This window comes from Pseudomonas sp. NIBRBAC000502773, assembly GCF_006517195.1.
In the GTDB taxonomy this organism is placed as follows: Bacteria; Pseudomonadota; Gammaproteobacteria; order Pseudomonadales; family Pseudomonadaceae; genus Aquipseudomonas; species Aquipseudomonas marginalis.
Genome location: NZ_CP041189.1, coordinates 4,033,437 through 4,262,226, shown reverse-complemented (window position 1 = coordinate 4,262,226; position 228,790 = coordinate 4,033,437). Strand labels below are relative to the sequence as shown.

The following is a 228,790-nucleotide window of genomic DNA, read 5'->3' as shown; positions in this document are numbered from 1 at the left end:
GCTGATCATCTGCGCGTCCAGCGCCAGCTCCTGGGGTGCGCCCTGCAGCAGTTTCAGCAAGGCTTCAGCCGTGCCCGCGCGGCGCAGCGCCTGGCCCAGGTCGGTTTCACCGAGGGCACGGGTGAGCAGTTGCAGCAGGCGCAGGTGTTCGTCGGATTTGGCGGCAATACCAATGGCCAGGTACACAATCTGCCCATCGCCCCAGTCCACGCCTTCGGGGAACTGCAACAGGCGCACGCCGGTGGAAAACACCTGGTCGCGGGTTTCGGGGGTGCCATGGGGGATGGCAATACCTTGGCCAAGAAAGGTCGAGCCTTGGGCTTCACGGGCTTGCAAGCCGCTGAGATACCCCTCGGCGACCAGGCCATCAGCCACCAGTTTGTCAGCGAGCAGGTGCAGGGCAGCAGATTTATCCACAGCCACCTGGCCCATGGAAATCTGCTCTACAGTGAGCTCAAGCATGCCGTTCTCCTAGTTAGTGCGCTGGACGCACTAGGTATTGTTTTGAATAAAACAGTGTAATGGTGTTCCGGACTAGCTGACTGAGCAGTCAATTGGCAGTAGGCACTCAGTGGCTAACGTCGTAAAAATACGCTGGCTGAAACGTTTAATCTAGAATTTATGGCAGGTTACGCGTTAATTGCGCATCCTTGAAGGACCACTCGGCACTTGAGCTGGGACATTAGTCGCGTGCAGGAATCGGTTACGATTGGACAAAATGTCGGGGCGAGCTCCAAAAAACAAGGAAATCCCGGTTTGAAACTCAGTGATATCGCACGTCTGGCCGGTGTGTCCGTGACCACCGCCAGCTATGTCATCAATGGCAAAGCCGCACAGCAACGCATCAGCAGCGCGACCGTCGAGCGCGTGCGTGCCGTGGTTGAAGCCCATGGCTTTACGCCCAACCCCCAGGCCGCAGGGCTGCGCAGCCGGCACACCCGTACCCTGGGGTTCATCCTGCCGGATCTGGAAAACCCCAGTTACGCACGCATCGCAAAGCTGCTGGAGCAAGGTGCACGGGCCCGCGGCTATCAGTTGCTGATCGCCAGCTCAGACGATGAAGCCGACAGCGAGCGCCAACTGCTGCAACTGTTCCGCGCCCGCCGTTGCGACGCGCTGTTCGTCGCCAGTTGCCTGCCGGCCAGCGATGACAGTTACCGCGAGCTGCAAGCCAAGGGTTTGCCGGTGATTGCCATCGACCGGGTAATGGGGGCGGACCAGTTCTGCTCGGTGGTCAGCGACGACCGCCAGGCCTGCCAGCAATTGACCAGCAGCTTGCTGCAACCGTTGCCCAAGCAGATCGTGCTGATTGGCGCGCGGCCCGAGCTGAGCATCAGCCAGGAGCGTGCGGCTGGCTTCCGTGAAGCGCTTGACGGTTTCACCGGCGAGGTCATCGTCGAACACGGTGAAGCCTTCAGCCGCGACTGTGGCCGACAGCTGATGGAGCAACTTCTGCATCAACTGGGGCACTTGCCTGACGCCTTGGTGACCACGTCCTACGTGCTGCTGCAAGGTGTGTTCGACGCATTGCATGACTTCCCGCTCAAGTCACGCCCGCTGCGCCTGGGCACGTTTGGTGACACCCAGTTGCTGGACTTCCTGCCGCTGCCGGTCAACGCCATGGCCCAGCAACATCAGCTGATTGCCGACACCGCCCTGCGCCTGGCCCTGGCCGCCATTGAAGAAGAACAGTACCAACCGGGCGTGCACGCCATCGGCCGGACCTTCAAGCAGCGTATCCACGAGGCCTGAGCGTGGAGCTGATCGACACCCACACCCACCTGGACTTCCCGGACTTCGACAGCGATCGCCGGGAAGTCCTCGCCCACAGCCGTGAGTTGGGCGTGCGGCGCATGGTGGTGCTGGGGGTGTATCAACAGAATTGGCAGCGGCTGTGGGATCTGGTGCAGGCGGATGCCGGTTTGTTCGCGGCCTTTGGCCTTCACCCGGTGTACCTCGATGAGCACAAGCCCGTCGACCTGACGGAGTTGGGCGACTGGTTGACCCGCCTCCACGGCCATCGACAGCTCTGCGCGGTAGGTGAGATCGGCCTGGATTACTTTCTCGAACAGCTGGATCGCGAAGGCCAGCAAAGCCTGTTCGAAGCCCAACTCAAACTGGCGGTGGACTTCCAACTGCCGGCGCTGCTCCACGTACGCCGCAGCCACGCGGCCGTGATCGCCACACTCAAGCGCATCCGCCTGCCACGGGGCGGCATCATCCACGCGTTTGCCGGCAGCCGGGAAGAAGCCCACGAATACATCAAGCTCGGGTTCAAGCTCGGCCTGGGCGGCGCAGCCACATGGCCCCAGGCCCTGCGCATGCATAAAGTGCTGGCACAGTTGCCGCTGAACGCGGTCGTACTGGAAACCGACGCCCCCGACATGGCGCCGGCCATGTACCCGGGCCAGCGCAACAGCCCACAGCACCTGCCGGCGATCTGCACCGCCCTGGCCGAGCGCATGGGCACCAGCCCCCTAGCGCTGGCCGAGGCGAGCACACGCAATGCGTGCGAGCTGTTCAAGTGGTAGTACCGGGGTCACCGCTTGCAGGTTCAAAGTCATGCGCTGCCGATGGCGGACGTAGCGCAGCACCAGGAAGTGCACCAGCAGCACCACCAATGACACGTTGAGCTGCCCGACCACACTGATCAGGCCAATCCACTCCGTCACCAGCGCCACGATCAGCACCACGCAGGTCAGCACAGCCATGCTCGGGCGTACCAGCGCCCAGTGGTCCAGCGCCTTGAAATGCCGCAACTGCCGGGGGCAGTTCAACTCCAGGACGCGCTGGCAATACGGGCAATCAAAGGGTTCTTCAATGGCGATGGCATTCAACTGCCAAGGCTTGAGTTCAAACGTGATGTCGCAATGGGCGCAGTGCCCCTTGATGCCGACTGCAATGCTCATCGTCGTGCCTCTCTTGGACCTGATTGAGTGACACAAATTTTCACTCATTCACCCGCGCATAAAAGGCACTTCAGGAAATCAGGACAGGCACTACACCAACCCAAGACCAATCCTACGCCATCGACTTACACACGAAAGGCCCCGATCAGTTGCTTCAACTCGATCACCTGTATCGACAGCTGCCGGCTCGCCGCTTCAGTCTGATGCGCGCCTTGGGCAGCATGCTCGCCGGCACGATTGATTTCGACGATATTCTGGTCGATGTCATGGGCAACGGCGGTCTGCTGCTCCACCGCTGCGGCGATCTGCTGATTCTGATCGACGATCATGCCCACGGCACCGAGGATATTTTCCAAGGCTTGCTGGACCTTGTCCGACTGTTCCACGGTGCCGCTGGCCATTTCATGGCTGGTGCCCATGGCCTTCACGGCTGCGGCCACGCCGCTGTGCAGGCGGCTGATCATTTGCTCGATTTCTTCGGTGGAATGCTGGGTCCGCCGGGCCAGGGTTCGCACCTCGTCGGCCACCACGGCAAAGCCGCGTCCCTGCTCACCCGCCCGTGCGGCCTCGATGGCCGCATTGAGTGCCAGCAGGTTGGTCTGCTCGGCGATGCTCTTGATCACCTCCAGGACGCTGCTGATGGACTGGCTGTCGGTGGCCAATTGGTTGATCACCCTTACCGACTGGTCGATCTCCGAGGCCAGCCGCGCAATGCTGCCCTGCTGGGATTGCACCAGGCCGCGGCCATTGACGGTTTCATCGTTGACGCTGTGGGCACTGCTGACCGCCGCTGCGGCACTGCGCGCCACTTCCTGGGCGGTGGAGGACATTTGATTCATGGCCGTCGCCACCTGCTCAATCTGCATGCGCTGGCCAGAGACCGCCTGATTGCTCCGGGCCGAGACCGTTTCCACTTGGCTGGCCTGCAACTCGACCTGGCTGACGGTATGCCCGACGCGCTCGATCAAGTCATGAATTTTCGCCACGGTGCCGTTGAACACTTGGCCCAGGTCGCCCAACTCATCGCGGCTTCGGGCTACAAAGGTAACGGTCATGTCGCCGGCGGCCACCTTGTCCATCATCGCCCCCAGGCGCCGCAACGTAGTGCGCGTAGACGCGTAGAACCCTGCATACAGGTAAAAGATCAGCAAAAACACCGCCGTCAGCGCCGAGACCAGCACCACCATGTGCGTACGGTTCTGCGCCAGGCGCTGCTCCAGTTGCTGCCCGAGGAACGTCAGGGTGGCGTCATCGAGCTGATAGGTCTGCTCCATCAATTGGCTGACGCTGTCATAGAAACCCTGCCAGGGCGCATCAAGGGTTTCGGCCATCACCACCTGTTCTTCGAACAACTCGCTGCCGTGCTTGAGGCTGGCGTTGCTGGTCTTGGCCAGGCTGTCGAGTGCTGCATGCGCGGCGTTGCTGGAGCCCAGGACGTCCTGCAATTTCAAGGCGTATTCGGCCTGGAGCTTTTCCAACTGTTGCAGCAGTTCGTCGAAGCGGGTACTGGAAGATGAGTTGAGAAAACCCTGGCCCAGGGAGTAGGCCCCCATCGCCCGGCCTTCTCCCAAGGTCTGGGTGACCTGCGGGGTGACGCTGGTGATCAGCTCGCTGAGCTGGCGCAAGTCACTCTGGGGATCGCGGCTCAAGCCGGACTGACTGGCAACGATCTGGCTGAGCATCTGGGCCTTGTTGAGCAACTTGCCGATCAACGCACTTTTGCTCTGCAGCGAGCTTTCCTGTTGCTGGGCCTGGAAGGCGGTGATCAGTTCGTCACGCTTACCTTCAAAGGCGGCGATTTGCTCAGGTTCGGCAGCCATCGGGGTGAGGCCTTGCAGACGGGCGAGCACGCTCTGCTCCAAGGCGCTGATCTTGCCCTCAAGGTCAGCGGCCTTGCCGGACTGGCCAAGTATTGCGTTGATCTGCACCTGGTTATTGAGGGTTTCCAGGTCACGGCGCAGGACCAGGCTGCTGCCGAGCAAATCCAGACTTTGCAGCTCGACACGGGTGCCCTGGAATTCGCGCCAGGAATCACGCACCAGGTAATAGTTGGTAGCCAGCATCGGTAGCAGGAACAGCACGCTGATCAGGCTGAACTTCATGCCGAAGCTAAGACGGTTCATCAGCGCGACGGCGGGATAGAGCAAGCTCTTCACAGGTGACCTCCCTTTTCTTTGTTTTATTTTTATTCGGGCGCAGGGCGGCGGCAGAAAGCCACTATTTGGCGCTCTGTCTGTATAGCTCAATTTGAAAGGGAGTTTTGTAACGTAAAGTTAACGGACGAGGATTGCAGCGGGCTGCTAAGCAGCCCGGCGCGGGCGGTGCGACGATTCGACAAGCCCGCTCAGCACAGGAGTCAGGGCAACACGGTCCAAATGGCAAAACCGGCATACCACAGCACCGCTGCACGCAGCAGCAGTTCCCACAGGTGATCCAGGCTATTGATGCCTTCGGCACCCAGGGCCGGAGGGGGGATTTCAGCGGCGACCAGGCCGACTTTTTCCACCAATTGCGCCGCGCTGATGTCCCAGCTCAACAACTCGTGAAGCATGACACGGCTGACCGCGACGAAGTTGCCCACCAGGGCAAAACTGGCCGCCAGCAGGCGCACCGGCAGCCAGTCGAACGCGTGACGCAATTGCCCGGCGCGCTCGGCCACCAGAGGGTTGTGGCTATGCTCACTGGCGAGCGCCAGCAGCCGATAGGCCAACGCAGCGACCGGTCCTAACAGGAAGTACCAGAAAATCACGGCGAAAAAACTCTGGTAGGCCTGCCACAACAGATGGCCCTGGACGCGCTCCAACAGTTGCTCGCCGCTGTCGGCGCCCAGCTTCAGGTCGCGCTCGGCCACATGTTCGGCCGCCTGCAGGTCACCACGGCGCCAGGCATCGCGAAATGGCCCCAGCCCAGCCAATAGATCGCCACGGCCCAGGCTGTAGATCACCACCAGCAAGTGCACCGGCAGCGCCAACAAACCATAGGCCACCGGTTCCAGCACCAGCAACAACAACGCCAGCAACGCCACCGGCAGCAACACCAGCAGGACCAGAATCAGCCACGGCTGCTTGCCCATGCGCGGGCTCGACTCCAACTTGGCCAATTCGCGCAACCAGCCGCCATCACGCTGCAACCGCTGGCGCAGGGCCGAGAACTTCTCGATCCACACGGCCAGCACCAACACCAGAAAACTCATCGTGCGTGTCCTCCATCCTGCAGGGCGCTGCGAAAGCGCACCCAATCAAAAGCGGGGCCGGGATCGGTCTTGCGCCCCGGAGCGATATCGCTATGGCCGCAGATACGCTGCGGCGTAATACCTGGATAGGCTGCCAGCAACTGCCGTGTCAGGTCGATCAGCGACACATACTGGGGGTTGGTGAACGGCAAATCATCCGTACCTTCAAGCTCTATGCCCAGGGAAAAGTCATTGCACGTCTCACGCCCTTCGAAACACGAGACCCCGGCATGCCAGGCCCGGTCTATGCAGGACACAAACTGCGTCACCGTGCCATCGCGCTCAATCAGAAAATGCGCAGACACCCGTAGGTCGGCAATCCCTTCAAAGTAGGGATGTTCCGTGACGTCCAAGCGATTCTGGAAAAACTCCTGCACTTTGCCGGTAGCGAACTGCGCGGGTGGCAGGCTGATGTTATGCACCACCAACAGTGAGATTTCGCCTGCCGGGCGCTCGTTGAAGTTGGGTGAAGGGCAATGGCGAATGCCCTGGCACCAGCCGCTGGCGGGGTCCAACTGCATACAGGATCCTTGAACATGACTAAGTGTGACCAGTATGCCGCGTTCGACCCCGTGGTTGCGATCACTTGCCGCGATTGAGTTGACGCAGCTTGCCCACCACCGCCGCCAGCGCCCGCTCGAACAGCGGCTCATCGTCGAGGTTATGCAGCGCGCCACGCTTGAATGCCATCGCCAGTTGGCCGGCACTCTTCTCCAGGACCTTGAGCCCGGTACGGCCGACGAAAATATAGGTGTTGGCCGGCGCCATGATCGCCGTCAGCTTGCACCGCAGGGTGCCTGCCGGGCCCTGCTGGAACACGACCCAGTCACCGACGCGCAATTGGTGCACCTTGGCCAGGTCCGGATCATCCTCCGGCAGGCCCTCGAGGGAATCGAGTGGCAGTACGCTGAACACAAAGGGTTCACGCACTTCGAGCCATTCATCGCCCCCCTCGGGCGGCCGGACATGCAGGGTCTGCAAGCGCACAAAAAAATCACGGGTGCTGAAGGGGTCGAATGCAGCGCTGGTCAACCCGTCGCGCAGTGCCTTGAGCAACCCGGGCAACTGCTCCAGCAAGTGCACCCCGGCTTCAGTGTCTGCCGGCAGGCTGACACTCCAGATCAGCTCATCCATGGTGCGCAGCCCTGCTTGCCATTGCACCGACTGCTCGCCGTGCTTGAGGCTGGCCAGCAACAGCACCTGGCTCCAGGCCTGTTGCAGGAACTGCACTACCGCCTGCGGTAAAACCTTTCCCAGCATCCGTCGATTCAGTACCTCGGCCACCCGTGCACGCGCCGCTTCAGTGTGCACGCGCCCTTCTTCAGCATGGCGGGTGTGCTGTTCAAGCAATTCGCTGCGACGACGCTCATCGGCGGTGAACGCAGTGAATTCAGTCAGCAATTGGGAAAAAATCGCCGGATCTTCAACAAACTCATTGAGTAAACGCTGAACCACCTGCTCTATGCGCAGGTACAGGCTGTCGCGCTGGAAGTCATCGACCGGGCTCCAGCCCATGGCGGTGGTCGCGATTTCATTCAACAAGCGCCGAGCCGGGTGGCCGGGGCGACTGAAAAAGCTCTTGTCCAGCACCGCCACTTTCAGCATCGGGATCTGCAGGCGGCCGATCAAGGCCTTGAAGGCGTCCGGCACTGCGCGGTCATTGAGGATGAATTCGAACAGCAGGGCGATCAGGTTGATCACATCTTCATCCGCATCCTCCACCACCCGCGACTTCCCACTCTTGACGCTGACACGGGTGAGCAACTGCTCGAGCTGGTTACACAGGTCGAAATCATCCTCGGCTTCCGGCTCCGGGACGTACTGCTGCAAGTGGGATAACAGCCGCAGCAGATCGCGGGTGGCGATGGGCTGGGGTTCGGCACTGGCTTCAAGGGTAGGCGACACGCTACCACGCACGACGGTCAACAACGCCTGCAAGGCGCTGAAGGCTTGCTGGCCATTTTCGTCGATGGGCTGGTCGGTGCTCGGCAATACCTCTTCACGCTGATGATCACGGGTGGCACGGCCACAGGGACGACGGGATGGAGCAGCCTTGAGTTCCGGCAACACGCCGGTCGCGACCAGCAGTTGATTGGCTTCACCGTACAGCTGGTCAGCATCACTGAGGACGTATTTTTCAAACAGCTTGAGCATGATCAGCTTGACGCGGATCTCCACGCCCAGGCTACGCCCGGCACGCAGGAAAAACTCGCACAACAGCGCCGGGCCCAGGGGGTTTTCACGGTCGTCCAGGCGATTGCCGAGCAAGGCACTCAAGCGTGCCGTGAGTTGCGACAGCGCCAGGCCGTCGCGGTGGCGCACCCGGCCCAGCATGGCCTCAAGCGCGACGGCTTTTTCCAGGTCATCCTTGGACGTGCCTGAGGCCGCGTCATAGGACACCACCGGCACCAACTGAAGTTCACCACGGCCCGCCAGCCCCAGGTTGCCAAAGGCTTCGAACAGCCGCTCCATGAACACGCGCTCGAAATTCTTGCGCTTGAGGCGCAGGTCGCGCATGGCCTCAAAGAAGATATGGTGGTCTACGTTGCTGCGGGCCTTGTCGGCCATTTCGAACAAGGTGTCGTCGGCGTTATCGAAAAGTTCCTGTAAACCCTGCTGCAACTGCTGCGCCGCCTTGTCGCGAACCTGCAGCAGCACCACCGGCAGGCGCGCGAGCGGCGATGGCGTGGCTTGTGCCTTGTTGATTGGCACCACCTTTCCGTCATTGTGCATCCTGGCCTCCTGAAACGGCGGTAAAGCGTTGGGGAAAGATCGGGTACTGGCCCAATAAGGCTGTGGATAACCGGTTATCACCAGGACGTCAAAGCTATGACGCCAATTGCAAGGCGCGAGATTATCTTGCAAATGAGTGCCGTTGCGCCAGCAAACTCTGACATTGCGCTGTAAATGAGTGGTGAGCCTGGGTTCAAACGCACGCTGCCCCTATAATCGGGACACTTTGTTTGTGGAGCCTGTTATGCCGAACCTCCGTCTTGCCGACCTCACCGCTGAAATCGAAGCCAACGTGCGCCGCGCGCTCCTGGAAGACATCGGCAGCGGCGACATCACCGCACAGTTGATCCCGGCCGAACGGCTGGCCACGGCCACCATCATTACCCGCGACGCCGCAGTCATCGCCGGCACTGCTTGGGTGGATGCCGTATTCCGCCAACTGGACCCACGGGTCGCCGTGCACTGGCAGGTGGCCGACGGCGAACGCGTCAGCCCCAACCAGGCACTGTTCCACCTGGAGGGGCCGGCGCGTTCGCTGCTCAGTGGCGAGCGCTCTGCCCTGAACTTCCTGCAGTTACTCTCCGGGGTCGCCACACGCGCCCGGTTCCTGGCGGATTTTGTCGCCAGCACCCAGGTCAAGCTGCTGGACACTCGAAAAACCCTGCCCGGCCTGCGCCTCGCGCAGAAATACGCGGTGACCTGCGGTGGCTGCCACAACCACCGTATCGGTTTGTATGATGCGTTCCTGATCAAGGAAAACCACATCGCTGCCAGCGGCGGGATTGCCCAAGCCATCAGCGCCGCCCACAAGATCGCACCCGGCAAGCCGGTGGAAATCGAAGTGGAGAGCCTGGACGAACTGCGCGAAGCGCTGGCGGCGGGCGCCGACATCGTCATGCTTGATGAGTTGAGCCTGGAAGATATGCGTGAAGCCGTGCGCCTGAATGGCGGCAAGGCCAAGCTGGAAGCCAGCGGCGGGATCAATGAAAGCACCCTGCTGCCTATCGCGGAGACGGGGGTGGACTACATTTCCATTGGTGCGATGACCAAGGATGTGAAGGCGGTGGATTTGTCGATGCGCCTCAGTATCTGAGCACCTTAACTGTAGGAGCGAGCTTGCTCGCGAAAAACCTGAGAACGCCGCAGGGAACCAGGCAGCCCGCGTCATCGTTAGCGATTTTCGCGAGCAAGCTCGCTCCTACAAGCTGCTTTTAAACGACCAGGTCGTTCATCTCGCAGTATTCTTCCCATTCGACACCCAGCACCTCGGCCGCCTCTTTGTGCAAGGCCAGCCGTGCCGCTTCGAACTCTTCCGGCGTCGAGGTGTACTTGAGGGTCAGTTCCCAAGGCTGGAAGCCCTGGCTCTCGGCCTCGTCCTCAAACGCCCACTGGATCTGGTCGCGCTGATCATCGGCGCTCAGGTCCTTGATCTCTTCTTTGAGCTGCGGCGATTCCTCAAGGTATTTTTCGAGGGCTGCTTGATGCCGAACTTCTTGGGTCATTTCAGTCGTGGTCATGTCGTTCTCTTAGATCGAGGAATGGGGATGCATCTGGGTCATCAAGGTTGCGCAGATACAAAAGAGCCGGCACACGTGCCAACTCGTCTGGCCTTCAGAACCATTCTGGGATCATCTGAAAACATTGCCTTTGAAGCAGTATTGCCTTTTTGCCCGAGACAGGAATCGAACCTGCGACCTTCGCGTTACGAGTGCGCTGCTCTACCAACTGAGCTACACGGGCGGTGGGCTAAAGCTAGCACCGCATCAGGCGTCCGGCAACTTGCGCCCTTCAACGGGCAATCACCCCCTGGGCCCAAAAGCGTGGTTGCAGGTGACGACCTTCATCGCCCAGGTACTGTTTTTGGGCTTGCTGGAGGTGAGGCACATCGCGCACCGCGATAAACACCAACAGACCAATGGCCAACACAGCCAAGGCTTTCCATAGCCTGCGGGCAAACGGCAGCGCAGCGCTTGCTGGCGTGCGCAGCTCATGCAGCGCCATCAGCCAGCCCACCACCAGCGCCAACCAGACCTGGGAGTTGGGCATCACTATCACGCCATCGACCATGGACTGCACCAGCGCCCCCACCAACGCCGCGAACAGGCACAAGCGCAGCAGGTCAACCCGCGCGGCGGACAGCGCTCGCTCGCGCAGCACAGCCAACACGGCCCAGCCGCCTCGCCATGCCAACACCGCCACGCACAGCGCCGAGGGCACACCCCATTCGCTGGCCCATTGCAGAATCGCCTGATGGGGATGAGCGGCAATCCTGTTGGCAATATCGGCAAAATGCATCGGCCCAAAACCAAGCCACGGGCGCTCGATGAGCATGTACCACGCCTGCCACCAGATCGGGCCCCGTCCCGACAGCGAGGTGGTGAGGCGATCTCCAGCATCACTGGTGAGCGCAATCCCCAGGTAATCCGACAGTCCCGTGAATACCAGCCAATACAGCCACAGCCCAATCAACGCTGCGGCCGACTGCCAACCCAGCCAGCGACGCCCCCAGGGCCCAAGCAGCGCCAACATCACGCCCGCCACGCCCATGCCAAGCCAGGTACCCCGCGTACCGCCGCTGATTGCGATCATCCACCAGACACACAGCAACGCAAACACCATCCCCCGCAAGGCGCGGGAGACATTGGGTATCAGTAAAGGCAGCGCCAGCAATGGCAAGGTAAATGTCTGAAACTGTCCGTAGAAACGCTTGTTGGAAAAGCCGGAGAGCAGTCGGTCAGGATCCAGCATGCGCTCGCCGCTGGTGAACGCCAGCGTACCGGCATACAGATACTGGAGCGACTTGATCAGGCACAGCAACACCACAACCAGGATCAGCACGCGATCCAAAGGCTCGCCGCCGTGACGACGAAGCTGGGCAAAGGCGACAGCAATCGCCGCGCAGCTGACAAACAGCGCCACTTCGGTAAGGGCCCAAAGCGGCTGATGGGCCCGCGCCGACGACAGCAGGCCCAGCACCACAACCAGCACCACGCCCCAGGCAGTGGGCCTGTCTACCCAAGGTTCAGTGGAGGTAACCGATAACCCATACAGCACCGCGCAAAACCCGATGGCAATTTGCATGACACGCTGTAGATCATGCCCGCCGAACGGCGCACAAATCCCGACACTCAACAGGCACACCGCTGCTACCAGGAAAACACCGCCTCGCTGCTGTACGGATAACACCATCGGCCACCTCTACTTCCCTGTGGATGGTTTAGCAGTTACGCGCCGTCGGTGCCGCAGCCCTTGCTGGCATATTTCGCTTCAGCGGTCGTCGCGCACTTCCAGCCGGTGACGCTGCGGACCAGGGTGATGGTCTTGCCCAGCACCGGTGCCGGTGCGTCGAGTATTTCACAGCTGATGGAGCCCGCCCCCGTGGCCACATCGCCTGCCACATCGATCCTGCAGTTGGCCGTAGGGCTGGTGCCGCCGATCAAGGCCACGGTAGGTACGGTGCCCTGGTTGATGGTGTCTTCGTAACCGGCCTTCAACGCGGCAATTTCTGCCAGGCCGGCAGTGAACTTGGCCTTGGCCTGGTGGGTGGTGTACATGGGCAGGCCGATGGTGGCCAAAATGCCGATGATTGCCACGACGATCAACAACTCGATCAAGGTAAAGCCTTTCTGACGTATCACATTCACTCTCCCGAATAGAACTCATGACAAGGCGCGTCCTGCACCCCGTTTTTGCAACGGCGCCAGTGTACTCACCCGCAAGCGGCCAATCGCGCTCAAGACGCACATTCTGACATTTTTATCCCCCGCCATCGGCATGCCCGAATCCGTCACCTGACTAAGCTATAAATCTTCGACAGCCTGTATGCGGAACCGCGACATGGACAACGCTTCAACGATTTACGCCTGGGAAGGTATCAACCGTAAAGGGCGCAGGGTGTCCGGGCAAACCAAGGGGCACAACGCTGCCCTGGTCAAGGCACAACTGCGCCAGCAAGGGATCAGCCCCGGTCGTGTGCGCAAGCAATCCCCGCTGCTGCCAAGCCTCACCCCATCAGTCAAAGCGGCTGACATCACGCTGTTCACGCGCCAACTGGCTGCATTGCTTAAGGCTGGAGTTCCACTCCTGCAAGCCTTCGACATCATCAGCGAAGGCGTCGACAATCGCGCTGTGCGTGAGCAGGTGCTGGGACTTAAACAGGCGATCGCCGCCGGCAGCAGCCTGGCTGAGGCATTACGCAAACAACCGCGTCATTTCGATGAGCTGTACTGCAACCTGGTGGCCGCCGGCGAACAGGCCGGGGCGCTTGAGACACTGCTGGAGAGGGTGGCGATCCATCGGGAAAAGAGTGAGCAGCTCAAGGCCAGGATCAAAAAGGCCATGACCTACCCCATTGCTGTCCTGGTGGTTGCCAGCCTGGTCACCGGCATACTGCTGGTCCACGTGGTGCCGCAGTTCCAGGCCCTGTTCGCCGGAGTCGACGGCAAACTGCCGGCATTTACCTTGCACGTGATCGCCCTGTCGGCGTTCATGCAGCACGCATGGTGGATGCTGGTATTGGGCATCGTCGCGGGAGCCGCTGGACTGCGCCAGGCCTATCGGACCTCGTCGGGGTTTCGCTGCTGGCTGGACACCGGTTTGTTGAAAGCGCCCCTGGCAGGCAAACTGCTGACAAAATCCTCCGTGGCCCGCTACGCCCGCACGCTCTCCACGACCTTTGCCGCCGGTGTTCCACTGGTACAGGCATTGGACTCAGTCGCGGGCGCCGTGGGAAACGGCCCGTTCAAACAGGCAATCGAACATATGCGTCACGATGTATCCAACGGAATGCAACTGAATCAATCCATGCTCAACAGCGGCCTGTTTCCCGGCATGGCGATCCAACTGACGGCGATCGGCGAAGAGTCGGGCACGCTGGAACACATGCTGGAAAAGGTCGCCAGCCATTATGAGGCTGACGTGGACCACCTGGTCGACAACCTCACCAGCCTGATGGAACCGTTGATCATGGTGGTGCTGGGGGGCATTGTCGGCGCGCTGGTCATCGCCATGTACTTGCCGGTCTTCCAACTGGGGAGTGCATTTTGAGCCTGCTGCTGAACGAGCACCCATTGGCCTTTGTCACAGTCGCGCTGGTACTGGGGCTGATCGTCGGCAGTTTCCTCAACGTGCTGGTCTGGCGCCTGCCAAAAATGCTCGAACGGGAATGGCGTGCCCAGGCCCATGAAGTGCTCGGCTTGCCTGCCGAACCTGGCGGGCCGACCTACAACCTGATGCACCCCAACTCATGCTGCCCACACTGTGACCATCCCATCCGGCCGTGGGAAAATATCCCACTGCTCAGCTACCTGATGCTCAGGGGGCGCTGCGCCCATTGCCAGGGAACCATCAGCCCCCGCTACCCTTTCACGGAACTCGCCTGCGGGTTGATCTCGGCCTGGGTCGCCTGGCATTTCGGCTTTGGCTGGCAGGCCGCAGCGGTGCTGGTGTTGAGTTGGGGGTTGCTGGCAATGAGCCTGATCGACGCAGACCACCAGTTGCTCCCGGATGTTCTGGTGCTGCCATTGCTGTGGCTGGGCCTGATCGTCAACAGTTTTGGATTACTGACGACATTACCCGACGCACTATGGGGCACCGTGATCGGCTACATGAGCCTGTGGAGCGTGTTCTGGCTGTTCAAGCTGGTCACCGGCAAAGACGGTATGGGCCACGGTGATTTCAAGTTACTGGCCTTGCTCGGCGCCTGGGGCGGCTGGCAGATATTGCCGATGACACTGTTGATGTCGTCGCTGGTGGGGGTGTTTGTCGGGTTGATCCTGATGCGCCTGCGCAAGACCCTGGCGTCCACGCCGATGCCGTTTGGTCCGTATCTGGCAATTGCCGGCTGGATTGCATTGCTCTGGGGTGGTCAAATAACCGACTTCTATTTGCAGTCTGTCGGTTTCAGATGACCACTCCTGTTGCAACACCTTGGATTCTTGGCCTCACCGGTGGCATCGGTAGCGGCAAAAGTGCGGCAGCCCAACACTTTATCGACCTGGGCATTGACCTGGTGGACGCCGATCACGCCGCGCGCTGGGTGGTCGAACCCGGCCGGCCGGCGCTGGTCCGCATCGCCGAGCATTTTGGTGCTGGCGTATTGCAGCCTGACGGCCAGTTGGACCGCGCTGCGCTGCGCAAGCTGATCTTTGAGGTGCCCGAAGAGCGCCGCTGGCTGGAGGCCCTGCTGCACCCGTTGATTGGCGAGGAGATTCGCAGTCACCTGGCTCGCGCCCGCTCGCCTTACGCGATCCTGGTGTCCCCGCTGCTGATCGAATCCGGCCAGTACAGCATGACCCAGCGCATCCTGGTGATCGACGTGCCGCAATCGCTGCAGATTCAGCGTACCCTGCAGCGCGACGGCATCAGCGAACAACAGGTTCAGGCAATTCTCAAGGCACAGTCCAGCCGTGAAGACCGCCTGAACCATGCCGATGACGTGCTGGTCAATGACCAGGATCTCGCCTGGCTGCACAGCGAGGTCGAGCGACTGCACCACTTTTACCTTACTTTGCGTGGAGGCCGATCATGAGCCAACCCTTGACCGTCGACTGCCCAACCTGCGGTGCACCCGTGGAATGGAATGCAGCCAACCCTAACCGGCCGTTCTGCTCGGACCGTTGCAAGCTCATCGACCTGGGCGCGTGGGCCGCCGAGGAACACAAGATCCCCGTGGCGCCGGATGCCGAAGACGAGCTGTTTTCCGAAGACCTGCCGCCGCGCCACTAAGGCCGCATAAAGGCGTATTCCTGCTGGTCGTCGAGGTTTTCTGCGAGGTATTGCAGCTCGTCGGCCAGGTCTTCGAAACTGCGTACGCCCTTGCTCTGCTGCACCACCGCGCTGAGCATCGCGCGCAGAGTCAAGCCCGGGTCGAAACCGATTTCCTGCGCCGCATCCTGGCTCCTGCGCAACTCCTGCCGTGCCCACTCGTACACACTCATGATTCGTGCTCCCGCCTTGCCTAGGAAAATTTCGCAGAGCATGGGCCTGCTCGGCTGCGCGGGATTTGATCTGGGTCAACGCTGCGATTCGTCATCCTTCCAGGGCGCCGAGAGGTAGCGTGTGCGGTTGAATGTCTCTAGCCATTCCGGACAAAACACCACCAGGGCGCTGATCACCATGCCGTTGATAAAGGCTTCGGGGAAGATGATCAACCACAGGTAGCCGACGAAATCCTCCAGCCATTCCGGCATGGCAAAACGACCGTCGAACCACAACAATCCCAACCCCAGCAGCAGGCAAACCAAGGCCGACAGTGCGGCAGCAAAAAAACCGGAGCAGAAGATATACATGAAGGGATTGCGTGGCTGCGCTCGCTCGACCACAAGCGCACAGCCCTCGGTGACCAGCACCGGCAGCACGACCAGCAGCAGGCCATTGATGCCAAGGGCTGCCAGGTCCTGGCGCCCAAGCAGCATCAACCCGATCTGGGCGGCAAAACCACCGACGATGGCCAGGGGCCAATCCAACAGCAGGGTTACGGCGGTCATACCGATAAAGTGGTAGGACACGCCGGTATCGAAATCCCGTCGTACCAGCCACAACATGAACAGTGCGAACACCGTACCGAACAGCAAATGCTGGCGCCGCCGGTCGGCAAACAACTCGACCCAGGGCGAACGCAGGATCGCCCACAGCAGTACCGGTGCATACAACAGCCAGCCGATGCCGAGGGTTGTGGGCGCCAGCACTGCGGCACTGATCACGGCTTCACCTGCTCCAGGGCCTGGCGCAATTCGACAGCGGTGCCGTATTCATGTTGGGAAACCAACTTACCGTTATCCAACTGCAGCCACAGCACTTTATCCGCCGCCGCGGGATAACGCGGGGCGATACGTGCGTCACGGTCCAGCATGACCCGGTAGTTGTAGGATTGCATGGCCGGCACCGCGAACAATTTGGCGATCAGTCGAGGCATGCGCTGGATGTCAGCGACGAACACGGCATGCCGCGCTTCGAGGTAGCCTGCAGGTTGGCCTTGCAGCGCCGCGTCGACCAGCTTGGCCGCGTCCATGCTGCGCGCCACCAACAGAATCCGTGCCTGGTTATCGAGGGTATAGGCTTGGTCGAATTGATCGAGCAAGGTCCAGGGAGCGAGGCGTTCGCCCACTTCAACAGCCTGTGCCCATACCGGCAAAAGACTCAGCAACAGCACCACCAGACACTTCACTGCACGCTCCTTATTCGGGGGAATTACGCTTGAAAGGCCAGTCTACACCCTGGCCTTTGCAGCAGGACTTCCTGCGGTCATCATTTGGACGCTAAGCTGCAGGTATGGATGACTCAGATTATTTGCGCCTGCTCACCGTAGCGGCCGAACAAGCCAATGCGTTCCTGTCCAATGCCCGCAAATGGGAACGTGAGCGTTGGGTCTGCCAGCGCCTGTTGCAAGGCTTGAATGTGCCCTATCGCGCCGAAGAGTTTCACCCCGCCGGGCAAGAACCGCCCGATGTGTTGTTTCGCGATGCCAGTTTCGAGGTGTTTTTCGTACTCGATGAAGGGCGCCGCCTGAACGACGAATGGCGTGACGAACTGTTGCGTCGACGCAGTGCATTCTCCCTGAGCCAGCTGGTGCGGCGCGAAGCCAAGCCGCGGCGCATCCCCGCCCATGAATTCCTGCTGCGCCTGGCGCCCACATTGCGCAAGAAGGCCCACAACTACAAAGAGCGTGGGATGGACCTGGGCGAATTGGATATCGTCGCGTTCACCAGCCTCAAGCGCGAAGTGCTCGACCTCAACAGCCACTTTCCCCCACCCACCGAATACTTGCGCCAGGGCTGGCGCTCGCTGTCGCTGGTGGGACCGACGTTTGCCCGGGTGCTGTTCGCCCACCCGGACGCGCCGGATTTCTTGCGCAACAACCTGGGGCGCAGCATAGTGTTCGACGTGGGCATCAGCCTCTGATCCCCTCGCTGTAACGTGGCGCCCCTTTGCAACGTCTACCTGACGAGGCCTTATATGACCAGCCGCCTGAACCCCGACGACCAACAGCATGTCGAAGAGTACCTGCAACTCTCCCAGAACCGAGTCGAGCGCAGGCCTTTCCGGCCGTGGCTGCTCCTTGGTGTGGTGCTGGTGGTGGTGATCGGGCTCGGCCTGCTGAGCCGCCTTTTGAGTTACCTGACGCTATGAGCTGCCTGGCGCTCGCGGGGGTAACTGCTCCGATTTCCTTTAGCCTTGCGAGATACCCCCATGACCCATCGTATTATTATCGTCGGCGGCGGCGCCGGCGGCCTGGAGTTGGCTACCCGCCTGGGTAAGACTCTGGGCAAGCGCGGCACCGCCAGCATCACGCTGGTGGACGCCAACCTCACCCATATCTGGAAGCCTTTGCTGCACGAAGTCGCTGCCGGCTCACTGAACTCTTCGGAAGACGAACTCAATTACGTCGCCCAGGCCAAATGGAACCACTTCGAGTTCCAACTGGGGCGCATGAGCGGGCTCGACCGCGAACAGAAGAAAATCCAGCTGGCCGCCACCCTCGACGAAGAAGGCCGCGAATTGGTGCCTGCACGCGTGCTGGGCTATGACAGCCTGGTGATTGCGGTAGGCAGCACCACCAACGATTTCGGCACCGAGGGCGCGGCGCAGCACTGCCTGTTCCTCGATACCCGCAAGCAGGCCGAGCGTTTCCACCAACAGCTGCTCAACCACTACCTGCGCGCCCATGCCGGGCAGACCGATGTGGTGGAAAAGATCAGCGTCGCCATCGTCGGTGCGGGCGCAACGGGCGTCGAGCTGGCCGCAGAGCTGCATAACGCGGCCCACGAGCTGGCGGCGTACGGCCTGGACCGCATCAAGCCGGAAAACATGCACATCACCCTGATCGAAGCCGGCCCTCGTGTACTGCCTGCCTTGCCGGAGCGGATTGGCGGGCCTGTACATAAAACTCTGGAGAAGCTCGGGGTGACGGTGCTGACTAACTCAGCGGTCAGCGAAGTGACCGCCGACGCATTGATCACCAGCAGTGGCCAGGTGATTCCTGCCAGTCTCAAGGTGTGGGCCGCCGGGATCCGTGCCCCGGCTTTCCTCAAGGACATCGATGGCCTGGAAACCAATCGCATCAATCAACTGCAAGTGCTGCCGACGCTGCAAACCACCCGTGATGAAAACATCTTCGCCTTTGGCGACTGCGCCGCGTGCCCGCAACCGGGCACCGACCGCAATGTGCCGCCACGGGCCCAGGCCGCGCACCAACAGGCCTCGTTGCTGGCCAAGTCATTGAAACTGCGTATCGAGGGCAAGGACCTGCCGGCGTACAAGTACACCGACTATGGGTCGCTGATCTCGCTGTCGCGGTTCTCGGCGGTGGGTAACCTGATGGGCAACCTGACCGGCAGCGTGATGCTGGAGGGCTGGCTGGCGCGGATGTTCTATGTGTCGCTGTACCGCATGCACCAGATGGCGCTGTATGGTTTCTTCCGCACAGCGATGCTGATGCTGGGCAGCAAGATCGGACGCGGGACTGAACCGCGCCTGAAACTTCACTAACAACAGGATCCCTTGTGGGACTGGCCAATGTGGGAGGCTTGCACCCTCCCACATTGGTTGTGTGTTGGACTTGAGATAATTCCAGGCAAAAAAAATCCCCGTATCTTTCGATACGAGGATTTTTAATATGGTCGGGGTAAGGGGATTCGAACTCCTGACATCCTGCTCCCAAAGCAGGCGCGCTACCGGACTGCGCTATACCCCGGTAAAAAAAAGGCGACCTTTCAGTCGCCTTCTTCGATCAGCGCTTTTGGCCTCTGATCTTAAGATTCGATTCCAGCGTTAACTGGTCTCAAAAATGGTGGGTCGTGTGGGATTCGAACCTACGACCAATTGGTTAAAAGCCAACTGCTCTACCAACTGAGCTAACGACCCAAATATGGTCGGGGTAGGGGGATTCGAACTCCCGACATCCTGCTCCCAAAGCAGGCGCGCTACCGGACTGCGCTATACCCCGGTTTGAAATTGGCTCCGTGACCAGGACTCGAACCTGGGACCCAATGATTAACAGTCATTTGCTCTACCGACTGAGCTATCACGGAACTACATATTTCAAAGTACAACTTTTACTGCTGTGTAACCTTCTCTTCGACCCTGTCCGTATCGCTACGTTAGCGTCTCTGAGGCGCGCTATTCTACAATCTTAAAAACCCCTGTCAACCCTTTAAATTGCTTTTAAGACAATGATTTGCGCTTCTTTCTGATTTCTTCTTGGGGAGAAGAAACCCGTGGGCTGACGTTGCTGCGGGGCGCACTTTACAAGCCTTTGCCTTACAGTTCAACGCCCTATCGAAAAAAAAGGCCCTGGGATACAGGGCCTTCTCTTATTGCAGTGCAATCCGGGCTCAGTGGAAGACGATTTCGTCGTTCTCCACAGTCGCCTCGACGCTGGTGCCCGGCATAAAGCTGCCCGACAGTATCAACTGCGCCAGCGGGTTCTCGATCCAGCGCTGGATCGCACGTTTCAGAGGCCGTGCGCCATACACCGGGTCGTAACCAACCGCGATCAGCTTGTCCAACGCCTCGCGGCTCAGTTCCAGCGACAACTCGCGCTCCGCCAGGCGACCGCGCAGACGCCCCAGCTGGATCTCGGTGATGCCCGCGATCTGATCCCGCGCCAATGGCTCGAAGATCACCACTTCGTCGACCCGGTTGATGAATTCCGGGCGGAAGTGCGTGGTCAACGCATCCATTACAGCAGCGCGCTGGGCCTCACGATCACCTACCAGTTCCTGGATCTGCGCCGAGCCCAGGTTGGAGGTCATGACGATCACCGTGTTGCGGAAGTCCACAGTGCGCCCGTGGCTGTCCGTGAGTCGTCCATCTTCCAGCACTTGCAGCAAGATGTTGAACACGTCCGGGTGAGCCTTCTCGACCTCATCCAGCAGGATCACCGAGTAAGGCTTACGCCGCACGGCCTCGGTCAGGTAACCGCCCTCCTCGTAGCCCACATAGCCTGGTGGAGCCCCGATCAGGCGAGCCACCGAATGTTTCTCCATGAATTCGGACATGTCGATCCGTACCATGGCCTCTTCGGTATCAAAGAGGAACTCGGCCAGGGCCTTGCACAGCTCGGTCTTACCCACACCGGTCGGGCCGAGGAACATGAACGAGCCGCTCGGACGATTCGGGTCGGACAAACCGGCGCGGGAACGCCGTACCGCGTTGGACACCGCCACGACCGCCTCTTCCTGGCCGATCACGCGCTGGTGCAACAGGTGCTCCATCTTCAGCAGCTTGTCACGCTCACCTTCAAGCATTTTCGACACCGGGATGCCGGTCCACTTGGAAACGACTTCGGCGATTTCTTCCTCGGTCACCTTGCTGCGCAACAGCTGATTTTCAGCCTTACCGTGCTGGTCGACCATTTGCAGGCTGCGTTCCAGGTCCGGGATCACCCCGTACTGCAACTCGGCCATGCGGTTCAGATCGCCTTTACGACGTGCGGCTTCCAGCTCCTGGCGCGACTGCTCGATCTTTTGCTGGATCTGCGCAGAGCCCTGTACTTCGGCTTTTTCCGAGGTCCAGATTTCTTCGAGGTCCGAATACTCGCGCTCCAGGCGGAGAATTTCTTCCTGAAGTTTCTCCAGGCGTTTCTTGGCCGCGTCGTCCTCTTCTTTCTTAAGTGCCTGGGACTCGACTTTCAGTTGAATCAGGCGACGATCCAGGCGGTCGAGCACTTCCGGCTTGGAGTCGATCTCCATGCGAATGCGGCTGGCCGCTTCGTCGATCAAGTCGATGGCCTTGTCCGGCAATTGACGGTCGGTAATGTAGCGATGGCTCAATTTGGCCGCCGCAATGATCGCGCCGTCGGTGATCGCCACTTTATGGTGGACCTCGTAGCGCTCTTTCAGGCCCCGCAGGATCGCGATGGTGTCCTCTTCGCTCGGTTCTTCCACCAGGACTTTCTGGAAACGCCGCTCAAGGGCCGCATCTTTCTCAATATACTGGCGATATTCGTTAAGCGTGGTAGCACCGACACAATGCAACTCACCCCGCGCCAAGGCGGGCTTGAGCATGTTGCCAGCATCCATGGAGCCCTCGCCTTTACCGGCGCCGACCATGGTATGCAGCTCGTCGATAAACAGAATGATCTGCCCTTCCTGCTTCGACAGTTCATTAAGCAGGGATTTCAGGCGCTCTTCGAATTCACCGCGGAACTTGGCACCGGCGATCAATGACCCCATATCCAGGGACAGCAGGCGCTTGCCTTTAAGGCCGTCCGGCACTTCACCATTGATGATGCGCTGGGCCAGGCCTTCGGCAATCGCGGTTTTACCCACGCCAGGTTCACCGATCAACACCGGGTTGTTCTTGGTGCGACGCTGCAGAACCTGGATGGTGCGACGAATTTCATCGTCACGGCCGATCACGGGGTCAAGCTTGCCCTCTTCGGCACGCTTGGTCAGGTCGACGGTGTACTTGTCCAGGGCCTGGCGCGACTCCTCGTGGTTAGGGTCGTTAACCGCATCACCGCCACGCAGGTTGTTGATGGCGTTTTCCAGGGCTTTCTTGCTGACACCCTGGCCAAGCAACAACTTACCAAGCTTGCTGTTCTCGTCCATGGCGGCGAGCAACACCAGTTCACTGGAGATGAACTGGTCACCCTTCTGCTGGGCCAGGCGGTCGGCCTGGTTAAGCAGGCGCGCCAGATCCTGCGACATATTCACGTCGCCGGTAGGGTTTTGGATTTTCGGCAGTTGGTCGAGCTCTTTGCTCAACTCCTTGCGCAGGCTGTTGACATCAAAGCCCACCTGCATCAGCAAGGGCTTGATAGAACCACCTTGCTGTTCCAGGAGTGCCTGCATCAAGTGCGCAGGCTCAATGGCCGGGTGGTCAAGCCCCACCGCCAAGGATTGGGAGTCCGATAAGGCCAACTGCAATTTGCTGGTTAAACGATCAATACGCATTAGTCACCTTCCTTTTGAGCAGGCCGGAGCTATAAAACATCCTGAATGAAGAAACCTGCCAGATACCCTTATAGATGGGGTGGATTCTGGAAGATTCAAGCGAGCGGCGGTTGATATGGATCAGCGTTGACCCAGATCAGCAGAGTCTAGCGTTCAAGCCAGACAAGGGAGGCAAAACGTCCGGTGCGGGGGCTGCGCCGGTACGAAAAGAAGCGTGGGTCGGTCACGGTGCAGAAGCCACCACCATAAACAGCGGTGACACCCCGCGCAGCAAGGCGCAGGCGGGCCAACTGATAGATGTCGGCCATGAATTTGCCGGGATTGCGACTTGGCGCGAAGGCTTCGGCAGTTGTCGGCAGTTGCTGCATGAACGCTTCACGCACTTCAGGGCCAACCTCAAAGGCTTGCGGGCCAATCGCCGGGCCCAACCATACCAAGACGTCCGAGGGCTCTGCATCGAGGCTTTCGAAGGCTGCCTCCAGCACGCCCGCCGCCAGCCCACGCCAACCGGCATGGGCCGCAGCCACACGAGTGCCGGCACGGTTGCAGAACAACGCAGGCAGGCAATCGGCGGTCATCGCGGTGCAGGCGATGCCGGGGGTGCTGCTCCAGCTACCGTCGGCTTCGGCGGTGCGGCCAGGGTCGGCCTCGACCACATCCACGCCATGGACCTGGCGCAGCCAGGCCGGCTGAATATCGAAGGCTTCGGTAAGGCGACGACGATTCTCAAGGACGGCCTCAAGGCTGTCCTCAACGTGATCGCCCAGGTTAAGGCTGTCGAACGGCGCCTGGCTGACGCCGCCCGCACGGGTAGTCACACAGGCTTTCACCCCGACAGGCGCGGGCCAGTCAGGAATCAGCCAGTCATTCATCCGACAAACGCCTCGCGATCCTGCTTGAGTAGCGACAGCAACCAGACAAAATCGTCTGGAAGTGGCGATTCCCAGCTCATGCGCTTACCGCTCGTCGGATGGTCCAGCTCCAGGAAACGTGCATGCAAGGCCTGGCGCGGGAACGTCTTGAGCGATTCGACCATGGTCTGGCTCGCAGCAGGCGGAATGCGGAAGCGGCCACCGTAGGCCGGATCGCCCACCAACGGGAAGTTGATGTGGGCCATATGCACGCGAATCTGGTGGGTACGACCGGTTTCCAGCTTGACCCGCACATGGGTGTGGGAACGGAAACGCTCGAGCACGCGGTAGTGGCTCACCGCCTGCTTGCCACCTTCCATCACCGCCATACGCTGGCGCTGCTGGCCGTGGCGACCGATCGGGGCATTGATCTTGCCGCCCGCCACGACCACGCCGATCACGATGCACTCGTAGATACGGCTGACACTGCGGCTCTGCAATTGCGTGACCAGTTGCGTCTGCGCCTGAATGGTCTTGGCCACCACCATCAAGCCGGTGGTGTCCTTGTCCAGACGGTGCACGATGCCGCAACGCGGCACGTTGATAATGTCGGGGATGTGGTGCAGCAGGGCATTGAGCAAGGTGCCATCAGCGTGCCCGGCCGCCGGGTGAACCACCAGGCCTGCGGGTTTGTTGATGACCAGAATGTCGTCGTCTTCATAGACGATATCCAGCTCGATGTCCTGGGCAACCCATTCTCCCTGGGCTTCCTGCTCGGCAGTCAGCTCAAGAATCGCACCGCCATGGACTATGTCTCGCGGGCGGATAACCGCTCCATCCACAGTCAGGCGGCCGTCTTTGATCCAGGCGGAAAGGCGCGAGCGCGAGTGCTCAGCGAATAATTGTGCGGCGACTTGATCGAGGCGTTGGCCGCCCAATTCGGACGGCACCTCTGCGCGAAGTTCAATTTTATCGGACATGCTCAGACTAGGCGTGGCACAGCCTTTGGTTTCGGCTGCGCGCTTGTGGTTAAATACGGCGTCTTTTGCCCCGAGGCTTTCAACGGGGCGCTCATCATAACAGGACGGCCCCGCCCAAGACAGCGGCCGTCATAGGGACGCAAGCCGCCATGCAAGTGAAACACCTGCTGCTGATCGCCATCCTCGCCATGACTGCTGCTTGCTCGTCAACAAAGGAAGTCGTCGACGAAAACCTGAGCGAAGTCGAGCTGTACCAACTGGCACAGAAAGACTTGGACAATAATAGCTACACCAGCGCCACAGCGAAGCTGAAGGCCCTGGAGTCGCGCTATCCGTTCGGGCGCTACGCCGACCAGGCCCAGCTTGAGCTGATCTACGCCAACTACAAGAACGCCGAGCCGGAGGCTGCCAAGTCCGCCGCCGAGCGCTTCATCCGCCTGCACCCGCAACACCCGAACGTGGACTACGCCTACTACTTGAAGGGCCTGACCTCGTTCGACCAGGATGTCGGCCTGCTGGCGCGCTTCCTGCCGCTGGACATGACCAAGCGTGACCCGGGCGCCGCCCGTGACTCCTACAACGAGTTCGCCCAGCTGACCAGCCGCTACCCAAACAGCCGCTACGCACCAGACGCCAAGCAGCGAATGATCTACCTGCGCAACCTGCTGGCTTCCTACGAAATCCACGTGGCCCACTACTACCTGACCCGCCAGGCGTATGTAGCTGCCGCCAACCGTGGTCGTTATGTCGTGGAAAACTTCCAGGAAACCCCATCCGTGGGTGACGGCCTGGCGGTGATGACCGAAGCTTACCAGCGCCTGCATCTGGATGAGCTGGCCAGCACCAGCCTGGAGACCCTGAAGCTCAACTACCCTGATCACCCGAGCCTGAAAGACGGCCAGTTCGTGCCTCAGGTGGCCGAAGCGGACAACCGCTCGTGGCTGAGCAAGTACACCCTGGGCCTGATCGAGTCGCGTCCGCCGTTGCCGCCGGGCGAAACCCGCGCCAACCAGGACGTGATCAAACAGTTTCAGGATGCCAAGGACGCCATTCCTTCAGACCTCAAGCCGCACGACGAGAACGGCGACGTGATCGAAGAAGAAGAGCCGCAGGCCCTGGGCAACAACCAGGACCGCTCATGGTTCAGCTACATGACCTTCGGTGTGTTCGACTGAGTCTGTCGACGCAACGTAAAAAAGGAGCCTTTCGGGGCTCCTTTTTTATGGACAAGGATTATTGCGCTGTGCGCCTGCCACGTCCTTGGCTAAACTGGCGCATTCCTTATCGAGAAACCGCCCATCATGCTTCGTCTTCTGTTCTGGATTGCCGTTATTGCTGCCGCGGTATGGTTCTGGCGCAAATTCAAAAGCCCGACCGCCAGGCAACAACGCACCAGCGAGCCCGGCGCAGCGTTGATGGTGCGTTGTGCACACTGCGGCGTGCACTTGCCGCAGGATCGCGCCCTGAGTTCGCGCCAGGAGTGGTATTGCACCCAGGCGCATCTGGAGCAAGGACCGAAGTCTATCCAGCGTTGATCCGACCTTCGGGGGCATAGGGTGCCGGGTCGATAATCGGCGCACGCTCCAGGAGTAAATCGACAAATAACTGGCACGATGCCGGCGCCAGGACCAACCCGTTGCGGTAATGCCCGCAGTTGAGCCACAGCCCGTTGAAGCCGGGCACCCGACCGATATAGGGGATGCCCTCCGGCGAGCCGGGCCGCAAGCCGGCCCAATGCCCCACCACTTCGGCGTCGGCCAGGGCGGGAATCAGTTCCACAGCCGAGGCCTTGAGGCTTTCCAGCGCGGTGTCGGTGGGCGTCTTGTCGAACCCCTCATGTTCCAGCGTGCTGCCGATGAGGATGTGCCCGTCGCGCCGAGGGATCGCATAACGCCCTTTGGCCAGGACCATGCTCGACAGGAAGTCCGAGGCGCACTTGTACAAAATCATCTGCCCCTTGACCGGTTCCACCGGCAGCGCCAAGCCCAAGGTGCCGAGCAACTCGCCGCTCCACGCCCCCGCTGCGAGCACCACCTGGTCCCCCAGAATCGGCCCCTGTGCCGTATCCACGCCCACCACGTTGCCGCCATCCAGAACAAAACCGGTCACTGCGCACTGTTCGTGAACGGTCACGGCAGGCAGGGCCAATAGCGCGGCCTTCAGGGATTTGACCAGGCGTGGGTTGCGCACGTTAGCCACGTTGGCCATATAGATCGCCTGGGAGTACCCGCCACCCAAGACAGGAACCGCATCATGGGCGGCAGATACATCGACCTTGCTCAGAGGCCGACCTTCACGAGCAGCCCAGTCCAGCGCCTCGGTTTCATCGTCCAGGTCCAGCCAGTACAACCCCGTGGTATGGACCTCCGGATCGACACCGGTAGCGGCAAACAGCCGCTCAGCCAGTTGCGGATAAAAATCCTGGGACCAATGAGCCAACGCTGTGACTGCCGGGCTATAGCGCCACGGATACAGTGGCGAAACAATCCCTCCGCCCGCCCATGACGACTCCTGCCCCACACCGGCACGCTCCAGCAGGATCACAGCCTGCCCCTGGGTCGCCAGATTGAACGCCGTCAACAAGCCGATGACTCCGCCACCGACAATCACCACTTGCTGTTGCTTAGCCATCATTTGATCCAGTCGATAAATAGGAATAAACGCGCCCGGCGCCCAATCATCCAGCACCCGCATCACTGCCCCCAGCATGTCTGGCGCGACATTTCAGGTGCCGCCCCCGGATTGCCCCGCGCACCGCTGCTGTCCAGGCTGAAGTCACCGCAAGGGTCGCCAGCCATCAACGAATCGGCGCCCGGTGTAGCAACCAGGTAGAAATCCTGGGGGTTCAACGCTGCGGTGATTCTATAGCGATCATTGCCCGTACTGACGCCGCTTGCGTCAATAAAAGTGCCGTTCCTCATATGAAACCGCTCCAGGTGTTGAGCCTGCTCGGTCAACAGTGCGACGATTTCCGCGCGATAGACCTTTTTCACATGGCCGGTGTACCCGGGGTAAGCGATTCCGGCCAGAAACGCGATGATCGCTACGGCGATCAATAGCTCGATCAGGGTAAACCCCTGGCTGTCCATGCCCATTCCATTGCTCCTTATTGAAGTTGCCGCCACGAAACCCGCCGAAACCGCGCGCCACTCTCCTCCTCCACTCGCGCATATACGCTCTCCAAAACCGTGCGCGACTGGCCGCTGAGCCCGACCGCTGTTATCCGGTACAACGTCGCCAGGGTTTGCGTCGGCACATGCGGCAGCCCTACACCCGGCCCCAGGGACTGAATACCGTAGAGCCCACCCTTGATGGCAACCCAGTTAACCGATGACACTGGATGGGGCCCGGCACCCACCACCGAAAACGCTTCATCCGGTGGCCCACAGGCAGCGATCGACTGACACTGCGGCAAGGCCGCGCCCTTTCGCCTCACACCTTGCTCTCCCAGCCTCAAACCACTTTCTGCGGTTTGCAGCGACTGGTTGCGGTGCCACAGGCTACCGGCGATCTTTTGCTGGGTGACCGCCCCCTGTATCGAAGACAGGCCGATCAACGACAACAGCAGCAAAAACACCAGGCTTATCAGCAGGACCATTCCTCCCTGCCGCAAAGAAACACCCTCAGCAAGCACCATGGTCGCCCTACCCCACACGGTTTCGCAGCGCCGCCACGACGCTGTAGGTTTGATCTTTTACCCGCCCCGTCGGGTCTTGCAACGTCATGCGGATGCGCACACTGCGGATCAAGGACTCATCGGTCGGGATAGCGTCATAACGCACAACCCGAACTGACGCCGGGCTGGCAGCCACGCCGAAACTGATATCGAAAGCCTTTACGTTATCCACCAACACAGCCTTGGCCGGCGCGGCAAGCGTGCTGACTTTCAACTGGCCCGCCTCGAAGGTGTAGGTCAGTTGCCGAATCGCAAAACGAATCTGCCCGGGAGCAGGCGCAGGTGAGCTGCCTGAATAGGCTTGAGCGGTAGCCGTGCAGTCGGAGAGCACCGTCCAATCAGGCCTGCCGTCGCCGACATCGGCGGTGACCAGCGTCAGCGACTTTGAGCTGCCCCCGGCATTCCAGCTGACAGGCCTTTCAAAGGCTGGCGGGGCGTTCTCGATAAAGGCCGTGGCCAAACAGCCAAACATGCCCGTCTGGCGAATGTCCTGGATCATCTTGCCCAGCACAAACCGCGCATCATCCTGCAGCAACATGGCCGCCTGCTGGCTGGCGTCGGTCGCTCGTGAATTGATCAGCACCTGACTCCCGCCAAGCACCAGCACCAAACCGACGGCCAGGGCCAGCAACAATTCCACCAGGCTGAAACCTCTACCCCGATGCCTCATTGCATCACCCCCGGCTCATTGTCGAGGCGACTGGTCAGGGTGAAGGTTTCCCTCGCGCCGGGGGTGTTTGCACCCCGGCTGTCATCCCAACTGATACTGACGGTCACTTCATCTGCACTGACCACCACAGAGCCTTTGCCGCTCTCCCCGGCAAAACCGCGAATATTGGCTTCAAAGTCATGCAGATCCACATCACGTACGTTGGTGGTTGCGGTACTGGCCGACGCTCGAGTGCCACGGCGCAACGAGTAGTCGGCACCGGAATTGGCACGGATTCGGTCGAGCATATCGTAGGCGATGAAACTGGCCTGGCTGGTCATTCTCGAACTGTCTGTGTATTTGAGGGCGTTGAGCTGGAGCATCACGGCCCCTAACAGCCCGACGGCGAGAATCAGCACCGCAACCAGCACTTCGATCAATGTCATGCCGATTTGGTACCGAGGAAAAATCAGGGGAAAACAGGTTTTCAGGCAAGCGGGCATTACCGTCGTCATCCGTGTCGAAGGCCGAAAAAAGCAGGAAAACCCTGCTGTGCGAACCAAGACTAGCGTCAGTTTTTCGACGGTGCAGGTCACGGAACAAAGGGAAATACTTTGGACATGAAGGCCATCATTCGACACGTCGAACCGGACGCTATACCTATGTTTCAACCCGATATGTACACCCGTCCACGGAGGGACGACCTATGAAACAACGAGGTTTCACCCTGATAGAACTGCTTCTCGGATTGATCGTGAGCGGCATCCTGGCGCATCTGGCTACGCCCAATTTCATCGGCCTGCTGGAATCACAGCAGCGACAAAGCGCGGCGCAATCACTGACGAGCGGATTTCGCTTCGCGCGCACTGAAGCCATCACGCGTAACCGGGCGGTGGTCATCCACGCACTGGACGATGACTGGAGCCAGGGTTGGCGGGTCGTGCTGGATGTTAGCGGGCGTGGCCATCTGGACGACGACAACCCGGTGTTACTGGAGCGCCAGGGCAGCGGTCGGGTACCGATCGTCGGGAATGGACCGGTCAAAAGCCAGGTACGCTTCAGCGGGTTGGGCGAACCGGTATTTGTTGGGGGAGGTTTTCGTGCGGGCACTGTACATATATGCGCTACGGACTCGGTGCAGAGCCTGTACCAGGTGGTGCTGGCGCCCAGTGGGCGCATCAGCCTGCGCAGCGATAGAGCCGAACAGGCGTTGTGCCGAAGTTACTCCGGCACCCTGGCATTCAGAGCAGCGAGCGAACCCGCAGCTCCTTGGGCATGGAGAAAGTGATGTTCTCTTCACGACCTGCCAACTCATCGGCGCCCGTAGCACCCCACGCATGCAACTGCTGGATGACGCCACGCACCAGGACTTCCGGGGCCGAAGCGCCCGCCGTGATACCAATACGCTCGACACCATCGAACCAGCTGCGCTGCATATCTTCAGCGCCGTCGATCAGATACGCCGGTGTCGCCATGCGTTCGGCCAATTCGCGCAGGCGGTTGGAGTTGGAGCTGTTAGGGCTGCCGACCACCAGCACTACATCGCATTCATCGGCTAACTGTTTGACTGCATCCTGGCGGTTTTGGGTGGCGTAGCAGATGTCGTCCTTGCGTGGCCCACCAATGGCGGGGAAACGGCTGCGCAGCGCGTCGATCACGCGGCTGGTGTCGTCCATGGACAAGGTGGTCTGGGTCACGAATGCCAAACGCTCTGGGTTGTGAACCTGCAAGCTGGCGACGTCTTTTTCGTCTTCCACAAGGTAGATGGCGCCACCATTGCTGCCGTCGTATTGGCCCATGGTGCCTTCGACTTCCGGGTGGCCGGCATGGCCAATCAGGATGCATTCGCGACCATCACGGCTGTAGCGCGCGACCTCGATATGTACCTTGGTGACCAGCGGACAGGTGGCGTCGAATACTTTCAGGCCACGGCCAGCCGCTTCGGTACGCACGGCCTGGGAAACACCGTGGGCGCTGAAGATAACGATGACGTCGTCCGGCACCTGCTCCAGCTCTTCGACAAAGATGGCGCCACGTGCGCGCAGGTCTTCGACCACGAACTTGTTATGGACGACCTCATGGCGCACATAGATCGGCGGCCCGAAGACTTCCAGGGCGCGGTTGACGATTTCGATCGCCCGGTCCACGCCGGCGCAGAAGCCACGGGGGTTGGCGAGTTTGATTTGCATGCTGTGCCTCGTGTCTGGCGCTTGGGCCAGAGTTGATGCTACTGAACTGACAATGACGACCAAACGCGGGAGCGGGCTTGCCCCCTCCCACATTTTAGATCGGGGCGTTGGTCAAAGAGCTTTAACGTCGATGATTTCAACGTCGAACGTCAAGGTTTTACCGGCCAACGGGTGGTTGAAGTCGATGGTTACCTGCGCGTCATCGAAGGTTTTGACCACACCGGGCAGCTCGGTATTCGCCGCATCATTGAAAATCACCAGCAAGCCTTCCGACAGGTCCATGTCCTGGAACTGCGAACGCGGGATGATCTGCACATTTTGCGGGTTGGGCTGACCAAAGGCGTTTTCCGGCAGGATCTGCAGGGTGCGCTTGTCGCCAGCCTTGAAACCGAACAGTGCCGCTTCAAAACCTGGCAACAGGTTACCGTCGCCGACCTTGAAGGTCGCCGGGGCTTTGTCGAACGTGCTATCGACCGTGTCGCCATTCTCCAGGCGCAGTGCGAAATGCAAGGTGACTTCCGTGTTCTGGCCGATGCGTTGCCCAGCCAATACCTGATCAGTCATTGACGGTCTCTCCGGTTTTCTTACTTTTGAACATGTCCAGCGCCAGCATGATTGCACCGACGGTGATGGCGCTGTCGGCAAAATTGAACGCCGGGAAGTAATGGCGGTTCTGCCAATGCACCAGGATGAAGTCGATCACATGGCCCAGGGCAATGCGGTCGTACAGGTTGCCCAACGCGCCGCCCAGCACCAAGGCCAAGGCGATGGCCAGCCAGGTGTCATCGCGGCCCAGGCGCTTGAGCCAGACCACAAGCACCGCACTGACCACTACGGCGATCAGGGCGAACAGCCAGCGCTGCCAGCCACCACCGTCAGCCAGGAAGCTGAAAGCCGCGCCGGTGTTGTAGGCCAGGGTCCAGCTGAAGTAATCCGGGATCACCACGATTTGCTGGAACATTTCCAGGGAGCCCTCGAAGTGAGCCTTGCTGACCTGGTCGATGACCAGGACCAGCACGCTCAGTACGAGCCAGCCCAGACGTCCGAAACGACTGGCTGCATTAGGCATAGTGGCGAACCTCGCCTTCACCGGAAATGTTGTCGACGCAACGACCGCAGATTTCCGGATGTTCAGGGTTCACCCCGACGTCTTCACGGCAGTGCCAGCAACGGGCGCACTTAGGGAAGGCCGACTTGACCACTTTGAGCTTGAGGCCCGGCACTTCGGTGGCCACGGCATCCGCCGGTGCCTGGGCAAACGGTGCCAGGCTCGCAGTGGAAGTGATCAATACGAAGCGCAGTTCGTTGCTCAGCTTGGTCAGGTCAGCGGTCAGGCCTTCCTCGGCAAACAGGGTGACTTCGGCCTGGAGGTTGCCACCGACGGCCTTGGCCGCACGCTGAACCTCCAGCTCCTTGTTCACCGCAACCTTGACGGCCATTACGCCCTCCCAGTACTCGCGGCCCAGTTCGAAGTCGGCCGGCAGTTCGGTCAAGCCTTCATACCAGGTGTTGAGCATGACGGACTCATTACGCTCGCCCGGCAGGTATTCCCACAGTTCGTCGGCGGTGAAGGCCAGGATCGGTGCGATCCAGCGCACCAGCGCTTCGGAGATGTGATACAGCGCGGTCTGCGCCGAACGGCGGGCCTTGCTGTTGGCACCGGTGGTGTACTGCCGGTCCTTGATGATGTCGAGGTAGAAACCACCCAGCTCCTGCACGCAGAAGTTGTGGATCTTCGAGTACACGTTCCAGAAGCGGTATTCGCCGTAGTGCTCTTGCAACTCGCGCTGCAACAACAGGGTACGGTCCACGGCCCAACGGTCCAGGGCGAGCATGTCCTCGGCCGGCAGGATGTCGGTGGCCGGGTTGAAACCGGTCAGGTTCGACAGCAGGAAGCGCGCGGTATTACGGATACGGCGGTAGGCATCGGCGCTGCGGGCCAGGATCTGGTCCGACACGGCGATCTCGCCGGAGTAATCGGTCGACGCCACCCACAGGCGCATGATGTCGGCGCCCAAGGTGTCGTTGATCTTTTTCGGCTCGATCACGTTCTTCAGCGACTTGGACATCTTGCGGCCCGTCTCGTCGACGGTGAACCCGTGGGTCAGCAGCTCGCGGTATGGCGCGTGGTTGTCGATGGCGCAACCGGTCAGCAGCGACGAGTGGAACCAGCCCCGGTGTTGGTCGGAGCCCTCCAGGTACAGGTCGGCACGCGGGCCGGTCTCGTGACCCATCGGGTGCGAGCCGCGCAGCACGTGCCAGTGGGTGGTACCCGAGTCGAACCACACGTCGAGGGTGTCGCTGATCTTGTCGTACAGCGGCGCTTCGTCACCCAGCAACTCGGCGGCGTCCAGCTTGAACCAGGCTTCGATGCCTTCCTGTTCGACACGCTGGGCCACCACTTCCATCAGTTCGACGGTGCGTGGGTGCAGCTCGCCGCTTTCCTTGTTGAGGAAGAACGGGATCGGCACGCCCCAGTTACGCTGGCGGGAGATGCACCAGTCCGGACGGTTGGCGATCATCGAGTGCAGGCGCGCCTGGCCCCAGGCCGGGACGAACTGGGTGTCTTCGATAGCCTTGAGCGAGCGCACACGCAGGGTGTCGCCGCTGGTCGGCTCTTTGTCCATGCCGATAAACCATTGCGCGGTGGCGCGGTAGATCAGCGGGGTCTTGTGGCGCCAGCAGTGCATGTAGCTGTGCTTGATGGTGTCGGTTTGCATCAGCGCACCGACTTCACGCAGCTTGTCGATGATCGGCTGGTCGGCCTTGAAGATGAACTGGCCGCCGAAGAACTCCAGCGAAGGCACATAAACGCCGTTGCTTTGCACGGGGTTGATGATCTCGTCGTTGACCATGCCGTACTTCTTGCAGATCACGAAGTCGTCCACGCCATAGGCAGGCGAGCAGTGAACAATGCCCGTACCCGAACCCAACTCGACGTAGTCAGCCAGGTACACCGGCGACAGACGGTCATAGAACGGGTGACGGAAGTTGATCAGTTCCAGCGCGGAACCGGTGGTGGTGGCAATTACCGAACCCTGCAGTTCGTAGCGAGCCAGGCACGCTTCGACCATTTCCTCGGCGAGCACCAGCAGGCGATCACCGACGTCCACCAGGGCGTAGGTGAATTCCGGGTGCACATTCAGCGCCTGGTTGGCGGGGATGGTCCACGGGGTGGTGGTCCAGATCACGATGGCAGCCGGTTTGCTCAGGCTTGCCAGGCCAAAGGCCTCGGCCAGCTTGGCGTCGTCGGCGATCGGGAAGGCCACGTCGATGGTCGAGGACTTCTTGTCTTCGTATTCGACTTCCGCTTCAGCCAGGGCCGAGCCGCAATCGAAGCACCAGTTCACGGGCTTGAGGCCCTTGAACACGAAACCGCCCTTGACGATTTCGGCCAAGGCACGGATTTCACCGGCCTCGTTCTTGAAGTTCATGGTTTTGTACGGGTTGTCCCACTCACCCAGCACACCCAGGCGGATGAACTCGGACTTCTGCCCTTCGATCTGCTCGGCAGCGTAGGCACGACACAGTTCACGGGTTTTATCCGCGCCCAGGTTCTTGCCGTAGGTCACTTCGACCTTGTGTTCGATCGGCAGGCCGTGGCAGTCCCAACCCGGGACATAAGGCGCGTCGAAACCCGCCAGCGTTTTCGAGCGCAGGATCATGTCCTTGAGAATCTTGTTCAGCGCATGACCGATGTGAATCGTGCCGTTGGCATAAGGAGGGCCGTCGTGCAGGACGAATTTCGGACGATCCTTGCCAATTTCGCGCAACTTTCCGTACAGGCCAATACTGTCCCAGCGCTGCAGGATCTGCGGTTCGCGCTGTGGCAGGCCGGCCTTCATTGGGAAGGCGGTGTCCGGAAGGTTTAGCGTGGCTTTATAGTCGGTCATTTAAGGCTCTTCGGTTAGCGATGGGCGCTAGGTGCGGCTAGTGCACGGGCGGCGGCGACATCCGCATTGATCGCCGTTTTCAACGCCTCAAGCGAGGCGAAACGCTGCTCTTCACGCAGCTTCTGGTGGAAAACCACCGTCAAACGCCGGTCATACAGATCACCGGCAAAATCCAACAGATGAACTTCCAGGTGGGCCTTGCCATCACCTGCAACCGTGGGCCTGACGCCTATGTTGGCGACTCCCGGCCACGATTGGCCGTCGATGTCGACGCTCACCAGGTAAACCCCGGTCAGCGGCACACGGCGGCGCTTGAGTTGCACGTTGGCGGTTGGCGTGCCCAGTTGGCGCGCCAGCTTCTGGCCGTGCAGTACCCGCCCGGCAATGCGGAACGGGCGACCGAGCAAACGCTCGGCCAAGGCGAAGTCGGCAGCGGCCAGGGCGTTACGCACCTGGGTGCTGCTCACGCGCAGGCCGTCCAGTTCGACGGTTTGCGCGGCTTCGACGGTAAAGCCCTGGGTGATACCGGCGTGTTGCAGGAACTCGAAATCCCCGACCCGATCGCAGCCAAAACGGAAGTCGTCGCCGACCTCCAAATGCTGTACGCCCAGGCCGTCTACCAGTATGCGGTCGACGAACTCGGCAGCGCTGAGACTTTGCAAACGCTGGTTGAAAGCCAGGCAGAGGACGCGGTCCACGCCTTCTTCGGCCAGCAGTTGCAGCTTGTCCCGCAGACGGGCCAGACGTGCCGGTGCCGTTTCCGGGGTGAAATATTCCCGCGGCTGCGGCTCGAAAATCACCACGCAGCTGGGTACGCCCAACTCGACCGCACGCTCGCGCAGCCGGGCCAGGATAGCCTGGTGGCCACGGTGAACACCGTCAAAGTTGCCAATAGTGGCGACGCAGCCCCGATGCTCAGGGCGCAGGTTGTGGAGACCTCGAACCAGCTGCATAACGCGCTTCTTGCTCATAAAGTGGTCGATTATAACCACACCCGGCCCCGGGCGACAGGCAACAGCGCAGGGCAAATGGATCGAATCGATAAAACAACGGTTTTATCGCGGCAAACTCTCTAGCTCAACGACTTGCGATTGAAATCCCGCAGGCGGAAGCCTTGCAGCAGCAACATCCCGAAGTACACCACCACGCCGGCCACGACCAGCACGCCCAGGCGCATGAAGCGCTCCAGCATATGACCTTCATCCCAGGCTGGCATGAAGTGCATCAGGCCGAGTAATACCGCGGACATCATCGCAACGGCCACCAGCAACTTGAGGGCGAACATGCCCCAGCCAGGCTGAGGCTGGAACATCTGCTGTTTGCGCAGTTGATAAAACAGCAGGCCGGCATTGATGCAGGCTCCAGCACTGATGGCCAGGGCCAGGCCGGCGTGGGCCAGAGGACCGATAAACACCAGGTTGAGCAGTTGCGTGACGATCAGGGTGAAGATCGCGATCTTTACCGGCGTGCGGATGTTTTGCTGGGCATAGAAGCCAGGCGCCAGCACCTTGATCACGATAATGCCGAGCAGGCCGACGGAATAGGCCACCAGCGCATGCTGGGTCATCAACGCGTCATGTGCATCGAATTGCCCGTATTGGAACAGTGACACTGTCAGCGGCTCGGCCAGGATCCCCAGCGCCAGGGCGCACGGCAGCACCAGCACGAAGCACAGGCGCAAGCCCCAATCGAGGATGCGCGAGTATTCCTGGCGATCCTTGCTGGCATAGGTGCGTGCCAGCGTCGGCAGCAAAATGGTGCCCAGGGCCACGCCCAGCACACCGGAAGGCAACTCCATGAGACGGTCGGCGTAATACATCCACGACACCGAGCCGGATACCAGCAGCGAGGCGAACGCGGTGTTGATGATCAGGGAAATCTGGCTCACCGACACCCCCAGGATCGCCGGCAACATATTGCGCATGACGCGCCAGACGCCGGTGTCCTTGAGGTTCAGGCGCGGTAATACGAGCATGCCGATCTTTTTCAGGTGCGGCAGCTGGTAGAGCAACTGCGCCAGGCCACCAGCCAGCACGGCCCAGCCAAGGGCCATGACCGGCGGATCGAAGTAAGGTGTCAGGAACAGGGCAAAGATAATCATGCTGACGTTAAGCAGCGTCGGTACGAACGCCGGCACCGAGAAACGGTTCCAGGTGTTGAGGATCGCACCGGCCAGGGATGACAGTGAGATCAGCAATATATAAGGAAAGGTCACCCGCAACAGGTCAGTGGTCAGCGCGAATTTTTCCGGCGTATTGGCAAAACCCGGCGCCGTGGCCCAGATCACCCAGGGCGCGGCGAGCATGCCGACGAGGGTCACCAGCATCAACACCAGGGTCAGCAGGCCCGAGACGTAGGCGATAAAGGTCCGGGTCGCCTCCTCACCCTGTTGAGTCTTGTATTCGGCCAGAATCGGCACGAACGCCTGGGAAAATGCGCCCTCGGCAAAGATCCGCCGCAGCAGGTTGGGCAGTTTGAAGGCAATAAAGAACGCATCCGTGGCCATGCTGGCGCCAAAAATACGCGCCAGCAGGGTGTCACGCACAAACCCCAGAACCCGGGAGATCATCGTGATAGAGCTGACGGCGGCCAACGATTTGAGCAGATTCATTGAAAGAGTTTGCGCCTATAGATAAAGAGCAGGCGAACTAAGCGCCTACTTATGCGATACTGCGCGCCTGCAACAGCACAGCGCCAAAGCTCGCGAGTTTACAGGTCAAGCGCCGGAAATAAATCACCCGCCTCTTCAGATCGACCACTCAGCAGTTCGCATCAGCCGGCCTTGACAACACATCAAGTCATCGGCATGATTCGCGGCCTATTTTGTTTGCTATTTCCTAAAAAGTCTTTCGAGGAGCTCGACGGTGGCCAACACACCTTCCGCCAAAAAACGTGCAAAACAGGCTGAGAAGCGTCGCAGCCACAACGCCAGCCTGCGTTCCATGGTTCGTACCTACATCAAGAATGTAGTTAAAGCCATCGACACCAAAGACGCTGAAAAAGCTCAAGCAGCTTACGTTCTGGCTGTGCCAGTTATCGACCGTATGGCCGATAAAGGCATCATCCACAAGAACAAGGCCGCTCGTCATAAGAGCCGCCTGAATGGCCACATCAAGGCTCTGAGCGTTCCTGCTGCTGCCTAAGTGGTAACAACTGCCACGCAGCCCAGGTTGCGAAACAGTTAAGAAATGCCCCGTACCGAAAGGTCCGGGGCATTTTTGTTTGTGCGGGCTTTTTGTGGTGAGCGGGCTTGCCACAAAAGCCCGGTGCATAAGAGTCCGCTGGAGCAAACTGCTGTGCTCGGCTGGATTTTCAGGCACAAAAAAAACGCCCCGAACCAGTCGGGGCGTTTTGCTACCTATTGATCAAACATCAATCAATGGTGATGACCGCCTTCACCGTGGACGTGACCGTGGGCCACTTCTTCCTGGGAAGCATCGCGGATGGCAACGATCTTCACTTGGAAGTTCAGGCGCTGGCCAGCCAGAGGGTGGTTGCCGTCGACGGTGACGTCGTCGCCGTCCAGATCACGGATGGTGACGATCTGCATTTGACCGTCCGGCGCGGAAGCGTGGAACTGCATGCCCACTTCCAACTCATCAACACCTTCGAACATGCTGCGGCTCAGGGTGCTGACCAGTTCGGCGGAGTATTCGCCGTAGGCATCTTCAGGTTCTACGGCAACGGTCAGCTCATCACCAACGCTCTTGCCTTCCAGAGCCTTTTCCAGGCCTGGGATGATGTTACCTGCGCCTTGCAGGTAGACCAGCGGCGCGCCGCCGGCTGAGCTGTCGATGACCTCACCAGCGTCGTTGGTCAGGGTATAGTCGATGGAGACAGCCTTGTTAGCGGCGATCGTCATGGGGCGAGACCTTTTGCATAAGAATGAAGAACGGACAAGTCTAAACAAGGATTTGCCCGAAAGCGAACAGAACCCGGACGGACGGGGCCGATCAACGGCATCCTTGGTCATCGGTTTCCATCAGGACGAGGAGGGTCACTGGGTTGCCGGGCTGTCCTGCGGCCACACCCAGCACCTGCGCCACCAGCCGCCATGGCAGTCTCGCGCCTGGGTACTCGACCCTGCGCAGCGCCTGGAAAAAATAGGCCAGCCCTTTGCCTGCGGCTGGTGTGCGCAAGTGCCCGAATAACGATAACCTTGGCGCCTGATTCCCGGTAGGCACTCAACCATAGGGCGCCACCGAAGCCATGCACCTCCAGAGAATTCGCATGCAGACTTTTTTTATCGCGCCCACCGATTTTGGTGTGGGTCTGACCTCCATCAGCCTTGGGCTGGTGCGCACCCTTGAGCGAGCCGGCCTGAAAGTCGGTTTTTTCAAGCCGATTGCCCAGCCACATCCCGGCGATACCGGCCCCGAGCGTTCCACCGAGCTGGTGGCTCGCACCCACGGCCTCAAGCCGCCACAGCCGCTAGGCCTGGCTCACGTGGAACGCATGCTCGGCGACGGCCAGCTCGACGAGCTGCTCGAAGAAATCATCACCCTTTATCAGCAGGCCGCCGTGGGCAAGGACGTGCTGATCGTCGAAGGCATGGTACCGACCCGCAGCGCCAGCTATGCGGCCCGGGTCAACCTGCACCTGGCCAAGAGCCTGGATGCGGAAGTGATTCTGGTCTCGGCCCCGGAAAACGAAGTGCTCACCGAACTCTCCGGCCGCGTGGAACTGCAGGCCCAGTTGTTCGGCGGCCCGAAAGACCCGAAAGTGCTCGGCGTGATCCTGAACAAGGTGCGCACCGACGAAAGCATGGAAGCCTTCTCGGCACGCCTCAAGGAGCATTCGCCCTTGCTGCGCAGCGGTGATTTCCGCCTGCTCGGCTGCATTCCTTACCAGCCGGAACTCAACGCGCCGCGCACCCGCGACGTGGCCGACCTGATGGGCGCGCAAATCCTCAACGCCGGCGACTACGAAACCCGGCGCATGACCAAGATCATCATCTGCGCCCGCACCATGCGTAACACCGTGGAGCTGCTCAAGCCCGGCGTGCTGGTGGTGACCCCCGGCGACCGTGACGACATCATCCTCGCCGTCAGCCTGGCCGCGATCAACGGCGTGCCCCTGGCCGGCCTGTTGCTGACCAGCGACACCCTGCCCGACCCGCGCATCATGGAGCTGTGCCGCGGCGCCTTCCAGGCCGGGTTGCCGGTGCTGTCGGTGAGTACCGGTTCCTACGAGACCGCCAACCTGCTCAACAACCTCAACAAGGAAATCCCCATCGATGACCGCGAGCGCGCGGAGATCATCACCGATTTCGTCGCCAGCCACCTCGATGCGCGCTGGCTGCACCAGCGTTGCGGCACGCCACGGGAGATGCGCCTGTCGCCGGCGGTGTTCCGCTACCAGTTGATCCAGCGCGCCCAGGCGGCCAACAAACGCATTGTGCTGCCCGAGGGCAGCGAGCCGCTGACCGTGCAAGCCGCCGCTATCTGCCAGGCAAGGGGCATTGCGCGCTGCGTGCTGCTGGCCAAGCCGGCTGACGTAGAAGCGGTCGCGCGCGCCCAGGGCATCGAATTGCCCGAAGGCCTGGAGATTCTCGACCCGGACCTGATTCGCCAGCGCTACGTCGAGCCCATGGTTGCCCTGCGCAAGAGCAAGAGCCTGAATGCGCCGATGGCCGAGCAGCAACTGGAAGACACCGTGGTGATCGCCACCATGATGCTCGCACTGGATGAAGTGGACGGCCTGGTCTCCGGGGTTATCCACTCCACCGCCAACACCATTCGCCCGGCCCTGCAGTTGATCAAGACCGCACCGGGCTGCACCCTGGTGTCGTCGGTGTTCTTCATGCTGTTCCCCGAGCAGGTACTGGTCTACGGCGACTGCGTGATGAACCCGCACCCCAGTGCCGCCGAGCTGGCGGAAATCGCCTTGCAAAGCGCCGACTCGGCCGCTGCCTTCGGTATCACCCCGCGTGTGGCGATGATCAGCTACTCCAGCGGCGACTCGGCCAGCGGTGAGGAAGTGGAGAAAGTCCGCGAAGCCACCCTGCTCGCCCATGAACAGCAAAGCTCACTGCTGATCGACGGCCCGCTGCAATACGACGCCGCCGCCAACGAAACCGTCGCCCGCCAACTGGCCCCCGACAGCCTGGTCGCCGGCAAAGCCACCGTGTTCGTGTTCCCGGACCTGAACACCGGCAACACCACCCACAAGGCCGTGCAACGCAGCGCCGATTGCGTCAGCCTGGGGCCGATGCTCCAAGGCCTGCGCAAACCGGTCAACGACCTGCCACGCGGTGCCCAGGTCGACGACATCGTGTACACCATCGCGCTGACTGCGATCCAAGCCGCCAACCGACCTATGGATATCTAAATGCTGGATTTTCTACCTGCCGCCGTACGCGGGGTGATCGCGTCCTTGTTGCTGGCGCTTAACACGATCCTGCTGTGCTCATTCCTGTTCATCGTGGCGCTGTTCAAGGCGCTGCCCTTCGCCAAGCGCTTCAGCGAATGGCTGATGAACCACACCCATGAAGCCTGGGTCACCAACAACAAGGGCTGGATGAATCTGGTGCGCCATACCCGTTGGCACCTTAAAGGTCTTGAAGGCCTGGACTACCAGCACTCGTACCTGGTGACCAGCAACCATCAGAGCTGGGTCGACATCATGGTCCTGCAATACGTGCTCAATCGTCGGATTCGCCCGCTGAAGTTCTTCCTCAAGCAGGAGTTGATCTGGGTGCCGGTGATTGGCCTGGCGTGGTGGGCACTGGGTTTTCCCTTCATGAAGCGCTACACCAAGGCCTACCTGGAAAAACACCCGGAGAAGAAAGGCAAGGACCTGGAAACCACTCGCAAGACCTGTGCGAAGTTTCGCGACAACCCGGTGGGTATTTTCAACTTTGCTGAAGGCACACGCTTTACGCCGGGCAAGCATGCGCAGCAGAAGTCGCCGTTTCGTTACCTGCTCAAGCCCAAGGCGGGTGGTATCGCGTTTGTGCTGGATGCCATGGGGGAACAACTCAAATCACTGGTCAACGTGACCATTCACTACCCTGGCGGACGTCCTGGGTATTGGGACTTGCTGTGCGGGAAGGTGCAGGACGTGGTGGTGCAGTTTGAAGAGGTACAGATTCCGGCCGAGTTTATCGGCAGGAATTATGAGCAGGATGGGGAGTATCGACTGGCGTTCCAGGGGTGGATCAACCAGCTGTGGGAAGAGAAGGATGCGTTACTGGACACGCTGCATAAAGACTTCCCAGACAAACGATGATCAAAATGCGGGAGAGGGCTTGCCCTCGATAGCAGTGTGTCAGTCAGTACATCTGTCACTGATCCACCGCTATCGGGGGCAAGCCCCCTCCCACATTTGACTGCGCGAGACTTAGATCGCGCCGCGCTGACGCAACAGTTCCAGCACTTGCTTGACGCTGTCTTCCAGCGACAGGGCCTGGGTGTCGATTACCAGGTCGGCATTCAACGGCACGTCGTACGGGAAGGATTCGCCAGGGATGTTATCCCCACCCGCCGCGTACAAGCCCTGCGGATCACGCTCGGCGCACACCTGCGGGGAGGCCTGCACGTAAACGGTCAGCAGGCGGTCGCTGCCAATCAGCGCCTTGGCCTGTTCACGGCCTTCGGCATCCGGGGCAACGAATGCCGCCAGGGTCAGCAGGCCGGCTTCGTTGAACTGACGCGCCACGTGAGCGGCACGGCGCCAGTTTTCGGTACGCCCGGCACGGTCCTGGGGCAAGCCCTTGTTCAGGTCGTGACGCAGGTTCTGGCCATCCAGCACGAACACCGCACGGCCCATGTCGAACAGCTTGCGCTCGACCGCATAGGCCAAGGTGCTCTTGCCCGCGCCTGACAGGCCGCTGAACAACACGGTAGCCGGTTGCTGACCGAAACGCTGGGCGCGCTCCTCGGTGGCGACATGGGCCAACTTGCCGTGATGCGCCGCACTGCCGTGGGTGACCGGCGGCGCGATGATCATGCCGGCGCCCACGGTGCCGTTGGTCAAGCGGTCGATGACGATAAACGCACCGGTGGTGCGATTGCTGTCATAGCCATCCAACGCGATGGCGGCGTCGAGGCTGACCTTGACCCGGCCGATCTCGTTCAACTGCAGCGAACTCGCCGGGCCTTCGGCCAGGGTGTTCACGTCCACACGGTGCACGATGCTGGTGATGGAACCCGGCACGTAGCTGGTGGCGCGCTTGATGTCGTATTTCTTGCCCGGCAGCATCGGTTCTTCGGCCATCCACACCAGCATGGCGTCGAAGGCGTCGGTCACTTGCGGCACGTTGTCGGCATGCACCAGCAGGTCGCCACGGGAGATGTCGATCTCGTCTTCCATGGTCAGGGTCACGGCCTGGCCTGGGCCGGCGTGTTCCAGCTCACCTTCGAAGGTGACGATGGATTTGACGCGGCTGCTTTTGCCCGACGGCAGCACCACGACTTCGTCGCCCTTGTGCACGATGCCGCTGGCCAGGGTGCCGGCGAACCCACGGAAGTTCAGGTTCGGACGGTTGACGTACTGCACCGGGAAACGCAGGTCGGTGTAGTTGCGATCGTTGGCGATCTCGACGGTCTCGAGGATCTCCATCAGCGACTGGCCGGTGTACCAGGGCGAATGCTCGCTCTTGTTCACCACGTTGTCGCCCTTGAGTGCCGACATCGGCACGAATGCCATGGTGCTCGGCTTGAAGGCGATGCCTTCGGCGAACTTCAGGTAATCGGCCTTGATCGACTCGAACACGCCTTGGTCAAAGCCATTGATGTCCATCTTGTTGACGGCGATCACGATGTGCTTGATGCCCAGCAGCGAAGCGATATAGCTGTGGCGACGGGTCTGGGTCTGCACGCCGTAGCGCGCGTCGATCAGGATGATCGCCAGGTCACAGGTGGATGCACCGGTGGCCATGTTGCGGGTGTACTGCTCATGGCCGGGGGTGTCGGCGATGATGAATTTGCGCTTGGCGGTGGAGAAGTAGCGGTAGGCGACATCGATGGTGATGCCCTGCTCACGCTCGGCCTGCAGGCCGTCGACCAGCAACGCCAGGTCGATGTCATCACCGGTGGTACCGGACTTTTTCGAGTCACGGGTGATGGCTTCCAGGTGATCTTCGTAGATCATCTTGGAGTCGTGCAGCAGGCGCCCGATCAGGGTGCTCTTGCCGTCGTCGACGTTGCCACAGGTCAGGAAGCGCAACATTTCCTTGCGCTCGTGCTGGCCCAGGTAGGCGAGGATGTCCTCGCTGATCAAATCAGATTGATGCGACATGACAGCCCCTTAGAAATAGCCTTGACGTTTTTTATCTTCCATCGAGCCGGCACCATCGTGGTCGATGACACGGCCCTGGCGCTCGGAAGTTCGCGTCAGGAGCATTTCCTGAATGATGTCCGTCAGCGTCTCGGCTTCAGACTCCACCGCGCCCGTCAACGGGTAGCAGCCAAGGGTACGGAAACGTACTTTCTTTTTGACGATTCGGGCTTTGTCTTCGTCGGACAAGTGCTCGAGGATGCGGTCGTCGTCGATCATGATCAACGTGCCGTTCTTCTCGATGACATCGCGCTCGGCGGCGAAGTACAGCGGCACGATCGGGATGCCTTCCAGGTAGATGTACTGCCAGATGTCCAGCTCGGTCCAGTTGGACAGCGGGAACACACGGATCGACTCGCCCTTGTTGACGTTGCCGTTGTAGACGTTCCACAGCTCAGGGCGCTGGTTCTTCGGGTCCCACCGGTGCTTGCTGTCGCGGAACGAGTACACGCGCTCTTTGGCGCGGGATTTCTCTTCATCGCGACGGGCACCGCCGAAGGCCGCGTCGAAACCATGCTTGTCCAAGGCCTGCTTGAGGCCTTCGGTCTTCATGATGTCGGTGTGCTTGGCGCTGCCGTGGGTGAACGGGTTGATGCCCTGCGCCACGCCATCCGGGTTGACATGGGTGATCAGGTCCAGGCCCAGTTCCTCGACCATTTTGTCGCGGAACTTGTACATCTCCTGGAATTTCCAGCGGGTGTCGACGTGCATCACCGGGAACGGCAGCTTGCCCGGGAAGAAGGCCTTACGCGCCAGGTGCAGCATCACGGCGGAGTCTTTACCGATCGAGTAGAGCATCACCGGGTTATCGAACTCGGCGGCGACCTCGCGGATGATGTGGATGCTTTCCGCCTCCAGCTGTTTCAGATGCGTCAGTTTGTCGACCATGGTTACTCACGGAAAAACGATCTTATGGACGGCCAGCGGGCCGTGTTCGAGCGGGGCATGCTAGCACAGCACCTTCTTCTATTCAGGGCGCCAGCTAGATCGAAACGGTATATCAATATGCCCCAAGGTTTGGCCATCAAATCGGGTTGGGGCAATCGATGAACAGATGCTCCAGGGCGAAGCGCCGCGCCAGGTAATCGCCCAGCGCCTGTACGCCGTAACGCTCGGTGGCGTGGTGCCCGGCGGCGATAAAGCTGATGTCGTTTTCCCGGGCACTGTGGAAGGTTTGCTCGGAGGCTTCACCGCTCAGGAACAGGTCGACGCCCGCGGCGATGGCGTTGTCGATGTAACCCTGGCCACCACCGGTGCACCAGCCGACGCGGCGGATCATCTGGCTGCCTTCGATCAGCAGCGGCTCGCGGCCCATCACGTCCTGCACACGCCGGGCGAAGTCGCGGGGCGACAGCGGTTCGGCGAGCGAGCCGACCAGGCCGACGATCCTGGGGTTGTTCGGGTCCAGTGGGCCTTCGACGGTGATGTCCAACTGGCGGGCGAGTTGCACGTTATTGCCAACGTCGGGGTGCAGGTCCAGCGGCAGGTGGTAGGCCAGCAGGCTGATGTCGTGCTTGAGCAGGGTTTTCAGGCGGCGTTGCTTCATGCCGGTGATACAGGGGCTTTCGCCTTTCCAGAAATAACCGTGGTGCACCAGGATCAAATCGGCCTGGGCTTCGACGGCCGCGTCCAGCAGGGCCTGGCTGGCGGTCACGCCGCTGACGATGCGCATCACTTGCGGCCGCCCCTCGACCTGCAGGCCATTGGGGCAGTAATCGGCAATCTTTGCGCTGCCGAGGTAGCGGTCCGCTTCCTCGACGAGGGTGGTAAGGGGGACGGCCATAAAAGACTCCTAAATATCCCGTTCCGAGGCGCTCGCAGCCTCGTATAATGCGCGACATTATGGGCGCTCTCCCGCCCCCTGCAACCTGTCAGGACTTACTTGATGCTCAAGGCACTGCGTTTTTTTGGATGGCCATTGCTGGCTGGCGTGCTGATCGCGATGCTGATTATTCAGCGTTATCCCCAGTGGGTGGGCTTGCCCAGCCTTGATGTCAACCTGCAACAGGCACCCCAGACCAGCTCGGTGGTGCAAGGCCCGGTGACTTACGCGGACGCGGTGGTCATCGCCGCTCCTGCGGTGGTCAACCTGTACACCACCAAGGTCATCAACAAGCCGGCCCATCCGTTGTTTGAAGACCCGCAGTTCCGCCGCTATTTCGGTGACAACGGGCCCAAGCAGCGCCGCATGGAGTCCAGCCTGGGTTCCGGGGTGATCATGAGCCCCGAAGGCTACATCCTCACCAATAACCACGTGACCACCGGCGCCGACCAGATTGTGGTGGCCCTGCGTGACGGCCGTGAAACCCTGGCCCGCGTGGTGGGCAGCGACCCGGAAACCGACCTCGCGGTCCTGAAGATCGATCTGAAAAGCCTGCCGTCCATCACCCTCGGCCGTTCCGATGGGCTGCGGGTGGGTGATGTGGCACTGGCCATCGGCAACCCGTTTGGAGTGGGCCAGACGGTGACCATGGGCATCATCAGCGCCACCGGGCGGAACCAGCTGGGGCTGAACAGCTACGAGGACTTTATCCAGACCGACGCGGCGATCAACCCGGGCAACTCCGGCGGCGCACTGGTGGACGCCAATGGCAACCTGACCGGCATCAACACGGCGATTTTCTCCAAGTCCGGCGGCTCCCAGGGCATCGGCTTTGCGATCCCGGTAAAGCTGGCGATGGAAGTGATGAAGTCGATCATCGAGCACGGCCAGGTGATTCGCGGCTGGCTGGGGATCGAAGTACAGCCGCTGACCAAGGAGCTGGCCGAGTCGTTCGGCCTGACCGGGCGCCCAGGCATCGTGGTTGCCGGGATTTTCCGCGATGGCCCGGCGCAGAAAGCCGGCCTGCAGCTGGGGGATGTGATCCTCAGCATCAACGGCGAACCGGCCGGTGATGGGCGCAAGTCGATGAACCAGGTCGCGCGGATCAAGCCGACCGACAAGGTGGCGATCCAGGTTATGCGCAACGGTAAAGAGATCAAGCTGCTGGCGGAAATCGGCCTGCGCCCACCGCCTGCGCCGGTCAAAGAAGAGGAATAAACCGCCTCCACAGGTACCCGTTCGCGGGTACCTGTAAGCATATATTTCAAAGCAAAAGCATTCTCATTAGACATGTTATATTGTTTCAATATCGCTATTGGAACGCTCTATCATGCCGTCTCGAACGTTTGCCCCCTTGGCTGGCCTGGCCTTGGGTTTGCTGCTGGATCCCGCCTTTGCCGAAGACAACACCGTTGAGCTGGAGACCATCAGCGTCAGCACCGACGCCTATGAATCCGCTACCGGCCCGGTCAAAGGCTACCGTGCCACCCGCTCTGCCAGCGCGACTAAAACCGACACCGCCCTGCGCGACATCCCACAGTCCATCAGCGTGATTCCCGCCTCGGTACTCACGGACCTGGGCAGCACTAACGTGGAACGCGCCCTGGAGTTTGCCGGCGGGGTGTCCAAGCAGAACAACTTTGGCGGCCTCACGCTCTACGAATACAGCGTGCGCGGCTTCACCACCTCGGAGTTCTACCAGGACGGTTTCAGCGCCAACCGCGGCTACCCGAGCACACCGGACGCGGCCAATATCGAACGCATCGAAGTGCTCAAGGGCCCCGCAGCCAGCCTGTATGGCCGCGGTGATCCCGGTGGCACGGTGAATATCGTCACCAAAAAGCCCCAGCCCGAAGCCTTCACCACCGTGCAAACCAGCGCGGGCAGTTGGGACCGTTATCGCACTGCCGTCGATATCAATACGCCGCTGGACAGCGAGGGCGACCTGCTGTCGCGGGTCAACCTGGCAGTGGAGGACAACAACAGCTTCCGCGATCACGTCGAGAGCAAGCGCATATTCGTCGCGCCCTCATTCAGCTGGCAGCTGGACCCGGACACCCACCTGCTGGTGGAAAGCGAACTCGTACGCCACAGCTCCACCTTCGACCGGGGCATCGTCGACGCCCCAGGCGTATCGCGCTCCACCTTCCTCGGCGAACCCAACGACGGCGATATCGACAACCACAACAACCGCATCCAGGCGACCCTCGAGCATCATCTCAACGACGCCTGGAAACTGCGCCTGGCCAGTCATTACAAACAAGGCAGCCTGTGGGGCGACGCCTCGGAAAACCGCGCGCTGAACACCGACGGCCACACCCTCAACCGCCGTTACCGCGAACGCTCCACGGGGTGGCACGACAGCATCACCCAGCTGGAACTGCGCGGCCTGTTCGACCTTGGCAGTTGGCAGCATGAATTGCTGGTCGGCACCGAATACGAGGACTACCGCAAGAAGGAGCGCGTCACCGCCATAGCCGGCAGCCCCTACGCCATCGACCTCTACAACCCGGTCTACGGCCAGCCCAAACCCAATGGCGCACGCTCCGGCACCGACTTCTTCGAACAGACCAAAAGCCAGGCGCTGAACCTGCAAGACCAGATCATCTTCACCGACCGCCTGCGCGGCATGGTCGGCGCTCGCTTCGAGCATTTCGAACAAAGCACCGACGACTTCACCCGCAACCACGCCAAGAGTCGGCAAACCCACGACGCACTTACCCAGCGCGCCGGTCTGCTGTATCAACTGACGCCAGAGGTCGGCGTATTCGCCAACGCTTCCACCTCGTTCAAGCCCAACAGCGGCCTGGACGCCAGCGGTAACACCTTCAAGCCCGAAGAAGGCGTGGGCTATGAGGTGGGGATCAAGAGCGAGCTGTTCGACGACCGCCTCAGCACCACCCTCGCCGCCTTCCATATCGAAAAGGAAAACGTGCTGGCCCTGGACCCGGCCACCAATACCAACCGCGCCATGGGCAAGGCACGCAGCCAGGGCTTCGACCTGCAACTGACAGGACAACTGACCGATGCGGTACGCGTGATCGGCGCCTTTGCCTACATCGACGCCGAAGTGACCAAGGGTGATAAAGCCATTCCTGCGGGCAGCCGCATCCTCGGCGTAGCCAAGCGCAGTGGCAGCCTGTTGGGGGTGTATGAATTCCAGGACGGCGCGCTGCGCGGTTCAGACCTGGGCGCGGCGTTCACCTATGTGGGGGATCGCTCGGGTGAAGCGGGCAGCCGCTTTGAACTGCCCGCTTACCACACCGTCGATTTGCTGGCCCATTACAAGGCCACGCAGAACGTCACCGTGGGCCTGAACCTCAACAACTTGTTCGATGAAAAGTACTACGAGCGGTCCTATAGCAATTACTGGGTCAATCCCGGCGAGCCGCGCAATCTCACCGTCAGCCTGACCCTCAACCTGTAACACAATCAAAAACGTGAGAGGGGTTAAGCCTCTCTCACATTTGGATGACGTGATTACAGCGAAAGCGGGGCTCTTTCACACAAGGTATTGAGCGCTGCCGCCCACTGCGGATCGTCATTCAAACACGGCACCAGCACCAACTCCTCACCGCCCGCCTCGCGGAATTGCTCCCGACCACGATCACCGATCTCTTCCAGGGTCTCGATGCAGTCGGCAACAAACGCGGGGCACATCACCAGCAGCTTTTTCACCCCTTGACGGGCCAGCGCCTCCAGGCGTGCCTCGGTGTAGGGTTCGATCCACTTCGCACGGCCCAGGCGCGATTGGAACGCCACTGACCATTTGTCGTCGGGCAAGCCTAGGCGCGCGGCGAAGTCGCGGGCAACGCTGAAGCATTGTGCGCGGTAGCAGGTCGCGAGCACCTCAGGCGAGGCGTTCTTGCAGCAGTCCGCATCCTTGAAGCAATGCTGGCCGGTCGGGTCGAGCTTTTTCAGATGGCGCTCGGGCAAGCCGTGGAAGCTCAGCAGCAAGTGGTCGTAATGCGCGTCTATATAAGGTCGGGCGCTGGCTGCCAACGCGTCGAGGTATTCCGCCTGATCGTAGAATGGCTGCAGGATCGAGAACTGTACGTTGAGCTTTTTCTCACGCACTACCCGCTTGGCTTCTTCAATCACTGTGGTCACGGTGCTGTCGGCAAATTGCGGGTACAAAGGCGCCAAGGTGACCTTTTGAATACCTTGGGCGGCCAACCGCGTGAGGGTCGTTTCCAAGGAAGGCTCGCCATAACGCATCGCCAACTCCACTGGCCCCTGGGTCCACTGCGCGGTCATCTGCTGCTGCAGGCGACGACTGAGCACCACCAGCGGCGAGCCCTCGTCCCACCAGATCGAGGCGTAGGCGTGGGCCGATTGCTCGGGGCGCTTGATCAGGATCAGCGACACCAGCAAGCGCCGCACCGGCCACGGCAGATCAATGACATAAGGGTCCATCAGGAACTGATTGAGGTAGCTGCGCACATCGGCCACCGAAGTGGACGCCGGTGAACCCAGGTTGACCAGTAACAACGCGTGATCCGTCATGCAACATCCTATCTCTTAGCGGCGGCTGGAAACGTCGTCCAAGGCCGCACGCAACTCAGTGAACTGAAAAGTGAAACCGGCCGCCAGCAGGCGTTCGGGCAATGCTTTCTGGCCGCCCAGCAACAAGCCGGACAACTCGCCCAAACCCACCTTCAACGCAAAGGCCGGCATCGGCATGAACGCCGGGCGGTGCAGCGCCTGGCCCAATGTCCTGGCGAACTCGCGGTTACGCACAGGGTGCGGCGCGCAGGCATTATAGGTACCGCTGGCGTCATCCTTGTGCAGAAGAAAATCAATCAGGGCGATTTGATCCTTGATATGCACCCACGGCATCCACTGCCGCCCGTTGCCGATAGGCCCGCCCAGCCCCAGTTTGAACGGCAGCAACAGGCGCGACAAAAAGCCGCCCTCGGCCGCCAGTACCAGGCCGGTACGCACCAGCACCACGCGGATGCCCATCGCTTCGGCACGTTGGGCGGTTTCTTCCCAGGCGATGCACAGTTGGCTGGGAAAATCGTCCTGTACCGGCCCGCTGGCTTCGGTCAGTTCGCGCTCGCCACCGTCGCCGTACCAGCCCACCGCCGAACCGGAAACCAGCACCGCCGGTTTCTGCGCCTGGCTTTCGAGCCAGGCCAGCAGGGTTTCGGTCAAGCCGATGCGGCTGCTCCAGAGCAGCGCCTTGCGTTTGTGGGTCCAGGGACGGTCAGCTATCGGCGCGCCTGCCAGGTTGACCACCGCGTCCACCGCGCCAATCACCTCCTCCAAGCGAGCCACCCCGAGCACCGTTGCACCGCATAACCGGGCGACGTCTTCAGGATGGCGGCTCCACACCGTCAGGCGATGACCTTGGGCAATCCAGTGTTGGCAGAGTTGGCGACCGATCAGGCCGGTACCGCCGGTCAGCAAAATATGCATGGGACGCTCCTCATGTAACGTTCGCCGCCGATCACTAGTCTATTTTATAAGCAGGGATCAATTTGTAATCGAGCGTGACTTTTGTTTAAGCCTCATGCTTAACCATAGGTCACGCCAAGCGATCAGGTACGCCAAAACTTATACCAAAAAATAATATTGTACAGCTATTGGTGTCGGCGTAGCCTGTACCCAACGGTAAAACGAGGCCTCCCATGACTGTCCCCATCGCGATCATCGGCACCGGCATCGCCGGTCTCTCCGCCGCCCGAGCGTTACAAGACGCCGGGCACGTTGTACAACTCTTCGATAAAAGCCGCGGCAGCGGCGGCCGCATGTCCAGCAAGCGCAGCGACGCCGGCGCACTGGACATGGGCGCCCAATACTTCACCGCCCGCGACCGACGCTTCGTCAACGAAGTGCAGCGCTGGCAAAGCAACGGCTGGGCCGAGCAATGGAAGCCCCAGCTGTACAACTTCAAGTCCGGCCAACTCACGCCCTCCCCCGATGAACAGATACGCTGGGTCGGCACGCCGCGCATGAGCGCCATCACACGCGCCCTGCTCGATGACCTGCCGGTGGAGTTCGGCTGCCGGATCACCGAGGTGTTCCAAGGCAAGCAACACTGGAACCTGTTGGATGCCGACGGCGAAAACCACGGCCCGTTCAGCCATGTGATCATCGCCACGCCCGCCCCCCAGGCCACGGCGCTGCTGGCGGCAGCGCCCAAATTGGCGAGTGCCGCCGCCGGCGTGAAGATGGACCCGACCTGGGCCATTGCCCTGGCCTTCGACAAGCCCCTGGATACCCCCATGGAAGGCTGCTTCGTGCAAGACAGCCCGCTGGACTGGCTGGCGCGCAACCGCAGCAAGCCCGGGCGCGACACGACCCTCGACACCTGGGTGCTGCATGCCACCAGCACCTGGAGCAAGGCCCACCTGGACCTGTCCAAGGACGCGGTGATCGAACACCTGCACGGCGCCTTCGCCGAATTGCTGCACAGCGCCATGCCCGCACCGTCCTTCAGCCTGGCCCATCGCTGGCTCTACGCACGACCGTCCGGCGCCCATGAGTTCGGGGTGCTGGCCGACGCCGACCTGGGCCTGTACGTGTGTGGCGACTGGTGCCTCTCGGGGCGCGTGGAAGGGGCGTGGCTCAGTGGTCAGGAAGCCGCGCGACGGTTAATCGAGCACCTGCAATGAACCGCATCAACCCGGCCAAATTGCTGCTGTCAAAGTGGACGGCAGCCCGGCCCCGCAACAAGGAAAAACACTTCCTGGTGACCGAACTGTTTCGTGACGAGGACGGCACAGTGCTGGAAATCGAGTTGCAAGCCGTGATGACCCTGCGCGCCGAGCGCCTGGCCTGGCAAACCCTGCAAAATGCCGAGGCTTGGCAAATCGGCTGGAAATAGCCCCGTGCAAATACTTGTACAAAATATTTGACTTGTACAGCATCAAACCTATGATGAGATTTAGTTGTACAGATTTCAGATCTTGTACATGAATCTTGCAGAGGTTTGGCCATGCCCAGCACACCGTCCATCAAGCCGAAGATTGGCATCAGCGCCTGCCTGCTGGGCGAAAACGTGCGTTTCAATGGCGGTCACAAGCAGTCCCAGCTATGCAGCGAGGTCCTCGCCGAGTACTTCGACTTCGTACCGCTGTGCCCGGAAGTGGCGATCGGCCTGGGTATCCCCCGTGAAACCATTCGCCTGGTGGGCGATGCCGAACAGCCCCAGGCCGTCGGCACCGTACACCACGAGCTGAATGTCACCGCGCCGCTGGACGCATACGGCCGCAAAATGGCCGCCGAACACACTGACCTGTGCGGCTACATCTTCATGCAGAAGTCGCCGTCCTGCGGCCTGGAGCGCGTCAAGGTCTACCGTGAAAATGGAGCGCCGGTGGAGGGCGGCGGGCGTGGCATCTACGCCCAGGCGTTCTGCGCGCGTCACCCGAACCTGCCCGTGGAAGAAGACGGCCGTCTGAATGACCCGGTACTGCGAGAAAACTTCCTGACCCGCGTCTTCGTCTACGCCAGTTGGCAGCAACTGCTGACCGAGGGCCTGACCCGCCACCGCCTGCTGGCGTTTCACGCGCGCTACAAGTATTTGCTGATGGCCCACAGCCTGATGCATTACAAGAGCCTGGGCCACCGCCTCGGCAGCATGGCCAGGGACGTCAACCTCGACGAGGTGGCCGCCTGCTATTTCAGCGACCTGATGACCGGCCTGAAAAAGTGCGCCACCCGCGGCACCCACACCAACGTGCTGCAACACATCAGCGGTTACCTCAAGCAGGCCATCAGCGCCGATGACAAACAGGAAATGCAGACAGTCATCAGCCAGTATCACCAGGGCATCGTGCCGCTCGTGGTGCCGTTGACCCTGCTCAAGCATCACTTTCGCCAACACCCGGACCGCTACATCGCGCAGCAGGCCTACTTGCAGCCGCACCCGGAAAATCTCAGCCTGCGGAATGCGATCTAAACCATGAAAAGCGTCATGACCGCTATCTTGCAAGACGAACCCGGCGCAGACATCGCCCAAGCCCTCGAAGACGGCTGGCTGCCGATTCGTGAAGTGGCGCGCCAGACCGGCGTCAACGCCGTGACCCTGCGCGCCTGGGAGCGCCGTTATGGCCTGATCGTGCCCCAGCGCACCCCCAAGGGCCATCGGCTGTTCAATGCCGACCATGTCCAACGCATCCACACCATCCTCACCTGGCTCAATCGCGGCGTACCGGTCAGCCAGGTAAAAGGCCTGATCGATTCCGCCCAGGCCCTTCCCGATGCCGTCGAGAACGAGTGGCACGCCTTGCGCCAGAACCTGGTGCAGGCCGTCAGCGAACTGGCCGAACGCCGGGTGGACGATGTGTTTAACCAGGCCATGGCGCTGTACCCACCGCGCACCCTGTGCGAGCAATTGCTGCTGCCGTTGCTGCAGGAGCTGGAACAGCGCTGGCAAGGCCAGTTCGGCGCACAGATGGAGCGGGTGTTTTTCCTGTCCTGGCTGCGCAGCAAGTTCGGTGCACGCATCTACCACAACAACCGGCAGTTGCACGGTGCGCCGCTGCTGCTGGTCAACCACTCCGACCTGCCCCTGGAGCCGCACCTGTGGCTCAGCGCCTGGCTGGCCAGCAGCGCCGATTGCCCGGTGGAGGTCTTTGACTGGCCGCTGCCCACCGGCGAGCTGGCCCTGGCGGCGGAACACCTGCAACCGCGCGCCGTGCTCCTGTACTCGAGCAAGGCCCTGCAATTGCCGGCACTGAGCAAGCTGCTGGCTGGCGTCAATTGCGCAAAACTGCTCGTCGGACCCACGGTCTGCATCCACCAGGCCGAGCTGGCCGTATTAACCCAAGACATCGTGCAATTGTTCGTGGCCGAAGACCCGTTGTCGGCCCATCAGCTCCTGATCCAGCGTGGACTTATTTAAATGCACTTGATCTGGCTGCGCACCGACTTGCGCCTTCACGACAACACCGCCCTGGCCGCGGCCTGCCAGCGAGGCCCGGTGGCGGCCGTGTACCTGGTCACGCCCGAGCAATGGCTGGCCCATGACGATGCCCCCTGCAAAGTGGATTTCTGGCTGCGCAACCTGCAGCACTTGAGCCAGGCCCTGGGCGCCCTGAACATTCCCTTGCTGATCCGCCATGCCGCTACCTGGGATCAGGTTCCCGCCGTGTTGAGTCAACTGTGCCGGGAACTGGCCGTAGAGTCGGTACACGTCAACGAGGAATACGGCATCCATGAAAGCCGTCGCGATGCAGCTGCCGCTGAGACGCTGGAAGCCGGCGGCGTGACGTTCCATAGTTACCTGGACCAACTGCTTTTCCAACCGGGCAGCGTGCTGACCAAGACCGGCACCTACTTCCAGGTGTTCAGCCAGTTCCGCAAGGTCTGCTACGCGCGCCTGCACAGCGCCCTGCCGCGACGGGTCGCAACGCCCGAGGCCCAAGCCCCGCTCACGCTCAAGAGCGATCCGATTCCCGAACAGGTCGACGGCTTCGAACCGCCCAGCGACACCTTGCGCGCCCTCTGGCCCGCCGGCGAAGACGAAGCCCGCCGCCGCCTCGACGCCTTCGCCGACCAGCAGATCAGCTACTACAAAGACGAACGGGATTTTCCGGCCAAGCCCGGCACCAGCCAGCTCTCCGCCTACCTGGCCGCCGGCGTGGTTTCGCCGCGCCAATGCCTGCACGCCGCCCTGCAAACCAACCAGGGCGAATTCGAAAGCGGCGACATCGGCGCCATCACCTGGATCAACGAGCTGCTATGGCGTGAGTTCTACAAGCACATTCTGGTCGGCTACCCACGGGTCTCCCGTCACCGCGCTTTCCGCCCCGAGACCGAAGCCCTGGCCTGGCGCGATGCGCCCGAGGACCTCGCCGCCTGGCAACAGGCGCGCACCGGCCTGCCGATCATCGATGCCGCCATGCGCCAGTTGCTGGAAACCGGCTGGATGCATAACCGCCTGCGCATGGTAGTGGCGATGTTCCTGACCAAGAACCTGTTGATCGACTGGCGCGAAGGCGAGCGCTTCTTCATGCGCCACCTGATCGACGGCGACCTCGCAGCGAACAACGGCGGCTGGCAATGGAGTTCATCCACCGGCACCGATTCGGCACCGTATTTCCGGATTTTCAGCCCGCTGAGTCAATCGGAAAAATTCGACGGCGACGGCGTGTTTATCAAGCGCTGGCTGCCGGAGCTGGCCACGCTGAACAAGAAGGAAGTGCACAACCCGCAGGCGCTCGGCGGCCTGTTTGGCGTGGCGGATTACCCGCGCTCGATTGTCGACCTGAAAAAATCCCGCGAACGCGCCCTGGCGGCCTTTCGCAACCTGCCTTCACGCCAGGAGGTCGCTGAACATGAGTGACTTCCTGCGCCGCTTCGCCCAGGCCTTTGCCTCGCTGGACAAGCACAACCTGCAACTGCTCGACAGCCTCTACAGCCAGGACATCGCCTTCACCGACCCGCTGCATGAAGTCCATGGCCTGACCGCGCTGCACACGTATTTCGCCGAGTTGTACAGCAACGTCAGCCAGCTGCGCTTCGACTTCCATGGTTTCGACCAGGTGGCCGAAGGCGAAGGTTACCTGCGCTGGAACATGAGTTTCTGCCACCCGCGCCTGGGCAAGGGCAAGGTCATCCGCGTGGAGGGCTGCTCGCATTTGATGTGGCGTGACAAGGTGTACCGCCACCGCGATTACTTCGACGCCGGCGCCCTGTTGTACGAACACCTTCCCGTGTTGGGTGGGGTCGTCAGTTGGTTGAAAAGGAGAGTGGGATGAACGCACTGCCGCCCCGTCGTTATTGGCTGACCGGTGCCAGCAGTGGCATCGGTGCCGCGCTGGCCGTGGAGCTGCTCAACAGCGGCGCCCACGTAGCCCTCAGTTCACGCACCAAAGGCCCGCTGGAAGCGCTCGCCCAACGTTACCCCGGCCAGGTGCTGGTGGTGGCCGGCGACCTGACCAACAGCCAGACCGTGCGCGAGATCGGTGAGCACATCGGCGCGGCCTGGGGCTCGGTCGACACCGTAATCCTCAACGCCGGCACCTGTGAATATGTCGACGCCAGGCAATTCGATGCCTCGATTATCGAACACGTGGTGCGCACCAACCTGCTGGCCAGCAGTTACTGCATTGAAGCGGCGCTGCCGTTGTTGCGCGCCGGGCGCACGCCACACCTGGTGGGCGTCGCCAGCGCCGTGACCTACCTGCCGATGCCACGGGCCGAAGCGTATGGCGCGTCCAAGGCCGGGCTGCGCTACCTGTTCGAATCCCTGCGCATCAGCCTGTCGACCGAAAACATTGATGTCACGGTGATCAGCCCGGGCTTCGTCGACACTCCACTCACCGAGCGCAATGACTTCCCGATGCCCCTGAGCTGGCCCGCCGACAAGGCCGCGCGGCATATCTTCGCCAAGCTGGAAAAACGCCCGCTGGAGATCGCCTTCCCCGCACTGTTTATCGCCACGCTGTGGCCGCTGTCGAAACTGCCGAACCGCGCGCAATTGATCATCGGCAAACGAATGCTGCGCAGCCCGCCACCGAAAAAGGACGACCTGTGAAGATCGCCATTATCGGCAGCGGTATCGCCGGCCTGACCAGCGCCTACCTGCTCAGCCGCCGCCACGACATCACCCTGTTCGAGGCCGGCGACCGTATCGGCGGGCACACCCACACGGTCAACGTCACCGTCGAGGGCAAACCCTATGCGGTGGACACCGGCTTCATCGTGTTCAACGACTGGACCTACCCCAACTTCATCCGCTTGCTGGGGCAGATCGGCGTGACCTTCAAACCCACCGAGATGAGCTTTTCGGTGTGCGACCAGGGCAGCGGCTTCGAGTACAACGGCAACAACCTCAACAGCCTGTTTGCCCAGCGCCGCAATATCCTCTCGCCAGGCTTCTGGGGCATGTTGCGCGACATCCTGCGCTTCAATCGCGAGGCGCCGCGGGACCTGAAAGAACAGCGCATCAACGCCGGGATGACCTTGGGTGACTACCTCGAAGCCGGGGGCTACGGGCCTCGGTTTATCCGGCATTACATCGTACCGATGGGCGCGGCGATCTGGTCGATGTCCCTGGCGGACATGTTGGATTTCCCGTTGCAGTTCTTTGTGCGTTTCTTCAAGAACCACGGTTTGCTCTCGGTGAACAACCGGCCGCAGTGGTGCGTGATCGAGGGTGGCTCCAGCCGTTATATCGAACCGCTGACCCGCAGCTTTCGCGAGCAGATCCGCCTCGACTGCCCGGTGCATCTGGTCGAGCGTGACGCAGAGGGCGTAATCATTTACAGCGCCGCCGGCACCGAAGCCTTCGACAAGGTGGTGTTCGCCTGCCACAGCGACCAGGCACTGGCCCTGCTCGGCGACCCGAGCCAGGCCGAGCAGGAGATCCTCGGCGCCCTGCCCTACGCCGACAATGACGTGGTGCTGCACACCGACACGCGCCTGCTGCCCGAGCGCAAACTGGCCTGGGCCAGCTGGAACTACCGGCTGAGCGGCGACACGCAGACCCAGGCCGCTGTCACCTATGACATGAACATCCTGCAAGGCATCGACAGCGCCACCACCTTTTGCGTCAGCCTCAACCAGACGTCGATGATCAACCCGCTGAAGATCCTTGCGCGCTATACCTACGCCCACCCGCAATACAGCCTGGCCGCCGTGGCCGCACAAGCACGCTGGGAAGAACTGAACGGCACCCGCCATACCTGGTACTGCGGCGCCTATTGGGCCAACGGCTTCCATGAAGACGGCGTCGTCAGCGCCCTGCGCGTGGCCGAAGCCTTTGGGGAAAGCCTGTGAACAGCGCCCTGTACAGCGGCTGGATCGCCCATCGGCGGTTTGCCCCCAAGGCCCATGCCTTTCGCTACCGCATCGGCCTGCTGTACCTGGACCTCAGCGAACAAGACGAGGTGCTCGGGCTATCGCCCCTGGCCGGTGCAAGTCGCCTGGCGCCCTTCGGCTTTCGCGAGCAGGACTACCTGCGTGAATTTACGCGTCACGGCATGAGTTTGACCGATGCCGTGCGCCAGGAAGTCGGCAAGGCCCTGGGGCATACACCCTTGGGCGTTATCTGCCTGCTGACCCAGGCCCGCAGTTGGGGCCTGGCTTTTAATCCGGTGAGTTTCTTTTACTGCTTCGAGGCCGACGGACGACTGGCCGCGATCCTGTGCGAAGTGACCAACACCCCATGGCGCGAGCGCTATCACTACGTGCTGCCGGCCCAGGCCCTCGGTGCGGACGAACACCAGCACTTTGCCGTGGCCAAGGCGTTTCACGTGTCGCCGTTTTTGCCGCGCGACCTGGAATACCGCATGAGCTTCAGCCCGCCCGCCACCAAGCTCGGCGTGCACATGGCCGATTGGCAGGGCGAGGTGAAAGTCTTCGACGCCACCTTGAGCCTGCACAAAGAAACGCTGAACCGCGCCAGCCTGCACCGTTACCTGTGGCGCTATCCGTGGATGACCGCCAAGACCTGCCTGGCCATTTATTGGCAGGCCCTGCGCCTGTTGCTCAAGCGCACACCGATTTTTTCCCATCAGGCCGCCGACGGCGCCTCTCGCACATCAGTCGGGTACACCAAGGATCGCCGCCATGAAATCCCCTAGCTTATCGGTCAAGACCCACCGCCTGAACATCAACGGCATGACCAGTGCGCTGCTGCGCAAGGGCGTGCTGCGCCAACTCAGCCAACTGCGCCATGGCCAGTTGGTGGTGATCGAGGACGGTGAGCGCCAGGTATTCGGCGCACGGGAAGCGCACCTGCTGGGGGAAATCCAGATTGTCGATTCGGCGGTATGGGGGCTGGTGGCGGCCAACGGTTCCATCGGTGCGGGCGAAGCGTTTATCCACGGCTATTGGACCAGCCCGGACCTGACGGCGGTGGTGCGGGTGATGGTGAGTAACCTGGATGTGCTCGATGCAATGGAGGGTGGCCTGGCCAGATTGGCCCGGCCGTTCACCCAAGGCCTGCACTGGCTCAACCGCAACACGCGCAAGGGCTCGCAGAAAAACATCGCCGCCCACTACGACCTCGGCAATGAGCTGTTCGCAGAATTCCTCGACCCGACCATGATGTATTCGGCCGCGCAGTTCCTGACGCCCGACGACAGCCTGGAACAGGCGCAACTGAACAAACTGCAACGCATCTGCCAGAAGCTCGCGCTCAAACCCACCGATCATCTGCTGGAAATCGGCACCGGCTGGGGCAGCATGGCGCTGTATGCGGCGCAGCAGTACGGCTGCAAGGTCACCACCACGACCTTGTCCAAAGAGCAGTTCGCCTACACCGAAAAACGCATCGCGGCCCTGGGCTTGCAAGACCAGGTCACGTTGTTGCTGCAGGACTACCGCGACCTGACCGGCGAGTACGACAAGCTGGTGTCCATCGAGATGATCGAAGCGGTGGGCCATCGCTTCCTGCCGACCTACTTCAAGCAGTGCGCGCGCCTGCTCAAGCGTGATGGCCTGATGTTGCTGCAAGCCATCACCATCCGTGAGCAACGCTTCGAGCAGGCGAAAAACAGCGTCGACTTTATCCAGCGCTATATCTTCCCCGGCGGTGCCCTGCCCAGTGTGCAGAACATGCTGCACATCGTCAGCCGCGACACCGATATGAACCTGCTGCACATGGAGGACTTCGGCCTGCACTACGCGCGAACCCTGCGCCTGTGGCACGAGAACTTTCGCCACGCCCACGGCCGTCTGACGGAGTTGGGCTACGACGAATATTTCCTGCGGTTGTGGGAGTTCTACCTGTGCTACTGCGAGGGCGGCTTTATGGAGCGCACCATTGGCACCGCGCAATTGCTGTTGGCCAAACCGTCGGCCATCAACCCTCCGTTGCTCGGGCGCTTCAGTGCTTAAACCACTGGCCAATGCCGTGCTGTTCCAGTGCGGGTGGTTTGCCTGCGTACTCGGTGGCGATGGCCCTTGGTTGCTGGTGGGGCTGGCGGTGCTGGCAATCCACCTGCTGTGGATAAGTTCGTGGGCCACCGACGGCGCGCTGATTATCCGCGTGACGCTGCTGGGCACGGTACTGGATACGTTGCTGCGCAGCCTGGGGGTGTTTCACTTCAGCGAGCCCGGACCGCTGATTCCGTTATGGCTGATCCTGCTGTGGGCGGTACTGGCCACCACCCTGCGCCATTGCCTGGCCTGGAGTGCACGGCCCTGGTGGCGTGCGGCAGCATTGGGTGCGCTCGGGGGCCCGCTGTCGTATTACGCCGGCAGCCAGTTGGCGGGCGTGCATTTTGGCTACCCACTGTTACCCTCCATGGCGGGGCTGGCGCTGCTTTGGGCGGTGGTGTTCGTCGGACTGCATCGGCTGGCGCGCTGACGTCTGTCAGAGCATTCACACGCACAGCATCCGCTTGCCTTACACTGCGCGCCTATGACCAACATCCCCCACACCCAGATCACCGAACCCGCCGTCACCTGCTCGACCTGCGCGGCCTGCTGCTGCCAGCTGGAAGTGATGCTGATCACCGACACCGGCGTGCCGGAGCGCTATATCGACACTGACGATTGGGGCGGTGAAGTGATGCTGCGCCTGGATGACGGCTGGTGCGCAGCGCTGGATCGGGACACGATGATGTGCACGATTTACGAACGTCGGCCGCTGATCTGCCGGGAGTTCGAGATGGGCGCACCGGAGTGCCTGACCGAACGCGAAGGCATCGCCACGGCCTACCGCTGATCTCAGGCCAGTGAGGACCTTAATGTGGGAGGGGGCTTGCCCCCGATAGCGGAGTGTCAGTCGCGGAATTTGCCAACTGATCCATCACCATCGGGGGCAAGCCCCCTCCCACACTGTTTTTCAGCGTTCCTGGGAATTACAGCGGCATGGTGTAGTGCAGCGAGTAACTTTCTACACCATCGTTGTTGCTGCTGATCCCGGCATTGGAGTAATGCGTAGCGCGAATGCCGACTTCATGCCCACCGGTGAAGCGCAGGCCAAAGCCCAGGCGGTCTTCGAACTGGAAAGCCTGGCCGATGTTGTTGTCTTCCAGCTTGGTACGCGAGAACACCGCCACGCCAATCCCGGCTTCGATGTAGGGCTTGACCGACTGGCCGGCAAACTCATACACAAATACCGGCGAGAACGACAGGCTGCTAGCGCCTGCACGATCATCACCTTCCCAATAGGTATAGGCGCCGCTCCAATAGCCGGTCAGGCGACCGACGTCACTCTGCATCCAGCTTTTATCCCAATCCGAGGTCAGGCCCAGTCGATAGGTCAACGTCGAATCGCTGGTGCTGCCCACCCCAAACTCCAGGCCTGCAGCCTGGGCCGAAACAGAGTGTCCCACCACTACGGCCGCAATCGCGGCCAAACAGAACAAGCGCTTCATAAGAAACAGTCCTTTGAAAACAAAGTTTGTATGAATTTTTACAGGCCATCTCGCTATAGAAGCTGACGCACACTCAGAAGTTCAGCGACATTTCACGAAATTTTCACGACCCGAAGCTTCGCACAACTGCAGAATGTTTCCATAGTGTCGGTAGGATATTTCTTAGGTGATACACATCGCCACTGGTCCAGAACTGTGCAGGCTCAGGATCGCCGAGGGCCAGCAGGTCGCGTTCGCCCAGCAAACGCTTGAGCTGACGTGCGACGGCAGCGCCGGTGTCGATGAGGATGATGCTGGCGGGCAGCATCTGCGCCAGTAGCGGCTTGAGGAAGGGATAGTGGGTACAGCCGAGGATGATGGTGTCGCAGCCAGCGCTGAGCAGCGGGTCGATATAGCCCTGCAACAACTGACGCAGGGCCGGGCTGTCCAGATCACCGGTTTCAATCAGCTCCACCAGGCCCGGGCACGGCTGGGTGATCACCCGCACATCGGTGGCAAACCGATCGAGCAACGCGGCGAACTTGGCGCTTTGCAGGGTGCCGGTAGTGGCGAGCACCCCGACCACGCCACTGCGCGTGGCCGCCGCGGCGGGTTTGACCGCAGGCTCCATGCCCACCAGGGGCCAATCGGGGTAGTCCTGGCGCAAATCCGCGACGGCCGCCACGGTTGCGGTGTTGCAGGCGATCACAAAAGCCTTGGCGCCCTGCTCACGGAAAAACCCGGCAACTGACCGGGAACGCTCAAGAATGAACGCCGGGGTTTTCTCGCCGTAGGGGATATGCCCGCAATCGGCCACGTACAACAGGGACTCATGGGGCAGTAATTGCTGAATCTCAGCCAGCACCGACAAGCCGCCGACACCGGAATCGAACACACCGATTGGCGCGTCCTTACCCATGTTGCGTCCCGCAGACACTGCAAGCGGGATCACGCTTGACCCGCAGTTCGCGAAAACGTGTGGTCAACGCATCGATCAGCAACAAGCGGCCTACCAGCGGCTCGCCGAAACCAGCCAGCAGTTTCAGGGCCTCCAGGGCTTGCAGGCTACCGACCAGGCCCACCAGTGGGCCGACCACGCCCGCTTCGCTGCAGGTCAGTTCAGTGTCGCTGCCGTGCCCGTATAAACAGTGATAGCACGGGCTTTCGGCGCGACGTGGATCGAATACCGACAGTTGCCCTTCAAGCCGGATCGCCGCGCCGCTGATCAATGGCCTGGCCGCCGCCACGCAGGCGGCATTGACGGCCTCGCGGGTGGAGAAGTTGTCGCTGCAATCGAGCACCACGTCCACACCCGCCACAGCCGCCGCCAAGGTATCGGCATCCAGCGCGACGGGATGGGCGACCAAGGTGATTTCGGGGTTGAGGGCACTCAGGCGGCGCATGGCCGAATCGACCTTGGCCTGCCCGACGCTGTCGGTGTCATGGATGATCTGGCGTTGCAGGTTGGTGAGGTCGACGGTGTCGAAATCCGCCAGGTGCAATTCACCGACACCGGCGGCAGCCAGGTACATCGCCACCGGGGCACCCAGGCCACCGAGGCCGACGATCAACGCGCGGCCGTTTTTCAGGCGCAATTGGCCGTCGATGTCGACATGCTGCAACAGAATCTGTCGGCTGTAGCGCAACAGCTCCTGATCGGTCAGCACGGCCGGCGTCCCAGGGAAATGCGTTCGTGACCGCCAAGGTCGATGCGGCTGTGCACCTCCTCGAAGCCTTGGCTCAGCAACAGGTCGCGCACCGCGCCAGCCTGGTCGTAACCGTGCTCCAGCAGCAGCCAACCCGCCGCGTTCAGGTGGGCCGAGGCCTGGGCGATGATCAAGCGCAGGTCATCCAGGCCATCATGGCCCGCCACCAGGGCGCTGGCCGGCTCGAAACGCACATCGCCCGCCACCAGGTGCGGATCGTTGGCGGCGATGTAGGGCGGGTTGCTGATGATCAGGTCGTAGGCATGACCTGCCAGGGCGCTGAACCAATGGCTGTTGAGCACCGTGGCGTTATGGAGGTGCAGGCGCTGGCGATTGCGCTCGGCCAGCGCCACGGCTTCCAGCACGCGGTCGACGGCCGTGACGTGCCAGGCCGGACGCTCGCTGGCCAGGGCCAGGGCGATGGCGCCGCTGCCGGTGCCCAGGTCAAGGACCTTGACCGGTGTGGCCGGTAACAATTCCAGGGCCGCTTCCACCAGCAGTTCGGTGTCCGGACGCGGGATCAGCGTGTGGGGCGCGACCTCCAGGTCCAGCTTCCAGAAACCTTGCTGACCGAGGATATAGGCCACCGGCTCGCCGGCGCGGCGGCGTTGCAGGTAGCCGGCAAACGCCAGGGCGTGTTCGCTGCTGACGATTTTTTCCGGCCAGGTGTGCAGGTAGCTGCGGGACTTGCCCAAGGCCGCCGCCAGCAATAACTCGGCATCCAGGCGCGCCGTGGGCGAGTCGGGCAGGTCGGCGGCGCGCAACAGGCTGGCGATAATGGTCATTTATTCACCTATCGCCGCCAGCTGATCGGCCTGGTATTCGGCGAGCAGTGGCTCGATCACCGCATCCACGCCACCGGCGAGAATCTCGTCCAGGGAATAAAGGGTGAGGTTGACCCGGTGGTCGGTGACCCGGCCCTGGGCAAAGTTGTAGGTACGGATGCGCTCGGAGCGGTCCCCCGAGCCCACCAGCAATTTGCGCTCGCTGGCAATCGCGTTGGCGGCGGCGCTGGTCTGCTGGTCATTCAGCTTGGCCGACAGCCAGGACATGGCCCGTGCACGGTTCTTATGCTGGGAACGTTCTTCCTGGCACTCCACCACGATGCCCGACGGCAAGTGGGTGATACGAATCGCCGAGTCCGTCTTGTTGACGTGCTGGCCACCGGCGCCCGACGAGCGGTAGGTATCGACCCGCAGGTCGGCCGGGTTGATCTCGATGGCTTCCTGCTCGTCCGGCTCGGGCAACACGGCCACGGTGCAGGCCGAGGTGTGGATGCGGCCTTGGGATTCCGTCGCGGGAACCCGCTGCACACGGTGGGCACCGGACTCGAACTTCAGCTTGCCATAGACGTTGTCGCCTTCGACCCGCGCGATGACTTCTTTATAGCCGCCATGCTCACCTTCGTTCTCGGACAGGATCTCGACCCGCCAACCGCGACGCTCGGCATAACGCGAATACATGCGGAACAGGTCGCCGGAGAAAATCGCCGCTTCATCACCGCCGGTGCCGGCACGGATTTCAAGGAACACATTGCGCCCGTCGTTGGGGTCCTTGGGCAGCAGCATGCGCTGCAGGTCACCTTCCAGTTCGGCCAACTTTTCCTTGGCCTCGCGGACTTCTTCCACGGCCATTTCACGCATGTCCGGGTCGCTGTCCTTGAGCAGCGCCTGGGCGCCTTCAAGGTCTGCCTGCACTTTGGTGAGATTTTTGTACGTGGCCACAATGGGCTCAACTTCGGCGTATTCCTTGGAATAGGCGCGGAACTTGGTTTGATCGGAAATGACTTCGCCGTCGCCGAGCAAGGCGGTCAGTTCTTCGAAACGGTCCTGGAGCACGTCCAGTTTATTGAGCAGTGACGCTTTCATTGCGATTTTTTATCCGAAGAGCTGGGCGCGCCCTCACCGAGGGCAAAGAGTTCCTGGGCCATGGCCAGCGCATCAAGGCGGCCTTCGGCAGTCAGTTTTTTTAATTGTACGCTGGGCGCATGCAGCAATTTGTTGGTCAGGCCGCGAGCCAGTTGCATCAGCACCTCCTCGGCGCTGCTGCCGTTGGCGAGCAGGCGCTGGGCCTTGATCAACTCCTCATCACGCAGGCGTTCGCCCTGCTGACGATACGCCTTGAGCACGTCCACCGCCGCCAGCTCACGCAGGCGCACCATGAACTCTTCAGCGCCGATGCCGACCATCTCTTCAGCCGCCTGGGCAGCGCCCTGGCGACTCTTGAGGTTTTCGGCCACCACTTCATGGAGATCGTCGACGCTGTAGAGGTAAACGTCGTCCAACTCGCCGACTTCGGGCTCGATATCCCGGGGAACGGCGATGTCGACCATGAAGATCGGCTTGTGCTTGCGCAGTTTCAGCGCGCTTTCCACCGCGCCCTTGCCGAGGATCGGTAGCTGGCTGGCGGTGGAGCTGATGACGATATCGCTGCGCACCAGTTCGGCCGGGATGTCCGACAGCAGCACCGCATGGGCGCCGAACTGTTCGGCGAGGATGCTGGCGCGCTCCAGGGTACGGTTGGCGACCACGATGCGCTTTACGCCCAGGTCATGCAGGTGGCGGGCAACCAGGGTGATGGTCTCACCGGCACCGATCAACAGCGCCTGGCTGCGCTGCAGGTCGCTGAAAATCTGCTTGGCCAGGCTGACGGCGGCAAACGCCACGGACACCGGGTTTTCACCGATGGCGGTATCGGTGCGCACCTGCTTGGCGGAATTGAAGGTGGCCTGGAACAGACGGCCCAGCAGCGGACCGACGGTGCCGGCCTCGCGCGCCACGGCGTAGGCGGATTTCATCTGACCCAGGATCTGCGGCTCGCCCAACACCAGCGAATCGAGGCCGGATGCCACGCGCATCATGTGACGAACTGCCGCATCGTCTTCGTGCACATAGGCGCTCGCGCGCAGGTCGTCGAGGCTCAAATGGTGATAATCGGCCAGCCAGCGCAGTACCACATCCGCTGAAAGATGTTCCTGCTCTATATAAAGCTCACTGCGATTGCAGGTCGAAAGGATCGCAGCTTCGCGGCTGTCGGTGAGACGGCAGAGCTGCTGCAAGGCCTCAACCAACTGCTCTGGCGTAAACGCCACGCGCTCGCGCACGTCTACGGAAGCAGTCTTGTGGTTAATACCGAGTGCGAGGAAGGCCATTCAATATCGCTGATGATGTCGGGAAGCCGACAATTGTCCTACTTCGAAAGATTCAGAACAACCACCGTCGTCTATTGTCCTAATGCCTTGTGTCTATAAAGGCATCAACTGAGACTCGGTTATGTTTGGCCGAAGGCTTGTGTCATGATGATCCGACCGCAGGTTAGTCGTCCTCTTCCTATATGAATAGATCTTCCGCGTTGCTCCTTGCTTTTGTCTTCCTCAGCGGCTGCCAGGCCATGGCACCCGTGTCGCCGGACGGTACACCGCCGGTGGAAGACAGCACACCCGCCCCTGAAAAGCCCAAGGTTTATTCCTCGTTCAGTGAAGAAACGGTGTTCAGCCTGCTCAGTGCGGAACTGGCCGGCCAGCGCAATCGCTTCGATATTGCGCTGGATAACTACGTGACCCAGGCCATCAACACCCAGGATCCGGGAATTTCCGAGCGGGCGTTCCGCATTGCCGAGTACCTCGGGGCCGATCAGGCCGCGCTGGATACCTCGCTGATCTGGGCAAAGAACGCGCCGGACGACCTGGAAGCCCAGCGGGCAGCCGCCATTCAATTGGCGCGGGCCGGGCGTTATGACGACTCCATGGTCTATATGGAGAAAGTCCTGCAAGGCAAGGGCGACACCCATTTCGACTTCCTCGCGCTGTCGGCTGCCGACACGGACCAGGACACCCGCAATGGCCTGATGAAGAGTTTCGACCGCCTGCTGCAAAAACACCCGAAGAACAGTCAATTGGTGTTCGGCAAGGCCCTGCTGCTGCAACAGGATGATGAAGCCGAAGCCGCATTGAAGCTGCTGGAACAGAACCCTCCGGAAGACGGTGAGATCGCGCCGATTCTGCTGCGCGCGCGCCTGCTGCAGAACCTCAACCGCGGCAAGGAAGCGATTCCACTGCTGGAAAAAAGCATCAAGAAATACCCGGACGACAAGCGTCTGCGCCTGACTTACGCGCGCACGCTGGTGGAGCAGGACCGTATGGAGGACGCCAAAGTGCAGTTCGCCAACCTGCTCCAGCAATACCCGGATGACGATGAACTGCGTTACTCCCTGGCGCTGGTGTGCCTGGAAGCCAAGGCCTGGGACGAGGCCAAGGGTTATCTGGAAGAGCTGATCGAGCGCGAAAGTCATGTCGACTCAGCGCACCTGAACCTGGGCCGCATCGCTGAAGAGCGCAGCGACCCACAGGCCGCCCTGCTCGAATACGCACAGGTCGGCCCAGGCAACGACTACCTGCCGGCCCAACTGCGCCAGGCCGACATCCTGATGAGCAACGGGCGTACCGATGAGGCAGAAAAACGCCTGGCCGCTGCACGGGATGCCGAACCGGACTACGCGATCCAGCTTTACCTGATCCAGGCCGAGACCTTGTCAGCCAATAATCAGGGCGAGCGCGCCTGGAAGGTGCTGCAACAAGCCTTGCTGCAATTCCCCGACGATTTGAACCTGCTGTACACCCGCGCCATGCAGGCGGAAAAACGCAATGACCTGGCGCAGATGGAAAAAGACCTGCGCCTGATCATCAAGCGCGACCCGGACAACGCCATGGCCCTGAATGCCCTGGGCTACACCTTGTCCGACCGCACCACGCGCTACGACGAAGCCAAGGCGTTGATCGAGCAGGCGCACAAGCTCAACCCGGAAGACCCGGCCGTACTCGACAGCCTGGGCTGGGTGAACTATCGCCTGGGCAACCTCGACGAAGCCGAACGCTTGCTGCGCCAAGCCCTGGAGCGCTTCCCCGACCAGGAAGTCGCTGCACACCTGGGCGAGGTGCTGTGGGCCAATGGCAAGCAGCGCGAAGCCCGCCAAATCTGGGAAAAATTCCTCAAGGAACAACCCGAAAGCCCCATCCTGCGCGGCACCATCAAGCGCCTGACCGGATCCGAGACCCTTTAAGCTTATGTTCTTGCGCCACGTTATCGTTTTCAGCTTCATCGCCCTGCTCGCCGGTTGCGCGGGCTTCGGTGCCCGCGAATCCGTTGAGGGCCAGGGCAACCCGGCGCAATGGAAGCAGCACAAGGATCAGCTCGGCAGCATCGACGGCTGGCAGATCGAAGGCAAAGTCGGGGTTCGCGCACCGAAAGATTCCGGCAGCGGCACCTTGTTCTGGCTGCAACGCCAGGATTACTACGACATTCGCTTGTCCGGCCCCTTGGGGCGTGGCGCCGCGCGCCTGACCGGCCGCCCGGGACAAGTCAGCCTCGAAGTCGCCAACCAGGGTCGCTACGAGGCCACCTCGCCCGAAGCGCTGCTGGAAGAGCAGATTGGCTGGAAACTGCCTGTCTCGCACCTGGTGTGGTGGGTCCGCGGCTTGCCCGCGCCGGACAGCAAGAGCCGCCTGAGCCTCAACGGTGACAGTCGCCTGGCCACCCTGGAACAGGATGGCTGGCAGGTCGAGTACCTCAGCTACGTGGAACAGGGCGGTTATTGGCTGCCAGAGCGCATCAAGCTGCATGGCACCGACCTTGACGTCACGCTGGTGATCAAGGACTGGCAACCGCGCAAGCTGGGGCAATAACGTGGCCGTACAAAAACTGACCCTGCCCTCGCCGGCCAAACTCAATCTGATGCTGCACATTCTCGGTCGCCGTGAAGACGGCTATCACGAGTTGCAGACGCTGTTTCAATTTCTCGACTACGGCGATGAGCTCACCTTCGCCCTGCGCGACGATGGCGTGATCCAGTTGCACACTGAATTCGAAGGCGTGCCCCACGACAGCAACCTGATTGTGAGGGCCGCGAAAAAACTCCAGGAGCAGTCCGGCTGTTCCCAGGGCATCGATATATGGATCGATAAGATTCTGCCCATGGGTGGCGGAATCGGTGGTGGCAGCTCGAATGCCGCGACCACACTGCTGGGTCTGAACCATTTGTGGCAACTGGGCTGGGACCATGATCGCCTGGCTGCGCTGGGCCTCACGCTGGGCGCCGACGTCCCGGTTTTCGTGCGTGGACACGCCGCTTTTGCTGAGGGCGTGGGGGAAAAACTCACCCCGGAATACCCCGAAGAGCCGTGGTATGTCGTGCTTGTCCCGCAAGTATCTGTAAGTACAGCAGAAATTTTTTCAGATCCGCTGTTGACACGTAACTCTCCTCCCATTAAAGTGCGCCCCGTTCCCAAGGGAAACAGTCGAAATGACTGCTTACCGGTTGTAGCAAGGCGTTATCCAGAGGTACGTAACGCTTTGAATTTGTTAGGTAAATTTACCGAAGCAAAATTAACCGGAACTGGAAGTTGTGTGTTTGGGGGCTTCCCAAGCAAAGCTGAAGCTGATAAAGTCTCGGCCCTTCTTACAGAGACCCTTACAGGGTTTGTAGCAAAGGGAAGCAACGTTTCGATGTTGCATCGCAAGCTGCAAAGTCTGCTCTAAAAGGAATCGAGTACTGGGTACTCGTTGCAACAGATACAGGGGCGTCGCCAAGCGGTAAGGCAGCAGGTTTTGATCCTGCCATGCGTTGGTTCGAATCCAGCCGCCCCTGCCATTTTCTAATACTCATCCAGGTTACCCTCAGCCTCTAGGTACTGCGCGTGTCCAAGATGATGGTCTTTACGGGGAACGCCAACCCCGATCTGGCTCGACGTGTCGTACGTCAGCTGCATATCCCTCTCGGTGACATCTCTGTCGGTAAATTCTCCGACGGCGAAATTACAGCCGAGATCAATGAAAACGTCCGCGGTAAAGACGTCTTCATTATCCAGCCGACCTGCGCTCCGACCAACGATAACCTGATGGAACTCGTCGTGATGGCTGATGCCTTCCGCCGCTCCTCAGCGACTCGAATCACAGCTGTAATCCCTTACTTTGGTTATGCCCGCCAGGATCGCCGTCCGCGTTCCGCACGTGTGGCTATCAGCGCGAAAGTCGTTGCTGACATGCTGACCGTGGTAGGTATCGACCGTGTACTCACGGTTGACCTGCACGCTGACCAAATCCAGGGGTTCTTCGATATTCCGGTAGATAACATCTACGGCTCCCCCGTATTGGTGGATGACATCGAAGACCAGCGCTTTGAAAACCTGATGATCGTGTCCCCGGACATTGGTGGCGTCGTGCGTGCACGGGCTGTCGCCAAATCCCTGGGCGTGGACCTCGGGATCATCGACAAACGCCGCGAGAAAGCCAATCACTCTGAAGTGATGCATATCATCGGTGATGTCGAAGGGCGTACCTGTATTCTGGTTGATGACATGGTCGACACCGCCGGCACCCTGTGCCACGCGGCCAAAGCCTTGAAAGAGCACGGTGCAGCTAAAGTCTTCGCCTACTGCACACACCCTGTGCTGTCGGGCCGAGCGATCGAGAACATCGAGAACTCCGTGCTGGACGAACTGGTGGTGACTAACACCATCCCGTTGTCCGCCGCCGCTCAAGCCTGTGCGCGTATCCGTCAACTGGATATCGCACCGGTAGTTGCCGAAGCGGTTCGCCGCATCAGCAACGAAGAATCGATCAGCGCGATGTTCCGCTAAGGGTCAAACCTTCGGAACATCTCACTGACGAAAAGCGCCCCGCCCCAGCATACTGTTGGGGCGGGGCTTTTTTGCCCATATCGCCTTTAGCGCTGGTCGCAAACGCTGGGGCGAATGTGGTTATTTTGGAGATACAACATGAACGATTTTACTCTGAATGCTGAAGTGCGTTCCGACCTGGGGAAAGGTGCGAGCCGCCGCCTGCGTCGTCTCGCAAGCCTGGTTCCAGCTGTAGTTTACGGTGGCGACAAAGCCCCTGAATCCATCAGCATGCTGGCTAAAGAAGTTGCCAAACTGCTCGAAAACGATGCGGCCTACAGCCACGTTATCGAACTGAACGTTGGCGGCAAAAAGCAAAACGTCATCATCAAAGCCCTGCAACGTCACCCATCCAAGGGTCACGTTCTGCACGCTGACTTCGTACGCGTCGTAGCCGGCCAGAAACTGACCGCTATCGTGCCTGTGCACTTTGTTGGTGAAGAGGCTCCGGTCAAGAAAGGCGGCGAGATCTCTCACGTCCTGAACGAAATCGAAGTGACTTGCCTGCCGAAAGATCTGCCTGAGTTCATCGAAGTCGACCTGTCGGCTCTGGAAATCGGCGCAATCATCCACCTGTCCGACCTCAAGGCTCCTAAAGGCGTTGAGTTTGTCGCACTGGCTCACGGTGATGACAAAGCTGTTGCAAACGTACACGCTCCACGCGTTGCTCCAGAAGCTGAAGAAGGCGCTGCAGAGTAATTCACTCTGTATTGCCGGAGCTTGAGGAAACATCGCGGACCGAAACGTAGCGAGAAAGCGGGCGATAACGCGGCGTTTACTCTTGAGTAAATGATCTCTTGTCGTCCACTTTCGCCGCACGCGGGTGTAGCGATGTTATCCACAACTCCAAAGGAAGGGCCCCTGTCGTGACTGCCATTAAACTGATCGTTGGCCTGGGAAATCCAGGCGCCGAATACGAACAGACCCGGCATAACGCGGGGCCCTTTTTGTTGAGCGTATCGCCCACGCCCAAGGTGTAAACCTGGTGGCCGATCGCAAATATTTTGGCCTGACCGGACGTTTCTCCCATCAGGGTCAGGATGTTCGTCTATTGATTCCCACCACCTACATGAACCGCAGCGGCCAGGCTGTCGCGGCGCTTGCGGGCTTCTTCCGGATCAAACCCGAGGAAATCCTGGTGGCCCATGACGAACTGGACCTGCCACCCGGCGTTGCCAAGCTCAAGCAAGGCGGCGGGCATGGCGGGCACAATGGCCTGCGCGACATCATCGCGCAGTTGGGCAATCAGAATACTTTTTACCGCCTGCGGCTCGGCATTGGCCACCCAGGCGTCGCCAGTATGGTTTCAAATTTCGTCCTGGGTCGTGCGCCACGCGCCGAACAGGAAAAACTCGATGCCAGCATCGACTTTGCCCTCGGCGTGCTGCCGGATATCTTCGCCGGTGAATGGAACCGCGCGATGAAAAACCTGCACAGCCAGAAGGCCTGACTTTTTTCCGAGGGGAAACACCATGGGATTCAATTGCGGCATCGTCGGCCTGCCCAACGTCGGCAAATCCACCTTGTTCAACGCTTTGACCAAGTCCGGTATTGCGGCGGAGAACTTCCCCTTCTGCACCATCGAACCCAACAGCGGCATCGTGCCGATGCCCGATCCACGCCTGGACGCACTGGCGGCCATCGTCAATCCCAAGCGCATCCTGCCGACCACCATGGAGTTCGTCGACATTGCAGGCCTGGTAGCCGGCGCGTCGAAAGGTGAAGGCCTGGGCAACAAGTTCCTGGCCAACATCCGTGAAACCGATGCCATCGCCCACGTGGTCCGCTGCTTTGAAGACGAGAACGTGATTCACGTCTCCAACAGCGTCGACCCGAAACGCGACATCGAGATCATCGACCTGGAACTGATCTTCGCCGACCTCGACAGCTGCGAGAAGCAACTGCAGAAAGTCGCGCGCAACGCCAAAGGCGGCGACAAGGACGCAGTGGTCCAGAAAGGCCTGCTGGAACAGTTGATCGCACACTTCACCCTGGGCAAGCCGGCACGCAGCCTGATGAAGACCATGGGCGCTGACGAGAAGGCCGTGATCAAGGGTTTCCACCTGCTGACCACCAAGCCAGTGATGTACATCGCCAACGTCGCTGAAGACGGCTTCGAGAACAACCCTTTGCTCGACGTGGTCAAGGCCATCGCCGACGAAGAAGGCGCCATCGTGGTGCCGGTGTGCAACAAGATTGAAGCGGAAATCGCCGAGCTGGATGACGGCGAAGAGAAAGACATGTTCCTTGAGGCCCTGGGCCTGGAAGAGCCTGGCCTGAACCGTGTGATCCGCGCCGGCTACGAAATGCTCAACCTGCAGACCTACTTCACCGCCGGTGTCGAAGAAGTCCGCGCCTGGACCGTAAAAGTCGGCGCCACTGCGCCACAGGCTGCCGGTGTGATCCACACCGACTTTGAAAAAGGCTTTATCCGCGCGGAAGTGATCGCCTACAACGACTTTATCCAGTTCAAGGGTGAGGCCGGTGCCAAAGAAGCGGGAAAATGGCGTTTGGAAGGTAAGGAATACATTGTTAAAGATGGCGATGTGATGCACTTCCGTTTCAACGTGTAAGTATTACCCGCGATTTAAATAGTAAAAAAGCCGATGCTTCGCATCGGCTTTTTTATGGTCGAACATTTATATATTTTATCAATCAATAGTTTTAGCCAAACTCCAGAAAACTTCAGATTTCTCCTAGCCGCTCTTTCGCACTTAGCAAAAACATCAAACACCAACACCAACACCAGAATAAAACTTATCTTACACACCCCTGGCAAATAACGACTCCAAGAGTACGTGACAACAGCTATAGAATTTCACCTACTGAGTTAGCTTGCGACAGTACTCCCTGCGATGAAGCAATAGCGCTTATGGAGCTATAATTCGATGTCGGCGTTCGACCACATGGAAAATGAGACGGAGTCATACCTGATTGACGATCCAGAGATTAAAAGCATGTTGGGTAGCACTGCTACGTTTAACATTGATATCTTGTTGCTAGGGGAAACCGGAACTGGCAAGGATACATTGGCTCAGCGAATCCATCATCTATCCGGCCGGCGGGGTAACTTCGTCGCCGTAAACTGCGCAGCTATTCCTGAAAGCCTCGCCGAAAGCCAATTATTCGGCGTCAACAGCGGCGCTTATACCGGAGCGATACAATCACGCGCTGGTTTTGTCGAGGCCGCCCACTTGGGCACATTGTATCTGGATGAGATCGACAGCATGCCTCTAAGCTTGCAAGCAAAATTGCTGCGCGTACTAGAGTCACGCGGTGTGGAGCGCCTAGGCTCGACCCGTTTTATCCCGGTGGACATGCGGGTCATAGCATCAGCCCAGCATTCTTTGCACGAAATGGTCGAGCAATCCACCTTTAGGCGCGATCTGTACTTCCGCTTGAATGTCGTCAACATTCAGCTGCCCACCTTGCGTGATCGACGTGACTGTATCATTTCGTTATTTCTGGAGATGGTCCAGAAAGAAGCAGAATATTTCAAACTTCCTACCCCGCCTCCACCTGAGAGTCTGCTGCATCAGCTGCTTGTTCACACTTGGCCGGGCAACGTTCGCGAGCTACGTTCGACGGCGAAGCGATTTGTATTAGGACTGCCAGTGCTCTCAAGCCCGCCCTCCGCCCACCAGGGCAAAAAAACAAGCCTGAAGTCAAATCTGCAGCAAATCGAAAAAACGCTGATTGAGGAGTCTTTGCGCCGCCATGACTACTGTGTAAATGCAGTGGCCATTGAATTAGGTACTTCCAAGCGCACGCTATACCACAGGATCAAACATCTGGAAATTTCTTTGACATAAAGCCATGTTTCTGTTTTTTACTTACTAAAAGACCACATCGCTTTATTCATAAACATTCCTTGCGAGGCCAGTCCTATCAATACACTGGCAGGATACACAGATAGGCCTTCCAACATACACAATTAGAAACATTTAACCTCGACGCTCAGGGAACGCATTTTTCACGATAGCCACACAGGTAGCACCTAAGCAAATATATGCTAGGTAAAATAAACTCAAATTTACGTTTGGAGCTTATATGTCTAATTCAATCGGTCAAAACCCGACTAGTTCCCCTTATTCAAACTATGGGAGCTCTAACGAAGCAGAAGCCAAAGCGATATCAGCTAAGCAACAAAGAGATATTTTAGATAACGGTTGGCTAGGCGCCGAAATGAAGAACGTTAACGATATGCTACAAAAATCCAAAGGCCAGTAACTAATCAGCTGATATATAGGTTACCTCTTGCACCTGGCCATCAAGAGGTAACCATCTTGCCAGCCTGAAGATCACTTCATCTGCCCTCATAGAAAGTCACTATGATTAATCAATGAGCCCACATGCCATGCGAATAGAAGAAACTGAACGTTCAAATCAGTCCGACAGAGGCAACGTTACCTACTCAGCACCTGAGCATCCAGCGTACAGTAGGGATGCCAGTTTTTTTTCATCAATGCTCGAAGGTTCAGGCGTTACAAAGACAGTGTCTTCCAGGGCTACCGTCCCCCAGCTTTTTGTGGAGGCGTCCAATCAGCTCAGCGCCTCAATGAACCGTTTTTCCAAACTCGTCCGTGCGCCTAAAAAAGAGCTAGACTTTGAAGTCTACAAAACTTTCCCTCGCGATTTTTTTAACGCACAACTTACTCCACATCTGTTGACAAAATGTCTCGCCAAGACGACCCAAGGCGTCGACAAGATATGTAACTTGCAGTAATGAAAATAATACCCCCTCTCTTTGCCGTCATCTTCATTGGCATTGCATCCCTCTTGGGCGGATGCAGCGACAGCGTAGAACTTCATCGCCAGCTTTCCGAACAGGAGGCCAATGAAGTCGTAGCCGAATTGGCTGATAAAAATATTCGCGCCAAAAAAATTCCCGCCAAGGACGGTGTTGTCATCACGGTTAATGCGGTTGATATCGGGCGAGCTGTACGAACGCTGGAAGCCGTAGGTCTACCCAGAGCTACTCGGACCACGCTAGGGGATACCTTTCGCAAGGAAGGGGTAATTTCAACGCCATTGGAAGAGCGCGCGCGCTATATCTATGCCTTATCCCAAGAACTTGAGGCCACTTTGTCCAACATTGACGGCGTCATCGTCGCACGCGTGCACGTCGTGTTACCGGAACGCGTCGCTCCAGGGGAGCCAGTACAACCGGCATCGGCTTCGGTATTCATCAAGCACGACCCACGGTTAGACCCCGATAACATCAGAGCACGAATTCGCAGAATGGTAGCGAGCAGTATCCCTGGCATGTCTATGGCAGTGGACAACCTGCAAAAACTCTCGGTGATATTCGTGCCCGCGACGATTTACCAGGAGCAGCAACGGCTAGTGTATTTCGGTCCTTTCCTGGTGCCTGGCGATGATCTTGGGTTCTGGCGAACCAGCGTGATCGTTTTACTGCTCAGCGTGATCGTCCTCACGGTCGCCTTATTGCTCCTGTACAAACGACGTCAGAGTGGCCTTCAAGAAACGGGCTCCACGGGCAGATCAACGGTTTCTGTTCATGACAACTAGACTGGATCATCAGTTTCATGAATACCTGTCGTGGGCACGATGGTGGGTATTTCCCTGGGAGACCGCCCACGATGACTGGAAGGGCGCAGATTACCCAGTGATTGAAACGCTTCTTCGCAGTGGACAGTCAGTACCAGACAAACTACTAGGTTATGCAGCCTGCTTGCCCGCTAACCCGCACCCCACAGTGATCCGCCTGGCGCTGGCCTCGAGGGAACAACTGAACCTAATGCTGGCATTGGTTCACCACACCTTCAATCCCCAGGACTCAGCCCTCTTGACCGACATTCATCACCAATGGTGCGTGCGTCTTTCCAAGGCGTTGCCCCGCGTGATACTGCCGCCCGATTCTGACCTGCTACAACTGCTCCATAGCTGGATTGAACCCGCGACTTGGCAGCGTCTTAGATTGCGATTCCCCCGCAAATGTGTGGTTGAGGTTGAAACAACAAACCTTCCGCACGGAATCACAGGTAATCGACTCGACACACTCTGGCAGGCAGTCGTATGGCGCGCTACTACATTGACGAGTGATGACATGCCCACAGCTGGCACAACTGAGGAGTTCAACAATGTTATGCCGTTACAACATTGAGTTATCCGGGCCCTCGCCTAGCGTGCCACGTAGCATAATCCCCCGGGAAGAGCTTGCAAACTGGAAGCATGCTAACCAACTCTTGCGTGACGCAAACGCTCAAGCTGAAGAGTTGATCAGGTTGACAGAGGAAAAATGTGAGGTGTTGCTGGAAAAGGCTTCGTTTAATATCTGGCAACGCGTCGATGCTCAGCTCAAGCGGTGGGAACGTAGTAGGCAAACGATGTGCGACAACTTGGAACATTACGCCACCCAGATCACCAATCAGGCTATACATAACCTGCTTGACGAGATAGTAGCCCCCCAACGAGTGGCAGCTCTTATCAAACAATTACTGAAAAGCCAAGTCGACGAAATCTCCGCAACACTGGTGTGCCACCCACATGACCTTAAAGAGGTAACGCACTGTTTAGCCCGCTATGGAAGTACAGTATGGAAGCTTAAAGCCGACACTTCAATCGACTCCCAAACCCTTGTATTGAAGACAGATGAAGGAGATTTCAGAATCAGCTGGAACGACATGCGCAACGCTCTTTACGAACAGGTTAGGGATCGTCGGATCGATGTCTGAGCTCGATCTTCTCTAGCGTTTATTAATGTTCCCTATTTAGTAATGAATCCCCCCTCAACGACATCCGCCATAAAGGTAGATCATGGACTTCTATAACACCTTCACTTCAGAAGTTATAAGAAACCGGAAGAACGCTGACAGAGAGTTTACATCTTTTTTCAGGGAGGCATCGCCAGACAATTGGGATGGCGAACTTTTTTTTAAGTTGGCACTTAACAAAGAAATGGCCAATTCTTTGGATCAGGATCACGCCAAGATTGTAAATCAGTCGCTCAGAACCACAATTGACTTTTTCAATTAAATGAAAGATTTAATTTGTGACTGGCTGCGTAACAAAGAAGAACAAATGACATTACTTGAAGAGGATGGCGAAGTCACATTGATATATCAGGAAAGCGTTTTGTTACTTGCCGCCCAACTGACGTCAACTCGAGCTGACGGCGTGGCTCTACAGTATTGGGCACGTCTGGGCGCCGCCAGCCTCGTGCATTTCCAGGGTGCACTGGCTCAGAACCCAGACACTGGTGTGCTTTGGCTTACTCAGAGTCTGAAAGGCAAACTGAGTGAGCCACATGTGCTCGACTCTCTGGCAGCCTTACTCAATCAACGCGATGCATGGCGAGCTATCTTCGCACGTCTTTGGCGCCCTCCCCTGAGCGTCAAGCCTCTCCCGCTTCGTTCACAGCTGTGCTAACCAGAGTACTCCCATGAATAACAAGACCCGCGAGCGCAGGAGTCTGCGTTTTGATTCGCCCATCGTTTTATCCAAACGCGTCCGTTGGTGCCGTATCGGCCTGCTTTGCTCGCTATTGATCCCGCTAAGCAGCACGTTGGCTGCCATTCCCTCAGAATGGAAAAACACCGCCTACGCCTACGAGGCGGAACACAAACCCCTACGAGACGTACTCGAAGACTTCGCTCAGACCTTTGGCACGCGACTGCAAATCGAGGGCCTGCTGGAAGGCAATGTCAATGGCAAGATCCGCGCGAATACCCCGCAGTCAATGCTGGACAGGCTGGCCGTTGAGCATCGTTTTCAGTGGTACCTTTATAACAACACCCTGTTCGTCAGCACCCTGGACCAGCAGGACTCCGCGCGCCTTGAAGTCTCTTCCGAAACCATCGCCGACCTCAAGCAGGCCCTGACCGATATCGGACTGCTCGATAGCCGCTTCGGCTGGGGCGAGTTACCGGAAGACGGTGTGGTACTCGTCTCCGGCCCCAAGCGCTACATCGAACAGATCAAGCACTTCAGCAGTCAACGCCGCACACCGGATGAAAAACAAAGCGTGCTGAGTTACCCGCTGAAGTTCGCAAATGCGGCGGACCGTCATGTGGATTACCGCGGCGAAAAGCTCGCTGTCCCAGGTGTTGCCAGCATTTTGCGCGGGCTGCTGGAACCGCGGTCCACCTCGAATATCTCGAATCTCTCGAGGCTGAGCCAGCGTCCCACCTCACCACCCGCGCCACTCACTCCCAACATTCCCCGGCTAGGCAACCCGTTGCTGGGCCAGATGCTCGGTGCTAACGCCAACCCGGCATCACTGGACATCGGCCCCGCGGTCACCCCACGCGCCCCGGTCTCCAATAGTCGGATTCGCGTCGAGGCCGATATACGCAATAACGCAGTGCTGATTTACGACTTGCCGGAACGCCAGGCCATGTATCGCGAGCTGATCACTCAACTCGATGTCGCGCGCAAACTGGTGGAAATCGACGCGATCATTCTCGATATCGAACGCACGCAATTGCGAGAATTCGGGGTGAACTGGGGTTTTCAGAACAGTCGCTTCCGTGGCGGTGTCAATATGGCACCGGGCACTTCGTCGCAGGTGTCGATTGAAAACCGCGAGCGTTTCTACGCGGATATACGTGCGCTGGAAGCCAAGGGGCTGGCGAGCATGGTTTCCAATCCCTCGGTGCTCACGCTGGAAAACCAACCGGCGGTGATCGACTTCAACCGCACACAATACCTGACGCCCGGTAGAGAGAATGCAACCATCTTGCCGGTCACCGTGGGGACCAGCTTCCAGGTTGTGCCCCGCGTAATCACCAGCCGGGGCGACCACCAGATCCATCTGGCAGTGGATATCGAAGATGGTAACTTCGACGAGAGCAACCCCCTCCCCGGCAACCTTGACGTACGCCGAGGCAAAGTCAGCACCCAGGCGGTCATGGCGGAAAAGCGCTCGCTGGTGGTCGGTGGCTTCCACGTCACCGAAAGCAGCGACAAGCGCAACAAAGTCCCCCTGCTGGGTGATATCCCGCTACTGGGCAAGGCGCTGTTTTCCTCGACCGAACGGCAGAACAATCGGCGTGAACGCCTGTTCATTCTCACCCCACGTGTCATCGGTGACCAGGCCGATCCGTCGCGCTACCTGCCCCAGGACGACCAAGTCGAATTGCAGGCAGCCCTCGCACCGTTGGCGCGGCGCTATAGCCCTCACCAACCGGTGATCAAGCGCAGCGATATCATCAGCACCCTGGCGCATTTGGTCAGCGGTGAAGTGCCCAAGGCGTTCAAGGCTGCACCGATGCCGCTGGGGCTGAATACCCTGTGCAACACCCGCGACTTGCTGGCGCTGAACACCGAACGCAGCCAGTGGTATGCAGGCCCTGAGTACAACGTAGCGGTGGTGGTGTTGCGCAACCAGTTCAAACGCAATGTGCGTATCGACGAAAAAGAGTGCAGCAACTCCCAGACCCTGGCCGTCAGCGTATGGCCGCGCGCCTGGCTCAAGCCGGGTGAAGAAGCCGAGGTATTTATCGCCATGCGCCCAGTGGTGAAGGATGAACACCTCAGTGTGCCCCGCCCCTCCTTGATCTCTCCTGCTCAAAAGGCTACGCCATGAAACACCGCTTATTTTGCGTCACCCTGATCGGCACCGCGCTGCTCGTCGCCGGCTGCACCCCCACCTGCAAGGGCGACTCGTGCTCGCGCCCGCAATCGGCCAAGGACAAAATGGTGATCTGGTGGCCACCGCAGATGCGTGTCGAGCCGGGCCCCGCCGGGGAGCGAAAAGACTACCAAACGGTATCACTGGAACGATGAGCGTGAAGGAAATGCCCGACGCACAACGCCAGGTGTTTCTGGACAGTCTGGTGAGCGGCGCTGCCGCTCACCTGCCGCTCGCTCCCGGCATCAAGGTGTGTGCGCTGCAAGGCGGCAATCAGCGGGGGATGGCCTTGCATATCGCCCGTGAAGCGCAGCAAACCGGGCAACTGCAATGGGTGCTGGAGCGACGCTTTGAATACGCGTCGTTATACGATGGCTTTTTCATCTACCTCGATGCCCAGTACGCCCTGGTGATCTGGCACGCGCTGCCGGCAGCGCGTAACACGCTGGACAAGACTCTCAGCCGAATGTTATCGCTGGCCAACCTCGGTGCCCTGGACGCATCTTCCAGTCGCTGATCAACGCCGCTCAAGCTCCGGCAACTCCAGGGTTTCGCGCTTGGCTTCGTCATCCAGCTCGCGCAAGGTGCGGTAGATCAGCGCAACGGCCTGCAAGGTTTCGCGAGGAATGCTTGCACCGAGCTGTTTCGTATATAGCGTGCGGGCCAGCCACACACACTGGATCACCGGCACCTCGGCGGCCTTGGCTCGTACGATCAACGTGCGGGCCTCGGCGTCGGTGCCTTTGCTGATCAGTAACGGCAGCGGCGTCTTACCGGGCCGGTAGTACAAGGCGACCGCAAAGTGCGTCGGGTTGACCACCAACATATCGGCCTCCTCTAGTTTGGGCAGCTTGACCTTCGGCTCCTCCTGGGCCAGTTGGTACGCCAACGAGCGGCGCTGGCCTTTCACATGGGGGTCACCTTCCATGTCCTTGTACTCCTTGACGACCTCGACCTGGGTCATGCGCATGCGTTTGGCGAAGAAGTACTTCTGCAAGGCCAGGTCAATCAGGGCCAGCACCAGCAGCAACCCAAGGCAGGCGTGCAGCAGATGACGGAACAGGGCGATCAGCGCCAGCAGGTAACTTTGCAGATCGCTGTTTGCCAAGTTGATCAATACCCCCAGCGAAGGCCAGACCACCAGGTAAACAATCAGGCCGATAAGGAACGCCTTGGCGATGCTCATCAACAGATTCATCACCGACTGGGCAGAGAACATCTGCTTGAGCTGGCTGACCGGGTTGAGGCGATTGAAATCGAGCTTCAGCGCTTCCGGGGCGAACAGCAACCCGAATTGCATCCAACTGCTGATCAGCTTCGTCGTGATCGCCACTCCGACCATCAACAGGGCAAACGAAGCAAACATGACCAGCCCTTCAACCAGCACCTCTTCCAACGCGCGTACAAACGGCTGGCTCAAGCGCGACATCGGCAACACCATCAATTGCTGGAAGCGCTGAAGGCTGGTCTCGGCGGTTAACAGGGCGATCTCACTGATAGCCGTGAGTACCAGTAACTTGGGGACGTCCTGACTCTGGGCGACCTGGCCTTTCTTGCGCTGGTCGCGCAGCTTCTTGGCAGACGCCGGGTGTTTTTTTTCCCCCGAATCACTCATGGCAATGAGGCCTTGAAGAGAAGCCCCAGCGAGTGTTTCAGGTCACCCAACTGGAGCATGCGCCCGACGATCAGGTCCTGCAGCAGGGCAAAGTACAACAGCACAATACCAATACCTGCCAGGCTCTTGACCGGCGGCGCCAGCGTACTCACCTGCAATTGCTGGCTGTAGACCCCCAGCAGCGCAATACCGAACTCCAGCAACAACAGCACCGCAATGAAAGGCGCGGCATACAGCATCATGTGCGTGAAGGTATCGCCCAGCAGACCGACAAATACACTCATGCCATTAGGCGCAGGCAGCGGAAACCACACGGTGGGGGGCCAGATCAGGTAGCTGTCCCAGATCACCTGGGTCAACGCGCCCAACCCCAGGCTGACCATCAGCAGAAAAATCGCCAGTTGCTTGAACAAGTGCCCGATGGGCGTGGCATCCGGCCCCAGTGAAGGATTGAGCTGACCACCGGCAAGTGCACCGCGCTGGTTATCCAGCAATGCCCCCACTGCTTCGAACATCCAGAACGGCATCGCCAGCAACACTCCCAGCAACAATCCCAGCGCCACCTCCTTGAGTACCAACGCACCGAGCATGAGCGCGGAGTAGTCCTGGCCCTCCAGCGCCGCATGGATACCCGGCGCGGGCAGCAATGCCATGACCATCACAATGGTGTGCCGAAGCATGCCGCGTATGTGTTGAAAACAAAACGCCGCCACCAGGATGGCACATGGGTAGATACGCGCCATGCCGATCAAGAGGCTGGGCAGGAATTCGAGATAGAGCAGCACAGGCGAGGCCTCAGTTCAGGGCCGAGCGGCCGATCATCTCGAAGGTGAGGTTGATCAGTTGGATCAACTCCACGCCAATCCAGCGCCCGGTCATGATCAGCGTGATACCCACCGCCACCAGCTTGATGCCAAAGGGCAGCGTCTGGTCCTGTATCTGCATCAGTGCCTGCACCAGGGATGTCAGCACACCCACCACCACCGCCACGATCAACGGTGGCGCCGACAACACCACCACCAGCAACATGCCCTGTTTGAACAGCACGATCGGTTCCATAAGCCACTCAGAGATAGGAGAGGAACAGGCTGTCGAGCAGCCGCGACCAGCCGGATACCAGCACGAACAACAGCAGTTTGAGCGGCAGGGAAATGGTCATTGGCGAGACCATTTGCATGCCCAGCGCCAGCAGCAGGTTGGAGACGATCAGGTCGATCACGATGAAGGGAATGTAGATCAGGAAGCCGATCTCGAACCCTGCCTGCAACTGCGACAGCACGAAGGCCGGAATCAACAGAATCAGATCCTCGCGCTGCACCTCCTGCGCCATCTGTGCGGGCCACAGCCGCGCGGTATTTTCCAGCAGATGCGTCAGCACATCCGGGTCCACGTTGCGCAGCATGAAGGCACGCAACGGCTTGATGGCCTCTCCACCCGTCTGCAGTACCGTTTGCACATTGCTCATGTCCAGGGGCGAAGCCTTGACGCTCTCGGCGATCTCGTAACCCACCGGCGCCATGATGAACAACGTCGCTGCCAACGCTATGCCATTGATTGCCATGCTGGGCGGCACCTGCTGCACGCCGATGGCATTTCGGGTAATCATCAGCACAATCACGATTTTCAAAAACGATGTGCAGATGACCAACAGCAGGGGCATCAACGTCAGTGCCCCAAGAAAAAGCGCGAGAACGAGGGGGTCGAGCCCTTGGAGTATCATCGGCCGAACATCACGCGGGACAACTGCAACCCCAGGCGCCCGTCGACTTCCACCAACTGTCCCTGGCCTATGGGGCGGTCACCATAATAAAGGCCCGCCATACCGGGGGCGTAACCGGCGATACCCAGCACCGAGCCGGGTGCGAGATTACGCAGTTCACCCAGCGTAAGGTTCAGCGTTCCGCAGCGCACATTCAGCGCCATGCTCAACTCATCGAACGGCTCATTGCCAAATACATCCTCCACGGGCTCCCCTTCCTCGTATTCCGAATAATGGGGCGCTGCAAAATCTTCGTCCATGGACGTGTCCTCGATAGAAGTAAGGGTCAGGCACAAAGCACCAGTGGCATCGTCAATGCAGCCATGCAGCCGCTGTTTGCCAACCTGTATGTAGCCGCTGCCCTCGGCTTGAAAAAAGGTCTGTTCAAGCACCAGCACATCACCGGTACGCAGGCTACGAGCCTGCGCAATCGGTAACTGCAAACGCCCAAGGGTCACGGCAATTGCCAATTGGAACCGCGCCGGCATCGGCCCGGCAGTGGCGTGCCATGGCCCGGCGTCGCACAACGCCAGGAACGTTTCAGGGGCCAGCCACAGATAGCCCACAACCCGCGACTCCCCCAGGGTTACGCTGAGCCGGCAACCAAACCCCTTGGGCCGGTCGGTCTCCAGCAATCGGATATCCCCCAATAACGCACTCACCTGCGGGCTCAGGTGATGCTGGAACAAAGCCCAGAACCAGGACTCCGGATCGTTGCCGGACGGGGCCAATGTCACCGGGCATTCGCCCAGCAGGCTGAGCAACGGCCCCGCTTCTGCGAGCGCCAGGACACCACACACGGTTTCGAAGCAGAACGCCTCGGCACCTGCTGGTGCCCGTCCAGGTTCCAGCCGCAGCTCGCCGTCCTCGCTGGCGACCTGAAACGCCAGGCGCAAGCCGCGCCCCAGTCGACGGCGTGCGGCAACCGTGTCGCTCTTGATTAAGGGAAAGGTCAAGTGCGGCACTTTCATGCGCAACCGGTACTAGGCACAAGCAGGTTGACCGGCAACCCCAGCACTGCCGAGAACCGGTCCTCACACTGTTGCCGCACACCGTTGAGCCAACGCGCCGTGGCGTCATGTTCCGCTTCCAGTTCAATGCTCCAGGCACTCTGTTCACGGCGAACGCTGGCATTGATCCGCCCCAGCCGAGGCAAGTACAACACCGCCTGCAGCGGCCACTGGGAACCAGCCTGTATGCGAGGAGCTAATTGCTCGGTAAGGGCCTCGACCATGGAGGCACCGGTCGACGCCTTGATTCCCGATAAGGAAGCTCCCGATCCAGTGCCTTCATCGTTATCGGCAAACAGTTGAGCGAACAGTCGCCCTTGTTCCCAAGACACTACGCCCGTAGCGCCCGGCTCCCGCTCCTCGCGCACCTCACGCGGACGTGGGCGCTCAACGGGTTTATTTGAAACCTGGGTCATGTCGGCTCCTGGGCCAGAAGAAGGGATAACTCCTGAAGCTTCTCCACCTGCCGCAGACACGCGGTGACGTGTTTCTGAGCACTCCCGACGCGGCTTTCCTTTTCGTCTTGCTGGCCTTGTAATTGCGCCAGTTGGCCTTGGTCCCGCCGGGTACTGGCAGATAACGTTCGCTCCTGTGCGCCCCAGGATTTCAAGGCCTTCAGGCTCAGCACCTGCCCCTGATGCTGACTGAGCAATTCAGCACTTTGCCGAGCCTCCTCCTGCCGAGTCTGCTCAAGCACATCCTTAGCCTGCTGGATATCCACGAGCAGGGCCTGCTGGGCGCGCTTGGCCTCACGCAGGGCACGCTCGGCGCGGTCAGCCCTGTGCCTGCGCAGGCGCCGCAACGTCTCGACCTCGCCGAGAAGCACATCAGAATGGGACATGGGCGGTCAGCTCCTTAAGTTGCTCCAGCGTCGTCAACATCGGCGTAGGCTCACGCAGGTCCTGACGCAGGAACCCGTCGACCGCCTGACGGCTGTCCACCGCCAGATCGGTCAGGGCATCGCTGCCGGGTTGATACTCCCCCAGCTTGAGCATCAGCTCGATCTGTTGGTACGCCGACAACAACCGTCGCAATGCCGTACCCGCCTGGATGTCCTCCGGCTCCGCGACGTTGCTCAAGATCCGTGAAAGACTTGCCAACACATCCACCGCCGGGTAGTGCCCACGCTCGGCAAGCTTGCGGGACAGCACGATATGCCCATCGAGCAGCGAGCGAACCTCATCGGCCACCGGATCGTTCATGGAGTCCTGCTCAATCAGCACCGTATAGATGGCGGTGATCACTCCGTCACGCGTCAACCCGGCACGCTCCACCAGCCGTGGCAGTAGGCTATATACCGAAGGAGGCAAACCTCCGCGCCCCAGGGGTTCGCCGGCAGCCAGGCCGATCTCACGCTGGGCCCGGGCGAAACGGGTCAAGGAGTCAATCAGCAGCAATACCCGCTGCCCCTTGCGCCGAAACCCTTCGGCCAATGCCGTGGCCGTGAACGCAGCTCGGGCGCGCTCCATGCTGGAGCGATCGGAGGTGGCGCACACCAGGACCGCCTTGGCGCGCAACTGGTCATCGAGCTCATGGTCGAGAAACTCACGCAGCTCCCGCCCCCGCTCGCCGATCAGCCCGAATACGATGACATCGCACTCGACGTTACGCGCGATCTCGGCCAGCAAGGTGGTCTTGCCACAACCGGCCCCGGCGAACAGGCCTACTCGCTGCCCCTCGCCAATCGTCATCAGGCCATCGATCGAACGCACGCCGGTGGCCAGTGCACGGTTAATCCTCGGCCGCTCGGTGGGCAGCGGCGCTTCACACAACACCGCACTGGTATCCGGTAAGTCAGCCTCGACAAACGCACTCACGCCCTGCCCCGTAATCGGCCGTCCGAAACCATCCAGCACCTGGCCCAACAGGGCCTCGCTGACCTGGACTCGATGCGATACCCCAAGGCGCTCCACTCCAGCGCCTACCCGCACGCCTTCCAAATTACCCAAGGCGCTGAGCACCGCATCCTGCTGATCGAAGCCGATGATCTCGGCGAGCATGTAGTCGCCCGGACTTTTTTCCACCTGGCACAAATCGCCGATACGCGCCTGGGGTAGCCGGCACTGCAGCAGCATGCCGTTGACGCGCTGGATTCGGCCACGCATCGTCACCGGCGCAAAGTTGCTCAATGACTGGGACTGGCGCTGCTGCCAGGCTTCAAGACGCGCTTGCAAATCCGCACTCACCAGCGCACCTCGTAACGCTGCGCGCCGTCGAAAACCACCTTGCTGTTGTCGATCAGCACCAATCGCAGCCCTTCCACTTCGTCGCCCACAAACAGTCGGCCGCCCTCTTCCAGGACCACGTGACCGTTCGGCCCGCCGACGATCTGCACAATCCTAAATGGCAGTGTGCCGTCGCGCGCACGCACACGGCTGATCACCGGTACCGAGCTGTCGAATTGCTCACCAAAACGGCTGAGCATGCGCGCTACCAGCTCCACGTCGTCCTGGGAAACATCTCCGCTGAGCGCCACCTGGCCATTGATCACTTGCAAGGTGACCCGCTGACTCAACTCACGTTCGCTGAGCATCTTCAATAGCTGCTGGCGTACTTCAAAAGGCGAAGCCAGCTCCTGTTTCTGAACCACGGGCGGCATCAGCGAAGCCTGCGCCTCACGCTCCCCTGTAGAGACCGTGCCCACGGCCACGAGGATTGCCGTCACCACCAACACCAGGCTGATCAGGCGCTTTTGTTGCGACTGCGAGATTGACGATAACTTCATCGCTTGCGCAGGCTCATGGGCCGGCGGCGGCGCTACCGTCACAGGGGCTGCGGGTTGGGGCCAAGGCTCCTCGGCCAAGGTGACGCACAGACGCACCCCTCCTACTGAAAACGGCACATTCAGTTCCAGCTTGGCGATCTGCGCCAGTACCTGGCCTTCGGGGTCTCGCAACAGCCCCGCTTCGGCCTGCACCAACCAGTTGGAGTCAATAAGCCGCAGGCGCGCATGCTGCTCGACGACGCCCGGGTCGTTCAACATCAGGTCGGCGTCTGCGTGAGCGCCAATGCTCCACTGCTCCCCAAACAACGGCAACGCAGCGCCCTGGCGCAGCCCGTCAAGCACCCTTAACTCAAACATCAGCGAGGCCTCCACGCTGGTCATGGCCGAATACTCATGCCACTGCACCACGCATCAGCTCGTCCTGGCCAAGGTCAATGCGCCCCAGCACTTTGACCTTGGAGGTGTTCCCCAACTCGGCAAACGACAGCACCGGAACATGGTTGAACTCTTCCACCAGCAAAGTACGCAAGGGACTACGCAGGTCCTGCGCCACCAACAGCACACTCTTGCTCTTGGCCCTTAAGGTAAAGGCCTGGTTAAGCAGGGTGATCAACGCGGCGCTGTGGTCGTCGTCAAGCGCGAAAAACACCCCGGTCTGGGTCTGGCGCAATGCCTCACGCAGGATGTTTTCAGAGTGCGGTGACAGCAGCCAGGCATGGAGGCCGTCGGCCTCGCTGTACTGATGGAAAATCTGCGCCTTGAGCGCAATACGCGCGTAGTCGGCCAATGCTTCCGGCTCACGCTCATGCTGGCCATACTCGATCAGCGATTCGACAATCAACCGCACGGCGCGCAGCGGCACGCCTTCACCGGCCAGGCGTTGCAATACTGACGAAAACCGCGACAGCGGCATGATTCGTTGCAGTTCCTGCACCAGTTCCGGCTGGTTGTGCTCCAGCCAGCTGAGGATCGACTTGCTCTCCTGGATCCCCAGGAACTGCGGTCCGCTGAGCATCATGGCCTGCTTCATGCGTTCGATGATCAGACTGGTCGCGGTAAAGCGTTCCAATTGCGGGTCATCGAGCAATGGATCATCCGGTGCCAGCCAGACCCAGTCCTGTTCATCACGCTCAGCCAGCCCGGGTATTCCGTGCTCAGGCTCGACCGTCAAGGCGTTACGCTCAACGGCCAGATAGTTGACAACCGAGGCCTTGACCATCGGCACTTCATGCACACAAAAACGCATTTCGTCGGCGGCCAGCGAGTCATCGAGTTCGACTTCGAAGGGCGGCAGGGTCAGACCGATATTGGCAACCAGTGCATTTCGGGCCTGACGAATTCCATGAATAAGCTCCGTCACCTCAGGCGTCCCACGCAAAACCGGGGGGAACAGCAACAGGTAAGGGCGCGACGGATCAAACCCGCGCAAGTCCTCTTTTCCGTTTTCTTCGGGACGCACGGCTTCGGCGACTGCGGCCGCGGGCTCTGCCTGTCGCTGACGCTGGCGCATCAGGTAATACCCCAGGCTGCCGGTTATCAGCGAAATAAGGATAAATACCCCGGTCGGCATACCGGGCACTATCGCAAACGCGAGCATGCCCACCGAAGCGATGACCCAGCTCTTGGGCTCGCTGGTCATTTGCCGGGCAATTTCGGCACCCATGTTACTGATGCCCTTACGCCCCTCCGGCGCCACGCGGGTGATGATCATGCCGGCGGTCAGAGAGATCAGCAGCGCCGGAATCTGTGCAATCAGACCGTCGCCGATAGTCAGCACCGAATACAACGTCATTGATTCAGCAGCGCTCAAGCCGTGCTGGAACATGCCCGTAGAGAAGCCGCCCAACAGGTTGACCACGACGATGATCAACCCCGCGATAGCGTCGCCCTTGACGAACTTCATGGCCCCATCCATCGCGCCGAACAACTGGCTCTCACGGGACAACTGCTCGCGCTTGTCCCGCGCTTGTGTGCCGTCAATCAGGCCGGCACGCAAGTCACTGTCGATGGACATCTGCTTGCCAGGCATCGCGTCCAGGCTGAACCGCGCCGCGACCTCGGCAACCCGTTCCGAGCCTTTGGTGATCACCAGGAAGTTAACCAGGGTCAGGATCAGGAAAATCACCATCCCCACTGCCAGGTTGCCTCCCACAACGAAATTACCGAAGGCCTCGACGATGTCACCCGCATCCTGCTCCAGCAGGATCAGACGCGTGGTTGCAATCGACAGGGCCAGTCGAAACATGGTGGTCAACAACAGGATCGACGGAAACGACGAAAACGCCAGGGGGCCCGGCAGGTAGAGCGCAAGCACGATCAACAGGCACGAAATGCAGATATTGAGGGCGATCAAAATGTCCACCAGCCAGGTGGGCAGCGGCACAATAAAGATGAATACGATGGCCATGACCACCACGGCGCCCAACACTTCGGCGCGTTGTGCCACTTTGAGCAATACACGGTTGATGGCCGACAGAGCGGTCACGTCATGGTCCTCGGCTCACCGGCATGTCGTGTAGGCCCGCGCATATGCCGGTCCATTTCGTCCACCACCGTCACAAGCCGAGCCAAGGTATCCCGTCGTACTTGATTGTCAGACCACAAGGCCAAGGGCAACTGCTTGAACAATGGGTAAATCGCCTGGAGGGCTAACAGTTGCTGGAGGGATGAGACCCCTCCCAGATCATTCACCAATCGCAGGGCCTCAGCAGCCTCAATGCCACCGCCGGCATAAGCCAGCAGACGCTGCAACAAGCCTACCGCGTCATGTTCGATGCCCAAGCGCCCGATCAACTCATTGCACCCAGCCAACACGGAGCTCAACTGCCCGCAGTCTCGCAGGCCCTGCAGCAAAGTGCGCAACAGGGGCGTGGGCATTGACGACACCTTGGCCGCAATGTCATCCGCCAACGCCTTACGCATCACCTGGAGCCCGATGTGGAACTGCTCACCACCGTATACACCCAGCAAAGCCTGCATCATCGTCGACAGGGATTGGCGCGTGACCACATTGGCGTAGTAGAGCATACGCAGTGCCTGGCGCTCCTGCGGGTCGACCCCGGCCGACTGCAACGCCAAGGCAATGTTCAGGCCTGCCTGGATCTCCCCTTTGAAACGGGCTTCAAGCTGGGCAATGGCATCGCGCGCCAACGTAGCGTCGGACTGACGGACCTCGCTGCCAGCCTTGGCAGCCACATGCTTGAGCACCACAAACGCACGCGCCGGGTCCCCGTCCGCAAGCTTCAGCAATTTTTCGACAGTAGGTCTGCCCTGCAATTGCTGCCTGAAGAGTAGCGAAAGGAACGCCAGCGTCTTCTTGGCCGGATGGCCCAACTGATCATAAAGTTGCGCAAGCTGCTCGACGGGGGGCACGCGCAACGTCATCCGCCGGCCGCTCAGCGCTCGGCTGTTGAGCTCCACCTCCTGGCCGAACAGATGTGCAAGCTCATCGATTCCCTTCGCGGGTGCGGGAACTGAGGCATGACTGATAGCCGCCTGATCCAGGGGCGGATTGTTTGCACATCGTTGTTGGATTCGACTTTCATGGACACGCCAGTACAGGAAGAGTGTTTCCCTGTGTGGCAATGGCTCCCCATGCAGTTCCATCGAAATCCTTTCTCAATACGAATTTGAAAAAACTTGCAAAAGCCTTCAGTGCTCCGTGCAAATCACTGCACAAAAACGCATCAATTCAAAATATTTATACATATAAATCATAAGGTTACGAATTTTTTCCGCTTGGCACAGGGAGTGCTAAAGGGACCTGTCGACACCCGCTCGACTGCGTCTACCCTAAGGAAAAAAAACATGAATCTCCCCATTGAAGCTTTAGCTCACCTCGTTGGCAGCTCGCCTCAATTCATGCATCACCTGACAGACGACCAGCAGAAAAAACTCAGGCGCTTCATTCACAAGCGCGTACTCAACCCGGAAGATGCGGATGATCTTCTGCAACTGACCTACCTGGAAGCCTGGCGCAACCGCGAGCGTTTCTGCGGTAACGCCTCGCTCAGTACCTGGATGTGCGGCATCGCACAGAACCTGATTCGCAATCACTTCAGGCGCATGTATGCCAAACCCGTGCATTGCGAATTTGATGAATCGTTGTGGCATGGGCAGGAAGAAAACAACAACCTGGATTGGGAGTTTGAGATCAACCGCCGCCTGGAGAACACCCTGAGCGCCATTGACCACCTGCCGACGGAAATGCGCAGGACGATGTACGCCTCGCTGGAAACCGACGGCAGCTACCAGGACACCGCCGATGTATTGGACATCCCCATCGGTACCGTTCGCTCACGCCTGTCGCGAGCACGCGAGCAGCTCAAGCGCACCACCCAGAACCCGTTTCAATCGTAAAACCGGCTGACTGGCCAAGCGTTGGGCGACAGGGATATCTGCCCAACCGAATCAGACCTTTTTCGTACGTGCCAGGAAGATCACCAATCACCCTGACAGCGTCGCACCGCTCCCGCCAAAACCGAACGTCAGCCCCAAGCCCCTTGAGCGATCAGTCCCGTTGCAAGCAGGGTCAACGAGCTGCTTTGCCCAGCAGCCGAGGGATTGCCTGGCGCCAGGGGCGTCTCTTCACAGAAGCAGCGAATCATCAACCACTCGTCGCCCAACTCGCGCGTTTCCGATAAACAATTGAAAGCGTAGATAAAAATTCAAAATAAATGCTTGACGCATTCCCGTTCTACGCGAATAATGCGCGCCACTTGGCTACATAGCTCAGTTGGTTAGAGCATAGCATTCATAATGCTGGGGTCCGGGGTTCAAGTCCCTGTGTAGCCACCAAGTACCGATCCATAGATGTCTACAGCAGTCTATGAATCACCTCAAGAAGCCCGCCTAGTGCGGGCTTTCTTGTGTCTGGCCGTTTATCTCTGCCTATCCCTATCCCTATCCCCTCCCCCCGCACCATCGCTGCCCACTGGTATGCCGGACATCTATACCTGTCCTTTTTAACCAAACGGTTGTCCATTCGAACCAAGCACACTTCATCTCCCCTAGATAATGTTCACTCCATGCCGTGTCCCTAAAAACACAAATGACGAGGTGTCTCATGCATCTACGAGAACAGCAGCGACTATCCGATTCATCCTGGTTTTTACACAGATGGGACATGGCACCCGAAGAGTTTGCCACTTACCTGCTGCAACTCGGGACCTTGGTGCTGCAACGCCGATGGAATGGGAGCAATCGTAAAACACCAACGTCCACGGCGATCTAGAACAGCGAACCGTCCGGTCAAGACAGAAATAAAGGAACCCCAGGCACGGACCATATCTACCCCCATGGCCGCAGGACCAGTTCCGATGTCAGCATTCTGCGTCTGCCACAAGCACGGTTTTTCTAAGCCGTTGTCCGTCCAGACCAAACGATTGTCCTTGCCAGCAAAGCGTGCGCTCGACAGCAGCTCTAATTTTGTATTCGTCGCAAGTTCTCGCGCCCTTTATCAACCGTGCGGAACACGACATTGAGCGAATGAGATCGTCCCCAGCCGAAACGGAGAAACCGCATCATGACCGACCAGCAACCATCCGTGGAACAACAGCCCTCCCTCTATGCGCGTCTTGGGGGCTACGACGTCATTTATCAGTTCGCAGGTGCAGTTTTGAGGAAGACCATGGGACATCCCGCTATCGGCCATATCTGGGCCCACATGTCCGAATCAACATTCCAGAAGGAACACATCAACTTTGTCGATTTCCTTTCTGAACACTGGGGTGGCAGCGCCAAATACCGAGGTAGGGACATGGTCACCGCGCATCGCGGAATGGGTCTTACCGAGGTGCACTGGCAAGCCGTGCTCGATTGTCTTGAGGAATGCTACAACGACTACGATCTGGCGCCGGACCTGCGCAAAGAGGTCAATGACTTTCTGATCAAGTTTAAACCCGCCGTGATTGGTAGCCCCTCCTACCGCGACGTAGTACTCGCACACCCCGAAATGGACCCCGCCAAAGGAATGAAAAGCGTTGGGGTAATTTGGCCGAAACGAGGGAAGTAACCTGTGAAAAAGCTGGCGCCGAATACTGGTATTGCTGCACTCGTCGAGTAATGCAGGGAGCGATTTCACCAACTTCAGAGGGGGCAAAGACATGAGTCATACGCACGAACATCATCACGATCACGACCACACCGAGCCACCGGAGGCCATAGCGCTACGCGTCAAAGCGCTCGAGTCCCTGCTGACGGAAAAGGGCCTGGTCGATCCCGTAGCCATGGATGCTTTGGTGGACACCTACCAACACAAGGTCGGCCCGAGAAACGGCGCCCAGGTCATAGCGAAAGCCTGGTTCGACCCTCTGTACAAACACAGGCTGCTGGAAGATGGCACTGCAGCCATCGCCGAGCTGGGCTTTTCTGGGGTTCAGGGCGAAGACATGGTGGTAGTGGAGAACAGCCAGACCGTGCACAACGTGACGGTATGCACACTGTGCTCCTGCTACCCGTGGCCGACCCTGGGCCTGCCACCGGTCTGGTACAAGTCCGCACCTTATCGCTCGAGGATAGTCATTGACCCGCGCGGCGTGCTGGCGGAGTTCGGTCTGACGATTCCTGATGACAAGGAAGTTCGCGTCTGGGACAGCAGCGCTGAGCTGCGCTATCTGGTATTGCCGGAACGTCCGGCGGGTACTGATGGCTGGAACGAGGAACAACTGGTCGAACTCGTGACTCGCGACGCCATGATCGGTACCGGACTGCCTAAGAATCCGGATCAAGTAGCCTGAACCTGAGAAGGAGAAAACCCATGAATGGTATACACGACCTGGGCGGCATGCATGGTTTCGGCCCAGTGCTCACGGAAGAGCACGAACCCATCTTCCATCATGATTGGGAGCGCAGGGTTTTTCCGCTCTTCGCCTCGCTCTTCGTCGGCGGGTACTTCAACGTCGACGAATTCCGCCACGCCATCGAACGCATGAAGCCGGCCGAATACCTGCAGTCGAGCTACTACGAGCACTGGCTGCACGCCTTCGAGACCCTGCTGACAGAGAAGGGCGTCATCAGCACCGCCGAACTGCAGGGTACGGCCAAACCAACCCCACCGACACAGCCCGTCACGGTGTTAACACCGGACATCGTCGACGCCGTAGTGCTCGGCGGCGCCTCGTCGCGGGCAAAAGAAGATGTCCCCGGCCAGTTCCGAGTCGGTGACCGGGTGCGAACGAAGTGCCTCAACCCAACCAATCACACCCGGCTGCCACGCTACGCGCGCGGTAAGGTCGGCACAATCGTGATCGCGCATGGCGCGTTCGCTACCCCGGACACGATGGCCCACGGTTTGGGCGAACAGCCGCAGCAGGTCTATGCCGTACGCTTCAGTGCCGAAGAATTGTGGGGAGTACGGCGACCAGACAGTGTGTGCATCGACCTATGGGACAACTACCTGGAGGCCGTATGAACACGAGCATGCGCCACGACTACAAGGCCGTCGGCCTCCCTCTCGACGATGAAGGCCCGGTGTTCGACAAGCCTTGGCAGGCTCAGGCTTTTTCCCTGCTGGTGCACTTGCACCAAGCCGGCGTGTTCCCCTGGAAGGACTGGGTGCAGGTATTCAGCGAAGAGATCAAGGCTGCCCCGGCGCAACCCGGAGAAAGCGTCAATGACGCCTATTACCGGCAATGGATCACGGCCATGGAAAGAATGGTCACCACCCTAGGCCTGACCGGGATGGAGGACATCGTCCAACGGGGCGAGGAATGGAGGCAGGCCTATCTGAATACTCCCCATGGACAACCCGTGGTTTTGCTCAATGCAAGTTGTCCACCGGCCCACGGGCACACCGGTGAGCATCTGCCGCATCGCGAGCCCGTGGCGATCAGCCGAGCCTCTCACTGAGGGCGGAGCAGTTTCTTGTTGTCCTTTTTTACCTAGCAAGCCGCAGAGGCGGCCAAGGAGTCATCGTCATGCATATCGAACCTGGCCTCGTGGAAGCCGGAAAACTCTGGCTGAGCTATGTTACCGCCGCAACCGTCGGCACCTACACCGTCAAACTCGTTGCGGACGCCATTGGCGAACGCGGTGCCGTCTCGCTGGTAGTTCGCGCCGCCGCCGCCACGGCGCTGGTGTTTGGCTTCTTTGAACTGCTACCGCATCATCCGGTTGGCGTCTCGGAGGTGCATCTCATACTCGGCTCGACGCTGTTCCTGTTGTTCGGTGCAGCACCAGCAGCAGTAGGTCTCGCTTTGGGGCTGTTAATCCAGGGTCTGTTCTTCGCCCCATTCGACCTGCCGCAGTACGGCATGAACGTCACCACCCTTTTGGTACCGTTGTTGGCAGTTGCTGCCCTGGCGCGGCGTATCATCGCGCCAAACACGCCCTATGTTGATCTGGGCTATCGCCAGGCACTGGGCCTGTCGACGGCCTTCCAGTCAGGCATCGTCGCCTGGGTTGCCTTCTGGGCCTTCTACGGGAAGGGCTTCACGGCAGAGAACGCACTGTCGGTCCTGACCTTCGGCAGTGCCTACATGACCGTCGTCATCCTCGAACCGCTGTTGGACCTGGCCGTGCTGGCCGGTGCCAAGGCAACGCATCGCCTGCGTAACAGCCGGCTGGTCGAGCGCCGTCTGTATCAGGCTGCCTGAGTCGACAGACGCCAGTCCAAGCCAGACTGTCCCCGGGCATTCGAAGACCGCGATGCTCGGGGCATCAAGAGCGAGAACGACCTCAACACCTCGTGAGCAAAACTGGAGGTAGTTGATGCTTTTCAGAAATAGCCCCCGCAAGGCAGTCCGGGGAGTACCGCTGGCTCCATATTCATGGCGAAACGCGCCGTGATGAACGGGGACTACCGACAGATGACCCCAGGTCACCCTGCGCCGCATCCCATCCCGGCACCTCGCACCGTGATCGCCTTTGTAGTTCCTGAACCTTGTCTTCACCTGATCAGAAGATCCTGGAACGATCCACAACTGTTCGTTCCTGATTTGGCTTCACCTTCGACGCTGGCTGCGAGTCCGCGTGGGGAGATCCCGAACCGCTGCTTGAACAACCGGGAGAAATGCGAGGCATCGTTAAACCCCCAGCGCAGCGCTACGGCGAGCACGCCAGGATGGCCGGAACTGCAGAGATCGCGCGCGCTGTGCCGCAAGCGCAGCTCCCGGATCAGGCCACTGACGGAAAATGGCTCTTCCTCGAACAGGCCATAGAGTGTCCGGCGCGAGACCTTGAATCGCGCCGCAAGCAGGTCCGGCCCGAGCCCGGGTTCAGATAAATGATCGGCTATATAGGTCTCGACCGCCTGGCGGAAGGCTGTCCGCACCGGCACCCGGTCCTGCTCCTGCGCCTCCAGCGTGGCGCCCAACGCAATGGCGATGACGCCGTTAAGCGCGGCGCTGAGCCCGTGCTGCGCCTGTAGCCCGACGCTGGCGTCCATCTGTTCAAGTGAGCGGGCGAAGCGAGCCGCGACCAGTCCAAGTCCCGCTTGTCCGCTGACGCAGCGCGCTGTCGCCTGGCGCGGTGCCGCGAGCCTGGACACCAGTTGCTCCCTGGGTATACGGAATGACAGCACGCGCCAATCTTCCCTGAAATCGAGAAAGTAGGGACGCGTGGAGTCCACGACGGAGAAGTCACCGGGCAACACCAGTGTCTCCTGCCCATCCTGACGTACCACGCATGACCCTTCCAACTGGAAGTTCGCGAAGCAGAACTCGACCGGGTTGCGGCGGATTTCATCCCAGCGTCGTTGGACGAACTGCGCACGGGAAAACACGCGGGTCTGCGCACTCATGGAGAGGGGCCGGGAGCTCACCTCGCCCGTGAAGTCCGATCCTGCATGCTCTTGCTTGAGGATGGGATTGAGCGAGACGAAGGCTTCACAGAGGACCTCACGCCAGTAGCTGAATCTTTCGCGCTGCACGCACGCTTCGGTAGTCCAGATTTGCATCCTGCGGTCACCCCTCAGTGGCGCAAAAGACAATCATCGCGAGCGCAAGCCAGCGACTGATTTCTGAGCCAATGTCACGGTATGGCGGGCCGCTCAGACGTGTCATGTGGTCCTCCTGTTGCACAGATCGTCAACTGGTCTTGCACGCAAAGGCAAGTCGTCGGTTGATGGGCTTGCAGGCACCCTGGCACGGCATTTTCGGTTGTGCCTGCGCTGTGCACGGCGGGAATGCGAATGCGTCATGCCGGTGCAGTTTTCGCCGGATAAACAGGCGCAGGACTGACCCCATGTGACCTGCGGTAGAAAGACGCAAAGTCCGCGCCAGAACCAAGGGGGCATTCACCCGCTACAGGCTCTTTCTGCAGAAGGCACAACCTCAGTCGGGAAAGCCCTGCGCCCTTGCGCAAATCGTCAATTGGGCTTGCACGCTCCAGCGAGACCGAGGCAGTCCGGCTGCCTACGATGGGTTGTCCGTTACCTAACCCACCGCAAGAAAGGTCGCTTCCCATGGCTATCGATTTCCAGCTCACCGAATCACAGAAGGCTTTACAGGCAAGCGCGCGCGCCTTCGCCGCCGAAGTCCTCAGCAAGGTCGCCCCCACCATCGCCCCAATCGCGCGACCGGAAGACCGGTTCTACGCCACGCGGCCGTTCTACGATGCAATGGTCGACGCCGGCTTCATCAAGGCGTTGCTGCCAACCTCGTTCGGCGGCAGCGCCCTGACCACGCTGGATTTTGCCTTGGCTGCCGAAGAACTCGCCGCCGCCGACGTCAACTTGCCTTCGGCCTTGCTGGGCACCGGCCTGGGTTTGCACGCGGTGCTGCACCACGGCACCGAGGAGCAGAAGCGCCGCTTCCTGCCGGACTTCGTCGAAGATGGCTCGCGCCTGGCCGCCCTGGCCTTCACTGAGGTCACCGGCGGCGCTAACTACGACAGTCCCGACCCCTCCGCCGGCGTGCAGACATTCGCCCGCCTCGAAGGCGACGAATGGGTCATCAACGGCGCAAAGCACTACACCACCAACGGTACCGGTTGGGACGGCAACGGCGCGCACCTGTACAGCGTCATATGCCGCACCGATGCGGCCCTGCCGCCGCAGCAATCGCTGGCGGTCATCATGGTGCCCGGCAGCGCCCAGGGCATCGAGATCGCGGGCTTTCTCGATACCGTCGGCCATCGCGCGACGATCTCGCCGCGCATCCATTTCAACAATGTGCGCGTGCCGGCGGCCAATATTGTGGGCAAGCCGGGCGATGGCATTGCCATGGTGGAAGATGCCTTCTCCTGGACTGCGGCGCTCATCGGCGCGGCCTGCGTAGGTGTGATGCGCGCGGCCTTCGACGTCGCCTTGAAGTTTGCCCGCACCGACAAGCGCTCCGGCACGGTGCCTGTGATTGAGCACCAGAACGTTGGCTTCATGCTGGCCGATATCAAGATGCGCATCGAGGCCGCGCGCTACCTGACCTGGAAAGCCTGTCACCAGCTCGATATCACCCAGGGACGCAGCCGCGAACTGGCCATCATCACCAAGGTTCACTGTTCGGAACTGTGCGTTCAGGCTGTCTACGATGCCATGCGCGTTGTCGGTGTCGATGCCTACACCGACCTCTACCCGTTGGCCGGCCTGATGCAGGACGCGCTGTGTTTTCCCCTGTACGACGGCGGCAACATGGGGGTCCGCCGCCGGCAACTCCATGCGCTGCTGCGCTCGCCGGCCTACGACGCCATGGCCGGCGCAGAGGCACGCAGTTGAAGCGGCCCCCGTGCCACGAGGCGTAAGCGCCGAGCAGCTGTCCTTCCCAGCACAACGAATGACCGCCCCAACAAAGCGACTTGGGGCGCGTCCCCCCTATCTTTGTCATGCGCACTGCCGCGTTGTCCTGTGTCGCCGCACTTCGCCGGCCGATCAATGACAGATGACTACTCGAGAGAGGACTTCCGTAATGACCCAAGCATTCTCCAGCGTCGCCCGCAGGACCGGCCACGTGTCAAAGGCCGGTACCCACTCGCCCCTGAGCAGCATGAACAAGGTATTGGCCTTGGCCTGTCTACCGATGGTCACGATGGTGCCGATGACCGCGCGCGCCATCGATGTGGACATCGGTGATTTCGTCCCGGCGCCGGAGGGTACGACGGCGGGGTTGCTGTACCTGCAGCATGCCGAGCGCAACAAACTCTATGCCCAGGGACGGCAGACGGCGCGGGATCCTCGGCTGGTCTCGGATGTCGGTATCGGGAGGCTGGTGCACTACACCACGATTGGCGGGCTGACGGTAGGCCCCCAGATCCTGGTACCGTTCGGCCGGCTGGATGCCGGGCGCGACACGAGTGCACTGGGCAAGACCAGCGGGGTAGGTGACGTTATCCTGGCCGCACCAGTCTGGTTGATCAACGACTCAGCGTCTCGCACCTATCTAGCCATAGCGCCCTATCTGTACCTTCCAACGGGTAGCTATAGCCACGACCGCCCGCTCAATCTGGGGGAAAACCGCTGGAAGTTTGATTTACAGGTAGGTTTCGTCAAAGGGCTGACCGACAATTGGTATGTCGACTTGACCGGCGACGTCATGTTCCACGGCAAGAACGACAACTACGGCGCTGCCGGCGACACGCTCAAGCAGAAACAGCTCTACCAGGGGCAGGGATATTTGCGTTACCAGTTCACCCCCGGAGCCAACGCTTTCGTCGGCCTGTCACAGACCTGGGGCGGTGAGACCCGGGTCAATGGCGTTGACAGCGACGACGAAGCTCGGCAACGAAAAATCAGCGTGGGTGGCAGTTACTTCATCCGCCCGAAGACGCAACTGCTGGTGGCGCTCGGGCGCGACCTTGAGGTTGAAAATGGCTTCAAGGAAAGCGCCCGCATCAACGTTCGACTGTTGCAGGTGTTCTGAGCAAAAATCTCATTCAGGGCTACTCGATAACGCCTGGCGTTAAAACATATCCGGGCATGGGGCGACCAGGCGTAATCGAACAGCATTTGCCCTCAATTGACGCGTAACCCGGTACTGATAACGGCTTACCGAAAGGTAGACCGTTTTTTTATGCCTTGAAGAAAGTGCCTGGGGCATACTCGCAGCCCCCCTCCTGGGTACAGAACTGAGCCAATAGGACGTTCCTTCATGAGCCTTGATGTGTTCGCAATCATCATGCTGGGCGCTGCGTTGCACGCCACTTGGAATGCCGTGGTCAAGGGCGGTGACAACAAGCTGCTGACCACCTGCATGATCGCGTCCATTGCATCGCTGATCGCAGCGACGGTCATTCCGTTTCTGGAGCTGCCGGCCAAGGAAAGTTGGCCCTTCATCGGTGCGTCGGTGATTTTGCAGGTGGTGTATTTCGTGCTGGTCGCCTCGACTTACCACATTGCCGACATGAGCCAGACCTACCCGATCATGCGCGGCACCGCGCCGTTACTGGTGGCGACAGCGAGCGTGGGACTGTTGTCCGAATCCTTGTCCTCATTCGCCTGGCTCGGCATTGCCATCATCTGCATCGGCATTCTGAGCATGGCTGCCGCCCCCAGCATCGGTCAGCGAAAAGGCATGCTCCTGGCGCTGGTCAACGCGGCAGTCATCGCCGGCTACACCCTTATCGACGGTGTGGGTGTGCGCAAGTCCGGCGCCCCGGCGGCCTATACGCTGTGGATATTCCTGCTCACCGGCCTCGCGCTTGCCGTATGGGCATTTGCCGTCAGGCGGCGCGAATTCTGCCGCTATCTGGCGCGCCACTGGCGCCCAGGTGTTATCGGTGGCTTCGGCACCGTCGTGTCCTACGGACTGGCACTTTGGGCAATGACGGCGGCACCGATCGCCACGGTTTCGGCGCTCAGGGAGACGTCGATCCTGTTTGGCGTGGTGATCTCGGCACTGGTGCTCAAAGAGCAACTGACCGGCCGCCGCATCATGGCTGCATGCATCATTGCCTGTGGGGCTATGGTATTGCGACTGGGCTGACGCGCGGTCGAACCCAGGAGATGCCTGGCTGGACTGGCCACCGAACAAATCCCCCACCACCCTATCAAATGAGACAACTTCTCATTAGTATGCCTGCTATTCGAGCAACGCCGCATCAGGGTATCGGGGCCATGGAGACAGGGACGCCAGGGGATCAGGAAAAACTCAGCGCCGTTTTTATCGGGCAGCGCAGTGCGTTAATCCGTATGCTGTCGCGCGTCGTCGGCTGTTCGAGCCAGGCGGAGGACCTGGCCCAGGAAACCTACCTGAAGGTGGCGAAAGCACTGTACGCTCGCCCTATCGAACACTTGAAGCCGTTTCTTTATCAAACTGCGCAGTACCTGGCCTTTGATCATCTGCGCAGTGTGCGCAGTAAAAGGCGCTATGAGTGCCATCTGGCCGAAAGCCTGATTGTCGAGGTGCCCACCACGGCACCCGGTCCGGAGAGCCAGGCCCAGGGCCAACAACAACTGCTGCAGTTTCATCAGGTGCTCGCTACCTTGCCCAAACGCCAGCAACAAATCCTGGTATTGCATCGATTGCATGACCTGTCCCAAAGCGAGATCGCCCAACGCCTGCAGGTGTCGTTGAGCACGGTGGAAAAAGATCTGCGCCAAGCCCTCACTGCCTGCGTCAAGCAAACGACCTACCATGATTGATCGCGCCGACACCCCCGATGTCATACGTAAGCAGGCGACCGACTGGTTCGCCCAGCGCGATGAGACGGTGCGCAACCCCATCACCCGCCAGCGCTTTGAGCAGTGGCGCGACGCGGATCCCCGGCACGCCACGGCGTATGCGGAACTGGCCGCGCTGTGGGAAAGCCGCGCCTTCGAGCAAGCCTTGAAAAACCTCGCCGGCGACCTGGAATTACCCCCTGCCCCGCAAGCCGCCACGCACCGCAAGACACGCTTTATGGCTGCCGCCGCTGCCGTATTGATCACGCTGGGCATCGGTTGGATGACCGATGTGCCGATGCGCCTGCAGGCTGACCACATGACCGACGTTGCGCAATTGGAACGCTTTGACCTGGAGGACGGCTCGCACATCGTGCTGGGCAGCCACAGCGCCATCAGCATCGCTTTCGACGGCGCCCATCGCCGCATCAAGCTGCTGCGCGGCGAGCTCTACGTCGAAGCCGCACACGACTCAGAGCGCCCTCTTAGCATCGAAACCGCCGAGGCCAGCGTGACCGTAGTCGGCACGCAATTCAGCGTCAGCCAGCGCGACGCGGGCGTCACCGTCGCCGTGCGACAAGGCCGCGTGCGCTTCGCCAACCGCAAGGGCGAACAGAGCCTGTTGCAGGCGGGCAACTGGCAACAGTTGCTGGGTGGGCACCTGCAACCGCTGTCCCTGGAAGGTGGCGAACAGCAGATGGCCTGGATCAACGGACGGCTGTCGTTCCAGAACGCGCCGCTGGCACAGGTGTTGTCAGAGATCCGTCGCTATTATCCCTCACCGATCCTGCTATTGAACGATACCGCTGCCGGTGAGCGGGTCAGCGGCAATTACCAATTGGATGACCCCCAGGCGATCGTGCAGGCGTTGAGTAGAGTCACTTCCACCCACATCCAACGCCTGCCGGGTGGCATCCTGATTATTCGCTGATACAGAGCCCCTGACCCCGTCGCAAAAAGTTTTACGGCTTTCGAAGCTTCAACCCGTCAAGAACTTTGCCTTTGCAAATCATTCCTATTTCTAACGGGACTCACATGCACTTTCCAGCACTCAATCCGACCCACGCCCGTAGCATTCTTGCGCTTGCCGTCTGCCTGGCGTGCAGCACTGCGGTTGCCGTGGAACCGGCGGGCAAGCCGGCCATTCGTGAAGCAGCAGATACCCGCAGCTTTGCCATAGCGCGTCAGTCGCTGGTCAATGCCCTGGATCAATTGAGTGTGCAGAGCGGGCTGCAAATTGCCTATGCGGCGGACTTGGCCCAAGGCGTCGAGTCGCCTGGCGTCAGCGGCCGCATGACCGCCCTGGAGGCGCTGGCCCAGTTACTCAAAGGCACGCCCCTGAGCTTCGAGCTCAATGGTCCCAACGCGGTCATACTGACCCGCACCGAACAACCCGGCGCGGCCCTGCAACTGGGCACCACCACCGTGATCAGCAACCAGTTGGGCACCGTCACCGAAGGCACCGGCTCCTACACCCCGGGCACCATCGCCACGGCCACGCGCCTGGTGCTGACCCCGCGTGAAACGCCGCAGTCCATCAGTGTCGTCACCCGCCAGCACATGGATGACTTCGCCCTCGACAGTGTCGACGACGTGATGCGCCATACCCCTGGCATTACCGTGTCGGCCTACGACACCGACCGCAGCAATTACTACTCACGCGGTTTTTCGATCAACAATTTCCAGTACGACGGTATTCCTTCGGCCGTGCGCAACGTGGCCTATTCGGCGGGCAACACCCTGAGCGACATGGCGATCTATGACCGGGTCGAAGTGCTCAAGGGCGCCTCCGGCCTGCTCAGCGGCGCCGGTTCCCTGGGCGGCACCATCAACCTGGTGCGCAAGAAACCTACGGCGGAATTTCTCGGCCACATCACCACGGCGGCGGGCACCTGGGATCACTACCGCACGGAAGTGGACGTCAGCGGCCCGCTGACCGAAACCGGCAATGTGCGTGGGCGTGCCGTGGCGGCCTATCAGGACAACAAGTCGTGGATCGACCGCTACTCGAACAAAAGCTCGGTGTTCTACGGCATTCTCGAATTCGACCTGTCACCCGACACCTTGCTCACCGTGGGCGCCGATTATCAGGACAGCAAACCCAAAGGCTCCACCTGGTCCGGCAGTTTCCCGCTGTTCAACCATGCCGGCGAGTTGAACAATGCCAAGCGCTCCTTCAGCAATGCCACTGACTGGAGCAGTTGGCAGCAATACACCCGTACGGTGTTCGCGAACCTGGAGCACGACCTCGGCGACGGCTGGGTGACCAAACTGCAACTGGACCACAAACTCAACGGCTACGACGCCCAGATGGGCGCGATCCAGTTCTACCAGCCGGCGGCGGACGGCACCGCCAATATCAACGCCCAGCGCTACAAGGGCGAAACCACCAGCGACTCGGCCGACCTGTATATCAGCGGCCCGTTCAATTTCCTCGGGCGTGAACATGACCTGGTGATCGGTGGATCCATCAGCACCGCCCACTGGAAGGGCAAGGGCTATTGGGACGAAACCTTCCCCACCATCAACCTGGTCGACTACGTCAACTGGCATGGCAACCTGGCCAAGCCCGACTGGGGCGTGGCCTCCCAAGTCACCGACGACACCATTCGCCAGACCGGCATGTACCTCACCACCCGCTGGAACCTCACCAACGACCTGAAACTGTTGCTAGGCGGGCGCGTGGTCGACTACACCCTGACCGGCAGCACCGATACCTACCGTGAAACCGGACGCTTCATTCCCTATGCCGGAGCCATCTATGACCTCACGGACAACCTGTCGGCCTATGTCAGCTACACCGATGTCTTCATGCCCCAGGAAAGCTACAACCTCGACCGTAACCGCAAGCTGATTGACCCGGACGAAGGCGAGAACTATGAAGTGGGCCTCAAGGGTGAGTTCCTCGACGGACGCCTGAACGCCAGCCTGGCGTACTTCGAGGTGAAGGAAAGCAACCGCTCCCTGCCCGACGATGCGTACAACAACCAGACCCCGACACCGCCCAACTTTGCCTTCAAGGGCACCGACGCGACGACCAAGGGCTACGAACTGGAGCTGTCCGGCGAAATCGCTCCAGGCTGGCAGTTGCAGGGTGGCTACACCCACAAGGTGGTACGCGACGACGCCGGCAAAAAAATCTCGACCTTCGAGCCCGAGGATCAAGTGAGCATGTTCACGATCTACAAGCTCAAGGGCGAGTTGGACAAAGTCAGCGTCGGCGGCGGCCTGCGCTGGCAGAACACGGTGTGGCAGGACATCTACAACAGCCCCAAAGACACCACCGAGAAATTTTCCCAGGAGTCCTACTGGGTGGTGGACCTGATGACGCGCTACCAATTCACGAAAAACCTGTCGACCACGCTGAACCTCAATAACGTGTTCGATAAGCCGTATTACACCAACGTGGGCTTCTACAACTCCGCTATCTACGGCGCACCGCGTCACTTCATGCTGACCACGCGCTGGGACTTTTGATTGCCTGAGCCACACGGCCTATCCCGAGGGTAGGCCGCTTTTGACGCACTCCCTTACCACTGTTAGTGTCCAGCCTCCCCCCACACACGGAGTGCTTCACGGTGAAACTGGACATCTACCAAGTCGACGCCTTCAGCCAACATGCCTTCGGCGGCAACCCTGCCGCGGTGTGCCCGCTCACCGAGTGGCTGCCCGATGAGCAACTGCAGCATATCGCCGCCGAAAACAACCTCTCCGAAACCGCCTACTTCGTGCCCCGCGATGGGTTCTACGAGTTGCGCTGGTTTACCCCGCAAGTCGAAGTCGACCTGTGCGGCCATGCCACGCTGGCGACGGCGTGGGTGTTGATTCACGCACTGGCGGATGCACCCCAGGTGCTGCGCTTTGCCACCCGCAGCGGCGAGCTACGGGTGACGCGCAATGGCGATGAACTGGCGATGGATTTCCCCGCCCGGCAACCACAGCGCTGCGAACCGCCCGCCGGAATGTTGAGTGCCCTGGGGATCGAGAGCGCCGACGTGTTCGGCACCGATGACTACATCGTGCTGGTGGACGACGAAGCCCAGGTCGCCGCGCTGACGCCTGACTTTGCGCAGCTCAAGGGCCTGCCAAAACGCGGGATTGCAGTCACTGCCAAGAGCACCCGGTTTGATTTTATTTCACGCTGGTTCGGGCCGAATGTGGGGATCGATGAAGACCCGGTCACCGGCTCGGCACACACCTCGCTGGCACCGTTCTGGGCCGAGCGCCTGGGCAAATCGCACTTGACGGCCGAACAAGGGGGCCAGCGCAAGGGTCAGTTGCACTGCGAGCTGCAGGGCGACCGCGTGATTATTTCCGGCAAGGCAGTGTTGTACATGCAAGGCACGATTTACCTGTAAACCGCAGCGCCCCACGGACAACAGATCATTCGCACAATGAACGGAGTTCAGCACGTGTTTTCGATTTCCCGCCGCCAACTGCCACTCATGGCCGCAGCCCTTGCCCTGGCTGCCTGCCACACCCCGGTCAACGACCAGCCACCGGCACCGGAGTTGGGCTCGGGCTATCGCACCGACCTCAGCACCCGCCATGCCGAGCGCCATATGGCCGCCGCCGCCAACCCGCTGGCGGCCGAGGCCGGACGCGAAATGTTGCGCCAGGGCGGCTCGGCCATTGACGCTGCCATTGCGATGCAGGCGGTGTTGACCCTGGTGGAACCACAATCCTCCGGCATTGGCGGCGGTGCGTTCATCATGCTGTGGGATGGGAAAAACGTGCACGCCTATGACGGCCGGGAAACGGCTCCGGCCGGGGCGACCGAGCGGTTGTTCCTGAACGCCGACGGCACGCCGATGGCCTTCACCGACGCGCAGATCGGCGGGCGCTCGGTGGGCACGCCAGGGGTGCTGCGGGCCCTGGAAATGGCCCATAGGAAGACCGGCCGCCTGCAATGGGCCCAGTTGTTCGAGCCGGCGATTCGCTTGTCGGAGCAGGGCTTCGCAATTTCACCGCGCTTGCACAGCCTGATCGCCGCTGACCGCTTTATCCCGCAATCGCCGGAGATGGCGGCCTATTTCCTGAATGCCGATGGCACGCCTAAAGCCACCGGTACACGGCTGAAAAACCCGGCGCTGGCCGCTGTGTTCAAACGCATTGCCAAGGAAGGACCGGACGCCCTGTACCACGGGCCGATTGCCGACGAGATTGCACGCAAGGTGCAAGGCAACCGCAATGCCGGCAGCCTGACTCAAGCAGACCTCAAGGGCTACGTCGCCAAGGAACGCGCGCCGTTGTGCACCGATTACAAGCGCTGGAAAGTCTGCGGCATGCCGCCGCCGTCCTCAGGCGGGATTGCGGTCGCGCAGATGCTCGGCACATTGCAGGCCCTGGAAGCCCGCGACCCGCACCTGGCCATCGCGCCGATGACACCGATAAACAGCGCCTCGCCTGCCGGGCTTGAGCCCACGCCCGAGGCCGTGCACCTGATCGCCGAAGCCGGTCGCCTGGCCTTTGCCGACCGCGCGCAGTATGTGGCCGATGCGGACTTCACACCGGTGCCGGTGGCCGGCCTCGTGGCCCCGAACTACCTGGCACAGCGTGCCACGCTGATCGGCGAGCGCAGCATGGGCATCGCCAAGCCAGGCCGACCGGCCGGTATTCAAGTCGCATACGCACCGGACCGATCGCCGCTGCGCATCTCCACGTCACAAGTCGTCGCCGTAGATGACCTGGGCGGTGCCGTGTCGATGACCACCACGGTGGAAGCCGCGTTTGGCTCCCATGTGATGGTCCAGGGCTTTTTGCTCAATAACCAGATGACCGACTTCTCCTTCATCCCCGAAGAAAACGGCCAGCCGGTCGCCAACCGTGTACAACCCGGTAAACGCCCGCGCTCGGCGATGGCGCCGACCCTGGTGTTCGACCGCGAGAGCGGTGAGTTGCTGGCCACGCTCGGTTCGCCGGGCGGCTCGCAAATCATCGAGTACGTGAGCAAATCCCTGGTGGCGATGCTCGACTGGAACCTCGACCCGCAAGCCGCCATCAGCCTGCCCAACTTCGGCAGCCGCAATGGGGCTACCGAGCTGGAGGCGGGCTTGTTCAGCCCAGGCCTGAAGCAAGTGCTGAAGGACAAGGGCCATGAGCTGAGCGAGATAGACATGACCAGCGGCATCCAGGCCATCGTGCTCAAGCGGGACGCCCAGGGTAAGGTGTCGCTCAGCGGCGGCGCCGACCCTCGGCGCGAAGGCGAAGCGCTCGGCGACTGATTTTATTGAACGGAGGTAAGCCCTTGCATCAGGCTGAAAATCTCGCTGCCATCCCTGGCATCGACCACGGTTTCTGTTCGATCGACGACCCACTGCGCCCAGATGAAGTGTTCATCTGCAAGCAAGTGCACAGCGCCTCGGTGATTGAATGGCAGGCGGGCCAGGTGGCCAATACGATCGAGGCCGATGGGGTGTTGACGCACCACGCTCACCCGATCGCGGTGATCACCGCAGATTGCCTGCCCATTCTGTTCGCGTCGAAAACCGGCGAACGGGTGGCCGCAGTCCATGGCGGCTGGAAGGGGCTGCAACGCGGGATTATCGCCAACGTCATGCAGCGCTTTGCCGCCGAAGGGATTGCAGCCGACCAGCTGCAAGTGGCTATCGGCCCATCGATCAAGCCGTGCTGTTATGAAGTGAGCGAAGGCTTTATCGCCGAGTTCCAGAGTGACCAAGGGCACCTGTGGCAACACGCCCAGGCACCGTGGAGCTACGTGCAACCGGCACCGTTGCGGTCCCCGCAAATCAATCCGCCCCATGCAAGGCAAGCAGGCAGTGCGTGGTTTGACTTGAGCGGGTATGGGTTGTTGTTGCTGCAAGCGGCAGGTGTCAAGCGTGAGCAGATCGACGTGAGCGAGGTGTGCACCTACTGCACGTCGCCGACGTTTGCCAGCTACCGCAGAAGGACGCATCAGCCGGAGGAAGCGAAGACGTTGATTTATTCGTGGATTGCTCGCACAGACCGATAGGAGAAGGCCTACAACACTCTTTCTCAAATCCTCTACATGTCTTCAGAGATTTACGGCAAGGGCGCTACGGAGAATATTCCAGCGCACATCCTGTACAAAATTGCGAAGGAGATGAACCATGCCTCTCACTGATAAACAACTGCAGGAACGTGACGCCAAACGCAATATCGGCGAAGAATTACTGAGCGCTGTTCAGGATGTTAAAGCAGGACGCTACGGCGCCGTGCAGCAGATCGAAATCACTCAAGCTGCCGAAGCAAGAAGCAAGACAGGACTGTCGCAACCCAAATTTGCCGAACTTTTGGGGGTTTCGGTAAGGACCCTTCAGGAGTGGGAACAGGGGCGTCGTTCCCCCTCCGGCGCAGCACGCTCACTGCTGCATATTGCGGCCATAAGACCAGACGTTTTTCGGGAAGTCCTCAGTAACGCCTGATGGCGTTACTGGCCACTCCATGAGGATCAACGGCTGATCTTCAAGCCCTTACGCCCCGCATGCCGCTCCAACGCCAGCTCGATCAACCGGCTCACCAGCTCGCTGTAGCTCATGCCCGCTGCCTGCCACAGCTTGGGGTACATGCTGATGCGAGTGAAGCCGGGCAGTGAGTTGATTTCGTTGATCAGCACTTCACCATCGTCGGTCAGGAACACATCGACCCGCGCCAACCCTGCGCACCCCAACACCTCAAATGCCTCAAGGGCCAAGCGGCGAATCCGCTCACTGGCTTCATGGCTGATGTCGGCCGGCACCACCACCTGGGCCGCCTGGCCGTCGATGTATTTGCTGTCGTAGGAGTAAAAGCCGCTGTTCACCACGATCTCGCCGCAGCCGCTGGCCACAGGGTTTTCGTTGCCCAGCACGGCGCATTCAATTTCGCGGCCCTGAACCGCCGACTCCACCAGCACCTTTTGATCAAAACCCAGGGCCAGTTCAACCGCGGCGTGGTACTCAGCCTCGTTGCCAACCTTGCTCACGCCCACCGAAGAACCCTGGTTGGCCGGTTTGACGAACATCGGCAGGCCGAGTTTATTCACCGCTGTTTCAAAGGAAGTACGCCCGGCGTTGCTGCGGGTCAGGGTGATGAACGGCGTCACGGCAATGCCGGCATCGCGCAGCAGGCGTTTGCTGATGTCCTTGTCCATGCACACCGCCGAGCCGAGCACGTCGGAGCCAACGAAAGGCAGGTCAGCCATGCGCAGCAGGCCTTGCAGGCAGCCGTCTTCGCCGAGGGTGCCGTGGACGATGGGGAAGATCACGTCGATGTGTGCCAGCAGGCCGTTGCCGGAGGTTTCCACCACCTGCTGGCTGGCCTTGCCGGGCACCACCGCCAGTTCGCGGCTGGATTGGTTGAGGGCGATGAGCGCCGGGTTTTCCTGGTTGATCAGGAAGTTCGAGGTGTCGTTGAGGTGCCAGTGGCCGGCCTTGTCGATGCCGATCAAAACCGGCTCGAAGCGGGTGCGGTCGAGTGCATCGACAATATTGCGCGCCGACTGCAACGAGACTTCGTGCTCGGCCGAACGGCCACCAAAAATAATCCCTACCCGCACCTTGCTCATGACCCGGCCTCACTGTTGAAAGTAAGGCTTCTTACCACGGACAGTCAGCGATTCGCTACCAGGTGTGCGCCGAACAACAAGTAGCAACCGCCGGCAAAACGGTCGAGCCATTTGCGCGAGCGGCTGTAGAGGTTGGCCATGTGTGCACTGGAAAACACCAGGGCCACGCAGGAATACCAGCTGAACGACAGGGTGGCCATGGTAATCACCGCCAGGGTCAGCAGCATCGGCGACGGCGACGGCGGCATAGTGGAGGCGAAGATGGTGGCGACGAACAACGCGGCCTTGGGGTTGGACAGGTTGCCCAGCAACCCCAGGCGCCAGGCGGAAAACAACGAGCGGCGCGCTTCGTCTGGCAACAGGCCCTGGCCCATCGCCGGTGCCGAGCGCTTGAACAGTTTCAGCCCCAGGTAAATCAGGTAGCAGCCGCCGATGATCTTGAACGCCAGGTACAACATGGGCGCGGCGGTAAACAGCGACTTGATGCCCAGACCACCCGCCAGCCCCCACATGATCGTGCCGGTAGCCACGCCCGCCGACGCCACCACGCCATGACGGCGCGAACAACTGGCGGCCAACTGCGCGGTGTTGAAGAAGTTGGGTCCAGGCGTCACCACCGCCACCGTCCACAGCAGGGCCAGCGAGACCAGAGGCGCCACATAGGTGGGGTTGATAAATTCCATGGGGCGGCTCCATCAGCGCAGGGCACGAGCAGGGAGCATAGACCTCGCCCGCCACCTGCACAATCGTACAAGACCCCGGCAGACAAGGGATGCAGACTGGGTTAACGTGTTTCCACCTCTTTTTGTGACAAGCCACCATGGGCAAACCGACCCGCAACTTCGACTGGCTGCACCGTGCCCCCCATGCCAGCGGCCTGGACCGTATCGAGGCGTACTTTGCAGGCTTTGCCTTCGACCCCCATCGCCATGACACCTATGCCATCGGGCGTACCTTGTCTGGCGTACAGAGTTTTCACTACCGCGGCGACATGATCCACAGCCTGCCCGGCACGACCATGGTGCTTCACCCCGATGAGACCCACGACGGCCACGCCGGCAGTGACGAGGGTTTCAAGTACCGGATGATTTACGTGGAGCCGTCGCTGATCCAGCAGATCCTTGGCGGCAAGCCGTTGCCGTTTATCCCCGGCGGCTTGTCCACTGACCCCAGGCTGTTCCGCGCCAGCGATGTGCTGCTGCAAAACCTGGATAACCCCATCGACCCATTGCAGGAACAGGACGCGATGTTCGACCTGGCCCACGCGCTGAGCAACGCCGCGGGCGCCATCGTCAGCCGCAAGGCGTTCGATTACGTCGCCGCCGAGCGCGCCCGGGAGTTTATCCACAGCGCCCTAGGCCGCAGCATCACCCTGGACGAAATGGCCGACCACGCCGGCCGCGACCGCTGGGCATTGTCACGGGACTTTCGCGTGCTGTTCGGCACCAGCCCCTATCGCTACCTGACGATGCGCCGGCTGGACCTGGTGCGCAGTCTGCTGGCGCAGGGGCAGTCGCTGGTGGACGCGGCGCTGACCGCCGGCTTCACCGACCAGAGCCACATGACCCGGCAATTTCGCAGCACCTACGGTATGCCGCCGTCGCGATGGGTGAAGATGCTCGGGCGCTGAGTGCGCTTATAGCGAATGCCCATCGATGGGCTCGCCGATGCTCAGGAAATGCCCACCCGCTACATGGTGCAAGGTGCGTAACTGATCATGCCCTTCGAAGTGCCAGCGGCCTTCGCTGAACACACGTTCGTCGGCATAGGCTGCGACCACTTCGCCGAGGAACAGGTCATAGGCCTGCTGGTTGTGGGGCTCGGGGAGCAAGCGGCATTCCAGCCAGGCTACACAGCCTTCCAGCAACGGCGCCTCCGTGTGTTCACCGTTGAAGGTTTGCAGGTCATAAGCAGCGAACTTGTCACGCTGGGTGCCGGTGGTATTGCCGACCGTCTGCACGAGGTCGACCTGGGCCACACAGGGCACCTGCAGCACGAAGCTGCCGGCACCTTCCAGCAATTGGCGAGTCCAGGTGGCCTTGTCCAGCACCACGGCGACTTTCGGCGGTTCGAAATCCAGCGGCATGGCCCAGGCGGCTGCCATGATATTGCGCTGGCCGTTGTGGGCCGCACTCACCAGCACGGTTGGCCCGTGGTTGAGCAAACGATAAGCCTTGGGCAACGGAACGGGGCGGCAGTGGGTAGGGCTCATGGAGGATCGGCTCTTCAAACGAAAAAACCTACGATACCTCAAGCATCAGCCCCATGGATCAGCTCGACAGTTGGTTAGCGAATTGTCCTACGGCGCTGACCACCTTCTGTGCGCCGTCCTGGATCTCCACGATCACCGTGCCCGCTTCCGCCGCCAGGGCCAGGCCTTGCTCGGCTTGCAGGCGGCCGTCGGTCATCAGGGCCACCGCGTCGCGGGCCATATCCTGGTTCTGACGCACCACACCAACAATTTCCTCGGTGGCTTTGCTGGTCCGTGATGCCAACTGGCGCACCTCATCGGCCACCACCGCAAAGCCCCGGCCTTGCTCGCCGGCACGTGCCGCTTCGATGGCCGCGTTGAGCGCCAGCAAATTGGTCTGTTCGGCAATGCCGCTGATGGTCTTGACGATGGTGCCGATCACTTGGGATTGCGCGTTCAGTGCCTCGATGCCTTCACCCGCCGCCTGCATGTGCGTGGCCAGGTCGCGCATCACCTCCACCGCCTGCGTCACCACGGTGGTACCGCGCTGGGCGCTGTCGTCGGTATGCAACGAGGTGCTGTAGGCAATGTTCGCGGCCTCGGCGACGGCTTGCTCCCGATTGACCTGATCGGTAATCACCGTGGCGAACTTGACCACTTTGTACAAACGATCATTGGCGTCCAGCACCGGATTGTAGGTGGCTTCCAGCCACACCACGCGGCCATGGCTGTCCACACGTTTGAAGCGCGCTGCGACGAATTCTCCGGCGTTCAGGCGTTTCCAGAAATGCTGATACTCGGCGCTGTTGTACTCCTGCGGTTCACAGAAGATACGGTGATGCTTGCCCTGGATCTGCGCCAGGCTGTAGCCCATGCCGTTGAGGAAACGGTCGTTCGCGGTCAGCACATGCCCATCCAGGTCGAACTCGATCACGGCGGTGGAACGCACCAGCGCGGTGATCAGGTTTTCATGCTCGCGCGACGCTTCGATGGTGCGAGTGAGGTCGCTGGAGTAAATCGAAAAGTGCTTGATGCGCCCATCGGAACTGCGCACCGGCTGCACAATCGAGCGCAACCAGGCTTCCTGCCCGTTGCCGCGCATCAGGCGTACGGCGCCGGCGAAATGCTCACCGCGCAGCAGGGCGTTCTTGAAGCGCTGCTGGAATTCGTCCTGGCGCACATGGGCGGGCACCAGGTCTTCGATGGGGCGCCCCAGCAGCGTGGAACTCTGGTAGACCAGTTCCTGCAGAAAGTTGGCATTGGCCCATTCAACCCGACCTTCTGCGTCCAGCGTCAGGCAGAGCATTTCGCTTTCCAGGCTCTCCCTGACCTGTTGCAAGCTGGACAGTTCTTCGCGAAGAGCGGACAGCTCCTGCTTCAAGCGGGTGTTAAACATAGGGCACCGAGGTCGATGGGAGAGAAGTATCAGAGCTGCATCGGCCCTATGGGCTGTTTCTGAAGCGAACTCAGGTGCTACACCCCACTCTTTTTTTTGACGCCATTAACTGCCGTTATTCCGGCACACCCCCATGACTTGATACTCCAGCGTAGTGAGCTTGCCGCTGGAGTCTTCATAGGTCATGCGCGAAGGCACGGTACTGCACGCGCGGATCGGCGGCGTCACGTTGACCACCTTGGCAATGTCCAGGTCCATGCCATAGCGATACACCTGGACCTGGGGCGCCGGCTTACCGTTTTTCTCGGCGTAGGCGGCCATGGCTTTTTCATTGCGCTCCATCATCAGGGCAAAGGTCCGGTCACCCCCGCCTTCGGCCAATGCACCGAATGACAGGACGGCCGTTAGTACACCCACGCCTGCGGTAGAAAAGTTCATCACCTGTTCCTCGACTGAAAGTTCAGTACCGAGACTAACGAACCAACCCTGACGCGATGTTCACCAGAACATTACTTATTTGTTAGGTGGCGACGAGCTTCCAGAATTGTAATGTTCACGCCACCCAATCGTTATCCACGGTTTGCAACTATCAGCCCGGGCCAGATCAATAAAAACGCCCGCCTCCATAAGAAGCTGATAACTGCCAACACCGAGGAGCGAAACATGCGGATCCGTTATTACACCCTTCCCCTTTCACTGATCGCCACATTGCCCCTGGCAGCCGTGGCCGCGGAAGACAAACCTGAAGGGTTTATCGAAGGCAGCAGCGTGAACGTGCTGGCGCGCAATTTTTACTTCAACCGTGATGACCGCAAAGGCCAATCCAGCCCCACCGGCAATGGCTATTCCGAAGCCTGGGCCCAGGGACTGATCGGTAAATTCGAATCCGGCTTTACCCAGGGCACCGTAGGGTTCGGCCTGGACGCCTTCGCCATGGTCGGCGTGAAGCTCGACTCGGGCACCGGCCGCAGCGGCGGCAAGGGCTCGTTCGGCGTGCTGCCGGTGGACAGCAACAACCATCCCGAAGACAACTACAGCAAGGTCGGCGGCGCGGCGAAACTGCGGGTATTGGACACGGTGATCAAGGCCGGCGACGTGTTCCCGCTGACCCCCGTGGTGGCCTACGGCGATTCGCGGGTGTTGCCGGAAAGCTTCCGTGGCGTGACCCTGCAGAACACCAGCCTGGAAGGCCTGACCTTGCAGGGCGGGCGCCTGAGCGGCATGAGCCAGCCCAACGAAAGCGGCATGAACAAGGGCTTTGCGACGTTTTACGCAGGCCCCGTGGACTCGCCCTGGATCGGCTATGCCGGTGGTGATTACCAACTCAACAAACACCTCAGCCTGAGCCTGTACAGCAGCCGCCTGAAGGACGCCTGGGACCAGTACTACGTCGGCAGCGCCGCCAGTTACCCGCTGAACGAAGACGTCTCGCTGTTCGGCGACATCAACTACTACAAGGCCGTGGACGAAGGCAAAAAGCTGCTGGGTGAATTCGATAACAGCATCTGGAGCGCCCGGCTCGGCGTGAAGGTGGGCGCCCACAGCCTGGCCGTGTCGCACCAGCGCAACAACGGCGATGACGACTTCGATTACCTGCGCCAGTCGGACTCGATCTTCCTCAACAACTCGATCCAGTACAGCGACTTCAACTCGCCCAAGGAGCGCTCGTGGATGCTGCGCTACGACCTGGACATGCAGCCATTCGGCATTCCCGGCCTGTCGTTCATGACCCGCTACGGCAAGGGCACCGGCGCCGACTACAGCAACGCCAACGCAGTGTATATGCGCCGCGATGCCGCCGGCGATCCGCTCACCGACCAACGCCGTTGGGAGCGGGATATCGAAGCCAAGTACGTGGTGCAAAGCGGCAACTTGAAGGACTTATCGCTGCGGCTGCGCCAGGCCACCGTGCGCTCGAGTTCATTCGAGTCCGACCTTGAAGAAGTCCGCGTCATTATCGAATACCCACTGGCGGTGCTTTAAGACGCGCTTACATTCACTTGCCGATGCCCTACATCTCTTCACAGGTTGAAGTCTGTCAGAACTGTAATATCGGCCTCACCTTCTCGTTAAGTTGCACTTTTTATACTGCGCATCGAACACCTCTCATCTCTGCGGCTTTTGTGTAGCTCCTTTGGAACAGAGATGAATTTTATACGCCCCAGCCGGGGCGTTTTTTTTGCGTGCCCGGTCAGTGACGAATCGTCGCACTGGCCTGACGCGGCTTGACCCTAAAGCTACTTCAGGCTTCAGAGTTTTCCTACAGCCTATTCAAGCCTCTATGAGGCCATCTCCTTTCGTTTTCCTTGAAGGTAAATCCCCATGCGTATCCTTGTGGTTGAGGACGAGCAGAAAACCGCCGATTACTTGCAGCAAGGCCTGACCGAAAGTGGCTACGTCGTCGATTGCGCCGCCAGCGGCATCGACGGCCTGCACCTGGCCCGGCAGCACACCTACGAACTGGTGATCCTCGACGTGAACCTGCCCAACACCGACGGCTGGGAGGTACTGGAACAACTGCGCCGGGACGGCAACCAGCGCGTGATGATGCTGACCGCGCGTGGCCGCCTGGCCGACAAGATCAAGGGCCTGGACATGGGCGCCGACGATTATCTGGTCAAACCCTTCGAGTTCCCCGAGCTGCTGGCCCGAGTGCGCACCTTGCTGCGCCGCAGCGAACATATCCCGCTGCCGGATGTGCTGCGCGTCGCGGACCTGGAGCTGGACCCGCGCCGCCATCGCGCCTATCGCGGCAGCCGGCGCATCGACCTGACCACCAAGGAGTTCGCCCTGCTGCATGTGTTGATGCGCCAGGCCGGCGAGGTAATGACCCGCACGCAGATCATCTCGCTGGTGTGGGACATGAACTTCGACTGCGACACCAACGTGGTCGAGGTCTCCATCAGCCGCCTGCGGGGCAAGGTCGATGACCAGAGCGAGGTCAAATTGATCCACACCATTCGCGGCGTGGGTTATGTGCTGGAGGCGCGCCAATGAGGACCAGCAGCCTGTCGATGCGCCTGGGGCTGACGGTCAGCCTCATGGGCGCCGGGCTGGTGGTGCTGCTGGCGACCCTGGCCTACCTGGCCTTGACCCATGAGCTGGAAAAGCTCGCGCGCAAGGGCCTCGAAAGCAAGATGGAACAGCTCCAGCACAGCCTCGCGCTGGGCCTGGACACCCAGGCAATCAAAGCCCGCCCCCACTCGTTGCTGGACCTGGTGATGGGCCACGACAATTTCTACCTGACCATCGTCGGTACCGCACCCGATAACGCGGTGCTGCTCAGTGTCGGTGCCAAACCCCAGGAACCGTTGCTGACCGACTTCTCCCCCCGGGAAACCCTCGGTTATCTCAACTGGCAAGACCAGGACGGCAACCAGGTACTCAGTGCCTCCAGCCTGATGCGCCTGGCCAGCGGCGAGCGCGTACGGGTGTTGCTGTCGCTGGACCGCAGGGATGACCAGGCGCTGCTCAGTGCCTACCTGCGCGCTACCCTCATCGCGCTGCCGATGCTGCTGGTCCTGATCGGCATGGGCGCCTGGTGGCTGGTGCAGCGTGGGTTGGCACCGTTGAAGCAGTTCAGCCATGTCGCGGCCCAAGTGACGACCCAGGACCTGACCCACCGCTTATCCATCGATAACCTGCCCCAGGAGCTGGGCGAGTTGGCGCAAAGCATCAACGTAATGCTGCGTCGCCTGGACGCCGGTGTGCAGCAGCTGTCGCAGTTCTCCGACGACCTCGCCCACGAGCTGCGCGCGCCGCTGACCAACCTGATGGGCAAGGCCCAGGTGACCCTGTCCCGCGAACGGCCCTCGGAGGAATACAAGGCGGGGCTGGAATCCTGCACCGAGGAAATGGAACGCCTGTCGCGCATCGTCTCCGACATGCTGTTCCTGGCCCAGGTCAGCCATCCGGCGGCGCGGGCCGGGTTTGGCCCGGTGTCATTGGGTGAAGAAGCACAACGGGTGATGGCGCTGTTCGCCCTCAGCGCCGAAGACAAACACGTGACCCTCAACCTGCGCGGCGACGCCTGGGTGACGGGCGATCGCCTGATGATCCAGCGGGCGATTTCCAACCTGCTGTCCAATGCCATCCGCCATACGCCCGAAGGCTCCAGCGTGCTGCTGCTGGTGGAGACCTACGACCAGAGCGTGGCGTTGTCGGTGGGCAACCCCGGGCGTGGCATCGAAGCGCACCACCTGCCGCATCTGTTCGAACGTTTCTACCGCGCCGACAGCAGCCGTACCCGCGCCGAAGGTGGCACGGGGCTGGGGCTGGCCATTGTGCAGTCGATCATGCAGCTGCATCAGGGGCACGCCGACGTCAGCAGCCAGCCCGGGCGGTTCACACGGTTCAACCTGGTGTTTCCTCTGCGCCTGAAAACAACGCAGGTCTAGGGTGGGAGGGGGCTTGCCCCCTCCCACATTGTTTTGCGGTGTTTTTGAAGAACTCAGGCAGCCTCCTCTTCACGGCGATGGGCCCACTGGTACAACGCCGGCAGCACCAGCAAGGTCAGCAAGGTAGAAGAAATGATCCCGCCGATCACCACCGTCGCCAACGGACGCTGCACTTCGGCGCCGGTGCCGGTGGCCAGGGCCATGGGGATAAACCCCAGGGAGGCCACCAGCGCGGTCATCAATACCGGGCGCAGGCGGGTCAGCGCGCCCTCGTGGATAGCCACCGACAGCGAACGCCCTTCCTCGCGCAGGTTGCGGATGAAGGCAATCATCACCAGGCCGTTGAGCACCGCCACGCCGGACAAGGCGATAAAGCCCACGCCTGCCGAGATCGACAGTGGAATATCGCGCAACCACAGCGCCATGATCCCGCCGGTCAACGCGAACGGAATCCCGGTAAACACCAGCAGCCCGTCCTTGAGGTTGTTGAACATCATGAACAGCAACCCGAACACCAGCAGCAACGCCACCGGCACCACGATCTGCAAACGCTCGGCGGCTTCCTTCAACTGTTCGAACTGGCCGCCCCAGGTGGTCCAGTAACCCGCTGGCACTTTCACTTGCGCCGTGAGTGCAGCCTCGGCCTCTTCCACGAACGACCCCATATCCCGCCCGCGCACGTTGGCACTGACGATCACCAGGCGCTTGCCGTTCTCGCGGCTGATCTGGTTCGGGCCGAGCACCAGGTCCAGGCTGGCGACCTGGGACAACGCAATGAACCCCAACTGCCCCGCCGCATTCCCGGCCAGCGCCGGCACTGGAATCAACAGCCGCGACAAGCCGTCGATATCAGTACGCAGCGCGTCGGACAAGCGCACGACCATGTCGAAACGCCGGTCACCTTCATACAGGGTACCGGCCTGGCGCCCACCGACGGCGACGGCAATGGTGTCCTGCACATCGCCGACATTCAGGCCAAAGCGCGCGGCTTTGTCACGGTCGATATTGATGGTCAGCACCGGTAGGCCGGACGTCTGTTCGACCTTCACTTCCGACGCGCCATCGAGGCCTTGCAGGGTCTCGGCAATGTCCGCGGCGGTGGTGTTGAGCACCGCCATGTCGTCGCCGAACACCTTCACCGCCACATCACTGCGCACCCCGGAAATCAGCTCGTTGAAACGCAGCTGGATCGGTTGCGACAGCTCGTACGCACTGCCCGGCACAATCGCACTGGCGCGCTGGATATCGGCGATCAGGGTTTCGCGGGATTTGTTCGGGTCCGGCCATTGCGCCTTCGGTTTAAGCATCACGTAGCTGTCGGAAATATTCGGCGGCATCGGGTCGGAGGCGATTTCCGCCGTACCGGTACGGGCGAATACCCGTTCGATTTCCGGCACCTGGGCCATCAGGTTTTTTTCCAGTTGCTGCTGCATCTGCACCGATTGCGTCAGGCTGGTGCCGGGCACGCGCAGGGCCTGTTGGGCGAAGTCGCCCTCGCTGAGGCTGGGGATAAACTCACTGCCCATGCGGCTGGCCACCACGCCCGACGCAACAATGGTCAGCACGGCCAAGCCGAACACCAGTGGCCGGCGCGCCATCACCCAATCCAGCACCGGCCCATAGGCCCGGCGCGCGGTACGCATCACCAGGTTTTCTTCTTCCTTGACCTTGCCGGTCACGAACAGCGCAATCGCCGCAGGCACGAAGGTCACCGACAAAATCATCGCCCCCAACAACGCGATCACCACGGTGAACGCCATGGGGTGGAACATCTTCCCGGCCACCCCGGTAAGGGCGAAGATCGGCAGGTACACGACCATGATGATCAGCTGCCCGAAGATCAGCGCACGCCGCGCTTCCTTGGCCGCCGCGAACACCTCGTGCAGGCGCTCGCTGCGGGTCAGCAGGCGGCCATGGCGCTGCTGCGCATGGGCCAGGCGGCGGATGGCGTTCTCGACGATCACCACCGCGCCGTCGACGATGATGCCGAAGTCCAGCGCGCCGAGGCTCATCAGGTTGGCGCTGACTTTGTGGGTGAACATGCCGGTAAAGGTGAACAACATCGCCAGGGGAATCACCATCGCGGTGATCAGCGCCGCGCGGATATTGCCGAGGAACAGGAACAGCACCGCGACCACCAGCAGCGCACCCTCGAAGAGGTTTTTCTTCACCGTGGCAATGGCTTTTTCGACAAGGTTGGTGCGGTCGTAGACGGTCACCGCCACCACGCCTTCGGGCAGCGAACGGTTGATTTGTTCGAGCCTGGACGCCACCGCCTGGGACACCGTGCGGCTGTTTTCTCCGATCAACATAAACACCGTGCCCAGCACCACTTCGCGGCCGTTTTCCGTGGCGGCGCCGGTCCGCAGTTCACGACCGATCTCGACCTGGGCGACATTGCGCACGCGGATCGGCGTGCCGTCGGACGTGGTGATGACGATATTGGCGATATCGTCGATGGACGCCACCTGCCCCGGCGCGCGAATCAACAGCTGCTCGCCGCTGCGCTCGATGTAGCCGGCGCCGACGTTGGCGTTGTTGCGCTCCAGCGACGTGACCAGATCGTTCAAGGTCAGGTTATAGGCCGCCAGGCGCTTGGGGTCGGGGGCGATCTGGTATTCCTTGGCGAAGCCGCCGATGGTGTTGATCTCGGCCACACCAGGCACGTTGCGCAGTTGCGGCTTGATGATCCAGTCCTGGATCACCCGCAGGTCGGTCGGCGTGTAGGGCGTGCCGTCGTCCTTGCGTGCGCCCTCCTCGGCCTCCACGGTCCACAGGAAAATTTCCCCGAGGCCGGTGGAAATCGGCCCCATCGCGGTTTCAATCCCCACAGGCAATTGCTCGCGGGCCACTTGCAGGCGCTCGTTGACCAACTGGCGGGCGAAGAACAGATCGGTGCCGTCCTTGAAGATCACCGTCACCTGGGACAAGCCGGAGCGTGACAGCGAACGGGTCTGCTGCAGGCCCGGCAAGCCGGCCATCGCGGTTTCGATGGGAAAGGTAATGCGCTGCTCGGTCTCCAGCGGCGAAAAACCGGCCGCCGCCGAGTTGATCTGCACCTGCACATTGGTGATGTCGGGCACCGCGTCGATGGGCAGTTTCTGATAGCTGGCAATGCCGACACCGGCCATCAACAGCACCGCCAGCAGCACGATGATGCGCTGCTCGATGGCGAATTGGATAAGGCGCTCAAACATGGGAAATCACTCGCAGGATCAATGGGCGTGCTCGGCCGAGCCCTTGCCCAATTCGGACTTGAGGATGAAGCTGCCGGTGGTGGCCACCTGAGCTCCGGCCTCCAGGCCTTGGCGCACTTCGACGTAGCCGTTTTCACTGGCGCCAAGCTCGAGATGGCGGGTGATAAAACCGTCAGGCGTGCGTACGAAGACCGAGGGTTTTTCCTCGACGGTCTGGATCGCCGTTTGCGGCACGGCGACCTTGGCCTGGTAGGTATCGGTGGCCAGTTGCACGGTGACGAACAGTCCTGGGCGCCAGGCGTCGTCGGGGTTGGGCACCGTCACACGTACGGTGGCGGTGCGCGTTTGCTCGCCGAGCAAATTGCCGACATAGGCCACGGTGCCCAGCACGTCGGTGCCCATTTCCGTGGAGCTGACTTTCACCGGTTTGCCGAGCCGGACCTTGTTCAAATCCTTGGGAAATACGCCGAAGGTGACCCACACCTGGGACAGGTCAGACAGCGTGAAGGCGTTACTGGTCTCGCTCACCACCTCGCCGACACCGAGGTGCTTTTCCACCACCACGCCCGCGAACGGCGCACGCAGTTCGTAACGATTGCCGCCGGCCAGCACGGTGTTGCCGCTGAGCGCGGTCATTTTTTGGCGCGCATTGTTCAGCGCGATTTCGGCTTCTTGCAGGGTTTGGCGCGCCAGCAGGTAATCCTGCTCGGCGGAAATCTTGTCCTGCCACAGCTGGCGTTCACGCTGGAAGGTAATACGCGCCAGTTCAACCCGACGCTCGCTGGCCGCCAGCTCACTGCGCTGGTCGGAAATCTGCTGGCTGGCGATCACCGCGAGCAACTCGCCCTTCTTCACCGCCTGGCCAAGATTGACCTTCACGGATTCCACCACACCGGCCGCGCGCGGGACGATATGCGAGGTGCGGTCTTCGTCGAAACGCACCTCCCCCGGCAGCGTCAGCAATGTGCTGATCGACCGGGGTCGGGCCTCGGCGAGCTCGATGCCGGCGGCCTGGATTTGTTGTTCAGTCAGCTCGAGGGTGCCTTCTTCTTCCTCGGCGTTGGCCACGCCGGACAGCATCAGGCCCAAGGCGACGGCAAGCGCCACGCCGTGTCGTTTATTCATAAGGCACTCCAGAAAAAATCAAAACCGGGCGAGGTCGCCGTAAATCCGTTCGATGCGCAGCCAGGCATCGGTGGCCTGGGCGGTGGCCGCGAGGTATTGGGTGCGCGCCGCGATCAGGGTGCGCTGGGCGTCGAGCACGTCGAGGAAGCTGAACTTGCCCATCTCGAAGCCGCGGGTGGCGCTGTCCACCGCGCCTTGGGCGGCGGGCAGGATCTGCTGGTTGAATGCGCGGACTTCGCTGTTCGCGGCTTGCCACAGGTCCAGGGCCTGGCGGGTTTCGGTGCGCAAACGCAATTCAGCAGCGTTGCGCTGGTCGCGGGCCTGATCGACACGGCGCGTGGCGGCGAGCACGTTGCCCTGGTTGCGGTTGAACAACGGAATCGGCATCGACACGCCGACCAGGTTCACCCGCTCGCGCACACTGGCGTCGTACTGACTGCCGATGGACACATCCAGGTCGGGGATGCGCTGGGCTTTTTCCAGGCCCACGCTGGCTTCGTTCTGCACGATCTGCAGTTCGGCCAGGCGCAGTTCGGCGGTCTGTTCAAGGCGCGCCAACAGGTGCGTGGCGGACGGCAACGGCGGTGTGGAGTGGCTTGGCGTGGTGACGGCCCGGAAGTCGGTCGCCGCGCTGCCGGTACTGGCGGCCAGGCGGCGATAGGCGTCGGTGAGGCCCATTTGCGCGCGGTTGAGTTCGAGGCGGATCTCCGACAACTGCACCTGGGCCCGCATGGCTTCCACCGGTGAGGATTTGCCGGCAGTCACGCGGCCGTTGGCGACCACCAGGCCGCGCTCGGCCAACGCCAGGGAGCGTTGCGCCAGATCGAGACGTTCCTGGGCACGCAGGGCACCGTAGTAGCCGTCGATCACCTCGGCGCGCAGCGTGTTGCGGCGCTGTTCCAAGGCCAGTGCGGCGGCGTCCTGGGCACGCGTCGCCACGTCAATGCGGGCACCGCGCTTGCCGCCCAGTTCCAGGGTTCGGCTGAGCTTGAGGGTGGTGGTGCGCGTATCGCGACGTGTGTCTTCGGCATCCCAGGACGCCACCGGATTGGGGATCAACCCGGCCTGCTGGCGACCGCCCGCGGCGATCTCGATGTCCCATTGCGCAGCCGCCAGGTCGGGGTTGTTGGCGAAGGCAGTTTGCAGGGCGGTGTCGAGGGTGAGGGTTTGTGCCTGGGCAACGCTGGCGGCGCCCCACAACAGCGTCGCCCCCAGCAGCTTTCTAACGGAAATTGCCATAACGAGAGTTCCACGCCCATAAAGTAAAAGCCGGGAGAATGTAGCGGGCGCGACTTATCAGGGCAGTGGAGCAAAGATTACAAATCCGACAGCAATGGCTCTGGGGCGGGCGTTATCAGGTATGCTTTTGGGACAGGAAACAAAAAGAAACAATTTTCCCAACCTGTTCGATAAGGAGTCTCGCCTTGGCGTTATCGACTGCCGCGTGGATGGTTCACGACACCCGTCTCATGCTCTGCGTATTGCTGGCCATCGCCAGCATCATCGTGCTGATCAGCGCGACTAAGTTGCCGCCGTTCCTGTCGATCCTGATCGGCACCTTTATCGCCGGGGTCGGCGCCGGGCTGCCAGCAGAAGAAGTGGCCAAGGCCTTCAGCAAGGGCGCCGGGGCGATCCTCGGTGAGGCCGGGATCATCATTGCGCTAGGCTCGATGCTGGGTGCGCTGATGGCGGAATCCGGCGCGGCCGACCGCATCGCCACCACCCTGCTCGGGCTGGGCAAGGGCAAGTCGTTGCCATGGGTGATGGCGCTGGTGGCGATGGTGATCGGCCTGCCGCTGTTCTTCGAAGTGGGCCTGGTGATGATGGTGCCGATCATCTTTGTGATGGCCAAACGTTCGAACCAGCCGCTGTTGAAAATCGCCATCCCGGCGCTGGCGGGCATGACCACCTTGCACGCCTTGATGCCACCGCACCCGGGGCCGCTGATTGCGGTGGGCGCGTTGCACGCCGACCTGGGCCTGACCATGTTGCTGGGCTTTTGCCTGGCGGTGCCGGCGGTGATCCTCGCCGGGCCGCTCTATGGCAACTGGCTGTCCAGGCGCCTGCATGTGGATGAGCCGGCCGACATCGGCGCGCTGTTCAGCGCCCCGCCCAAGGCCCCGCGCCAGCCGAGCTTTGGCGTGTCATTGCTGATCATTCTGTTGCCGGTGATTCTGATGCTCGGCAGCACCCTGGCCAAAGTCGCGCTGCCAGCGGAAAGCAGCGTGGGCCTGACCCTGAAGTTCCTCGGCGAACCGCTGATCGCCCTGGGCCTGGCAGTGATCGCCGCCGTGATCTGCCTGGGCTGGGCCGCCGGGATGCCGCGCGCTGAGGTCGGCAACACCCTGCGCAAGGCCCTCGCGCCCATCGCCGTGTTGCTGCTGACCATCGGCGCCGGCGGCGGCCTCAAGCAAACCCTGCTCGACGCCGGCGTCAGCCAGACCATCAGCAAAGTCGCCGAAGGCGCGCACATGCCGTACCTGCTGCTGGCCTGGTTGATCGCCGTGGCACTGCGCCAGGCCACTGGCTCGGCCACGGTCGCCACCACCACGACCGCCGGCATCCTCGCACCGATGATGGCCGGGTTGGCGGCGACACAAAGCTCACTGGTGGCACTGGCGATCGGCGCCGGCTCGGTGTTCTTCTGCCACGTCAACGATGCCGGGTTCTGGATGGTGCGCGAGTACTTTGGCTTGCAGCTGAAACAGACGATTTGGGTGTGGTCGGTGTTGCAGACGATTGTTTCGGTGGTCGGGTTGGTCGGTACGCTGGTGCTGTGGCACTTCTTGACCTGATCTTCAGGCCGCCAAGGTGTGGCGCTTGCCAAACAGCGTCACACACCCCACCCCAACCGCGCCCATCACCACGCAATACCCCACACAAATCCACGGGCTGGTCGGCATCAGCGCGATCAGCATCAGCGGCGTGGTACTTGCCCACAGTGCATAGGCGATGTTGTAGGTGAAGGAAATGCCCGACACCCGCACCTGCGCCGGAAACAGGCCGACCATCACCGACGGCACCGCGCCCACCACCCCGCAACTCAAGCCCGCTACCGCGTACGCCGCACCAAGCCAGATGCCGCCGCTGATCAGGCTTGCGTACAGCAGGAAAATACCCACCGGCAGCAGCAGGCTGTAGACCAGCACCGCGCGCCAGGCGCCGATGCGGTCCACCAGCAGGCCGGCGAGGACGCAGCCGATATTCAGGAAGACGATGCCCAGGGCGCTCAAGGCAAAGGTGTGGCTGGGACTCATGCCGAAGGTTTTCTGCATCATGGTCGGGGTGATGACCACCAATACCACCACGGCGGAGGTAAGCACGCAGGTGAGGATCATCGCCGGCAACAGTACGGCGCGATGGTCACGCAGTACGGTGCGCAGCGGCAGCTCGGCAGCGGCCTGGCGGCGGGCCTGCATTTCGAGGAAGACCGGGGTTTCGCTGAGCCAGCGCCGCAGCCACACGCCGATCACGCCGAACACACCGCCAAGCAGGAAGGGGAAGCGCCAGGCATAGTCGAGGATTTCGGTCGGGGTGAAGACCTGTGCCAGCAGCGTGGCAGTCAGCGCACCGAGCAGGTAGCCGAAGGTCAGGCCGGCTTGCAGGAAACCCAGGGCATAACCACGATGGTTGCGCGGTGCGTGTTCGGCGACGAAGGTCCAGGCGCTGGGGACTTCACCGCCCACCGCCGCACCTTGCAGCACGCGCAGCACCAGCAGGATCAGCGGTGCGAAATAACCGATCTGTGCGTAGGTGGGCATGATCCCGATCAGCAGGCACGGCAACGCCATCATCAGGATGCTCAGGCTGAACACACGCTTGCGCCCCAGGTGATCAGCGAAGTGCGCCATCAGGATGCCGCCCAACGGGCGCGCCAGGTAACCGGTGACGAAGATGCCGAAGCTTTGCAGCAGGCGCAGCCACTCGGGCATTTCCGGCGGGAAGAACAGTTGGCTGAGGGTCAGCGCAAAGAACACGAAGATAATGAAGTCGTAGATTTCCAAGGCGCCACCCAGGGCGGCCAGGCCCAGGGTTTTGTAATCGGAGCGGGAAAAACGCTGCGCCTGTGGAACAGAGGTGGCAGTCATGTTGAGGCTCGGCAGACAAACAAAATGGCGTGCAGGTTATGAGCTGAGCCGGTTGATGGCAATCGCGGCAGATATATTTGTTTTCCTCATGGATCGATGAAGATAACTGCATTCCCATATCAATGGCCGTGGAGGAACATGCCGAAAAATTGCCGACACCATAATAAATACAAGAGGAAAGACTCGTGGCCGATGCTATCGAAGAAAGCCGCTATGCCCGCTTTGCCCTGCGCTGCTCGAACTTTGCCGAGCGCTGGTTCCCCGACTCCTGGGTGTTCGCCGCCCTCGCCGTGATCATCGTCGCCGTGGCGACCCTGGGCATGGGCGCCGCGCCGACCGAAGCCGCCAAGGCCTTTGGCGACGGGTTCTGGAGCCTGATCCCGTTCACCATGCAGATGGCCTTCGTGGTGATCGGTGGCTACGTAGTCGCCAGCTCGCCACCGGCGGTCAAGCTGATCGACCGCCTGGCGCGTATCCCGAAGAACGGCCGCTCAGCCGTGGCGTGGGTCGCGTTGATCTCCATGGTGGCGTCATTGCTCAACTGGGGCCTGTCCCTGGTGTTCGGCGGCTTGCTGGTGCGTGCGCTGGCCCGTCGTACGGATTTGCGCATGGACTACCGTGCTGCGGGTGCGGCGGCCTATCTTGGGTTGGGCGCGGTGTGGGCGCTGGGGCTGTCGTCGTCAGCCGCACAATTGCAGGCCAACCCGGCCAGCTTGCCGCCGTCGATCCTGTCGATCACCGGGGTGATCCCGTTTACCGACACCATCTTCCTGTGGCAATCCGGTGTGCTGTTGCTGGCACTGATCGTGGTGTCGCTGATCATCGCCTACGCCACCGCGCCCGGCCCCAACAGCGCCCGTGACGCCAAGGCCTGTGGCGTCGACCCGGCCTTCAACCTGCCCAAGCTGCAACCACCGGGCCGCCCCGGCGAATGGCTGGAACACAGCCCGTTGCTGACCATTCTGCTGGCATTGCTGGCGGCGGGCTGGTTGTTCCATGAGTTCTCGACCAAGCCGGCGATCAGCGCGATTTCGGGGCTGAACACCTACAACTTCCTGTTCATCATGGTCGGCGCCCTGCTGCACTGGCGCCCGCGCAGCTTCCTCGATGCGGTGGCCCGTGCAGTGCCGACCACCACCGGCGTGTTGATCCAGTTCCCGCTGTACGGCTCGATTGCGGCGCTGATGACCGTGGTCAAGGGCGGCGACGGCCAGACCCTGGCGCACCATATCTCGACCTTCTTCACGTCCATCGCCTCCCACGACACGTATGCACTGCTGATGGGCGTGTACTCGGCAGTGCTGGGCTTCTTTATTCCGTCAGGCGGCGGCAAGTGGATCATCGAAGCGCCTTATGTGATGCAAGTGGCCAATGACCTGCAGTACCACCTGGGCTGGGCGGTGCAGATCTACAACGCGGCCGAGGCGCTGCCGAACCTGATCAACCCGTTCTACATGCTGCCGTTGCTGGGAGTGTTGGGGTTGAAGGCGCGGGATTTGATCGGGTTTTCGTTTGTGCAGTTGCTGGTGCACACACCGTTGGTGCTGTTCCTGCTGTGGGCGCTGGGGACGACATTGAAGTATCTGCCGCCCGTCATGCCGTAGGATCAGTTGCAAGCCTCAAGCCTCAAGCTTGAGGCTTGAGGCTTGAGGCTCATAGCTTGCAGCTGTCTTCGTTCCGTCACATTGCATTGCTACCGTCCTGCGAAATATCTTGCAACATCTCGCCAGCAAGGACTCCCCGCAATGAGTGATGATCAAGAAGACCGCCCCTCCCCTGATTCCATGGCCCAACCGCCGGTAGACACCGGCCGTCGGCGCTTCCTGGGGGGCGCGGCGGTGTTGGGGGTTGGCGCGACCTTGAGTGCCTGCGGCAACAGCAGTGAGGCGCCCGGCAAGCCAGTGGCGCGGCCGCTCACGCCCCAGGAGCTGGACAAGGCGTTGCACGACCAGGTGAAGACCGTGGTGGTGATCTATGCCGAGAACCGCAGCTTCAACAATCTGTTTGCGGACTTCCCAGGCGTTGAGAAACCCCTGTCGGGGCTTTCCGCCGCCGACACGCAACAGCGCGACCGCGACGGCAGCCTGTTGACCACCCTGCCCCCGGCCTGGGGCGGTGTGCTGCAAGTGGGCCCGCAAAGCGTGGACGGGGTGACTTACCCCAGCGAAGTGCAATTCCAGGAAAACCTGCCCAACGCCCCGTTCGCCCTCAAGGGCCCGAACGCCGAAGACCTGCCGTTGAGCCTGGTCACCCGCGACTTGTGGCACGTGTTCTACCAGAACCAGATGCAGATCAACGGCGGCAAGAACGACGGGTTCGTCGCCTGGGCCGACGCCGGCGGCCTGGTCATGGGCCATTACGCCCAGAGCCGTTATTCCCTGCGCCTGTGGGATGTCGCCAAGGAGTTTGTGCTCTGCGATAACTTCTTCCAGGGCGCGTTTGGTGGCTCGTTCCTCAACCATCAATACCTGATCAGCGCCACCGCGCCGTTCTACCCGAATGCCGCGCAGTCGGTGGCCAAGGCACAGATCGCCACGCTGCAAAGCGATGACCCCACCGACCCGCGTCTCAAGCCCCTGGATAAATCCCCGGCGAGCGCCATGACCGGCCCGCCGCAGTTCGGCCCCAGCACGCTGACCCCGGACGGTTACGGCGTGAACACCCTGGCGCCGCCGTATTGGCCGACCTGGATTCGTGACCCGGAAAACCCGGACTACGCAAAAGCCGACCTGCCCAACGTGCTGGTGCCGCAAACCCACGAACATATCGGCGACAAGTTGTCGAAAAAGAACGTCGACTGGGCGTGGTACGCCGGGGCGTGGCAGGCGACGCTGGACCAGTTCAAGGATTCGGGCGGTATCCCGAAGATCCCCAACTTCCAGTACCACCACCAGCCGTTCAACTATTTCAAGCAGCAGGGCCCCGAGAACCGTGCCGAGCGTGACAAGCGCTTGCGCGATGGCGGTTTGGGCGATGAGGCGAGCACCAATAAATTCTTCGCCGATGCCCAGGCCGGCAAGCTACCGGCGGTGAGTTTCTACAAGCCCCAGGGCAACCTGAATATGCACGCCGGTTACGCCGACGTGGCGTCGGGCGACCGCCATATCGTCCGCGCCTTGAAGGTGCTGCAGGAAAGCCCGCAGTGGAAAAACATGGTAGTGGTGGTGACCGTCGATGAAAACGGCGGCTGGTGGGACCACGTCGCCCCGCCCAAAGGCGATCGCTGGGGCCCAGGCACACGGGTTCCGGCGCTGGTGGTCTCGCCCTTCGCGCGCAAAGGCACCGTGGACCATACGGTGTACGACACCGCATCGATCCTGCGCTTGATTACGCGGGTCTTCCAGCTGGAGACCCTGGACGGGCTCAAGCAACGCGATGACGCCATGATTGCCCGGGGCCAGAAACCCATGGGGGATTTGAGCAACGCGTTGCAGTTCAGCGTGTAGGACGCTTATCCAATAGCGACATGCCTGGCGATTTAGCACGCGGTTTTCCTGGCCAACCGCTACTGTGAGGAGGTGGGCTTTCACCCCGCGCAGACGGGCTTTCGCTGACAAGGAATCAAGTATGTTCAAACCGACCAGGTTGTCCTTCACCCTGGCCGCACTGATGGCCAGTGCGGTCGTACACGCCGACATCGAAGTACCGCTGGGCAGCACTCAACGGGTTACCCAGTTGTTTGCTTACCCCAATAACTGCAATGTGATCTGCTTTCGGCCATGGACGCTGGAGCAGACCGCCGAGCACTACCTGAACCAAAGCCTGCAGCGCGATGGCTACAGCCGAGCCAAGGTCAGCGTCAAGAACCATGAAGGGCAGCTCGCCGCGACCTTCAGCGGTGTACCCGACAGTTACGGCCAGCCCCTGACCGCGCTGCTCAATACCGCTGACCTGGCCTACCAGGGCGCGAGCAGACTCAACAGCGACGGCAAGTGGGCGTACAACTGGTACCTGTTCCTGCCACTGGGCATGGCCCTGGAAAACCGCAAGAGCATCGAGTTGCTGCATTTCCCGCCGGATTATTCGCTGACCCAGGCCCAGGATTACCTGGAGTCGGCCACCACCGACCGCTGGGCCAGCCTGCTCACCGATAACGGCGTGCCGGCCACCGAAACCCCGGCCTACCAGACCATCATCGATATCGCCCCCATCGCCGCACCTTCCAATGCGGGCAAGGACCTGGAGAACGTCTACGGCTACTTCACCGACTACCAGACCCGCATGGTCAGCGAACTGAGCCTGTACCCCAACGGCTCGCTGCCAATGGTCGCGTTCGGCGCGCCGGTGCGCAGTTGGATCAAGCAGCAATACGGGCAAACCGTGGGTGTGCTGGGCCTGGCGCAGATCAGCCCTGCCGCGGGCAGGACCGTCTCGGTGCTGGGCGCCAACCACCCCAGCTACATCTGGTACGCGGCCAGCCCGGACACCTATGACGGTAACGAGCAGAAAGCCGACGAAGCCGGCTTGAAAGTGATGGGCCAGGACTTGAGCGCCGCCTGCTGGCAGGCCGGAATGGGCCAGAAACCGGCGAGCGATCCGAATGTGCTGCTCAAGGCCTGCATGAACACCTGGCAGGTCACGCGCAAAGAGCAGACCTGCGAATTGTTCTACACCTCGGTGCGCAACCTGACCCCGGAACAGGCGAACGCCAAATGCGCCACGCCTTCGATCAAGACGCAGCTCAAGCAGCTGAAGAACGCAGCACCCGCCCCCAGCATCACGGCGCCTGCGCTGTAGACAACAAAAAAATCCGATTTCTACTGTCAAAGTTGACAGTAGAAATCGGCTCCACGTTCAGCGAGTCTTGAGCCGGGCCCATCCGCTGCAAGACTGGTAGTCAGCCACCACCCGCAGGTCGATGCAGCCTAACCAAGGAGAGTTATGAAAACTCAAGCCATGGACCAGGCTAAAACCGCTGTGAGTGATGGTTTGTACCCGTTCAAGACACTGCTCGTTGAACAGGGCTATCCCTCGGCCAAGCACTTTAAGGTTGAGCGCGACGGCGGCGTCAGGGCTCGCGTGGATTTTGACGGCCGCGTGCGCATTGCCCGGGTGTCCGGTTACGCCGTGAACGAGCGGCGCCCACGTACGCTGCAGCTGTCCGCCCGCATCCACCTGTATGACAGCTGGTTCTGCGGTCTGCTGCGACACTCCTGCAACCCGAATGTGTTTTTCGACACCACTTACCTGGAACTCTGGACCGTACAGCCCATCCTCGCCGGCGCCCCGCTGACCCTGGACTACGCCAGTACCGAGGACACCTTGTTCCGACAGTTCGCCTGCCAATGCGGCGAGCTGAACTGCCGGGGCTGGATCACCGGCAGCACAGAGTGTTTGAACGCCGAGGGCCAGGCGTTCATGACCCATTGGCGCGAACGCAAACGGCCTTAGGCTTCGCCCAGCGGACGCAGGCGATACTGCGGCGGCAGTTGCTCGAAGCCACTGATGGTGGTGTTCAAGCTCTTCCAACGGCCGTCCTTGATGCCGTAGATACAGCCGTGGATCGACAGGCTCTGCCCACGGTGCCAGGCATTTTGCACAATGCTGGTGTGGCCGACGTTGGCCACCTGCTGGATCACGTTCAGCTCGCACATGCGGTCCACACGCTCCTCTTCGGTCGGCAGTTGGGCCAGCACGTCACGGTTTTCATAGTAGAGATCGCGGATGGTGCGCAGCCAGCCGTCGATCAGGCCGAACTGGCGGTCCTGCATCGAGGCGCGCACGCCGCCGCAGCCATAGTGGCCGGTGACGAGGATATGTTTGACCTTGAGTACATCCACCGCGTACTGGATCACCGACAGGCAATTGAGGTCGGTGTGCAGCACCACGTTGGCCACGTTGCGGTGTACGAACAGATCACCGGGCAGCATGCCGACGATCTCGTTGGCCGGTACCCGCGCATCGGAACAACCGATCCACAGGTATTCAGGGGTCTGCTGGCGGGCGAGCTTGGCGAAGAATTCGGGATCTTCCTGTTTGATCGCATCCGCCCAGCGTTCATTGTTATCAAGCAGGTCTTGTAGTTCGTTCATCAGGGAAAGCCTCAGGAATGATGCGCAGCTTTGACAGACGACCGCCCGTCCGGGTCACGCCGATCATAAAGATAGCCGGCGGCCAATTACTTGAATCTTGGGGGGCCATGCCTGTCCACACACTATAAGCCCCACAGTATGAGGATTGGCCATGACTGAATCACGACGTCCCTACGGCGCTACACAGCCCGAACCGATTGACGACAACGAAGATCGTATGGGCTCGATGCGCGAGCTGGATTTTGACGAAGACGAGCCGACGGCGGAGATCGGTGATGAAATACCTCGTCGCGAGCGCGAGCACCTGATCCCCGACGAACGGGTGCGCGAGGCCGGACTGACCGGGGCTTCAACGGCTGATCATGAGTCGACCGATGATGATATGAGCCCGGAAACCCTGATCCATGAAGACGGTGCGCGGGATGCTCGGGAGGCGGGTGAAGACAACCCGGCGGATTTTGACCTGAGCATTGTCGATGAAGATGACATTGGCGGCGGCAATGGCCTGGATGAAGCGGAACTGGCTGATCTGGACCCGGTAGACGGAAACCGCTGACACTGCGCAAATCCAAATGTGGGAGGGGCGACCTGCCCCCTGCCACGTTGGCTTGTGTGTTTAATCGACCAGGGTACAGGCCATCACGACTGCATCCTCACGCCCCCCCACGGCTGGGTAATAGTCCCGACGACGCCCGATCTCGTTGAAGCCATAGCGCTCATACAGGCGGAACGCGCCGGTATTGCTGTCGCGCACTTCCAGGAAGCATTCCCGCGCGTTGGCGGCATAGGCGCGGGACATCAGGTGTTCCAGCAGTGCCAGGCCCAGGCCACGGCCCTGGTTTTCCGGCTTGACGGTGATGTTCAGCAAATGCGCTTCATCGAGGATGATCTGCACCACGCCGTGGCCCACCTGCTGCTCGCCTTCGAACATCAGCCAGATCTGGTACTTGCCCAGCCCGTCGAGAAAGATCCCGCGGGTCCAGGGATGGCTGAATGCCGCGTATTCGATTTTCAGCACGGCGTCGAGGTCGGCCTCGGTCATCGGGCGGAAGGATAAAGCCTCACTCATCGGTTGTTTTCCAGCGCGCCATCAGCCGGCGCATGGCTTGCCAGACATCAGCCTTACGCTGTGGCTCTTCCATTAATAATTCCAGGCCCGGCAGGGCCCATACAGAACCCAGGCCCTCGACCTGCAGTTCGCGGTACCAGGCTTCGGCGTTCGCTTCACCGGCAAACCGTACGGCGGGCAGGCCGATCAGCCACAGGCACACGCAGGGTTCGTCCTCCAGGCGTGCCGAGACGAAGCCTTGCACGAAATCCCGCGCCGCTTCCGGGCCCTGGTCCATGGTGCCGCGTACCAGCAGCGGCCAACGGACAGGGTCGCCGACGATTTGCGGGCTGTCGGGCAGGCCGGCGGCGCGCAGCATGTCCTTGAGCAGCATGTAGGCGGGGTCGCGGGTCTGGAAGCGTTCGCCGGTGGGTAACTCCACCAATAGCAGGCAACGCCCGGCCCGCAATAACTGCAGGGCAAAGCGTGGCGGCGGCACCACGGGGGCCTTGGCAACCGGCGCAGCCGCTTCGGCCACCACGGGCTTGGCCATTGGCCCCGGGCGCGGCACCTCGACCTTGACGCGTTCAACCGCAGGACGAGCTTCCAGTACCGGTTTGACCACGGCCACCGGTGCAGCCGCCTCCTCCCCCGAAACCTCGAACGCCTCATAGGGCTCAAGCGCCTCTAACAGCTCGGGCCGCGACGGGGCGGCGAACGGCAGTTCGGTGCGGGGCAGCCAGTTGACCACCTGCATGGCGGTCAAGTAAGCGCGACGTCGGGACTCGATAAGCACAGCTCGGCCACTTGTGGATAAGTAAAGAGCGGGGATTCTACCGCTGTTCGGTAACAATCGCCCACTGTGCACTGACCGGCTGTGGATAAATCCCGCGCCTGATGCAGTACAATCGCGACTTTTAATCGCCAACCAGCCGGCCATTCCCATGATCGAACCCAAGCGCGTCCTGCGCGCCCTCGCCGAACACTGGGCCTTACTTGAGCCACTGTGCGAACACTTCGACCAAGGCACCCTGAGCCTCGGCGAGCTGCGCGCACAACTGGCCGCCCAACAACTGGACAGCACGCCCCAGGACATCACCAGCCTGCTGGACGTGTGGATTCGCCTGGATATCCTGGTGCCTGTCGCCAAGAGCCCGAACCGTTTCGAGCTCAACGCGCAGATCCACGACTTCCTGGCTTATCTTCGCAAGGAGCACCGGCTTGGCCTGTGCCTGGAAATCGAAGCCTACCTGCGCCATCTGGAGCGCCTGGCCGGTTATATCCAGGATGCCTTCGACATCCGTGATGGCCACGACCTGGCCCGCCAATTGCGCCTGCTGGACATGCGCGTACGCGACGTACTGAAAAAACTCGCCAACGACGAACAGGCCCTCGCGGCCGTGGCCGACCGTGCCAAGACCAGCGACCGGCAGATCCCGCTGCGCCAGCGTTACGCTGAAGTCCTGGCGACCTGGGACGAGTACGTCGAACCGATGATCCAGTTGGTGAACGCCGACGGTGCCTTCGAACAAGGCGTGCGCAAGGTGGAAAACGTGCTGCTGCGCATGCTCACCGAGCAACAGCGCCTCGGCCACCTGGTGGACGACGACATGCTGCTGCGCACCCACGCGCGCATCCTCGAAATGCAGACCAGCGCCCAGTTGACCTTGCGGCATGCCCGCGAACTGCTGTTGCCGCTGCGCGAAGAAGCGCGTCGGCACAACGCCGTGACCCGCGGTGCGGCGCTGGCGCTGTCGGCCATCCGCCGTAAGGGCCTGGACGCGGTGCCGCAGGCGGCGATGCCGATGTTTACCCGACCGCAAAGCACCTTCCTCGGCAGTGCCAGCCAGGTCGAGGCCTATGTGTATGCCCTGGCGAACTTCGAGCCGAAACCGGCCCGGTTCCCCAAGGCGCACAAGTCCCACAAGGGCGAAGCCCAGCGCGCACCACGGACGGTCAAGGAAATGCTCGAGCGCTGCGAAGACGCGCTGCCGATGCCGGACCTGATGACCTGGCTGCTGGAGCAGGAACCGGACGGTGCCACCGACGAATTGCTGTACTGGTTCTCGCGGCTCTCGCGGGAGAAACGCTTCAAGCGCGAGCGCCTGGAACGCCGCGATTACCACACACACGAGCACCAGGTCAGCCTGCGCTCATTCGCCCTGCTCCCGGCCGGCACCGACGCCGCCGAGCATTCTGCGAGTACACCTCATGCATCTTGATCTATCCGAACTGTCCCAGCTGGCGCCGATCTTTCGCGAGCTGTTCAAGGGTTACCACGTCAGCCGCCGCGACCCCGAGCTGTACGCGCAACTGTCGAACTTCCAGGACCAGTACCGCACGCTGTTCAAGGCCCTGGGCTTTGAGCTGGTGTGCGATACCCGTGGCTTCTACTACTTCGTGCCGGACTCCGCGATTGCCAGTGCGCAGGTCAACAAGACCGCCCAGCGCCTGGCGCTGTTCACCTTCATCATTGTCGAGCACCTGGCCGACCAGGGCCGCGATCCGATCGCCGTGCTCGACGGTGGCAGCCTCGGCCGCGATGAACTGCCGTCCCTGCTGGAAAAGTACCGCGACCTGTTTATCCAGGCCGAAGTGCAGACCCAGGAAGAACTCGAAGAAAAAATCATGCGCCGCATGACCCAGCTGGGCTTTGCCAGCGAAGACAACGGCATCTACCGCTTCCTGCCGCCGATGCACCGCTTCCTCGACGTGTGCCTGTCAGTGCAGCAAGACCGTGACCTCGCGGCCAGCGTGCACAGCGTGTTGCCGTTGCCGGCACCGGTGATCATCGACGAAGACAGCGATGAAAAGCTGCTGAAAACCGATGACCCGCTGGATTTGAGTGACTTCGCGGAAGAAAGCGAAGAAGACGCCCTGGCCCGCGCCATTGCCGAAGAACAGGAGACCGACGCATGAGTAAGGAACGCTACGGCATCCGCCGCTTCGCCCTATTGAACACCGCCGGCTACAGTTTGGGCTTGTTCCCGCTGGAAGAGCCGCTGTCGGTGTATGGCGCCAACAACCTGGGTAAATCCGCGTCGATCAACGCCTTGCAGTTCCCGATCCTGGCGCGCATGTCGGACATGAGTTTCGGCAAGTACACCCTGGAGCAATCGCGACGCTTCTACTTCGCCACCGACACCAGCTACATCCTGGTGGAAGTCTCCCTGCCCCATGGCCCCCACGTAATCGGCGTGGTCGGGCGCGGCCCGGGCGGCGGTTTCGGGCACCAGTTCTTTGCCTACGCCGGCAAGCTGGACCTGGCCCACTATCAGAAAAACGACACCTGCCTGCGTCAGAAAGAGCTGTTCACCAACCTTGAGCGCGAAGGCCTGAAAGCCTACGAACTCAAGCCGGATGAACTGCGCCGTTTGCTGGTGGGTGGTCATACGTCGATCCCGCTGGACCTGACCCTGATCCCGCTGCGCTCCACCAGTGAGCAAAGCCTGAAAACCTTCCGTGCGTTGTTTATCAACCTGCTGCACATGCGCGAAATCACCGCGGCCAAGCTCAAGCAGCTGTTCCTGGATGCGTTCGAGCATAGCCTGCGTTCGGGTAGTGTGGATTACATCGCAGCGTGCGAAGAAGCCTTCCGCGACGTACGACGTATGGAGCAGGACTACAATTCCCTGGTCGCAGCCGGCCCGCTGGTGGAAGCCCTGGCCAACGGCGTTCGCCAGCGCGACGTCCTGCGCGGCAAGCTGCATCGCCTGTCGCCGCTGCTGGATTCGCTGCTCGGCACCTGGTCGGACTATGCCAGTGCGCGTAAGGAAGAGCTGACCATCCAGGCCGAGCACTACCGCAACGAGCAGGACGCACTGCAGAACGACCAGCGCGGCGGCACCCAGGAGCTGATGCGCCTGGAGCGGGAAATCAGCGGTATCCAGCGTTGGCTGGGCGAGTTGTCGGTGCTCAAGCATCGCTTTGCCCTGGTGGATGACGTCAAGGTCCTGGAGCAACAACTGCTGGCGGCCAAGGATGCTCACGATGAGCTGGCGGGCGCCCTGGCGCAGTCGCGGCAGTTCAGCGCCGAGGATCTGGACGAGCGTCTGCGTGACCTGGAAAAACGCTTGAAGTCGGTCAAGCAGCAGCTTGATCACGCCGACAACAACAGCTATGCCAAGCTGCGCGAAGAGTTTTCGCAGCAGGACGTCGAGCGCCTGATGCGCTTGTTCAACAGCTCGTTGTTCAGCCTGCCATTGGGTGAACACGGCATCACCCTGGACGAGGACGGCCAGTGGGTCAAATCCCTGGAGCAGATCCTCGATGGCTTCAAGGGCGAGCGCTTTGAAGTGCCGGGGCTGTCCATCGACATCTCCCACATCGAACCACCGGCGCTGCAGGCCCTGGCGGATCGCGCGGCGTTGCGCGACCAAAAGGAACGCCTGGAGAAAGAACTCAAGCAGCTGAAAACCCAGCAAGCCGTGGCCTCCGACCGCGCGGCGAGCAAGACCCAGACCGAAGCGCTGTACCAGCAGGTGCTGGACGCGCAAAAGGCGCTGGAAGACTTCCGTCGCGCGCAAACCCTGAGTGCCGAAGAAGGCGAAAAACTGGAAAACCTGGCACAGATGGAAGCAGCCCAGGATGAGTTGAAACGCTCCAGCGATGCGTTTACCGAACGCGTGCAGCAACTGTCCGCCAAGCTGCAACTGGTGGGCCGCCAGATCGGCGATATGGAAGCCAAGCAACGTACGCTGGATGACGCCTTGCGCCGCCGGCAGCTGTTGCCGGCCGACTTGCCGTTCGGCACACCGTTCATGGACCCGGTCGATGACTCCATGGACAACCTGCTGCCGCTGCTCAATGACTATCAGGACAGCTGGCAGGGCTTGCTGCGTGCCGATGGCCAGATCGAGGCGCTGTACGCGCAGGTGCGCCTCAAGGGCGTGGCCAAGTTCGACAGCGAGGATGATGTAGAGCGTCGCCTGCAATTGTTGATCAACGCTTATGCGCACCGTACAGATGAGGCGCTGACACTGGGCAAGGCGCGCCGCGCGGCGGTCACTGACATTGCGCGAACCTTGCGCAATATCCGCAGCGACTACGACAGCCTGGAACACCAGCTGGCGCTGTTCAACCGCGAGATCAACAAGCGTCAGGTGTCCAACCTGCAGAGCTTCCGCATCGTGCTCGCGCCGAACAAGGAAGCCCTCAAGCATATCGACCAGATCATCCACAGTGCTGGCCAATATGAAGAAGGCGAAACCCTGTCGGTGTTCGACCTCAGCCAAAGTGCCGAGCAGGACAACAAGAACGAAGAGGCCAAGGAATACCTGGCCCGCCTGGTGGCCGCCAACCATAACCAGTTGGGCCTCAAGGACCTGTTCGAGCTGGCCTTCGAGATCACCAAGGTGCACGGCCAGCCGGTGATCCACACCGACATCGATGGCGCGGCGTCCAACGGCACCACCATGACCATCAAGGCGCTGACCAACATGTACCTGTTGCTGCACTTGATGGACCGTGACCAGGCCGGGCGTGTGCGCTTGCCGTACTACCTCGACGAAGCAGCGGATATCGATGAGAAGAACCAGGCGGCGTTGCTGGAAACCAGTTTGCAGCTGGGCTTTGTGCCGATCCTCGCCAGTGTGAAGCCGCAGGTGTCTGCCCAGGTGGCAATCGACCTGGAAGGCGGCAGCGGGCCGAACGGGATCTACATTGATGAGGCGGACTGGAAGTACATCCGTCGCCATGATGTGGTGAAGGCAACAGTGAATGTGCAGGCGGATGAGCCGGAGCTGGATGAGGTCTGACGTTTTGCGCTGAAATGCAAAAAGGCCGCGATCCGATGGATCGCGGCCTTTTTTGTAGCTTTATTTGCCGAGTGGGATTTTCGGTGCCCAGGTCAGCCATTCCTCTTCGAATTTGTCGAACAGTGGGAAGGTTTGCTGCGGCCGCGCGGCGTTGCCCATACGCTCACCGTCTGGCGTGGCAAAGGCGATACCTCCGGCCACAAGAGTCTCCAGGGACTCGGTGCGCACCGTCGCCCCCTTGAACAGACCGAAGTCGAGGCCAAAGCCGCTGGTGTTCCAGAAGCGGCTGCCACTGCGTACCAGCGGTGCGTACTTGGGCTCGATGAGGATATGGATCAGCACGCGATCGGCGGTCTGGCCCAACTCGTAGCCGGTCACTTTGCCCACGGTGACTTCACGGTAGGTCACCGGTACACCTTCCTTCAACGAGCCACGACGTGCGGCGCTGAGTGTCAGGCTCAGGCCAGCCTCCTGACGGACAGCTTCAGGGGGTTGGGTCAGTGCGACGAAGCTCTTCTGCGGACCGGCGTTTTTCGCAGCCGGCTGCACCTCGATGTATTGCCCGGTGACCAGGGTTTCCAGGTTGGAGGTTTTCATCAGGCCCAGTTCTGGCTTGACCACCCAGAACTGGCTGCCGACGCGCGCGATGCGATCCGCTACTTGGGTAATACGTGCGCTGAGCAGCACCGATTGCATATCGGCACTGAGGTCTACGCTCTCGATCTTGCCCACATCCAGGCCTTTGAAACGTACCGGTGTGCCTGGACGCATACCGTCAGCACGGTCGACCTTGATGGTCACTAGGGTGCCATGCTGATTGGCCGCCTCACGGTCGGCAAACAAACGGAAACGTGGAATGCGCTTTTTCAGCGGTACGTTCGGCTGCGGCGTTTCGAAGGCAATTCCGCCGGCCATCAGGCTGGCCAGGGACTCACTCTTCACCTGGATACCACCGGTAAGGCCGCCGGTCAGGGTCACGCCGCTGGCATTCCAGAAACGTGTCGAACCGTTAACCAGGTTTTCGTATTCCTTCTCGATATGAACGCCGATCACCAACTGCTTGTTCTTGCGCGAGAACTGGTAGCTCTGCACCGAGCCGACCTTGACCTGTTTGTAGAGGATCGGGCTGCCGACATCCAGGGAGCCGAGGCTGTCGGTGAACAGCACCATGTGCAGGCCAGGGGAACGCAGGTCCAGCGGCGGCGCCTTGGCGCGGGCGACGAATTCGCGTTGCGGGGCGCTGCCTTTGTCGCCAGGACGAATGGCGATGTAATTACCCTTGACCAGAGCTTCCAGGCCGGTAATGCCGGCCAACGAGATGGAAGGTTTGACCACCCAGAACTGGGTGTCTTGAACCAGGTAGTCTTCGGCCAATGGGTCGAGGGTCAGCTCGGCGTTGGCGCTGGACAGGTCCGGGTCGATCTTCAAGGTTTTCAGGCTGCCCACCTGAATGCCTTTGTACATCACCGGTGTACGCCCGGCCTGCAGGCCTTCGAAGTCCGTGAGCTTGACCTTGGCCTTGATACCGGCAGCGGCCGCGTCGAAATCTTCGTACAGTCGGAACGGCAGGCTCGGATCGGTCGGCGGGCTGTCCTTGCGATTCTCCGGCGTGGCGAAGGCAATGCCGCCTGCGACGATGCTGGAGAGGGATTCACTTCGCACCTTCACGCCGGAGAGATTGGCATCGATGCTGATGCCGCTGGCGTTCCAGAAACGGGTGTGTTTGCGCACAAGGTTGGCGTAGGTCGGCTCGATGTAGACCTTGATCTCGACGGTGCTCTGGTCCTCGGAGAGCAAGTAGCTTTTGACCTGGCCGACCTGTATCTGCTTATAGAACACCGGACTGCCACGGTTGAGCGAGCCAAGGCGGTCGGCCTTGATGGTCAGGTGCAGGCCAGGTTTGGCGTCGGACAAAGGCGGCTCTTCGGAGAGTGCCTTGAATTTGCGTGTGGGCTCACCGTCACCGGGGCTGGCGGCGATGTAGTTACCCGAGACCAGGGTTTCCAGGCCGGTGATACCGGCAAGGCTGACACTGGGCTTGACCAGCCAGAAGCGCGTGTTGGTCTTGAGGTATTGCTCGACATCCTTGTTCATCTCAATGGTGGCAATCACCCCGCGATTATTGCCCTCGTCGTCAAGGGCAAGGGTCTTGACCTTACCCACGGACATGCCTTTGTAGACCACTTCGGTTTTGTTGGCCTGGATGCCTTCGCCGCTTTCAAAGCGCACCTGGATCTCAATACCCTGCTGGGAATAGGCACGCCACCCCAGCCAACCGCCGATGATCAAGGCAATCAGGGGAAGAACCCAAATGGCTGACCAATTGGAGGCCGGGCGGGTTTTAGCTTTAGGCAAATCACTCATGGTCGTCGTCCGACTCCGTGTTATCCCAAATCAGTCGGGGATCAAAAGTTACTGCGGCAAGCATCGTAAGGATCACCACACTGGCGAACGCTGCGGCGCCGAGGTTGGCCTCGACGCTGGCAAGCCGTCCAAAGTTTACGACCGCCACCAGGATGGCAATCACGAAGATATCCAGCATGGACCAGCGGCCAATGAATTCGATAAAGCGGTACATGATAATGCGTTGCTGCGCGGAAAGCGGTTGGTGACGCTGAACCGAGAACAGTAAAAGGCCAATGCCCACCAGCTTGAACGTTGGCACCAGGATGCTGGCGATAAACACCACAGCCGCAATCGGGAACATGCCGTGCTGCACCAGTTGGATAACTCCGGCCATGATGGTGCTGGGCTCGCCTTGGCCAAGAGAGTTGACGGTCATGATCGGCAACAGGTTGGCGGGGATATACAGAATAGCCGCCGTCATCAGCAGGGCCCAGGTACGGGTGAGGCTGTTGGGGCGACGGGCATGGATCAGCGCACCACATCGGGTGCAGGTTTGCTCATCGGTGTCAGGCTCTTGTTTGTTCAGCTCGTGGCATTCAGTACAAATCAGAATGCCCGCATCAATCGCCCGCATGATCATCCTCTCCTGACAGTGCTTGCCAGATCTGGTGCGGCGACATCACCACCTCAAGCAGAACCTGAACCATTAATAGGCTGACAAAGCAGACCAGACCCAGGCCGATGGTGATTGAGGCCATGTCGGCGAGTTTCACGATCGCCACCAGTACGCCCATCAAGTAGACCTCCAACATTCCCCAATCTTTCATATGGTGGTAAATGCGGTACAGCAGCAGGCCGTAACTACGGCCGATCTTCCAACGAATACTGAGCAGCACCGCCAGCTGGCAAAGCAGCTTGAGCAGCGGAATACCCATGCTGCATAGGAACACCACGGCGGCGACGCCTTGCATCCCGGTATCGAATAGACCGACTACGCCACTCCACACGGTGTCTTCTGAGGACTGTCCAAGTAGATTGAGCTGCATGATGGGCAGAAAGTTCGCCGGGACGTACAGCAACAGCGCGGCGAGTACCAGGGCGAGGCTGCGCTCAACGACATTATGGCGGTGGGCGTAGAGTTCATAACCGCAACGCGGGCATTGGGCTTTCTCACCGAGGGCGAGCACGGGTTTGCGCATCAGCAAGTCGCACTCATGGCATGCCACCAAGTTGTCCAGTGGTAAATCCGACACCTCAAGGGCATCAACCGGATCCGGCATAGATAGGGCTCTGACTCTAAAAAAGGTTAGGTGCCTATTCTAGTGGTCTGGTTCAGAAATAACTGTGCAAATTTGTCGTGCATCTTTCCGCACTTTTCGAGCGCCCAAAACAAAACCCCATCTGCTTTCGCAAATGGGGTTTCGGAATTTAATCTTGACGATGACCTACTCTCACATGGGGAAACCCCACACTACCATCGGCGATGCATCGTTTCACTGCTGAGTTCGGGATGGGATCAGGTGGTTCCAATGCTCTATGGTCGTCAAGAAATTCGGGTACTGAGTCGTGGCCGGCTGGCCTCGCTTCAGCAAATTGGGTATGTGACAGCTGTCGGTGTTTTGTAAGATCTCGAACTTTCGGTTCATTGCGTCTTCACACACCGCAATCTGGCCTTTCGACGCAAATTGCTTGGGTGTTATATGGTCAAGCCTCACGGGCAATTAGTATTGGTTAGCTCAACGCCTCACAGCGCTTACACACCCAACCTATCAACGTCGTAGTCTTCGACGGCCCTTCAGGGGACTCAAGGTCCCAGTGAGATCTCATCTTGAGGCTAGTTTCCCGCTTAGATGCTTTCAGCGGTTATCTATTCCGAACATAGCTACCCGGCAATGCCACTGGCGTGACAACCGGAACACCAGAGGTTCGTCCACTCCGGTCCTCTCGTACTAGGAGCAGCCCCTCTCAAATCTCAAACGTCCACGGCAGATAGGGACCGAACTGTCTCACGACGTTCTAAACCCAGCTCGCGTACCACTTTAAATGGCGAACAGCCATACCCTTGGGACCGGCTTCAGCCCCAGGATGTGATGAGCCGACATCGAGGTGCCAAACACCGCCGTCGATATGAACTCTTGGGCGGTATCAGCCTGTTATCCCCGGAGTACCTTTTATCCGTTGAGCGATGGCCCTTCCATACAGAACCACCGGATCACTAAGACCTACTTTCGTACCTGCTCGACGTGTCTGTCTCGCAGTCAAGCGCGCTTTTGCCTTTATACTCTACGACCGATTTCCGACCGGTCTGAGCGCACCTTCGTACTCCTCCGTTACTCTTTAGGAGGAGACCGCCCCAGTCAAACTACCCACCATACACTGTCCTCGATCCGGATAACGGACCTGAGTTAGAACCTCAAAGTTGCCAGGGTGGTATTTCAAGGTTGGCTCCACGCAGACTGGCGTCCACGCTTCAAAGCCTCCCACCTATCCTACACAAGCAAATTCAAAGTCCAGTGCAAAGCTATAGTAAAGGTTCACGGGGTCTTTCCGTCTAGCCGCGGATACACTGCATCTTCACAGCGATTTCAATTTCACTGAGTCTCGGGTGGAGACAGCGCCGCCATCGTTACGCCATTCGTGCAGGTCGGAACTTACCCGACAAGGAATTTCGCTACCTTAGGACCGTTATAGTTACGGCCGCCGTTTACCGGGGCTTCGATCAAGAGCTTCGCGTTAGCTAACCCCATCAATTAACCTTCCGGCACCGGGCAGGCGTCACACCCTATACGTCCACTTTCGTGTTTGCAGAGTGCTGTGTTTTTAATAAACAGTCGCAGCGGCCTGGTATCTTCGACCGGCATGGGCTTACGGAGCAAGTCCTTCACCCTCACCGGCGCACCTTCTCCCGAAGTTACGGTGCCATTTTGCCTAGTTCCTTCACCCGAGTTCTCTCAAGCGCCTTGGTATTCTCTACCCAACCACCTGTGTCGGTTTGGGGTACGGTTCCTGGTTACCTGAAGCTTAGAAGCTTTTCTTGGAAGCATGGCATCAACCACTTCGTTACCTAAAAGGTAACTCGTCATCAGCTCTCGGCCTTAAGATCCCGGATTTACCTAAGATCTCAGCCTACCACCTTAAACTTGGACAACCAACGCCAAGCTGGCCTAGCCTTCTCCGTCCCTCCATCGCAATAACCAGAAGTACAGGAATATTAACCTGTTTTCCATCGACTACGCTTTTCAGCCTCGCCTTAGGGACCGACTAACCCTGCGTCGATTAACGTTGCGCAGGAAACCTTGGTCTTTCGGCGTGGGTGTTTTTCACACCCATTATCGTTACTCATGTCAGCATTCGCACTTCTGATACCTCCAGCAAGCTTCTCAACTCACCTTCACAGGCTTACAGAACGCTCCTCTACCGCATCACTTACGTGATACCCGTAGCTTCGGTGTATGGTTTGAGCCCCGTTACATCTTCCGCGCAGGCCGACTCGACTAGTGAGCTATTACGCTTTCTTTAAAGGGTGGCTGCTTCTAAGCCAACCTCCTAGCTGTCTAAGCCTTCCCACATCGTTTCCCACTTAACCATAACTTTGGGACCTTAGCTGACGGTCTGGGTTGTTTCCCTTTTCACGACGGACGTTAGCACCCGCCGTGTGTCTCCCATGCTCGGCACTTGTAGGTATTCGGAGTTTGCATCGGTTTGGTAAGTCGGGATGACCCCCTAGCCGAAACAGTGCTCTACCCCCTACAGTGATACATGAGGCGCTACCTAAATAGCTTTCGAGGAGAACCAGCTATCTCCGAGCTTGATTAGCCTTTCACTCCGATCCACAGGTCATCCGCTAACTTTTCAACGGTAGTCGGTTCGGTCCTCCAGTTAGTGTTACCCAACCTTCAACCTGCCCATGGATAGATCGCCCGGTTTCGGGTCTATTCCCAGCGACTAGACGCCCTATTAAGACTCGCTTTCGCTACGCCTCCCCTATTCGGTTAAGCTCGCCACTGAAAATAAGTCGCTGACCCATTATACAAAAGGTACGCAGTCACCCAACAAAGTGGGCTCCCACTGCTTGTACGCATACGGTTTCAGGATCTATTTCACTCCCCTCTCCGGGGTTCTTTTCGCCTTTCCCTCACGGTACTAGTTCACTATCGGTCAGTCAGTAGTATTTAGCCTTGGAGGATGGTCCCCCATATTCAGACAAAGTTTCTCGTGCTCCGTCCTACTCGATTTCATGACTAAGAGATTTTCGCGTACAGGGCTATCACCCACTATGGCCGCACTTTCCAGAGCGTTCCGCTAATCTCAAAGCCACTTAAGGGCTAGTCCCCGTTCGCTCGCCACTACTAAGGGAATCTCGGTTGATTTCTTTTCCTCAGGGTACTTAGATGTTTCAGTTCCCCTGGTTCGCCTCTTGCACCTATGTATTCAGTACAAGATAACCATCTTATGATGGCTGGGTTCCCCCATTCAGACATCTCCGGATCAAAGTCTGTTTGCCGACTCCCCGAAGCTTTTCGCAGGCTACCACGTCTTTCATCGCCTCTGACTGCCAAGGCATCCACCGTATGCGCTTCTTCACTTGACCATATAACCCCAAGCAATCTGGTTATACTGTGAAGACGACATTCGCCGAAAATTCGATCATACTCAATTAAGAGCCGCTCACAAATTTTACCTTAGCCTGATCCGTTACCAGTGAAAGTAACGTTCAGTCTATCTTTCTATCACATACCCAAATTTTTAAAGAACGATCTAATCAAAGACTAGAAATCAACATTCATCATCATACCGATGGAATGCTCATTTCTAAGCTTTCATAACGCAGAAGCAGTAGTGGTGGAGCCAAACGGGATCGAACCGTTGACCTCCTGCGTGCAAGGCAGGCGCTCTCCCAGCTGAGCTATGGCCCCGTATTTCTACAGGCGTTTCCCACACAAAATTGGTGGGTCTGGGCAGATTCGAACTGCCGACCTCACCCTTATCAGGGGTGCGCTCTAACCAACTGAGCTACAGACCCAATTTCGGGCTGCTTCTTATCGTCTTCTTCAATGAATCAAGCAATTCGTGTGGGAACTTATGGAGCAGCTGATGTCGTCGATTAAGGAGGTGATCCAGCCGCAGGTTCCCCTACGGCTACCTTGTTACGACTTCACCCCAGTCATGAATCACACCGTGGTAACCGTCCTCCCGAAGGTTAGACTAGCTACTTCTGGTGCAACCCACTCCCATGGTGTGACGGGCGGTGTGTACAAGGCCCGGGAACGTATTCACCGCGACATTCTGATTCGCGATTACTAGCGATTCCGACTTCACGCAGTCGAGTTGCAGACTGCGATCCGGACTACGATCGGTTTTCTGGGATTAGCTCCACCTCGCGGCTTGGCAACCCTCTGTACCGACCATTGTAGCACGTGTGTAGCCCAGGCCGTAAGGGCCATGATGACTTGACGTCATCCCCACCTTCCTCCGGTTTGTCACCGGCAGTCTCCTTAGAGTGCCCACCATTACGTGCTGGTAACTAAGGACAAGGGTTGCGCTCGTTACGGGACTTAACCCAACATCTCACGACACGAGCTGACGACAGCCATGCAGCACCTGTCTCAATGTTCCCGAAGGCACCAATCCATCTCTGGAAAGTTCATTGGATGTCAAGGCCTGGTAAGGTTCTTCGCGTTGCTTCGAATTAAACCACATGCTCCACCGCTTGTGCGGGCCCCCGTCAATTCATTTGAGTTTTAACCTTGCGGCCGTACTCCCCAGGCGGTCAACTTAATGCGTTAGCTGCGCCACTAAGAGCTCAAGGCTCCCAACGGCTAGTTGACATCGTTTACGGCGTGGACTACCAGGGTATCTAATCCTGTTTGCTCCCCACGCTTTCGCACCTCAGTGTCAGTATCAGTCCAGGTGGTCGCCTTCGCCACTGGTGTTCCTTCCTATATCTACGCATTTCACCGCTACACAGGAAATTCCACCACCCTCTACCATACTCTAGTCAGTCAGTTTTGAATGCAGTTCCCAGGTTGAGCCCGGGGATTTCACATCCAACTTAACAAACCACCTACGCGCGCTTTACGCCCAGTAATTCCGATTAACGCTTGCACCCTCTGTATTACCGCGGCTGCTGGCACAGAGTTAGCCGGTGCTTATTCTGTCGGTAACGTCAAAACCATCACGTATTAGGTAATGGCCCTTCCTCCCAACTTAAAGTGCTTTACAATCCGAAGACCTTCTTCACACACGCGGCATGGCTGGATCAGGCTTTCGCCCATTGTCCAATATTCCCCACTGCTGCCTCCCGTAGGAGTCTGGACCGTGTCTCAGTTCCAGTGTGACTGATCATCCTCTCAGACCAGTTACGGATCGTCGCCTTGGTGAGCCATTACCCCACCAACTAGCTAATCCGACCTAGGCTCATCTGATAGCGCAAGGCCCGAAGGTCCCCTGCTTTCTCCCGTAGGACGTATGCGGTATTAGCGTCCGTTTCCGAACGTTATCCCCCACTACCAGGCAGATTCCTAGGCATTACTCACCCGTCCGCCGCTCTCAAGAGAAGCAAGCTTCTCTCTACCGCTCGACTTGCATGTGTTAGGCCTGCCGCCAGCGTTCAATCTGAGCCATGATCAAACTCTTCAGTTCAAACATCTTTGGGTTTTTAAGAAACCCTAAACTTGGCTCAGCAATCGTTGGTTACATCTTTGATTTCTCGCGGAGCAACTTGTGATGCTGATAATCTTGTTGACTATCAGTCTGACTCCACAAGCACCCACACGAATTGCTTGATTCAGTTGTTAAAGAGCGGTTGGTTAAGAGCTTTCGTCTCAACCGAGGCGCGCATTCTACAGCAGCCTCATTTGCTGTCAAGTGATTATTTTCAGAAGCTTTCGAAGATTTCTTCAACAACTTCAACCACTTGCGCTTGCGATGTCTCGTCAGCGGGAGGCGAATTCTACAGCGTTACACGCTGCTGTCAACACCTCTTTTCTCCACTTTCGACCGAGAAGATCGAATCGTTAATAGCGTCAAACAACACGACCCTACCAACTCCTTCTGAGCTTCGATGAACTGAAGAAATTCGCTGCCTTATTCTGCATAACTCATTGTTTACCAAGGAGTTTTACGTTTCGACTGCGCCGGAAGTGGGGCGAATTATAGACGTCCAGGATCTGCCGTCAACCTTCTTTTTCATCTTTCTGTCATATAAGTCAAAAACGCCCAAAAACGCAAAAGCCGGCCCCAAGGGGCCGGCTTTCTGCTTGCTGAGCCTTACAGGCTAGGGAACGCGAATTGCGACGCTTCATGGCTGGCCCGCTGCGGCCAACGCTGGGTGATCGCCTTGCGGCGGGTGTAGAAACGCACCCCATCCGGCCCATAGGCGTGCAAGTCGCCGAACAACGAACGCTTCCAGCCACCAAAGCTGTGATAAGCCACTGGCACAGGCAATGGAACATTCACACCGACCATCCCCACTTCAATTTCGTCACAGAACAGACGCGCTGCTTCACCGTCACGGGTGAAGATGCACGTACCGTTGCCATACTCGTGATCGTTGATCAGTTGCATCGCCGCTTCCAGGCTGCTCACCCGGACCACGCACAATACCGGCCCGAAGATCTCTTCCTTATAGATGCGCATCTCAGGCGTCACACGGTCAAACAAACTCCCCCCGAGGAAGAAGCCGTCTTCATTCCCGGCAATACTCAGTCCACGACCATCAACCACCAACTCCGCACCAGACGCAACACCGTCTTGTATATAGCCGCTGACCTTATCCCGCGCCTGGCCCGTCACCAGTGGCCCCATATCCAGCCCACAGGTAGTGCCCGCACCGATCTTCAGCGCCTTGATCTGCGGCACCAGCTTGGCGATCAACGCATCCGCCACCTGGTCACCGACGCACACCGCCACCGAGATCGCCATGCAGCGTTCGCCGCAGGAACCATAGGCCGCGCCCATCAAAGCACTGACCGCGTTATCCAGGTCAGCATCCGGCATCAGCACCGCATGGTTCTTCGCCCCACCCAACGCCTGTACGCGCTTACCGCGCTTGGTCGCTTCGGAATAGATGTACTCGGCAATCGGCGTCGACCCCACAAAACTCAGGGCCCTGACTTCCGGCGCCTCGATCAACGCATCCACCGCGCCCTTGTCGCCATGCACAACACTCAGCACACCTTTGGGAAGACCGGCTTCCTGCAGCAGTTGCGCGATCAGCAACGTCGAACTCGGATCACGCTCCGAAGGCTTGAGGATGAAGCAGTTACCGCAAACAATCGCCAGCGGATACATCCACAGCGGCACCATCGCCGGGAAGTTGAACGGGGTAATACCCGCCACCACACCCAACGGCTGGAAATCAGACCAGGCATCGATATTCGGCCCAACATTACGGCTGTACTCGCCCTTGAGAATCTCCGGCGCCGAGCACGCATACTCCACGTTCTCGATCCCGCGCTTGAGTTCGCCGGCGGCGTCTTCCAGCGTCTTGCCGTGCTCTTCACTGATCAGCTGCGAGATGCGCGCTTCGTTCTGCTCCAGCAATTGCTTGAACCGGAACATGACCTGGGCGCGCTTGGCCGCCGGCGTGTTGCGCCAAGCCGGAAAGGCCGCCTTGGCCGAGTCGATAGCACGTTGAATGGTTTCGCGGCTGGCCAGTGGCACTTGGTGAATCACCTGGCCGGTGGACGGGTTATACACATCGGCAGTACGGCCGGACTCACTGACCAACTCACCGTTGATCAAATGCTGGATAAGGCTCATGCAGGGCTCCTGAAAAGTTGTTCTATATAGAAGGAGAAATCAGTCGATCTTGTTCAGCACTTCGCCGACCGCATCGAACAGACGATCCAGGTCCTGCGGTTTGCTGTTGAAGGTTGGCCCGAACTGCAGCGTGTCACCACCAAAGCGCACATAGAAGCCGGCTTTCCACAGAGCCATGCCGGCCTCGAATGGACGCACGATGGCATCACCGTCACGTGGGGCGATCTGGATCGCACCGGCCAGGCCGTAGTTACGGATGTCGATCACATTCTTGCTGCCCTTCAAGCCGTGCAGCGCATTCTCAAAGTGCGGCGCGACTTCGGCCACGCTCTGCACCAGGTTTTCCTTCTGCAGCAGGTCCAACGCCGCCAGGCCGGCCGCGCAGGCAACCGGGTGCGCCGAGTAGGTGTAGCCGTGGGGGAATTCCACAGCGTACTCAGGCGTCGCCTGATTCATGAAGGTCTGATAGATCTCGCTGCTGGCAATCACCGCCCCCATGGGGATCGCACCGTTGGTGACTTGCTTGGCGATGCACATCAGGTCCGGGGTCACGCCGAAGCTGTCAGCGCCGAACATCGAACCGGTACGACCAAAGCCCGTGATCACTTCGTCGAACACCAACAGAATGTTGTGCTGGTCGCAGATCTCACGCAGGCGCTTGAGGTAACCCTGTGGCGGCACCAGCACGCCAGCGGAGCCGGCCATTGGCTCGACAAACACCGCGGCGATGTTCGACGCGTCGTGCAGTTCGATCAGTTTGAGCAACTCATCGGCCAAGGCGATACCGCCCTGCTCCGGCATGCCCCGGGAGAACGCATTGCTCGCCAGCAGGGTATGCGGAAGATGATCAACATCCATCATCGCCTGACCAAACAGCTTACGGTTGCCATTGACGCCGCCCAGGCTGGTACCGGCGATGTTCACACCGTGATAACCACGGGCGCGGCCAATCATCTTGGTCTTGGTGGCCTGGCCCTTCAGGCGCCAGTAGGCACGCACCATCTTCACCGCGGTATCGGCGCACTCGGAACCGGAGTCGGTGAAGAACACGTGGTTGAGGTTGCCGGGGGTCAGATCGGTGATCTTTTCCGCCAGCTGGAAGGACAGTGGATGGCCGTACTGGAAGCCTGGAGAGTAATCCAGCGTGCCCAGTTGCTTGGCGACCGCCTCCTGGATTTCCTTGCGCGTATGCCCGGCGCCACAGGTCCACAGGCCCGACAACGAGTCGTAGACCTTGCGCCCCTTGTCATCGGTCAACCAGCTGCCTTCGGCGGCCACGATCAGGCGCGGGTCACGCTGAAAGTTACGGTTGGCGGTGTAAGGCATCCAGTGCGCGTCCAACTTCAGTTGGCTGGCCAGGGACGATGGGGCGTTTTCGGGCATGTTCATCAGCAAAACCTCGCAGGGCAACAGGCAGCGTCGGGATTGAAAAAGCGTTGTTGCAGCTAAATTGCCACGGGGATAAAGTCGGTGAAATCCAACTCTTCTAACCTTCAGTCAGGCCTTCACTAAACTATGAGCAGCCGTCGACCCGATCCCCTGGCCCAAGTCAGCGACTTCGATATTCGCCTGCTGCGCATCTTTCGCAGCGTCGTGGAGTGCGGCGGCTTCTCGGCGGCGGAAACCGTGCTCGGCATCGGCCGTTCCGCCATCAGCCAGCAAATGAGCGACCTTGAGCAGCGGCTCGGATTAAGGCTTTGCCAACGCGGCCGTGCCGGTTTCTCGCTGACCGAAGAAGGCCGCGAGGTCTACCAATCGGCCCTGCAACTATTAAGCGCCCTGGAAAGTTTCCGCACCGAGGTCAACGGCCTGCACCAGCACTTGCGCGGCGAGTTGATCATCGGCCTCACCGACAACCTAGTCACGCTGCCCCACATGCGCATCACCCACGCCCTGGCACAGTTGAAGGAACGCGGACCGGACGTACAAATCCAGATCCGCATGATCGCCCCCAACGAAGTCGAACAAGGCGTACTCGACGGTCGCCTGCATGTCGGTGTGGTGCCCCAGGCCAGCGCCCTGTCCGGCCTGGAATACCAGGCGCTGTACAGCGAACGCTCACTGCTTTACTGCGCGGTTGGCCACCCCCTGTTTTATGCCGACGACAAGCAACTGGGCGACGAGCGCATCGACGCCCAGGACGCCATCGCCCCCACTTTCCGCCTGCCCGCCGAGATCCAGGCCCACTATCAGGCGCTCAACTGCACCGCCAGTGCCTCGGACCGCGAAGGCATGGCATTCCTGATTCTCACCGGTCGCTACATCGGTTACTTGCCCGACCACTACGCCAGCCTATGGGTGCAACAAGGCCGACTGCGCGCACTGAAACCGGCTACGCGCTTTTACGATTTAAGCCTGGCATCGGTCACGCGCAAAGGCCGTCGCCCTCATTTGGTGCTGGAAAGCTTCCTGGAAAGCCTGGCAGCAACGCGCTAACTCGGGCTTCGCGCAAAAAGCTGAGCACCTGGACAGCTTTTTGCAAGGACACGAGGACCTAGAACCGTCCGCCTCGAGTTTGCTTGCCATGCCACCAGAATCCTCCAGCCCCAGCGACCTGATCTACGGTCTCAATGACCGCCCCAAACCCGCCCCTGCATTGCTGGCCGCACTGCAACATGTGCTGGCCGCCTTTGTCGGCATCATCACGCCACCGCTGATCATCGGCTCCACCTTGGGCCTGACCGCACACTTGCCCTACCTGATCAGCATGGCGTTGATGGTGTCCGGTGTCGGCACATTCATTCAGGCCCGTAGGCCATTTGGGATCGGCGCCGGGATGATCTGCCTGCAAGGCACCAGCTTTGCGTTTCTCGGCGCGGTGCTGTCGGCCGGGTTTCTGGTCAAGCAACGCGGCGGCAGCCCGGAAGACATCATGGCGATGATCTTCGGCGTGTGCTTTTTCGGCGCTGCCGTGCAGATCATTCTCAGCCGCTTTATTGGTCAGCTGCGCCGAGTGATCACCCCGCTGGTGACCGGGATTGTCATTACCCTGATCGGCATCAGCCTGATCAAGGTCGGCATCACCGACCTGGGCGGCGGTTTCAACGCACCGGACTTCGGCGCACCGGCCAACCTTGCGCTGGGCCTGTTCGTGGTGCTGACCATCATCTTGCTCAATCGCTCCAACACACCCTGGGTGCGCCTCTCGGCAATCATCATCGGCCTGGCCCTCGGCAGCCTCGCCGCCTGGTTCAGCGGCAAGCTGGTGCCCCAGGCCCTGGGCGACTTGCCTTTGGTCAGCCTGCCGATCCCGTTTCGATTCGGCTTCAACTTCGACTGGAGCGCCTTCCTGCCGATCGCGCTGATTTATCTGATCAGCAGCATCGAAACTGTCGGCGACCTCACCGCCAACTGCATGATCGCGCGCCAGCCCATCAGCGGCCCGTCTTATATAAGCCGGCTCAAAGGCGGCGTCCTCGGCGATGGCGTCAGTTGCATGATCGCCGCCACGTTCAGCGCTTTCCCCAACACCACCTTTGCCCAGAACAACGGCGTGATCCAACTGACCGGCGTGGCCAGCCGTTACGTCGGCCTGTACATCGGCGTGGTGCTGTTCTGCCTGGGTTTGTTCCCGTTGATCGGTGCCGTGCTGCAACAAATCCCCAAGCCCGTATTGGGCGGCGCAACCCTGGTGATGTTCGGCAGTGTGGCCGCCGCCGGCGTACGCATCCTCGCCCAGGCACCACTGGACCGTCGCAGCATGCTGATCATCGCCACCTCGTTCGGCGTCGGCCTGGGCATCGCCGCCCAACCGAACCTGCTGCACCTGATGCCGACCCTGGTGCAGAACCTGTTCGACTCAGCCATCACCAGCGGCGGCCTGACCGCCATCGTGTTGTGCCTGTTGCTGCCGGAATCCAAGGTGCTCGCTCCTGCCGCAAACCAGGCGCCGGAAAGCGACACCCTGGAACCGCTTTGACGGTTTTATTGCATCGGGACTTGTCTGGGGCTTGAGGGTGGGTTATCTGTGCACACGTCGTCTCTATCGATCAGCACGGAAACCTCCATGAGCCTCGAAGTTCCTGCCCACAGCAACCACGCCGGTAAGCCCGCCAGCCGCATTCGGCAAAAGAACGAACAAGCGATTCTCCAGGCTGCTGAAGACGAGTTCGCGCGCCATGGCTACAAGGGCACCAGCATGAACACCATTGCTGCCAGTGCCGGGCTGCCCAAGGCCAACTTGCACTACTACTTCACCAACAAGCTGGGCCTGTATATCGCGGTGCTCAGCAATATCCTCGAACTGTGGGACAGCACCTTCAACACGCTGACCGCCGAGGACGACCCGGCCGTGGCCCTCTCCCGCTACATCCGCACCAAGATGGAGTTTTCGCGGCGCCAGCCCCAGGCCTCGCGAATCTTCGCCATGGAGATCATCAGCGGCGGCGAATGCCTGACCGAATATTTCAGCCAGGATTACCGCGCCTGGTTCAGTGGTCGGGCGGCGGTGTTCCAGGCCTGGATCGACGCGGGCAAGATGGACCCCATCGACCCCGTGCACCTGATCTTCCTGTTGTGGGGCAGCACTCAGCACTATGCCGACTTCGCCACCCAGATCTGCCGCGTCACCGGTCGCACCAAGCTGACCAAGCAGGATATGGAAGACGCCGGCACCAACCTGATCCACATCATTCTCAAGGGCTGCGGCATCAAGCCGGCCCTCTAGACGAAGCCACTTATGTCTTTCACGCTTACCGGCCTTTGCGAGTTCCGCGAAGAAATTCGCAAAAGCCGCTTCATTACCCTGGCCGCACCGATCACCAGCCCGCAAGAAGCCCAGGCATTTTTCGAGCAGCACAGCGACCTTAACGCCACGCACAACTGCTGGGCCTGGAAGCTGGCCGATCAATACCGCAGCAGTGACGACGGCGAACCCGGCGGCACCGCAGGACGGCCCATCCTTGCGGCCATCGAGGCCCAAGGTTTCGATCAGGTCGCGGTGCTGGTGATTCGCTGGTATGGCGGCATTCAACTCGGTACCGGCGGCCTGGCCCGCGCCTATGGCGGCGGTGCGAACAAGTGCCTGCAAAATGCCGAGCGCATCGAACTGATCAGCCGCGTGCCGCTGAGTTGCGCCTGCGGATTCTCCGAGCTGAACCTGGTCAAATTGCGCGTCGCCGAGTTGGGCGGGCTGGTGCTGGAAGAAACCTTCACCGCCAATGGCGTGGAGTTACAACTGGCCCTGGGCGAAGCCCACATCGACACCCTGCAAACCCAGCTCGCCGACCTGAGCCGTGGGCGCATCCTGCTGCAACGCTGAAACTGCTACTGTTGTTCGCTGAACACCCTGAACCGCGACTTTTAAAGGAAGCCTTCATGTCTACGCCAAAAACCGCACTGATCATCGGCGCCTCACGCGGCCTGGGCCTCGGCCTGGTCAAGCAATTGCTCCAGGACGGCTGGGACGTGACCGCCACCGTGCGTGACCCGAACAAGGCCGATGCCCTTAAAGCCGTGGGCCCGCCGGTACAGATCGAGAAACTCGACATGGACGATCAGCAAGCCGTGATCGCCCTGAACCAGCGCCTCAAGGACCGCACCTTCGACCTGTTGTTCGTCAACGCAGGCGTCAAGGGCCCCGCCAATCAAGAACCTGGCCATGCCACCCTGGCGGAAGTCGGCCAGCTGTTCTTCACCAACGCCGTGGCGCCGATCAACCTGGCCCAGCGCTTCGTCGGGCAGATCCGCAAGGACAGCGGCGTGCTGGCGTTCATGAGTTCAGTACTGGGCAGCGTGACCATCCCCGATGGCTCGGACCTGGCGCTGTACAAGGCCAGCAAGGCCGCACTCAACTCCATGACCAACAGCTTCATTACCCAACTGGGCGATCACAAACTTACCGTGCTGTCGCTGCACCCGGGCTGGGTGAAGACCGACATGGGTGGCGAAAACGCGCACATCGATGTCGACACCAGCGTGCGCGGCCTGGTGGACCAGGTGAACGCCTACACCGGCAAGGGCGGCCATCACTTCGTGGACTACAAAGGCGACACCATCGCCTGGTAAGCCGCACAGGGTCGTTATCGAGCGATTGCCGTCGATAACGATCCACGCGTAGACTGCCCACCTCGCCCTCACCGGCGACCCTGGATCAGCAGACAGGGCATCACTGAGCTGGCAAACCTGAACCCATCATTCAGAGGAGCCGGCCAATGCCTGCGACCCGTATCTGGTTAAAAAACCCCCTCGCGATTTTCACCGCCAACAGCCTCGACGCCCGTGGCGGCCTGGTGCTGCAAGACGGAGTGATCGCCGAAGTGCTGGCACAGGGTCAGGAACCCGCACAGCCCTGCGCCCAAGTGTTCGATGCGCGTGAGCATGTGGTCCTGCCCGGGCTGATCAACACCCACCATCACTTCTATCAGACCCTGACCCGCGCCTGGGCGCCGGTGGTCAATCAGCCCTTGTTTCCCTGGTTGAAAACCCTGTACCCGGTCTGGGCGCGACTGACTCCGGAAAAACTCGCCCTGGCGTCGAAGGTGGCGCTCGCGGAGTTGCTGCTCTCGGGCTGCACCACGGCGGCAGACCATCACTATCTGTTCCCCGACGGCCTGGAAAACGCCATCGATGTACAAGTCGACAGCGTGCGCGAACTGGGTATGCGCGCCATGCTCACCCGCGGTTCCATGAGCCTGGGCGAAGCCGACGGCGGCCTGCCACCGCAACAGACCGTGCAACAGGGCCAGGTCATCCTCGACGACAGCCAGCGCCTGATCCGCGAATACCATCAACGCGGCGACGGAGCGTACATCCAGATTGCCCTGGCGCCCTGCTCACCGTTTTCCGTCACCCCGCAAATCATGCAAGCCAGCGCCGAACTGGCCAACAGCCTGGATGTGCGCCTGCACACCCACCTGGCCGAAACCCTCGACGAAGAAGATTTCTGCCTGCAGCGCTTCGGCCTGCGCACAGTGGATTACCTGGACAGCGTCGGCTGGCTCGGCCCGCGCACCTGGCTGGCCCATGGCATTCACTTCAACCCGGATGAAATTGCCCGCCTTGGCGCCGCCGGTACGGGCATCTGCCATTGCCCAAGCTCAAATATGCGCCTGGCCTCCGGCATCTGCCCGACCCTGGACCTGATCGCTGCCGGCGCGCCCATCGGCCTGGGTGTGGACGGCTCTGCCTCCAACGATGCGTCGAACATGATCCTCGAAACCCGCCAGGCCCTGTACATCCAGCGCCTGCGTTACGGCGCCGAAAAGATCACCCCCGAAGGCGTGCTGGGTTGGGCGACCAAGGGGTCGGCGCAGCTACTCGGGCGTACGGATATCGGTGAACTGGCCGTAGGCAAACAGGCTGACCTGGCGCTGTTCAAACTGGATGAGCTGCGTTTTTCCGGCAGCCACGATCCGATCTCCGCACTGCTGCTGTGCGGCGCGGATCGGGCGGACCGGGTGATGATCGGCGGCAAATGGCGGGTTATCGACGGACAGGTGGAAGGCCTGGACCTGAAAGGCTTGATCGCCGATCACAGCCAGGCGGCACGGCGGCTAATCGCCGGAACCTAAACCAGACACCGCTCGACATGTGGCAGGGCAAGCGCCCTTCCACTTGGAGTGCACGGTGCTTACAAGCCCAACAGCGACAACATGATAAAGGTCGCAAACAACACAAAATGGGTCATCCCTTCGATGGCATTGGTTTCGCCATCGTTGAGGTTGATCGCACTGACGATCAGCGTGATAAACACCATCACCGTTTGCACCGGCGTCATCGCCATCTGGAACGGCTGGCCGGTATAGAGTGCCATGGCTTCCATCACCGGCACCGTCAGGATCACCGTCGACAACGACGCGCCCAGCGCGATGTTCACCACCGACTGCATGCGGTTGGCCAATGCGGCGCGCAAGGCCGTCAGAATCTCCGGTGCCGCCGAAATAGCCGCCACCACAATCGCCGTGATCACCGGCGGTGCGCCCGTGCCTTCCAGGCCCAGGTCGAGGGTCTTGGACATCACCTCGGCCAGCGCACCGATCACAACCACGCCAAACACCAGGGTGCCGATGGAAAACGCCAGGTTCACCGGCGGCGACTCTTGTTCCTCCGGCAGCTTCTTGCGGCGCTTTTCCGGATAGCTGTAGCTGAAGAAATAACTGTGGGGCCCTACCTGCATGCGCAGGAACAAGGTGTAGAGCACCACCATCGCGCCGATGGTGAAGGCCGAGTAAATTTTCCAGTCGGCTTCGGGGATAAATTCCGGCACCACCATCGACACGCCCATGGCGGTCAGGATCATTACACTGTAGGTCCGCGCCGAATCATCATTGTAGGACTGTTCGCCATGCTTGATGCCGCCCATCAACGCTGCCAGGCCGAGGATGCCGTTGATATCGAGCATCACCGCCGAATAGATGGTGTCCCGCACCAAGGTGGGTGATGGCTCGTTGCTCATCATGATCGCCAGGATCACCACCTCCACCAGCACTGCGGCGAGGGTCAGGATCATGGTGCCGTAGGGATCGCCGACTTTTTCCGCCAGTTGCTCGGCGTGGTGGGCCACGCGCATCGACGCCACGACGATAAAACCGATCAACACCACGCCGGCCAACAGTGCCACCATTTGCCCGCTGTGCAGCATCCAGTGCTCCAGCGGGTAGGCGGCGATGGCGGCAATCAGCGCCAGCAGCATGAATTTTTCTTGCTTGAGGGATGTGAGCATTCCGGGCCTTTTAGTGCGGCAAATCAGTCATTGATGGGGTACAGACTGCGCCAAGCCGCTAACGTTTCGTTACACCTTAGTTCACACGGTCCTTGCGTGAACAAATCGAATACTCTCCTGCTGGTCAGGTTTTGCCGATTATTTCAGCCATGGCCTGTAGAATGCCGCCATTGCACCTGATGAGAATTTAGAAAATGTACGATTGGCTCAACGCCCTGCCCAAGGCTGAATTGCACCTGCACCTGGAGGGCTCGCTGGAGCCTGAGCTGCTGTTCGCCCTGGCCGAGCGCAACAAGATCGCGCTGCCGTGGAACGACGTCGAAACCCTGCGCAAGGCCTATGCCTTCAACAACCTGCAAGAGTTTCTCGACCTGTATTACAAGGGCGCCGACGTGCTGCGCACCTCCCAGGATTTCTACGACCTGACCTGGGCTTACCTGCTGCGCTGCAAAGCCCAGAACGTGATCCACACCGAGCCCTTCTTCGACCCGCAAACCCACACCGACCGTGGCGTGCCGTTCGAAGTGGTGCTCAACGGCATCGCCGCGGCGCTCAAAGACGGCGAACAGCAACTGGGCATCACCAGCGGTTTGATCCTCAGTTTCCTGCGCCACCTGAGCGAAGCAGAAGCCGAGAAAACCCTCAACCAGGCGCTGCCGTTCCGCGATGCGTTTGTGGCCGTGGGTCTGGACAGTTCGGAAATGGGTCATCCGCCGAGCAAGTTCCAGCGTGTGTTCGACCGCGCCCGCCACGAAGGCTTCCTCACCGTCGCCCACGCCGGTGAAGAAGGCCCGCCCGAGTACATCTGGGAAGCGATCGACCTGCTGAAAATCCAGCGTATCGACCATGGCGTACGCGCCATCGAAGACGAGCGCCTGATGCAGCGCATCATCGACGAGCAGATCCCGTTGACCGTCTGCCCGCTGTCCAACACCAAGCTCTGTGTGTTCGACGACATGGCCCAGCACAACATCCTCGACATGCTCGAGCGTGGCGTGAAGGTCACGGTGAACTCGGATGACCCGGCGTACTTCGGCGGCTATGTCACCGAGAACTTCCACGCGTTGTACACCTCGCTGGGCATGACCCAGGACCAGGCCAAACGCCTGGCGCAGAACAGCCTGGATGCGCGCCTGGTAAAACCCTGACTGGACGGAAAGTCGTCATCGCCCGGCCCATGGAATCAAAAAGGGCCAGGGCGAGGATGGCAAACCCTCAAGGCTAAGGTTGTTCGGACATGGCCAATCGGGTGATTTCTGCCAGCCCGTTGTCGTTGAGCTGCACCGCCTGGGACTCGTTGACCAGGCTGATCCAGTTCGATTGCAGGAACAACTGCAACAGCCCCGCACCCAACGCGCCGCCCAGGTGCGGTCGCCGCTGGCTCCAATCGAAGCAGTCGCACACCAGTGGCGACGCCAGCGCCTGGGTGTAAATACCCAGGCCCGCCAGGTGCTGCGCGCCCTTGATCGTCACCTCAATGCGTTGTTCATGACGCTCGATCCACCCCGCCACCAACATCCGCTCATGCAGATCCGCCGCCACTTCGCCGCCGAGGTGGCCCTGGCACAGCCGCGCATGTCGCAACAATGGCGGCGCCACCAACACCGGCGGTGAAGCATGCGGCGCACTACGTGCGGCGCTGGCCAGGGTCGTACTGGCCAAGGCATCGATGGCGACGCTGACATCGGCCGCCGCCATGCGAAACAGCCGCTTGCCACGCCGGCCCTCGGTACGCAGCAAGCCACTCCCCGTCAGCCGTGCCAGATGGGCATTGGCCGAGGCAGGTGACAACCCGGCAAGCAGCGCCAGCTCCTCCGAGGACTTGGCCGAGCCGTCCATCAGGGACCAGAGCATGGCGGTGCGTTTGGGTTCGGCGAGCAAGCTGGCGATCTGACTGATGCATGGTGCTTCTTCCATCGATTCACTCCCTGTCGAATTATTTTTCTGCTGTGGTGGGCGCCAAAGTATAGGTGCGTAAATCAGCGGTTCCGCGGCGTCTGACAGCATGAATAGGGACATGAGCTGAGTGAAATTTCCTTGTGTGATGGAGGCTAATACGTCGTACCCAATCGCTCCGGCAATTGAGCGGTCAATGTCGCACAGCGCGACACGAGCATTTCCCGCAGCAGGTTGATGGGTTTGCTCAACTGGGCCCGATGGGCGCACAGCAAGTTGAGTGGTGTGCGCTCGCCACGCAATTCAGGCAAGACCAGGCGCAAGCGCCCGGCCAGCACATCGGTGCTCACATCCAGCCAGGATTTGTAGGCAATGCCCACGCCCGCCACCGCCCAGCGGCGCACCACATCGGCATCGTCGCTGAAGCGATCACCACCGACCGTGAGGCTGACTTCGCGTTTGCCATCGTGGAAGGTCCAGTGGTCATGCACTCGGCTGCCAAGCATGTAAAGCAAGCAATTGTGCTGGGCCAACTGCTCCAGCTGTCGCGGCTCGCCATAACGCGCGAGATAGCTGGGGGCTGCGCACAACACGCGAACGTTGTGCGGCGCGACGGGCAGGGCGATCAGGCTGGAGTCTTCGGGCTCGCCATAGCGCAGGGCAATGTCCACCGGCTGGCGGAACAGGTCGGCAATCCGATCGCCCAGCAACAGGCGCACGGTGAGTTGCGGGTACTCGTGCTGAAATTCGTCCAGCCAGGGCAGTAATTGGTTACGGCCAAAATCCGAAGGGGCCGAGAGTTGCAACACCCCGCTGACATGGTCCTGGCCACTGGCCAATAAGCGCCGTCCTTCGTCCAGGGCGCTCAATGCAGTTCGGGCATATTCCAGGAAACCCTCACCTTCGGCGGTCAGGCGCAGGCTGCGGGTGGAGCGCGCCAGCAAACGCGTGCCCAGCTGCTGTTCGATACGCTTGAGCGCCGCGCTGGCCACGGCGGGCGACAGGTCCATCACCCGCGCCGCCGCCGACAAACTGCCCAGGTCCGCGGCGCGTACAAACAACTGCAAATCATCAAAACGCAGCATTCAACCACCCATTATCAAAATATTATTGAAACAGAGTGCTGTTTTAGCCGCTTTTATCTTGCAGGGAAATGGCCAATCATCTGCCCATCCCGTTATCACGTGTCTGGAGTTGAATATGTCCACAGCCTTTAACGTCATCGCCACGCTGATCGCCAAACCTGGCCAACAGGCCACCTTGGAGCCGCTGCTGCGCGACCTGCTGGAACCCACCCGTCTTGAAGCCGGCTGCGAGCAATACGACCTGCACCAGGACCTGCAACACCCTGAGACCTTCTACATGCTCGAACGCTGGAGCGATGACGCCGCACTCGCCGACCACGACCAGAGCGCGCATATCCAACGTTTTCGCGCTAAAGCCGCTGATGTCATCGAATACTTCGAACTCAAGCGCCTGAAGTTTCTCGCCTGATCACTGCCTTTTTCCGGAGCTCCCATGAAAGCCATTGCCTACTACGCATCACTGCCGATCAACGATGAAAAATCCCTGCAAGACATCCAACTGCCGGAGCCCGTCGCCGGCCCCCGTGACCTGCTGGTAGAAGTCAAAGCCATCTCGGTCAACCCGGTGGACACCAAGGTGCGCCAGAACGTCGCCCCGGAGAACGGCGCGGCCAAAGTGCTGGGCTGGGACGTGGCCGGTGTGGTCAAGGCCGTCGGCAGTGAAGTGAGCCTGTTCAACGTCGGCGACAAGGTGTTCTACGCCGGTTCCCTGGTCCGCCCGGGCGCTAACAGCGAACTGCATACCGTGGATGAACGCATCGTCGGCCATATGCCCAAGAGCCTGGGCTTTGCCGAAGCCGCCGCGCTGCCGCTGACCGCCATCACCGCCTGGGAGCTGCTATTCGAACGCCTGCAAGTGCGTGAAGGTAAAGAGGCTGAAGGCCAGAGCCTGCTCATCGTCGGTGCCGCCGGAGGTGTGGGTTCGATCCTGACCCAACTGGCCAGCCAGCTCACCGCCTTGACGGTGATCGGCACCGCGTCGCGCCCGGAAACCCAGGAATGGACCAAGGCACTCGGCGCCGACCTGGTGATCGACCACAGCCAACCGCTGAGCGAAGCGCTGAAACAAGCCGGCCACCCGCAGGTGACCCACGTCGCCAGCCTGACCCAGACCGAGCATCACCTGGACCAACTGGTCGAAGCGCTGCAACCCCAAGGCAAGCTGGCGCTGATCGACGACCCCAAGGCGCTGGACGTGAGCAAACTCAAGCGCAAGAGCCTGTCGCTGCATTGGGAGTTCATGTACACGCGCTCGATGTTCGAGACCCCGGACATGATCGAGCAGCACAACCTGCTCAATCGCGTGGCCGAACTGATCGACGCCGGCACCTTGAAAACGACGGTGGGCGAGCACTTCGGTGTGATCAATGCGGCGAACCTGCGCCGTGCCCATGCCCTGCTGGAAAGCGGCAAGGCCAAGGGCAAGATCGTGCTTGAAGGGTTCTGAAGATAACGTCTGTCAGTGTCGTCCGTTATTCGTGTGAGTGATGGACGACACCGCTAGTCAGAGAGTTGATCTTTGTCATATTTGTGAGCGTATTCGGGTTTATATTGGCCGCCTTTGCCACGATTCTTTTACGTGAGGAAGTCAGCAATGAAAATCCTGATAAAAGCGTTAGCAAAATCCCCCGGCAATAAATGGCAGGTTCGCCTCGACGGCGATGCGTTCACCTTCCGCAGCGAGGCCGAGGCCCGCGCCTTCGCCGATACCCTGCAAGCCCGTATCCAGGCTCCTCACCGTTTTCCACTCAGCCAGCAACGCTCCGCCGCTGGCTGACCTGCATTTCAGCCCTGCGCCTGCGTGGCCCTTGCCCGTTGCAGGCGCTGGGTCGACATCGCAATCGTCACCGCCAACACACCGCACAAGCTGATGACCATCGCCATCGGCATCGCCGTGCCGTCGTGCAGCACGCCCACCAACGAAGCCGCCCCTGCCGCCACGCCAAACTGAATGCAACCGAGCAAGGCCGACGCGCTGCCGGCCCGGGCGCCCTGCCCGCTCATGGCGCAGGCCGAGGTGTTGGGCAGAATGCAGCCCAGGCTGGCGATACAGATGAACAGCGGTACCAGCAACGGCCATAACGCTTCGGTGCGCAAGGCCGCGATGCCCAACAGTGACAGCGCCGCCAGCAGATAGACCCACACCGTGCGCGACAGCAGAAACGCCGGGCCACGCTTGGCCAGCAGCCGCGCGTTAACCTGTGCAACCAGGATGAACCCGGCGGCGTTGGAGCCGAACAGCCAGCCGTAATGCTCGGCGGGCACGCCATAGAGTTTGATAAATACGAACGGGGAGCCGGCGATGTAGGCAAACATCCCGGCAATCGAAATGCCCCCGGTCAGGGCGTAACCGAGGTAGACCCGGTCTGACAACAGCGCGCCATAGCGGCGCAGCGACCCGGACAAGGGTTGACGCGGCTGGTGCGCCGGAAAGGTTTCCGGCAAACCGACCGCCACGGCAATCGCCGCCATCACGCTGAAGATCGACAGTGCGAGGAAAATCGACTGCCAGCCCCATAACCCGACCATCACCCCGCCTGCCAACGGCGCAAGGATCGGCGCCAGGCCGGTCACCAGCATCAGTTGCGAATACACCTTGGCCGAGCCCACCGCATCACATTTGTCACTGACCACGGCACGGGAAATCACCATGCCCGCACAACCGCCGAGGGCCTGCACGAAACGTGCGCCAATCAGCCATTCCAGGGACGGTGCGTATGCGCAGGCAAAGGACGCCAGGGTAAACAGGGTCACGCCGCTGAGCAGCGGGCCGCGTCGACCAAAGCGGTCTGCCAGTGGGCCGTAGATCAGTTGGCCGATGGCCAGGCCGGCGAAATACACCGCCAGGGTCAGCTGGATATGTTTTTCGTCGGTCCCGAAGGCCGTCGCCATGGCAGGAAAGCCCGGCAGGTAGAAATCGATCGCCAGCGGCGCGAAGGCGCTCAAGGCGCCCAGAATCAGGATTATGCGAAGGTTCATCAGGCACCCAAGTGTGTCGGCAGCCCGACAGTTTAGCCGCGCTTGGGTGCATTGAATACGATAGCTCGCTAACTATTTGAATGGGTCAGGCGAGCTTGGCGCTGTAGCCCTCTTCGCTGATCAGGCTGATCACTTCCTCGGCAGACAGGCGGCTTTCGACGCCCACCTCTTTCGCCGCCAGGTCGACCTTCACGCTGGCCGCCGGATCCTGGCTCTGCACCGCCTGGGTCACGGCCCGAACGCAGTGGCCGCAGGTCATTCCTTCAACGCTGAATATTTGCATGACATGACTCCTTTGATGAGGTTGAACCCAGTCTTGACCTTGCCACGATGGCAAGGTCAAGTTCTGAAACTTTCGGCCGGGCTGGTATTACACCGCGGCGTCGGCCAAGCTTCACCCATCTTCGATTGAAACCACGGAGCATTCGCCATGCGCTGGTCGTTTTTTGGCCTTGTCGGCCTGATGAGCTTGTCTGCCGCTGCGCCCCAGGCCCTCGCCGCAGAAGACTATGCGGTGCTGATCATTTCCCGCGAACGCCTGGAAGTACCGACCAATTGCGAGATCGGCCTGTACATCCAGGACCAGTTGGCCGGGCGCCTGTTCCAGGAACAGTCCACCTCGTTCAACCTGCCCGCCGGCAATGTGTCGCTACGCCTGAAACTGCTGCCGGGCCAGTCACCGGGTTGCTTGCCGGGCCTGCTCGCGCCGCCGGCGCAGAACATCACGCTCAAGGCCGGTGACGTACGCAAGTTGCGCATTGCCCAGGGCCCGGAAGGCATGTACCTCAAACCCGCCGCACTGGAATACTGAAGACGCTTGACCTTCCCCGCAGGTCAAGGTTGATCCTAGGGGCAACTTCTCTGGAGGACTGCCCCATGAATGGATCCACCACCTTTGACCTGCCCATCGGCGGCATGACCTGCGCCAGTTGCGCCGGGCGTGTCGAGCGCGCGCTGGGCAAAGTGCCGGGGGTGCAAAGCGTCAGCGTCAACCTGGCCAACGAGCGCGCCCACGTTGAAGTGCTGGGCCAGATCGACCCGGCCGTGCTGATCGCCGCCGTCGACAAAGCCGGCTACACCGCCAGCCTGCCGCAAAGCGAAACCAGGACCGAGGCCGATCAGGCCCAACGCCTGCACCGCGAGCGCTGGTCGCTGCTGCTGGCGATTGTGCTGGCATTGCCTCTGGTTCTGCCGATGCTGGTGCAACCCTTCGGCCTGCACTGGATGCTGCCGGCCTGGGTGCAGTTCCTCCTGGCGACCCCGGTGCAATTCATCTTCGGTGCACGCTTCTATATCGCAGCCTGGAAGGCCGTGCGGGCCGGCGCCGGCAATATGGACCTGCTGGTGGCCATCGGCACCAGCGCCGGTTACGGCCTGAGTCTCTATGAATGGCTGACCGCGCCCGCGGGCACCATGCCCCATCTGTACTTCGAAGCGTCGGCCGTGGTGATCGCCCTGGTGCTGCTCGGTAAATACCTGGAGAGCCGCGCCAAACGCCAGACCGCCAGCGCCATCCGCGCCCTGGAAGCCCTGCGCCCTGAACGCGCGATGCGTGTACAGGCTGGCCGCGAGGAGGATGTGGCCATCAGCGCGCTCAAACTCGATGACCTGGTGCTGGTCAAACCCGGCGAGCGCTTCCCGGTGGACGGTGAAGTGGTAGAAGGCCAGAGCCATGCCGATGAGGCACTGATCAGCGGCGAAAGCCTGCCGGTGCCGAAACAGCCCGGCGACGCCGTCACCGGCGGTGCCATCAATGGTGAAGGTCGCCTGCTGGTGCGCACCACCGCGCTCGGTGCCGAAAGCGTACTGGCGCGCATCATCCGCCTGGTGGAAGACGCCCAGGCCGCCAAGGCACCGATTCAGAAGCTGGTGGATAAAGTCAGCCAGGTATTCGTGCCGACCGTGCTGGTCTTGGCGTTGATCACGCTGGTGGGCTGGTGGCTGTACGGTGCGCCGCTGGAGACCGCGATCATCAACGCCGTGGCGGTGCTTGTGATCGCCTGCCCGTGCGCACTCGGGCTGGCTACACCGACCGCCATCATGGCCGGCACCGGCGTGGCCGCGCGCTACGGCATCCTGATCAAGGACGCCGAAGCGCTGGAGCGTGCCCATGAAGTAAGCACCGTGGTGTTCGACAAAACCGGCACTCTAACTTCCGGCACCCCGAAAATTGCCCATTTGGCGGCAGTGGATGGCGATGAAGCCACATTGCTGCAACAGGCCGGTGCGCTGCAACGCGGCAGCGAACACCCGCTAGCCAATGCCGTGCTGGATGCATGCAGCGAGCAAGGGCTGACGGTGGCGCACGTAAGCACCAGCCAATCCCTGACTGGACGTGGCATTGCCGGCACCCTCGACGGGCGCCAACTGGCCCTGGGAAATCGGCGCCTGCTGGAAGAAAGCGGCCTGGACGCGGGTGGGCTGGCCGACTCTGCCACGGCCTGGGAGGCCGAGGGCCGCACCTTGTCCTGGCTGATCGAGCAAGGCGCGCAACCCCGTGTGCTCGGGCTGTTTGCCTTTGGTGACACGCTCAAGCCTGGCGCTCTGGAAGCGGTGGCACAACTCAAGGCCCGGCACATCGGCAGCCACTTGCTCACCGGCGATAATCGCGGCAGCGCCCGCGTAGTCGCCGAAGCGCTGGGCATCGATGACGTACACGCCGAAGTCCTGCCCGCCGATAAAGCCGCCACCGTCGCCGAACTGAAAAAAACCGGCGTGGTGGCCATGGTCGGCGACGGCATCAACGACGCCCCGGCCCTGGCTGCCGCCGACATCGGTATCGCCATGGGCGGTGGCACGGACGTGGCCATGCATGCCGCCGGTATCACCCTGATGCGCGGCGACCCACGCCTGGTCCCGGCCGCCCTGGAGATCAGCCGCAAGACCTACGCCAAAATCCGCCAGAACCTGTTCTGGGCCTTTGTGTATAACTTGATCGGCATTCCCCTGGCCGCATTCGGCCTGCTCAATCCGGTGCTTGCAGGTGCGGCCATGGCCTTGTCCAGCGTCAGTGTCGTGAGCAATGCCTTGCTGTTGAAAACGTGGAAACCCAAGGAATTGGAGGATCAACACCCATGAACATCGGCCAAGCCGCCCGGCAAAGCGGGCTGAGCGCGAAGATGATTCGCTACTACGAATCCATCGGCCTGTTGAAAGCCGCCCATCGCACCGACAGCGGCTACCGCATCTACGGCACCGACGACCTGCACACCCTGGCGTTTATCAAACGCTCGCGGGACCTGGGGTTTTCATTGGAAGAGGTGGGCAAACTGCTGACCCTGTGGCAGGACCGGCAACGGGCCAGCGCCGATGTGAAAGCCCTGGCGCGCCAACATATCGATGAGCTGAACCAGAAGATCCTGGAGTTGGGGCAACTGCGCGATACGTTGCAGGACCTGGTGGAACACTGCCACGGGGATGACCGGCCGGATTGTCCGATTCTCAAGGAGTTGGCGTCGGGAAGCTGCTGCGCGTGAGGCTCTAACTGACTAACTACAAAACCAATGTGGGAGGGGGCTTGCCCCCTCCCACATTTTGATCCTCATCCAGCCACGGATCACTGCATCCAGGGCGGCGGCGGCGGTTCTTCCGACGCTTTGCTCGGTGGCGCATCATCCGCCGCCCGAATGGCCTGGCGCCGTTCTTCGTCCAGCCTTGCCGCTTCGATCTCGCGGATCACACCGCCCACGTCCGCCAGCTCTTCCGGCTCGTCGAACTCGCCGGTCAAGACGCTGGCCGGGTGCAAGGTGCCGGCTTCGTAGAGTGCCCACATTTCCTTGGCGTACTTGGTCTTCTTCAACTCCGGGGCAAAACGCCCGAAGTAGGAAGCCATGTTGCCCACATCCCGCTCCAGCATGTTGAACGCGTGGTTGTTGCCCGCCGCATCCACCGCCTGGGGCAGGTCGATGATGACCGGACCGGTCGGCGTGAGCAGCACGTTGAACTCGGACAGGTCACCGTGCACCAGGCCGGTACACAGCATCAGCACGATCTGGGAAATCAGGAAGGCGTGGTATTCACGCGCCTGATCCGGCTCCAAGGTCACGTCATTCAGGCGTGGCGCGGCATCGCCGTACTCGTCGGCCACCAGCTCCATCAACAACACGCCTTCGAGGAAGTCGTATGGCTTGGGCACGCGAACGCCCGCACCGGCCAGGCGGAACAACGCCGCCACTTCGGCGTTCTGCCAGGCATCTTCGGTTTCTTTCTTGCCGAATTTCGAGCCCTTGGCCATGGCCCGGGCCTGCCGGCTGTTACGGACCTTACGGCCTTCCTGGTATTCGGACGCTTGACGAAAACTTCGTTTGTTCGCCTCCTTGTAAACCTTGGCGCAACGCAATTCATTGCCGCAGCGCACCACATAAACAGCTGCTTCTTTACCACTCATGAGTGGGCGCAGCACTTCGTCGACCAGACCGTCTTCGATCAGGGGTTCAATGCGTTTAGGAGTCTTCATCAGCTTTTATTGTGGGTCCTTTATTACCAAATACGCGTATGGCACTCGTTATACGGCAATCGGCTCGCCGGTGGGAGGGGCTACCGACCTCTGACCACTCAAGAATGCATCCAATATGCCAATTTCGGCGAATTCACCGTTCGATGATCGCCGTCACGCCCTGGCCGCCGGCGGCGCAGATCGAAATCAGCCCGCGCCCCTTGCCCGCCGCGTCGAGCAACTTGGCCAGGTTGGCGACAATGCGCCCACCGGTGGCGGCAAACGGATGCCCGGCCGCCAGGGAACTGCCCTTGACGTTCAGGCGGCTGCGATCGATGGCCCCTAACGGGGCGTCCAGCCCGAGGCGCGTCTTGCAGTAGTCCGCATCCTCCCAGGCCTTGAGCGTGCACAACACCTGGGCCGCGAATGCTTCGTGGATCTCGTAGTAATCAAAGTCCTGCAGCGTCAGGCCATTCCTCGCAAGCAAACGTGGCACCGCATACACCGGCGCCATCAGCAGGCCTTCGGCGCCGTTGACGAAATCCACCGCCGCCGCTTCGCCATCGCGCAGGTACGCCAGGATCGGCAAACCACGCGCCTGGGCCCACGCCTCGCTGCCCAACAGCACCAGGGATGCACCGTCGGTGAGCGGTGTGGAATTGCCGGCCGTGAGCGTGCCTTTTTCGCTGCGTTCGAACGCGGGCTTGAGTGCGGCGAGTTTCTCCAGGCTCAGGTCGGGGCGCAGGTTGTTGTCGCGGGTCAGGCCAAGAAACGGCGTGAGCAGATCGTTATGCCAGCCTTCGGCATAGGCAGCGGCCATTTTCTGGTGGCTCTCTAGGGCGAGCTGGTCCTGCTCGGCGCGGGGAATCTGCCAGGTCTGTGCCATCAATTCGCAATGCTGGCCCATGGACAAACCGGTGCGCGGCTCGCCATTACGCGGCAGCTCAGGCTTGAGGTGCTGGGGACGAAGTTGTAACAGGACTTTTAATTTATCCGCCATGGACTTGCTGCGATTGGCTTGCAGCAGGATCTTGCGCAGCCCTTCATTCACGCCGATAGGCGCGTCGGAGGTGGTATCCACCCCTCCGGCAATCCCGCATTCAATCTGGCCCAGGGCGATCTTGTTGGCCACCAGCAATGCCGCCTCCAGCCCCGTGCCGCACGCCTGCTGAATGTCATAGGCCGGGGTTTGCGGCGACAGGCGTGAACCCAGCACGCATTCACGGGTGAGGTTGAAGTCGCGGGAATGCTTGAGCACCGCGCCGGCGGCCACCTCGCCCATGCGCAGGCCGTGCAGGTTGTAGCGCTCGATCAGGCCCTCCAGGGCCGCGGTCAGCATCGCCTGGTTGCTCGCCGTGGCGTAAGGGCCATTGGAGCGGGCGAACGGAATGCGGTTACCGCCAATGATCGCTACACGGCGCAATTGAGTCATGGAAAGCTCCCTGTCGGTTGTGGTCTGGATAACTGAGCCTAGTCGAACGACTGCTACCCTGGGATGGTCAACCCTTTGAACCCCAGCCTTCGGAGAGCGTTCCATGTCTGACCGTTATATCGACTTCGCCAACTCAAGCCTCGGCCATCGCCTGGTCGCCGCCCTTGGCCTGCCGTCACCGGTACGCCTGGAACGCTGGCAAGCCGGGCGCCTGCGCCCGGTGGAAGGTGCGCTGTTACTGGGTGGTGGCGCGCTGGCAACGAACGTGAAAGCGTTTGCCAACCGGCTCACCGACGCCATTTACACCTACGGCGCCGACACTTCGACCTGGATTCCCGGCCATGGCCCCAAGCTCAAGGCCGTGGTATTCGATGCCAGCGACCTGCAACACACCGACCAGCTCAAGCAACTGCGTGAGTTTTTCCAACCGTTGCTGAAAAACCTGGATAACAGTGCACACCTGGTGATCCTCGGCCGCGCGCCGGAAAGCCTCAGCGACCCATTCGCCGCCAGCGCCCAGCGCGCCCTCGAAGGTTTCAGCCGGTCACTGGCCAAGGAACTGCGCAACGGCGGCGTGCTGCAATTGCTCTACGTCGGCGACGGTGCCGAAGACCAACTGGAAGGCGCGCTGCGCTTCTTCCTCTCACCGAAAAGCGCCTATATCTCCGGCCAGGTGATTCGCCTCAAGGCCTGTGCCACGCCCGTCGAAGACTGGACTCGCCCCCTCGCCGGGCGCAAGGCATTGGTCACCGGCGCAGCCCGTGGCATTGGCGCGTCCATCGCCGAAACCCTGGCCCGCGACGGCGCCGAAGTGATCCTGCTCGACGTGCCCCAGGCCAAGGCCGACCTCGAGGCCCTGGCCGCACGCCTGGGTGCGCGCACCGTGGTGCTGGATATCTGCGCCGAAGACGCCGCCGGCCAGTTGATCGAACACCTGCCCGACGGCCTCGACATCCTGGTGCACAACGCCGGGATCACCCGTGACAAGACCCTGGCCAACATGACCCCGGAATACTGGGACGCAGTGCTGGCGGTCAACCTCAATGCCCCGCAAGTGCTGACCAAGGCACTGCTGGACAGCGGCACCCTGCGCGACAACGCCCGTGTGGTGGTGCTGGCCTCCATCAGCGGCATCGCCGGCAACCGTGGGCAAACCAACTATGCCGCGAGCAAGGCCGGCTTGATCGGCCTGGTGCAGGCGTGGGCGCCGTTGCTGGAGGAACGCGGGATCAGCATCAACGCCGTAGCCCCCGGCTTCATCGAAACCCAGATGACCGCGCATATTCCATTTGCACTGCGTGAAGCCGGGCGGCGCATGAGTTCCCTGGGCCAGGGCGGTTTGCCGCAGGACGTCGCCGAAGCCGTGGCCTGGCTGAGCCAGCCGGGTTCCGGGGCGGTCAGCGGGCAAGCGCTGCGGGTATGTGGGCAAAGTCTATTGGGAGCGTAAGCATGGATTGGCAAACCTTAGGCAATACGCCGTTTCTGCCACCGCTGTATTGGCGGGCAGCGCTCAAGCGCAAGATCACCGGCAACACACTGCCCGAGCAAGGGCTGCGCTGCCGGGTCGGCGTCAACCCCAGGGACGTAGCGGCCTATCGCAAGGTCTGCGGTTTTGTCGAGAGCCCCATCCTGCCGGCGACTTATCCACACATCCTGGCGTTCGGCTTGCAGATGCAGTTACTCACCGCCAAGGCCTTTCCCTTCCCGCTGCTGGGGCTGATTCACCTGAGCAATCGCATCCGCATCCATAGGCCCCTGGGCAGCATCAACGAAATGTTCATCGGCGTACACGCGCAAAACCTCCAGCCCCACGCCAAGGGCGCAACGTTTGACGTGGTGACCTGCGCCGAGGATTCTCTGGGCGTGTTGTGGGAAGCCGAGAGCCGGATGCTCTGTCGCGGCGTGAAACTCGACGGCGACGCGGCGGATGACACGCCCCCTGCACCTGTACCTGCACAGGTCAGCGAGCTGACGCGCTGGGCAGCCCCCGCCGATATCGGCCGCCGCTACGCGCGGGTATCCGGCGACTACAATCCCATCCACCTGAGTGCGCTGACCGCCAAAGGGTTTGGCTTTCCCCAGGCGATCGCCCATGGGTTGTGGAACAAGGCACGCACGCTGGCGGCCCTCGGTGAGCACCTGCCCGCCGCGAATGTGGAAATAGAGGTGGTGTTCAAGAAACCGGTGCGCCTGCCCAGCGAAGTGATACTGCACAGCAGCGCTGCCGGTTCCAGTGGTGAATTGTGGTTGAAAGGGGCGGGTGACATTGAACATATGGCCGGTAAGTGGCGGCCCATCGGGTAAAAACCCTGATTAATTGTATATATATGCCCTAAGTAATAGCGGACGTGTTCACGTCCGCTATTTTTATTCAACCCGTTGAATCAAAACATATATATATCCTGATACACCCTCTCCCTACACCCTTCTCATTAATCACTAAGCGGATGTTTCGACCCTTCTATATAAATCGTTAATACCAACTTGAGCATTGAGAGAACGCCAACCTGGGTCTGTGATGAACACACGGACAAACGCATCGCTATCCAAGAAATAACGAGCGTTTGATGACAACCAAGGTTGTACAGGTGCAGGGAACTCAATCATGAAAACTCAAGTAGTGTTTTGGAGAGCAAGTACCGCGCTGGCCCTGGCAATAGCAATGACGCTGGGCGGCTGCAGCAGCGGTGGCGGCGGGCATCACAGCAGCGGCTCTGCGTCCTCGGACCCTGCTGCCACGGGTGGCACGGACGGCGGGACCGGTGGAGGAACAGGTGGCACTGGTGGCGGCACAGGCGGAACCGGTGGAGGAACCGGCGGCACGGGCGGCGGCACAGGCGGAACCGGTGGAGGAACCGGCGGCACGGGTGGCGGCACAGGCGGAACCGGCAGCACGCTGGTCACCGCAGGCGTGGTCGACACCGTCGGCAGCACCGTAACCGATCTCGGCGGCACCGTCAGCAGCCTGGGTACCACCCTCGGCAGCCTGCCGATCGTAGGCGCAACCGCCGACGGCCTGGTGACCGCGACCGGCACCGCCGTGGGCAGTATCGGTGATGGCCTGTCGGAAGGCCTGGGCTCGCTGGGTACCGACAGCAACGCTTTGGGCACAACCCTCGCCGGCGTGGGCAACGGCGTTTCTGACCTGGGCGATGGGGTAAGCGTCACAGGGGACAACGTCGCCACCTTGCTCGGGAGAGTGCCGGTGGTGAGAACCGCCGCCCCAGCAGTGGGCGGCGTGGTCAATAAAGTCGGCAATGCCGTGACCATGCTCGGCGATACATTAAGCACTGCCAGCACTACCGGCCCGTTGGGTTCGGTCACGGATACCGTTGGCGCACGAGTCCTGGTACCCGTGGTGTCCCTGTTGGAAAACACCACCGGCAAAGTCGGCAGCACGACCGGCCTGGGCAGCCCGGTCGGCGGCCTGCTGCAAAAAGTCGGCGGTACTGTCGACGGCCTTGGCGATAAAGTCGCCAGTACCGGCAACAATCCTGTGACTGACGTAGTAGGCAACGTGCTCAATGGCGTGGGCACCACGGTTGGCACGGCCAGCGGTTATGTCGCCTCGAACGGCGGCGGGACGGGTGGCAGTCCTAACTCACTGGGCCTGGCGGAACTGGTCGGCGGCGTGATCGCAGGCGCCAGCAGCGGCCTGAATGCGGGCAGTACCAATGGAGTGGTGAGCGCTACCGGCGTCACAGGCGTCAAGGCCGGCGGCACCGTGGCATCCCTGGGTACCCTGCTCGGCGGCAATGGCGTACCGAACGCAACGGCCGGTGCGGCGGTTGCCCCGATCACCAACACCCTCGGCGTCGCACTCAACCCTGTCACCAGCGGTGTACAGAGCCTCACCCAAACCGTCGGCGGGGCCACGGGCCTGGGTGCGCCGGTCAACGGGCTGGTCACCAACGTGGGCGGCGCGGTCGGCAGCCTGGGCGGACAAATCAGCGCTACCAACGCCAACCCGGTCACCAACGCCTTGGGCGGCACCGTGAGCGCAGTGGGTGGCACCGTGGCGTCGGTCGGCGGCCTTGTGACCGGCGGCACAGGCAGTGGTGGAGGCCTGCCCGGCGGCGGTCTCAGCGTGGGCGCCAACACAACGACCAGCGCAGGCGCCACGGCAAACGGTGGTGTACTGGGCGGGATTCTCGGTGGCCTGACCGGCACAAAATAGAATTGCACCTGGCCGATTAGACGGCCTCATCTACAGCGCCTACGCTTGGTTGAGACGAGAGATCCCATCCATCTCTCGTCTTTTTTATGGGCCATCGAGAGGCCTATGAAAAACACCCGAACCGCGCCCCAGAGCCCGGCGGGCGTCTGCAAAACGCCGCTGCAGTTTTGACCATGGAGTGTCCTATGCGCGCTTTGACACCGTTGTTATTGCTCACCCTCAGTGCTTATGCCCACGCCGATACTCTTCCCAGCTTCCTCAACAGCAACGACACCATCCGCAACCTGCCCGTACCCAACCTGCCCGCCGATGCCTACCGTCCGGCTCCCACGCAGACCCAATTGCCGGTGCCCGCCGACACAGCGGCGCAGCCCTTGCGGATGGACACCAACGTGACCATCCGCAAACTGCAGATCGACGGCGGCACGGTCTATCCGCTCAAGGACGTGGCCCAGGTCTTCGAGCCCTTGATTGGCCACGAAACCAACCTCGCGCAACTGATCGAGGCCACGCGCCGCATCACCCTGCGCTACCAGAAGGATGGCTATCTGTTGTCCTACGCCTTCCTGCCGGAGCAACGCTTCGAAAACGGCCTGGTGCGCGTGGTGCTGGTGGAGGGTTATATCCGCGATTACAACGTGCAGGGCGATATCGGTTCGGTGTCGTCCTACGTCGACAAGCTGGCACAAAAGCTCAAGGCCGAACGCCCGCTTACCCGCAAGACCTTCGAGCGCTATACCACCCTGATGAGCAGCATCCCCGGGGTGACGCTGCAGGCTCAGGTACCACCGCCCGGCACCACCGATGGCGGCACCCACATGCAAATCAGCGCCAGCCGCAAACCCTTCACCACCAGCATGAGCCTGAACGAGAACAGCCGAGGCGGTACCCAGGCGCTCCTGACGGCCACCAGCAACGCGTGGACATCCATGGGCGAACAATTGAGCGTCAGTGGCCTGTTCCCACCGGGAGACGATAAAGAACATTACTACCGTGCCGCCTACAGCCAGTTCATCAATGCCGAAGGCACCCAGTGGGTGCTGTCGGGTGAACGCTACCGCGCCGATCCACGTACCCGCCTGCAACTGGGCGGCGGCTTCGAACTCAAGCCACACCAGGCAATTGACCGTTACTCCATCGGCCTCAGCCACCCGTTGATCGCCTCGCCCAATGAATCTCTGAACCTCGGCGCGCGCTATTACGCCGTCGACCAGACCACTCGCTACCAACTGGTGGGGTTCCCGCAACGCCTGGCGCTGCAAACCGACCTGCGCGCCCTGGCCGTCGAGGGCGACTGGCGCAAGGCCGACACCACCCAACTACGCATCCTCAGCGCCGGGCTCTACCAAGGCACCCACGCGATGGGAGCCAAGGCCCGCAGCGACTTCGGCGGCCTCAAGCCCGACCTCGACTTCTTCCGCCTGCGCCTGTCCGGCGTGCAAAGCAACACGCTGTTCGGTAACTGGCAAGGCGTGGTTTCCGGCGCCCTCTACTGGAGCGACGACACCTTGCCCGACAGCGAGCGCGCCACCTTTGGCGGGCAGAACTTCGGCCGTGGCTACCCCGATGATCAAGGCTCCGGCGACAAGGGCTGGGGCATGGCCTACGAGATCAACTACAGCTACAACCGCGCCGGCGACTGGGTGCGCATCCTGCAACCCTACGTGGTGCTCGACCGCGCCCGGACCTGGTTCAACGACTTGCCGATCAAGCACAACGACATGTCATCGGCCGCTGTGGGAATGCGCTTTGGCGACGCCAAGTACTACAACATCGCCCTCGAAGCGGCCAAGCCGATGTCAGACGTGGCACTCGACAACTTCAATCGCAAGCCGCGCTATATGTTGAGTTTCAGCTATCAGCTGTGACGCAGGCGCCTGTAGGAGCGAACGTGTTCGCTCCTACAGATAGCGTTTGGTTATGGGAAACAGACTGTTCAACGTATCGATCAACCGCACCAGGTAGATCGGCTTGCGAAACAGGTCCAGCACCTGCAGGCGCAGCATATCGCTGACGTCATCCATCTCGGCATGACCCGACATCACAATGACCGGCAGGTGCGAGCGTGAGGTGTGTTCGCGCAGGCGCTTGATCAAGGAGATACCACTTTCCTCGGGCATGCGCAGGTCAGTGATGACCAGGGCGATATCAGGGTTGAGGGTGAGTTCCTGCAGAGCCTCGGTGACGGAGCTGGCCGTGAAACAGACGAACCCTTCATTCTCGAGGGATTCGGCGAGCTCGATAAGGGCGTCCTCTTCATCGTCCACTAACAGGATTTGTTGCCGGGTCGGCGAAGAGGAACTCATGGGAAAAGTCCTGACACTGGTAATGCACTCAGGGTAGTCACACCACAGTATTGATCAAGTGCCGATGCCTGTCTGGATCGAAGTAAAAATAGCCTTAACTTTGGTACTGATGGGCGTCATGAACAGCCCGATCACCGCCGCGCACATCGCCGCGACAATTGCATATTCGATACCGGAAGCCCCTTCTCTTTCATAGGAAAAAATCTGGATTTTGATAAACACCTTGCGAATGACATCAAGGAACATATGACTTCTCCTGCGCGCTCAAAGCGCCGATATAGAGGGCCTACGACATGATTCCGCCTTGCTGTTAGAGCATTGTCGGCAAATGCACTCCCAACAACTGTAATAAGCGACTAATCACAAAGTATTAGCCAACTCCATGGCGCCAAATCCGGGCTGTTTCCAACTGAAGTACAGAATATTTCCCAGGGGGTAATGGCATTTCGTCCTAGCTGAACTACCTTCAAATAGCGAAATAGTTAGATGTTCAGCGTGAACTCATTGCGCAGTGACTGGATGGACCAGCCGGCAGGTTCTGCAGTAGGAAAGGGAGAGCCTTTATGAGCAGTCGCATCAGTATGATTCTGGCCGGATTACTGTTGGTGGGTGCGCTGATTGCCGGCTATTGGGGCCTCGTGCTGAGCCGTACGGAACCGGCAACCGCCGTCGTCACCCAACCGCTTGCCAGCGCTACTGCGGTCGCGCCCGCCGAAGACCCCACACGTCAAGCCGTGGTGGTGCTGACCCATGACGTGCCGCCCTTCGTAGCCCTCACGGCTACCGACCTGGCCCTGGAAAAGCTGCGTACGGCCCCGGCAGGCAGCCTCACCACACTGGAACAAGCCATCGGCCGCGTGCCCTGGCGCAGCCTTGAGGCCGGCACGTGGTTGACCGAACAGAGCTTCGACGCCGGCGGGAGCCTCGCCCGCATGATCCGCCCCAATGAGCGCGCCCTGGCCGTTGCCGTGGATGAAGTCACCGGTGCCGGCGGGCAATTGAACCCCGGCGACTATGTCGACGTGATGCTGTACCTGCGCCAGGAAAACGGTAACCCGCAACCTTCGGCGCAAACCGTAATCCCTGCACTTCGCCTGCTGGGTGTGGGCGACCAACTGGGGCTGACCAATGACGGCAAACCCGGCTCCCCCGTGGCAACCACGGCGCAAGACAAAGCCAGGCAACAACAGAACCGCGCCAGCGCACGCACGGTGTTGCTCGCGGTTCCAGAGCAATTGATGACTCGGCTGGTGCTGGCGACCCAGGCAGGCGCATTGCGCCTGGCCGTGCGCAGCGCCGACGAACAACGCTTGAGCCTCTACTGGGCGGGCGACAATGACTCCCTGGTAAACCTCGACAATGCCAAGCGCGATCTCTACCAGTTCAATCAGTTGGCCTTTACATCCACCCCCACCAACAACGTCAGTCCATCGGCGGCCAACGGCACGCCACGTCGCTCGAGTATCGAGGTGATACGCGGCAACCAGGTTACTCAACAAACGCCCTGATAGCGCTAAGGATGCCTTGAATGAGCAGTCGTTCCGTGCGGTTTTTTTCACGCGCTTTCTGGGCCCTCGTCATCCTGCTGGGGAACGGCAGCGCACAGGCGGCAACCGGCAACTGCAGCAGCCTGGGCCAATTGCCCGCTACGCTTGAAGTCGGTGAGGGCATGCAACAAGCCCTGCAATCCCCGGTGGCCATTACCCGTCTGGCCGTTGGTGATCCAAAAATCGCCGACGTTCAAGTCAACGGTAACCAGGCGTTCCTGCTCACCGGCGTCTCCCAAGGGGCCACCAGCCTGATGATCTGGACGGCATGTTCGAGCAGCCCACGCCAGAGCATCGTGTTCGTCAAAGGCAAAGCCACCTCGGCGCTGACCAGCCTGTCGCTGTCGCCCTCGGAAGATCCCTCGTTGCCCAGCCAGGTGCAGACCGACATCCGTTTTGTCGAAGTCAGCCGCTCCAAACTCAAGGAAGCGAGTACCTCGATCCTGGGGATCGGCAAGAACTTCCTCATCGGCAGCCCCAACCTGACCGTGCCCAGTGCCGGCACGCTGGCCCTGCCAGTGAGCGCGTCCAACTTCAATATCGGTTTCGGCGGCGGGCGAGTCTCGGCCATGATCAACGCCCTGGAAAGCAGCGGCTTTGCCTATACCCTGGCGCGCCCCAGCCTGGTCGCCCTGAGCGGGCAAAGTGCAACCTTCCTGGCCGGTGGTGAGGTGCCGATTCCGGTGCCCAGCGCGGGCAGCGACACGATCTCCATCGAATACAAAGAGTTCGGTATTCGTTTGACCCTCACCCCCACGGTGGTCGACCGAAACCGCATCACCCTCAAGGTGGCCCCTGAAGTCAGCGAGCTGGACTACAGCAACGCGGTGCAGATCCAGGGTATCCAAGTCCCCGCCCTCACCGTGCGGCGTACCGACACCAGCGTGTCGCTGGCCGATGGTGAAAGCTTTGTCATCAGTGGCCTGATCAGCACCAACAACCGCTCCACCATCAACAAGTTTCCCGGGCTGGGCGATATCCCGGTGTTGGGGGCATTCTTCCGTGACGCCAACATCAGCCGAGAAGAGAAAGAGCTGCTGATGATCGTCACCCCGCACCTTGTGCAACCCCTGGCCGCCGACGCGCAGTTGCCCTCCCTGCCCGGCGAAAAACTGCGCAGCTACGACCCGAACTGGTACCGCCTGTTCTTCCTCGAAAATGGCAACTTCGACCGGCGCACGGGGCTTTCCCAATGAGCGAGAGCCTGAGCCAGACATTCCTGGCCATCACGCGCAACAGCACAGACCTCGAATGGCTTCAGGGCGCTCTTGCACCGCTGGGCCAAGTGGTCAGCGCAGGGGGCAGCCTCGACGAGTTGCTGGCGCTGGTCGACGTGACCTTCGCCAACCTGGTCTTCATCGGCCTGGACCGAGAAAACGTCACCACACAGTGCGCCCTGATCGAAGGGGCACTGGAAGCCAAGCCCATGCTGGCCATCGTTGCGTTGGGCGACGGCATGGACAATCAACTCGTCCTCAATGCCATGCGCGCCGGCGCACGTGACTTTGTCGCCTATGGCTCGCGCTCCAGCGAAGTCGCGGGCCTGGTGCGACGCCTGAGCAAACGCCTGCCGGCGGTCACCCATACCACCCACCTGGGCGGTCTCACGGTGCTGTATGGCACTCAATGCGGTACCGACGGCGCATTGCTCGCTCTCCACCTGGCTCAGGTGGTGCAAAAAAGCGGGCAGCAAACTCTGGTGCTGGACCTGGGCCTGCCCCGGGGCGACAGCCTGGCGTTGCTGGGCCTGGAAAGCTCGTTTCACTTCGGGGATGCCCTGCGCCACTTGCGGCGCCTGGATGCGACCCTGATCAACAGCGCCTTCACCTCAACCGAAGCCGGCCTGCGCATCCTGGCCTACACCGACGGCGACGAAGCACTGGAGCAAACCAGCGCCGCCGAGCTGTATATGCTGCTCAGCGCACTGCGCCAACACTTTCAGCACATTGTGGTGAACCTTGCCGGGCAACCGGACAGCGAAGCGCTGCGCACCTTTGTCAGCCACTGCGACAAGCTGCTGTGGTGCACCGATCAAAGCGTGCTCGACTGCCGGCGCAACCTCGCGGTGCTCAATCGATGGCGCGAAAAAGGCATGAAACTGGAGCACGGACGCCTGCTGGTCGACCGCTATATCAAAGGCGCCGCTCCGGAGGCCGAAGCGCTGGGCAAAACCTTCGGCCTGGAGGTGATTGCCGTACTGCCCCTGAGCGCAGAAATCCGCCTGAATGCCAAAAACCAAGGCCAGACCTTGTTTTCCCTGTCGCCACGGGAGCCGTTGACCCAAGGCCTGCGCACCCTCGGCGAGCGTCTGGCCAAACATTCCGAGGGCCTTGAGAAACCACCAGCCAACTGGTTCACCCGGCTCTGGAGCACAAAATGAGCAGCGAGAAACTGTTCGGCGTGCCGTTACGTGGCGCGCCAGGCACCACCGATCACGACGGCCTCAAGCTGGTCCTGCACCGCTATATCATCGATGCCATCGAGGAGTCGGGAAAAAACCTGCTGGAAGGCACCCGCCAAACCCTGGCGCAATTTGTGACGGATAAGGTCGCCGAGTACATCACCCGCATGCACCTGGCGGTCTCCCGCTACGAAATGGAGCGTCTTGCAGAAGAGCTTGTCGATGAACTCACCGGGTTCGGGCCTCTGGAGGTGCTGCTGCGCGACGCGTCCGTCACCGAAATCCTGGTCAACGGCCCCCATCGCGTGTTCATCGAACGCGATGGCCTGTTGCACCAGAGCGACCTGCGCTTTATCGACGACCATCACGTGGAGCGGGTCATGCAGCGCATCCTGGCGCCGCTGGGGCGGCGCCTGGACGAGTCGTCGCCGATGGTCGATGCGCGGTTGCCGGACGGCAGCCGGGTCAATGCGATCATTCCGCCGATTGCCCTGGACGGCCCCTGCCTGTCGATCCGCAAATTTCGCAAGGACATGCTCAAAAGCACCGACCTGATGGCCATGCAAACGATCGACCAGGCGATTTTCGAGTTCTTCCAGGAGTCCGTCGGCAAGCGCTGCAACATTTTGATCAGCGGCGGTACCGGCACGGGAAAAACCACGCTGCTGAACATCCTGAGCCAACTGATCAACCCCCATGAGCGGCTCGTCACCATCGAAGACGTGGCCGAACTGCAACTGGGCCACCCCCACGTGGTGCGCCTGGAAACCCGTCCGCCGAATGCCGAGGGGCACGGTGAAGTGAAGGCCAGCGACCTGATTCGCAACGCCCTGCGGATGCGCCCGGATCGCATCATTCTGGGTGAGATTCGTGGCGTGGAAGTGCTCGACGTCCTCACGGCGATGAACACCGGCCACGACGGTTCGATGAGCACCGTGCACGCCAACAACGCACAGGATGCGTTGCTGCGCCTGGAGACGCTGGTGGGTCTCACCGGTCGCGTGATCGCGGAAAAAACCCTGCGCCAGATGGTCTGCGCGGCACTGGATGTGGTGATTCAACTGACTCGCCTGCCCGACGGCCGCCGTTGCGTCAGTGAAGTGGTGGAAGTGGTGGGAGTGCGTGATGACGTGTATGTCACCAACACGCTGTTCCGCCATGACAAACGCACCGGGTTCGGGTTCCTGCGCGACGCCGTCAACCCCGCCGGCGACAAATTGCGCCGCGAAATCCCCATGCCACTGTAGGAGACGCCTGATGATCGGTCCGATCCTGCTCGCGTTGATCTCCCTGGGCATGCTGTTGCTGGCCACGCGCCTGATGCGCAGTGGCTTGCGCCAGGCCCGGACCGATCGTGTGATGGAGCGTCTCGGCCAGGGCCAGCCCCAGGCGTTGAATGACAAGACCGTGGTGAGCAGCCTTGAGCGCATGTTCATTCGCGCCGGCTTGGGCAAACCCACCGAACGCCTGGGGCTATGGCTCACACTATGGGGCTTGGGCGTGGTGCTGGGTGTGCTCGCCGCTCAATGGCTGGGCCTGCTGGCGATGCTTTTGCTGCCGCCGCTGATCCTGCGGTTCTACCTCGCCCTGCGCTACCAACGCCGTTTGCGTCGGATGATCGAGCAATTGCCGCAACTGCTGGACCATGCCGTGCGCAGCCTCAAATCCGGACGCACGCTGGCGGATGCCGTACTGGGTGGCATAGAGGCCAGTGACGACCCGCTGAAGAGGTCCATGGGGCGTATCAAGCGCAACGTCATCCTCGGGGTCAGCCTGCCGGAAGCCGTGCACGACTTTGCCGAGTTTTATGAACAGGATGAACTGCGCCTGTTTGCCCTCGGCCTGAAGGTCAATCATCGCTACGGCGGCAACGCCAGCGAACTGCTGGAAAACCTGATCAAGCTGATCCGCGAACGGGACCAAGGCGCCCGTCAACTGCGGGCGATGACCGGGGAAACCCGGGTGACAGCGGTGGTGCTGGCGCTGCTGCCGGTCAGCGTTGCCGGCTACTTCCTGTTGACCAACCCGACGTATCTGGTGGGGATGTGGACGGATGACAGTGGCCGCTGGATGCTGGTCGGTGCGTTCCTCATGCAGGTCTTCGGTTGCGTCGCGCTCTGGCGCATGCTGAGGAGCGTCTGACATGGCCCTGCTGCTCAGCGCATTATTATTTTTTGCCGCGCTGTTGCTGGTGGTCGGCAATATCCTGGCGCAACGTCGCCAGCAGCGCCTGGTCACCTCCCGATTGCAGGGCGAAACCACGCGCGAAGACAAGATAAGCCAGTGGTTGCGCCAGTTAGGTAACACCCGGATTGGCCAACGCACCATCAGCCTCGATAACGAAACCCAAACCCTGCTCAACCGACTCGGCTGGCGCAGGGCCGGTCAGCGCTCGATGTTTGCTGCCTGCCAAGTGGCGACGCCGCTGTTGCTGCTGGGCCTGACACTGTTGATACAGGGCGTGTTTTTCGCGGAGGCCGACCCCGTATGGCTCGCGCCATTCCTGGGGCTGGCCACGGGTTACTTGCTGCCCAAGCGCGTGCTCGCGGCGCTGGCCAAACGTCGCCAGGAACAGATTGCCCAAGAGGTCTCGACCTTTATTCCGCTGCTGAGGATCCTGTTTGAATCAGGCATGGCCGTTGAGCAAACCCTGCGGGTGATGGCCCATGAAGCACAAAAACTGCTGCCGGTGCTCACCTCGGAATTACGCATTGTGCTGGCCCGGGTAGACTCGGGCCTGGAGCTTGGCGAAGAGTTGAGCAAGGCCAGCCTGATGCTCGGCGTCGATGAATTCAGCGATACCTGTTCGATTCTGCAACAGCTTCTGTACCAGGGTGGCGGCGCCATGAAATCGTTGCAGGCGCTCAAGCAACTGCTGGACGACCGTCGCCTGACGCGCATGCAGGAATTCATCTCCAAGATGTCGGCGAAGATGTCCGTGGTGATGATGGTTTTTCTGTTTCCGGCGTTGCTGATTGTATTGGCCGGCCCCGGTTTTATCGCCATATCGAAGGCCATGGGGCCTTGAAAGGACACACGATGAAAGCACTGATTGCTGCATGCGGCTTGTTGCTGTTGGGCGGTTGCGCAAACCTGGGCCAGACGCCCTGGGCGGGGTTCACCGCTCACGGCAGTTGTTCCAAGCCCAGCGCCGACCAGGAACTTTCGCTGAACCTTGCCGACGACATGGTCAACGACGGCAAGCTGCACGCCAGCCTAGCCAATCTGCAAAACATGTCGGACAGCCTGCCCCAGGTACGCCTGCGCAAGGCCAAGGTCTACCGCCTGCTTGGGCGTAACGAGGCAGAGCCGCTGTACAAAACCCTGCTGGGCACATGCTTGTCGGCGGAAGGCGAACACGGCCTCGGGCAATTGGCCGTCGCCAGGGGTGACAACGCTCAAGCCATGGCGCATCTGCAACAGGCCGCCAGGCTGTCGCCCACCGATGAAAAGATCCGCAATGACTTGGGCGTGGTCTACCTCAACCAGCTGCGCATGAACGATGCACGTTTCGAATTCCTCACCGCCATGGAACTCAACCAAGGCAATCAGTTGGCCGCCGTCAACCTGGTGACCCTGCTGATTTACCAGGACAACTGGGGCCAGGCGGCACAAGTGGCCGGACGCATGGGGTTGAGTCCTGATCAAGTCACCCAGGCCCAGGCCCGGGCGCAGCAGCTCAAACGTTCACCGGTATCGCCATCCAAGGCTCAGATGGCGACGGTCAGCAAGGCCTTGCCGGCGCCTATCCAATAAGTCATCAGGGAGTGCCCCTATGAAACTCACACTGCTCGCCAACCTGCTGCTGGCAACGCTGCCCCTGGCCGCCCAGGCCATCGAGCCCGGCCCCTCCTCACCGCAGCAGCAACAGACCGAACACTGGCTACAGCTGCAGCTCAGCGGCCAAATGGCCTCCTCCACGCCGCAGAAGGCCACCCCCGCTGAGCGCGAGAACGCCATGCAGCGCCTGATGGACAGCTACAAACACGCGATTCCCGAGTATTACGAGCAGAAACAAGGCGGCAACTCAGCGGGCGGTGGTAGCAAATAGTCAGTGGGCGCTCACCCGTTGGCGTATCGAAGCACCACTGGGTGACAGCGCCAACGCCAGTTGCGTGCGGTTATGCATGTGCGTCAGGCGCAGCACCTGGGACACATAGAGCTTCACGGTGTTTTCCGTGATGCCCAGCTCACAGGCAATCTGGTAGTTGGTCTGCCCCTTGCCCACCAGCCTGGCGACATCCAGTTGGCGCGGTGACAGTTGTTTGAAAATCACCGGAATCTCGACGTCGGCGGCTTCGCCGTCCTCAACGCTCGAGACAGCCAAGGGCTGAGGGCTGCTGCGTACTTTGTCGAGATCGTGATACAGATCATCGATAGACGCCGAGAGGTACTGCAGTTTCTGGTTCAACTGCCCCAGTTCCAGGTTTTTGTGCTGCTCTTGCAGCACCGCCTCCTGGCGCTGCAAACCTTCGAGCAGTTCATTGAGGTTGATCGGTTTCTGATAGTAGTCCGCAATTCCCGCGCGCAACGCCTTGATGACATCCTGCTTGTCGGCGCGCCCCGTCAGCATGATCGCTTCGAACACGCGCTGCTTGCCGGCCAGGCGCTGCAACTCCTGCACCAACTCGATACCGTCCATGTCCGGCATATGCAGGTCGCACAGCACCAGGCCGATTCCGGCGTCTTCGCGAAAACGCTCGACCGCATCAAGGCTTGAGTGACAAGGGGTGCAACGATAACCGCTACTTTCCAGAAACTCGCAGAGTTCTTCCACAATCAGAGGCTGATCATCGACAACCAGCACTTTCACTTCAGAGGTAAGCTTGTTCACGCGCAACTCCATGCCTGGGCAAGCCAAAGACCAACCGATCCATTGCTCCGCTTAATTTTTCCGAACAACGTAACTACAAACGTAGACGTACTTTCTGACTATGTACATAGCACCAACCTACGTCACGACTAATGGATCCAAACCCATGCCAGGGCGAATCCCACAAACAGAAAAGGCGCAAAGGGCTGCTTGTTTGACGCCTGCGGCTGAAGGGACTGCAAAGCGTTTCTAACCCCCTGATTCATCAGCGGCCACGCCCTCGGCGCCAATAACAGCCACGCCACACTTGCCGCCCCCGCACCGACAAAAGTGCCCAGCAAGTAGTCGCTATTGGTCGCCACCCCCAGAGCCGCCAGTAATTTCACATCCGCCGCCCCTAACCGGCCCAAGGCATAGCCGGGCAGGCTCAACAGCAGCGCCAAGCCAAACGCCCACCCACCCTCGGCAGCCGAAGCGCCAAGCCAGGTAGTACCGCTCCAGAGCACGTAGAGCCAAGCCAGCAGCAACCCACCCAGGGTCAGGCGGTTGGCGATCTGACGTTGACGGACATCCTGCACCGCACACAACGCCAGCCAAACAAACAGCAACAGGCTCTGAATCACGTAAAAAAAATCCCTTTCCGCTGAATGATTCTATGCTGACATCAGGTAGTGGTTGTCAGGGTAGACGCAGTCATGAAAAAAGGCCTCCCTCGAAAACAGAAAGGTGCCGCCGCGCTTGAGTTCGCGATGGTATTCATGATTTTTTTTGCCGTGTTTTACGGTTTGCTCAGTTACAGCCTGCCACTGCTGCTGTTGCAGTCATTCAACCAGGCAACGGCGGAAGGCGTGAGGCGCGGCGTGGCCCTGGACCCCACCACCCCAGGCTACGCCGATGCCCTGAAAAACCGCGCAATCGCCGCCGCCCAGGCACAACTGCAATGGCTGCCCCCCGCCTTCAAATTCGTGCCCGCGTATGTCACAGCCACCTATTCGGGCACCGGCATGCTGACCGTACAAATCAACTACCCCTCCGACAACCTTAAGAGCGTCTTGCCCTTTCTGGTCCTGCCGGGCCTCGGCACCGTGCCCAACTTGCCTGCGACACTCTCCGCCCAAGCGAGCCTGCAGTTTTGACCGCCGGGGAAAGGTTTTTCGATCGACTCCTGGGCCGCCCTCCTGGCCTCCATGCCTCGTCGGCCCAGCCACCCATGCATGTCGGCCTGCACATCCAGCTGGACAACCTCGGTCGGGTGGTGCAAACCCACGGAACGCTACGTCATCGTTTGGCAAAGACGCCTGACCCGCAACACCCGGTGCCGCTGCTGGACTATGTGCAAGACCACAGCGCCGTCGTGATCGAGGGCAACCCCGGCGACTGGCAGGGGCAGAGCCTGGACCTGGATTTCAAGGGGTACGGCGGGCGGCCCGTGCAAACCCGAGGCTGGATTGAGCCCCAAGGTGATGGGTGGCTGCTGCAGCTGTTGGACATCGGCGACTTGATCGCCCACCGGCATTTGGCTGAAGGCATCGAGCAGAATCAGTACCTGAGTGACCAGATCAGCGAGCGACTGCGGGTTTGCAGCCTGACGCGCTTGCCCGAGGTGCTGCAGGACAACCTGCAAAATATCGCCCAGCACTGGCAGATTCCCTGTGTCGCCATTGCCCTGCTCGACGAAAACGACCAGGGCTGGCTGGTTCATAGCCATTATCGCGCCCACCATGCACCGCCGCTGTGGCACGACGGGCAATCCCTGGGAACGGCCTTGGATAGCCTGGACGGTAAGACCCCCTTGAGCCTGACCCTGAACCAGGGCCTCAGCGAACATCCACGCCTGCAAGGGGTTTTCGCCAATGCCGAGGGCTTCCTGGTGCCCTACCGTGACGAGCATGGCGTTGCCGCCTGGCTGCTCTGCGGTTTTTATCGTGACGAAGAACAAGCCAGTGAACGCGCCTGGCTACAGCTGACTGCGGCCCTCGCGGCACCTCTGCTCAGCCGCCTTCGCGAGCAGCGTCATCAGCAGCAATTGGAGCGGCTCGAAGCCCTGCAAGGTTTACTGGGCACCGGCTGGTGGGAGCTGCCGGCAGACACTGAAGACATACAGCTGGCCCCGCAGTTGCTGCAGCACCTGAGCCCCCACCACAGCACCCCACGTATGGCCCTGACAGACTGGCTGACGCTGATCCACCCCGCTGATCGTCAGGAGCTCGCCAGCCGCCTGCTGGACTTGCAGACCCTGAGCAAGCCGGTGTCTGCCAGCGTGCGCCTGCATCGCCTGGACTCGGCCCAAAGCCCCATCTGGTATCGCGTTCAAGGCCTGGCATTGGGCGCAGGACACAGCCGTCGAGTGATCGGCTTCATGCTCGACATCAGCGACATAAAAAACCAGCAGCAACAGGCCGCCGCCGCCCACGCACGGCTGGATAACCTGATCGCCAGCTCCCCGGCAATCATCTACGTGCAACGGTATGTAGAAGGCACCCTGCAGCCGCTGTTTTTCAGTGACAGCCTGCTGCCTCTGCTCGGGCGCACCCTCGCCGAGTGCACGCCGGCCACCCTCATTGAATGGATCCATCCCGAGGACCGCGACCTGTACTTCGAACGCACCCGCCAACTGCTGCGTGAAGGCAATGTGCGCAGCCGCTACCGCGTGTGTGACAAACAGGGTCATTACCATTGGCTGCTCGACGAAGCCAAGCTGCTGCGCGATGACCTCGGTTTACCGGTCGAAGCCGTCGGCCTTTGGCTGGACGTCACCGACGCGACCCTGGCCGCCGAGCACATCAAGCAAAGCGAAGAACGCTACCGCATCCTGGTGGAAGACTCGCCGGCGATGATCTGCCGCTACCGCCCGGACCTGACACTGACCTTCGGCAACACGCCACTGGCCAACTACCTGGAATGCCTGCCCACACAACTGCCGGGGATGAACCTTGGGCATTGGCTGTCGGAGGAACAGCGCCAGGCCTTTGTGCAACGCATCCGCCAGCTGACCCCGGAATTCCCGGTCAGCACTGCTGAAATCAGCCTTGAACTGCCTGGGCGCGAGCATGCCTGGTGGGTGTGGTCGGACCGCGGCGTGTTTGATGAGCATGGCGCGCTGGTGGAAGTACAAGCGGTGGGTCGCGACAACACGGAAGTGCGCCGCTCCCAGCAACAGCTGACCCAAAGCGCCAAGATGGCCACCCTCGGCGAAATGGCCACGGGCCTGGCCCACGAGATCAACCAACCGCTGAACGTGATGCGCATGGCCATCGTCAATGTGCTCAAGCGCCTTGGCGACGGCAACGCCGAGGTCGATTACCTCACCGAAAAACTCCAGCGCATCGATGCCCAGGTGCAACGCGCAGCGCGGGTGGTGGACCATATGCGGGTATTCGGCCGGCGCTCGGAAATGGAGCAACAGCCCTTCGACCCGACGCAGGCTGTCGAGGGCACGCTGTCCCTGCTCAACGAAGGCTTGCGTGGCAAGGGGGTGGATGTGCGTGTCACCCTGTCGGACACACGGGTGCAGGTCAAAGGCTATGTCGATCAGTTGGAACAAGTACTGATCAACCTGATGGTCAACGCCCGCGATGCCCTGTTGAGCCAGCGCGAAACAAACCCGGCGCTGCGCCCCTGGATCGCGCTGCGTTGCGAGCAGGACATGCGGCATGTGCGGATCTGGGTAGAGGACAACGGCGGCGGTATCGACCCACGCCTGCTGGAGCGAATTTTCGAACCGTTTTTCACCACCAAGCCCATTGGCGTGGGGACAGGACTGGGCTTATCAGTGAGCTACGGAATTGTGGAAAACATGGGCGGCCGCTTGAGTGTCGTCAATGGCGAAGCAGGCGCCAGGTTTTGTGTGGAGTTACCCATCGTGGACGCTTAAATCACCAGTGCCGCCTGCCCGTGGGGTTTGCAACTGAGGTTGGCACCGACTTCCACCTGGTTCAGATTGATGCCCAGCGTGGACAGCAAGCCATTTACCAGCGGGTCGACAATCGGGCTGAGCACCGTACCGATAACGTTGCCCAGGGTGGTATTCACGTCGTTGAGCAGCGTGGCACTGGTTGTCAATAACCCGCCGAGCAGGTTGAAGCCTGTGGGTTTGTAAACCTGGAACTTCAACCGTCCTTGCAACGCCTGCCCGAGGGACGCCACCAAACTAGCGGTCGAGAGCCCATGGTAGAGCGGTGGCTGCTTGATCTCCGGTGGCTGGTTGTAGGTGTAGGCGCTACCAGCGGCGGTGATCGGTCCCAAGTCCGGGTCGATAAGCATCCCAATCCCACCGCCATAAAACGCCTTGCGGTTAGGGTAATCGCAGGTGGTCGGGCCAAGCCCCAACAACGGCTTGAGGCAGGTCACCGCACCGATGTCGATCACCGGCAGCGGTGGCACCGTCGCCAGCGGCGGACTGGTACCCAACGAATTGATCAGGGTGGGGCTCTGGCCGATTTTGATGGTCACCACCGAGGCGTTGGTTTGGGTGGTCAGCGTTTTAGTCGCGTCACTCGCACAGGTGAACCCGGTGACATAGCTTTCGGCGCTGCCCAGTTCCAGAATCACATCGACACTGGAGACCGGTGGGTTCGTCGCGGAAGACAGCAGCCTCAAGTCGGTGGTCTGGCAAGGAACGCCGCCCACCGCACAGAGGAGCGAGCTGACGGTCCCCGCCAGGTTCAGGCTGAGCAGATTGTTCAACACGTCCGAAAGCGGACTGACCAACCCGTTCAAGACCAGATTCACCGCAGGTGTGTTAAGCAGCGGAAGCGCCACCGTCAGCCCCAGGCTGAGCTGAGCCGTGCGCACGTAAATCCGCGTGCTCGCGTCGGTTTTATTCTTGGCGTAAGTGGGATCGCCGATTGCCGACAGTTGCGGCGGCTCGATCACTTTGAGCTTGACGCTCGCATTGACCAGGCCCGGGATAGTCACCGGCACTTCAGCGACCACCCCGTTTTTCTTGTTGGCCAGTTGCACAAAAGCTTCAGCCAGTTGGAACACATTCAACGTGGTGTTGAGCCCGGCGGCCACCGCCCCCGTCTGCAACTGCAGCACGTTGCCCAACGTCACGTCGAGGTTGCCCACCAACGCATTGATCTGCGTAAGCCCTGAGGCGGCCACCGTGGCGGTGCCGGTGCCGGCCTGCAAGACGATGACCGCCGCATCGATCAGTTGACCGAGCTTGAGGTTCTTGGCCAGCAACTCGTCGTAATTACCCGCCTGTACCCCCACGTTCACAGCCAACTGGTTCAAATAACCGAGCAGGTTGATGTTGTTGTCGACCAGGCCCTGCCAGCTGGCAACATCCAGTGACAGGTTACCCCCCAACAGTTTGCCGAACACCAGGTTCAACGCCGCGGAATCGTTGGAATTGACCGACACCAGGGTGGACTTGATGGTCAATTGCGCCTGGGGCGGCAGAATCTTCGGCGCGGCCACAGCCCTGGCCGTCAACAGCGTGTTCAGGCTGTAGGCACCGCCATTGAACAGCGACCACACGCCACCGGCGACACTGGTCAACACCGGGCGCGAAGCGATCACCTGAATGGCATCGCGCTGGGTGGCGTCTGCGGAGAATACCCGTAAATTCGAGGCCGCCGTGGTCAACGAGCCGCAGCGAACATCCAGTGCATTGGCAGGCGGGATGATGTAGCCATTGCGCGCAGCACTGGCGCCAGCAAAGGTGCTGGCGGTGTTGTTGCTCGCCGCCAGGCAATCGCCGTTGCGCTGCACCGCTTCCAGTGCGGCCATGTCGGCAATGCCTTGCAGTTTGCGTTTTTCAAGATAAAGCCGGCCGCTGTCGACCACCAGCAGCAGGAAAACCAGCGCCAAACCCAGCGTCAAGGCCGCCATCAAGCCAATCGCACCACGCTGCCTGCAACGAAGTCGGGGAGACATCGAGCACTCCTTCGCGCTTACTCTCCGTAGATGCTGTGGAGTGTAGACAAGGCTTCATAGGAGCGCTGGCAAGTCGCCACAAATCAACCTGATGGCAAACAGGCGCAGTCGGACGGACGCAAGCACAGCGCTCCGGCAGAGGGTCAATGCGGGGGATAGCTGGAGAGGATGCGGGTCACCGTCGTGCGAATCGCGTTATTACGATCCTGGGGGTTGGGCGTGCTGCTCATCATCTGTTCATCACTGCCGCGCCACACCAACTTGCCGTCCTTGCCGTCGAGCAGGTCGATCTGGATGGTCGCCACCTTGTAGGTGATGTTGCGTGTTTCGTTGTACATCGGCCCGCCCCAATAGCCGTTCCACGGGCCGCCCCAGGCGCCGCCATAGTTGGTGGTGACTTGTTGCTGGCGGTCTTCGACGATCAGGTAGGCCTGCACGTTCAGGTCAGCCCGGGTGCCTGCGGCTGCCGGGCGCAGGCCGCGCTGGTCAAGCTGTTCACCCACGGCCTGGCGGATGCGTTGTTCGGTGAGGTCGCTCTTGATCCGCGGATCATCAGGGCGGTATTGCAGCGCCGGGTCTTTCCAGGCCCAGTTGCGGTAGGCGCCGAAGTCGCGGCTGGCATCAAAATCGTGGTTGACCTGGCTGGTCTGGCAACCGCCCAGCAGCACAACAAAAGCTAGCGTAGCGATACGACGAAACATGGTTGATCTCCAACAAGGGACCGGGCTTTAGATGAGAATAGCTGTTAACTCGGAGGATAGGCGGTCATCGCCTTTTGCACGGCCTGGCGCAACGCATCCGCACGCTCGCTGAGGCTGCCCTGGCTGCCGGTTTCCGCACTGGCACTCCACACCGGCTGGCCGCTGCGGGCGTCGAACAGGTTGACGCGCACCACCACCACTTGAACTTCATAGGTGCGCACGATCGGCACCGAGTTGTACATACCGTAGCCCGGGCCGTAGCGGTTATAGCCGCCGTATCCGTAGCCGTAATCGTCCTGGACCTGCTTGAGACGCTTCTCCAGGCGCACATCGGCGCTCACCAGCAGGTCCGCCGGGCGGTTGTCGTGCAAGGGCCGCAGGCCGCGCTGGTCAAGGGCGCCGCTGACCGCTTCGGCGATCTGCGCCGAGTCCGCCCAGGCCGTGCCGGCCGGGAGCTGGCCGTTGCGCCAGGCCCAATTGCGGTAGGCGCCATAGTCGCGCACCGGCGCCGGGTAGGCGCTGGCATCAAAGGTCGTGGCCGCCTGCGCGGGCGCAGGTGGCATCGGCGCAGAAGCCGCCACATAAGGGTTGGGGCTGGAGCAGGCGCCCAGCCCGAGGGATAACAGGATCAAACAGAGACGACGCATTTCGACCTCCGCAGACTGGGCCGCTTATACCGGACGGCAGATCCAGTGCAAATAACGCCCAAGTCCGGCAAAGCTTGGGTGACGACGGTGAGCGAGTTCCATCTCTATAAGGTCCTTCAAGTCGGCGCGGGCCTGGAATTCCACCGGCATATAGTCGTGGAATACCCGCACGCCACTTTGGCTTTCGACCTGCCAAAGCCCTTCGAGTTGCGCCGCCAATTCCCGCGGGTCGAGGGGCTGTTGCGGGGTCAGGCTCTGCTTTTCGCCGGCCATGTCATTCTTGCGCATCTTGCGGAAATGGCCTTTGAGCAGGTTGCGATAAATCAGCGCATCGCGGTTGTAGAACGCCAACGACAGCCAGCCCCCGGGCAGCGTCAGCTGATGCAGCACCGGCAGGATCCCGTGGGGTTCGGCCAGCCATTCCAGCACCGCATGGCACAGCACCAGGTCGTAGGGCTCGGTGAGCTGGCCGAGCAGGTCTTGCCACGGCGCATGGATAAAGGTAGCGCTCTGCCCGGCCTCGGCGAAGCGCTGGCGCGCGCCTTCGAGCATCGGCTCGGCGGGTTCGGCCAGGGTCACCTGATGGCCGCGTTCGGCCAGCCACAGCGACATATGCCCCAGGCCCGCGCCGATATCCAGCACGCGTAACGGGCGCTCCGGCAGAGCCTCAGCCAGGTCGGCCTGGAGCACTGCCAGGCGAATCGCGCCTTTTGCACCGCCGTAGATTTTCTCGGCGAAGCGCGTGGCCAACTGGTCGAAATGCCGGTCACTCATGGGTAAACCGCCGCTCGCTGTCGGCCAGTTTGGCGCGCACCACCTCGTTCATGTCCAGGCCCAGCTCGCTGCACAGCAACAGCAGGTACAGCACGATATCGCCCACTTCCTGGCCGGCGTGGGCGAGTTTGTCGGCGGGTAACTGGCGGGACTGGTCTTCGCTGAGCCACTGGAAGATTTCCACCAGTTCGGCCATTTCCACGCTGGCGGCCATGGCCAGGTTCTTCGGGCTGTGGAAAGGCTTCCAGTCGTTGGTATCACGGATGCGGTGCAGGCGTTCGGTGAGGTGTTCGAGGTTCATGGGGGCTCCTGAATGGGTATAGCTTCAGGGGGATGGAGAGTGAAGGCAAGTGAATAGCGGTGGTGCGACGATTCGACTTGCCGCCGATGAGGCCCTAATCCACCACGCTGAATTCGAGCCGGGCGGTCTGGCCGGCTTCGTCGAGGACGCTGAGTTGGTAGCGGCCCAAGCGCTCGAAACTGGCATTGATGCTGTCCTGGTTGGCGCTGTCGCCCAGAGGGGCGCCGTTGAGAAACCACCAGCGCCGGCCGCTGCCGCCCAGGGCGGAAAGCTTGAGGCGCAGGGTTTGCTGGCTGGCGGCGGGCAGGCGCAGTTGGTCGCCTTCGCGCACGCCGACAATCGACAGCGGCGAAGACGCCGCCAGCGCCGGTGGCGGGCAATCGGGGTCGGCGGCGGGAATCCGCGCTTCACGGCGCTCGATCCTGGGCAACCATGGCTCCAGCGGTGCGGGCCACAAGGCGATATTTTTAGACACCGCGCCAGGGCAATGGGCATCCACCCTCAAGCCCTTGGCGTTGACCCAGACACTTTCCATCAAGCCGACGCTCAATGGCTGATCCAGCGCCTGCAAGGTCGGCGGCGTGGTGTTGTCCAGGGTCCAGGCAAAGCGCTGGCGGCGGCAATTCGGATCGCTGCGGTTCATGGGCTGGCCCAGCGGCCAACAAATCGCCGCCACGCCGACATTGGTCGGTACCGCCACCACCTGCGCGCTGATACCGCGCTGGCTGTCGCGATTGGTCAGCACGTCATGCACCTGCAACATCAGCGGCGCCGCCGAGGCCAAACCGAACTGCCCCGGCACCGGCGTGCCGTCCGGGCGACCGATCCACACACCGATCAAATAGCGCGGCCCCACGCCAATCGCCCAGGCATCGCGAAAACCGTAGCTGGTCCCGGTTTTCCAGGCCAGGACCGGGCGCTGCACCAGTTCGGCACGCGGGTCGCGATCAGGCCGCGCCTGGCCACTGAGGATGCGCCGAACAATCCAGGCGGACCCTGGCGACAGCAAGGGCCGTTCTCTCAGCGTATCGTCCGGCTGTAATCGAAGGGTGGCGCTCCTGCCGTTGCGGGCGAAGGCGCTGTAGCCACTGACCAGATCCTCCAGGCGGCTGCCCGCGCCGCCGAGGATCAGCGCCAGGTTGGGCTCGGCCAACGCCGGCAGGGCCAATGGCACGCCGCCGATGCGCATCTGCGCGGCAAACCGCTTGGGCCCGTAGGCTTCCAGCAACTGCACCGCCGGCAGGTTCAGCGAACTGGACAGCGCCGTGCTCGCCGGCACTGCGCCGGTAAAGCCCATGGAAAAGTTGCCCGGGCGATAATCGCCATAACGCCGGGGCACATCCTGCAGCAGCGATTCGGAGTGAATCAGGCCCTCGTCCAGGGCCATGCCATACAGGAACGGCTTCAAGGTAGAGCCCGGCGAACGCAGCGCGCTGATCATGTCCACATGGCCAAAGCGCTTGGCGTCGTTGATGTCCACTGACCCCAGGTAAGCGCGCACGGCCATGTTTTCTTCTTCCACCACCAGGATTGCGGCCGAGGTGTATTCCGGCAACCGCGCACGCCAGCCCAGCAACAGGTCTTCAAGACGGCGTTGCAGGGTGGCATCCAGCGTGGTGCGAATCAGCGGCGGGCTGTCCGGACGGTTCAGGCGGCGGGCAAGCAGCGGCGCCAGGCTCGGCTCCAGGCGCGGGGCGAGCAGCAACGGCTCTTCCAGCGCTTCGTCGACGGCCGCTTGTGGCCACACCTGGAACTCGGCGAGGCGGCGCAGTACTTTGTCGCGGGCCTCCTGGGCGCGCTGCGGGTGGCGATCCGGGCGCAGGCGGCTCGGCGCCTGGGGCAATACCGCGAGCAAAGCGGCTTCGGCGTGGGTCAGTTGCGCCGGGGACTTGCCCAGGTACGCCCAGCTGGCGGCCGCCACGCCCTGCAACGTGCCGCCGAACGGCGCGCGGTTCAGGTACAGGTTGAGAATCTGTTCCTTGGACAGGTGCCACTCCAACTGCGCCGTGCGCCACAGTTGGCGCAACTTGCCGTGGAAGGTCCGCGAGTGAGGATCCAGCAGACGCGCCACCTGCATCGACAACGTACTGCCACCCGACACCACCCGCGCGCCCGTCAGGTTCTGCCACGTCGCCCGCACCAGCGCCAACGGGTTAACACCGGGATGCTGATAGAACCAGCGGTCTTCGTAGGTGAGCAGTGCATCCAGGTAATAGGGCGACACTTCGCTGGTTTGCACCGGATAACGCCACACGCCGTTGGCATCGGCAAACCGCCATAACGGAGTGCCATCCTCGGCCAGCACCACCCGCGCCAGGTCGTCCTTGGGCAACGGCAACGGCCAGATACGATCGGCCAGCCACAACAGGGCAATCATCAAGACCAGGCTCGCCAGGGTCCAACGGAGAAGTAAACGCAAATTCAAACGGCGAAACCTCTATGCTTCACAGGAACTCGCCTGGTTGATAAACAACCAAAGGCTCAGTGCAGGCAATTTCGTCCACTCTTTCATCGAGACACACCTATGCAAGTAGACTTTTTCGGATGGTTGGGTCACACACTCGGTCTGATCATCCACTACATCGTCGAATTCTTCAGCGGGCTGTTCAATATGCTCTCCAACGCTGGCGGCGACTTTGTCGGTGGCATGTCCCGAGCATTGGGCATGGACACCTCGATCATCAGCATCCTCACCCTGATCGTCGGCCTGCTGTTTCTGTATTCGGCCGTACGCGCGTTCATGCGTGCCTCAATCATCATCGGGGTGATCTGGCTGATGCTTGGGCTGTGGCTGCTCAGTTGGGTTGTGCACTGAACCCATCTCCTCATCCGTAGATACCGTCTTATCCAACACCGCACAAATCCGTAGGGTTTGCGCGGTGCGGATAAGACGGTATCTGCCAGCGCCGTCTCAGCGTCCTTTGATCACCAGATCCGCCGGCGTTTCCCCCACCGCCTGCCAGTTCGGCCGGTACATCGACTCCACCTGTGGCGGCGGCACGCGGTAAGTGCCCGGTGTCACGGCACGGGCCAGGTACAGCAAGTGCGTGGTGCCATCGCCGTCGAGGTTGATGGCCGCCACGTAACGGTCATCACGAAACTCCTGATGCTTGAGCGCCGCGTTCTGCATCGACTCGCGCCATTCCTTCACCTGGCTGCTGGCGTTTTCCAGGCTGGCCGCGCTTTGTGCAAGGTTCTGGTTTTCCAGCTCCAGGCCCGCCGGCAGCAGGTCTACCACCAAGGCATCCGGCACGCGCTGCCTGGCGCTCACCGCCAGGTGCACCAGCACCAGGTCGCCGCTATTGAGGTTGCGCAGGTTCAGCGGTTGGCCATTCATGCCCAGGTATTCCCGGCGGATGCTCAGGTTGTCGCCACCCGGTGCCGGTGGCACCTGGGGATAACCCGAGATCGTCAGTTGCTGGTAGACCGGCACATCGCCCTGATTGGTCAGGTTCAGATCGCCAGAAAGCAGCTTGCCTTCCAGGTCCAGCGTCGACTGTTGATTGTTCAGCTCGTGAGCCCCACCGCTGCCATTGAGCAGGACCTTCCAGGCAGACTCGGGCTGGGCGAACCCCAGGCGCCCGGCCAGGAACAGCGAATTGCGCTCCTGGGTCGACAGGTACGGGCTGGCCGCCAATTGGTCCGACAGGGTAAACAAGCGCTCCTCACGCTTGCCCTTGGCCAAGTCGTTTTCTTCCAGCAATGCCAGGATCATCGCCTGATCGCGCAGAGAGCTGCCGTAGTCAGCCAGCCATTCCTTGGCGCTGCGTTGCGCCGCCAGGCCGGCCAGCAAGGCTTGATCCGCGCGGGGCTGGTCACCCATCTTTTGTAATGCGATGGACAACTGCACCAACGGCAACCCGGAACGCGCGTCGCTGCGCCGCTCGAAAATACTGCGCAGCGCCCCCAACGGCGCCTGCTGACTGCGCGCCAATACCATGCCGGCGTAGGCCTGCACGGCAAAGCGCGTGTGGTCAGCGTTGTCGCTGTAGTCGACTTCGATCAGGTTGCGCTCCTGCACATAGCGCAGCAGGCGCTCGCTGGCTTTCTTCAGCGCTTCGGGCGGTACCGCAAAGCCCTGGTCACGGGCACGCAACAGGAAGTCGGTGACATAAGCCGTCAGCCAATATTCCTCTTCGCCATCGGCGCCCCACAAACCGAAGCTGCCGTTGTAGCGCTGCATGCCCAGCAGGCGCTCGATGCCCAGCTCGATCTTGCGTTTGCGCTCGGCATCCGGCTCGCCCTTGATGCTCAAGCGTTTGAGCAGCGCGTCGTCGGCGTACAGCGACGGGTACAGACCACTGGCGGTCTGCTCCAGGCACCCATAAGGATAGGCCTTGAGCGCCGAGATCTGCGCGCCCAGGTTCAGCGGCGGCCGGCTTGACAGGCTCAGCAGCGCCTCACGCCCAGAGGCATCGAATTGATCCAATGCGCCGGCGGGCAGGCTCCACGGCTCGCCCTTGAGCACCGCGCGGTAATGCTTGAGCAACGCCGGGTAGGCCGGGCGCACACCCAGGGTCCATTCGCGGCTGAACGGCGGCAGGTTCTCACCGGGCAGGTCCAGGCCATTGACCGTGACCTTCACCTTGCCTTGACCCAAGCCACCCCAGGCTTTCACCGGGATACGCAGGGTGGCGCGCTGGCCTTGCTTGAGCTCGACGGTTTGCGCGCCGCTGTTGACCAGCTCCAACTGCCCTTCGGCACTCAGTTGCACATCGAGTTTCTGCGCCTTGCCCGACAGGTTGGACAGGTCCAGGGCCAACGTCGTCTGGTCACCGCCGGCGAGGAAGCGCGGCGCCGACAGCTCGGCGATCAGCGGCGCGGCGATCACGGTCTTGCCTTCGGCCATGCCGTAGCGGTCGTCGCTCCAGGCCTGGGCCATCAGGCGCAGTTCGCCGTTGAAGTCGGGGATGTTGACGCTGACTTCACCCTCGCCCTGCTCATTCAAGGTCACCGGCGCGCTTTGCAGGGCGACGATGGTCACACTGGTGTCCGGACGCTTGCCGCCCTTGGCCAGCGCGGCGTCACCCCCAAAGGCCAGGCTGGCCAGGCGGCCCTGCCCGGCTTCGATCAACTGGCCGTAGATATCGAACTGGTCCACGCCATAGGCCTTGCGGCCGAACAGGCTGGAGTACGGGTCCGGCGTCGGGTATTCGGTGATATTGAGGATGCCCACGTCCACCGCCGCCACCAGCACGTGCACCTGTTTCGGCACGCTGCCATCGGCGTTTTTGGCGGCGATCTTCACCGTCAGCGGTTGCTTGGGGCGCATTTTTTCCGGCGCGGCCAGGGTCACGCCAAGCTTGCGTTGGGTGCGATCCAGCGGCAGATGCAGCAGGCCTACCGCGCGCTTGGGGGTGATATTGGCTTTGCGCTCGCCGGGACGAATCACCAGGGCGCTGACGTACAGGTCATGGCGCGACCATTTCGGATCAAGCTTCACGGCAAAACTTTTGCCTTCGGCCGGCACGTCGATTTCCTGCCACCACAGCGGCCCTTCGGCGGACTCCACCAGCAGGTAGCCTTTACCGGCCGCCGGCGGCGTGACCGTGACGTTGGCGGTGTCGCCGTCGCCATACGCGGGCTTATCCAGTGCCAGCTTGACCTGATCGGGGCGCACGGCGCCGCCCTCGGTGTTGTCCTGGGCCTGGTAGCCGGCCCAGAAGCGCAGGCTGCTGACCAGACCGGTCTGCGGGTCTTCGACCTCGACGCGGTACGGGCCCCACTCCACCTGGAAGCTGACCTTGGCGGTATCGCCGGCCTTGATGTCCAGGGTCTGTTCGTCGAGGTTGAGGAATTTCTCGTTGTAGTGATAGCTCCAGCCATCGCTGTCCGAGTAATTCCAGTAGTAGTCACGGCGCTCGCGTACCAGGCGGACCTTGAGGTTTTGCGCGGCAAGTTTCTGCCCGTCCTGGTTGGCCAGCAGCACTTCGAATTCTGCCGGGCCGTCGCCATTGGTTTCCTTGCCGTCAAACAGGCCACGCAGGCCCGGCAGTTGCTCGGCGGGCCAGATCGGCTGTACCAGGCGCCGGGTGATCGGCCGCCCGCCCGACTCGTGCAGGCTGGCTTGCACGATCAGTTGCAGGGGGGATTTGGCCTCGGCCCATTTGCTTTCCAGGGTCAGTTCTTCCTGGCCCTTGGCGTCGAGCACGCTTTCGTCGAGCTCGAAGTCCTGGCTCAGTTCCTCTTCGGTGACGGAGCCGAATTGATAGCCCGGCAGCGACTTGACCGCTTCGCGCAGGGGGCGCACATAGACTTGTCCGCTGACGCGATTGCCCGACGCCGGCGCACCATAGAGGTAGCGACCGTTGACCTTGATCACCGGGTTATCCGCCGGGCTCAATGCCGTGTCGCTGCCCTTGAGTTCCAGCGCCAGGCGCTCGGGCAGGAAGTCTTCGACGAGGAACTCATACAGCTGCGGCTTGCCATCGCCCAGGTCGAACACCAACTGCCAGCGTCCGGTCGGGGCTTCGCCGGCCAGCTGCAGTTGATATTGATAGAGGCCGGAGGCGTCGGCATCCCAGACGAACTTGCGGCTCACCTGTTCATCCGGGCGACGCACTTCGACGCTCACTGGCTGCGGCTTGACCGCGTTGCCGTCCTTGTCCCGCAGCAGTGCGTTGAGCAGCACGGTTTCGCCGGGGCGATACAGGTCGCGCGGGCCGAACACAAAGAACTGCAACGGATGGGAAGGTTGGCCGCCGATATCGAACTCGGCCAGATCCAGCGCAGCACTGTCCAGGCGCAGCAGACTGGTCTGCTCACCCTGTTTGGCCAGCAGCACCTGGGCCTTTTTCGGCAACGGCAACTCAGCGTGACCGCCCTTTTCGGTCTTGCCCTGGCCCAGCACACGGCCGTCGGCGTCGAGCACTTCGAGGTCGACGCCATCCAACGCCTTGCCACCTTCCAGCGCCTGGGTAAACACATCCAGGCGATTGGCGTAGCGGTGCACCGACAGGCCGATATCGCTCAAGGTAAACAGCGTGGCCGGTTGCGAATAGTTGTAGGTGCCCGAGGCACGCATCACCGCCAGGTACACGCCCGGTTGCTGCAATTGCTTGAGGCCGGCGATCGGCAGCAGCAGGGTTTCACGGGTATTGCGCGCCGGGTTCAGGTCGAAACGGCCGCCGTAGACCAGGTCGGCCAGCGGCAGCAGTTCGCGGGATTCATAACTTTGCAGGCTGGTATTGCGCCCCCACTGTGCCAGGAACGACGGCAGGGATTCGGGCTTGATCCGGAAGAATTCAACGTCGATCTTGTCGACGTTCAGCGCGATCACCGGCAGGCCTTCGGCCAGGCGCGTCGGCAGCAATGTGCCACGGCTGGCGAAGCCCACGGTGGCTTGCAGGTCACGGGTTTCCAGGCGGGCGATGTACTCGGCGGCGAGCGTGTTGGCGTTGACCGCCTTCACCCCGGCATCCACCGTCAGCACCAGTTTGCGCTGGGGCTCCAGGTGACGCAGGCGCAGTTCCATGAGGTTATCGGACAGCTCCCAGGCGCCATCGACCTTGCCGGACTTGCTGTCGACCAGATGGAGTTTGTCGGCAAACTTCTGCTCCGGATCCAACGGAATGGAAAAACTCACCGACAAGGTGCTGGCGCCGTCCAACTGCACCTCGGACACGTCCACCACACTCAACTCACGCCCGGCATAACGCTGCTTGAGCGCCGCCACATCCACCGCGGCCTTGGCCGGTTTCGGCGCCGTCGCCACGGTGGGCGCAGGCGGTGCTGCCGGTTTATCGGAAGAATCGCAGGCGCTCAGCAGGGCCAGCGCGCAGGCCAGGAACAATCCTTTGTTAAGCATGGGGCACTCGTAGTCAGAGGGAACCGAGGGGTGAACTATATATCAGCGCCGGCCAAGCCGATGTGGCGCTGGTCACATTGACCGACGGAGGGTGAGTTGGTTCTCAACGGTCTCAAGTCCCAGCCAAATCCCACAGGCATAGGGCTCCATTCCACATTGGCCCTGTTGCGCTGCCAATGGGCGGTTACAATGCCGCTCCCCCAAGGAGCTTGCATGTCCACCTTACTGACCGACTGGCGCGACCGCCCTACCCATCGCCGCGTATGGGCTTTGGCTGCGCCGATGATCCTGTCGAACATTTCGGTGCCGCTGGTGGCGTTGGTCGACAGCATGGTCATCGGCCACCTGCCCCACGCCCACCAACTGGGCGCCGTGGCCGTCGGAGCCAGCTTGTATACCTTCCTCGCCTGGGCCATGGGTTTTCTGCGCATGGGTTCCACCGGTTTCGCCGCCCAGGCCGCCGGGCGCAAGGATGGTGCGGCACTGCGACAGATCCTGCTGCAAGGCTTGCTGCTGGCGCTGGGGCTGGCGATGGTGCTGGGCACCGTCGGCATCCCCCTGAGCCATCTGGCCCTGGAATGGATGCAACCGTCCCCCGAACTCAACCAATTGACCCGTGAATTCTTCCACACCCGCCTGTTCGGCCTGCCCGCTGCGCTGGCCAGCTACGCGCTGGTGGGCTGGTTCCTCGGCACGCAAAACGCCCGGGCGCCATTGGCAATCCTGTTGACCACCAACCTGGTCAACATCGCCCTGAACCTGTGGTTTGTACTGGGCCTGGACTGGGGCGTGGTCGGCTCGGCCCGCGCATCGGTGATTGCCGAATGGACCGGCGCCCTGCTTGGCCTTGCCCTCACGCAAAAAGCCCTGCGCGCCTACCCCGGGCATATTGCCTGGGCCGCGTTGAAACGGTGGCAAAGCTGGCGCCCGTTGCTGGCGGTGAACCGCGACATCTTTATCCGCAGCCTGGCGCTGCAGTCGGTGTTTTTCATGATCACGGTGCAAGGCGCACGCCTGGGCGATGCCACCGTGGCGGCCAATGCTCTATTGCTCAATGGCTTGTTGCTGACCGCTCACGCGCTGGACGGCCTGGCCCACGCGGTCGAAGCCTTGTGCGGACACGCCATCGGCGCCCATGACCGCGCCGCGCTGCGCCGTTCGCTGGTGGTCGCCGGCGGTTGGTCGCTGATCGCCAGTGTGGGGTTTGCCCTGCTGTTCACCCTCGCCGGTCACCTGTTTATTGCCATGCAGACCGATATCCCCAGCGTGCGCGAAACCGCCGATCTCTACCTGCGGTACCTGGCGGTACTGCCGTTGATCGCGGTCTGGAGTTATCTATTGGATGGGTTGTTTATCGGCGCTACGCGCGCCAAGGAGATGCGCAATGGCATGTTGCTGACGGTGCTGATGGTGCTGCCCTTTGCCTGGGCACTGCAAGGCCTGGGCAACCATGGGCTGTGGATGACGTTCCTGCTGTTCATGGCCTTGCGCAGCCTGACCCTGGGGGTCATTGCCTGGCGGCTCAAGCAGCGGGGGGAGTGGTTCGGTACCCGTGCCGACTGAACCTACCTGTTAGTTCTGACAGGTTACAGACCGACATTCCGGGCGTTGAATGGCCATGGGTAAAACCCATCCCATAGATTCAAGGAGAGTCGGATATGAACATCACGAAAGCACTGTGGATCGCTACGGCTTGCACACTGACGAGCATCGCGGGATGCACCAATGGGCAAGGGCCGACCAACATCCAGGGCACACTGCAGGTCACGAACAGCAGCCGGTCCAATATGACGGTGATCCAAGGGGCCGATATACACAGCCTTCGTCCAGACAACGGTATTGAGCTGCCAATTAATACCCAAAGAGTCACGGTGACGCCGACCAACAGTAATGCTGACAGGATTGACCGGGTTGAGCTTGAGTTCAACCCGGGTCAATGCCCCTACAGTCTGTGCCTCAGGGCGCGCTGAACCGCCCACCGATACGACCCGCGAGAAACCCCGCGCGTCGTTCAACCCAGCATCAGGACGACAGGTATGACGAACGCGTCAGGCCCAGACGCAAGGCGTCGAGGAACTGCGTACGCTCACTGGCACTGATCTTCGCGCTGGCGCACTTGTCACGGTAGTGAGTCATCAACTCCTCCGGCGACAAGTGCACATAGCGCAGCATGTCTTCGATGGTGTCGTGGGTCTCGATACCGGCGCTGTACACCGAACCGTCTTCGCGCTGGTAGATGTTCACCGAGTCGGTGTCACCGAACAGGTTGTGCATGTCGCCGAGGATTTCCTGGTAGGCGCCGACCAGGAAGATGCCCAGCAGGTAGTCCTCGCCTTCGTTCAAGGCGTGCACCGGCAGGCTGGTCTCGATGCTCTGCTCGTCGACGTACTGCTTGATCTTGCCGTCGGAGTCGCAGGTCAGGTCTTGCAGCACGGCGCGGCGCAGCGGCTCTTCGTCGAGACGGTGCAGCGGCAGGATCGGCAGTACCTGGCCGATGGCCCAGGTATCCGGCAGGCTCTGGAACACCGAGAAGTTGCAGATGTACTTGTCGGCCAGCTTGTCGTTGAGTTCGTCCAGCACCTGGCGATGCGAGCGCTGGCGGGCTTTCAACGAGTTGTGCAGGCGGCGGCACACGGCGAAGTAGCACTGTTCGGCCAGGGCTTTCTCGGCCAGGGTCAGTTTGCCGTCGGCGTACTGGGTGGCCACATCGCTCATGTAGTGAGTGGCGCGCCAGTAGGTTTCGGTGACCATTTCGATATCGGTCGGACCGAGCAGGTCCACCAGCCATTGCACGGTTTCGGGCAGGCTTTCCTTGTTTTCGATGACCGGGATTTCGTCGTTATGCTTCTCGACGTCGGTGACCTGCACCACCAGCATGGCGTGGTGGGCGGTCAGGGAGCGGCCGCTTTCGGAGAAGATATTCGGGTGCGGCAGGCTCTGGGCGTCGCAGAATTCCTTGAGCATGCCCACGACCACACCGGCGTAGTCGTCCATGTCGTAGTTGATCGAGCTGGCGTTACGCGAGTGGGTACCGTCGTAGTCCACGCCCAGGCCGCCGCCCACGTCGATGTGGTCCACCGGCAGGCCGAGGTTGCGCAGTTCGCCGTAGTAACGAATGGCTTCCTTGAACCCATGCTGGTAGTCGGCCAGGTTGGCGATCTGCGAACCCATGTGGAAGTGCAGCAGACGGATGCCCTGGTCCAGGCCCGCCGCGCGGAAGCGCTCGACCACCGACAGCAGCTGCGCCGCCGACAACCCGAACTTGGACTTCTCGCCACCCGTATCCGCCCACTTGCTCGACGCCAGGGACGACAGGCGCACGCGCAGGCCCACCTGTGGCTTGACCTTGAGGCTGGCGGCCTCTTCGATCACCAGTTCAACCTCGGATTCTTTCTCGATCACGATAAATACGTTGTGGCCGAGCTTCTGGCCCATCAGCGCCAGGCGGATGAACTCGCGGTCCTTGTAACCGTTGCAGACGATGGTGCCGCCCTTCGGCGCCAGGGCCAGCACGGCCAGCAGCTCAGGCTTGGAGCCGGCTTCGAGGCCGATGGAAACGTTCTGGGTGGCGATGATGTTCTCGATCACCGCTTCCTGCTGGTTCACCTTGATCGGGTACAGCGCGGTGTACTTGCTCTGGTATTCCAGGCGCTCGATGTTGGCGTCGAAAGCGCCGGTCAGCTGGCGTACACGGTCTTGCAGGATGTCGGGAAAGCGCACCAGCAGCGGCAGGGAAAGGCCGCTCTTGCGCAGCTCGTCCACTTGCTCGTAAAGGTCGACGGGTGTGCTGTTCGGGCCGTTCGGACGGACTTCAACGCGACCGGCATCATTGATCGCGAAATACCCGGCCCCCCAATGGCGAATCCCGTAAACACTGCGGCTGTCCGCAACTGTCCATTGGCTGCCATCGTCTTTGCGTGTGCGTCGTACGGACATCGAAGTCCCCTATAAATGAAGGCGAAGGCGCCGCCTCGCGTTCGAGGCTGGCGCAGTCTAAAGAATGAAAATGACGATTTGCCTGTAAGCAAGGTAGACCCCACTCGCAGGACAGAGTTTAGACACAGGTTGGGAAGAGGCTTTCAGCCGCCGGACTTCTTGGCCTTGTAACCCAGCCTGATCAGCTCGGCCAACAGCAGTTCGACGTGATCGCCCTGGATCTCGATGACACCGTCTTTCAACGCGCCACCGGTGCCACAGCGCTTTTTCAGCGTGGTGGCCAGTGCCTTGAGCGGCTCTTCGGCCAACGGCACGCCGGTGATGGTGGTCACCGTCTTGCCGCCACGGCCTTTGCTTTCGCGGCGCACGCGGGCAATACCGTCGCCTTCGGGGATCAGGGTCTGTTTGCAGGTACACGAATCCACGGGCTGACGACAGTCCGGGCAGTGTCGACCTGCGTCGGTGGAAAATACCAGGCCGCCGAGGGCGGCGAAGGATGCGGCTTTTTTGGCCACCGGCAATCCTCTCGGGAGGACAAAGACTGATCGGCCTCCGCTAAGGGACGACCGACCGCGAAGCCCCACTCAGGCAGGGGCAGCGCTACCGAGCCGCCAAGGCGGTTCGGGTGAAAAGTCGCGCAGTGTAACGGCAAAAAGCCCACTTGCTAAGAGCCAAATGGCGCCAATTTATGCAGCTTTAGCGACGTGAGGCCAGATAGCGCCGCAAGCCCTCCTGGGCGTCCGGGCAGTAAGGCTTGTGCTCGGCTTCCCGCAGGACCGTTTCCACGGGCAAAAAGCGCGCTTCCATGACTTCTTCAGGCTGCAGGCGCAATGGCCCATCCCAGGTCGCCGAGTAGGATTTGCACCAGAGCCGGCTGTCGCCATCCTCAAAGTAGAAATGGTCATGCTCGGTCAGTTCCACCCCGCCAACACCCAGTTCCTCTTCCAACTCGCGGGCTGCCGATAACGCGTAGGATTCGCCCGCCGCGACCATCCCGCCCGCCGCCGTATCCCAGAACCCCGGGTACAGGGCCTTGCTCAGGGTGCGCCGATGCACGCACAGCTCACCCTTGGAATTGAACAGGAAGATAAAGGTGCAACGGCCGATCAGGCCGCGCTGGCGCAAATCGGACCTGACGAGGTGGCCGAGCAGGTTGTCCCGCTCGTCGACCCAGCAGATCAGTTCGGCATCAGAGGCCGCACGGTGCGCGGCCTCGTTTTGAGCTGCGTCCATCATCAACCTTGGTTGAGCAGTTGACGCAAATCGATCACCGCCGCGTTGGCCCGGGAAATGTAATTGGCCATAACCAGCGAATGGTTAGCCAACACGCCGAAACCGCTGCCGTTGAGGATCATCGGGCTCCAGACAGGCTCTTGCGAAGCCTCCAGCTCACGAATGATCTGGCGCACGCTGACGGTGGCGTTTTTCTTGGCCAGCACGTCGGCAAAGTCGACTTCGATGGCACGCAACAGGTGGGACAGCGCCCAGGCCTGGCCACGGGCCTCATAGAACACGTTATCGATCTGCATCCATGGGGTTTCCACCACTTCTTCGTCGACCTGCGGCACTTCACCCGGCGCCAGGGCCTCGGTTTTCAGTGCGGTGTTCAATTTGACCCGACCCACGCTGGCCGACAGGCGTTGCGACAGCGAGCCCAGGCGAGTGGCCACATCGCCCAGCCAGTTGTTCAGGTTGTCGGCGCGGGCATAGAACAAGGCGCCACGCTGGTTCGGGTCGGACAGGCGCGCTTCATAGCGGCTCAGGGAGTTGATGCCTTCCTGGTACTCCGACTCACTGGACGGCAGCACCCAGCTCTTGTTGTCGAAGTTGAAGCGCGGCTCGGCCTTGGCCAAGTCGGCGTCTTCGGCCGACTGCGACTGGGAGCGGGCGAAGTCTTTACGCAGGGCGCGGGTCAGGTCGCGCACCTGCACCAGCACGCCGTATTCCCAGCTGGGCATGTTGTCCATCCACAGGCCCGGCGGGAAACGGTCGTTGGAAATATAGCCACCGGGCTTGTTCAGCAACGTGCCGACCACGGTCTTGAGGGTTTCGACGGTGGTATAGCCCACCACCATCTGCTTGCCTTCCTTCTCGGCGGCAAGCTGCGCATTCTGCTGGACCGGGAACAGCGCCGGCTCTTCGCTCCAGTACCAGCCCAGGGCGCCGGTGACCAACAGATACAGGCCGAGCACGCTGAGCACGGCTCGGCTCATCAGCAGAGTACGAAAATAGCTGCGGTTGGCCGACTTGGGCTCAGGGGCAGGGCCTTTGGCACTGCCCGCACGGTTTTTCCAGTCCAGCATGGCGATATCCTTTCAATCACTTGAGTTCATGCACTTGAATTGAGGGCGTGCGTTCAAACACTCCGACCACAACCCTACCCCATCGTGCCCGCCCATGCGGGGCTTTTCAGCAAACGTGCATACGGCAAGCATTCGACTATAAAGGATGCACGCTTTTTAAGCTGCGCGACCGTCAGGTCACCAACTGAATATCAGGGACACACAGTTAATTGACATATGACACTCATCCCATTGAAAAGAGGTGCTAGCATAGAGCCATCAGTTCGACCTCAGCATGCACCCTCACTAGTAGTCAGGATATGACCGAGCCAGAAGACCCCAGCCGTGAGCGTCTCAAGCAGCATTTTGCCCAGCGGGTAATTCATCAGGCACGTCAAATTCTTGAGATCTGGCAGCGCCTGCAACGCAGCGAATGGTCAGGCGCCGACCTCTCCGAACTCAGCGAGGCCAACCTGCGCCTGCAGCGCTTCGCCGAGCGTTTCGAACAGCCCGAGCACGGCCAGCTGGCCCGGCACATCGGCGAATCGCTCAAGGCCGTGGACGAAAACCGCGGGCGCCTGAGCAGCCAGTTGATCACCGAGCTCAACCGCTTGATGCAGCGCCTGTCCCGCACCGGCCTGCGCCAGGGCGACCAACTGGAACAAACCTTCCTGCCGCCGATGCGCAAGCCGATCTACGTGATGCTGGCCGATCACGACCGCGCCGAGCGCCTGGCCAAGCAGCTGGAATTCTTTGGCATGAGCGCCCAGTCCCTGGACAGCGTCGCGGCGTTTCGCGCGTCCATGGCCGAGCGCCTGCCGTCGGCGATCGTGATGGACGTGGACTTCTGCGGCACCGGCCTGGGCCTCGAGCTCGCCGCCGAAGCCCAGGAAGGCCTGGAGCATAAGCTGCCGCTGTTGTTTTTCAGCCTGCACGAAACCGACACCCCCACTCGCCTCGCCGCCGTGCGCGCCGGCGGCCAGGAATTCCTCACCGGCACGCTGGAAGCCTCCAGCCTGCTGGAAAAGATCGAAGTGCTGACCTGCGTCGCCCAGTACGAACCGTACAAAGTGCTGATCATCGACGACTCGCGCGCCCAGGCGCTGCACACAGAGCGGCTGCTCAACAGTGCCGGCATCGTCACCCGCACCTTGATCGAGCCGATCCAGGCCATGGCCGAGCTGGCAGACTTCCAGCCCGACCTGATCATTCTCGACATGTACATGCCGGCCTGTACCGGCACCGAACTGGCCAAGGTGATTCGCCACAACGACCGTTATGTCAGCGTGCCGATCATCTACCTGTCGGCCGAAGACGACCTGGACAAGCAACTGGACGCCATGAGCGAAGGCGGCGACGACTTCCTCACCAAACCGATCAAGCCGCGCCACCTGATCACCACGGTGCGCAACCGCGCCGCCCGTGCGCGCAACCTCAAGGCGCGGATGGTGCGCGACAGCCTGACCGGGTTGTACAACCACACCCATATCCTGCAACTGCTCGAAGACTGCAGCTTCCGCGCGCGCCGCGAGAACAAGCCGTTGAGCTTTGCCATGCTCGACATCGATCACTTCAAGCGGGTCAATGACAGCCATGGCCACCCCATGGGCGACCGCGTGATCAAGAGCCTGGCGCTGTTTCTCAAGCAACGCCTGCGCAAGACCGATTACATCGGCCGCTACGGCGGTGAAGAATTCGCCATCGTGATGCCCGACACCGACCTGGACTCGGCCTGCAAGGTGCTGGATGAGATTCGTGGGCGCTTTGCCGAGATTCACTACCCGGCGCAACCGCAGGATTTGTGGTGCACCTTCAGCGCTGGGGTGGTGGAGCTGTGTGACGGCTCCGACAGCCTGATGATGGCCGCCCAGGCCGACGAGGCGCTGTACCGCGCCAAGGATGCCGGGCGTAACCGCGTGCAAGCGGCGCGCACGTCAAAGCAAAGTGCCACCTTTTCACCAGAATCCACTGATTCCGTCATAACGCTGTAATGAAAACGCAATAACTTCAGGCACTTACCTTTTGCTGTCGGTTGATACCCCGCATGCGCCTGAAGCTGCTGACCAATCTCAATACCCTCCTGCTGGTGGCCGTGTGCCTGGCACTTGGAGCGACGCTGTGGTGGTCGCAACGGGCGCTGGAACGGCCTTATTTGCTGATGGAACGCTACCTCGGCCTGTCACAGGCCTTCCAGAACCAGGCCGCACGCAATATCGACGACTACCTGGGCAGCGGTGATGCATTGCGCTTGAGCAGCGCCAGCCAGAGCCTGGAAAGCCTGTTGCAGCACCTGGATGAACTGCCCGCCGACCTCGCGCAGAACCTGCGCCCCAGCCTCGCGGACCTGGATGCCTTCAGCAAGACCGACCTGCTGGCGGCCGGTAAGTTGGCAGGTGACCCACAGGCCCTGTTGCTGCAGGCCGAGCGGGAGCTGGGCGCCAACCTGGAGCAGTTGAGCCAATACGCCATGGGCGTCAACAGCCCCGAAGCCGCGCGCTACCTGCCGCCGCTGCTGGCAGCCTCACAGCACCTGGGCAAGCTGTCCCTGGCCCGCGACAAACTGGTGAGCAGCGGCCGCGCGGAACTGGCGGACGATGTGGAACGCGAAGTCGGCAATATGCGCAGCCAGGCCGACCTGCTGGAGCAACTGCCATTACTCGGGATAAAGGCTAGCGCAGAATCCAACACCGATGACTTTTCGGCCTTGATGGGCCTGGAAAACAGCGCAAAAACCGAAGCCCAGGACACCGGCGTCGACCTCAAGCGCGAACTCAACGGCCTGCTGGCCCGCTACCCCGCCGAACTCCAGCGCACCCGTACGCAGATCCAGCAGCGTGCCGACCTGGCCGCCGCCACCCACTTGAAAATCGCCGCCGTTCAGCAGGCCATCGCCGGCCTCGAGCCGGTGGTGCGCGCGCAACACGGCAAGATCCAGGGCGAAGTGCGCCTGATGCAAGGCGTGATGATCGGCCTGATTCTGCTGATCGCCCTGCTGATCGACACCCTGCAACGGCGCCTGGCGCGGGTGCTGACCAACCTGGCACCAGCCTTGTCGACCTGGGGCGAGGGCAACTTCAGCCAACCGATCACCTTGGGCAAGACCAACCGCGAACTGCGCGACATCGAAGCGTCCCTCAACCGTCTACGCGCCTACCTGGTGGATCTGGTGGGTACCATCCGTGGCAATGCCGAAGAAGTGGCCGGCAGCAGCCGCGCCCTGGCCGAACTGAGCAGTGGCCTGCACGACGGCGCCGAACGCCAGGCCGGGGATACCGCGCAGATTCGTGACTCCCTGGGCGAACTGGAAGCCACCATCCAGCAAGTCGCCGGTGATGCCAGCCAGGCGGCCGGCGCCAGCCGCAGCGCGGGCCAGGCGGTTGAGCAAGGCCAGCGCGTGATCGGCCTGAGCCTGACCGGCCTGCACGCGCTGGTGGGTGAAGTGCAGCAAAATGCGCAGATGATCGAGAAACTTGCCGAGGAGTCCGCCACCATTGGCGGCGTATTGACCGTGATTCGCTCGATTGCCGACCAAACCAACCTGCTGGCGCTCAACGCCGCCATCGAAGCCGCACGCGCCGGTGAGGCCGGGCGCGGCTTTGCCGTGGTCGCCGACGAAGTGCGCACCCTGGCCCAACGTACCGCTGGCGCCACCGCCGAGATCCAGGGCTTGATCACCGGCCTGCAAACCGCCGCGCACCAATCGGTGCAGGGCATGCGCGCCCAGGTCGAACACGCCGAAGCCACCGCCCAGCAAGCCCAGGCGGCGGATGGCGCGCTGGATGAAATCGTCGGCGCGATCCAGACCATTTCCGCCACCGCCGTGCGGATTGCCGATGTAACGGCGCAGCAGAGTGGCGCCGTGAGTGAGATTCGCGATAACAGCGAGCGGATTCATCAGTTGGGTGAGGATAATTTGCTGCGCATCGGCCAGGGCCGCAGCCAGGGTGAGCATTTGCTGGTGCTGGGTGGGCAGCTCAATACGGCAGTGCAGGCGTTCCGTGTCTGACACGCCCGATGAAGATCCAAAATCAAATGAAGATCAAAATGTGGGAGGGGGCTTGCCCCCGATAGCGGTGGATCAGTTACAGATGTCGATACTGACACACTGCAATCGGGAGCAAGCCCCCTCCCACATTTGATCTCCACAGTATTCAAGGGCGTATTACCAATGACCGGATCCCAGCCCCCAGTCATAAATTTTGCGCAATCCTCGCTAATCGTGCCGCCTACTGCATAGAACTGGACAGTCACAAAGGCTTTGCGGCATAGTCGCCGGGTTCTGCCTTGCCCACATCAATAACAAGGAACAGCCGATGGCGACCTTACTGGTTCTTCACGGACCCAACCTGAACCTGCTCGGCACCCGTGAACCGGGCGTCTACGGGGCAGTGACCCTCGATCAGATCAACCTGGATCTGGAGCGACGGGCACGTGAAGCCGGCCACCATTTGCTCTACCTGCAAAGCAATGCCGAGTATGAATTGATTGATCGCATCCATGCCGCCCGTAGCGAAGGCGTGGACTTTATCCTGATCAATCCCGCCGCTTTTACGCACACAAGCGTTGCATTACGTGACGCGCTGCTGGCGGTGAGCATCCCATTCATCGAAGTGCATTTATCGAACGTGCACAAACGCGAACCTTTCCGCCATCACTCTTACTTCTCCGACGTTGCGGTAGGAGTGATCTGCGGCCTTGGCGCCAGCGGTTACCGACTGGCCCTGGAGGCCGCCCTGGAACAGCTTGAACAACCGGCCAAGCGCCCCTGACCGACCCTTGGGAGTTGATGATTCATGGATATCCGTAAAGTTAAGAAACTGATCGAACTGCTGGAAGAATCCGGTATCGACGAGCTGGAAATCAAGGAAGGCGAAGAGTCCGTACGGATCAGCCGCCACAGCAAGACCCCGGCCCAACAGTTCTACGCACCCCAGATGCAAGCACCGGCTCCAGCTGCTGCTCCGGCCGCCGCCGCGCCTGCCGCTGCCGCTGCACCTGCCGCACCGGCTGCCCCAGCGCTGAACGGTTTCGTGGTCAAGTCGCCAATGGTCGGTACGTTCTACCGCACCCCGGCACCGACCTCGCCAGCCTTCGTTGAAGTGGGCAAGACCGTGAAAGTGGGCGACACCATCTGCATCGTTGAAGCGATGAAGATGATGAACCACATCACGGCCGAAAAAGCCGGTGTCATCGAATCCATCCTGGTAGAAAACGGTCAGCCGGTTGAGTACGACCAGCCGCTGTTCACCATCGTTTGAACCGCGGAGCGCCTTCGATGTTGAAACCTGCGAAGAAACTGCAAAAAGTCCTGATCGCCAACCGCGGCGAGATCGCGCTGCGTATCCTGCGCGCCTGTAAGGAAGAGGGCATCAAGACCGTCGCTGTTTACTCGACGGCCGATACCGAATTGATGCACGTGAAACTGGCGGACGAGAGCATCTGCATCGGCCCGCCACTGGCCACGAACTCGTACCTGAAAGTCTCGAACATCATCGCCGCCGCTGAAGTGACCGGCGCTGATGGCATCCACCCAGGCTACGGCTTCCTCGCGGAAAACGCCGATTTCGCCGAACAGGTGGAAAAATCCGGGTTTGCCTTCATCGGCCCGAAAGCCGAAACCATTCGCCTGATGGGCGACAAGGTCTCGGCCAAGGACGCCATGATCGCCGCCGGCGTGCCCACCGTTCCTGGCTCCGACGGCCCACTGCCTGAAGACGAGGAAACCGCACTGCGCATTGGTCGCGAAGTCGGCTACCCGGTGATCATCAAGGCCGCCGGTGGCGGTGGTGGTCGCGGCATGCGCGTGGTGCATAAGGAAGAAGAGCTGATCGAAGCCGCCAAGCAGACTCGCTCCGAAGCGGCTGCCTGGTTCGGCAACCCGATGGTCTACCTGGAGAAGTACCTGACCAACCCACGTCACGTGGAAGTGCAGGTACTGTCCGACGGCCAGGGCCACGCCATCCATCTGGGCGACCGCGATTGCTCGCTGCAACGTCGTCACCAGAAGGTGTTGGAAGAAGCCCCGGCACCGGGCCTGGATGAAAAAGCGCGTCAGGAAGTCCTGGCTCGCTGCGTCAAGGCGTGCATCGACATCAACTACCGTGGCGCCGGTACCTTCGAGTTCCTCTACGAGAACGGCCGTTTCTACTTCATCGAGATGAACACTCGTGTGCAGGTAGAGCACCCGGTGTCGGAGATGGTCACCGGTATCGACATCGTCAAGGAGATGCTCAGCATCGCCGCCGGCAACGTGCTGTCCTTCACCCAGGACGACGTGAAGCTCCACGGCCACTCCCTGGAGTGCCGGATCAACGCCGAAGACCCGAAGACCTTTATCCCAAGCCCTGGCCTGGTCAAGCATTTCCACGCGCCCGGCGGCAACGGCGTACGTGTGGATTCGCACCTGTACAGCGGCTACAAGGTTCCGTCCAACTACGACTCGCTGATCGGCAAGCTGATCACCTGGGGCGCGACCCGCGACGAGGCCATGGCCCGTATGCGCAATGCCCTGGACGAAATCGTGGTCGACGGTATCAAGACCAACATCCCGCTGCACCGGGACCTGGTTCGTGATGAAGGCTTCTGCGAAGGTGGTGTGAACATTCACTACCTGGAACACAAGCTGGCCAACCAGTAAGTGCTCCACCCAACAAAGCCGCCTTCGGGCGGCTTTGTTGTTTCTGCACACCTGTTTTCCAGGATGCACACAGTCCAAATGTGGGAGATTCTATGTTGCAGGACAACCCTGCAACGGCCGATTCGGTTGGTATTCGCTCTGGTTTTTCATCAGGGCGAACGCCACCCGTGCGAGTTTTCGGGCAAGAATTACCAAGGCCTGAGTCTTCTTGAATCCTCTGGCCAGGTACCCTTCATAAAATGGTTTCCAGGTCGCTGAACGACAGGCAGCCATGGCCGAGTTGTGGGCCAGACGCCGTATTTCCGGATCCCCTTTCTTGGTCAGACTGCGACTCCCCGTCTTTTTTCCCGAGTCATCGACCCTCAAGTCCATGCCCAAAAAAGCGATGAAGGCATTGCTATCCTTAAACTCGCCACGCAAAAAAGCCGTCGCAAATCCGGTTGCCGTCAGTACTCCGACGCCTTCAATGGCCTTGCAACGCTCAATATTTTCGGCGACTCCAGCCTCTTTGCTCAGGTCGCGCAGCTTTTTTTGAATGGCCAAATCCGAGTGCTTAAACGTCTCCATCAGACATTTCAGCTCCTCTTCCAGGCGCGGCTCATCGGCCCAGCTCTGAGCCAGACTGACGCGCGCCTTGATCAGTGCTGCCCGTCGATGAAGCAGACTTTGCAGGGCCTTGTAAGCCTTGGGTGGCGGGCTCCAAGCGCGTAATCCACCCTGTTCATGCGCCAGGTACCGAGCTAGAAGACGAGCATCGCACGGATCATTTTTAGCTCGTTGGCCGACACCGCGACGGTAATGACTCAAGCGATAACCGTCCACGACGTAGACCTGATGACCCAACTCATGGGCCAACTCAACCGTGTCCAAGTGGTAAATATTGGTGGCCTCGACGGCAATGCCACTTTGGGCGGGCAGCGTCTTGAGCCAGCGTTTGAGTGCTGTTCGATTATTGGGGATGGCTTGTGTGGTTTGCAGATCGGCACGATAGACGAGCACCTCAGCCTTGGCCACATCAACACCCACGACCGTTTGCGAAGTAAGGATTGTCATGACGAATCCTCGGAGCTAGGGTTTAAGAGCTTGTTGGGGTCTACCGTTGCGCTGACTTGTCTCTATCGTCGGCCTTGCCGATGAATTCCTTATTGGCGCTTTTGGGTAGAAGGGGTGGGACGAAGTCTCCCACGGTCTGTACTGGTTAGAGTCAGAATCGGGCTTTTAGTCCCACCCACCCCTTCAAGTCTAAACATACAAGGGGGCTTGCTCCCGATAGCGATGGATCAGTTACAGATACTGAGGCTGACACACTGCAATCGGGAGCAAGCCCCCTCCCACATTTGGTCCGCATTCACTCAGTAATGTCGTCTTATGCTGTTCGCTCGCGTAAACTTGCGCGCTTTCGCAGCCTACCCCGCTGCACACTCATTTTTTTCAAAGGTGCCCGCCATGCCTTGGCTGCAAGTCCGTCTCGCCATCAGCCCAGAACAAGCCGAAACCTACGAAGACGCGTTCCTCGAAGTGGGCGCCGTCTCGGTGACCTTCATGGATGCCGAAGACCAGCCGATCTTCGAACCGGAACTCAACACCACCCCGCTGTGGTCCCATACCCATCTGCTGGCCCTGTTCGAAGACGGCACCGACGCCGCCGCCGTGCTGGCCCATATGGAATTGCTCACCGGCAGCCCGTTGCCCGAGCATCACAGCGAAATCATCGAAGACCAGGACTGGGAACGCAGCTGGATGGACAACTTCCAGCCGATGCGCTTCGGCCAGCGCCTGTGGATCGTGCCGAGCTGGCATGCCGCCCCGGAGCCGAACGCGGTCAACCTGCTGCTGGATCCGGGCCTGGCATTCGGCACCGGCACCCACCCCACCACCGCGCTGTGCCTGGAGTGGCTGGACGGCCAGGACCTGACCGACAGCCACGTGCTGGATTTCGGCTGCGGCTCGGGGATCCTGGCGATCGCCGCCCTGTTGCTGGGCGCCAAGGAAGCCGTGGGCACCGACATCGACGTGCAGGCCCTGGAAGCGTCCCGCGATAACGCCGGGCGCAACAACATTCCTGAAGGCAAATTCCCGCTCTACCTGCCGCAGGATTTGCCCCAGGTGCAGGCCGACGTGCTGGTCGCCAATATCCTCGCCGGCCCGCTGGTGTCCCTGGCGCCGCAACTGTCGAGCCTGGTCAAGCCGGGCGGGCGCCTGGCGCTGTCGGGCATCCTCGCCGAGCAGGGCGAAGATGTCGCCGCCGCCTACGCCAAGGATTTCGAGCTGGACCCGATCGCTAACCGTGATGGCTGGGTACGCATCAGCGGACGTCGGCGCTAGAATGAGCGCTTGCCTGAATCGGATGGCCGCATGACCGACAGTTTCGTCACCCAGTGCCCGCATTGCCAAACCCGCTTTCGCGTCAACCACGCCCAATTGAGCGTGGCTCGCGGCGTGGTTCGCTGCGGCTCGTGCCTGCAAGTCTTCAACGCTGCCCGCCAGCTGCTGGAGCAGCGCGCCCAGGCGCCTGTGCCGGAGCAGCCGGCCACGATCGAGCCCGTGCGCGAAGCCGCGCCTGAGCCACAGCGGGCAATCAGCCAGAAGCAATGGAGCGCCGAAGAGCTGGACCTGGACAACCTGGACCTGGACCAGGAACTGGCCAAGCTGGAACGCCGCGAGATTCAGCACACGCTGCCCGTAGGCGCGGAACGCCGCCAGCCTGGTGCCGACCGCCGGCAGAAAGAAGACGCTCTCAGCGCCAGCCGCGAAACCGTCAAGGCCGAAGAAGAAAAATGGGCCGCCAGCCTGTTCAGCGAACCGCCTGAAGAACGCGCCAACGCTTCCGAAGACGAACCTGAACCGACCAAAGCCCCCGCGACCCGGCAGCGCACCGAGCCCTCCATGTCGTTACACCTCGACGATGAGCCCGCGCTGCGCTCACCCTCGGAAGATGAACACATCGACCCGCCGTTCACGCCCCTGACAGCGGCAGCGGAGCCCGAAGAGCGCGCGCAATCCCGTCGCAAGCGCCCACGCCCCGAGGCCGGCGTCCATGACGACCTGCTCCAGGACCTGGAAGACGACCCTCTGCACCTGTACGCGCAAAAACGCCCGCAGGGCCTGGGCCGTCGCCTGACCTGGATGCTGCTGGTACTGATCGCCGCCGCCGGCCTGGCCGCGCAGTACATTGCCTATCAATTCGACGACCTGGCCCGCCAGGACGCTTACCGCCCGTGGTTCCAGCAACTGTGCCCAACACTGGGCTGCACAGTGCCGTCGCGGGTCGATATCGCCCATATCAAGAGCAGCAACCTGGTGGTACGCAGCCACCCTGAGTTCGCCGGGGCGCTGGTGGTGGATGCGATCATCTATAACCGCGCGACGTTCTCCCAGCCCTTTCCGCTGCTGGAACTGCGTTTCGCCGACCTCAACGGCAACCTGATTGCCAGTCGTCGCTTCAAGCCCGCCGAATACCTGAGCGGCGAGTTGGCCGGGGTAAGCGAAATGCCATCACAAACCCCGATCCATATCTCCCTGGATATCCTCGATCCGGGCAATAAAGCCGTGAATTACAGCCTGAGCTTCCACTCGCCCGAGTGAATCGGCCTACGCACCGTCGCTTGACGGTGGAGTATTGACTGGGCACCGCCCATCCAAACCGGCGGCGATAAAGAAATAACTGTTCAGATTTTATCCAATTCAGCCTTTATCCAGTCATCGAGAGCGGGTATCATGCCAACCCTTTTTCGAACTCTAATGATCCGGCCCCACAACAGGGAAGTCCTATGTCGGCGGTACGCATCGGCCCATATACATTGCAGAATGGCTTGATTCTCGCCCCGATGGCGGGCGTCACCGACCAGCCCTTTCGTCAGCTGTGCAAGCGTTTGGGCGCGGGTCTAGTAGTCTCGGAAATGGTCACCAGCGACATGAGCTTGTGGAACACCCGCAAATCGCGGATGCGCATGATCCACGAAGGTGATCCCGAGCCCCGCTCGGTCCAGATCGCCGGCGGTGATGCGCAGATGCTGGCGGATGCGGCCCGGGCCAACGTGGAGTTGGGCGCACAGATCATCGATATCAACATGGGCTGCCCGGCCAAGAAGGTCTGCAACAAGGCCGCCGGTTCCGCGCTGTTGAAAGATGAGCAGTTGGTTGCCGAGATCCTGCAGGCCGTTGTTGCCGCAGTGGATGTGCCGGTGACCCTGAAGATTCGTACCGGTTGGGACCGGGACAACAAGAACGGCCTGACGGTGGCGAAGATCGCCGAACAGGCAGGCATTACAGCGCTGGCGGTGCATGGTCGCACCCGCGCCGACCTTTACACCGGTGAAGCCGAGTACGACACCATCGCCGCGATCAAGCAGGCGGTGTCGATGCCGGTATTTGCCAATGGCGACATCGACTCGGCCGAAAAAGCCCGGCGCGTGCTGCACGCCACCGGTGCCGATGGTGTGTTGATTGGCCGGGCCGCCCAGGGGCGGCCGTGGATTTTTCGTGAGGTCGAGCATTTCCTGCGTACGGGTGAAGTCCTGCCGGCGCCGGAACTGGTCGAGGTGGAACGTATTCTGCTAGAGCATCTGGCTGCACTTCACACCTTCTATGGAGAGGTGATGGGCGTGCGTATTGCTCGCAAGCATGTGGGTTGGTATCTCGCAACCCTGCCAGGCGCCAGGGAGTTTCGCGCCGGGTTCAATCGTTTGGATGAAACGCAAGCACAGGTCACCGCCGTTCGTGAGTTTTTTGCCGAACGAGACAAGAGCCTGAGAGCAGGGGACGGAGAATGGGTGGCCGCATGACGATGATGACCGAGACTTTAGTGAGTGGAACAACACCCGTGAGCGACAACGTCAATTTGAAACAGCACCTCAACACGCCGAGCGAAGAAGGCCAGACCCTTCGCGGGAGTGTCGAGAAGGCGCTGCATAATTATTTCGCCCACCTTGAGGGCGCTTCCGTCACGGACGTGTACAACCTGGTGCTCTCCGAAGTCGAGGCGCCCCTGCTCGAAAGCGTGATGAACTACGTCAAGGGCAACCAGACCAAAGCCAGTGAGCTGCTGGGCCTCAACCGTGGCACCTTGCGCAAAAAGCTCAAGCAATACGATTTGCTGTAAGCATTCAATCAAACCAGAAAGGCGCCCGCGTAAAACCGGTCGCCTTTTTTGCTGACTCCTTTGCTTTTGATGGAAATTGAAATGACCGACCAGACTACCCGCCTGCCGATCCGCCGCGCCTTGATCAGTGTCTCCGACAAGACCGGGATCCTCGAATTTGCCCGGGAGCTGGAAGCCCTGGGCGTGGAAATCCTCTCCACGGGCGGGACCTTCAAGCTGCTGCAGGACAACGGCGTGGCCGCAGTGGAAGTGGCGGACTACACCGGTTTCGCAGAAATGATGGACGGTCGCGTCAAGACCCTGCACCCGAAAATCCACGGCGGCATCCTCGGCCGTCGCGGCATCGACGACGCCATCATGACCGAGCACGGCATCAAGCCGATCGACCTGGTGGCCGTCAACCTCTACCCGTTCGAAGCCACCATCAACAAGCCAGGCTGCGACCTGCCGACCGCCATCGAAAACATCGATATCGGCGGCCCGACCATGGTTCGCTCGGCGGCCAAGAACCATAAAGACGTGGCCATCGTGGTCAACGCCGGCGACTACGCCCAGGTGCTGGAAAGCCTGAAAGCCGGCGGCCTGACCTACGCCCAGCGTTTCGACCTGATGCTCAAGGCGTTCGAACACACCGCCGCCTACGACGGTATGATCGCCAACTACATGGGCACCGTGAACCAGGCCGCCGACACCCTGAGCACAGAAGGCCGCAGCCAGTTCCCGCGCACCTTCAACAGCCAGTTCATCAAGGCCCAGGAAATGCGCTACGGCGAGAACCCGCACCAGAGCGCGGCGTTCTACGTGGAAGCCAAGCCTGCCGAAGTGGGCATCGCCACTGCGACCCAACTGCAGGGCAAAGAACTGTCCTACAACAACGTGGCCGACACCGACGCCGCGCTGGAATGCGTGAAGAGCTTCGTCAAGCCGGCCTGCGTGATCGTCAAGCACGCCAACCCGTGCGGCGTGGCCGTAAGCCCGGACGCTGAAGGCGGCATTCGCCAGGCGTACGAACTGGCCTACGCCACCGACACCGAATCCGCGTTCGGCGGCATCATCGCGTTCAACCGTGAACTGGATGCAGAGACGGCCAAGGCCATCGTCGAGCGTCAGTTCGTCGAAGTGATCATCGCCCCTTCCGTGAGCGAAGAAGCCCGCGCGATCGTAGCGGCCAAAGCCAACGTGCGCCTGCTGGCCTGCGGCGAGTGGTCGGCTGAACGTGCCGCTGCCTGGGACTACAAGCGCGTCAATGGCGGCCTGCTGGTACAGAGCCGCGATATCGGCATGATCGGCAGCGCAGACCTGAAAGTGGTGACCAAGCGCGCCCCGACCGAGCAAGAGATCAACGACCTGATCTTCGCCTGGAAAGTGGCCAAGTACGTTAAATCCAACGCCATCGTCTACGCCAAAAACCGCCAGACCATCGGTGTCGGCGCTGGCCAGATGAGCCGCGTGAACTCGGCGCGTATCGCCGCGATCAAGGCCGAGCACGCCGGTTTGCAGGTGGCCGGCTCGGTGATGGCGTCGGATGCATTCTTCCCGTTCCGTGATGGCCTGGACAACGCCGCGAAAGCTGGCGTGACTGCCGTGATCCAACCGGGCGGCTCGATGCGTGATGCCGAGGTAATCGCCGCTGCCGATGAAGCCGGCATTGCCATGGTCTTCACCGGCATGCGCCACTTCCGTCACTGATCCACTGCCGAGAAGCGGCAAGGTTCAAGCTGCAAGCAGCACGTAAAAGCAAAGCAGCGTCGCTTTTGCTGCTGGTTGTAGCCTCTAAAATTCATAGCTGCATGCTGCCTTCAGAGCGATACAGATTGCTCTTAACCTGCAGCTTGCAGCTTGTAACTTCCTCCGAAGGAGTCTGACTTGAACGTCCTCATCATTGGCAGCGGTGGCCGTGAACACGCCCTGGCCTGGAAAGTTGCCCAGGACCCACGGGTCCAGAAAGTCTTCGTCGCCCCCGGCAACGCCGGTACCGCCATCGAAGCCAAGTGCGAAAACGTCGCCATCGACGTACTGGCCCTTGAGCAACTGGCCGACTTCGCCGAGAAAAACGTCTCCCTGACCATCGTCGGTCCGGAAGTGCCATTGGTTGCCGGTGTCGTAGACCTGTTCCGCAGCCGCGGCCTGGATTGCTTCGGCCCAACCGCCGGCGCCGCCCAGCTGGAAGGCTCGAAAGCCTTCACCAAGGATTTCCTGGCGCGCCACAAGATCCCGACGGCCGACTACCAGAACTTCACCGAGATCGAGCCGGCCCTGGCCTACCTGCGTGAAAAAGGTGCGCCGATCGTGATCAAGGCCGACGGCCTGGCCGCCGGTAAAGGCGTGATCGTCGCCATGACCCTGCAGGAAGCCGAAGACGCCGTGCGTGACATGCTCGCCGGTAACGCCTTTGGTGACGCGGGTTCGCGCGTCGTCATCGAGGAATTCCTCGACGGCGAAGAAGCCAGCTTTATCGTGATGGTTGACGGCAAGAACGTGCTGCCGATGGCCACCAGCCAGGACCACAAACGCGTCGGCGACGCCGACACTGGCCCGAACACCGGCGGCATGGGTGCCTACTCCCCTGCCCCGGTGGTGACCGCCGACGTGCACCAGCGCGTGATGGACCTGGTGATCTGGCCGACCGTGCGTGGCATGGCCGATGAAGGCAATGTGTACACCGGTTTCCTCTACGCCGGCCTGATGATCGACAAAGCCGGCAACCCGAAAGTCATCGAGTTCAACTGCCGCTTCGGCGACCCGGAAACCCAGCCGGTGATGCTGCGCCTGCAATCGAGCCTGGTGCTGCTGGTGGAAGCCGCGCTGGCCCAGGCCCTGGACAAGGTTGAAGCGCAGTGGGATCCACGTCCGAGCGTAGGCATTGTGCTGGCCGCCGGTGGTTACCCGGCCGACTACGCCAAGGGCGATGTGATTGAAGGCCTGGACGCGGCTGCTACCCTGGAAGGCAAGGTGTTCCATGCGGGCACCGCGCTCAAGGACGGCAAGGTGGTGACCGCCGGAGGCCGTGTGCTGTGCGCCACCGCCATGGGTGCCAGCGTCGACGCCGCACAGCAACAGGCGTACAAGCTGGCTGCAAAAATCGACTGGAAAGGCTGCTTCTACCGCACGGACATCGGCTACCGCGCCATTGCCCGTGAACGTGGCGAAAGCCAGTAACGCTAGCTATCCGTTCGGTTAGGCAAGGGCTTCTGGCCCTTGCCGTATACAGGCCTCCCCGCGCATAGTTAACCGTGCATCAACCTACGAAGGGATTTCGCCGTGCGCTGGCTCAGGATCGCCATAGGTTTCACTGTCAGTCTGCTGACGCTGCTCTGCCTGTTCCCGGCCCAGGCCGCCGCGCAAGGCAGTGGCTGGGCAGTATTGCTTGATGAACAGGCCGACCTGCAGCTGAGCGACATCCGCTCCTCGCGCTACACCAATCAATTCAGCCCCATCGAACTGGACCGCATTACCGCCGCGGAACCGGACGGTGCGTTGTGGGTACGTTTCAAGCTGCAACCTGGCAAGCACGAGCAGGTGCTGCGGGTATTCGCCCCGGACCTGGCACACCTGAGTCTCTATGTGCTGGACGGCGACACCCTGATCGAGCAACAAAGCAGCGGCAACCGCCAGCCCCAGGCGGAACGCCCGCTGCCCAGCAACGATTTCATGCTGCCGATGCCCCAGAGCCAAAAGACCCTCGACGTCTACCTGCGCCTGGTTTCAGAGCACGAACTGCGCCCCTATATCACCTTGGAGTCGGCCGTGCTGGCCGCCGCCGACCAGACCCAGACATTGATCTACGGCCTGCTGTTCGGCTGCCTGCTGATGCTGATCCTGCACAACCTCACGCGCTTCGCTTACCACCGCTCGCGTAGCAGCCTGTGGCTGGCGGCCTGCGAACTGCTGTTGATGCTCAGCCTGGCGCTGCTGCTCAACCTGGTAGGCCCATGGCTGCCGAACTGGCACGCGGTCCAGACCCCCGGCGCCTACCTGGCCCTGCTGCTGACTGCGCCGTGCGGGCTGATGTATGCCTATCGCTTCTTCATGCCCCTGGGTCCGCACCCGCTGAACAAGCTATTGATGGCCGACATCCTGTTTATCGTGCTGTGCGGCCTGCTGCTGTTGTTCGTCAGTACCCTGCCGCTAAACATCATCACCTACGCGCTGGTGGCCCTGGCGGGCCTGAGCATGCTGTTTGTCTCGGCGTATCACTGGCAGAAAGGCTACCGCCCGGCGCGCTTGTTCGTGGCGGGCATGGTGGTGTTCAACATCGGCACGCTGATCATTCTCCCGGCCTTGCTGGGGCTGACGATGGTGTCGCCCCAGGGTTTGATCGTCACATTGCTGGCCTTCATCTGCCTGAGCGGCCTGTTGATGAGCCTGGCCCTGGGCGAGCGCCAGCGTGCGATTGTCGAGGCCCGCTTCAGCCTCAGCCGCGACCTGGCCGCCAGCAATGCCGAGATCGCCGCCAAGGCCGAATTCCTGGCCAAGATCAGCCACGAAATCCGCACCCCCATGAACGGCGTGCTGGGCATGACCGAACTGCTGCTGGGCACGCCACTGTCGGTGAAACAGCGCGACTACGTACAAACCATCCACAGCGCCGGCAACGAGCTGCTGACCTTGATCAACGAGATCCTCGACATCTCCAAGCTCGAATCCGGGCAGATCGAGCTGGATGACGTGCAATTCGACCTCAATGCGCTGATCGAAGACTGCCTGAGCATCTTCCGCGCCAAGGCCGAGCAGCAGAACGTCGAGTTGATCAGCTTCATCCAGCCCCAGGTGCCCCGCGTCATCAGCGGCGATCCGACCCGCCTGCGCCAGGCGCTGCTGAGCCTGCTGGAAAACGCCCTGCACAAAACCGACGAAGGCGAAGTGCTGATCGTCGTCGCCCTGGATGACCGCAGCACCAAGCCGCGCCTGCGCATTGCCGTGCAGGACAGCGGCCTGCCAATGGAAGCCGCTGAACGTGAGGCCCTGCTGCACAGCGAACTGCACAGCAAGAACTTCCTCTCGGCCACCCGCTTGAGCGGGCACCTGGGCCTGGTGATCGCGCGCCAGTTGATCCTGTTGATGAACGGTGAGTTCGGCATCAAGAGCGGCAGCCATCAGGGCAGCACGTTATGGCTGACCCTGCCGCTGGACCCGGAACGCCTGGAACACCCCACCTCCGACCTCGACGGCCCGCTCAAAGGCGCGCGCGTGCTGGTGGTGGACGACAACGATACGTGCCGCAAGGTGCTGGTGCAGCAATGCTCGGCCTGGGGCCTGAATGTCAGCGCCGTGCCTTCCGGCAAAGAGGCCCTGGCCTTGCTGCGCACCAAGGCGCACCTGCGCGATTACTTCGATGTGGTGCTATTGGACCAGAACATGCCCGGCATGACCGGCATGCAACTGGCGGCGAAGATCAAGGAAGACCCGAGCCTGAACCACGACATCCTGCTGATCATGCTCACCGGCATCAGCAATGCGCCGAGCAAGATCATCGCGCGTAATTGCGGGATCAAGCGCATCCTCGCCAAGCCGGTTGCCGGTTACACCCTCAAGACCACCCTGGCCGACGAGTTGACCCAACGCAGCAAAGGTGGCGTGCAGCCCCGTCCGCCCCTCAGCGTCCCGGCGGCGGTGACCGTGCCCAGCGATTTCAGGATCCTGGTGGCCGAAGACAACAGCATCTCCACCAAAGTGATTCGCGGCATGCTCGGCAAGCTCAACCTCAACCCGGATACCGCCAGCAACGGCGAGGAAGCCCTCGAGGCGATGAAGGCCCAGCGCTATGATCTGGTGTTGATGGACTGTGAGATGCCGGTTCTCGATGGTTTCTCGGCTACCCAGCAACTGCGGGCGTGGGAAGTCAGCCACCAGCGCATTCGCACACCCGTGGTAGCGCTCACGGCGCATATCCTCTCGGAGCACAAAGAACGCGCACGCCAGGCGGGGATGGACGGGCACATGGCCAAGCCGGTGGAGTTATCGCAATTGCGTGAGCTGGTGGAGTTCTGGGTGGCGCAGCGTCAACAACGGCCTGAACACGCCCCGTCCTGACTTTAAATGCAATTCCAATGTGGGCGGGGGCTTGCTTCGGCCAAGAGCGAACACTGTAACTGACTGGCATTAGGCCGAGCCCCCTCCCACATTTGATCTCTAGCGCCTGATAGACTCTCCACACTTTCCCCGCCCGCGAGCCACCCCCATGCTCCACGTGTTATTCAGCGTTTACCTGAAGATGCTGGTGCTCTACAGCCCGTTCTTTGTGCTGTCCTGCTTTATCAGCCTGACCCGTGGTTATTCGAGCAAAGAGCGGCGGCGCCTGGCCTGGAAAGTAGCGCTGGCGACCCTGGTGTCCAGCGTGTTGCTCTACCTGTTCGGCCGGGTGATCTTCAGCGTGTTCGGCATCACCGTGGATGCCTTTCGCATCGGCGCCGGGAGTGTGCTGTTTATCTCCGCCCTGGGCATGGCCCAAGGCAAGTCGGCCGTGCAGACCGACAATGTGCAGCAGGACGTGACCATCGTGCCGCTGACCATCCCCCTCACGGTCGGCCCCGGCACCATCGGTGCGCTGTTGGTCATGGGCGTCAGCCAACCGCACTGGGATGACAAGATCACGGCCATTCTCAGCATCGCCCTGGCCAGCCTCACGGTCGGTGTGGTGCTGTACCTGTCCAACCGTATCGAACGGATTCTCGGTGACCAGGGCTTGCAGATTGTCAGTCGGTTGATGGGATTGTTCGTGTGTGCCCTCGCCGCGCAAATCATCTTTACCGGGGTGCGCGGCTACCTGGTGCCTTAGATCCGGTATTTGGCAATCGCCGACTGCACCTTGTCGCCCGCGCTCTCGCGCATCAGTCGGATGGTTTTTTCGTTGACCACCGAGGTATTCAGCACCAGGCAGGTTTGTCCGCTGAAGGCCTCGAACTGGGTACTGTCCCATTCCAGAAATGGCAGCCCAACCTGCTTGCTCACGCCATGGGTACTGTAAGTCACCAGCACCATCGTCAATTCGCCGTCCGTTTCGGCGCATGACGCCAGGCCAAAATCACCGCCCTCGTGCACGCTGCTATTGCGCTTGAACAGCTCGAAGGATGCCGGCTGCTGCTTCAGGGCCTCCAGCGCATCGGCGGCCAGTTTGGGCAGCACAGTGAGCAA

Annotated in this window: 206 protein-coding genes, 9 tRNA genes, 3 rRNA genes and 5 pseudogenes (2 of these 223 only partly in view); 120 read left to right on the top strand and 103 right to left on the bottom strand. The window is 60.9% G+C overall.

Translation table 11 applies throughout. From position 1 onward, the window contains the following. Window positions 1-462, bottom strand: partial view of a phosphoenolpyruvate--protein phosphotransferase gene (gene ptsP / locus NIBR502773_RS19620; protein WP_141156732.1) — the start only. 2,397 nt of this gene lie to the left of the window's left edge; only the first 462 of its 2,859 coding nucleotides appear in the window; its start codon is at window positions 460-462; its stop codon lies off the left edge, out of view. Between the two features lie 294 nt (window positions 463-756). On the opposite strand from ptsP, the gene cra reads away from it, so the two are divergent. Together cra and NIBR502773_RS19610 are read left to right on the top strand one after the other, a co-directional pair. Then, window positions 757-1,752, top strand: a complete 996-nt coding sequence (gene cra / locus NIBR502773_RS19615; protein WP_065938491.1) for a catabolite repressor/activator — start codon at window positions 757-759, stop codon at window positions 1,750-1,752. Window positions 1,753-1,754: 2 nt separating this feature from the next. Further along, window positions 1,755-2,531 (top strand): TatD family hydrolase, encoded by a 777-nt coding sequence (locus NIBR502773_RS19610; protein WP_115486612.1) that lies wholly within the window; start codon window positions 1,755-1,757, stop codon window positions 2,529-2,531. Here NIBR502773_RS19610 and NIBR502773_RS19605 read toward each other — a convergent pair. The 5 genes from NIBR502773_RS19605 to NIBR502773_RS19585 all read right to left on the bottom strand — a co-directional run bounded on the left by NIBR502773_RS19605 (window position 2,478) and on the right by NIBR502773_RS19585 (window position 8,874). Continuing rightward, entirely contained in the window at window positions 2,478-2,909 is a 432-nt protein-coding gene (locus NIBR502773_RS19605; RefSeq protein ID WP_115486611.1) for a hypothetical protein, read from the bottom strand. The two genes, NIBR502773_RS19610 and NIBR502773_RS19605, sit on opposite strands and share 54 nt — an antisense overlap. A gap of 125 nt (window positions 2,910-3,034) precedes the next feature. Next, window positions 3,035-3,739, bottom strand: a complete 705-nt coding sequence (locus NIBR502773_RS31350) for a methyl-accepting chemotaxis protein (RefSeq protein WP_370671242.1) — start codon at window positions 3,737-3,739, stop codon at window positions 3,035-3,037. A gap of 1,526 nt (window positions 3,740-5,265) precedes the next feature. Next, window positions 5,266-6,102: a regulatory signaling modulator protein AmpE gene (gene ampE / locus NIBR502773_RS19595; protein ID WP_141156730.1), complete on the bottom strand. Its 837-nt coding sequence runs from the start codon at window positions 6,100-6,102 to the stop codon at window positions 5,266-5,268. Next, the gene (gene ampD, locus NIBR502773_RS19590; RefSeq protein ID WP_092358802.1) at window positions 6,099-6,662 is read right to left on the bottom strand and encodes a 1,6-anhydro-N-acetylmuramyl-L-alanine amidase AmpD; all 564 of its coding nucleotides are present in this window, start codon (window positions 6,660-6,662) and stop codon (window positions 6,099-6,101) included. The genes ampE and ampD overlap by 4 nt, the downstream gene beginning before the upstream one ends. A 61-nt stretch (window positions 6,663-6,723) precedes the next feature. Beyond that, window positions 6,724-8,874, bottom strand: coding sequence for a DUF1631 domain-containing protein (locus tag NIBR502773_RS19585; protein ID WP_141156729.1), 2,151 nt, complete (start codon window positions 8,872-8,874; stop codon window positions 6,724-6,726). Window positions 8,875-9,118: 244 nt separating this feature from the next. On the opposite strand from NIBR502773_RS19585, the gene nadC reads away from it, so the two are divergent. Further along, window positions 9,119-9,967: a carboxylating nicotinate-nucleotide diphosphorylase gene (gene nadC, locus NIBR502773_RS19580; protein WP_027604881.1), complete on the top strand. Its 849-nt coding sequence runs from the start codon at window positions 9,119-9,121 to the stop codon at window positions 9,965-9,967. 7 nt (window positions 9,968-9,974) lie between these two features. On the opposite strand, the pseudogene NIBR502773_RS31155 reads toward nadC, so the two are convergent. The 5 genes and pseudogenes from NIBR502773_RS31155 to NIBR502773_RS19560 form a co-directional block, all read right to left on the bottom strand. Then, window positions 9,975-10,064, bottom strand: a pseudogene (locus NIBR502773_RS31155) (outer membrane lipoprotein carrier protein LolA); the annotation flags it as partial. Between the two features lie 21 nt (window positions 10,065-10,085). Further along, entirely contained in the window at window positions 10,086-10,391 is a 306-nt protein-coding gene (locus NIBR502773_RS19575; RefSeq protein WP_027604882.1) for a DUF6388 family protein, read from the bottom strand. Between the two features lie 150 nt (window positions 10,392-10,541). Next, window positions 10,542-10,614: transfer RNA gene (locus NIBR502773_RS19570), tRNA-Thr, on the bottom strand. Between the two features lie 48 nt (window positions 10,615-10,662). Next, entirely contained in the window at window positions 10,663-12,063 is a 1,401-nt protein-coding gene (locus tag NIBR502773_RS19565; protein WP_141156728.1) for an O-antigen ligase, read from the bottom strand. 35 nt (window positions 12,064-12,098) lie between these two features. Further along, entirely contained in the window at window positions 12,099-12,509 is a 411-nt protein-coding gene (locus tag NIBR502773_RS19560) for a pilin (protein ID WP_141157855.1), read from the bottom strand. Window positions 12,510-12,711: 202 nt separating this feature from the next. Between NIBR502773_RS19560 and NIBR502773_RS19555 the strand changes: the two genes are divergently transcribed. From NIBR502773_RS19555 to yacG, 4 genes are read left to right on the top strand one after another with little or no spacing between them, the layout of a single operon-like run. Beyond that, entirely contained in the window at window positions 12,712-13,920 is a 1,209-nt protein-coding gene (locus NIBR502773_RS19555) for a type II secretion system F family protein (RefSeq protein ID WP_141156727.1), read from the top strand. After that, window positions 13,917-14,783 carry an A24 family peptidase gene (locus NIBR502773_RS19550; RefSeq protein WP_141156726.1) on the top strand — a complete coding sequence of 289 codons (867 nt, stop codon included), beginning with the start codon at window positions 13,917-13,919 and terminating at the stop codon, window positions 14,781-14,783. Before NIBR502773_RS19555 ends, NIBR502773_RS19550 begins: the two co-directional genes overlap by 4 nt. Continuing rightward, entirely contained in the window at window positions 14,780-15,403 is a 624-nt protein-coding gene (gene coaE, locus NIBR502773_RS19545; protein WP_115486604.1) for a dephospho-CoA kinase, read from the top strand. The genes NIBR502773_RS19550 and coaE overlap by 4 nt, the downstream gene beginning before the upstream one ends. Next, complete coding sequence (gene yacG, locus NIBR502773_RS19540; RefSeq protein WP_027604888.1) at window positions 15,400-15,600, top strand: DNA gyrase inhibitor YacG; 201 nt, start codon at window positions 15,400-15,402, stop codon at window positions 15,598-15,600. Before coaE ends, yacG begins: the two co-directional genes overlap by 4 nt. On the opposite strand, the gene NIBR502773_RS19535 is transcribed toward yacG, so the two are convergent. From NIBR502773_RS19535 to NIBR502773_RS19525, 3 genes are all read right to left on the bottom strand, one after another. Continuing rightward, window positions 15,597-15,812 (bottom strand): hypothetical protein, encoded by a 216-nt coding sequence (locus NIBR502773_RS19535; protein ID WP_003171680.1) that lies wholly within the window; start codon window positions 15,810-15,812, stop codon window positions 15,597-15,599. The genes yacG and NIBR502773_RS19535 overlap by 4 nt on opposite strands. A gap of 75 nt (window positions 15,813-15,887) precedes the next feature. Beyond that, a complete protein-coding gene (locus NIBR502773_RS19530) occupies window positions 15,888-16,577 on the bottom strand; it encodes an energy-coupling factor ABC transporter permease (protein WP_141156725.1) in 690 nt (229 codons plus the stop codon). Further along, complete coding sequence (locus NIBR502773_RS19525; protein ID WP_141156724.1) at window positions 16,574-17,041, bottom strand: FAD/FMN-containing dehydrogenase; 468 nt, start codon at window positions 17,039-17,041, stop codon at window positions 16,574-16,576. Before NIBR502773_RS19525 ends, NIBR502773_RS19530 begins: the two co-directional genes overlap by 4 nt. Window positions 17,042-17,145: 104 nt before the next feature. Between NIBR502773_RS19525 and NIBR502773_RS19520 the strand changes: the two genes are divergently transcribed. The 3 genes from NIBR502773_RS19520 to NIBR502773_RS19510 are packed head-to-tail and all read left to right on the top strand — an operon-like array spanning window position 17,146 to window position 19,362. After that, entirely contained in the window at window positions 17,146-17,775 is a 630-nt protein-coding gene (locus tag NIBR502773_RS19520) for a DUF1780 domain-containing protein (protein ID WP_027604891.1), read from the top strand. A gap of 54 nt (window positions 17,776-17,829) precedes the next feature. Further along, the gene (locus tag NIBR502773_RS19515) at window positions 17,830-18,003 is read left to right on the top strand and encodes a DUF3094 family protein (protein ID WP_043293437.1); all 174 of its coding nucleotides are present in this window, start codon (window positions 17,830-17,832) and stop codon (window positions 18,001-18,003) included. A gap of 60 nt (window positions 18,004-18,063) precedes the next feature. Further along, a complete protein-coding gene (locus tag NIBR502773_RS19510) occupies window positions 18,064-19,362 on the top strand; it encodes an NAD(P)/FAD-dependent oxidoreductase (RefSeq protein WP_065924079.1) in 1,299 nt (432 codons plus the stop codon). Between the two features lie 128 nt (window positions 19,363-19,490). On the opposite strand, the gene NIBR502773_RS19505 is transcribed toward NIBR502773_RS19510, so the two are convergent. The 7 genes from NIBR502773_RS19505 to rluD all read right to left on the bottom strand — a co-directional run bounded on the left by NIBR502773_RS19505 (window position 19,491) and on the right by rluD (window position 24,603). After that, window positions 19,491-19,567: transfer RNA gene (locus tag NIBR502773_RS19505), tRNA-Pro, on the bottom strand. A gap of 94 nt (window positions 19,568-19,661) precedes the next feature. Continuing rightward, window positions 19,662-19,737: transfer RNA gene (locus NIBR502773_RS19500), tRNA-Lys, on the bottom strand. 5 nt (window positions 19,738-19,742) lie between these two features. Then, window positions 19,743-19,819 (bottom strand) — tRNA-Pro (locus NIBR502773_RS19495). A 9-nt stretch (window positions 19,820-19,828) separates the two neighbouring features. Further along, window positions 19,829-19,904: transfer RNA gene (locus NIBR502773_RS19490), tRNA-Asn, on the bottom strand. 303 nt (window positions 19,905-20,207) lie between these two features. Next, on the bottom strand, window positions 20,208-22,772 hold the full coding sequence (clpB, locus tag NIBR502773_RS19485) for an ATP-dependent chaperone ClpB (protein WP_141156723.1): 2,565 nt from the start codon (window positions 22,770-22,772) through the stop codon (window positions 20,208-20,210). A 146-nt stretch (window positions 22,773-22,918) separates the two neighbouring features. Further along, complete coding sequence (gene pgeF / locus NIBR502773_RS19480) at window positions 22,919-23,644, bottom strand: peptidoglycan editing factor PgeF (protein WP_141156722.1); 726 nt, start codon at window positions 23,642-23,644, stop codon at window positions 22,919-22,921. Next, window positions 23,641-24,603 (bottom strand): 23S rRNA pseudouridine(1911/1915/1917) synthase RluD, encoded by a 963-nt coding sequence (gene rluD / locus NIBR502773_RS19475; RefSeq protein ID WP_032886184.1) that lies wholly within the window; start codon window positions 24,601-24,603, stop codon window positions 23,641-23,643. The genes pgeF (NIBR502773_RS19480) and rluD overlap by 4 nt, the downstream gene beginning before the upstream one ends. A gap of 149 nt (window positions 24,604-24,752) precedes the next feature. On the opposite strand from rluD, the gene NIBR502773_RS19470 reads away from it, so the two are divergent. Both NIBR502773_RS19470 and NIBR502773_RS19465 read left to right on the top strand, forming a co-directional pair. Continuing rightward, window positions 24,753-25,778: an outer membrane protein assembly factor BamD gene (locus NIBR502773_RS19470; protein ID WP_115486598.1), complete on the top strand. Its 1,026-nt coding sequence runs from the start codon at window positions 24,753-24,755 to the stop codon at window positions 25,776-25,778. A 126-nt stretch (window positions 25,779-25,904) separates the two neighbouring features. Then, a complete protein-coding gene (locus NIBR502773_RS19465) occupies window positions 25,905-26,138 on the top strand; it encodes a PP0621 family protein (RefSeq protein ID WP_027606845.1) in 234 nt (77 codons plus the stop codon). Here NIBR502773_RS19465 and thiO read toward each other — a convergent pair. The 5 genes from thiO to pilV all read right to left on the bottom strand — a co-directional run bounded on the left by thiO (window position 26,125) and on the right by pilV (window position 29,431). Next, window positions 26,125-27,234, bottom strand: a complete 1,110-nt coding sequence (gene thiO / locus NIBR502773_RS19460) for a glycine oxidase ThiO (RefSeq protein ID WP_141156721.1) — start codon at window positions 27,232-27,234, stop codon at window positions 26,125-26,127. The genes NIBR502773_RS19465 and thiO overlap by 14 nt on opposite strands. Before the next feature lie 62 nt (window positions 27,235-27,296). Continuing rightward, window positions 27,297-27,698, bottom strand: a complete 402-nt coding sequence (locus NIBR502773_RS19455) for a type IV pilin protein (protein ID WP_092358820.1) — start codon at window positions 27,696-27,698, stop codon at window positions 27,297-27,299. Between the two features lie 11 nt (window positions 27,699-27,709). Then, window positions 27,710-28,201: a PilX N-terminal domain-containing pilus assembly protein gene (locus NIBR502773_RS19450; protein WP_373682351.1), complete on the bottom strand. Its 492-nt coding sequence runs from the start codon at window positions 28,199-28,201 to the stop codon at window positions 27,710-27,712. A 46-nt stretch (window positions 28,202-28,247) separates the two neighbouring features. Further along, window positions 28,248-28,949: a prepilin-type N-terminal cleavage/methylation domain-containing protein gene (locus NIBR502773_RS19445; protein WP_141156719.1), complete on the bottom strand. Its 702-nt coding sequence runs from the start codon at window positions 28,947-28,949 to the stop codon at window positions 28,248-28,250. After that, entirely contained in the window at window positions 28,946-29,431 is a 486-nt protein-coding gene (gene pilV / locus NIBR502773_RS19440; RefSeq protein ID WP_177414148.1) for a type IV pilus modification protein PilV, read from the bottom strand. Before pilV ends, NIBR502773_RS19445 begins: the two co-directional genes overlap by 4 nt. 203 nt (window positions 29,432-29,634) lie before the next feature. Here pilV and NIBR502773_RS19435 point away from each other — a divergent pair, with 203 nt between their 5' ends. Next, a complete protein-coding gene (locus NIBR502773_RS19435; protein WP_141156717.1) occupies window positions 29,635-30,216 on the top strand; it encodes a GspH/FimT family pseudopilin in 582 nt (193 codons plus the stop codon). Here NIBR502773_RS19435 and ispH read toward each other — a convergent pair. The 6 genes from ispH to murJ form a co-directional block, all read right to left on the bottom strand. Continuing rightward, window positions 30,170-31,117, bottom strand: a complete 948-nt coding sequence (gene ispH, locus NIBR502773_RS19430; protein ID WP_027606852.1) for a 4-hydroxy-3-methylbut-2-enyl diphosphate reductase — start codon at window positions 31,115-31,117, stop codon at window positions 30,170-30,172. The two genes, NIBR502773_RS19435 and ispH, sit on opposite strands and share 47 nt — an antisense overlap. 111 nt (window positions 31,118-31,228) lie before the next feature. Continuing rightward, on the bottom strand, window positions 31,229-31,681 hold the full coding sequence (fkpB, locus tag NIBR502773_RS19425) for an FKBP-type peptidyl-prolyl cis-trans isomerase (protein ID WP_065938471.1): 453 nt from the start codon (window positions 31,679-31,681) through the stop codon (window positions 31,229-31,231). Beyond that, on the bottom strand, window positions 31,674-32,186 hold the full coding sequence (lspA, locus tag NIBR502773_RS19420) for a signal peptidase II (RefSeq protein WP_027606854.1): 513 nt from the start codon (window positions 32,184-32,186) through the stop codon (window positions 31,674-31,676). Before lspA ends, fkpB begins: the two co-directional genes overlap by 8 nt. Beyond that, the gene (gene ileS, locus NIBR502773_RS19415; RefSeq protein WP_141156716.1) at window positions 32,179-35,010 is read right to left on the bottom strand and encodes an isoleucine--tRNA ligase; all 2,832 of its coding nucleotides are present in this window, start codon (window positions 35,008-35,010) and stop codon (window positions 32,179-32,181) included. Before ileS ends, lspA begins: the two co-directional genes overlap by 8 nt. 14 nt (window positions 35,011-35,024) lie before the next feature. After that, on the bottom strand, window positions 35,025-35,963 hold the full coding sequence (gene ribF, locus NIBR502773_RS19410) for a bifunctional riboflavin kinase/FAD synthetase (protein ID WP_065924072.1): 939 nt from the start codon (window positions 35,961-35,963) through the stop codon (window positions 35,025-35,027). Window positions 35,964-36,082: 119 nt separating this feature from the next. Continuing rightward, entirely contained in the window at window positions 36,083-37,621 is a 1,539-nt protein-coding gene (murJ, locus tag NIBR502773_RS19405; RefSeq protein WP_092358832.1) for a murein biosynthesis integral membrane protein MurJ, read from the bottom strand. A 253-nt stretch (window positions 37,622-37,874) separates the two neighbouring features. On the opposite strand from murJ, the gene rpsT reads away from it, so the two are divergent. Then, window positions 37,875-38,153, top strand: coding sequence for a 30S ribosomal protein S20 (gene rpsT, locus NIBR502773_RS19400; protein WP_003188401.1), 279 nt, complete (start codon window positions 37,875-37,877; stop codon window positions 38,151-38,153). Between the two features lie 233 nt (window positions 38,154-38,386). On the opposite strand, the gene NIBR502773_RS19395 is transcribed toward rpsT, so the two are convergent. Continuing rightward, window positions 38,387-38,872, bottom strand: coding sequence for a peptidylprolyl isomerase (locus tag NIBR502773_RS19395; RefSeq protein WP_027606858.1), 486 nt, complete (start codon window positions 38,870-38,872; stop codon window positions 38,387-38,389). On the opposite strand from NIBR502773_RS19395, the gene NIBR502773_RS19390 reads away from it, so the two are divergent. From NIBR502773_RS19390 to NIBR502773_RS19380, 3 genes are all read left to right on the top strand, one after another. Then, entirely contained in the window at window positions 38,871-39,161 is a 291-nt protein-coding gene (locus tag NIBR502773_RS19390) for a DUF3565 domain-containing protein (protein ID WP_306669989.1), read from the top strand. The two genes, NIBR502773_RS19395 and NIBR502773_RS19390, sit on opposite strands and share 2 nt — an antisense overlap. Before the next feature lie 79 nt (window positions 39,162-39,240). Further along, window positions 39,241-41,340, top strand: coding sequence for a phosphate acetyltransferase (gene pta / locus NIBR502773_RS19385; RefSeq protein WP_027606860.1), 2,100 nt, complete (start codon window positions 39,241-39,243; stop codon window positions 41,338-41,340). Next, a complete protein-coding gene (locus NIBR502773_RS19380) occupies window positions 41,341-42,240 on the top strand; it encodes an acyltransferase (protein WP_141156714.1) in 900 nt (299 codons plus the stop codon). A 111-nt stretch (window positions 42,241-42,351) separates the two neighbouring features. On the opposite strand, the gene cysN is transcribed toward NIBR502773_RS19380, so the two are convergent. From cysN to NIBR502773_RS19360, 3 genes are all read right to left on the bottom strand, one after another. Further along, window positions 42,352-44,250, bottom strand: a complete 1,899-nt coding sequence (cysN, locus tag NIBR502773_RS19375) for a sulfate adenylyltransferase subunit CysN (RefSeq protein ID WP_027606862.1) — start codon at window positions 44,248-44,250, stop codon at window positions 42,352-42,354. A 9-nt stretch (window positions 44,251-44,259) separates the two neighbouring features. Further along, the gene (gene cysD, locus NIBR502773_RS19370) at window positions 44,260-45,177 is read right to left on the bottom strand and encodes a sulfate adenylyltransferase subunit CysD (protein ID WP_017137614.1); all 918 of its coding nucleotides are present in this window, start codon (window positions 45,175-45,177) and stop codon (window positions 44,260-44,262) included. Between the two features lie 136 nt (window positions 45,178-45,313). Beyond that, window positions 45,314-46,072, bottom strand: a complete 759-nt coding sequence (locus tag NIBR502773_RS19360; protein ID WP_141156713.1) for a Nif3-like dinuclear metal center hexameric protein — start codon at window positions 46,070-46,072, stop codon at window positions 45,314-45,316. A gap of 102 nt (window positions 46,073-46,174) precedes the next feature. On the opposite strand from NIBR502773_RS19360, the gene algW reads away from it, so the two are divergent. Together algW and NIBR502773_RS19350 are read left to right on the top strand one after the other, a co-directional pair. Next, on the top strand, window positions 46,175-47,329 hold the full coding sequence (gene algW, locus NIBR502773_RS19355; RefSeq protein WP_027606864.1) for a Do family serine endopeptidase AlgW: 1,155 nt from the start codon (window positions 46,175-46,177) through the stop codon (window positions 47,327-47,329). A 112-nt stretch (window positions 47,330-47,441) separates the two neighbouring features. Then, window positions 47,442-49,538 carry a TonB-dependent siderophore receptor gene (locus NIBR502773_RS19350; RefSeq protein ID WP_141156712.1) on the top strand — a complete coding sequence of 699 codons (2,097 nt, stop codon included), beginning with the start codon at window positions 47,442-47,444 and terminating at the stop codon, window positions 49,536-49,538. 53 nt (window positions 49,539-49,591) lie between these two features. Here NIBR502773_RS19350 and hemH read toward each other — a convergent pair whose 3' ends face one another. Together hemH and NIBR502773_RS19340 are read right to left on the bottom strand one after the other, a co-directional pair. Then, entirely contained in the window at window positions 49,592-50,617 is a 1,026-nt protein-coding gene (gene hemH / locus NIBR502773_RS19345) for a ferrochelatase (protein WP_065924063.1), read from the bottom strand. A gap of 15 nt (window positions 50,618-50,632) precedes the next feature. Next, on the bottom strand, window positions 50,633-51,532 hold the full coding sequence (locus NIBR502773_RS19340; protein WP_141156711.1) for a TIGR01777 family oxidoreductase: 900 nt from the start codon (window positions 51,530-51,532) through the stop codon (window positions 50,633-50,635). Window positions 51,533-51,744: 212 nt separating this feature from the next. Between NIBR502773_RS19340 and NIBR502773_RS19335 the strand changes: the two genes are divergently transcribed. The 12 genes from NIBR502773_RS19335 (at window position 51,745) to NIBR502773_RS19280 (ending at window position 61,742) form a co-directional block, all read left to right on the top strand. Next, window positions 51,745-52,731 (top strand): NAD(P)/FAD-dependent oxidoreductase, encoded by a 987-nt coding sequence (locus NIBR502773_RS19335; protein ID WP_115486585.1) that lies wholly within the window; start codon window positions 51,745-51,747, stop codon window positions 52,729-52,731. After that, window positions 52,728-52,943, top strand: coding sequence for a TIGR02450 family Trp-rich protein (locus NIBR502773_RS19330; protein ID WP_065924060.1), 216 nt, complete (start codon window positions 52,728-52,730; stop codon window positions 52,941-52,943). Before NIBR502773_RS19335 ends, NIBR502773_RS19330 begins: the two co-directional genes overlap by 4 nt. 111 nt (window positions 52,944-53,054) lie before the next feature. Then, window positions 53,055-54,020, top strand: coding sequence for a DUF523 and DUF1722 domain-containing protein (locus NIBR502773_RS19325; protein ID WP_141156710.1), 966 nt, complete (start codon window positions 53,055-53,057; stop codon window positions 54,018-54,020). Between the two features lie 15 nt (window positions 54,021-54,035). Continuing rightward, window positions 54,036-54,965, top strand: a complete 930-nt coding sequence (locus NIBR502773_RS19320; protein ID WP_141156709.1) for a MerR family transcriptional regulator — start codon at window positions 54,036-54,038, stop codon at window positions 54,963-54,965. Continuing rightward, window positions 54,966-56,408, top strand: a complete 1,443-nt coding sequence (gene phrB, locus NIBR502773_RS19315; RefSeq protein WP_141156708.1) for a deoxyribodipyrimidine photo-lyase — start codon at window positions 54,966-54,968, stop codon at window positions 56,406-56,408. Beyond that, window positions 56,401-56,823, top strand: coding sequence for a nuclear transport factor 2 family protein (locus NIBR502773_RS19310; protein WP_027606873.1), 423 nt, complete (start codon window positions 56,401-56,403; stop codon window positions 56,821-56,823). The genes phrB and NIBR502773_RS19310 overlap by 8 nt, the downstream gene beginning before the upstream one ends. Beyond that, window positions 56,820-57,602: an SDR family oxidoreductase gene (locus tag NIBR502773_RS19305; protein WP_092358844.1), complete on the top strand. Its 783-nt coding sequence runs from the start codon at window positions 56,820-56,822 to the stop codon at window positions 57,600-57,602. The genes NIBR502773_RS19310 and NIBR502773_RS19305 overlap by 4 nt, the downstream gene beginning before the upstream one ends. Then, entirely contained in the window at window positions 57,599-58,846 is a 1,248-nt protein-coding gene (locus NIBR502773_RS19300; RefSeq protein ID WP_141156707.1) for an NAD(P)/FAD-dependent oxidoreductase, read from the top strand. The genes NIBR502773_RS19305 and NIBR502773_RS19300 overlap by 4 nt, the downstream gene beginning before the upstream one ends. Then, window positions 58,843-59,652, top strand: a complete 810-nt coding sequence (locus NIBR502773_RS19295; protein WP_141156706.1) for a DUF1365 domain-containing protein — start codon at window positions 58,843-58,845, stop codon at window positions 59,650-59,652. Before NIBR502773_RS19300 ends, NIBR502773_RS19295 begins: the two co-directional genes overlap by 4 nt. Continuing rightward, window positions 59,639-60,910 (top strand): cyclopropane-fatty-acyl-phospholipid synthase family protein, encoded by a 1,272-nt coding sequence (locus tag NIBR502773_RS19290; protein WP_141156705.1) that lies wholly within the window; start codon window positions 59,639-59,641, stop codon window positions 60,908-60,910. The genes NIBR502773_RS19295 and NIBR502773_RS19290 overlap by 14 nt, the downstream gene beginning before the upstream one ends. After that, on the top strand, window positions 60,903-61,382 hold the full coding sequence (locus NIBR502773_RS19285) for a DUF2878 domain-containing protein (RefSeq protein WP_141156704.1): 480 nt from the start codon (window positions 60,903-60,905) through the stop codon (window positions 61,380-61,382). Before NIBR502773_RS19290 ends, NIBR502773_RS19285 begins: the two co-directional genes overlap by 8 nt. 54 nt (window positions 61,383-61,436) lie before the next feature. Then, window positions 61,437-61,742 carry a YkgJ family cysteine cluster protein gene (locus NIBR502773_RS19280; protein ID WP_016977069.1) on the top strand — a complete coding sequence of 102 codons (306 nt, stop codon included), beginning with the start codon at window positions 61,437-61,439 and terminating at the stop codon, window positions 61,740-61,742. 136 nt (window positions 61,743-61,878) lie between these two features. Here the strand turns inward: NIBR502773_RS19280 and NIBR502773_RS19275 are convergent, their stop codons facing one another. The 6 genes from NIBR502773_RS19275 to hemA all read right to left on the bottom strand — a co-directional run bounded on the left by NIBR502773_RS19275 (window position 61,879) and on the right by hemA (window position 67,233). Next, a complete protein-coding gene (locus NIBR502773_RS19275; RefSeq protein ID WP_027606880.1) occupies window positions 61,879-62,397 on the bottom strand; it encodes an acyloxyacyl hydrolase in 519 nt (172 codons plus the stop codon). 103 nt (window positions 62,398-62,500) lie between these two features. Next, on the bottom strand, window positions 62,501-63,295 hold the full coding sequence (gene murI / locus NIBR502773_RS19270) for a glutamate racemase (protein WP_115486577.1): 795 nt from the start codon (window positions 63,293-63,295) through the stop codon (window positions 62,501-62,503). Beyond that, entirely contained in the window at window positions 63,288-64,043 is a 756-nt protein-coding gene (locus NIBR502773_RS19265; protein WP_141156703.1) for a molybdopterin-synthase adenylyltransferase MoeB, read from the bottom strand. The genes murI and NIBR502773_RS19265 overlap by 8 nt, the downstream gene beginning before the upstream one ends. After that, window positions 64,037-64,867, bottom strand: coding sequence for a peptide chain release factor N(5)-glutamine methyltransferase (gene prmC / locus NIBR502773_RS19260; RefSeq protein WP_141156702.1), 831 nt, complete (start codon window positions 64,865-64,867; stop codon window positions 64,037-64,039). The genes NIBR502773_RS19265 and prmC overlap by 7 nt, the downstream gene beginning before the upstream one ends. After that, entirely contained in the window at window positions 64,868-65,950 is a 1,083-nt protein-coding gene (prfA, locus tag NIBR502773_RS19255; RefSeq protein ID WP_027606884.1) for a peptide chain release factor 1, read from the bottom strand. Continuing rightward, on the bottom strand, window positions 65,947-67,233 hold the full coding sequence (gene hemA, locus NIBR502773_RS19250; RefSeq protein WP_065938450.1) for a glutamyl-tRNA reductase: 1,287 nt from the start codon (window positions 67,231-67,233) through the stop codon (window positions 65,947-65,949). Before hemA ends, prfA begins: the two co-directional genes overlap by 4 nt. Window positions 67,234-67,415: 182 nt before the next feature. Between hemA and NIBR502773_RS19245 the strand changes: the two genes are divergently transcribed. The 16 genes and pseudogenes from NIBR502773_RS19245 (at window position 67,416) to NIBR502773_RS19165 (ending at window position 81,866) form a co-directional block, all read left to right on the top strand. Continuing rightward, window positions 67,416-69,140, top strand: a complete 1,725-nt coding sequence (locus tag NIBR502773_RS19245) for a tetratricopeptide repeat protein (protein ID WP_141156701.1) — start codon at window positions 67,416-67,418, stop codon at window positions 69,138-69,140. Between the two features lie 4 nt (window positions 69,141-69,144). Further along, on the top strand, window positions 69,145-69,762 hold the full coding sequence (lolB, locus tag NIBR502773_RS19240; RefSeq protein ID WP_027606887.1) for a lipoprotein insertase outer membrane protein LolB: 618 nt from the start codon (window positions 69,145-69,147) through the stop codon (window positions 69,760-69,762). A 49-nt stretch (window positions 69,763-69,811) separates the two neighbouring features. Next, a complete protein-coding gene (ispE, locus tag NIBR502773_RS19235; RefSeq protein WP_205885421.1) occupies window positions 69,812-70,615 on the top strand; it encodes a 4-(cytidine 5'-diphospho)-2-C-methyl-D-erythritol kinase in 804 nt (267 codons plus the stop codon). Between the two features lie 37 nt (window positions 70,616-70,652). Further along, window positions 70,653-70,727, top strand: a tRNA-Gln gene (locus NIBR502773_RS19230). Window positions 70,728-70,773: 46 nt separating this feature from the next. Next, a complete protein-coding gene (locus NIBR502773_RS19225) occupies window positions 70,774-71,715 on the top strand; it encodes a ribose-phosphate pyrophosphokinase (RefSeq protein ID WP_003171603.1) in 942 nt (313 codons plus the stop codon). Between the two features lie 138 nt (window positions 71,716-71,853). Beyond that, window positions 71,854-72,453: a 50S ribosomal protein L25/general stress protein Ctc gene (locus NIBR502773_RS19220; protein WP_027606889.1), complete on the top strand. Its 600-nt coding sequence runs from the start codon at window positions 71,854-71,856 to the stop codon at window positions 72,451-72,453. Between the two features lie 167 nt (window positions 72,454-72,620). After that, window positions 72,621-73,204, top strand: a pseudogene (pth, locus tag NIBR502773_RS19215) (aminoacyl-tRNA hydrolase). Between the two features lie 22 nt (window positions 73,205-73,226). After that, complete coding sequence (ychF, locus tag NIBR502773_RS19210; RefSeq protein WP_010213320.1) at window positions 73,227-74,327, top strand: redox-regulated ATPase YchF; 1,101 nt, start codon at window positions 73,227-73,229, stop codon at window positions 74,325-74,327. A gap of 315 nt (window positions 74,328-74,642) precedes the next feature. Next, window positions 74,643-75,566: a sigma 54-interacting transcriptional regulator gene (locus tag NIBR502773_RS19205; RefSeq protein WP_141156700.1), complete on the top strand. Its 924-nt coding sequence runs from the start codon at window positions 74,643-74,645 to the stop codon at window positions 75,564-75,566. Window positions 75,567-75,804: 238 nt separating this feature from the next. Beyond that, complete coding sequence (locus NIBR502773_RS19200; RefSeq protein ID WP_141156699.1) at window positions 75,805-75,984, top strand: hypothetical protein; 180 nt, start codon at window positions 75,805-75,807, stop codon at window positions 75,982-75,984. A 495-nt stretch (window positions 75,985-76,479) separates the two neighbouring features. Then, the gene (gene sctJ, locus NIBR502773_RS19195) at window positions 76,480-77,286 is read left to right on the top strand and encodes a type III secretion system inner membrane ring lipoprotein SctJ (protein ID WP_141156698.1); all 807 of its coding nucleotides are present in this window, start codon (window positions 76,480-76,482) and stop codon (window positions 77,284-77,286) included. A gap of 572 nt (window positions 77,287-77,858) precedes the next feature. Further along, window positions 77,859-78,452, top strand: coding sequence for a type III secretion system stator protein SctL (gene sctL / locus NIBR502773_RS19185; RefSeq protein ID WP_141156696.1), 594 nt, complete (start codon window positions 77,859-77,861; stop codon window positions 78,450-78,452). Window positions 78,453-78,753: 301 nt separating this feature from the next. Next, the gene (locus tag NIBR502773_RS19180; protein ID WP_141156695.1) at window positions 78,754-79,146 is read left to right on the top strand and encodes a type III secretion protein; all 393 of its coding nucleotides are present in this window, start codon (window positions 78,754-78,756) and stop codon (window positions 79,144-79,146) included. A 13-nt stretch (window positions 79,147-79,159) separates the two neighbouring features. Beyond that, window positions 79,160-81,304: a type III secretion system outer membrane ring subunit SctC gene (gene sctC / locus NIBR502773_RS19175; protein ID WP_141156694.1), complete on the top strand. Its 2,145-nt coding sequence runs from the start codon at window positions 79,160-79,162 to the stop codon at window positions 81,302-81,304. Next, window positions 81,301-81,504: an HrpT family type III secretion system protein gene (gene hrpT, locus NIBR502773_RS19170; protein ID WP_115486566.1), complete on the top strand. Its 204-nt coding sequence runs from the start codon at window positions 81,301-81,303 to the stop codon at window positions 81,502-81,504. The genes sctC and hrpT overlap by 4 nt, the downstream gene beginning before the upstream one ends. An 11-nt stretch (window positions 81,505-81,515) precedes the next feature. Then, on the top strand, window positions 81,516-81,866 hold the full coding sequence (locus NIBR502773_RS19165) for a transcriptional regulator (RefSeq protein ID WP_141156693.1): 351 nt from the start codon (window positions 81,516-81,518) through the stop codon (window positions 81,864-81,866). Here the strand turns inward: NIBR502773_RS19165 and sctU are convergent, their stop codons facing one another. The 11 genes and pseudogenes from sctU to sctW all read right to left on the bottom strand — a co-directional run bounded on the left by sctU (window position 81,867) and on the right by sctW (window position 92,003). Continuing rightward, window positions 81,867-82,964: a type III secretion system export apparatus subunit SctU gene (sctU, locus tag NIBR502773_RS19160; protein ID WP_141156692.1), complete on the bottom strand. Its 1,098-nt coding sequence runs from the start codon at window positions 82,962-82,964 to the stop codon at window positions 81,867-81,869. Continuing rightward, window positions 82,961-83,749: a type III secretion system export apparatus subunit SctT gene (sctT, locus tag NIBR502773_RS19155; protein ID WP_115486564.1), complete on the bottom strand. Its 789-nt coding sequence runs from the start codon at window positions 83,747-83,749 to the stop codon at window positions 82,961-82,963. The genes sctU and sctT overlap by 4 nt, the downstream gene beginning before the upstream one ends. A 10-nt stretch (window positions 83,750-83,759) precedes the next feature. Then, window positions 83,760-84,023, bottom strand: coding sequence for a type III secretion system export apparatus subunit SctS (sctS, locus tag NIBR502773_RS19150; protein ID WP_065938437.1), 264 nt, complete (start codon window positions 84,021-84,023; stop codon window positions 83,760-83,762). Window positions 84,024-84,030: 7 nt separating this feature from the next. Beyond that, a complete protein-coding gene (sctR, locus tag NIBR502773_RS19145; RefSeq protein WP_115486563.1) occupies window positions 84,031-84,684 on the bottom strand; it encodes a type III secretion system export apparatus subunit SctR in 654 nt (217 codons plus the stop codon). Next, window positions 84,681-85,694 (bottom strand): FliM/FliN family flagellar motor switch protein, encoded by a 1,014-nt coding sequence (locus NIBR502773_RS19140; RefSeq protein ID WP_141156691.1) that lies wholly within the window; start codon window positions 85,692-85,694, stop codon window positions 84,681-84,683. The genes sctR and NIBR502773_RS19140 overlap by 4 nt, the downstream gene beginning before the upstream one ends. Further along, entirely contained in the window at window positions 85,691-86,149 is a 459-nt protein-coding gene (locus tag NIBR502773_RS19135; protein WP_141156690.1) for a type III secretion system HrpP C-terminal domain-containing protein, read from the bottom strand. The genes NIBR502773_RS19140 and NIBR502773_RS19135 overlap by 4 nt, the downstream gene beginning before the upstream one ends. Continuing rightward, a complete protein-coding gene (locus NIBR502773_RS19130) occupies window positions 86,146-86,574 on the bottom strand; it encodes a YscO family type III secretion system apparatus protein (RefSeq protein WP_141156689.1) in 429 nt (142 codons plus the stop codon). The genes NIBR502773_RS19135 and NIBR502773_RS19130 overlap by 4 nt, the downstream gene beginning before the upstream one ends. After that, window positions 86,561-87,919, bottom strand: coding sequence for a FliI/YscN family ATPase (locus NIBR502773_RS19125; protein WP_115486559.1), 1,359 nt, complete (start codon window positions 87,917-87,919; stop codon window positions 86,561-86,563). The genes NIBR502773_RS19130 and NIBR502773_RS19125 overlap by 14 nt, the downstream gene beginning before the upstream one ends. Next, window positions 87,916-88,815: an FHA domain-containing protein gene (locus NIBR502773_RS19120; protein WP_141157854.1), complete on the bottom strand. Its 900-nt coding sequence runs from the start codon at window positions 88,813-88,815 to the stop codon at window positions 87,916-87,918. Before NIBR502773_RS19120 ends, NIBR502773_RS19125 begins: the two co-directional genes overlap by 4 nt. 34 nt (window positions 88,816-88,849) lie before the next feature. After that, window positions 88,850-90,943, bottom strand: a complete 2,094-nt coding sequence (sctV, locus tag NIBR502773_RS19115; protein ID WP_141156688.1) for a type III secretion system export apparatus subunit SctV — start codon at window positions 90,941-90,943, stop codon at window positions 88,850-88,852. Beyond that, a pseudogene (gene sctW, locus NIBR502773_RS19110) lies at window positions 90,940-92,003 on the bottom strand (type III secretion system gatekeeper subunit SctW). Before sctW ends, sctV begins: the two are co-directional and overlap by 4 nt. Window positions 92,004-92,265: 262 nt before the next feature. On the opposite strand from sctW, the gene NIBR502773_RS19105 reads away from it, so the two are divergent. The 7 genes from NIBR502773_RS19105 (at window position 92,266) to NIBR502773_RS19075 (ending at window position 97,052) form a co-directional block, all read left to right on the top strand. Then, entirely contained in the window at window positions 92,266-92,817 is a 552-nt protein-coding gene (locus NIBR502773_RS19105) for an RNA polymerase sigma factor (RefSeq protein ID WP_027606911.1), read from the top strand. A 361-nt stretch (window positions 92,818-93,178) separates the two neighbouring features. Next, window positions 93,179-93,255 (top strand) — tRNA-Met (locus NIBR502773_RS19100). A gap of 727 nt (window positions 93,256-93,982) precedes the next feature. After that, window positions 93,983-94,471, top strand: coding sequence for a group 1 truncated hemoglobin (locus NIBR502773_RS19095; protein ID WP_027606923.1), 489 nt, complete (start codon window positions 93,983-93,985; stop codon window positions 94,469-94,471). A 91-nt stretch (window positions 94,472-94,562) separates the two neighbouring features. Then, entirely contained in the window at window positions 94,563-95,195 is a 633-nt protein-coding gene (gene nthA / locus NIBR502773_RS19090) for a nitrile hydratase subunit alpha (RefSeq protein ID WP_027606924.1), read from the top strand. 20 nt (window positions 95,196-95,215) lie between these two features. Then, complete coding sequence (nthB, locus tag NIBR502773_RS19085; RefSeq protein ID WP_141156687.1) at window positions 95,216-95,869, top strand: nitrile hydratase subunit beta; 654 nt, start codon at window positions 95,216-95,218, stop codon at window positions 95,867-95,869. Beyond that, on the top strand, window positions 95,866-96,306 hold the full coding sequence (locus NIBR502773_RS19080) for a nitrile hydratase accessory protein (RefSeq protein WP_098480406.1): 441 nt from the start codon (window positions 95,866-95,868) through the stop codon (window positions 96,304-96,306). Before nthB ends, NIBR502773_RS19080 begins: the two co-directional genes overlap by 4 nt. A 68-nt stretch (window positions 96,307-96,374) precedes the next feature. Further along, window positions 96,375-97,052, top strand: coding sequence for an energy-coupling factor ABC transporter permease (locus NIBR502773_RS19075; protein WP_115486555.1), 678 nt, complete (start codon window positions 96,375-96,377; stop codon window positions 97,050-97,052). Window positions 97,053-97,345: 293 nt separating this feature from the next. Here NIBR502773_RS19075 and NIBR502773_RS19070 read toward each other — a convergent pair whose 3' ends face one another. After that, window positions 97,346-98,353: a helix-turn-helix domain-containing protein gene (locus NIBR502773_RS19070; protein ID WP_115486554.1), complete on the bottom strand. Its 1,008-nt coding sequence runs from the start codon at window positions 98,351-98,353 to the stop codon at window positions 97,346-97,348. Between the two features lie 507 nt (window positions 98,354-98,860). Between NIBR502773_RS19070 and NIBR502773_RS19065 the strand changes: the two genes are divergently transcribed. The 10 genes from NIBR502773_RS19065 (at window position 98,861) to NIBR502773_RS19020 (ending at window position 110,394) form a co-directional block, all read left to right on the top strand. Beyond that, a complete protein-coding gene (locus NIBR502773_RS19065) occupies window positions 98,861-100,108 on the top strand; it encodes an acyl-CoA dehydrogenase family protein (RefSeq protein ID WP_141156686.1) in 1,248 nt (415 codons plus the stop codon). Between the two features lie 190 nt (window positions 100,109-100,298). After that, complete coding sequence (locus tag NIBR502773_RS19060) at window positions 100,299-101,249, top strand: transporter (RefSeq protein WP_083236335.1); 951 nt, start codon at window positions 100,299-100,301, stop codon at window positions 101,247-101,249. Window positions 101,250-101,477: 228 nt separating this feature from the next. Next, on the top strand, window positions 101,478-102,311 hold the full coding sequence (locus tag NIBR502773_RS19055) for an EamA family transporter (protein WP_141156685.1): 834 nt from the start codon (window positions 101,478-101,480) through the stop codon (window positions 102,309-102,311). 131 nt (window positions 102,312-102,442) lie between these two features. After that, window positions 102,443-102,970: an RNA polymerase sigma factor gene (locus tag NIBR502773_RS19050; protein ID WP_141156684.1), complete on the top strand. Its 528-nt coding sequence runs from the start codon at window positions 102,443-102,445 to the stop codon at window positions 102,968-102,970. Then, entirely contained in the window at window positions 102,963-103,919 is a 957-nt protein-coding gene (locus NIBR502773_RS19045; RefSeq protein WP_141156683.1) for a FecR family protein, read from the top strand. The genes NIBR502773_RS19050 and NIBR502773_RS19045 overlap by 8 nt, the downstream gene beginning before the upstream one ends. 104 nt (window positions 103,920-104,023) lie before the next feature. Further along, on the top strand, window positions 104,024-106,465 hold the full coding sequence (locus tag NIBR502773_RS19040; protein ID WP_141156682.1) for a TonB-dependent siderophore receptor: 2,442 nt from the start codon (window positions 104,024-104,026) through the stop codon (window positions 106,463-106,465). Between the two features lie 101 nt (window positions 106,466-106,566). Beyond that, on the top strand, window positions 106,567-107,346 hold the full coding sequence (locus NIBR502773_RS19035; protein WP_115486550.1) for a PhzF family phenazine biosynthesis protein: 780 nt from the start codon (window positions 106,567-106,569) through the stop codon (window positions 107,344-107,346). Between the two features lie 36 nt (window positions 107,347-107,382). Continuing rightward, the gene (ggt, locus tag NIBR502773_RS19030) at window positions 107,383-109,212 is read left to right on the top strand and encodes a gamma-glutamyltransferase (protein WP_141156681.1); all 1,830 of its coding nucleotides are present in this window, start codon (window positions 107,383-107,385) and stop codon (window positions 109,210-109,212) included. Between the two features lie 23 nt (window positions 109,213-109,235). Beyond that, on the top strand, window positions 109,236-109,961 hold the full coding sequence (pgeF, locus tag NIBR502773_RS19025; protein ID WP_141156680.1) for a peptidoglycan editing factor PgeF: 726 nt from the start codon (window positions 109,236-109,238) through the stop codon (window positions 109,959-109,961). A 118-nt stretch (window positions 109,962-110,079) separates the two neighbouring features. Beyond that, a complete protein-coding gene (locus NIBR502773_RS19020) occupies window positions 110,080-110,394 on the top strand; it encodes a DNA-binding transcriptional regulator (RefSeq protein ID WP_115486547.1) in 315 nt (104 codons plus the stop codon). Window positions 110,395-110,420: 26 nt separating this feature from the next. On the opposite strand, the gene ddlA is transcribed toward NIBR502773_RS19020, so the two are convergent. Together ddlA and NIBR502773_RS19010 are read right to left on the bottom strand one after the other, a co-directional pair. Beyond that, complete coding sequence (gene ddlA, locus NIBR502773_RS19015) at window positions 110,421-111,515, bottom strand: D-alanine--D-alanine ligase (RefSeq protein WP_141156679.1); 1,095 nt, start codon at window positions 111,513-111,515, stop codon at window positions 110,421-110,423. Window positions 111,516-111,559: 44 nt separating this feature from the next. After that, window positions 111,560-112,198 (bottom strand): LysE family transporter, encoded by a 639-nt coding sequence (locus NIBR502773_RS19010; RefSeq protein WP_141156678.1) that lies wholly within the window; start codon window positions 112,196-112,198, stop codon window positions 111,560-111,562. Between the two features lie 137 nt (window positions 112,199-112,335). Between NIBR502773_RS19010 and NIBR502773_RS19005 the strand changes: the two genes are divergently transcribed. Next, complete coding sequence (locus NIBR502773_RS19005) at window positions 112,336-113,145, top strand: AraC family transcriptional regulator (protein ID WP_065938415.1); 810 nt, start codon at window positions 112,336-112,338, stop codon at window positions 113,143-113,145. Window positions 113,146-113,151: 6 nt separating this feature from the next. Here the strand turns inward: NIBR502773_RS19005 and NIBR502773_RS19000 are convergent, their stop codons facing one another. The 4 genes and pseudogenes from NIBR502773_RS19000 to NIBR502773_RS18990 all read right to left on the bottom strand — a co-directional run bounded on the left by NIBR502773_RS19000 (window position 113,152) and on the right by NIBR502773_RS18990 (window position 115,540). Next, window positions 113,152-113,727, bottom strand: coding sequence for a flavin reductase family protein (locus NIBR502773_RS19000; protein WP_141156677.1), 576 nt, complete (start codon window positions 113,725-113,727; stop codon window positions 113,152-113,154). Window positions 113,728-113,785: 58 nt separating this feature from the next. After that, a pseudogene (locus NIBR502773_RS31345) lies at window positions 113,786-114,214 on the bottom strand (methyl-accepting chemotaxis protein); the annotation flags it as partial. A gap of 159 nt (window positions 114,215-114,373) precedes the next feature. After that, window positions 114,374-115,012, bottom strand: a pseudogene (locus tag NIBR502773_RS31340) (PAS domain-containing protein); the annotation flags it as partial. A gap of 195 nt (window positions 115,013-115,207) precedes the next feature. After that, on the bottom strand, window positions 115,208-115,540 hold the full coding sequence (locus tag NIBR502773_RS18990) for a DUF2790 domain-containing protein (protein ID WP_065938413.1): 333 nt from the start codon (window positions 115,538-115,540) through the stop codon (window positions 115,208-115,210). A 225-nt stretch (window positions 115,541-115,765) separates the two neighbouring features. Here NIBR502773_RS18990 and NIBR502773_RS18985 point away from each other — a divergent pair, with 225 nt between their 5' ends. The 3 genes from NIBR502773_RS18985 (at window position 115,766) to NIBR502773_RS18975 (ending at window position 119,499) form a co-directional block, all read left to right on the top strand. Beyond that, a complete protein-coding gene (locus NIBR502773_RS18985; protein WP_065938412.1) occupies window positions 115,766-117,085 on the top strand; it encodes an OprD family porin in 1,320 nt (439 codons plus the stop codon). A 339-nt stretch (window positions 117,086-117,424) separates the two neighbouring features. After that, complete coding sequence (locus tag NIBR502773_RS18980; RefSeq protein WP_027606942.1) at window positions 117,425-118,099, top strand: heavy metal response regulator transcription factor; 675 nt, start codon at window positions 117,425-117,427, stop codon at window positions 118,097-118,099. Next, a complete protein-coding gene (locus tag NIBR502773_RS18975) occupies window positions 118,096-119,499 on the top strand; it encodes a heavy metal sensor histidine kinase (RefSeq protein WP_141156675.1) in 1,404 nt (467 codons plus the stop codon). Before NIBR502773_RS18980 ends, NIBR502773_RS18975 begins: the two co-directional genes overlap by 4 nt. A 53-nt stretch (window positions 119,500-119,552) precedes the next feature. Here NIBR502773_RS18975 and NIBR502773_RS18970 read toward each other — a convergent pair whose 3' ends face one another. The 3 genes from NIBR502773_RS18970 to NIBR502773_RS18960 are packed head-to-tail and all read right to left on the bottom strand — an operon-like array spanning window position 119,553 to window position 125,060. Continuing rightward, complete coding sequence (locus NIBR502773_RS18970) at window positions 119,553-122,696, bottom strand: CusA/CzcA family heavy metal efflux RND transporter (RefSeq protein ID WP_141156674.1); 3,144 nt, start codon at window positions 122,694-122,696, stop codon at window positions 119,553-119,555. A gap of 18 nt (window positions 122,697-122,714) precedes the next feature. Next, window positions 122,715-123,821 (bottom strand): efflux RND transporter periplasmic adaptor subunit, encoded by a 1,107-nt coding sequence (locus tag NIBR502773_RS18965; RefSeq protein WP_141156673.1) that lies wholly within the window; start codon window positions 123,819-123,821, stop codon window positions 122,715-122,717. A gap of 18 nt (window positions 123,822-123,839) precedes the next feature. After that, on the bottom strand, window positions 123,840-125,060 hold the full coding sequence (locus NIBR502773_RS18960) for a TolC family protein (protein ID WP_141156672.1): 1,221 nt from the start codon (window positions 125,058-125,060) through the stop codon (window positions 123,840-123,842). A gap of 185 nt (window positions 125,061-125,245) precedes the next feature. On the opposite strand from NIBR502773_RS18960, the gene NIBR502773_RS18955 reads away from it, so the two are divergent. Further along, entirely contained in the window at window positions 125,246-126,616 is a 1,371-nt protein-coding gene (locus NIBR502773_RS18955; RefSeq protein ID WP_065938407.1) for a gluconate:H+ symporter, read from the top strand. A 3-nt stretch (window positions 126,617-126,619) separates the two neighbouring features. Here NIBR502773_RS18955 and NIBR502773_RS18950 read toward each other — a convergent pair whose 3' ends face one another. Further along, window positions 126,620-127,909: an MFS transporter gene (locus NIBR502773_RS18950; protein ID WP_141156671.1), complete on the bottom strand. Its 1,290-nt coding sequence runs from the start codon at window positions 127,907-127,909 to the stop codon at window positions 126,620-126,622. A gap of 185 nt (window positions 127,910-128,094) precedes the next feature. On the opposite strand from NIBR502773_RS18950, the gene NIBR502773_RS18945 reads away from it, so the two are divergent. From NIBR502773_RS18945 to NIBR502773_RS18930, 4 genes are all read left to right on the top strand, one after another. Further along, a complete protein-coding gene (locus NIBR502773_RS18945; protein ID WP_027606949.1) occupies window positions 128,095-129,513 on the top strand; it encodes a short-chain fatty acid transporter in 1,419 nt (472 codons plus the stop codon). A gap of 141 nt (window positions 129,514-129,654) precedes the next feature. Continuing rightward, complete coding sequence (locus tag NIBR502773_RS18940; protein ID WP_141156670.1) at window positions 129,655-131,355, top strand: acid phosphatase; 1,701 nt, start codon at window positions 129,655-129,657, stop codon at window positions 131,353-131,355. Window positions 131,356-131,476: 121 nt separating this feature from the next. Beyond that, window positions 131,477-132,646 (top strand): hypothetical protein, encoded by a 1,170-nt coding sequence (locus NIBR502773_RS18935; RefSeq protein WP_141156669.1) that lies wholly within the window; start codon window positions 131,477-131,479, stop codon window positions 132,644-132,646. A gap of 144 nt (window positions 132,647-132,790) precedes the next feature. Beyond that, a complete protein-coding gene (locus tag NIBR502773_RS18930; protein ID WP_065938402.1) occupies window positions 132,791-133,300 on the top strand; it encodes an SET domain-containing protein-lysine N-methyltransferase in 510 nt (169 codons plus the stop codon). On the opposite strand, the gene can is transcribed toward NIBR502773_RS18930, so the two are convergent. Then, complete coding sequence (gene can / locus NIBR502773_RS18925) at window positions 133,297-133,941, bottom strand: carbonate dehydratase (protein WP_003188288.1); 645 nt, start codon at window positions 133,939-133,941, stop codon at window positions 133,297-133,299. The genes NIBR502773_RS18930 and can overlap by 4 nt on opposite strands. Window positions 133,942-134,092: 151 nt before the next feature. Here can and NIBR502773_RS18920 point away from each other — a divergent pair, with 151 nt between their 5' ends. Continuing rightward, window positions 134,093-134,497 (top strand): serine kinase/phosphatase, encoded by a 405-nt coding sequence (locus tag NIBR502773_RS18920; RefSeq protein ID WP_115486535.1) that lies wholly within the window; start codon window positions 134,093-134,095, stop codon window positions 134,495-134,497. 60 nt (window positions 134,498-134,557) lie between these two features. Here NIBR502773_RS18920 and rimI read toward each other — a convergent pair whose 3' ends face one another. Together rimI and NIBR502773_RS18910 are read right to left on the bottom strand one after the other, a co-directional pair. After that, the gene (gene rimI, locus NIBR502773_RS18915; RefSeq protein WP_003188286.1) at window positions 134,558-135,010 is read right to left on the bottom strand and encodes a ribosomal protein S18-alanine N-acetyltransferase; all 453 of its coding nucleotides are present in this window, start codon (window positions 135,008-135,010) and stop codon (window positions 134,558-134,560) included. Next, window positions 135,003-135,746, bottom strand: coding sequence for an energy transducer TonB (locus tag NIBR502773_RS18910; protein WP_141157853.1), 744 nt, complete (start codon window positions 135,744-135,746; stop codon window positions 135,003-135,005). The genes rimI and NIBR502773_RS18910 overlap by 8 nt, the downstream gene beginning before the upstream one ends. Window positions 135,747-135,933: 187 nt before the next feature. Between NIBR502773_RS18910 and mksB the strand changes: the two genes are divergently transcribed. The 3 genes from mksB to mksF are packed head-to-tail and all read left to right on the top strand — an operon-like array spanning window position 135,934 to window position 140,745. Next, window positions 135,934-137,211: an Mks condensin complex protein MksB gene (gene mksB, locus NIBR502773_RS18905; RefSeq protein ID WP_027606955.1), complete on the top strand. Its 1,278-nt coding sequence runs from the start codon at window positions 135,934-135,936 to the stop codon at window positions 137,209-137,211. Continuing rightward, a complete protein-coding gene (gene mksE / locus NIBR502773_RS18900) occupies window positions 137,201-137,908 on the top strand; it encodes an Mks condensin complex protein MksE (RefSeq protein WP_027606956.1) in 708 nt (235 codons plus the stop codon). The genes mksB and mksE overlap by 11 nt, the downstream gene beginning before the upstream one ends. Then, window positions 137,905-140,745 carry an Mks condensin complex protein MksF gene (mksF, locus tag NIBR502773_RS18895; RefSeq protein WP_027606957.1) on the top strand — a complete coding sequence of 947 codons (2,841 nt, stop codon included), beginning with the start codon at window positions 137,905-137,907 and terminating at the stop codon, window positions 140,743-140,745. The genes mksE and mksF overlap by 4 nt, the downstream gene beginning before the upstream one ends. A 60-nt stretch (window positions 140,746-140,805) precedes the next feature. Here mksF and NIBR502773_RS18890 read toward each other — a convergent pair whose 3' ends face one another. The 10 genes from NIBR502773_RS18890 to NIBR502773_RS18840 form a co-directional block, all read right to left on the bottom strand. Beyond that, entirely contained in the window at window positions 140,806-143,109 is a 2,304-nt protein-coding gene (locus NIBR502773_RS18890; protein WP_141156668.1) for a PqiB family protein, read from the bottom strand. Further along, the gene (locus NIBR502773_RS18885; RefSeq protein ID WP_141156667.1) at window positions 143,102-143,725 is read right to left on the bottom strand and encodes a paraquat-inducible protein A; all 624 of its coding nucleotides are present in this window, start codon (window positions 143,723-143,725) and stop codon (window positions 143,102-143,104) included. Before NIBR502773_RS18885 ends, NIBR502773_RS18890 begins: the two co-directional genes overlap by 8 nt. Next, window positions 143,712-144,371 carry a paraquat-inducible protein A gene (locus NIBR502773_RS18880; protein ID WP_115486532.1) on the bottom strand — a complete coding sequence of 220 codons (660 nt, stop codon included), beginning with the start codon at window positions 144,369-144,371 and terminating at the stop codon, window positions 143,712-143,714. Before NIBR502773_RS18880 ends, NIBR502773_RS18885 begins: the two co-directional genes overlap by 14 nt. Window positions 144,372-144,523: 152 nt before the next feature. Beyond that, window positions 144,524-144,639, bottom strand: a 5S ribosomal RNA gene (rrf, locus tag NIBR502773_RS18875). A 152-nt stretch (window positions 144,640-144,791) separates the two neighbouring features. Beyond that, window positions 144,792-147,682, bottom strand: a 23S ribosomal RNA gene (locus tag NIBR502773_RS18870). Between the two features lie 249 nt (window positions 147,683-147,931). Next, a tRNA-Ala gene (locus NIBR502773_RS18865) sits at window positions 147,932-148,007 on the bottom strand. Between the two features lie 30 nt (window positions 148,008-148,037). Next, window positions 148,038-148,114: transfer RNA gene (locus NIBR502773_RS18860), tRNA-Ile, on the bottom strand. An 82-nt stretch (window positions 148,115-148,196) separates the two neighbouring features. Then, window positions 148,197-149,733 (bottom strand): 16S ribosomal RNA (locus NIBR502773_RS18855). The 16S, 23S and 5S rRNA genes sit together here with 2 tRNA genes alongside, the layout of an rRNA operon. Window positions 149,734-150,360: 627 nt before the next feature. After that, window positions 150,361-151,854, bottom strand: a complete 1,494-nt coding sequence (locus NIBR502773_RS18845; RefSeq protein WP_141156666.1) for a CoA-acylating methylmalonate-semialdehyde dehydrogenase — start codon at window positions 151,852-151,854, stop codon at window positions 150,361-150,363. A gap of 39 nt (window positions 151,855-151,893) precedes the next feature. Beyond that, window positions 151,894-153,243, bottom strand: coding sequence for an aspartate aminotransferase family protein (locus tag NIBR502773_RS18840; protein WP_003188272.1), 1,350 nt, complete (start codon window positions 153,241-153,243; stop codon window positions 151,894-151,896). Between the two features lie 126 nt (window positions 153,244-153,369). Here NIBR502773_RS18840 and NIBR502773_RS18835 point away from each other — a divergent pair, with 126 nt between their 5' ends. The 6 genes from NIBR502773_RS18835 (at window position 153,370) to NIBR502773_RS18810 (ending at window position 159,365) form a co-directional block, all read left to right on the top strand. Beyond that, the gene (locus NIBR502773_RS18835; protein ID WP_027607943.1) at window positions 153,370-154,290 is read left to right on the top strand and encodes a LysR family transcriptional regulator; all 921 of its coding nucleotides are present in this window, start codon (window positions 153,370-153,372) and stop codon (window positions 154,288-154,290) included. Window positions 154,291-154,378: 88 nt separating this feature from the next. Next, window positions 154,379-155,773 carry a uracil-xanthine permease family protein gene (locus tag NIBR502773_RS18830; RefSeq protein ID WP_065940976.1) on the top strand — a complete coding sequence of 465 codons (1,395 nt, stop codon included), beginning with the start codon at window positions 154,379-154,381 and terminating at the stop codon, window positions 155,771-155,773. Window positions 155,774-155,860: 87 nt separating this feature from the next. After that, window positions 155,861-156,520: a TetR/AcrR family transcriptional regulator gene (locus NIBR502773_RS18825; RefSeq protein WP_027607945.1), complete on the top strand. Its 660-nt coding sequence runs from the start codon at window positions 155,861-155,863 to the stop codon at window positions 156,518-156,520. Window positions 156,521-156,532: 12 nt separating this feature from the next. Then, entirely contained in the window at window positions 156,533-157,114 is a 582-nt protein-coding gene (locus tag NIBR502773_RS18820; protein ID WP_027607946.1) for a YigZ family protein, read from the top strand. Between the two features lie 56 nt (window positions 157,115-157,170). Continuing rightward, complete coding sequence (locus NIBR502773_RS18815) at window positions 157,171-157,860, top strand: SDR family oxidoreductase (protein ID WP_141156665.1); 690 nt, start codon at window positions 157,171-157,173, stop codon at window positions 157,858-157,860. 146 nt (window positions 157,861-158,006) lie between these two features. Further along, window positions 158,007-159,365 carry an 8-oxoguanine deaminase gene (locus NIBR502773_RS18810; RefSeq protein WP_141156664.1) on the top strand — a complete coding sequence of 453 codons (1,359 nt, stop codon included), beginning with the start codon at window positions 158,007-158,009 and terminating at the stop codon, window positions 159,363-159,365. 59 nt (window positions 159,366-159,424) lie between these two features. Here NIBR502773_RS18810 and NIBR502773_RS18805 read toward each other — a convergent pair whose 3' ends face one another. Beyond that, window positions 159,425-160,516, bottom strand: a complete 1,092-nt coding sequence (locus tag NIBR502773_RS18805) for a calcium:proton antiporter (protein ID WP_115486319.1) — start codon at window positions 160,514-160,516, stop codon at window positions 159,425-159,427. A 194-nt stretch (window positions 160,517-160,710) separates the two neighbouring features. Here NIBR502773_RS18805 and NIBR502773_RS18800 point away from each other — a divergent pair, with 194 nt between their 5' ends. Further along, window positions 160,711-161,664, top strand: a complete 954-nt coding sequence (locus tag NIBR502773_RS18800; RefSeq protein WP_141156663.1) for an adenosine deaminase — start codon at window positions 160,711-160,713, stop codon at window positions 161,662-161,664. 73 nt (window positions 161,665-161,737) lie between these two features. Here NIBR502773_RS18800 and NIBR502773_RS18795 read toward each other — a convergent pair whose 3' ends face one another. Continuing rightward, on the bottom strand, window positions 161,738-162,433 hold the full coding sequence (locus NIBR502773_RS18795; RefSeq protein WP_065940971.1) for a helix-turn-helix transcriptional regulator: 696 nt from the start codon (window positions 162,431-162,433) through the stop codon (window positions 161,738-161,740). A gap of 134 nt (window positions 162,434-162,567) precedes the next feature. Further along, window positions 162,568-163,497: a LysR family transcriptional regulator gene (locus tag NIBR502773_RS18790; RefSeq protein ID WP_141156662.1), complete on the bottom strand. Its 930-nt coding sequence runs from the start codon at window positions 163,495-163,497 to the stop codon at window positions 162,568-162,570. 115 nt (window positions 163,498-163,612) lie between these two features. On the opposite strand from NIBR502773_RS18790, the gene NIBR502773_RS18785 reads away from it, so the two are divergent. From NIBR502773_RS18785 to NIBR502773_RS18775, 3 genes are all read left to right on the top strand, one after another. After that, window positions 163,613-163,906, top strand: a complete 294-nt coding sequence (locus tag NIBR502773_RS18785) for a putative quinol monooxygenase (protein WP_141156661.1) — start codon at window positions 163,613-163,615, stop codon at window positions 163,904-163,906. A gap of 24 nt (window positions 163,907-163,930) precedes the next feature. After that, window positions 163,931-164,944 (top strand): zinc-binding alcohol dehydrogenase family protein, encoded by a 1,014-nt coding sequence (locus tag NIBR502773_RS18780; RefSeq protein WP_141156660.1) that lies wholly within the window; start codon window positions 163,931-163,933, stop codon window positions 164,942-164,944. Window positions 164,945-165,091: 147 nt separating this feature from the next. Further along, complete coding sequence (locus NIBR502773_RS18775) at window positions 165,092-165,274, top strand: hypothetical protein (protein ID WP_027607955.1); 183 nt, start codon at window positions 165,092-165,094, stop codon at window positions 165,272-165,274. Between the two features lie 8 nt (window positions 165,275-165,282). Here the strand turns inward: NIBR502773_RS18775 and NIBR502773_RS18770 are convergent, their stop codons facing one another. Continuing rightward, on the bottom strand, window positions 165,283-166,476 hold the full coding sequence (locus NIBR502773_RS18770) for a multidrug effflux MFS transporter (RefSeq protein WP_027607956.1): 1,194 nt from the start codon (window positions 166,474-166,476) through the stop codon (window positions 165,283-165,285). An 85-nt stretch (window positions 166,477-166,561) separates the two neighbouring features. Beyond that, window positions 166,562-166,759 (bottom strand): heavy-metal-associated domain-containing protein, encoded by a 198-nt coding sequence (locus NIBR502773_RS18765; protein WP_027607957.1) that lies wholly within the window; start codon window positions 166,757-166,759, stop codon window positions 166,562-166,564. Window positions 166,760-166,906: 147 nt separating this feature from the next. Between NIBR502773_RS18765 and NIBR502773_RS18760 the strand changes: the two genes are divergently transcribed. From NIBR502773_RS18760 to cueR, 3 genes are all read left to right on the top strand, one after another. Beyond that, the gene (locus tag NIBR502773_RS18760; RefSeq protein ID WP_027607958.1) at window positions 166,907-167,287 is read left to right on the top strand and encodes a hypothetical protein; all 381 of its coding nucleotides are present in this window, start codon (window positions 166,907-166,909) and stop codon (window positions 167,285-167,287) included. Between the two features lie 65 nt (window positions 167,288-167,352). Further along, window positions 167,353-169,554, top strand: a complete 2,202-nt coding sequence (locus NIBR502773_RS18755) for a cation-translocating P-type ATPase (RefSeq protein ID WP_141156659.1) — start codon at window positions 167,353-167,355, stop codon at window positions 169,552-169,554. Next, entirely contained in the window at window positions 169,551-169,952 is a 402-nt protein-coding gene (gene cueR / locus NIBR502773_RS18750; protein ID WP_027607960.1) for a Cu(I)-responsive transcriptional regulator, read from the top strand. The genes NIBR502773_RS18755 and cueR overlap by 4 nt, the downstream gene beginning before the upstream one ends. 80 nt (window positions 169,953-170,032) lie before the next feature. Here the strand turns inward: cueR and NIBR502773_RS18745 are convergent, their stop codons facing one another. Both NIBR502773_RS18745 and NIBR502773_RS18740 read right to left on the bottom strand, forming a co-directional pair. Further along, the gene (locus NIBR502773_RS18745) at window positions 170,033-170,932 is read right to left on the bottom strand and encodes a PA4780 family RIO1-like protein kinase (RefSeq protein WP_027607961.1); all 900 of its coding nucleotides are present in this window, start codon (window positions 170,930-170,932) and stop codon (window positions 170,033-170,035) included. 133 nt (window positions 170,933-171,065) lie between these two features. Beyond that, complete coding sequence (locus NIBR502773_RS18740; RefSeq protein ID WP_074848679.1) at window positions 171,066-172,343, bottom strand: acetyl-CoA C-acetyltransferase; 1,278 nt, start codon at window positions 172,341-172,343, stop codon at window positions 171,066-171,068. A gap of 103 nt (window positions 172,344-172,446) precedes the next feature. Between NIBR502773_RS18740 and NIBR502773_RS18735 the strand changes: the two genes are divergently transcribed. The 4 genes from NIBR502773_RS18735 to NIBR502773_RS18720 all read left to right on the top strand — a co-directional run bounded on the left by NIBR502773_RS18735 (window position 172,447) and on the right by NIBR502773_RS18720 (window position 178,388). Next, window positions 172,447-173,790 (top strand): 3-oxoacyl-ACP reductase, encoded by a 1,344-nt coding sequence (locus tag NIBR502773_RS18735; protein WP_141156658.1) that lies wholly within the window; start codon window positions 172,447-172,449, stop codon window positions 173,788-173,790. A 2-nt stretch (window positions 173,791-173,792) separates the two neighbouring features. Continuing rightward, window positions 173,793-174,647, top strand: a complete 855-nt coding sequence (locus tag NIBR502773_RS18730; protein ID WP_141156657.1) for a MaoC family dehydratase — start codon at window positions 173,793-173,795, stop codon at window positions 174,645-174,647. Between the two features lie 301 nt (window positions 174,648-174,948). Further along, window positions 174,949-176,520 (top strand): collagen-like triple helix repeat-containing protein, encoded by a 1,572-nt coding sequence (locus NIBR502773_RS18725; RefSeq protein ID WP_141156656.1) that lies wholly within the window; start codon window positions 174,949-174,951, stop codon window positions 176,518-176,520. 185 nt (window positions 176,521-176,705) lie between these two features. Further along, window positions 176,706-178,388 carry a ShlB/FhaC/HecB family hemolysin secretion/activation protein gene (locus tag NIBR502773_RS18720; protein ID WP_141156655.1) on the top strand — a complete coding sequence of 561 codons (1,683 nt, stop codon included), beginning with the start codon at window positions 176,706-176,708 and terminating at the stop codon, window positions 178,386-178,388. A 33-nt stretch (window positions 178,389-178,421) separates the two neighbouring features. Here NIBR502773_RS18720 and NIBR502773_RS18715 read toward each other — a convergent pair whose 3' ends face one another. Continuing rightward, on the bottom strand, window positions 178,422-178,826 hold the full coding sequence (locus tag NIBR502773_RS18715; protein WP_065940961.1) for a response regulator: 405 nt from the start codon (window positions 178,824-178,826) through the stop codon (window positions 178,422-178,424). Window positions 178,827-178,880: 54 nt separating this feature from the next. Next, window positions 178,881-179,072: a Flp family type IVb pilin gene (locus NIBR502773_RS18710; RefSeq protein ID WP_065940960.1), complete on the bottom strand. Its 192-nt coding sequence runs from the start codon at window positions 179,070-179,072 to the stop codon at window positions 178,881-178,883. A gap of 317 nt (window positions 179,073-179,389) precedes the next feature. On the opposite strand from NIBR502773_RS18710, the gene cpaB reads away from it, so the two are divergent. From cpaB to NIBR502773_RS18670, 8 genes are read left to right on the top strand one after another with little or no spacing between them, the layout of a single operon-like run. After that, window positions 179,390-180,334: a Flp pilus assembly protein CpaB gene (gene cpaB, locus NIBR502773_RS18705; protein ID WP_115486330.1), complete on the top strand. Its 945-nt coding sequence runs from the start codon at window positions 179,390-179,392 to the stop codon at window positions 180,332-180,334. 20 nt (window positions 180,335-180,354) lie between these two features. Then, window positions 180,355-181,569, top strand: a complete 1,215-nt coding sequence (locus tag NIBR502773_RS18700) for a type II and III secretion system protein family protein (RefSeq protein WP_141156654.1) — start codon at window positions 180,355-180,357, stop codon at window positions 181,567-181,569. Continuing rightward, complete coding sequence (locus NIBR502773_RS18695; protein ID WP_065940957.1) at window positions 181,566-182,753, top strand: pilus assembly protein; 1,188 nt, start codon at window positions 181,566-181,568, stop codon at window positions 182,751-182,753. Before NIBR502773_RS18700 ends, NIBR502773_RS18695 begins: the two co-directional genes overlap by 4 nt. Next, window positions 182,750-184,021 (top strand): CpaF family protein, encoded by a 1,272-nt coding sequence (locus NIBR502773_RS18690; RefSeq protein WP_141156653.1) that lies wholly within the window; start codon window positions 182,750-182,752, stop codon window positions 184,019-184,021. The genes NIBR502773_RS18695 and NIBR502773_RS18690 overlap by 4 nt, the downstream gene beginning before the upstream one ends. A gap of 10 nt (window positions 184,022-184,031) precedes the next feature. Continuing rightward, window positions 184,032-184,916, top strand: a complete 885-nt coding sequence (locus NIBR502773_RS18685; protein WP_141156652.1) for a type II secretion system F family protein — start codon at window positions 184,032-184,034, stop codon at window positions 184,914-184,916. Window position 184,917: 1 nt separating this feature from the next. Beyond that, a complete protein-coding gene (locus NIBR502773_RS18680; protein WP_065940954.1) occupies window positions 184,918-185,802 on the top strand; it encodes a type II secretion system F family protein in 885 nt (294 codons plus the stop codon). Between the two features lie 11 nt (window positions 185,803-185,813). Then, window positions 185,814-186,530, top strand: coding sequence for a lipopolysaccharide assembly protein LapB (locus NIBR502773_RS18675; RefSeq protein WP_141156651.1), 717 nt, complete (start codon window positions 185,814-185,816; stop codon window positions 186,528-186,530). Between the two features lie 19 nt (window positions 186,531-186,549). Continuing rightward, complete coding sequence (locus NIBR502773_RS18670; RefSeq protein ID WP_115486335.1) at window positions 186,550-186,825, top strand: DUF3613 domain-containing protein; 276 nt, start codon at window positions 186,550-186,552, stop codon at window positions 186,823-186,825. Here NIBR502773_RS18670 and NIBR502773_RS18665 read toward each other — a convergent pair whose 3' ends face one another. Together NIBR502773_RS18665 and NIBR502773_RS18660 are read right to left on the bottom strand one after the other, a co-directional pair. After that, window positions 186,826-187,608 carry a response regulator transcription factor gene (locus NIBR502773_RS18665; RefSeq protein WP_141156650.1) on the bottom strand — a complete coding sequence of 261 codons (783 nt, stop codon included), beginning with the start codon at window positions 187,606-187,608 and terminating at the stop codon, window positions 186,826-186,828. A gap of 128 nt (window positions 187,609-187,736) precedes the next feature. Further along, the gene (locus tag NIBR502773_RS18660) at window positions 187,737-188,210 is read right to left on the bottom strand and encodes a prepilin peptidase (RefSeq protein WP_115486336.1); all 474 of its coding nucleotides are present in this window, start codon (window positions 188,208-188,210) and stop codon (window positions 187,737-187,739) included. Between the two features lie 72 nt (window positions 188,211-188,282). Between NIBR502773_RS18660 and NIBR502773_RS18655 the strand changes: the two genes are divergently transcribed. Then, on the top strand, window positions 188,283-188,723 hold the full coding sequence (locus NIBR502773_RS18655; protein ID WP_065940950.1) for a TadE/TadG family type IV pilus assembly protein: 441 nt from the start codon (window positions 188,283-188,285) through the stop codon (window positions 188,721-188,723). A 74-nt stretch (window positions 188,724-188,797) separates the two neighbouring features. Beyond that, window positions 188,798-191,461: an ATP-binding protein gene (locus tag NIBR502773_RS18650; RefSeq protein ID WP_373682350.1), complete on the top strand. Its 2,664-nt coding sequence runs from the start codon at window positions 188,798-188,800 to the stop codon at window positions 191,459-191,461. Here the strand turns inward: NIBR502773_RS18650 and NIBR502773_RS18645 are convergent. The 6 genes from NIBR502773_RS18645 to pbpC form a co-directional block, all read right to left on the bottom strand. Beyond that, window positions 191,458-193,470 carry a pilus assembly protein TadG-related protein gene (locus NIBR502773_RS18645; RefSeq protein WP_141156648.1) on the bottom strand — a complete coding sequence of 671 codons (2,013 nt, stop codon included), beginning with the start codon at window positions 193,468-193,470 and terminating at the stop codon, window positions 191,458-191,460. The two genes, NIBR502773_RS18650 and NIBR502773_RS18645, sit on opposite strands and share 4 nt — an antisense overlap. A gap of 143 nt (window positions 193,471-193,613) precedes the next feature. Beyond that, entirely contained in the window at window positions 193,614-194,171 is a 558-nt protein-coding gene (locus NIBR502773_RS18640; RefSeq protein WP_027607982.1) for a DUF4136 domain-containing protein, read from the bottom strand. Window positions 194,172-194,215: 44 nt separating this feature from the next. Then, on the bottom strand, window positions 194,216-194,818 hold the full coding sequence (locus tag NIBR502773_RS18635) for a DUF4136 domain-containing protein (RefSeq protein ID WP_065940947.1): 603 nt from the start codon (window positions 194,816-194,818) through the stop codon (window positions 194,216-194,218). A gap of 24 nt (window positions 194,819-194,842) precedes the next feature. After that, window positions 194,843-195,592, bottom strand: a complete 750-nt coding sequence (locus tag NIBR502773_RS18630; protein ID WP_141156647.1) for a methyltransferase domain-containing protein — start codon at window positions 195,590-195,592, stop codon at window positions 194,843-194,845. Then, window positions 195,585-195,893, bottom strand: coding sequence for a MazG-like family protein (locus tag NIBR502773_RS18625; RefSeq protein ID WP_141156646.1), 309 nt, complete (start codon window positions 195,891-195,893; stop codon window positions 195,585-195,587). Before NIBR502773_RS18625 ends, NIBR502773_RS18630 begins: the two co-directional genes overlap by 8 nt. Before the next feature lie 94 nt (window positions 195,894-195,987). After that, entirely contained in the window at window positions 195,988-198,270 is a 2,283-nt protein-coding gene (gene pbpC, locus NIBR502773_RS18620) for a peptidoglycan glycosyltransferase PbpC (protein WP_065940986.1), read from the bottom strand. A gap of 147 nt (window positions 198,271-198,417) precedes the next feature. Here pbpC and NIBR502773_RS18615 point away from each other — a divergent pair, with 147 nt between their 5' ends. After that, window positions 198,418-198,708 carry a hypothetical protein gene (locus NIBR502773_RS18615; RefSeq protein WP_115486344.1) on the top strand — a complete coding sequence of 97 codons (291 nt, stop codon included), beginning with the start codon at window positions 198,418-198,420 and terminating at the stop codon, window positions 198,706-198,708. 96 nt (window positions 198,709-198,804) lie between these two features. Here the strand turns inward: NIBR502773_RS18615 and NIBR502773_RS18610 are convergent, their stop codons facing one another. After that, window positions 198,805-203,700: an alpha-2-macroglobulin gene (locus tag NIBR502773_RS18610; protein ID WP_141156645.1), complete on the bottom strand. Its 4,896-nt coding sequence runs from the start codon at window positions 203,698-203,700 to the stop codon at window positions 198,805-198,807. 213 nt (window positions 203,701-203,913) lie between these two features. On the opposite strand from NIBR502773_RS18610, the gene NIBR502773_RS18605 reads away from it, so the two are divergent. Further along, window positions 203,914-205,263: an MATE family efflux transporter gene (locus NIBR502773_RS18605; protein WP_141156644.1), complete on the top strand. Its 1,350-nt coding sequence runs from the start codon at window positions 203,914-203,916 to the stop codon at window positions 205,261-205,263. A 95-nt stretch (window positions 205,264-205,358) separates the two neighbouring features. Continuing rightward, window positions 205,359-205,670 (top strand): hypothetical protein, encoded by a 312-nt coding sequence (locus tag NIBR502773_RS18600; protein ID WP_141156643.1) that lies wholly within the window; start codon window positions 205,359-205,361, stop codon window positions 205,668-205,670. A gap of 52 nt (window positions 205,671-205,722) precedes the next feature. Here NIBR502773_RS18600 and speA read toward each other — a convergent pair whose 3' ends face one another. The 4 genes from speA to NIBR502773_RS18580 all read right to left on the bottom strand — a co-directional run bounded on the left by speA (window position 205,723) and on the right by NIBR502773_RS18580 (window position 209,849). Then, on the bottom strand, window positions 205,723-207,636 hold the full coding sequence (speA, locus tag NIBR502773_RS18595) for an arginine decarboxylase (RefSeq protein ID WP_027607991.1): 1,914 nt from the start codon (window positions 207,634-207,636) through the stop codon (window positions 205,723-205,725). Between the two features lie 143 nt (window positions 207,637-207,779). After that, window positions 207,780-208,151 (bottom strand): translation initiation factor Sui1, encoded by a 372-nt coding sequence (locus NIBR502773_RS18590; protein WP_027607992.1) that lies wholly within the window; start codon window positions 208,149-208,151, stop codon window positions 207,780-207,782. A gap of 181 nt (window positions 208,152-208,332) precedes the next feature. Further along, window positions 208,333-208,869, bottom strand: a complete 537-nt coding sequence (locus NIBR502773_RS18585) for an NUDIX hydrolase (protein WP_141156642.1) — start codon at window positions 208,867-208,869, stop codon at window positions 208,333-208,335. A gap of 2 nt (window positions 208,870-208,871) precedes the next feature. Beyond that, complete coding sequence (locus tag NIBR502773_RS18580) at window positions 208,872-209,849, bottom strand: DUF2333 family protein (protein ID WP_370468598.1); 978 nt, start codon at window positions 209,847-209,849, stop codon at window positions 208,872-208,874. Between the two features lie 389 nt (window positions 209,850-210,238). Here NIBR502773_RS18580 and NIBR502773_RS18575 point away from each other — a divergent pair, with 389 nt between their 5' ends. The 5 genes from NIBR502773_RS18575 (at window position 210,239) to accC (ending at window position 216,555) form a co-directional block, all read left to right on the top strand. Beyond that, entirely contained in the window at window positions 210,239-211,909 is a 1,671-nt protein-coding gene (locus NIBR502773_RS18575; protein ID WP_141156641.1) for a PleD family two-component system response regulator, read from the top strand. 53 nt (window positions 211,910-211,962) lie between these two features. Continuing rightward, window positions 211,963-213,924, top strand: a complete 1,962-nt coding sequence (locus tag NIBR502773_RS18570) for a methyl-accepting chemotaxis protein (RefSeq protein ID WP_141156640.1) — start codon at window positions 211,963-211,965, stop codon at window positions 213,922-213,924. Between the two features lie 307 nt (window positions 213,925-214,231). Beyond that, window positions 214,232-214,687 carry a type II 3-dehydroquinate dehydratase gene (aroQ, locus tag NIBR502773_RS18565; RefSeq protein ID WP_065940938.1) on the top strand — a complete coding sequence of 152 codons (456 nt, stop codon included), beginning with the start codon at window positions 214,232-214,234 and terminating at the stop codon, window positions 214,685-214,687. A 24-nt stretch (window positions 214,688-214,711) separates the two neighbouring features. Next, entirely contained in the window at window positions 214,712-215,176 is a 465-nt protein-coding gene (gene accB, locus NIBR502773_RS18560) for an acetyl-CoA carboxylase biotin carboxyl carrier protein (protein WP_065940937.1), read from the top strand. Window positions 215,177-215,193: 17 nt separating this feature from the next. Next, entirely contained in the window at window positions 215,194-216,555 is a 1,362-nt protein-coding gene (gene accC, locus NIBR502773_RS18555; RefSeq protein ID WP_115486352.1) for an acetyl-CoA carboxylase biotin carboxylase subunit, read from the top strand. A gap of 90 nt (window positions 216,556-216,645) precedes the next feature. On the opposite strand, the gene NIBR502773_RS18550 is transcribed toward accC, so the two are convergent. After that, window positions 216,646-217,608, bottom strand: coding sequence for a transposase (locus NIBR502773_RS18550; protein ID WP_141155450.1), 963 nt, complete (start codon window positions 217,606-217,608; stop codon window positions 216,646-216,648). 393 nt (window positions 217,609-218,001) lie between these two features. On the opposite strand from NIBR502773_RS18550, the gene prmA reads away from it, so the two are divergent. From prmA to NIBR502773_RS18500, 8 genes are all read left to right on the top strand, one after another. Continuing rightward, window positions 218,002-218,880 carry a 50S ribosomal protein L11 methyltransferase gene (gene prmA, locus NIBR502773_RS18540; protein WP_027607758.1) on the top strand — a complete coding sequence of 293 codons (879 nt, stop codon included), beginning with the start codon at window positions 218,002-218,004 and terminating at the stop codon, window positions 218,878-218,880. Between the two features lie 30 nt (window positions 218,881-218,910). Continuing rightward, window positions 218,911-220,140, top strand: coding sequence for a DUF3426 domain-containing protein (locus NIBR502773_RS18535; RefSeq protein WP_141156639.1), 1,230 nt, complete (start codon window positions 218,911-218,913; stop codon window positions 220,138-220,140). Window positions 220,141-220,325: 185 nt separating this feature from the next. Next, window positions 220,326-221,339, top strand: a complete 1,014-nt coding sequence (gene dusB, locus NIBR502773_RS18525; RefSeq protein WP_027607756.1) for a tRNA dihydrouridine synthase DusB — start codon at window positions 220,326-220,328, stop codon at window positions 221,337-221,339. After that, window positions 221,336-221,656: a DNA-binding transcriptional regulator Fis gene (fis, locus tag NIBR502773_RS18520; protein ID WP_002555375.1), complete on the top strand. Its 321-nt coding sequence runs from the start codon at window positions 221,336-221,338 to the stop codon at window positions 221,654-221,656. Before dusB ends, fis begins: the two co-directional genes overlap by 4 nt. 81 nt (window positions 221,657-221,737) lie before the next feature. After that, window positions 221,738-223,345: a bifunctional phosphoribosylaminoimidazolecarboxamide formyltransferase/IMP cyclohydrolase gene (gene purH, locus NIBR502773_RS18515; RefSeq protein WP_115486356.1), complete on the top strand. Its 1,608-nt coding sequence runs from the start codon at window positions 221,738-221,740 to the stop codon at window positions 223,343-223,345. Window positions 223,346-223,522: 177 nt separating this feature from the next. Then, complete coding sequence (gene purD, locus NIBR502773_RS18510) at window positions 223,523-224,815, top strand: phosphoribosylamine--glycine ligase (RefSeq protein WP_065940932.1); 1,293 nt, start codon at window positions 223,523-223,525, stop codon at window positions 224,813-224,815. Between the two features lie 102 nt (window positions 224,816-224,917). Next, window positions 224,918-227,689: a hybrid sensor histidine kinase/response regulator gene (locus tag NIBR502773_RS18505; RefSeq protein WP_115486357.1), complete on the top strand. Its 2,772-nt coding sequence runs from the start codon at window positions 224,918-224,920 to the stop codon at window positions 227,687-227,689. Between the two features lie 148 nt (window positions 227,690-227,837). Further along, entirely contained in the window at window positions 227,838-228,434 is a 597-nt protein-coding gene (locus NIBR502773_RS18500; protein WP_003217330.1) for a MarC family protein, read from the top strand. Here the strand turns inward: NIBR502773_RS18500 and NIBR502773_RS18495 are convergent. Then, window positions 228,431-228,790, bottom strand: the final stretch of a protein-coding gene (locus NIBR502773_RS18495) for a hypothetical protein (RefSeq protein ID WP_141156638.1). It continues 423 nt past the right edge of the window; the window shows 360 of its 783 coding nt (coding positions 424-783); its start codon lies beyond the right edge, outside the window — the gene reads right to left on this strand; its stop codon occupies window positions 228,431-228,433. The genes NIBR502773_RS18500 and NIBR502773_RS18495 overlap by 4 nt on opposite strands.

Bases quoted from the DNA above. Each gene is read 5' to 3' on its own strand.
- NIBR502773_RS19605 (WP_115486611.1), bottom strand. From the start codon at position 2,909: ATGAGCATTGCAGTCGGCATCAAGGGGCACTGCGCCCATTGCGACATC.
- NIBR502773_RS31350 (WP_370671242.1), bottom strand. From the start codon at position 3,739: ATGTCCTCCACCGCCCAGGAAGTGGCGCGCAGTGCCGCAGCGGCGGTC.
- ampE (WP_141156730.1), bottom strand. From the start codon at position 6,102: ATGAGTTTTCTGGTGTTGGTGCTGGCCGTGTGGATCGAGAAGTTCTCG.
- ampD (WP_092358802.1), bottom strand. From the start codon at position 6,662: ATGCAGTTGGACCCCGCCAGCGGCTGGTGCCAGGGCATTCGCCATTGC.
- NIBR502773_RS19585 (WP_141156729.1), bottom strand. From the start codon at position 8,874: ATGCACAATGACGGAAAGGTGGTGCCAATCAACAAGGCACAAGCCACG.
- nadC (WP_027604881.1), top strand. From the start codon at position 9,119: ATGCCGAACCTCCGTCTTGCCGACCTCACCGCTGAAATCGAAGCCAAC.
- NIBR502773_RS19575 (WP_027604882.1), bottom strand. From the start codon at position 10,391: ATGACCACGACTGAAATGACCCAAGAAGTTCGGCATCAAGCAGCCCTC.
- NIBR502773_RS19565 (WP_141156728.1), bottom strand. From the start codon at position 12,063: ATGGTGTTATCCGTACAGCAGCGAGGCGGTGTTTTCCTGGTAGCAGCG.
- NIBR502773_RS19555 (WP_141156727.1), top strand. From the start codon at position 12,712: ATGGACAACGCTTCAACGATTTACGCCTGGGAAGGTATCAACCGTAAA.
- coaE (WP_115486604.1), top strand. From the start codon at position 14,780: ATGACCACTCCTGTTGCAACACCTTGGATTCTTGGCCTCACCGGTGGC.
- yacG (WP_027604888.1), top strand. From the start codon at position 15,400: ATGAGCCAACCCTTGACCGTCGACTGCCCAACCTGCGGTGCACCCGTG.
- NIBR502773_RS19535 (WP_003171680.1), bottom strand. From the start codon at position 15,812: ATGAGTGTGTACGAGTGGGCACGGCAGGAGTTGCGCAGGAGCCAGGAT.
- NIBR502773_RS19520 (WP_027604891.1), top strand. From the start codon at position 17,146: ATGGATGACTCAGATTATTTGCGCCTGCTCACCGTAGCGGCCGAACAA.
- NIBR502773_RS19515 (WP_043293437.1), top strand. From the start codon at position 17,830: ATGACCAGCCGCCTGAACCCCGACGACCAACAGCATGTCGAAGAGTAC.
- NIBR502773_RS19510 (WP_065924079.1), top strand. From the start codon at position 18,064: ATGACCCATCGTATTATTATCGTCGGCGGCGGCGCCGGCGGCCTGGAG.
- clpB (WP_141156723.1), bottom strand. From the start codon at position 22,772: ATGCGTATTGATCGTTTAACCAGCAAATTGCAGTTGGCCTTATCGGAC.
- pgeF (WP_141156722.1), bottom strand. From the start codon at position 23,644: ATGAATGACTGGCTGATTCCTGACTGGCCCGCGCCTGTCGGGGTGAAA.
- rluD (WP_032886184.1), bottom strand. From the start codon at position 24,603: ATGTCCGATAAAATTGAACTTCGCGCAGAGGTGCCGTCCGAATTGGGC.
- NIBR502773_RS19470 (WP_115486598.1), top strand. From the start codon at position 24,753: ATGCAAGTGAAACACCTGCTGCTGATCGCCATCCTCGCCATGACTGCT.
- NIBR502773_RS19465 (WP_027606845.1), top strand. From the start codon at position 25,905: ATGCTTCGTCTTCTGTTCTGGATTGCCGTTATTGCTGCCGCGGTATGG.
- thiO (WP_141156721.1), bottom strand. From the start codon at position 27,234: ATGGCTAAGCAACAGCAAGTGGTGATTGTCGGTGGCGGAGTCATCGGC.
- NIBR502773_RS19455 (WP_092358820.1), bottom strand. From the start codon at position 27,698: ATGGGCATGGACAGCCAGGGGTTTACCCTGATCGAGCTATTGATCGCC.
- NIBR502773_RS19450 (WP_373682351.1), bottom strand. From the start codon at position 28,201: ATGGTCCTGCTGATAAGCCTGGTGTTTTTGCTGCTGTTGTCGTTGATC.
- NIBR502773_RS19445 (WP_141156719.1), bottom strand. From the start codon at position 28,949: ATGAGGCATCGGGGTAGAGGTTTCAGCCTGGTGGAATTGTTGCTGGCC.
- pilV (WP_177414148.1), bottom strand. From the start codon at position 29,431: ATGCCCGCTTGCCTGAAAACCTGTTTTCCCCTGATTTTTCCTCGGTAC.
- NIBR502773_RS19435 (WP_141156717.1), top strand. From the start codon at position 29,635: ATGAAACAACGAGGTTTCACCCTGATAGAACTGCTTCTCGGATTGATC.
- ispH (WP_027606852.1), bottom strand. From the start codon at position 31,117: ATGCAAATCAAACTCGCCAACCCCCGTGGCTTCTGCGCCGGCGTGGAC.
- fkpB (WP_065938471.1), bottom strand. From the start codon at position 31,681: ATGACTGATCAGGTATTGGCTGGGCAACGCATCGGCCAGAACACGGAA.
- lspA (WP_027606854.1), bottom strand. From the start codon at position 32,186: ATGCCTAATGCAGCCAGTCGTTTCGGACGTCTGGGCTGGCTCGTACTG.
- ileS (WP_141156716.1), bottom strand. From the start codon at position 35,010: ATGACCGACTATAAAGCCACGCTAAACCTTCCGGACACCGCCTTCCCA.
- ribF (WP_065924072.1), bottom strand. From the start codon at position 35,963: ATGCAGCTGGTTCGAGGTCTCCACAACCTGCGCCCTGAGCATCGGGGC.
- murJ (WP_092358832.1), bottom strand. From the start codon at position 37,621: ATGAATCTGCTCAAATCGTTGGCCGCCGTCAGCTCTATCACGATGATC.
- NIBR502773_RS19390 (WP_306669989.1), top strand. From the start codon at position 38,871: ATGGGGCGAGACCTTTTGCATAAGAATGAAGAACGGACAAGTCTAAAC.
- NIBR502773_RS19395 (WP_027606858.1), bottom strand. From the start codon at position 38,872: ATGACGATCGCCGCTAACAAGGCTGTCTCCATCGACTATACCCTGACC.
- pta (WP_027606860.1), top strand. From the start codon at position 39,241: ATGCAGACTTTTTTTATCGCGCCCACCGATTTTGGTGTGGGTCTGACC.
- NIBR502773_RS19380 (WP_141156714.1), top strand. From the start codon at position 41,341: ATGCTGGATTTTCTACCTGCCGCCGTACGCGGGGTGATCGCGTCCTTG.
- cysN (WP_027606862.1), bottom strand. From the start codon at position 44,250: ATGTCGCATCAATCTGATTTGATCAGCGAGGACATCCTCGCCTACCTG.
- cysD (WP_017137614.1), bottom strand. From the start codon at position 45,177: ATGGTCGACAAACTGACGCATCTGAAACAGCTGGAGGCGGAAAGCATC.
- NIBR502773_RS19360 (WP_141156713.1), bottom strand. From the start codon at position 46,072: ATGGCCGTCCCCCTTACCACCCTCGTCGAGGAAGCGGACCGCTACCTC.
- algW (WP_027606864.1), top strand. From the start codon at position 46,175: ATGCTCAAGGCACTGCGTTTTTTTGGATGGCCATTGCTGGCTGGCGTG.
- NIBR502773_RS19350 (WP_141156712.1), top strand. From the start codon at position 47,442: ATGCCGTCTCGAACGTTTGCCCCCTTGGCTGGCCTGGCCTTGGGTTTG.
- hemH (WP_065924063.1), bottom strand. From the start codon at position 50,617: ATGACGGATCACGCGTTGTTACTGGTCAACCTGGGTTCACCGGCGTCC.
- NIBR502773_RS19340 (WP_141156711.1), bottom strand. From the start codon at position 51,532: ATGCATATTTTGCTGACCGGCGGTACCGGCCTGATCGGTCGCCAACTC.
- NIBR502773_RS19335 (WP_115486585.1), top strand. From the start codon at position 51,745: ATGACTGTCCCCATCGCGATCATCGGCACCGGCATCGCCGGTCTCTCC.
- NIBR502773_RS19330 (WP_065924060.1), top strand. From the start codon at position 52,728: ATGAACCGCATCAACCCGGCCAAATTGCTGCTGTCAAAGTGGACGGCA.
- NIBR502773_RS19325 (WP_141156710.1), top strand. From the start codon at position 53,055: ATGCCCAGCACACCGTCCATCAAGCCGAAGATTGGCATCAGCGCCTGC.
- NIBR502773_RS19320 (WP_141156709.1), top strand. From the start codon at position 54,036: ATGACCGCTATCTTGCAAGACGAACCCGGCGCAGACATCGCCCAAGCC.
- phrB (WP_141156708.1), top strand. From the start codon at position 54,966: ATGCACTTGATCTGGCTGCGCACCGACTTGCGCCTTCACGACAACACC.
- NIBR502773_RS19310 (WP_027606873.1), top strand. From the start codon at position 56,401: ATGAGTGACTTCCTGCGCCGCTTCGCCCAGGCCTTTGCCTCGCTGGAC.
- NIBR502773_RS19305 (WP_092358844.1), top strand. From the start codon at position 56,820: ATGAACGCACTGCCGCCCCGTCGTTATTGGCTGACCGGTGCCAGCAGT.
- NIBR502773_RS19290 (WP_141156705.1), top strand. From the start codon at position 59,639: ATGAAATCCCCTAGCTTATCGGTCAAGACCCACCGCCTGAACATCAAC.
- NIBR502773_RS19280 (WP_016977069.1), top strand. From the start codon at position 61,437: ATGACCAACATCCCCCACACCCAGATCACCGAACCCGCCGTCACCTGC.
- NIBR502773_RS19275 (WP_027606880.1), bottom strand. From the start codon at position 62,397: ATGAAGCGCTTGTTCTGTTTGGCCGCGATTGCGGCCGTAGTGGTGGGA.
- murI (WP_115486577.1), bottom strand. From the start codon at position 63,295: ATGGGTAAGGACGCGCCAATCGGTGTGTTCGATTCCGGTGTCGGCGGC.
- prmC (WP_141156702.1), bottom strand. From the start codon at position 64,867: ATGACCATTATCGCCAGCCTGTTGCGCGCCGCCGACCTGCCCGACTCG.
- prfA (WP_027606884.1), bottom strand. From the start codon at position 65,950: ATGAAAGCGTCACTGCTCAATAAACTGGACGTGCTCCAGGACCGTTTC.
- hemA (WP_065938450.1), bottom strand. From the start codon at position 67,233: ATGGCCTTCCTCGCACTCGGTATTAACCACAAGACTGCTTCCGTAGAC.
- NIBR502773_RS19245 (WP_141156701.1), top strand. From the start codon at position 67,416: ATGAATAGATCTTCCGCGTTGCTCCTTGCTTTTGTCTTCCTCAGCGGC.
- lolB (WP_027606887.1), top strand. From the start codon at position 69,145: ATGTTCTTGCGCCACGTTATCGTTTTCAGCTTCATCGCCCTGCTCGCC.
- ispE (WP_205885421.1), top strand. From the start codon at position 69,812: ATGCTGCACATTCTCGGTCGCCGTGAAGACGGCTATCACGAGTTGCAG.
- NIBR502773_RS19220 (WP_027606889.1), top strand. From the start codon at position 71,854: ATGAACGATTTTACTCTGAATGCTGAAGTGCGTTCCGACCTGGGGAAA.
- ychF (WP_010213320.1), top strand. From the start codon at position 73,227: ATGGGATTCAATTGCGGCATCGTCGGCCTGCCCAACGTCGGCAAATCC.
- NIBR502773_RS19205 (WP_141156700.1), top strand. From the start codon at position 74,643: ATGTCGGCGTTCGACCACATGGAAAATGAGACGGAGTCATACCTGATT.
- NIBR502773_RS19200 (WP_141156699.1), top strand. From the start codon at position 75,805: ATGTCTAATTCAATCGGTCAAAACCCGACTAGTTCCCCTTATTCAAAC.
- sctJ (WP_141156698.1), top strand. From the start codon at position 76,480: ATGAAAATAATACCCCCTCTCTTTGCCGTCATCTTCATTGGCATTGCA.
- sctL (WP_141156696.1), top strand. From the start codon at position 77,859: ATGTTATGCCGTTACAACATTGAGTTATCCGGGCCCTCGCCTAGCGTG.
- NIBR502773_RS19180 (WP_141156695.1), top strand. From the start codon at position 78,754: ATGAAAGATTTAATTTGTGACTGGCTGCGTAACAAAGAAGAACAAATG.
- sctC (WP_141156694.1), top strand. From the start codon at position 79,160: ATGAATAACAAGACCCGCGAGCGCAGGAGTCTGCGTTTTGATTCGCCC.
- hrpT (WP_115486566.1), top strand. From the start codon at position 81,301: ATGAAACACCGCTTATTTTGCGTCACCCTGATCGGCACCGCGCTGCTC.
- NIBR502773_RS19165 (WP_141156693.1), top strand. From the start codon at position 81,516: ATGCCCGACGCACAACGCCAGGTGTTTCTGGACAGTCTGGTGAGCGGC.
- sctU (WP_141156692.1), bottom strand. From the start codon at position 82,964: ATGAGTGATTCGGGGGAAAAAAAACACCCGGCGTCTGCCAAGAAGCTG.
- sctS (WP_065938437.1), bottom strand. From the start codon at position 84,023: ATGGAACCGATCGTGCTGTTCAAACAGGGCATGTTGCTGGTGGTGGTG.
- sctR (WP_115486563.1), bottom strand. From the start codon at position 84,684: ATGATACTCCAAGGGCTCGACCCCCTCGTTCTCGCGCTTTTTCTTGGG.
- NIBR502773_RS19140 (WP_141156691.1), bottom strand. From the start codon at position 85,694: ATGAAAGTGCCGCACTTGACCTTTCCCTTAATCAAGAGCGACACGGTT.
- NIBR502773_RS19135 (WP_141156690.1), bottom strand. From the start codon at position 86,149: ATGACCCAGGTTTCAAATAAACCCGTTGAGCGCCCACGTCCGCGTGAG.
- NIBR502773_RS19130 (WP_141156689.1), bottom strand. From the start codon at position 86,574: ATGTCCCATTCTGATGTGCTTCTCGGCGAGGTCGAGACGTTGCGGCGC.
- NIBR502773_RS19120 (WP_141157854.1), bottom strand. From the start codon at position 88,815: ATGTTTGAGTTAAGGGTGCTTGACGGGCTGCGCCAGGGCGCTGCGTTG.
- NIBR502773_RS19105 (WP_027606911.1), top strand. From the start codon at position 92,266: ATGAATCTCCCCATTGAAGCTTTAGCTCACCTCGTTGGCAGCTCGCCT.
- NIBR502773_RS19095 (WP_027606923.1), top strand. From the start codon at position 93,983: ATGACCGACCAGCAACCATCCGTGGAACAACAGCCCTCCCTCTATGCG.
- nthA (WP_027606924.1), top strand. From the start codon at position 94,563: ATGAGTCATACGCACGAACATCATCACGATCACGACCACACCGAGCCA.
- nthB (WP_141156687.1), top strand. From the start codon at position 95,216: ATGAATGGTATACACGACCTGGGCGGCATGCATGGTTTCGGCCCAGTG.
- NIBR502773_RS19080 (WP_098480406.1), top strand. From the start codon at position 95,866: ATGAACACGAGCATGCGCCACGACTACAAGGCCGTCGGCCTCCCTCTC.
- NIBR502773_RS19075 (WP_115486555.1), top strand. From the start codon at position 96,375: ATGCATATCGAACCTGGCCTCGTGGAAGCCGGAAAACTCTGGCTGAGC.
- NIBR502773_RS19070 (WP_115486554.1), bottom strand. From the start codon at position 98,353: ATGCAAATCTGGACTACCGAAGCGTGCGTGCAGCGCGAAAGATTCAGC.
- NIBR502773_RS19065 (WP_141156686.1), top strand. From the start codon at position 98,861: ATGGCTATCGATTTCCAGCTCACCGAATCACAGAAGGCTTTACAGGCA.
- NIBR502773_RS19060 (WP_083236335.1), top strand. From the start codon at position 100,299: ATGACCCAAGCATTCTCCAGCGTCGCCCGCAGGACCGGCCACGTGTCA.
- NIBR502773_RS19055 (WP_141156685.1), top strand. From the start codon at position 101,478: ATGAGCCTTGATGTGTTCGCAATCATCATGCTGGGCGCTGCGTTGCAC.
- NIBR502773_RS19050 (WP_141156684.1), top strand. From the start codon at position 102,443: ATGGAGACAGGGACGCCAGGGGATCAGGAAAAACTCAGCGCCGTTTTT.
- NIBR502773_RS19045 (WP_141156683.1), top strand. From the start codon at position 102,963: ATGATTGATCGCGCCGACACCCCCGATGTCATACGTAAGCAGGCGACC.
- NIBR502773_RS19040 (WP_141156682.1), top strand. From the start codon at position 104,024: ATGCACTTTCCAGCACTCAATCCGACCCACGCCCGTAGCATTCTTGCG.
- ggt (WP_141156681.1), top strand. From the start codon at position 107,383: ATGAACGGAGTTCAGCACGTGTTTTCGATTTCCCGCCGCCAACTGCCA.
- NIBR502773_RS19020 (WP_115486547.1), top strand. From the start codon at position 110,080: ATGCCTCTCACTGATAAACAACTGCAGGAACGTGACGCCAAACGCAAT.
- ddlA (WP_141156679.1), bottom strand. From the start codon at position 111,515: ATGAGCAAGGTGCGGGTAGGGATTATTTTTGGTGGCCGTTCGGCCGAG.
- NIBR502773_RS19010 (WP_141156678.1), bottom strand. From the start codon at position 112,198: ATGGAATTTATCAACCCCACCTATGTGGCGCCTCTGGTCTCGCTGGCC.
- NIBR502773_RS19005 (WP_065938415.1), top strand. From the start codon at position 112,336: ATGGGCAAACCGACCCGCAACTTCGACTGGCTGCACCGTGCCCCCCAT.
- NIBR502773_RS19000 (WP_141156677.1), bottom strand. From the start codon at position 113,727: ATGAGCCCTACCCACTGCCGCCCCGTTCCGTTGCCCAAGGCTTATCGT.
- NIBR502773_RS18990 (WP_065938413.1), bottom strand. From the start codon at position 115,540: ATGAACTTTTCTACCGCAGGCGTGGGTGTACTAACGGCCGTCCTGTCA.
- NIBR502773_RS18985 (WP_065938412.1), top strand. From the start codon at position 115,766: ATGCGGATCCGTTATTACACCCTTCCCCTTTCACTGATCGCCACATTG.
- NIBR502773_RS18980 (WP_027606942.1), top strand. From the start codon at position 117,425: ATGCGTATCCTTGTGGTTGAGGACGAGCAGAAAACCGCCGATTACTTG.
- NIBR502773_RS18975 (WP_141156675.1), top strand. From the start codon at position 118,096: ATGAGGACCAGCAGCCTGTCGATGCGCCTGGGGCTGACGGTCAGCCTC.
- NIBR502773_RS18970 (WP_141156674.1), bottom strand. From the start codon at position 122,696: ATGTTTGAGCGCCTTATCCAATTCGCCATCGAGCAGCGCATCATCGTG.
- NIBR502773_RS18965 (WP_141156673.1), bottom strand. From the start codon at position 123,821: ATGAATAAACGACACGGCGTGGCGCTTGCCGTCGCCTTGGGCCTGATG.
- NIBR502773_RS18960 (WP_141156672.1), bottom strand. From the start codon at position 125,060: ATGGCAATTTCCGTTAGAAAGCTGCTGGGGGCGACGCTGTTGTGGGGC.
- NIBR502773_RS18950 (WP_141156671.1), bottom strand. From the start codon at position 127,909: ATGACTGCCACCTCTGTTCCACAGGCGCAGCGTTTTTCCCGCTCCGAT.
- NIBR502773_RS18940 (WP_141156670.1), top strand. From the start codon at position 129,655: ATGAGTGATGATCAAGAAGACCGCCCCTCCCCTGATTCCATGGCCCAA.
- NIBR502773_RS18935 (WP_141156669.1), top strand. From the start codon at position 131,477: ATGTTCAAACCGACCAGGTTGTCCTTCACCCTGGCCGCACTGATGGCC.
- NIBR502773_RS18930 (WP_065938402.1), top strand. From the start codon at position 132,791: ATGAAAACTCAAGCCATGGACCAGGCTAAAACCGCTGTGAGTGATGGT.
- can (WP_003188288.1), bottom strand. From the start codon at position 133,941: ATGAACGAACTACAAGACCTGCTTGATAACAATGAACGCTGGGCGGAT.
- NIBR502773_RS18920 (WP_115486535.1), top strand. From the start codon at position 134,093: ATGACTGAATCACGACGTCCCTACGGCGCTACACAGCCCGAACCGATT.
- rimI (WP_003188286.1), bottom strand. From the start codon at position 135,010: ATGAGTGAGGCTTTATCCTTCCGCCCGATGACCGAGGCCGACCTCGAC.
- NIBR502773_RS18910 (WP_141157853.1), bottom strand. From the start codon at position 135,746: ATGCAGGTGGTCAACTGGCTGCCCCGCACCGAACTGCCGTTCGCCGCC.
- mksB (WP_027606955.1), top strand. From the start codon at position 135,934: ATGATCGAACCCAAGCGCGTCCTGCGCGCCCTCGCCGAACACTGGGCC.
- mksE (WP_027606956.1), top strand. From the start codon at position 137,201: ATGCATCTTGATCTATCCGAACTGTCCCAGCTGGCGCCGATCTTTCGC.
- mksF (WP_027606957.1), top strand. From the start codon at position 137,905: ATGAGTAAGGAACGCTACGGCATCCGCCGCTTCGCCCTATTGAACACC.
- NIBR502773_RS18890 (WP_141156668.1), bottom strand. From the start codon at position 143,109: ATGAGTGATTTGCCTAAAGCTAAAACCCGCCCGGCCTCCAATTGGTCA.
- NIBR502773_RS18885 (WP_141156667.1), bottom strand. From the start codon at position 143,725: ATGCGGGCGATTGATGCGGGCATTCTGATTTGTACTGAATGCCACGAG.
- NIBR502773_RS18880 (WP_115486532.1), bottom strand. From the start codon at position 144,371: ATGCCGGATCCGGTTGATGCCCTTGAGGTGTCGGATTTACCACTGGAC.
- NIBR502773_RS18845 (WP_141156666.1), bottom strand. From the start codon at position 151,854: ATGAGCCTTATCCAGCATTTGATCAACGGTGAGTTGGTCAGTGAGTCC.
- NIBR502773_RS18840 (WP_003188272.1), bottom strand. From the start codon at position 153,243: ATGAACATGCCCGAAAACGCCCCATCGTCCCTGGCCAGCCAACTGAAG.
- NIBR502773_RS18835 (WP_027607943.1), top strand. From the start codon at position 153,370: ATGAGCAGCCGTCGACCCGATCCCCTGGCCCAAGTCAGCGACTTCGAT.
- NIBR502773_RS18830 (WP_065940976.1), top strand. From the start codon at position 154,379: ATGCCACCAGAATCCTCCAGCCCCAGCGACCTGATCTACGGTCTCAAT.
- NIBR502773_RS18825 (WP_027607945.1), top strand. From the start codon at position 155,861: ATGAGCCTCGAAGTTCCTGCCCACAGCAACCACGCCGGTAAGCCCGCC.
- NIBR502773_RS18820 (WP_027607946.1), top strand. From the start codon at position 156,533: ATGTCTTTCACGCTTACCGGCCTTTGCGAGTTCCGCGAAGAAATTCGC.
- NIBR502773_RS18815 (WP_141156665.1), top strand. From the start codon at position 157,171: ATGTCTACGCCAAAAACCGCACTGATCATCGGCGCCTCACGCGGCCTG.
- NIBR502773_RS18810 (WP_141156664.1), top strand. From the start codon at position 158,007: ATGCCTGCGACCCGTATCTGGTTAAAAAACCCCCTCGCGATTTTCACC.
- NIBR502773_RS18805 (WP_115486319.1), bottom strand. From the start codon at position 160,516: ATGCTCACATCCCTCAAGCAAGAAAAATTCATGCTGCTGGCGCTGATT.
- NIBR502773_RS18800 (WP_141156663.1), top strand. From the start codon at position 160,711: ATGTACGATTGGCTCAACGCCCTGCCCAAGGCTGAATTGCACCTGCAC.
- NIBR502773_RS18795 (WP_065940971.1), bottom strand. From the start codon at position 162,433: ATGGAAGAAGCACCATGCATCAGTCAGATCGCCAGCTTGCTCGCCGAA.
- NIBR502773_RS18790 (WP_141156662.1), bottom strand. From the start codon at position 163,497: ATGCTGCGTTTTGATGATTTGCAGTTGTTTGTACGCGCCGCGGACCTG.
- NIBR502773_RS18785 (WP_141156661.1), top strand. From the start codon at position 163,613: ATGTCCACAGCCTTTAACGTCATCGCCACGCTGATCGCCAAACCTGGC.
- NIBR502773_RS18780 (WP_141156660.1), top strand. From the start codon at position 163,931: ATGAAAGCCATTGCCTACTACGCATCACTGCCGATCAACGATGAAAAA.
- NIBR502773_RS18775 (WP_027607955.1), top strand. From the start codon at position 165,092: ATGAAAATCCTGATAAAAGCGTTAGCAAAATCCCCCGGCAATAAATGG.
- NIBR502773_RS18770 (WP_027607956.1), bottom strand. From the start codon at position 166,476: ATGAACCTTCGCATAATCCTGATTCTGGGCGCCTTGAGCGCCTTCGCG.
- NIBR502773_RS18765 (WP_027607957.1), bottom strand. From the start codon at position 166,759: ATGCAAATATTCAGCGTTGAAGGAATGACCTGCGGCCACTGCGTTCGG.
- NIBR502773_RS18760 (WP_027607958.1), top strand. From the start codon at position 166,907: ATGCGCTGGTCGTTTTTTGGCCTTGTCGGCCTGATGAGCTTGTCTGCC.
- NIBR502773_RS18755 (WP_141156659.1), top strand. From the start codon at position 167,353: ATGAATGGATCCACCACCTTTGACCTGCCCATCGGCGGCATGACCTGC.
- cueR (WP_027607960.1), top strand. From the start codon at position 169,551: ATGAACATCGGCCAAGCCGCCCGGCAAAGCGGGCTGAGCGCGAAGATG.
- NIBR502773_RS18745 (WP_027607961.1), bottom strand. From the start codon at position 170,932: ATGAAGACTCCTAAACGCATTGAACCCCTGATCGAAGACGGTCTGGTC.
- NIBR502773_RS18740 (WP_074848679.1), bottom strand. From the start codon at position 172,343: ATGACTCAATTGCGCCGTGTAGCGATCATTGGCGGTAACCGCATTCCG.
- NIBR502773_RS18735 (WP_141156658.1), top strand. From the start codon at position 172,447: ATGTCTGACCGTTATATCGACTTCGCCAACTCAAGCCTCGGCCATCGC.
- NIBR502773_RS18730 (WP_141156657.1), top strand. From the start codon at position 173,793: ATGGATTGGCAAACCTTAGGCAATACGCCGTTTCTGCCACCGCTGTAT.
- NIBR502773_RS18725 (WP_141156656.1), top strand. From the start codon at position 174,949: ATGAAAACTCAAGTAGTGTTTTGGAGAGCAAGTACCGCGCTGGCCCTG.
- NIBR502773_RS18720 (WP_141156655.1), top strand. From the start codon at position 176,706: ATGCGCGCTTTGACACCGTTGTTATTGCTCACCCTCAGTGCTTATGCC.
- NIBR502773_RS18715 (WP_065940961.1), bottom strand. From the start codon at position 178,826: ATGAGTTCCTCTTCGCCGACCCGGCAACAAATCCTGTTAGTGGACGAT.
- NIBR502773_RS18710 (WP_065940960.1), bottom strand. From the start codon at position 179,072: ATGTTCCTTGATGTCATTCGCAAGGTGTTTATCAAAATCCAGATTTTT.
- cpaB (WP_115486330.1), top strand. From the start codon at position 179,390: ATGAGCAGTCGCATCAGTATGATTCTGGCCGGATTACTGTTGGTGGGT.
- NIBR502773_RS18700 (WP_141156654.1), top strand. From the start codon at position 180,355: ATGAGCAGTCGTTCCGTGCGGTTTTTTTCACGCGCTTTCTGGGCCCTC.
- NIBR502773_RS18695 (WP_065940957.1), top strand. From the start codon at position 181,566: ATGAGCGAGAGCCTGAGCCAGACATTCCTGGCCATCACGCGCAACAGC.
- NIBR502773_RS18690 (WP_141156653.1), top strand. From the start codon at position 182,750: ATGAGCAGCGAGAAACTGTTCGGCGTGCCGTTACGTGGCGCGCCAGGC.
- NIBR502773_RS18685 (WP_141156652.1), top strand. From the start codon at position 184,032: ATGATCGGTCCGATCCTGCTCGCGTTGATCTCCCTGGGCATGCTGTTG.
- NIBR502773_RS18680 (WP_065940954.1), top strand. From the start codon at position 184,918: ATGGCCCTGCTGCTCAGCGCATTATTATTTTTTGCCGCGCTGTTGCTG.
- NIBR502773_RS18675 (WP_141156651.1), top strand. From the start codon at position 185,814: ATGAAAGCACTGATTGCTGCATGCGGCTTGTTGCTGTTGGGCGGTTGC.
- NIBR502773_RS18670 (WP_115486335.1), top strand. From the start codon at position 186,550: ATGAAACTCACACTGCTCGCCAACCTGCTGCTGGCAACGCTGCCCCTG.
- NIBR502773_RS18655 (WP_065940950.1), top strand. From the start codon at position 188,283: ATGAAAAAAGGCCTCCCTCGAAAACAGAAAGGTGCCGCCGCGCTTGAG.
- NIBR502773_RS18650 (WP_373682350.1), top strand. From the start codon at position 188,798: ATGCATGTCGGCCTGCACATCCAGCTGGACAACCTCGGTCGGGTGGTG.
- NIBR502773_RS18645 (WP_141156648.1), bottom strand. From the start codon at position 193,470: ATGTCTCCCCGACTTCGTTGCAGGCAGCGTGGTGCGATTGGCTTGATG.
- NIBR502773_RS18640 (WP_027607982.1), bottom strand. From the start codon at position 194,171: ATGTTTCGTCGTATCGCTACGCTAGCTTTTGTTGTGCTGCTGGGCGGT.
- NIBR502773_RS18635 (WP_065940947.1), bottom strand. From the start codon at position 194,818: ATGCGTCGTCTCTGTTTGATCCTGTTATCCCTCGGGCTGGGCGCCTGC.
- NIBR502773_RS18630 (WP_141156647.1), bottom strand. From the start codon at position 195,592: ATGAGTGACCGGCATTTCGACCAGTTGGCCACGCGCTTCGCCGAGAAA.
- NIBR502773_RS18625 (WP_141156646.1), bottom strand. From the start codon at position 195,893: ATGAACCTCGAACACCTCACCGAACGCCTGCACCGCATCCGTGATACC.
- pbpC (WP_065940986.1), bottom strand. From the start codon at position 198,270: ATGATTGCCCTGTTGTGGCTGGCCGATCGTATCTGGCCGTTGCCGTTG.
- NIBR502773_RS18615 (WP_115486344.1), top strand. From the start codon at position 198,418: ATGCAAGTAGACTTTTTCGGATGGTTGGGTCACACACTCGGTCTGATC.
- NIBR502773_RS18610 (WP_141156645.1), bottom strand. From the start codon at position 203,700: ATGCTTAACAAAGGATTGTTCCTGGCCTGCGCGCTGGCCCTGCTGAGC.
- NIBR502773_RS18605 (WP_141156644.1), top strand. From the start codon at position 203,914: ATGTCCACCTTACTGACCGACTGGCGCGACCGCCCTACCCATCGCCGC.
- NIBR502773_RS18600 (WP_141156643.1), top strand. From the start codon at position 205,359: ATGAACATCACGAAAGCACTGTGGATCGCTACGGCTTGCACACTGACG.
- speA (WP_027607991.1), bottom strand. From the start codon at position 207,636: ATGTCCGTACGACGCACACGCAAAGACGATGGCAGCCAATGGACAGTT.
- NIBR502773_RS18585 (WP_141156642.1), bottom strand. From the start codon at position 208,869: ATGGACGCAGCTCAAAACGAGGCCGCGCACCGTGCGGCCTCTGATGCC.
- NIBR502773_RS18580 (WP_370468598.1), bottom strand. From the start codon at position 209,849: ATGAGCCGAGCCGTGCTCAGCGTGCTCGGCCTGTATCTGTTGGTCACC.
- NIBR502773_RS18575 (WP_141156641.1), top strand. From the start codon at position 210,239: ATGACCGAGCCAGAAGACCCCAGCCGTGAGCGTCTCAAGCAGCATTTT.
- NIBR502773_RS18570 (WP_141156640.1), top strand. From the start codon at position 211,963: ATGCGCCTGAAGCTGCTGACCAATCTCAATACCCTCCTGCTGGTGGCC.
- aroQ (WP_065940938.1), top strand. From the start codon at position 214,232: ATGGCGACCTTACTGGTTCTTCACGGACCCAACCTGAACCTGCTCGGC.
- accB (WP_065940937.1), top strand. From the start codon at position 214,712: ATGGATATCCGTAAAGTTAAGAAACTGATCGAACTGCTGGAAGAATCC.
- accC (WP_115486352.1), top strand. From the start codon at position 215,194: ATGTTGAAACCTGCGAAGAAACTGCAAAAAGTCCTGATCGCCAACCGC.
- NIBR502773_RS18550 (WP_141155450.1), bottom strand. From the start codon at position 217,608: ATGACAATCCTTACTTCGCAAACGGTCGTGGGTGTTGATGTGGCCAAG.
- prmA (WP_027607758.1), top strand. From the start codon at position 218,002: ATGCCTTGGCTGCAAGTCCGTCTCGCCATCAGCCCAGAACAAGCCGAA.
- NIBR502773_RS18535 (WP_141156639.1), top strand. From the start codon at position 218,911: ATGACCGACAGTTTCGTCACCCAGTGCCCGCATTGCCAAACCCGCTTT.
- dusB (WP_027607756.1), top strand. From the start codon at position 220,326: ATGTCGGCGGTACGCATCGGCCCATATACATTGCAGAATGGCTTGATT.
- fis (WP_002555375.1), top strand. From the start codon at position 221,336: ATGACGATGATGACCGAGACTTTAGTGAGTGGAACAACACCCGTGAGC.
- purH (WP_115486356.1), top strand. From the start codon at position 221,738: ATGACCGACCAGACTACCCGCCTGCCGATCCGCCGCGCCTTGATCAGT.
- NIBR502773_RS18500 (WP_003217330.1), top strand. From the start codon at position 227,838: ATGCTCCACGTGTTATTCAGCGTTTACCTGAAGATGCTGGTGCTCTAC.